The organism is Serratia sp. JUb9 (genome assembly GCF_014298095.1).
GTDB lineage: Bacteria > Pseudomonadota > Gammaproteobacteria > Enterobacterales > Enterobacteriaceae > Serratia_B > Serratia_B rhizosphaerae.
In genome coordinates this window covers 57,672-288,357 of the sequence record NZ_CP060416.1, presented here as the reverse complement: position 1 = coordinate 288,357, position 230,686 = coordinate 57,672, and the positions used below count along the sequence as shown (strand labels likewise).

General features: G+C 57.7%; 197 protein-coding genes, 4 tRNA genes, 3 rRNA genes, 1 pseudogene and 1 riboswitch (2 of these 206 only partly in view). Of the genes and pseudogenes, 88 read left to right on the top strand and 117 right to left on the bottom strand.

Translation table 11 applies throughout. The features are described from left to right. The 3 genes in view from nirD to cysG are tightly spaced (at most 60 nt apart) and all read left to right on the top strand, a layout consistent with a single transcriptional unit that may run on beyond the window. Positions 1-40, top strand: partial view of a nitrite reductase small subunit NirD gene (gene nirD, locus HF675_RS01290; RefSeq protein WP_105232920.1) — the 3' end only. 290 nt of this gene lie to the left of the window's left edge; the window shows 40 of its 330 coding nt (coding positions 291-330); its start codon lies off the left edge, out of view; it ends in the stop codon at positions 38-40. A 28-nt stretch (positions 41-68) separates the two neighbouring features. Further along, the gene (gene nirC / locus HF675_RS01285) at positions 69-869 is read left to right on the top strand and encodes a nitrite transporter NirC (protein WP_187043938.1); all 801 of its coding nucleotides are present in this window, start codon (positions 69-71) and stop codon (positions 867-869) included. A 60-nt stretch (positions 870-929) separates the two neighbouring features. Beyond that, positions 930-2,333, top strand: a complete 1,404-nt coding sequence (cysG, locus tag HF675_RS01280; RefSeq protein ID WP_111737899.1) for a siroheme synthase CysG — start codon at positions 930-932, stop codon at positions 2,331-2,333. Positions 2,334-2,398: 65 nt separating this feature from the next. Here cysG and trpS read toward each other — a convergent pair whose 3' ends face one another. The 12 genes from trpS to pilM form a co-directional block, all read right to left on the bottom strand. Then, positions 2,399-3,403 carry a tryptophan--tRNA ligase gene (trpS, locus tag HF675_RS01275; protein ID WP_105232923.1) on the bottom strand — a complete coding sequence of 335 codons (1,005 nt, stop codon included), beginning with the start codon at positions 3,401-3,403 and terminating at the stop codon, positions 2,399-2,401. Positions 3,404-3,405: 2 nt separating this feature from the next. Next, positions 3,406-4,104 carry a phosphoglycolate phosphatase gene (locus HF675_RS01270; protein WP_105232924.1) on the bottom strand — a complete coding sequence of 233 codons (699 nt, stop codon included), beginning with the start codon at positions 4,102-4,104 and terminating at the stop codon, positions 3,406-3,408. Beyond that, positions 4,097-4,774 carry a ribulose-phosphate 3-epimerase gene (gene rpe, locus HF675_RS01265; protein WP_105232925.1) on the bottom strand — a complete coding sequence of 226 codons (678 nt, stop codon included), beginning with the start codon at positions 4,772-4,774 and terminating at the stop codon, positions 4,097-4,099. Before rpe ends, HF675_RS01270 begins: the two co-directional genes overlap by 8 nt. A 57-nt stretch (positions 4,775-4,831) precedes the next feature. Beyond that, positions 4,832-5,644 carry an adenine-specific DNA-methyltransferase gene (gene dam / locus HF675_RS01260; protein WP_015962195.1) on the bottom strand — a complete coding sequence of 271 codons (813 nt, stop codon included), beginning with the start codon at positions 5,642-5,644 and terminating at the stop codon, positions 4,832-4,834. A gap of 175 nt (positions 5,645-5,819) precedes the next feature. Then, positions 5,820-6,818: an SPOR domain-containing protein gene (locus HF675_RS01255; RefSeq protein WP_187043937.1), complete on the bottom strand. Its 999-nt coding sequence runs from the start codon at positions 6,816-6,818 to the stop codon at positions 5,820-5,822. A gap of 253 nt (positions 6,819-7,071) precedes the next feature. Further along, complete coding sequence (gene aroB, locus HF675_RS01250; protein WP_187043936.1) at positions 7,072-8,160, bottom strand: 3-dehydroquinate synthase; 1,089 nt, start codon at positions 8,158-8,160, stop codon at positions 7,072-7,074. A 56-nt stretch (positions 8,161-8,216) separates the two neighbouring features. Beyond that, complete coding sequence (gene aroK / locus HF675_RS01245; RefSeq protein ID WP_015962198.1) at positions 8,217-8,738, bottom strand: shikimate kinase AroK; 522 nt, start codon at positions 8,736-8,738, stop codon at positions 8,217-8,219. Between the two features lie 349 nt (positions 8,739-9,087). Continuing rightward, complete coding sequence (gene hofQ / locus HF675_RS01240) at positions 9,088-10,299, bottom strand: DNA uptake porin HofQ (RefSeq protein ID WP_111737900.1); 1,212 nt, start codon at positions 10,297-10,299, stop codon at positions 9,088-9,090. Beyond that, positions 10,296-10,661 carry a HofP DNA utilization family protein gene (locus tag HF675_RS01235; protein WP_187043935.1) on the bottom strand — a complete coding sequence of 122 codons (366 nt, stop codon included), beginning with the start codon at positions 10,659-10,661 and terminating at the stop codon, positions 10,296-10,298. Before HF675_RS01235 ends, hofQ begins: the two co-directional genes overlap by 4 nt. Continuing rightward, positions 10,646-11,071, bottom strand: a complete 426-nt coding sequence (locus tag HF675_RS01230) for a hypothetical protein (protein WP_158684853.1) — start codon at positions 11,069-11,071, stop codon at positions 10,646-10,648. Before HF675_RS01230 ends, HF675_RS01235 begins: the two co-directional genes overlap by 16 nt. 49 nt (positions 11,072-11,120) lie before the next feature. Continuing rightward, on the bottom strand, positions 11,121-11,657 hold the full coding sequence (locus HF675_RS01225; protein WP_111737902.1) for a PilN domain-containing protein: 537 nt from the start codon (positions 11,655-11,657) through the stop codon (positions 11,121-11,123). Beyond that, positions 11,657-12,493, bottom strand: coding sequence for a type IV pilus biogenesis protein PilM (gene pilM, locus HF675_RS01220; protein ID WP_187043934.1), 837 nt, complete (start codon positions 12,491-12,493; stop codon positions 11,657-11,659). The genes HF675_RS01225 and pilM overlap by 1 nt, the downstream gene beginning before the upstream one ends. A gap of 122 nt (positions 12,494-12,615) precedes the next feature. Between pilM and mrcA the strand changes: the two genes are divergently transcribed. Next, on the top strand, positions 12,616-15,177 hold the full coding sequence (gene mrcA, locus HF675_RS01215; RefSeq protein WP_105232933.1) for a peptidoglycan glycosyltransferase/peptidoglycan DD-transpeptidase MrcA: 2,562 nt from the start codon (positions 12,616-12,618) through the stop codon (positions 15,175-15,177). A gap of 75 nt (positions 15,178-15,252) precedes the next feature. On the opposite strand, the gene nudE is transcribed toward mrcA, so the two are convergent. Continuing rightward, entirely contained in the window at positions 15,253-15,807 is a 555-nt protein-coding gene (gene nudE, locus HF675_RS01210) for an ADP compounds hydrolase NudE (RefSeq protein ID WP_105232934.1), read from the bottom strand. Positions 15,808-16,241: 434 nt separating this feature from the next. Between nudE and HF675_RS01205 the strand changes: the two genes are divergently transcribed. From HF675_RS01205 to HF675_RS01175, 7 genes are all read left to right on the top strand, one after another. Beyond that, positions 16,242-18,377, top strand: a complete 2,136-nt coding sequence (locus tag HF675_RS01205; protein WP_105232935.1) for an intracellular growth attenuator family protein — start codon at positions 16,242-16,244, stop codon at positions 18,375-18,377. A gap of 152 nt (positions 18,378-18,529) precedes the next feature. Further along, a complete protein-coding gene (gene yrfG, locus HF675_RS01200; protein ID WP_105232936.1) occupies positions 18,530-19,210 on the top strand; it encodes a GMP/IMP nucleotidase in 681 nt (226 codons plus the stop codon). Continuing rightward, complete coding sequence (gene hslR / locus HF675_RS01195; protein WP_187043933.1) at positions 19,207-19,614, top strand: ribosome-associated heat shock protein Hsp15; 408 nt, start codon at positions 19,207-19,209, stop codon at positions 19,612-19,614. Before yrfG ends, hslR begins: the two co-directional genes overlap by 4 nt. Before the next feature lie 25 nt (positions 19,615-19,639). After that, positions 19,640-20,521, top strand: a complete 882-nt coding sequence (gene hslO, locus HF675_RS01190) for an Hsp33 family molecular chaperone HslO (protein WP_105232938.1) — start codon at positions 19,640-19,642, stop codon at positions 20,519-20,521. 197 nt (positions 20,522-20,718) lie between these two features. Continuing rightward, on the top strand, positions 20,719-22,338 hold the full coding sequence (gene pckA / locus HF675_RS01185; protein WP_105232939.1) for a phosphoenolpyruvate carboxykinase (ATP): 1,620 nt from the start codon (positions 20,719-20,721) through the stop codon (positions 22,336-22,338). A 123-nt stretch (positions 22,339-22,461) separates the two neighbouring features. Beyond that, a complete protein-coding gene (locus HF675_RS01180; RefSeq protein WP_105232940.1) occupies positions 22,462-22,722 on the top strand; it encodes a plasmid stabilization protein in 261 nt (86 codons plus the stop codon). Further along, on the top strand, positions 22,719-23,198 hold the full coding sequence (locus HF675_RS01175; RefSeq protein ID WP_187043932.1) for a type II toxin-antitoxin system VapC family toxin: 480 nt from the start codon (positions 22,719-22,721) through the stop codon (positions 23,196-23,198). The genes HF675_RS01180 and HF675_RS01175 overlap by 4 nt, the downstream gene beginning before the upstream one ends. A 32-nt stretch (positions 23,199-23,230) precedes the next feature. Here the strand turns inward: HF675_RS01175 and envZ are convergent, their stop codons facing one another. Together envZ and ompR are read right to left on the bottom strand one after the other, a co-directional pair. Beyond that, entirely contained in the window at positions 23,231-24,604 is a 1,374-nt protein-coding gene (gene envZ / locus HF675_RS01170) for a two-component system sensor histidine kinase EnvZ (RefSeq protein WP_105232942.1), read from the bottom strand. Continuing rightward, a complete protein-coding gene (gene ompR / locus HF675_RS01165; RefSeq protein ID WP_004709363.1) occupies positions 24,601-25,320 on the bottom strand; it encodes a two-component system response regulator OmpR in 720 nt (239 codons plus the stop codon). Before ompR ends, envZ begins: the two co-directional genes overlap by 4 nt. A 267-nt stretch (positions 25,321-25,587) precedes the next feature. Between ompR and greB the strand changes: the two genes are divergently transcribed. From greB to HF675_RS01140, 5 genes are all read left to right on the top strand, one after another. Beyond that, complete coding sequence (greB, locus tag HF675_RS01160) at positions 25,588-26,061, top strand: transcription elongation factor GreB (RefSeq protein ID WP_105232943.1); 474 nt, start codon at positions 25,588-25,590, stop codon at positions 26,059-26,061. Positions 26,062-26,216: 155 nt separating this feature from the next. Then, positions 26,217-28,547, top strand: a complete 2,331-nt coding sequence (locus HF675_RS01155; protein WP_111737908.1) for a Tex family protein — start codon at positions 26,217-26,219, stop codon at positions 28,545-28,547. A gap of 592 nt (positions 28,548-29,139) precedes the next feature. Next, positions 29,140-29,364, top strand: coding sequence for a ferrous iron transporter A (gene feoA, locus HF675_RS01150; RefSeq protein ID WP_105232945.1), 225 nt, complete (start codon positions 29,140-29,142; stop codon positions 29,362-29,364). Positions 29,365-29,408: 44 nt separating this feature from the next. Continuing rightward, positions 29,409-31,730, top strand: a complete 2,322-nt coding sequence (gene feoB / locus HF675_RS01145; RefSeq protein ID WP_187044677.1) for a Fe(2+) transporter permease subunit FeoB — start codon at positions 29,409-29,411, stop codon at positions 31,728-31,730. Continuing rightward, positions 31,730-31,969, top strand: a complete 240-nt coding sequence (locus HF675_RS01140; RefSeq protein WP_105232946.1) for a FeoC-like transcriptional regulator — start codon at positions 31,730-31,732, stop codon at positions 31,967-31,969. The genes feoB and HF675_RS01140 overlap by 1 nt, the downstream gene beginning before the upstream one ends. A 38-nt stretch (positions 31,970-32,007) precedes the next feature. On the opposite strand, the gene HF675_RS01135 is transcribed toward HF675_RS01140, so the two are convergent. Next, entirely contained in the window at positions 32,008-32,292 is a 285-nt protein-coding gene (locus tag HF675_RS01135; protein ID WP_015962219.1) for a YdgH/BhsA/McbA-like domain containing protein, read from the bottom strand. Between the two features lie 255 nt (positions 32,293-32,547). After that, positions 32,548-33,324 (bottom strand): pimeloyl-ACP methyl ester esterase BioH, encoded by a 777-nt coding sequence (gene bioH, locus HF675_RS01130; RefSeq protein WP_105232948.1) that lies wholly within the window; start codon positions 33,322-33,324, stop codon positions 32,548-32,550. Between the two features lie 38 nt (positions 33,325-33,362). Here bioH and gntX point away from each other — a divergent pair, with 38 nt between their 5' ends. Together gntX and nfuA are read left to right on the top strand one after the other, a co-directional pair. Next, the gene (gene gntX / locus HF675_RS01125) at positions 33,363-34,046 is read left to right on the top strand and encodes a DNA utilization protein GntX (RefSeq protein ID WP_111737909.1); all 684 of its coding nucleotides are present in this window, start codon (positions 33,363-33,365) and stop codon (positions 34,044-34,046) included. Positions 34,047-34,104: 58 nt separating this feature from the next. Next, on the top strand, positions 34,105-34,680 hold the full coding sequence (nfuA, locus tag HF675_RS01120; RefSeq protein WP_015962222.1) for a Fe-S biogenesis protein NfuA: 576 nt from the start codon (positions 34,105-34,107) through the stop codon (positions 34,678-34,680). Between the two features lie 49 nt (positions 34,681-34,729). Here nfuA and malQ read toward each other — a convergent pair whose 3' ends face one another. Further along, positions 34,730-36,817, bottom strand: a complete 2,088-nt coding sequence (gene malQ / locus HF675_RS01115; RefSeq protein ID WP_187043931.1) for a 4-alpha-glucanotransferase — start codon at positions 36,815-36,817, stop codon at positions 34,730-34,732. 9 nt (positions 36,818-36,826) lie between these two features. After that, on the bottom strand, positions 36,827-39,232 hold the full coding sequence (gene malP / locus HF675_RS01110) for a maltodextrin phosphorylase (RefSeq protein ID WP_105232951.1): 2,406 nt from the start codon (positions 39,230-39,232) through the stop codon (positions 36,827-36,829). A gap of 385 nt (positions 39,233-39,617) precedes the next feature. Here malP and malT point away from each other — a divergent pair, with 385 nt between their 5' ends. From malT to glpD, 5 genes are all read left to right on the top strand, one after another. Next, positions 39,618-42,332, top strand: coding sequence for an HTH-type transcriptional regulator MalT (malT, locus tag HF675_RS01105; protein WP_187043930.1), 2,715 nt, complete (start codon positions 39,618-39,620; stop codon positions 42,330-42,332). An 82-nt stretch (positions 42,333-42,414) separates the two neighbouring features. After that, positions 42,415-42,744 (top strand): thiosulfate sulfurtransferase GlpE, encoded by a 330-nt coding sequence (gene glpE, locus HF675_RS01100; protein ID WP_111737913.1) that lies wholly within the window; start codon positions 42,415-42,417, stop codon positions 42,742-42,744. Positions 42,745-42,896: 152 nt separating this feature from the next. Beyond that, positions 42,897-43,733: a rhomboid family intramembrane serine protease GlpG gene (gene glpG / locus HF675_RS01095; RefSeq protein ID WP_105232954.1), complete on the top strand. Its 837-nt coding sequence runs from the start codon at positions 42,897-42,899 to the stop codon at positions 43,731-43,733. A gap of 97 nt (positions 43,734-43,830) precedes the next feature. Beyond that, positions 43,831-44,589, top strand: a complete 759-nt coding sequence (locus tag HF675_RS01090; protein WP_015962228.1) for a DeoR/GlpR family transcriptional regulator — start codon at positions 43,831-43,833, stop codon at positions 44,587-44,589. A gap of 268 nt (positions 44,590-44,857) precedes the next feature. Beyond that, positions 44,858-46,366 carry a glycerol-3-phosphate dehydrogenase gene (glpD, locus tag HF675_RS01085; RefSeq protein WP_105232955.1) on the top strand — a complete coding sequence of 503 codons (1,509 nt, stop codon included), beginning with the start codon at positions 44,858-44,860 and terminating at the stop codon, positions 46,364-46,366. 72 nt (positions 46,367-46,438) lie between these two features. On the opposite strand, the gene HF675_RS01080 is transcribed toward glpD, so the two are convergent. From HF675_RS01080 to HF675_RS01035, 10 genes and pseudogenes are all read right to left on the bottom strand, one after another. Beyond that, on the bottom strand, positions 46,439-46,885 hold the full coding sequence (locus HF675_RS01080; RefSeq protein WP_187043929.1) for a DUF943 family protein: 447 nt from the start codon (positions 46,883-46,885) through the stop codon (positions 46,439-46,441). 42 nt (positions 46,886-46,927) lie between these two features. Continuing rightward, positions 46,928-47,359, bottom strand: coding sequence for a DUF943 family protein (locus HF675_RS01075; protein WP_187044676.1), 432 nt, complete (start codon positions 47,357-47,359; stop codon positions 46,928-46,930). Positions 47,360-47,444: 85 nt separating this feature from the next. Continuing rightward, positions 47,445-47,872, bottom strand: a pseudogene (locus HF675_RS01070) (DUF943 family protein). Between the two features lie 72 nt (positions 47,873-47,944). Next, positions 47,945-48,406: a DUF943 family protein gene (locus tag HF675_RS01065; protein ID WP_187043928.1), complete on the bottom strand. Its 462-nt coding sequence runs from the start codon at positions 48,404-48,406 to the stop codon at positions 47,945-47,947. Further along, on the bottom strand, positions 48,393-49,241 hold the full coding sequence (locus HF675_RS01060; RefSeq protein ID WP_187043927.1) for a YPO3983 family protein: 849 nt from the start codon (positions 49,239-49,241) through the stop codon (positions 48,393-48,395). The genes HF675_RS01065 and HF675_RS01060 overlap by 14 nt, the downstream gene beginning before the upstream one ends. Positions 49,242-49,461: 220 nt before the next feature. Then, on the bottom strand, positions 49,462-50,568 hold the full coding sequence (asd, locus tag HF675_RS01055; RefSeq protein WP_105232959.1) for an aspartate-semialdehyde dehydrogenase: 1,107 nt from the start codon (positions 50,566-50,568) through the stop codon (positions 49,462-49,464). Positions 50,569-50,783: 215 nt separating this feature from the next. Next, entirely contained in the window at positions 50,784-52,121 is a 1,338-nt protein-coding gene (gene gntU / locus HF675_RS01050) for a gluconate transporter (protein ID WP_105232960.1), read from the bottom strand. Positions 52,122-52,128: 7 nt separating this feature from the next. After that, a complete protein-coding gene (gene gntK / locus HF675_RS01045) occupies positions 52,129-52,659 on the bottom strand; it encodes a gluconokinase (RefSeq protein ID WP_105232961.1) in 531 nt (176 codons plus the stop codon). A gap of 245 nt (positions 52,660-52,904) precedes the next feature. After that, positions 52,905-53,900 carry a gluconate operon transcriptional repressor GntR gene (gntR, locus tag HF675_RS01040; RefSeq protein WP_105232962.1) on the bottom strand — a complete coding sequence of 332 codons (996 nt, stop codon included), beginning with the start codon at positions 53,898-53,900 and terminating at the stop codon, positions 52,905-52,907. Positions 53,901-54,020: 120 nt separating this feature from the next. Further along, positions 54,021-54,716: a pirin family protein gene (locus tag HF675_RS01035; protein ID WP_105232963.1), complete on the bottom strand. Its 696-nt coding sequence runs from the start codon at positions 54,714-54,716 to the stop codon at positions 54,021-54,023. 384 nt (positions 54,717-55,100) lie between these two features. Between HF675_RS01035 and HF675_RS01030 the strand changes: the two genes are divergently transcribed. After that, positions 55,101-55,598, top strand: a complete 498-nt coding sequence (locus tag HF675_RS01030; protein ID WP_105232964.1) for a GNAT family N-acetyltransferase — start codon at positions 55,101-55,103, stop codon at positions 55,596-55,598. A 58-nt stretch (positions 55,599-55,656) separates the two neighbouring features. Here the strand turns inward: HF675_RS01030 and iolE are convergent, their stop codons facing one another. From iolE to iolD, 4 genes are all read right to left on the bottom strand, one after another. Then, the gene (gene iolE / locus HF675_RS01025; protein ID WP_105232965.1) at positions 55,657-56,553 is read right to left on the bottom strand and encodes a myo-inosose-2 dehydratase; all 897 of its coding nucleotides are present in this window, start codon (positions 56,551-56,553) and stop codon (positions 55,657-55,659) included. 106 nt (positions 56,554-56,659) lie between these two features. Beyond that, positions 56,660-57,544, bottom strand: coding sequence for a sugar phosphate isomerase/epimerase family protein (locus tag HF675_RS01020; RefSeq protein ID WP_105232966.1), 885 nt, complete (start codon positions 57,542-57,544; stop codon positions 56,660-56,662). 131 nt (positions 57,545-57,675) lie between these two features. Next, positions 57,676-58,689 carry a Gfo/Idh/MocA family protein gene (locus HF675_RS01015; protein WP_160029584.1) on the bottom strand — a complete coding sequence of 338 codons (1,014 nt, stop codon included), beginning with the start codon at positions 58,687-58,689 and terminating at the stop codon, positions 57,676-57,678. A 44-nt stretch (positions 58,690-58,733) separates the two neighbouring features. Then, positions 58,734-60,668 carry a 3D-(3,5/4)-trihydroxycyclohexane-1,2-dione acylhydrolase (decyclizing) gene (gene iolD / locus HF675_RS01010; RefSeq protein ID WP_105232968.1) on the bottom strand — a complete coding sequence of 645 codons (1,935 nt, stop codon included), beginning with the start codon at positions 60,666-60,668 and terminating at the stop codon, positions 58,734-58,736. 568 nt (positions 60,669-61,236) lie between these two features. On the opposite strand from iolD, the gene iolC reads away from it, so the two are divergent. Together iolC and HF675_RS01000 are read left to right on the top strand one after the other, a co-directional pair. Beyond that, entirely contained in the window at positions 61,237-63,177 is a 1,941-nt protein-coding gene (gene iolC, locus HF675_RS01005; RefSeq protein WP_105232969.1) for a 5-dehydro-2-deoxygluconokinase, read from the top strand. A 200-nt stretch (positions 63,178-63,377) separates the two neighbouring features. Then, a complete protein-coding gene (locus HF675_RS01000) occupies positions 63,378-64,214 on the top strand; it encodes a MurR/RpiR family transcriptional regulator (protein ID WP_105232970.1) in 837 nt (278 codons plus the stop codon). A 66-nt stretch (positions 64,215-64,280) separates the two neighbouring features. Here the strand turns inward: HF675_RS01000 and iolB are convergent, their stop codons facing one another. Together iolB and HF675_RS00990 are read right to left on the bottom strand one after the other, a co-directional pair. Beyond that, on the bottom strand, positions 64,281-65,099 hold the full coding sequence (gene iolB / locus HF675_RS00995) for a 5-deoxy-glucuronate isomerase (RefSeq protein WP_105232971.1): 819 nt from the start codon (positions 65,097-65,099) through the stop codon (positions 64,281-64,283). A 120-nt stretch (positions 65,100-65,219) separates the two neighbouring features. Then, on the bottom strand, positions 65,220-66,725 hold the full coding sequence (locus HF675_RS00990) for a CoA-acylating methylmalonate-semialdehyde dehydrogenase (protein ID WP_105232972.1): 1,506 nt from the start codon (positions 66,723-66,725) through the stop codon (positions 65,220-65,222). 528 nt (positions 66,726-67,253) lie between these two features. On the opposite strand from HF675_RS00990, the gene HF675_RS00985 reads away from it, so the two are divergent. Both HF675_RS00985 and HF675_RS00980 read left to right on the top strand, forming a co-directional pair. Continuing rightward, positions 67,254-68,696 (top strand): sugar porter family MFS transporter, encoded by a 1,443-nt coding sequence (locus tag HF675_RS00985; RefSeq protein ID WP_105232973.1) that lies wholly within the window; start codon positions 67,254-67,256, stop codon positions 68,694-68,696. A 25-nt stretch (positions 68,697-68,721) separates the two neighbouring features. Then, positions 68,722-69,561, top strand: a complete 840-nt coding sequence (locus HF675_RS00980) for a TIM barrel protein (RefSeq protein ID WP_111737921.1) — start codon at positions 68,722-68,724, stop codon at positions 69,559-69,561. Between the two features lie 41 nt (positions 69,562-69,602). Here HF675_RS00980 and fetB read toward each other — a convergent pair whose 3' ends face one another. From fetB to HF675_RS00965, 3 genes are all read right to left on the bottom strand, one after another. Then, positions 69,603-70,376 (bottom strand): iron export ABC transporter permease subunit FetB, encoded by a 774-nt coding sequence (fetB, locus tag HF675_RS00975; protein WP_187043926.1) that lies wholly within the window; start codon positions 70,374-70,376, stop codon positions 69,603-69,605. Further along, positions 70,363-71,034 (bottom strand): iron ABC transporter ATP-binding protein FetA, encoded by a 672-nt coding sequence (gene fetA / locus HF675_RS00970; protein WP_105232975.1) that lies wholly within the window; start codon positions 71,032-71,034, stop codon positions 70,363-70,365. Before fetA ends, fetB begins: the two co-directional genes overlap by 14 nt. A gap of 173 nt (positions 71,035-71,207) precedes the next feature. After that, a complete protein-coding gene (locus HF675_RS00965) occupies positions 71,208-71,597 on the bottom strand; it encodes a RidA family protein (RefSeq protein WP_105232976.1) in 390 nt (129 codons plus the stop codon). Between the two features lie 137 nt (positions 71,598-71,734). On the opposite strand from HF675_RS00965, the gene HF675_RS00960 reads away from it, so the two are divergent. After that, positions 71,735-72,667 carry a LysR family transcriptional regulator gene (locus tag HF675_RS00960; protein WP_187043925.1) on the top strand — a complete coding sequence of 311 codons (933 nt, stop codon included), beginning with the start codon at positions 71,735-71,737 and terminating at the stop codon, positions 72,665-72,667. 64 nt (positions 72,668-72,731) lie between these two features. Here the strand turns inward: HF675_RS00960 and HF675_RS00955 are convergent, their stop codons facing one another. The 15 genes from HF675_RS00955 to HF675_RS00885 form a co-directional block, all read right to left on the bottom strand. Next, entirely contained in the window at positions 72,732-73,460 is a 729-nt protein-coding gene (locus HF675_RS00955) for a DUF1295 domain-containing protein (protein WP_105232978.1), read from the bottom strand. A gap of 23 nt (positions 73,461-73,483) precedes the next feature. After that, a complete protein-coding gene (locus tag HF675_RS00950) occupies positions 73,484-74,551 on the bottom strand; it encodes a prodigiosin biosynthesis protein PigM (protein WP_105232979.1) in 1,068 nt (355 codons plus the stop codon). Then, complete coding sequence (locus HF675_RS00945; protein ID WP_105232980.1) at positions 74,541-75,179, bottom strand: 4'-phosphopantetheinyl transferase superfamily protein; 639 nt, start codon at positions 75,177-75,179, stop codon at positions 74,541-74,543. Before HF675_RS00945 ends, HF675_RS00950 begins: the two co-directional genes overlap by 11 nt. Then, complete coding sequence (locus tag HF675_RS00940) at positions 75,163-75,477, bottom strand: RedY (RefSeq protein ID WP_105232981.1); 315 nt, start codon at positions 75,475-75,477, stop codon at positions 75,163-75,165. Before HF675_RS00940 ends, HF675_RS00945 begins: the two co-directional genes overlap by 17 nt. A 9-nt stretch (positions 75,478-75,486) precedes the next feature. Next, positions 75,487-77,796, bottom strand: a complete 2,310-nt coding sequence (locus HF675_RS00935) for a polyketide synthase (protein WP_187043924.1) — start codon at positions 77,794-77,796, stop codon at positions 75,487-75,489. Beyond that, positions 77,796-79,268 (bottom strand): D-alanine--poly(phosphoribitol) ligase, encoded by a 1,473-nt coding sequence (locus HF675_RS00930; protein WP_105232983.1) that lies wholly within the window; start codon positions 79,266-79,268, stop codon positions 77,796-77,798. Before HF675_RS00930 ends, HF675_RS00935 begins: the two co-directional genes overlap by 1 nt. Before the next feature lie 3 nt (positions 79,269-79,271). Then, a complete protein-coding gene (locus HF675_RS00925; RefSeq protein WP_105232984.1) occupies positions 79,272-81,242 on the bottom strand; it encodes an aminotransferase class I/II-fold pyridoxal phosphate-dependent enzyme in 1,971 nt (656 codons plus the stop codon). After that, on the bottom strand, positions 81,239-81,502 hold the full coding sequence (locus HF675_RS00920) for an acyl carrier protein (RefSeq protein ID WP_105232985.1): 264 nt from the start codon (positions 81,500-81,502) through the stop codon (positions 81,239-81,241). The genes HF675_RS00925 and HF675_RS00920 overlap by 4 nt, the downstream gene beginning before the upstream one ends. Positions 81,503-81,514: 12 nt before the next feature. After that, positions 81,515-82,543 (bottom strand): methyltransferase, encoded by a 1,029-nt coding sequence (locus tag HF675_RS00915; RefSeq protein WP_105232986.1) that lies wholly within the window; start codon positions 82,541-82,543, stop codon positions 81,515-81,517. Between the two features lie 11 nt (positions 82,544-82,554). Beyond that, positions 82,555-85,113, bottom strand: a complete 2,559-nt coding sequence (locus HF675_RS00910) for an aminotransferase class III-fold pyridoxal phosphate-dependent enzyme (protein ID WP_105232987.1) — start codon at positions 85,111-85,113, stop codon at positions 82,555-82,557. After that, positions 85,110-87,710, bottom strand: coding sequence for a biosynthesis protein PigD (locus tag HF675_RS00905; RefSeq protein ID WP_105232988.1), 2,601 nt, complete (start codon positions 87,708-87,710; stop codon positions 85,110-85,112). The genes HF675_RS00910 and HF675_RS00905 overlap by 4 nt, the downstream gene beginning before the upstream one ends. Positions 87,711-87,882: 172 nt before the next feature. Next, positions 87,883-90,558, bottom strand: coding sequence for a PEP/pyruvate-binding domain-containing protein (locus HF675_RS00900; protein WP_105232989.1), 2,676 nt, complete (start codon positions 90,556-90,558; stop codon positions 87,883-87,885). Then, positions 90,555-92,576 carry an FAD-dependent oxidoreductase gene (locus HF675_RS00895; protein WP_105232990.1) on the bottom strand — a complete coding sequence of 674 codons (2,022 nt, stop codon included), beginning with the start codon at positions 92,574-92,576 and terminating at the stop codon, positions 90,555-90,557. The genes HF675_RS00900 and HF675_RS00895 overlap by 4 nt, the downstream gene beginning before the upstream one ends. Continuing rightward, on the bottom strand, positions 92,573-93,733 hold the full coding sequence (locus tag HF675_RS00890; RefSeq protein ID WP_105232991.1) for an acyl-CoA dehydrogenase family protein: 1,161 nt from the start codon (positions 93,731-93,733) through the stop codon (positions 92,573-92,575). Before HF675_RS00890 ends, HF675_RS00895 begins: the two co-directional genes overlap by 4 nt. A gap of 668 nt (positions 93,734-94,401) precedes the next feature. Further along, on the bottom strand, positions 94,402-95,598 hold the full coding sequence (locus HF675_RS00885) for an NAD(P)/FAD-dependent oxidoreductase (RefSeq protein ID WP_187043923.1): 1,197 nt from the start codon (positions 95,596-95,598) through the stop codon (positions 94,402-94,404). A 301-nt stretch (positions 95,599-95,899) separates the two neighbouring features. Here HF675_RS00885 and pitA point away from each other — a divergent pair, with 301 nt between their 5' ends. Continuing rightward, the gene (gene pitA / locus HF675_RS00880; protein WP_105232993.1) at positions 95,900-97,402 is read left to right on the top strand and encodes an inorganic phosphate transporter PitA; all 1,503 of its coding nucleotides are present in this window, start codon (positions 95,900-95,902) and stop codon (positions 97,400-97,402) included. 52 nt (positions 97,403-97,454) lie between these two features. Here pitA and uspB read toward each other — a convergent pair whose 3' ends face one another. Further along, entirely contained in the window at positions 97,455-97,790 is a 336-nt protein-coding gene (gene uspB / locus HF675_RS00875) for a universal stress protein UspB (protein WP_105232994.1), read from the bottom strand. A gap of 583 nt (positions 97,791-98,373) precedes the next feature. Between uspB and uspA the strand changes: the two genes are divergently transcribed. Together uspA and gdhA are read left to right on the top strand one after the other, a co-directional pair. Beyond that, positions 98,374-98,817: a universal stress protein UspA gene (uspA, locus tag HF675_RS00870; RefSeq protein ID WP_015962256.1), complete on the top strand. Its 444-nt coding sequence runs from the start codon at positions 98,374-98,376 to the stop codon at positions 98,815-98,817. Between the two features lie 180 nt (positions 98,818-98,997). Beyond that, the gene (gene gdhA / locus HF675_RS00865; RefSeq protein ID WP_187043922.1) at positions 98,998-100,341 is read left to right on the top strand and encodes an NADP-specific glutamate dehydrogenase; all 1,344 of its coding nucleotides are present in this window, start codon (positions 98,998-99,000) and stop codon (positions 100,339-100,341) included. 55 nt (positions 100,342-100,396) lie between these two features. Here gdhA and HF675_RS00860 read toward each other — a convergent pair whose 3' ends face one another. From HF675_RS00860 to prlC, 3 genes are all read right to left on the bottom strand, one after another. After that, entirely contained in the window at positions 100,397-102,295 is a 1,899-nt protein-coding gene (locus tag HF675_RS00860) for a bifunctional UDP-sugar hydrolase/5'-nucleotidase (protein WP_187043921.1), read from the bottom strand. A gap of 155 nt (positions 102,296-102,450) precedes the next feature. Then, positions 102,451-103,197 (bottom strand): 16S rRNA (guanine(1516)-N(2))-methyltransferase RsmJ, encoded by a 747-nt coding sequence (gene rsmJ / locus HF675_RS00855; protein WP_105232997.1) that lies wholly within the window; start codon positions 103,195-103,197, stop codon positions 102,451-102,453. 8 nt (positions 103,198-103,205) lie between these two features. After that, positions 103,206-105,248, bottom strand: a complete 2,043-nt coding sequence (gene prlC / locus HF675_RS00850) for an oligopeptidase A (protein ID WP_111737930.1) — start codon at positions 105,246-105,248, stop codon at positions 103,206-103,208. Between the two features lie 276 nt (positions 105,249-105,524). Between prlC and HF675_RS00845 the strand changes: the two genes are divergently transcribed. Further along, positions 105,525-106,301, top strand: a complete 777-nt coding sequence (locus HF675_RS00845; protein ID WP_160029554.1) for a DUF4225 domain-containing protein — start codon at positions 105,525-105,527, stop codon at positions 106,299-106,301. After that, complete coding sequence (locus tag HF675_RS00840) at positions 106,301-106,582, top strand: hypothetical protein (protein ID WP_105233001.1); 282 nt, start codon at positions 106,301-106,303, stop codon at positions 106,580-106,582. Before HF675_RS00845 ends, HF675_RS00840 begins: the two co-directional genes overlap by 1 nt. Before the next feature lie 73 nt (positions 106,583-106,655). Here the strand turns inward: HF675_RS00840 and HF675_RS00835 are convergent, their stop codons facing one another. Next, positions 106,656-107,072: an ASCH domain-containing protein gene (locus HF675_RS00835; protein WP_187043920.1), complete on the bottom strand. Its 417-nt coding sequence runs from the start codon at positions 107,070-107,072 to the stop codon at positions 106,656-106,658. A 126-nt stretch (positions 107,073-107,198) separates the two neighbouring features. On the opposite strand from HF675_RS00835, the gene HF675_RS00830 reads away from it, so the two are divergent. Continuing rightward, positions 107,199-108,041, top strand: coding sequence for a 23S rRNA (adenine(2030)-N(6))-methyltransferase RlmJ (locus HF675_RS00830; protein ID WP_105233003.1), 843 nt, complete (start codon positions 107,199-107,201; stop codon positions 108,039-108,041). Between the two features lie 132 nt (positions 108,042-108,173). After that, entirely contained in the window at positions 108,174-109,526 is a 1,353-nt protein-coding gene (gene gorA / locus HF675_RS00825) for a glutathione-disulfide reductase (protein ID WP_105233004.1), read from the top strand. Between the two features lie 11 nt (positions 109,527-109,537). Here gorA and HF675_RS00820 read toward each other — a convergent pair whose 3' ends face one another. Then, positions 109,538-109,687: a hypothetical protein gene (locus tag HF675_RS00820; protein WP_158684855.1), complete on the bottom strand. Its 150-nt coding sequence runs from the start codon at positions 109,685-109,687 to the stop codon at positions 109,538-109,540. A 260-nt stretch (positions 109,688-109,947) separates the two neighbouring features. Here HF675_RS00820 and HF675_RS00815 point away from each other — a divergent pair, with 260 nt between their 5' ends. After that, complete coding sequence (locus HF675_RS00815) at positions 109,948-110,442, top strand: molybdopterin-dependent oxidoreductase (protein ID WP_105233005.1); 495 nt, start codon at positions 109,948-109,950, stop codon at positions 110,440-110,442. After that, positions 110,439-112,223 carry an ATP-binding protein gene (locus HF675_RS00810; RefSeq protein ID WP_187043919.1) on the top strand — a complete coding sequence of 595 codons (1,785 nt, stop codon included), beginning with the start codon at positions 110,439-110,441 and terminating at the stop codon, positions 112,221-112,223. The genes HF675_RS00815 and HF675_RS00810 overlap by 4 nt, the downstream gene beginning before the upstream one ends. Here HF675_RS00810 and HF675_RS00805 read toward each other — a convergent pair. The 4 genes from HF675_RS00805 to HF675_RS00790 form a co-directional block, all read right to left on the bottom strand. Beyond that, positions 112,213-113,064 (bottom strand): helix-turn-helix domain-containing protein, encoded by an 852-nt coding sequence (locus tag HF675_RS00805; RefSeq protein ID WP_111737933.1) that lies wholly within the window; start codon positions 113,062-113,064, stop codon positions 112,213-112,215. The two genes, HF675_RS00810 and HF675_RS00805, sit on opposite strands and share 11 nt — an antisense overlap. A gap of 446 nt (positions 113,065-113,510) precedes the next feature. Continuing rightward, a complete protein-coding gene (locus HF675_RS00800; RefSeq protein WP_187043918.1) occupies positions 113,511-116,573 on the bottom strand; it encodes an autotransporter outer membrane beta-barrel domain-containing protein in 3,063 nt (1,020 codons plus the stop codon). A 93-nt stretch (positions 116,574-116,666) separates the two neighbouring features. Beyond that, entirely contained in the window at positions 116,667-119,771 is a 3,105-nt protein-coding gene (locus HF675_RS00795; RefSeq protein WP_187043917.1) for an autotransporter outer membrane beta-barrel domain-containing protein, read from the bottom strand. A 421-nt stretch (positions 119,772-120,192) separates the two neighbouring features. Then, the gene (locus tag HF675_RS00790) at positions 120,193-120,819 is read right to left on the bottom strand and encodes a TetR/AcrR family transcriptional regulator (protein ID WP_105233548.1); all 627 of its coding nucleotides are present in this window, start codon (positions 120,817-120,819) and stop codon (positions 120,193-120,195) included. Positions 120,820-121,112: 293 nt separating this feature from the next. On the opposite strand from HF675_RS00790, the gene HF675_RS00785 reads away from it, so the two are divergent. Next, complete coding sequence (locus tag HF675_RS00785; protein ID WP_105233010.1) at positions 121,113-122,339, top strand: Tm-1-like ATP-binding domain-containing protein; 1,227 nt, start codon at positions 121,113-121,115, stop codon at positions 122,337-122,339. A gap of 93 nt (positions 122,340-122,432) precedes the next feature. Here the strand turns inward: HF675_RS00785 and spy are convergent, their stop codons facing one another. After that, positions 122,433-122,918 carry an ATP-independent periplasmic protein-refolding chaperone Spy gene (gene spy / locus HF675_RS00780; protein WP_105233011.1) on the bottom strand — a complete coding sequence of 162 codons (486 nt, stop codon included), beginning with the start codon at positions 122,916-122,918 and terminating at the stop codon, positions 122,433-122,435. 406 nt (positions 122,919-123,324) lie between these two features. On the opposite strand from spy, the gene yhjD reads away from it, so the two are divergent. The 3 genes from yhjD to HF675_RS00765 all read left to right on the top strand — a co-directional run bounded on the left by yhjD (position 123,325) and on the right by HF675_RS00765 (position 126,850). Beyond that, on the top strand, positions 123,325-124,332 hold the full coding sequence (yhjD, locus tag HF675_RS00775; RefSeq protein ID WP_105233012.1) for an inner membrane protein YhjD: 1,008 nt from the start codon (positions 123,325-123,327) through the stop codon (positions 124,330-124,332). A 342-nt stretch (positions 124,333-124,674) separates the two neighbouring features. Then, positions 124,675-125,997, top strand: coding sequence for an MFS transporter (locus tag HF675_RS00770; RefSeq protein WP_105233013.1), 1,323 nt, complete (start codon positions 124,675-124,677; stop codon positions 125,995-125,997). 88 nt (positions 125,998-126,085) lie between these two features. Beyond that, a complete protein-coding gene (locus HF675_RS00765) occupies positions 126,086-126,850 on the top strand; it encodes a CDP-diacylglycerol diphosphatase (RefSeq protein WP_105233014.1) in 765 nt (254 codons plus the stop codon). 7 nt (positions 126,851-126,857) lie between these two features. Here HF675_RS00765 and HF675_RS00760 read toward each other — a convergent pair whose 3' ends face one another. After that, entirely contained in the window at positions 126,858-128,900 is a 2,043-nt protein-coding gene (locus HF675_RS00760; protein ID WP_187043916.1) for an AsmA family protein, read from the bottom strand. Positions 128,901-129,159: 259 nt separating this feature from the next. Between HF675_RS00760 and HF675_RS00755 the strand changes: the two genes are divergently transcribed. Beyond that, positions 129,160-130,092: a sugar kinase gene (locus HF675_RS00755; protein WP_187043915.1), complete on the top strand. Its 933-nt coding sequence runs from the start codon at positions 129,160-129,162 to the stop codon at positions 130,090-130,092. A gap of 207 nt (positions 130,093-130,299) precedes the next feature. Continuing rightward, positions 130,300-131,025 carry a LuxR family transcriptional regulator gene (locus HF675_RS00750; protein WP_187043914.1) on the top strand — a complete coding sequence of 242 codons (726 nt, stop codon included), beginning with the start codon at positions 130,300-130,302 and terminating at the stop codon, positions 131,023-131,025. Between the two features lie 44 nt (positions 131,026-131,069). On the opposite strand, the gene ilvC is transcribed toward HF675_RS00750, so the two are convergent. After that, positions 131,070-132,545, bottom strand: coding sequence for a ketol-acid reductoisomerase (ilvC, locus tag HF675_RS00745; RefSeq protein WP_105233018.1), 1,476 nt, complete (start codon positions 132,543-132,545; stop codon positions 131,070-131,072). 169 nt (positions 132,546-132,714) lie between these two features. On the opposite strand from ilvC, the gene ilvY reads away from it, so the two are divergent. Then, positions 132,715-133,596: an HTH-type transcriptional activator IlvY gene (ilvY, locus tag HF675_RS00740; protein ID WP_105233550.1), complete on the top strand. Its 882-nt coding sequence runs from the start codon at positions 132,715-132,717 to the stop codon at positions 133,594-133,596. A 13-nt stretch (positions 133,597-133,609) separates the two neighbouring features. Here the strand turns inward: ilvY and HF675_RS00735 are convergent, their stop codons facing one another. From HF675_RS00735 to HF675_RS00695, 9 genes are all read right to left on the bottom strand, one after another. Beyond that, the gene (locus HF675_RS00735; protein WP_187043913.1) at positions 133,610-134,311 is read right to left on the bottom strand and encodes a DUF2461 domain-containing protein; all 702 of its coding nucleotides are present in this window, start codon (positions 134,309-134,311) and stop codon (positions 133,610-133,612) included. Positions 134,312-134,331: 20 nt separating this feature from the next. After that, entirely contained in the window at positions 134,332-134,949 is a 618-nt protein-coding gene (locus HF675_RS00730; RefSeq protein WP_255427319.1) for a hypothetical protein, read from the bottom strand. Beyond that, positions 134,903-136,447, bottom strand: a complete 1,545-nt coding sequence (ilvA, locus tag HF675_RS00725) for a threonine ammonia-lyase, biosynthetic (protein WP_187043912.1) — start codon at positions 136,445-136,447, stop codon at positions 134,903-134,905. Before ilvA ends, HF675_RS00730 begins: the two co-directional genes overlap by 47 nt. A gap of 5 nt (positions 136,448-136,452) precedes the next feature. Continuing rightward, positions 136,453-138,303 carry a dihydroxy-acid dehydratase gene (ilvD, locus tag HF675_RS00720; protein ID WP_105233022.1) on the bottom strand — a complete coding sequence of 617 codons (1,851 nt, stop codon included), beginning with the start codon at positions 138,301-138,303 and terminating at the stop codon, positions 136,453-136,455. Positions 138,304-138,417: 114 nt separating this feature from the next. Next, the gene (locus HF675_RS00715; RefSeq protein ID WP_105233023.1) at positions 138,418-139,344 is read right to left on the bottom strand and encodes a branched-chain amino acid transaminase; all 927 of its coding nucleotides are present in this window, start codon (positions 139,342-139,344) and stop codon (positions 138,418-138,420) included. A gap of 20 nt (positions 139,345-139,364) precedes the next feature. Beyond that, complete coding sequence (gene ilvM / locus HF675_RS00710; RefSeq protein WP_105233024.1) at positions 139,365-139,628, bottom strand: acetolactate synthase 2 small subunit; 264 nt, start codon at positions 139,626-139,628, stop codon at positions 139,365-139,367. After that, positions 139,625-141,271, bottom strand: coding sequence for an acetolactate synthase 2 catalytic subunit (gene ilvG, locus HF675_RS00705; protein ID WP_187043911.1), 1,647 nt, complete (start codon positions 141,269-141,271; stop codon positions 139,625-139,627). The genes ilvM and ilvG overlap by 4 nt, the downstream gene beginning before the upstream one ends. A 142-nt stretch (positions 141,272-141,413) precedes the next feature. Then, on the bottom strand, positions 141,414-141,512 hold the full coding sequence (ilvL, locus tag HF675_RS00700) for an ilv operon leader peptide (protein WP_015962288.1): 99 nt from the start codon (positions 141,510-141,512) through the stop codon (positions 141,414-141,416). 133 nt (positions 141,513-141,645) lie between these two features. After that, positions 141,646-142,878 carry an MFS transporter gene (locus HF675_RS00695; RefSeq protein WP_187043910.1) on the bottom strand — a complete coding sequence of 411 codons (1,233 nt, stop codon included), beginning with the start codon at positions 142,876-142,878 and terminating at the stop codon, positions 141,646-141,648. A gap of 332 nt (positions 142,879-143,210) precedes the next feature. Between HF675_RS00695 and HF675_RS00690 the strand changes: the two genes are divergently transcribed. Continuing rightward, the gene (locus tag HF675_RS00690; protein ID WP_187043909.1) at positions 143,211-144,731 is read left to right on the top strand and encodes a YifB family Mg chelatase-like AAA ATPase; all 1,521 of its coding nucleotides are present in this window, start codon (positions 143,211-143,213) and stop codon (positions 144,729-144,731) included. A 27-nt stretch (positions 144,732-144,758) separates the two neighbouring features. On the opposite strand, the gene HF675_RS00685 is transcribed toward HF675_RS00690, so the two are convergent. Then, complete coding sequence (locus tag HF675_RS00685) at positions 144,759-145,097, bottom strand: DUF413 domain-containing protein (protein WP_105233028.1); 339 nt, start codon at positions 145,095-145,097, stop codon at positions 144,759-144,761. A gap of 120 nt (positions 145,098-145,217) precedes the next feature. Between HF675_RS00685 and hdfR the strand changes: the two genes are divergently transcribed. After that, the gene (gene hdfR / locus HF675_RS00680; protein ID WP_105233029.1) at positions 145,218-146,045 is read left to right on the top strand and encodes an HTH-type transcriptional regulator HdfR; all 828 of its coding nucleotides are present in this window, start codon (positions 145,218-145,220) and stop codon (positions 146,043-146,045) included. A 200-nt stretch (positions 146,046-146,245) separates the two neighbouring features. On the opposite strand, the gene HF675_RS00675 is transcribed toward hdfR, so the two are convergent. From HF675_RS00675 to btuB, 9 genes are all read right to left on the bottom strand, one after another. After that, positions 146,246-146,321: transfer RNA gene (locus tag HF675_RS00675), tRNA-Trp, on the bottom strand. Between the two features lie 51 nt (positions 146,322-146,372). Beyond that, positions 146,373-146,449 (bottom strand) — tRNA-Asp (locus tag HF675_RS00670). A 91-nt stretch (positions 146,450-146,540) separates the two neighbouring features. Further along, positions 146,541-146,656 (bottom strand): 5S ribosomal RNA (gene rrf, locus HF675_RS00665). A 179-nt stretch (positions 146,657-146,835) separates the two neighbouring features. Further along, positions 146,836-149,743: ribosomal RNA gene (locus tag HF675_RS00660) — 23S ribosomal RNA — on the bottom strand. 207 nt (positions 149,744-149,950) lie between these two features. Beyond that, positions 149,951-150,026 (bottom strand) — tRNA-Ala (locus HF675_RS00655). Positions 150,027-150,155: 129 nt separating this feature from the next. Then, a tRNA-Ile gene (locus HF675_RS00650) sits at positions 150,156-150,232 on the bottom strand. A gap of 74 nt (positions 150,233-150,306) precedes the next feature. Then, positions 150,307-151,848: ribosomal RNA gene (locus tag HF675_RS00645) — 16S ribosomal RNA — on the bottom strand. Together the 16S, 23S and 5S rRNA genes with 4 tRNA genes alongside form the textbook arrangement of a ribosomal RNA operon. Positions 151,849-152,221: 373 nt before the next feature. Beyond that, positions 152,222-153,085 (bottom strand): glutamate racemase, encoded by an 864-nt coding sequence (gene murI / locus HF675_RS00640; protein WP_187043908.1) that lies wholly within the window; start codon positions 153,083-153,085, stop codon positions 152,222-152,224. Next, positions 153,030-154,898, bottom strand: a complete 1,869-nt coding sequence (gene btuB, locus HF675_RS00635) for a TonB-dependent vitamin B12 receptor BtuB (protein WP_187043907.1) — start codon at positions 154,896-154,898, stop codon at positions 153,030-153,032. Before btuB ends, murI begins: the two co-directional genes overlap by 56 nt. Positions 154,899-154,965: 67 nt before the next feature. Further along, positions 154,966-155,180, bottom strand: a riboswitch (cobalamin riboswitch). A 119-nt stretch (positions 155,181-155,299) separates the two neighbouring features. Here btuB and trmA point away from each other — a divergent pair. Further along, positions 155,300-156,403, top strand: a complete 1,104-nt coding sequence (trmA, locus tag HF675_RS00630; RefSeq protein WP_105233032.1) for a tRNA (uridine(54)-C5)-methyltransferase TrmA — start codon at positions 155,300-155,302, stop codon at positions 156,401-156,403. Positions 156,404-156,448: 45 nt separating this feature from the next. Here the strand turns inward: trmA and HF675_RS00625 are convergent, their stop codons facing one another. Both HF675_RS00625 and fabR read right to left on the bottom strand, forming a co-directional pair. Continuing rightward, positions 156,449-156,823, bottom strand: coding sequence for a YijD family membrane protein (locus HF675_RS00625; protein WP_105233033.1), 375 nt, complete (start codon positions 156,821-156,823; stop codon positions 156,449-156,451). Between the two features lie 18 nt (positions 156,824-156,841). Continuing rightward, complete coding sequence (gene fabR / locus HF675_RS00620; protein ID WP_015962297.1) at positions 156,842-157,474, bottom strand: HTH-type transcriptional repressor FabR; 633 nt, start codon at positions 157,472-157,474, stop codon at positions 156,842-156,844. A gap of 216 nt (positions 157,475-157,690) precedes the next feature. On the opposite strand from fabR, the gene sthA reads away from it, so the two are divergent. Further along, entirely contained in the window at positions 157,691-159,088 is a 1,398-nt protein-coding gene (gene sthA / locus HF675_RS00615) for a Si-specific NAD(P)(+) transhydrogenase (RefSeq protein ID WP_105233034.1), read from the top strand. Here the strand turns inward: sthA and oxyR are convergent. Further along, on the bottom strand, positions 159,071-159,988 hold the full coding sequence (gene oxyR / locus HF675_RS00610) for a DNA-binding transcriptional regulator OxyR (RefSeq protein ID WP_105233035.1): 918 nt from the start codon (positions 159,986-159,988) through the stop codon (positions 159,071-159,073). The genes sthA and oxyR overlap by 18 nt on opposite strands. A 151-nt stretch (positions 159,989-160,139) precedes the next feature. Between oxyR and HF675_RS00605 the strand changes: the two genes are divergently transcribed. After that, positions 160,140-160,871 carry a glutathione peroxidase gene (locus HF675_RS00605; RefSeq protein ID WP_105233036.1) on the top strand — a complete coding sequence of 244 codons (732 nt, stop codon included), beginning with the start codon at positions 160,140-160,142 and terminating at the stop codon, positions 160,869-160,871. 189 nt (positions 160,872-161,060) lie between these two features. Here the strand turns inward: HF675_RS00605 and argH are convergent, their stop codons facing one another. The 4 genes from argH to argC form a co-directional block, all read right to left on the bottom strand. Beyond that, positions 161,061-162,434 carry an argininosuccinate lyase gene (gene argH / locus HF675_RS00600; protein WP_187043906.1) on the bottom strand — a complete coding sequence of 458 codons (1,374 nt, stop codon included), beginning with the start codon at positions 162,432-162,434 and terminating at the stop codon, positions 161,061-161,063. 85 nt (positions 162,435-162,519) lie between these two features. Then, positions 162,520-163,734, bottom strand: a complete 1,215-nt coding sequence (locus HF675_RS00595) for an argininosuccinate synthase (RefSeq protein WP_105233038.1) — start codon at positions 163,732-163,734, stop codon at positions 162,520-162,522. Between the two features lie 27 nt (positions 163,735-163,761). Continuing rightward, positions 163,762-164,535, bottom strand: a complete 774-nt coding sequence (gene argB / locus HF675_RS00590) for an acetylglutamate kinase (protein ID WP_105233039.1) — start codon at positions 164,533-164,535, stop codon at positions 163,762-163,764. 20 nt (positions 164,536-164,555) lie between these two features. Next, entirely contained in the window at positions 164,556-165,560 is a 1,005-nt protein-coding gene (argC, locus tag HF675_RS00585; protein ID WP_105233040.1) for an N-acetyl-gamma-glutamyl-phosphate reductase, read from the bottom strand. A gap of 217 nt (positions 165,561-165,777) precedes the next feature. Here argC and argE point away from each other — a divergent pair, with 217 nt between their 5' ends. The 3 genes from argE (at position 165,778) to HF675_RS00570 (ending at position 170,523) form a co-directional block, all read left to right on the top strand. Next, positions 165,778-166,923 carry an acetylornithine deacetylase gene (argE, locus tag HF675_RS00580; protein WP_187043905.1) on the top strand — a complete coding sequence of 382 codons (1,146 nt, stop codon included), beginning with the start codon at positions 165,778-165,780 and terminating at the stop codon, positions 166,921-166,923. A 335-nt stretch (positions 166,924-167,258) separates the two neighbouring features. After that, positions 167,259-169,904 carry a phosphoenolpyruvate carboxylase gene (gene ppc / locus HF675_RS00575; RefSeq protein ID WP_105233042.1) on the top strand — a complete coding sequence of 882 codons (2,646 nt, stop codon included), beginning with the start codon at positions 167,259-167,261 and terminating at the stop codon, positions 169,902-169,904. A 454-nt stretch (positions 169,905-170,358) separates the two neighbouring features. Further along, on the top strand, positions 170,359-170,523 hold the full coding sequence (locus tag HF675_RS00570; protein ID WP_187043904.1) for a hypothetical protein: 165 nt from the start codon (positions 170,359-170,361) through the stop codon (positions 170,521-170,523). Between the two features lie 597 nt (positions 170,524-171,120). Here the strand turns inward: HF675_RS00570 and metF are convergent. The 3 genes from metF to metB all read right to left on the bottom strand — a co-directional run bounded on the left by metF (position 171,121) and on the right by metB (position 175,842). Next, positions 171,121-172,017 (bottom strand): methylenetetrahydrofolate reductase, encoded by an 897-nt coding sequence (gene metF, locus HF675_RS00565; RefSeq protein WP_105233043.1) that lies wholly within the window; start codon positions 172,015-172,017, stop codon positions 171,121-171,123. A 226-nt stretch (positions 172,018-172,243) separates the two neighbouring features. Next, entirely contained in the window at positions 172,244-174,679 is a 2,436-nt protein-coding gene (locus HF675_RS00560) for a bifunctional aspartate kinase/homoserine dehydrogenase II (RefSeq protein WP_105233044.1), read from the bottom strand. A gap of 2 nt (positions 174,680-174,681) precedes the next feature. After that, positions 174,682-175,842: a cystathionine gamma-synthase gene (gene metB, locus HF675_RS00555; RefSeq protein ID WP_105233045.1), complete on the bottom strand. Its 1,161-nt coding sequence runs from the start codon at positions 175,840-175,842 to the stop codon at positions 174,682-174,684. Between the two features lie 314 nt (positions 175,843-176,156). Here metB and metJ point away from each other — a divergent pair, with 314 nt between their 5' ends. Beyond that, positions 176,157-176,474, top strand: a complete 318-nt coding sequence (gene metJ / locus HF675_RS00550) for a met regulon transcriptional regulator MetJ (protein ID WP_006317756.1) — start codon at positions 176,157-176,159, stop codon at positions 176,472-176,474. 74 nt (positions 176,475-176,548) lie between these two features. On the opposite strand, the gene rpmE is transcribed toward metJ, so the two are convergent. Continuing rightward, the gene (rpmE, locus tag HF675_RS00545; protein WP_015962314.1) at positions 176,549-176,764 is read right to left on the bottom strand and encodes a 50S ribosomal protein L31; all 216 of its coding nucleotides are present in this window, start codon (positions 176,762-176,764) and stop codon (positions 176,549-176,551) included. A gap of 199 nt (positions 176,765-176,963) precedes the next feature. On the opposite strand from rpmE, the gene priA reads away from it, so the two are divergent. The 7 genes from priA to rraA all read left to right on the top strand — a co-directional run bounded on the left by priA (position 176,964) and on the right by rraA (position 184,930). Continuing rightward, positions 176,964-179,159 carry a primosomal protein N' gene (gene priA, locus HF675_RS00540; protein WP_187043903.1) on the top strand — a complete coding sequence of 732 codons (2,196 nt, stop codon included), beginning with the start codon at positions 176,964-176,966 and terminating at the stop codon, positions 179,157-179,159. A 272-nt stretch (positions 179,160-179,431) separates the two neighbouring features. Beyond that, a complete protein-coding gene (cytR, locus tag HF675_RS00535) occupies positions 179,432-180,460 on the top strand; it encodes a DNA-binding transcriptional regulator CytR (RefSeq protein ID WP_105233047.1) in 1,029 nt (342 codons plus the stop codon). 65 nt (positions 180,461-180,525) lie between these two features. Next, a complete protein-coding gene (gene ftsN / locus HF675_RS00530) occupies positions 180,526-181,374 on the top strand; it encodes a cell division protein FtsN (RefSeq protein ID WP_187043902.1) in 849 nt (282 codons plus the stop codon). A 102-nt stretch (positions 181,375-181,476) separates the two neighbouring features. Beyond that, a complete protein-coding gene (gene hslV, locus HF675_RS00525) occupies positions 181,477-182,007 on the top strand; it encodes an ATP-dependent protease subunit HslV (RefSeq protein ID WP_015962318.1) in 531 nt (176 codons plus the stop codon). 12 nt (positions 182,008-182,019) lie between these two features. Continuing rightward, on the top strand, positions 182,020-183,351 hold the full coding sequence (hslU, locus tag HF675_RS00520) for an HslU--HslV peptidase ATPase subunit (RefSeq protein ID WP_105233049.1): 1,332 nt from the start codon (positions 182,020-182,022) through the stop codon (positions 183,349-183,351). Between the two features lie 96 nt (positions 183,352-183,447). Next, positions 183,448-184,365 carry a 1,4-dihydroxy-2-naphthoate polyprenyltransferase gene (locus tag HF675_RS00515; protein ID WP_105233050.1) on the top strand — a complete coding sequence of 306 codons (918 nt, stop codon included), beginning with the start codon at positions 183,448-183,450 and terminating at the stop codon, positions 184,363-184,365. A 79-nt stretch (positions 184,366-184,444) separates the two neighbouring features. After that, positions 184,445-184,930, top strand: a complete 486-nt coding sequence (gene rraA, locus HF675_RS00510) for a ribonuclease E activity regulator RraA (protein ID WP_111737950.1) — start codon at positions 184,445-184,447, stop codon at positions 184,928-184,930. Positions 184,931-184,988: 58 nt separating this feature from the next. On the opposite strand, the gene zapB is transcribed toward rraA, so the two are convergent. Further along, entirely contained in the window at positions 184,989-185,228 is a 240-nt protein-coding gene (gene zapB, locus HF675_RS00505) for a septal ring assembly protein ZapB (RefSeq protein WP_015962322.1), read from the bottom strand. A 529-nt stretch (positions 185,229-185,757) separates the two neighbouring features. Between zapB and HF675_RS00500 the strand changes: the two genes are divergently transcribed. From HF675_RS00500 to glpX, 3 genes are all read left to right on the top strand, one after another. Next, positions 185,758-186,609, top strand: coding sequence for an MIP/aquaporin family protein (locus HF675_RS00500; protein WP_111737951.1), 852 nt, complete (start codon positions 185,758-185,760; stop codon positions 186,607-186,609). Between the two features lie 48 nt (positions 186,610-186,657). Beyond that, entirely contained in the window at positions 186,658-188,166 is a 1,509-nt protein-coding gene (gene glpK / locus HF675_RS00495) for a glycerol kinase GlpK (RefSeq protein WP_105233053.1), read from the top strand. A gap of 126 nt (positions 188,167-188,292) precedes the next feature. Continuing rightward, a complete protein-coding gene (gene glpX / locus HF675_RS00490; protein WP_105233054.1) occupies positions 188,293-189,303 on the top strand; it encodes a class II fructose-bisphosphatase in 1,011 nt (336 codons plus the stop codon). A 35-nt stretch (positions 189,304-189,338) separates the two neighbouring features. On the opposite strand, the gene emrD is transcribed toward glpX, so the two are convergent. Beyond that, positions 189,339-190,523, bottom strand: a complete 1,185-nt coding sequence (gene emrD / locus HF675_RS00485; RefSeq protein ID WP_187043901.1) for a multidrug efflux MFS transporter EmrD — start codon at positions 190,521-190,523, stop codon at positions 189,339-189,341. A 348-nt stretch (positions 190,524-190,871) separates the two neighbouring features. Here emrD and fpr point away from each other — a divergent pair, with 348 nt between their 5' ends. After that, positions 190,872-191,618 (top strand): ferredoxin--NADP(+) reductase, encoded by a 747-nt coding sequence (gene fpr, locus HF675_RS00480; RefSeq protein ID WP_105233056.1) that lies wholly within the window; start codon positions 190,872-190,874, stop codon positions 191,616-191,618. On the opposite strand, the gene HF675_RS00475 is transcribed toward fpr, so the two are convergent. Beyond that, entirely contained in the window at positions 191,619-192,041 is a 423-nt protein-coding gene (locus HF675_RS00475; protein WP_111737952.1) for a DUF805 domain-containing protein, read from the bottom strand. A gap of 188 nt (positions 192,042-192,229) precedes the next feature. Between HF675_RS00475 and HF675_RS00470 the strand changes: the two genes are divergently transcribed. Both HF675_RS00470 and tpiA read left to right on the top strand, forming a co-directional pair. Beyond that, positions 192,230-192,817, top strand: coding sequence for a DUF1454 family protein (locus HF675_RS00470; RefSeq protein ID WP_105233058.1), 588 nt, complete (start codon positions 192,230-192,232; stop codon positions 192,815-192,817). A 188-nt stretch (positions 192,818-193,005) separates the two neighbouring features. Next, positions 193,006-193,773: a triose-phosphate isomerase gene (gene tpiA, locus HF675_RS00465; RefSeq protein WP_015962330.1), complete on the top strand. Its 768-nt coding sequence runs from the start codon at positions 193,006-193,008 to the stop codon at positions 193,771-193,773. 59 nt (positions 193,774-193,832) lie between these two features. Here the strand turns inward: tpiA and HF675_RS00460 are convergent, their stop codons facing one another. From HF675_RS00460 to cpxP, 4 genes are all read right to left on the bottom strand, one after another. Next, complete coding sequence (locus tag HF675_RS00460; RefSeq protein ID WP_187043900.1) at positions 193,833-194,822, bottom strand: sulfate ABC transporter substrate-binding protein; 990 nt, start codon at positions 194,820-194,822, stop codon at positions 193,833-193,835. Between the two features lie 188 nt (positions 194,823-195,010). Then, positions 195,011-195,973, bottom strand: coding sequence for a 6-phosphofructokinase (gene pfkA / locus HF675_RS00455; protein ID WP_105233060.1), 963 nt, complete (start codon positions 195,971-195,973; stop codon positions 195,011-195,013). Positions 195,974-196,209: 236 nt separating this feature from the next. Next, the gene (gene fieF / locus HF675_RS00450; RefSeq protein ID WP_105233061.1) at positions 196,210-197,112 is read right to left on the bottom strand and encodes a CDF family cation-efflux transporter FieF; all 903 of its coding nucleotides are present in this window, start codon (positions 197,110-197,112) and stop codon (positions 196,210-196,212) included. A gap of 212 nt (positions 197,113-197,324) precedes the next feature. Further along, positions 197,325-197,786: a cell-envelope stress modulator CpxP gene (gene cpxP, locus HF675_RS00445; RefSeq protein ID WP_105233062.1), complete on the bottom strand. Its 462-nt coding sequence runs from the start codon at positions 197,784-197,786 to the stop codon at positions 197,325-197,327. 147 nt (positions 197,787-197,933) lie between these two features. On the opposite strand from cpxP, the gene cpxR reads away from it, so the two are divergent. The 3 genes from cpxR (at position 197,934) to trmL (ending at position 200,566) form a co-directional block, all read left to right on the top strand. Further along, positions 197,934-198,632 carry an envelope stress response regulator transcription factor CpxR gene (gene cpxR / locus HF675_RS00440; protein WP_015962335.1) on the top strand — a complete coding sequence of 233 codons (699 nt, stop codon included), beginning with the start codon at positions 197,934-197,936 and terminating at the stop codon, positions 198,630-198,632. Then, the gene (cpxA, locus tag HF675_RS00435; protein WP_105233063.1) at positions 198,629-200,017 is read left to right on the top strand and encodes an envelope stress sensor histidine kinase CpxA; all 1,389 of its coding nucleotides are present in this window, start codon (positions 198,629-198,631) and stop codon (positions 200,015-200,017) included. Before cpxR ends, cpxA begins: the two co-directional genes overlap by 4 nt. A 75-nt stretch (positions 200,018-200,092) precedes the next feature. Further along, positions 200,093-200,566, top strand: a complete 474-nt coding sequence (trmL, locus tag HF675_RS00430; protein ID WP_160029463.1) for a tRNA (uridine(34)/cytosine(34)/5-carboxymethylaminomethyluridine(34)-2'-O)-methyltransferase TrmL — start codon at positions 200,093-200,095, stop codon at positions 200,564-200,566. A gap of 63 nt (positions 200,567-200,629) precedes the next feature. Here trmL and cysE read toward each other — a convergent pair whose 3' ends face one another. The 5 genes from cysE to HF675_RS00405 form a co-directional block, all read right to left on the bottom strand. Then, positions 200,630-201,451, bottom strand: a complete 822-nt coding sequence (cysE, locus tag HF675_RS00425) for a serine O-acetyltransferase (protein ID WP_105233065.1) — start codon at positions 201,449-201,451, stop codon at positions 200,630-200,632. A gap of 125 nt (positions 201,452-201,576) precedes the next feature. Further along, a complete protein-coding gene (gene gpsA / locus HF675_RS00420; protein WP_187043899.1) occupies positions 201,577-202,596 on the bottom strand; it encodes an NAD(P)H-dependent glycerol-3-phosphate dehydrogenase in 1,020 nt (339 codons plus the stop codon). Continuing rightward, a complete protein-coding gene (secB, locus tag HF675_RS00415; RefSeq protein ID WP_105233067.1) occupies positions 202,596-203,066 on the bottom strand; it encodes a protein-export chaperone SecB in 471 nt (156 codons plus the stop codon). The genes gpsA and secB overlap by 1 nt, the downstream gene beginning before the upstream one ends. A 70-nt stretch (positions 203,067-203,136) precedes the next feature. Continuing rightward, entirely contained in the window at positions 203,137-203,385 is a 249-nt protein-coding gene (grxC, locus tag HF675_RS00410) for a glutaredoxin 3 (protein WP_015962341.1), read from the bottom strand. Positions 203,386-203,415: 30 nt separating this feature from the next. Further along, positions 203,416-203,850 carry a rhodanese-like domain-containing protein gene (locus tag HF675_RS00405; protein ID WP_105233552.1) on the bottom strand — a complete coding sequence of 145 codons (435 nt, stop codon included), beginning with the start codon at positions 203,848-203,850 and terminating at the stop codon, positions 203,416-203,418. 257 nt (positions 203,851-204,107) lie between these two features. Here HF675_RS00405 and gpmM point away from each other — a divergent pair, with 257 nt between their 5' ends. The 3 genes from gpmM to HF675_RS00390 are packed head-to-tail and all read left to right on the top strand — an operon-like array spanning position 204,108 to position 207,952. Next, complete coding sequence (gpmM, locus tag HF675_RS00400; RefSeq protein ID WP_187043898.1) at positions 204,108-205,652, top strand: 2,3-bisphosphoglycerate-independent phosphoglycerate mutase; 1,545 nt, start codon at positions 204,108-204,110, stop codon at positions 205,650-205,652. Between the two features lie 9 nt (positions 205,653-205,661). Continuing rightward, positions 205,662-206,996 (top strand): murein hydrolase activator EnvC, encoded by a 1,335-nt coding sequence (gene envC / locus HF675_RS00395; protein ID WP_105233069.1) that lies wholly within the window; start codon positions 205,662-205,664, stop codon positions 206,994-206,996. Positions 206,997-206,998: 2 nt separating this feature from the next. Beyond that, positions 206,999-207,952: a divergent polysaccharide deacetylase family protein gene (locus tag HF675_RS00390; protein ID WP_105233070.1), complete on the top strand. Its 954-nt coding sequence runs from the start codon at positions 206,999-207,001 to the stop codon at positions 207,950-207,952. Positions 207,953-207,989: 37 nt separating this feature from the next. Here HF675_RS00390 and tdh read toward each other — a convergent pair whose 3' ends face one another. Both tdh and kbl read right to left on the bottom strand, forming a co-directional pair. After that, positions 207,990-209,015, bottom strand: a complete 1,026-nt coding sequence (gene tdh / locus HF675_RS00385) for an L-threonine 3-dehydrogenase (RefSeq protein WP_187043897.1) — start codon at positions 209,013-209,015, stop codon at positions 207,990-207,992. A gap of 9 nt (positions 209,016-209,024) precedes the next feature. Then, complete coding sequence (kbl, locus tag HF675_RS00380; protein ID WP_187043896.1) at positions 209,025-210,221, bottom strand: glycine C-acetyltransferase; 1,197 nt, start codon at positions 210,219-210,221, stop codon at positions 209,025-209,027. A gap of 251 nt (positions 210,222-210,472) precedes the next feature. Between kbl and rfaD the strand changes: the two genes are divergently transcribed. The 6 genes from rfaD to HF675_RS00350 are packed head-to-tail and all read left to right on the top strand — an operon-like array spanning position 210,473 to position 216,844. Next, positions 210,473-211,405: an ADP-glyceromanno-heptose 6-epimerase gene (rfaD, locus tag HF675_RS00375; RefSeq protein WP_111737959.1), complete on the top strand. Its 933-nt coding sequence runs from the start codon at positions 210,473-210,475 to the stop codon at positions 211,403-211,405. Between the two features lie 21 nt (positions 211,406-211,426). After that, positions 211,427-212,473, top strand: coding sequence for an ADP-heptose--LPS heptosyltransferase RfaF (rfaF, locus tag HF675_RS00370; RefSeq protein WP_105233074.1), 1,047 nt, complete (start codon positions 211,427-211,429; stop codon positions 212,471-212,473). A gap of 2 nt (positions 212,474-212,475) precedes the next feature. Beyond that, on the top strand, positions 212,476-213,438 hold the full coding sequence (gene rfaC / locus HF675_RS00365; protein WP_187043895.1) for a lipopolysaccharide heptosyltransferase RfaC: 963 nt from the start codon (positions 212,476-212,478) through the stop codon (positions 213,436-213,438). Then, on the top strand, positions 213,438-214,601 hold the full coding sequence (locus tag HF675_RS00360) for a glycosyltransferase (protein WP_187043894.1): 1,164 nt from the start codon (positions 213,438-213,440) through the stop codon (positions 214,599-214,601). The genes rfaC and HF675_RS00360 overlap by 1 nt, the downstream gene beginning before the upstream one ends. Positions 214,602-214,625: 24 nt before the next feature. Further along, entirely contained in the window at positions 214,626-215,864 is a 1,239-nt protein-coding gene (locus HF675_RS00355) for an O-antigen ligase (protein ID WP_187043893.1), read from the top strand. After that, on the top strand, positions 215,861-216,844 hold the full coding sequence (locus HF675_RS00350) for a glycosyltransferase (RefSeq protein WP_105233078.1): 984 nt from the start codon (positions 215,861-215,863) through the stop codon (positions 216,842-216,844). Before HF675_RS00355 ends, HF675_RS00350 begins: the two co-directional genes overlap by 4 nt. A gap of 12 nt (positions 216,845-216,856) precedes the next feature. On the opposite strand, the gene HF675_RS00345 is transcribed toward HF675_RS00350, so the two are convergent. Both HF675_RS00345 and HF675_RS00340 read right to left on the bottom strand, forming a co-directional pair. Then, a complete protein-coding gene (locus HF675_RS00345; protein ID WP_187043892.1) occupies positions 216,857-217,948 on the bottom strand; it encodes a glycosyltransferase family 9 protein in 1,092 nt (363 codons plus the stop codon). Between the two features lies 1 nt (position 217,949). Next, positions 217,950-218,906, bottom strand: coding sequence for a polysaccharide deacetylase family protein (locus tag HF675_RS00340; protein WP_187043891.1), 957 nt, complete (start codon positions 218,904-218,906; stop codon positions 217,950-217,952). Positions 218,907-219,121: 215 nt separating this feature from the next. On the opposite strand from HF675_RS00340, the gene rfaQ reads away from it, so the two are divergent. Genes rfaQ through HF675_RS00325 form a run of 3 tightly spaced genes read left to right on the top strand, consistent with a single transcriptional unit; the run spans position 219,122 to position 222,425 of the window. After that, positions 219,122-220,201: a putative lipopolysaccharide heptosyltransferase III gene (gene rfaQ / locus HF675_RS00335; protein WP_187043890.1), complete on the top strand. Its 1,080-nt coding sequence runs from the start codon at positions 219,122-219,124 to the stop codon at positions 220,199-220,201. Next, positions 220,198-221,325, top strand: a complete 1,128-nt coding sequence (locus tag HF675_RS00330; RefSeq protein WP_105233082.1) for a glycosyltransferase family 4 protein — start codon at positions 220,198-220,200, stop codon at positions 221,323-221,325. Before rfaQ ends, HF675_RS00330 begins: the two co-directional genes overlap by 4 nt. A 2-nt stretch (positions 221,326-221,327) precedes the next feature. Continuing rightward, positions 221,328-222,425, top strand: coding sequence for a glycosyltransferase (locus tag HF675_RS00325; RefSeq protein ID WP_105233083.1), 1,098 nt, complete (start codon positions 221,328-221,330; stop codon positions 222,423-222,425). Positions 222,426-222,458: 33 nt separating this feature from the next. Here the strand turns inward: HF675_RS00325 and HF675_RS00320 are convergent, their stop codons facing one another. After that, the gene (locus HF675_RS00320) at positions 222,459-223,472 is read right to left on the bottom strand and encodes a glycosyltransferase family 9 protein (protein ID WP_187043889.1); all 1,014 of its coding nucleotides are present in this window, start codon (positions 223,470-223,472) and stop codon (positions 222,459-222,461) included. 125 nt (positions 223,473-223,597) lie between these two features. Here HF675_RS00320 and waaA point away from each other — a divergent pair, with 125 nt between their 5' ends. Genes waaA through coaD form a run of 3 tightly spaced genes read left to right on the top strand, consistent with a single transcriptional unit; the run spans position 223,598 to position 226,137 of the window. Next, entirely contained in the window at positions 223,598-224,875 is a 1,278-nt protein-coding gene (waaA, locus tag HF675_RS00315; protein WP_187043888.1) for a lipid IV(A) 3-deoxy-D-manno-octulosonic acid transferase, read from the top strand. Then, the gene (locus HF675_RS00310) at positions 224,875-225,648 is read left to right on the top strand and encodes a glycosyltransferase family 2 protein (RefSeq protein WP_111737963.1); all 774 of its coding nucleotides are present in this window, start codon (positions 224,875-224,877) and stop codon (positions 225,646-225,648) included. Before waaA ends, HF675_RS00310 begins: the two co-directional genes overlap by 1 nt. 3 nt (positions 225,649-225,651) lie before the next feature. Next, positions 225,652-226,137 (top strand): pantetheine-phosphate adenylyltransferase, encoded by a 486-nt coding sequence (coaD, locus tag HF675_RS00305; protein ID WP_105233087.1) that lies wholly within the window; start codon positions 225,652-225,654, stop codon positions 226,135-226,137. A gap of 3 nt (positions 226,138-226,140) precedes the next feature. Here the strand turns inward: coaD and mutM are convergent, their stop codons facing one another. The 4 genes from mutM to radC form a co-directional block, all read right to left on the bottom strand. Beyond that, positions 226,141-226,950 carry a bifunctional DNA-formamidopyrimidine glycosylase/DNA-(apurinic or apyrimidinic site) lyase gene (gene mutM, locus HF675_RS00300; protein WP_111738126.1) on the bottom strand — a complete coding sequence of 270 codons (810 nt, stop codon included), beginning with the start codon at positions 226,948-226,950 and terminating at the stop codon, positions 226,141-226,143. Positions 226,951-227,118: 168 nt separating this feature from the next. Beyond that, complete coding sequence (gene rpmG / locus HF675_RS00295) at positions 227,119-227,286, bottom strand: 50S ribosomal protein L33 (RefSeq protein ID WP_002442576.1); 168 nt, start codon at positions 227,284-227,286, stop codon at positions 227,119-227,121. A 16-nt stretch (positions 227,287-227,302) separates the two neighbouring features. Beyond that, positions 227,303-227,539, bottom strand: a complete 237-nt coding sequence (gene rpmB, locus HF675_RS00290) for a 50S ribosomal protein L28 (protein ID WP_015962363.1) — start codon at positions 227,537-227,539, stop codon at positions 227,303-227,305. 263 nt (positions 227,540-227,802) lie between these two features. Continuing rightward, positions 227,803-228,486, bottom strand: coding sequence for a DNA repair protein RadC (gene radC / locus HF675_RS00285; RefSeq protein WP_187043887.1), 684 nt, complete (start codon positions 228,484-228,486; stop codon positions 227,803-227,805). A 184-nt stretch (positions 228,487-228,670) separates the two neighbouring features. Here radC and coaBC point away from each other — a divergent pair, with 184 nt between their 5' ends. From coaBC to slmA, 3 genes are all read left to right on the top strand, one after another. Then, positions 228,671-229,885 carry a bifunctional phosphopantothenoylcysteine decarboxylase/phosphopantothenate--cysteine ligase CoaBC gene (coaBC, locus tag HF675_RS00280; RefSeq protein ID WP_187043886.1) on the top strand — a complete coding sequence of 405 codons (1,215 nt, stop codon included), beginning with the start codon at positions 228,671-228,673 and terminating at the stop codon, positions 229,883-229,885. Next, positions 229,863-230,321, top strand: a complete 459-nt coding sequence (dut, locus tag HF675_RS00275; protein ID WP_105233089.1) for a dUTP diphosphatase — start codon at positions 229,863-229,865, stop codon at positions 230,319-230,321. Before coaBC ends, dut begins: the two co-directional genes overlap by 23 nt. Positions 230,322-230,606: 285 nt before the next feature. Further along, positions 230,607-230,686: the 5' portion of a nucleoid occlusion factor SlmA gene (gene slmA / locus HF675_RS00270; RefSeq protein WP_015962367.1), read on the top strand. The gene runs 517 nt beyond the window's last position; the window shows 80 of its 597 coding nt (coding positions 1-80); it begins with the start codon at positions 230,607-230,609; the stop codon falls past the right edge of the window.

The window sequence follows — 230,686 nt, the reverse complement described above, 5'->3', positions numbered from 1 at the left end:
CCGGGTGGTCGACGGCGTGGTGCAGGTGGCGGCGGCATAACAATATTCTAACCTTCTGGGAACAGCCTATGTTTACCGACACCATCAACAAATGCGCCGCCAACGCGGCGCGCATCGTCAAACTGGCGAAGGAGAGCCCGCTCGGCTTTTGGATCACCTCCGCCATGGCCGGCGCCTATGTGGGCCTTGGCATCATCCTGATTTTCACCCTCGGCAATCTGGTGGATCCGTCCGTGCGCCCGCTGGTGATGGGCGCCACCTTCGGTATCGCGCTGACGCTGGTGATTATCGCCGGTTCCGAACTGTTTACCGGCCACACCATGTTCCTGACGCTCGGCGTCAAAGCCGGCGCCATCTCACAGGGGCAGATGTGGACGGTGCTGCCGCAGACCTGGCTCGGTAACCTGCTGGGGTCGGTGCTGGTCGCCTTGATGTACTATTATGGCGGCGGCAGCCTGCTGCCGGTAGACACCAGTCTGGTGCACAGCGTGGCGCTGGCGAAAACCACCGCGCCGGCGGACGTGCTGTTCTTCAAGGGTATCCTGTGCAACTGGCTGGTCTGCCTGGCGATCTGGATGGCGCTGCGCGTTGAGGGCGCGGCGAAATTTATCGCCATCTGGTGGTGTCTGCTGGCGTTTATCGCTTCCGGCTACGAACACTCGGTCGCCAATATGACGCTGTTCGCGCTCTCCTGGTTCGGCCAGCACGGCGAAGCCTATACGCTCGGCGGCATCGGCCATAACCTGCTGTGGGTCACGCTGGGCAATATGGTTTCCGGCATGATTCTGATGGGGCTTGGCTACTGGTACGCCACCCCACGCGCGCAGCGCCCGCAGGGGGATAGCAAGCGCGCACGTCAGACCGCATAATTACCGACTTATCCCGGGCGCCGTACGCGGCGCCCCTGGCCCCGCCCAGAGGAATTGCTGATGGATTACCTACCCATTTTCTGCCAACTGCAACATAAAGCCTGCCTGCTGGTCGGCGGCGGTGACGTCGCCGAGCGCAAGGCGCGGTTGCTGCTGGATGCCGGCGCACAGCTGACGGTCAACGCACCGACGTTCAACGAACAGTTTCAGCGCTGGGCCGAACAGGGACAGGTCACGCTGATCGGCGGCGACTTCCGTGCCGAACTGCTGGCGGAACAGTGGCTGGTGATTGCCGCCACCGACCGGGTGGAGGTCAACGCGCTGGTGTATCAGTGCGCCAATCAGCAACGGGTGTTTTGCAACGTGGTGGACGATCCTAAACGCGCCAGCTTTATCATGCCGTCGATTATCGACCGCTCGCCAATCATGGTCGCCGTTTCGTCCGGCGGGAAAGCGCCGGTGCTGGCGCGTCTGCTGCGTGAAAAACTGGAGGCCACGCTGCCGCAGCACCTCGGCCGTCTGGCGCAGTGGGGCGGTACGCTGCGCCAGCGCGTAAAACAGCGCTTTGCACGGCCTGAAGACCGCCGTCGTTTCTGGGAGCGGCTGTTTGCCCACGACCGGCTGGCGCAGTCGCTGGCCAATAACGATGACGCCATGGTCACCAGCCAGACCGAAGCGCTGTTCGCCAGCCAGACTCACGCCGGCGGTGAAGTGGTGCTGGTGGGCGCCGGGCCGGGCGATGCCGGTCTGCTGACGCTGAAAGGCCTGCAGCAGATACAGCAGGCCGATGTGGTGGTTTACGACCGTCTGGTTTCTGATGACGTAATGGCGCTGGTGCGCCGCGACGCCGAACGCATTTTTGTCGGCAAGCGCGCCGGCGATCACTGTGTGCCGCAGGCGCAGATTAACCAGATTCTGCTGGAGCAGGCGCAAAGCGGTAAACGCGTGGTGCGTCTGAAAGGCGGCGACCCGTTTATCTTCGGCCGCGGCGGCGAAGAGCTGGAGACGCTGGCGGCGGGCGGCATTCCGTTTTCCGTGGTGCCGGGCATCACCGCCGCCTCCGGCTGCTCAGCTTACAGCGGTATTCCCCTGACCCACCGCGACCATGCGCAAAGCGTCCGTCTGGTCACCGGCCATGCCAAAAGCGACGGCGATCTCGACTGGGCCACGCTGGCCGCCGGCCAGCAGACGCTGGTGTTCTATATGGGTCTGTCGCAGGCGGGAGAGATTCAGAGGCAGCTGATCGCGCACGGTATGGCCGCCGATACGCCGGTAGCACTGGTGGAGAACGGCACCAGCCGTCGTCAGCGAGTGCTTGAAGGCGAACTGCGGCAGTTGCCGGCGCTGGCGCAGCAGGCGGCCAGCCCGAGCCTGATTATTGTCGGCAGCGTCGTCAGCCTGCGCAGTCAACTGAACTGGTTCGCCAGCCGCGAAGCCGCGCCGGAGCTGGCGAAAATGGCCTGACAACGGGTTAAAAATGACAAAGGCCGGGCAAATGCCCGGCCTTTTTGCTGTCTGACGCCCTGAGTTTACGGGTGCGCCACAAAGCCGATCGCTTCATAGACTTTATTCAGCGTTTCCTGTGCACGTGCGCGCGCTTTGGCTGCGCCGTCACGCATCACCTGCTGCAGATAGGCCTCATCGTTGCGGAAACGGTGGTAACGCTCCTGCAGCTCGCCCAACATGCCGGACACCGCCTCGGCAACCGCGCCTTTCAGGTGGCCGTACATCTGGCCTTCGAACTCGGCTTCCAGCTCGGCAATTGACTTGCCGGTCACGCCGGACAGGATATCCAACAGATTGGAGACCCCTGCCTTATTGGCCACGTCGTAACGAATGACCGGCGGCTCATCGGAGTCGGTCATCGCCCGTTTGATTTTTTTGGTGACCGCTTTCGGATCTTCCAGCAGACCGATAACGTTGTTGCGGTTATCGTCCGACTTGGACATCTTCTTGGTCGGCTCCTGCAGCGACATCACGCGCGCGCCGGATTTCGGGATAAACGGCTCCGGCACCTTGAAGATATCGCCATACAGCGCGTTAAAGCGCGACGCCACATCGCGGCTCAGCTCCAGGTGCTGTTTCTGGTCTTCGCCTACCGGCACCTGGTTGGTCTGATACAGCAGAATGTCTGCCGCCATCAGCACCGGATAGTCGAACAGGCCGGCGTTGATGTTTTCCGCATAGCGGCTGGATTTATCCTTGAACTGGGTCATGCGGCTCAGTTCGCCGAAATAGGTGTAGCAGTTCAGCGCCCAGCTCAGCTGCGTATGCTCCGGTACGTGCGACTGAACAAAGATGGTGCTTTTGTTCGGATCGATGCCGCAGGCCAGATACAGCGCCAGCGTATTCAGCGTCGCTTCACGCAGCTTTGCCGCGTCCTGACGTACGGTAATCGCATGCAGGTCGACGATGCAGTAGATGCAGTCGTAATCATCCTGCATATGAACCCACTGACGCAGCGCACCCATGTAGTTGCCAATGGTCAATTCGCCGGACGGCTGCGCGCCGCTAAATACGATGGGCTTACTCATGTTTAAATTTCCTGATTCTCTAAAGATGACCGCCCAAGAACGGGCAACAGATCGGCGAAGCGTTCCAACACGCGGTCGGGATGGCTCAGGGCTATCGCTTCACCGTAGTTATAACCATACGTCAGGCCGACGCTCAGGCACCCCGCCGCCTGCGCCGCCTGAATATCATTGCGCGAGTCGCCGACGAACAACAGCTCGCCGGCCCGCAGCCCCAGCTTGCCGAGCACCAGGTACAGCGGCGCCGGATGCGGCTTTTTCTCAATCACGTCATCGCCGCCGATAATCAGCGAAAAGTAGTCGGCAATCCCCAGCGAACGCAGCAGCGGCGCGACAAACGGCGTCGGCTTGTTGGTCACCAGCGCCATCGGCATGCCGTACTCCGCCAGCTGCGCCAGCGTCTGCCGCACCTGCGGGAACAGGCGGCTGCCGTCGGCAACCGTGTCGGCATAGCAGCGGTCGAAACGTTCACGCAGTTGTCGGCACTGTTCCGGCGTCTCTTCGACCTCGGCCCAGCGCAGCGCCCGCTGCACCAGCACGTCGGCGCCGTTGCCAATCCAGGTGCTGACCCGTTCAATACCCGGCTGCGGCAGGTTCATCTCCGCCAGCGCCTGGTCCATCGCCGCGGCCAGGCCCGGCGCACTGTCAACCAGCGTGCCGTCCAGGTCAAATGCCAGAGCGCGGATGGCGTTGAAATCAGCCATGGGTGACTTTCGCCAGTTCGCTACGCATGGCGTCGATCACCGTGCGATAGTCCGGCTGGCCGAAGATGGCGGAACCGGCGACGAACATATCGGCACCCGCAGCGGCGATTTCGGCAATATTATCGACCTTCACCCCGCCGTCCACTTCCAGACGGATATCGTAGCCGCTGTCATCGATCAGCTTGCGCACCTGACGCAGCTTATCCAGCGTACCGTGGATAAATGACTGGCCGCCAAAGCCCGGGTTGACCGACATCAGCAAAATCACGTCAAGCTTATCCATCACGTAGTCGAGATAGCTCAGCGGCGTAGCCGGGTTGAACACCAGCCCGGCCTTACAGCCGTGCTCTTTGATCAGTTGGATGGTGCGGTCGACGTGCTCGGAAGCTTCAGGATGGAAAGAGATATAGCTGGCGCCGGCCTTGGCGAAGTCCGGAATAAGACGATCGACCGGCTTCACCATCAGATGAACGTCAATCGGCGCGGTGATACCGTAGTTGCGCAGCGCCTGGCACACCATCGGGCCGATGGTCAGGTTCGGTACGTAATGGTTATCCATCACGTCAAAATGCACCACATCGGCACCGGCGGCCAAGACATTCGCCGTGTCCTCGCCCAGGCGGGCAAAATCTGCCGACAGAATGGACGGGGCAATCAAACTCTTTTTCATCCGCTTCTCCAAACGTAGGGGTAGTTATGATACGCCGGGCGCCTGCATCTTTCCGGCTTAGCGATACAGCGCCAAAAGCTCGTTCACCTTGCTGCGGCCCAGAATATTACGGCTGATGGTGCGGCGGGCTTTCACCACATACAGCGCAGCATGCTGGTACCAGTCGCGCGTCAGTTCGGTATCGTGGTTAGAGATCAATACCGGCACCTGATGCTCAACCGACAGCTGATGCGCAATCTGCGCCAGCCCCTGTTGATCGTCCAGGCTGAAGCTGTTGGTGTGATAGGCGGTAAAATTCGCCGTCGCCGACAGCGGCGCATACGGCGGATCGCAATACACCACCGCACCGGCGGTCGCCTTCAGCATGGTATCGCGGTAATGCTCACAGACAAAGGTGGCATTGCGCGATTTTTCCGCAAACCAGTACAGCTCTTCCTCAGGGAAGTAAGGCTTTTTGTAACGGCCAAACGGCACGTTGAATTCGCCGCGCAGGTTATAACGGCACAGGCCGTTGTAACAATGGCGGTTCAGATACAGGAACAATAACGCCCGGCGGTACGCGTCCTGACTAGTATTAAACTCTTCGCGCAGCAGGTAAAACTGATCCGAGTTATTGAATTCATCGGCGAACAGAATGCGGGCATCGCGCACGAAATCATCCGTACGCAGCTTCACAATGTTATACAGGTTGATAAGATCGCTGTTGATATCGGCGAGAATATAGGCATCGTAATCGGTATTCAAGAACACCGACCCCGCACCTACGAAGGGCTCGATTAAGCAGTCCCCTTCCGGCAGATGACGACGAATCTCATCTACCAGCGGGTATTTTCCACCAGCCCATTTTAAAAAAGCGCGGTTTTTCTTCATGCCGTCAGTTAGCTACTTATACAATTCAGAGCGGCGGATTGTACTCTGTTTCAGACAGCACATCAGCGCACAAATTAAAATGATTGATACCCTTCATCCTGCAGGCCGCCGCCTGGCCATGGCTCGGACCTGAGGTCGTCGCATGGCGCAGGAGGGCGGCCTGAAAGCTGTCAGATTACTTTTTCTGGTCCTGCTGTACCTGACGTACAGAACGAACCCACGGTTTTTTCGCCTGCACATCCGCCGGCAATGACGCAATGGCGCGCTTCGCTTCACCGGAAGAGGCGTAAACGCCGCTCACCAGTACGAACCACGGTTTGCCGTTGCGCGTGGTTTGATACACGGAATAGTTCGGCAGCTTCTGCTGTTTGGCAAAAGCGTTCAAGGTATCGGAGCGGGACGCGCTGCTCAGCTGCAGCGTGAAGCGGCTGGCCGGGGCAGACTGGATAGCGCCGCCGCTGCCGCTGACCGCAGCGGATTTCTCAGAGGAGGCTGAGGCTTTGCTGCTGCTTGATTTATGCGTCGAGGCGGTCGGTTTGCTGGCGCTCTTCGCCGGCGTTTTATGCGGCTGCGCGGTATGGCTCTGCACCGGGCGCGTGGTTTCACGCGGCGTATTCGAACCGCCCATCACCGTCGCCGGCGCCGTCGGCAGCGTTGAATTGCCGCCCGTCATGCCTTGCGTAGCGGCATCGACCTGCCCTTGCTGCGCAGAGAGTGCATCGTTCATATTGCCCGGCAGATCCACGCGTTGCTGCGCGCCGCCCTGTTGCGGCTGTGGCTGCGCCTCGGTCGGCGTGCCGGAAATCGGCGGTACGCTGATCTCTTGCGGCTGCTGCGGCTGGGTCGTATTCACGCCGTTGGCGTCATTGGCATCGGTGGTGCCGCCCGGAACGCCATTATTCGTCGTGGTCAACGATGAGGAGCCGGACAGATTGATGTCGCGCGCCGAACCGGACTGATTGCCCTGCTGCTGCGCGGATTCGTGTTTGGTCGGCGCTTTCAGCGCAGAGCCGATCCCGATAATCAGCAGCAACAGCACCAGGATGCCGATGCCGATCATCAGATGCTGACGTGAAACGGCTAAACGCGGGCCGGGGGCCGCTTTACGCGACCGTGAGGAAGGACGATCGCTGCTATCGGGTCGGAGATCGTCTTCCGGTTTAAATTCATCCATCTAAAACCCTCCAACTGAGAGGTAAAGGCTGTTACCCCGCAGGCTGGCCGCCTTGCGTAGCACCAGCCACCTGGGGCGTATCACGGTAAAGCGACGGCGATACAGCCGATTAACCCAAATCATGATAATCGGGCAAAACCCATTCGCATGATTAATAATATAGATGCAAACCGCGGCTAAGCCACTGTTATTGCCCTCTTCTTTTGACAACACCGCCAAAACACGACGATTTATCAGAGAGCGCGCAAGTCACTTACTGCGGCAGGCAATCTTCAATCGACGCCAATACCGTATCATGCGCTACGCCGCTGCGAACCTCCGATGCGCCGATCGCCGTCGGCAGCACCAGGCGCAGTTCACCGGCCAGCACCTTCTTGTCGCGCATCATATGCGGCAGGTACGCCGCCGGCGCCATTTCCTGCGGCCCGGTCACCGGCAGGCCCGCACGCTGCAGCAAGTTGCTGACGCGCGCAATATCCTGCTCGGAAAACTGTCCCAGCCGACGTGCAGTGTGCGCCGCCATCATCATGCCGGCCGCCACGGCTTCGCCGTGCAGCCAGACGCCGTAACCCAGCTCCGCCTCAATCGCGTGGCCGTAGGTATGGCCCAGATTCAGCAGGGCGCGCAGGCCGCTTTCACGCTCATCGGCGGCAACCACCTGCGCTTTCAGTTCGCAGCAGCGACGAATGCAGTATGCCAGCGCCTGCATATCCAGCGCGACCAACGCATCGATATTATTTTCCAGCCAACGGAAGAAATCGGCATCAAGAATAATCCCATACTTGATCACTTCCGCCAGACCGGATGAAAGCTCGCGCGCCGGTAACGTCTTCAGGCAGTCCAGATCAACCACGACCGAAGCCGGCTGATAGAACGCGCCGATCATGTTTTTACCGAGCGGATGATTGACGGCGGTTTTCCCGCCAACGGAGGAGTCCACCTGCGACAGCAGCGTGGTCGGCACCTGAATAAAACGGACGCCGCGCTGGTAGCACGCCGCGGCAAACCCGGTCAGGTCGCCGATAACGCCGCCGCCAAGAGCGACCAGGGTGGTGTCGCGGCCATGGGGCTTGGCCAGCAACGCCGAGAACACCTGTTCCAGCACCGCAAGGGATTTATACTGTTCGCCATCCGGCAGAATCACCTGATCAACCACCACGCCGCTCTGTTCAAGCACCTTACGCACCTGTTCCAGATACAGCGGCGCCAGCGTCTGGTTAGTGACCAGCATCACCTGATCGCCCGCCTGCAGCGGCATAAAAGAAGCCGGATCGTTAAACAATCCGGCAGCAATGGTAATCGGGTAGCTACGCTCCCCAAGCGTTACGGTAACTCTTTCCATATCGCGCCCAGTTCCCCAATGTGGTTACTCCCCGCATCGCGGCGCGGGGAACGCAATCAGTTGTTTTCCAGCATATTGATAATCTGGTTGGCAACTACCTTAGCGCTTTGATCGTCGGTACGGATAGTGACATCGGCGATTTCTTCGTACAACGGATTGCGTTCCTTTGCCAGCGCCTCCAACACCTCACGCGGCGGCTCATCAACCTGCAGCAGCGGACGCTTTTTATCACGCTGGGTACGAGCCAACTGTTTTTCGATGGTGGTTTCTAAATAAACAACGACACCTCGCGCCGACAGACGGTTACGCGTCTCACGCGATTTCACCGAACCACCGCCGGTCGCCAGCACAATCCCTTGCTTTTCCGTCAGTTCATTAATGACTTTTTCTTCACGATCGCGGAAACCTTCTTCGCCTTCCACGTCGAATACCCAGCCCACGTCAGCTCCGGTACGTCGCTCAATTTCTTGATCGGAGTCGAAGAACTCCATATTGAGTTGCTGAGCTAACTGACGGCCAATAGTGCTTTTGCCGGCACCCATAGGCCCAACCAGAAAGATATTGCGTTTCTCTGCCATGTTTTTCGGTATTACTAAGACAATTCGTTAATGATAACCCGCCCCGCCAATCAAATCAGCGGCGGGACCTAAACTGAAACCTCATGAGCGATAGTGCGAGATCAGACGAAAAATTATCTCAACACTCTTGGTAGTTTGGCAACCGAATAAATCGCTATCCACGCCGCGGGAGGGAAACCATATGTTTTTAACGGCGTCTGAGCGTTAACAAAAAAACCTCGGAGCTCAATTCGGTAACCCTTGTAAGCTAAATCGGCCGCAGCGTCAAACTCAGATGTCTCTGTGGCGAGAAAAAAGTGCATCTGCTCATCAACTTCTGCAGATTTTCGTCGGAGAGGCCGCTGAGTGCTCAACCTTTGACCAGGGTTGGCGTGATGAAAATCACCAGTTCCCGCTTTTTATACTGTGTGCCGCTGCGTTTAAACAGCGAACCCAGCAGCGGTACATCGCCCAATCCCGGCACCTTGTCGGCGCTGCGGCTGCTTTGCCGCTGGAATATGCCGCCCAAAACGATGGTTTCGCCGTTTTTTACCGTGACCTGCGTTTTTATCTCCTGCTTGTCGATCGCCAGGGCTTCGCCCTCCCCCTGCTTGATCGCGCGGCCGGGCATGTTTTGGCTGATCTGCAACTGCAACGCAATACGACCGTTAGGTAAAATCTTCGGCGTGACCTCCATCCCCAGCACCGCCTCTTTAAATTCAACCGACGTCGCACCGCTGGCGCCGCTGGACACTTCATACGGAATTTCCGTCCCTTGCTTGATACTGGCGGTCTGCTGGTTAGCGGTGACCAGACGCGGGCTGGCGATAATCTCCAGCGCATTTTCCTGTTCCAGCGCCGTCAGTTCCAGATCCAGGATGCGTCCGCTGATGCGCGCCAAGTGAAACCCCGCGCTTATCGCACTTCGCTCCAGGGGCAAACCAACGCTAAAGTTGTCGAGCCGCAGCGCTTTCGCCGGCAGTTCTTCGTCCGCCAGCCCCCAACTGACGCCCAGCTCGCGTAAATCCTCACTGCCGATAGTAACGATATGCGCCGCCAGCTGCACCTGCTCCAGTGGCCGATCCATCTGCTGCAGCCAGTCTGCCAGCACCTTCAGCGCCGGTGCCTCGTCGCGAATCATCAGGGTGTTGGTACGCTGATCCACCACGACACTGCCGCGCTCGCTCAACAGCGCGCCGCGCTGCGCCTGTAAGCTCTGCGAGATCGCCGCCGCCTCTGCGTGATGCAGCCGCTGCGTCAGCGTCTGCAGCGGCGGCGGCATCTTCTCGGCCGGAAAGACCGTCATCACCTTGCCGTCGAGCGTCATGTTCAGCTTCCCCATCCGCAAAATCACCGCCAGCGCCTGCCGCCACGGCACCTCTTCCAGCCGCAGCGTCAGGGTGCCGCTCACCGTCTCCGCCGTCACCAGATTCAGCTGCTGATAATCTGCCAGCGCCTGCAGCACCAGAACGATCGGCGCATCATGAAACGTCAGAGAAACCGGCGCATCATCCTGTTGTGCCGCCATAACGGCGAACGATAACGCGCACAGCAGCCCCGCCAAACTTTTGCATCCTTTCATATTGCTTCCTTATTACTCCCCAAAACCAGCGTGACATCGCCGGCTGTCGGCGGACAGAGCGCATCGGTCACCACGGCCTGCAGCCTCAGCGTCTGTACGCCAATATGCGTCACCTGCCAGCACCCGTTCAGCACCTCTTGCCGGAGCTGCAGCCGCAACCAGCGCTTTTCCGGCGTGATGACCCAGCCCATACGGCGATCCGCCTGCCCGATGATGCCCGTCAGCCGCCATCGTTCGGGCGACGCGCCGGTGCCGGGACAGGATACGGCAGGCGGTTGGAAAGGATCGCGCGGCTGCGCCGCCCACAGCGCAGGCACCAACGCCAGCGCCAACCAGCCGCAATGCCTTATTGCAACAGCCATTCCGCACTCAATCCTTCCGGCTGCATCTCCAGGGATAACTGACTGATGCGCACCGTGCCCGGCAAACTTTCCAGCAACTGCAGCAAAGAGAAGTAGTCGCTGCGTAACCGCAGCCGTTGCTGCGCCGGCTGTTCCTGCCGCTGCCAACGCAACAGCCTGACGCCGGTCCGCTGCAGCACCTCCGCCAGTTCCGGTTCGGCCGGCCGCCGTTCCCGCTGCTGCGCTATCTGTTGCTCCAACGTCGCCAGCGACGGCAGCGATGCCAACTGCAGCTGCAACTGCTCCACGCGTTGCGCCTGCTGTCGGACGTCATCACTTAAGCGAGCCGACTGCCGCCACTCGCCACGGATCAGCAACATGCCGGGTAGCGCCAGCAAGACGCCAAGCAGCAGCCACTGCCAGGCCAACACTTGCCACCCTGGTCGTTGCAGCCAAAGGATAAGCCCATCAGGCAACGGCCTACTCATCATGCCTCCAGGGCGCCGTCAGGGTAAAAGAGAACAGGCCGTCCGAACGTTGCGCGACGTCCGTCAACCGATGACCGGGCAACAACGCCTGCGTCGTCAAACGGTGCGTCAGCCGGGCCAATGCCGGATACCCCTGACTCAGCCCACGCACCCGCAGGGTATGCGCCTGTGTATCCAGCGAGAGCAGCCATACGCTGGCCGGCAGCGCCGCCGCCAACTGCGGCAAAAACCGCGCATACTGCAGATTATGGGCCTGATTGCGGCGATGCTGCGCCTGGCGTTCACTCAGCCGCGTTAGTTCCCCCGTCGCCGCTTGAATCAGCCGATACTGCTGCTGCAACGCCTCGTTCTGCTGCGTGTATTGCTGCAGCAGGCTGCGCTGTTGCTGCTGCCGATGGCGCACGCCTGCCAACATCACGGCGGCGATCGTCAGCGCCAATGCCAGCTGCAGCGTCAGCAAACGTAGCCAGAAGCGTGCGCGTCGACGCTGCGCCCGCTGGCGCCAGGGCAATAAATTCACCTGATACATCAGCAGTCCTCCTGACGCAGCGCCAGCCCGCCGGCCAGCACAAAGGCCCCCGGCTTTGCCGGCAGCGGCGCCTGCCGGTAAGGGAAAGCGTCAAGCGGCGACCATAGCCGTGCCCCCTCCGGTGCGGGTTCATCCTGTACGCTGCTGTAATACAGCGTCTCCGCTCCGGCGTTGGCGGCCAACACCGCCGCTAACGCCCGATCGGCACCGTCCGTCTCCGACTCGCGCAGCACGCCGCAGGCAAAAGCAGCACTGCGCGGCGCCGCCCACAGCCAGTGATCGTCCAGCCGATGCAGCAAAACGGCATCGGCCGGCAGCCCGGCCGCCTCCCCCATGGCCAACAACGCGCAGGGCGTGATATCCACCACCTGCGGTGAGAGATCGGCCTGCTGCAGGCAGCGCAGCCACATCTGCAGTTCCTGCTGGCGGGCGGCGGTGAGCAACAGTTGCGCCGCCCGTTCCTGCGGCGGACGGTAGTCCAGCGCCAGCGTCTGGCTGTCGAGCGGGAACTGCTTCGCCCCCTGCGCGGTGATATAGCGATCGCGCGCCGGCTCCTGCAGCCGAGCATCCGGCGCCGGTATGACATGTTGTAAAACCCGTTGCACAGGTAAGGCAATGCGTAAGGAAATATGTCTCGGCAAGCGGATTCGCCATTGCCGCAACAGCGGAATTAAACTTTCGGATTGATCCAGATAACCGTCGCGCAATACGGCATACGGCAAGTTTTGTTGCCACCAGTGCCGCAGCTGCCAACCGCCGCGACGCTGTTGTGCCGCGATTGCACGCAGGCTGTTGCTCTGTATGTCGAGCCCCACATTCCATGTGTTCGGGAACATATTTTGACCCGCCTCCTTAAGATGAGATGATAAAAGAACATATCCATGGCGAAGCCTTACCTTTATACTACCGCGCGGTTGTTTATAAACTGCCCAAATGACATGAAAATGGGAAATCTCAGGTGAAGTTCGTAAAGTATTTTCTAATCCTTGCAGTATGTTGCATCGTGCTGGGAGCAGCCTCGGTTTTTGGCTTGTACAAATATGTCGAGCCACAGCTGCCCGACGTCGCAACGCTGAAAGATGTCCGACTGCAAATCCCGATGCAGGTTTACAGTGCCGATGGCGAACTGATCGCCCAATACGGCGAAAAACGCCGTATTCCGCTCAAACTGGATCAAATTCCGCCGGTGATGGTGCGCGCCTTTATCGCCACCGAGGACAGCCGGTTCTATGAGCACCACGGCGTTGACCCGATCGGTATCTTCCGCGCCGCGTCGGTGGCGATGGTCTCCGGCCACGCGTCCCAGGGGGCAAGTACCATCACCCAACAGCTCGCCAGAAACTTCTTCCTGAGTCCGGAACGCACGCTGATGCGTAAGATTAAGGAAGCGTTTTTGGCGGTGCGTATTGAGCAGATGCTGACGAAAGATGAAATTCTTGAGCTGTATCTGAACAAAATTTATCTGGGTTACCGCTCCTACGGCGTCGGCGCCGCGGCGCAGGTCTATTTCGGCAAAGACGTCAGTCAGCTGACCCTGAGCGAAATCGCCACCATCGCCGGCCTGCCGAAGGCGCCGTCCACCTTTAACCCGCTCTATTCGCACGATCGCGCCGTGGCGCGCCGTAACGTGGTGCTGGCCCGTATGCTGGGTGAACACTACATCAACCAGGCGCAATACGACGAAGCGCGTAACGAGCCGCTGGTAGCCAACTACCACGCGCCGCAGATCAGCTTCTCCGCCCCCTATCTCGCCGAGATGGTGCGCCAGGAAATGATCAAGCGTTACGGTGAAAACGCCTACACCGACGGCTACAAGGTCTATACCACCGTCACCAAGAAGCTGCAGCTGGCGGCACAGCAGTCGGTACGCGACAACGTGCTGGCGTACGATATGCGCCACGGCTACCGCGGCCCGTCCAATGTGCTGTGGAAAGTCGGCGAAGCTGCCTGGGATCAGAAGCAAATCACCACCTCGCTCAAAGGCCTGCCAAACTACGGCCCGCTGGCGCCGGCGGTGATCACCGCCGCCAATGCCGAGCAGGCAACCGCCATGCTGGCGGACGGCAGCAGCATCGCTCTGCCGATGGCGGGCATGCGCTGGGCGCGCCCTTACAAATCCGACACGCTGCAAGGCCCGACGCCGAAGCGCGTGACCGATGTGGTGCAGGTTGGCCAGCAGGTCTGGGTGCGTAAGGTTAACGATGCCTGGTGGCTGTCGCAGGTGCCGGACGTCAACTCCGCGCTGATATCGCTGAATCCGCATGACGGCGCCGTGAAAGCGCTGGTCGGCGGTTTCGACTTCAACCAGAGCAAGTTCAACCGCGTAACCCAGGCGCTGCGTCAGGTCGGCTCCAATATCAAGCCGTTCCTGTATACCGCAGCGATGGATAAAGGCTTAACGCTGGCCACGATCCTGAACGACCTGCCGGTCACCCGCTGGGATGCCGGCTCCGGCACCGAATGGCGGCCGAAGAACTCGCCGCCTACCTACGTCGGTCCAATCCGTCTGCGTCAGGGTCTGGGGCAGTCGAAGAACGTGGTGATGGTGCGCGCCATGCGTGCGATGGGCGTCGACTACGCGGCTGAATACCTGCAGCGTTTCGGCTTCCCGGCGCAAAACATCGTGCATTCAGAGTCGCTGGCGCTGGGTTCCGCCTCCTTCACCCCGATGCAGCTGGTGCGCGGCTACGCCGTGCTGGCGAACGGCGGTTATCTGGTGGATCCGTACTTCATCACGCATATCGAAGATGAAACCGGCAACACCATTTTTGAAGCCAAGCCGAAAGTGGTCTGCAACAGCTGTAACCTGCCGGTGATTTACGGCGACACCCACCGTTCGGCGGTGCTGTCGGACGATAACGTGGAAAACGTGGCGGTCTCACAGGAAGACAACAACAACGCCGGCGTGCCAATGCCGAAGCTGGAGCAGGTTACCCCGGCCCAGGTGCTGCAGGACGGCGATCAGCAGTATGCGCCGCACGTGATCAACACGCCGCTGTCATTCCTGATCCACGATGCGCTGAACAGCAACATCTACGGCGAACCGGGCTGGATGGGCACCGGCTGGCGCGCCGGCCGCGATCTGAAACGTCGTGATATCGGCGGCAAAACCGGCACCACCAACAGCTCGAAAGACGCCTGGTTCTCCGGCTATGGCCCGGATACGGTCACCACCGTCTGGATCGGCTTTGATGACCACCGCCGCACCCTGGGTCGCTCAACGGCCTCCGGCGCCATTCCGGACCAGATTTCCGGCGGCGAAGGCGGTGCGAAGAGCGCGCAGCCGGCGTGGGATGAGTTTATGAAGATTGCGCTGGAAGGCATTCCGGAGCAGAAAGCCACGCCGCCGCAGGGCATTATCAGCGTTATTATCGACAAGAGCACCGGCAAACTGTCGAAAGGCGGCGCCGGCAGCCGTTCCGAGTACTTTATCGAAGGCACGCAGCCAACGGAGTACCCGACCTACGATGCCGGCACCACCCTGATGGATTCCGGCGGCGAAAGCCACGAACTGTTCTAACCATAAACAAGGGCCAGAGAAATCTGGCCCTTTTTATTTGCGCTGTGTCAGGCGATAAACATCGCGTGCGACCGTTTAACGGCCGCCGCGCAGGAAGGCCTCGGCCAGGAACAACGCGCTGACGTTACGCGCTTCGCGAAAATCCGGTTCCGCCAACAGCGCCATCATATTGGCAATGGGCCAGCGCACCTGCGGCAGCGGCTCCGGCTCGTCCCCTTCCAGCTTTTGCGGGTACAGATCGTGTGCCAGCACGATATTCATCTTGCTGGAGAAATAGGACGGCGCCATGGTTAACTTGCTGAGGAAATCAAAGCGCTCCGCTCCGAAGCCCACCTCTTCCATCAATTCGCGGTTGGCGGCTTCCAGCACCTCTTCACCCGGGTCGATCAGCCCCTTCGGGAACCCCAGCTCATAGGATTCCGTGCCGACCGCATACTCGCGAATCAACAGCAGGTCGTCGCCAATTACCGGCACAATCATCACCGCTTCACGGTCGGAAGGCCGCATACGTTCGTATACTCGCCGCACACCGTTGCTGAACTCCAGATCGACAGATTCAACGTTAAACAAGCGCGAACGTGCGATGGTTTCTACCTTCAGGATTTTAGGTTTTTGCAGGTGTTTATCCATGATTGCCTCAAAATGCGTTACCGCCCTGCGCCTCCCAAGTATGGTGCCGAGGATAGGGTAACCGGAATAATGATTGGCGCAGCATGCCGTTAACGACATGATGAGACGCTGACCATTGTCGATCTTGATCACATTGTGCGTTAATGGGAACCTTGGTCGCAACGCATACAGCCTCTAATTTACTTTTTTTTAACAACTCCGGCCAGCAGATGCCTTTTTTCTCCGCTAATTCAGCAAATAAATCGTGTTAAAATAGGACAATGCCGATATTAGCAGTGGTCGCCGCTTGTTATCATCGTGCAGGATTGGGGTTTGTTTAACCGTGCGTTTTTTCATTTTTACCGGCGCCGCAGCTGCCTCATTCTGATTTACTGCATATAATAGGCAACTTTATCATCAGGTTGACGGGAGTCATGGCGTAATATGGGGATAGCATGAGCACAATAGTGTTGATATTAGCCTTAGTGCTTGCCTGTCTGATAATTGCTGGCCTGTATTTTTGGTTTAAAGCTCGCAACCGGCCGGTATTGGCCCGTTCATTGCCCTTTCTCAAGCCGACGCACCGCAAGCTGACGTCGGAAGAGCGAGCGGCAGTCGAGCACTACCTCGGTCAGCAAAACCGGCTGGGCAATAAACTGCTGCCCAGCAGCTCGCCCCTGTCCGCCAGTAAGCTGGCGCTGACCCCGCAAAGCGACAACGTCTACCCGGTTACCCACGCGATTACCCGTTACGGCCTCGCCAGCGATGAGCCGAACAAATGGCGCTACTATCTGGACTCCGAAGAGGTGCATCTGCCGCCGTTCTGGGAACAGTACATCAGCGCCGACAACCACGTGGAAATCATCAAAACGCAGACGCTGCCGCTGGTGATCTCCCTCAACGGCCACTCGCTCACCGACCATATCAACGATCGCCCGCTGCCGCCGGTCGTCAGCGCCGAACCGGCGCGCAACGCTTCCATCCGCAAGGAAGAAAGCGAACATGTCGAGCTGCTGAATATCCGTAAGGAAACGCCGGAAGAACATATGCTCAGCAGGCCCAGCGGCCTGAAGGAAGCCGGCATTATTTCCGCCGCCCTGCTGCTGCTGTTCTTCAGCCTGATCAGCCCCGTTCTGGTGGTGCCGTGGATGATTTTCGTCGCGGTGCTGATGATCGCCTGGGGGTGCTGGAACCTGTTCCGCCGCCCGGCCGATCATGAACTGAAAGAGATTCATTGCCTGCGCGGCACGCCGAAGCGCTGGGGGCTGTTCGGCGAGTCCGGTCAGGGGCAGATCAGCAACATCTCGCTCGGCACCGTCGACCTGGCGTATCCCACGCACTGGCAGTCGTTCGTCAGCGCAGATCTGGGCAAGCCTACCGACGTCGATATCTATCTCAACCGCCAGGTGGTGCGCCAGGGGCGTTACCTGTCGCTGCATGATGAAATGAAGCACTTCCCGCTGCAGCACTGGGGGAAGAACGCCGCGCTGATCGCCAGCTCGCTGCTGGTGCTGATTTTACTGCTGAGTTACATCCCGCTGGGCCTGCCGCTGAAACTGAGCGTCGCCTGGCTGCAGGGTGCACAGCGCACCGAAGTCAGCAGCGTACAGGCGCTGGAAACCATCCCTCTGCACGTCGGCGACAGCCTGAAAATTCAGGGCAGCGGCATGTGCTATGTACCGTCGACGCCGGTCAATGCCTCGGCGGCCGGCTTTATGCCGTTCGACTGCTCGGGCATTTACTGGAACACCGCCGCGCCGCTGCCACAGCCGGAGTCGGACATTATCGATAAGGCCTCGGCGCTGCTCACCACGGTCAACAGCCAGCTGCATCCCAGCGGCAGCGACCAGAAAATCAACCCGCAGCTGGCCAGCGCCATCGAAAAGTCCGGCATGATTCTGCTGGATGATTTTTCTGATATTGTGCTGAAGACCCGTGACCTGTGCGGGGAAAGCAACGACTGCGTGCGGCTGAAAAACGCTCTGGTGAACCTTGGCAATGCCAAAGACTGGAACAGCCTGGTAAAACGCGCACGTTCCGGCTCGCTGGACGGCGTCAACGTCCTGCTGCGGCCGGTCAGTGCCGAATCTCTGGAACGGCTGACCAAATCGGCCACCTCCTCCTTCGTGTATCAGGAAACCCGTCAGGCGGCAGCGGCGCTGAACAGCCCGCCGCCGGGCGGTTTCCTGATCTCCAGCGATGAAGGCAAACAGCTGGTGAACCATACGCTGCAGCCGGCCGCATCGCCGAATGAAGACAATGCGCTGGAGCAGTGGAATGCGCTGAAGCGAATGACCAGCGTTCTGCTGCATACGCCGTTTGAAGCGCAGGGCGTTATCACCAGCCTCAGCACCGACGCCAACGGAACCCGCCATATCGCGCTGCACAGCGAGCCGGATATCATCACGCTGTGGCGCTACCTCGGCACCAGCCTGTTGCTGATCGGAGTGACGTTCGGCCTCGGTTACAATACGTTCCGCTTGATCCAGCGTCAGCGGATGAACCGCCGCCGGCTGGCTGACATTCAGAGCTATTATGAAAGCTGCTTTAACCCGCAGCTGACGCCTGTCTCACTGCATTCCAGGGACTAAGTCCTGACGGGCCGGCGGCGCCGGCCCGTTCTCACGTATTGTCATCTGCTTATGCTACCCTAACCCTATATTCTCCGCCCTTCCCGCCGGTACGACGACGGGCGGAAACACCGTTTTCACAATGGGCGACCAGGCCTGCCGCTGGAGTATTCATGGTTCCTGAATTTGATTGGCGCAATATAGATACCGTTTTGCTGGACATGGACGGCACCCTGCTCGATCTGGAGTTCGACAGCCACTTTTGGCTGCAGCGGGTGCCGCAGGCGCTGAGCGCCCAGCGCGACATCTCGTTTGAGCAGGCCCGTCAAATGATTGACGCCGAGTATGCCGCAGTACAGCACACCATGAACTGGTACTGCTTTGATTACTGGAGCTCGCGACTGGATCTGGATATTTACGCCATGACCAGCGAAGCCGGCTCCCGCGCCCGCCTGCGCGATGATACCGCGCCGTTTCTGCAGGCGCTGCGCGACTCCGGCCGCCAGGCCATTTTGCTGACCAATGCGCATCCGCACAGTCTGGCGGTAAAAATTGCGCATACCGGCCTCGATCGGCACCTTGATTTATTACTTTCCACCCACACATTTGGATATCCGAAGGAAGATCAGCGCCTGTGGCAGGCGGTGCAGCAACGCATCGGCTTCGATCCGCAGCGCACGCTGTTCGTGGATGACGGCGAACCGATTCTGGACGCCGCGCACCGGTTTGGCATTCGCTATTGTCTCGGCGTACAAAATCCGGATTCCAGCATGGCGGAAAAAACTTTCCAGCGTCATCCGTCCATGCGCGATTACCGTCAGTTGATACCGGCGCTGGCACGGGAGCCAAAATGAAAGCAAAAACGACGAGCGATGACGCCGTCCGTTTAGACAAGTGGCTGTGGGCCGCACGGTTTTACAAAACCCGTTCGCTGGCGCGCGAGATGATCGACGGCGGCAAAGTGCACTATAACGGCCAGCGCAGCAAGCCCAGCAAGAACGTCGAGCTGAACGCGGAGATCAAGCTGCGTCAGGGAAATGAGGAACGCACGGTAATCGTGCTGGCGCTCAACGGCCAGCGGCGCGGCGCCGGCGAAGCGCAGCTGATGTATGAGGAAACCACAGCCAGCATCGCCAACCGGGAAAAGATGGCGCAGGCACGCAAGCTGAACGCTCTGAGCATGCCGCATCCGGACCGCCGTCCGGACAAGAAGGAACGGCGCACCCTGATTAAATTTAAATTTGGCGAGTCGGAATAATCCCTCGCCTCACAGAGAGAAAACTATGTCTAATCATGACCAATTACACCGTTACCTGTTCGAGAACTACGCGGTGCGCGGTGAGCTGGTTACCCTCAGCGACACCTATCGGCACATTCTGGAAAACCACGACTACCCTGCCCCGGTGCAGGCGCTGCTGGGTGAAATGCTGGTGGCAACCAGCCTGCTGACGGCAACCCTGAAATTCGACGGCGATATTACCGTACAGCTGCAGGGCGACGGCCCGCTGAAGCTGGCGGTGATCAATGGCAACAACCAGCAGGAAATGCGCGGTGTGGCGCGCCTGCAGGGCGATATCGCCGACGGCAGCACGCTGCAGCAGATGATCGGCAACGGCGTGATGGTCATTACCATTACCCCGGCCGAGGGCGAGCGCTATCAGGGCGTAGTGGCGCTGGAAGGCGAAACCCTGGCCGAGTGCCTGGAGAACTATTTCCGCCAGTCGGAACAGCTGCCGACCCGTCTGTTTATTCGCACCGGCGAGGCTGACGGCCAGCCGGCCGCCGGCGGCATGCTGCTGCAGGTTCTGCCAGCGCAGGACGAACAAAACGCTGACGACTTCGATCACCTGGTGCAGCTGACCGCCACCATCAAGAACGAAGAGCTGTTCACTCTGCCGGCCAATGAAGTGCTGTACCGCCTGTACCACCAGGAAGAGGTGACGCTGTATGAACCGCAGCCGGTCATATTCCGCTGCACCTGCTCGCGCCAGCGCTGCGCCGACGCGCTGCTGACGCTGCCCACCGATGAGGTGGCCGATATGCTGGAGCAGGACGGCAACATCGATATGCACTGCGACTATTGCGGCAACCATTACGTGTTTGATGCGATGGACGTCGCCGCGTTATATGCAGGTAACACCGGCGAAAGCGACCAGTTACACTAAGTTGCACCCCATACTGACGGGGCCGAAGCGCGCCCCGTCAGCCCTTTCCGTTTGCACGTTTGCTTTTTTCCGTGTGCTATCTCTCACTTCGTAACTAAATTTAGTTTAAAACGTTAAATATTTGATACCTATCGCGGTTACGCACTATTAAATACCTACAATTGGCCGCAGAAATTCTGTGACCAAGGAGTAGTGACATGTGTGCTAAAGGTATAACCCCCCAGGATCTTGCCGCCTACGGGATCCACAACGCCGGCGAGATCGTCTACAACCCAAGCTATGACCTCCTGTTTAAAGAAGAAACCGACCCTTCCTTAACGGGCTACGAGCGCGGCGTGGTGACCAACCTGGGTGCGGTAGCCGTCGATACCGGGATCTTTACCGGCCGTTCCCCGAAGGACAAATACATTGTCCGCGATGACGTGACCCGCGATACCGTGTGGTGGGCCGATCAGGGGAAAGGCAAAAATGACAACAAACCGCTCAGCCCAGAAGTCTGGGGCGAGCTGAAGCAGCTGGTGACTCAGCAACTCTCCGGTAAACGCCTGTTCGTGGTTGATACCTTTTGCGGCGCCAATGCCGACTCCCGCCTGAAAGTACGCTTTATCACCGAGGTCGCCTGGCAGGCGCACTTCGTGAAAAACATGTTCATCCGCCCGAGCGACGAAGAGCTGGCAGACTTTGAGCCGGACTTCGTGGTGATGAACGGCGCCAAATGCACCAATCCAAACTGGCAGCAGCAGGGGCTGAACTCGGAAAACTTCGTCGCCTTCAACCTGACGGAGCGCATGCAGCTGATCGGCGGTACCTGGTACGGCGGCGAAATGAAAAAGGGTATGTTCTCCATGATGAACTACCTGCTGCCGCTGAAGGGCATCGCTTCCATGCACTGCTCGGCCAACGTCGGCGAACAGGGTGACGTGGCGGTGTTCTTCGGCCTGTCCGGCACCGGTAAGACCACGCTGTCCACCGATCCGAAGCGCCAACTGATCGGCGACGATGAGCACGGCTGGGACGACGACGGCGTGTTCAACTTCGAAGGCGGCTGCTACGCCAAAACCATCAAGCTCTCCGAAGAAGCCGAACCGGATATTTACCACGCCATCAAGCGCGATGCGCTGCTGGAAAACGTCACCGTACTGGCCGACGGCAGCATCGATTTCAATGACGGTTCGAAAACCGAGAACACACGCGTTTCCTACCCGATTTACCATATCCAGAACATCGTCAAACCGGTTTCCAAGGCCGGCCACGCCACCAAGGTGATCTTCCTGACCGCTGACGCTTTTGGCGTGCTGCCGCCGGTTTCGCGCCTGACCGCTGACCAGACTCAGTACCACTTCCTGTCCGGCTTTACCGCCAAACTGGCAGGCACCGAGCGCGGTATTACCGAACCAACGCCGACCTTCTCTTCCTGCTTCGGCGCCGCCTTCCTGTCGCTGCACCCGACGCAATATGCTGAAGTGCTGGTTAAACGCATGCAGGCCGCCGGTGCGCAGGCCTACCTGGTGAACACCGGCTGGAACGGTACCGGCAAACGTATCTCAATCAAAGATACGCGCGGCATTATCGACGCCATTCTCAGCGGCGAAATCGACCAGGCGGAAACCATCACCCTGCCGATCTTCGATCTGGCGGTGCCGACGGCGCTGCCTGGCGTCGACCCCGCGATCCTTGACCCGCGCGCCACCTACCAGAGCGAAGCGCAGTGGGAAGAGAAAGCGCAGGATCTGGCGCAACGCTTTATCACCAACTTCGATAAATACACCGATACGCCGGCCGGGGCAGCCCTGGTCAGCGCCGGTCCAAAGTTGTAACCCTCTCTCAGCTCTTCACTCAAGGCGCGGCTTCCGCGCCTTTTTTGCGCCCCCGCATTGTTTAATAAACAACCGGGTGAGATAATAACGGCATTGCAATCATTGACAGCAACGGAGGGTTCAATGGCTACCATAACCGTCAGAAATCTCGATGATGAGATCAAAGAGCTGCTGCGCATTTCAGCCGCCAAAAATGGTCACTCCATGGAGGAAGAAGCGCGTATGATTTTAAAACAGGCGCTGACGAAAAAGCCGGCGCGTTACGGGCTGGGTACCTGGATGCATCAGCATTTTGCCGAATTCGGCGGCGTAGAGCTGGCGATCCCGCCGCGCGATGCCGTGCCGCCGCGCCGCGCAACCTTCGATGATGATGAGCAAGCATGATTATTCTCGACACCAGCGTGATCGCAGAAACGCTGCGCCCCAATCCGCATTACAACGTGATCAGCTGGCTGAACGAAAAAGATAATAGTGAGCTGTATTTAAGCGCCATCGTTGTCGCCGAGCTATTCAGCAGCGTGACCGGCATGCCGGACGGCAAACGCCAACGGGCGCTCAGGCTCCGGCTGGCGGAGGCGATTCAGATTAAATTTGATGAGCAGATTTTGCCGTTTGATGCCCTATGCGCCATGCAGTATGCGGAGCTGATGGACAGTAACCAAAGGCAGGGCACGCCGATGAGCATGCCCGATACACAGATCGCCGCCACCTGCCTGCAGCATGGCGCTACGCTTGCCACGCGCAACAGCAAAAGTTTTCTCCACTGCGGCATCGAGCTGATCGACCCCTGGCAGGTGCCGGCGGGGCAGCGCCTGCATGAAGACGCCGCCGAATACTATGTGATGAGCCGTAAATCCTGAAGGGCGCCTGGCGGCGCCCTTCAGCAGGAGGGTCAGGCCTTCTCTTTCGGCTGGCCGTTATTACCGTTGAGCGCATCGCGGGTAGCCATCGGTAACGGAATATAGGCGCGCATCCGCAAACCGCCGCGTTCGCTGACGCCAAACTCCAGCGCGCCGGCGTGGCCATCGATAATACGCTGCACAATCGCCAGGCCCAGACCGGTGCCGCTGGTGCTGCGCGCGCTGTCGCCGCGTACAAACGGCTGCAGCAGGTGCTTCAGCTCTTCCGGTTTGATGCCCGGGCCGTCATCTTCCACCTGGAACCAGCCGCGCTGCAGCTCGCTGCCGCTGCTGACCTTGATCCAACCGTTGCCGTAACGCGCCGCGTTGACCACCATGTTGACCACCGCACGCTTGATCGACAGCGGATGCACATTCATCATCAGCTCGCCTGGCGCCAGGCTGGCGTCAATTTCCCGCTCGTAGCCGCTTTCCGCCGCGATCACCTCACCCAAAATAGCGTTGAGATCGCACAGCTCCGTCTGCATCTCCTGACCGGTGCGCAGGTAGTCGATAAACTGTTCGATAATGTCGTTACATTCTTCGATATCTTTATTGATCGACTCCGCCAGATAACCGTCCTCGGCGCCCATCATTTCCGTCGCCAGGCGGATGCGCGTCAGCGGGGTGCGCAGATCGTGGCTGACGCCGGCCATCAGCAGGGTGCGGTCGTCCGACAGTTGCTTCACGCCGGAGGTCATCTGGTTAAACGCGCGCGTTACCGAACGCACTTCCGACGCGCCATATTCACGCAGCGGCGGCGGAATATTACCTTTGCCGACCTGTAGCGCCGCGTGTTCCAACTCCACCAGCGGCCGGTTCTGAATACGGATAAACAGCCAGGCGCCGCCGATCGCCAGCAGCATAATCGCCAGCGTATAGCGGAACAGCGGTGAGAAGTCGCCCTGATGAATCTCGGTCAGCGGCACGCGCACCCAGATATCCGGCGACAGCCAGGTTTTCAGCCAGACCACCGGCGTATTTTTGTTGACCTCGACGCGCACATCGGTCGGGCCGCCAAGCTGGCGCGCCATCTGCTGGCTGAGGAACTCATAGTGCTGCGCCCAACGCAGGCCGCTCTCTTCTGCGGCGGCATTGGTATACAGCGAGATCCCCAGCTCACGATAGATTTCCCGACGGAACGCCGGCGGCACCTCCAGCAACGTGCCGTCTTCCAGCTGCAGCCGATCGGTCATCAGCATACGCACTTCGTACGCCAAGACCTTATTAAACTGCTGCAGGCTGGGAAGGATGGCGAAGTTCAGCACCACCAGATAGGTCGTCACCAGGCTGACGAACAGCAAAGTGACGATCAACAACAGGGTTCGGGCAAACGAGCTACGCGGTGAAAAGCGCAATCGCCTCATGCCTTACTGCCGTCCGGTACAAAGACATAGCCCAGGCCCCAAACGGTCTGAATATAGCGAGGATGGGCGGGATCTTCCTCCACCATACGGCGCAGGCGAGAGATCTGCACGTCGATCGAGCGCTCCATGGCGCTGTATTCGCGGCCGCGCGCCAGGTTCATCAGCTTATCGCGCGACAGCGGCTCGCGCGGGTGGCTCACCAGCGCTTTCAGCACCGCAAACTCGCCGCTGGTCAGCGGCATCGGCTCGTCTTCGCGGAACATTTCACGGGTGCCGAGGTTCAGCTTGAATTTGCCGAAGGCGATCACCGCCTCTTCCTGCGATGGTGCGCCCGGCAGCTCATTGGCCTGGCGGCGCAGTACCGCGCGGATACGCGCCAGCAGTTCGCGCGGGTTGAACGGTTTCGGAATGTAATCATCGGCGCCGATTTCCAGCCCGACGATACGATCCACTTCTTCACCCTTGGCGGTGACCATGATGATCGGCATCGGGTTGCTCTGACTACGCAGGCGGCGGCAGATAGACAAACCGTCTTCCCCCGGCAGCATCAGGTCCAGCACCATCAGGTGGAACGATTCCCGCGTCAGCAGGCGGTCCATTTGTTCGGCGTTCGCCACGCTGCGCACCTGAAAACCCTGCTCGGTTAAATAGCGTTCCAATAGCGCACGCAGACGCATGTCGTCATCAACGACCAGAATCTTATGATTCTCTTGCATTGTATTACTCCCAAAGGCTGTATTGCCTGATGCGAATATTGTTAAAAAACCCTGTCATATCGGACAGCGATTAATGGTATATATTCTAGCCGAAATTGTTACAAAGCTTATTTATCAACTGTTTTCGTCACCCGGACGGAGGGCTCCCCGTCATTATTCACGCTGCTGCGCAGCATATCACATTGCGATAAAATGCCCGTCATACACCAGGTTATGCGAAAATCTGCGTGATAAAATCCCATGGCCGTTCCATTAAGGTGGGTAACGATGAGAACTCAATTAATAACCCGCGAAGGTTATAACAAACTTAAACAAGAGCTGGATTACCTGTGGCGCGAAGAACGGCCGGAGGTGACGAAAAAGGTCACCTGGGCGGCCAGCCTCGGCGATCGCAGCGAAAACGCCGACTACCAGTACAACAAAAAGCGCCTGCGGGAGATCGACCGCCGGGTGCGCTATCTGACCAAATGCCTGGAACAGCTGAAAATCGTCGACTACTCGCCGCAGCAGGAAGGCAAAGTCTTCTTCGGCGCCTGGGTTGAGGTGGAAAACGACGACGGCGACCTAAAACGCTTTCGCATCGTCGGCTACGACGAGATTTTCGGCCGCAAAGATTACATCTCCATCGACGCGCCGATGGCACGTGCCCTGCTGAAAAAAGAGGTCGGCGACGCCGTTACCGTCAACACGCCGCTCGGCGAAGCGCTGTGGTACGTCAATCAGATTGAATACGTTAAATAAATTTCAGCCTATTCCGAACCTTGCCTCACGCCAGCACCGCCCTGCGCTGCCGGCGCAGCGGCCGTGCGGCGCCGGCCAGGCACGCTGGCATTTTTCACCGGCAGTACGTATAACTGTCCCCTGTTTATTCACCGTTCTTAACAGATACCAGACTTATGAATGAGCCACTGAGCCGCATTATTGCAACAGAGCTGCAGGCGCGTCCGGAGCAAGTCGACTCCGCAATCCGCCTGCTGGATGAAGGTAATACCGTGCCGTTTATCGCACGCTATCGTAAGGAAGTCACCGGGGGCCTGGACGACACCCAACTGCGCCAGCTGGAAACCCGCCTGGGTTATCTGCGTGAACTGGAAGATCGCCGCCAGACCATCCTCAAATCCATTGACGATCAGGGCAAGCTGAGCGACGAACTGGCGGGCGCGATTAACGCCACGCTGAGCAAAACCGAACTCGAAGACCTGTACCTGCCCTACAAACCGAAACGCCGCACCCGCGGCCAGATCGCCATTGAGGCCGGTCTGGAGCCGCTGGCCGATACGCTGTGGCAGGATCCGCAACAGCAGCCGGAACAGTTGGCGGAACGGTTTGTCGACGCCGACAAAGGCGTGGCGGATGTGAAAGCGGCGCTGGACGGCGCACGCTATATCCTGATGGAACGCTTCGCTGAAGACGCCGCGCTGCTGGCCAAAGTGCGTAACTACCTGTGGAAGAACGCCCATCTGGTCGCCAAGGTAGTGGAAGGTAAAGAAGAGGAAGGCGCGAAATTCCGCGACTACTTCGACCATCACGAACCAATCGCCCAGGTGCCTTCGCACCGCGCGCTGGCAATGTTCCGCGGCCGCAACGAAGGCATTCTGCAGCTGTCGCTGAATGCCGACCCGCAGTTCGACGAAGCGCCGCGTGAAAGCCAGGCGGAGCAGATCATCATCAGCCATCTGGATCTGCGGCTGAACAACGCGCCGGCGGACGCCTGGCGCAAGGCGGTAGTCAACTGGACCTGGCGCATCAAGGTGCTGCTGCATCTGGAAACCGAACTGATGGGCACGGTGCGCGAGCGCGCCGAAGATGAAGCCATCAACGTCTTTGCCCGCAACCTGCATGACCTGCTGATGGCGGCGCCGGCCGGCATGCGCGCCACCATGGGTCTCGATCCGGGCCTGCGCACCGGGGTCAAAGTGGCGGTGGTCGACGCCACCGGCAAACTGGTGGCGACCGATACCGTTTATCCACACACCGGCCAGGCCGCCAAAGCCGCTGCCGCGGTCGCCGCGCTGTGCACCAAACATAACGTCGAACTGGTGGCGATCGGCAACGGCACCGCCTCTCGTGAAACCGAGCGCTTCTTTGCCGAGCTGCAAAAGCAGTTCCCGGCGGTCAAGGCGCAGAAAGTGATCGTCAGCGAAGCCGGCGCTTCGGTCTACTCCGCCTCGGAGCTGGCGGCGCTGGAATTCCCGAACCTCGATGTGTCGCTGCGCGGCGCGGTGTCCATCGCCCGCCGTCTGCAGGATCCGCTGGCGGAGCTGGTGAAAATCGAGCCGAAATCCATCGGCGTCGGTCAATATCAGCACGACGTCAGCCAAAGCCAGCTGGCGAAAAAGCTGGACTCCGTCGTTGAGGACTGCGTAAACGCCGTCGGCGTCGACCTGAACACCGCGTCGGTGCCGCTGCTGACCCGCGTTGCCGGTCTGACGCGCATCATGGCGCAGAACATCGTCAGCTGGCGCGACGAGAACGGCCGCTTCAACAACCGCGCACAGTTGCTGAAAGTCAGCCGCCTGGGGCCGAAGGCCTTTGAACAGTGCGCCGGCTTCCTGCGTATTAACCACGGCGACAACCCGCTGGACGCCTCGACCGTGCACCCGGAAACCTACCCGGTGGTGGAGCGTATTCTGGCCGCCACCCAGCAGGCGCTGCAGGATCTGATGGGCAACCCGAGCACGGTGCGCGGCCTGAAGGCCAGCGACTTCACCGACGAGCAGTTCGGCGTGCCGACCGTGACCGATATCCTGAAGGAGCTGGAAAAACCGGGCCGCGACCCGCGCCCTGAGTTCAAAACCGCTACCTTTGCCGACGGTGTGGAAACGCTGAACGACCTGCAGCCGGGCATGATCCTGGAAGGGTCGGTGACCAACGTGACCAACTTCGGCGCTTTCGTCGATATCGGCGTCCATCAGGATGGTTTGGTGCACATCTCTTCACTGGCCGACAAGTTCGTCGAAGATCCGCACACCGTGGTGAAAGCCGGCGACATCGTCAAGGTGAAGGTGATGGAAGTGGATCTGCAGCGTAAGCGCATCGCGCTGAGCATGCGCCTGGACGAGCAGCCGGGCGAAGGTTCGCCGCGACGCGGCGGTTCCGCGCCGGCGCGCGATCGCGATAGCGCATCGCGCCAGCAGGCCCAGCGGCCAAAAGCGCGCAACAACGCCCCGGCCGGCAACAGCGCCATGGGCGATGCGCTGGCGGCTGCGTTCGGCAAAAAGCGTTAACCGCCGCAGCGTCTCAGGCGGGGCCGTCCGGCTCCGCCTGTTTTAGATAAAACCCGCATTTTTTTGACCTGCCGCAACTCCGGCGCTATTTTTTCACCGCCCGTTACCGGTCTCTCTCTTCACCCTATGCGCACGGTCAAACACGTTCTCATTCACATTTTCATTAACATTCCGCTTTCATGGCGCTTATTTCTGCCATAACACAATGCGTTAACGCCATTGGCAGCACCAGGCCCTGTTAATGATAATTTCACCGATGTAGCAAGGCAGCATCATATCCTCACGCCAAGTTCACACCACGCTCAAATAAGAAAAAGTGGATGTGAATTTTTAATAAATTTAACGCATTTACCTCATTTGCCGCGCCGTCAGCCAGGTGATACAAGTAACGGCATACCGCATGCAGTCGATAACGAATCGTTACCAATAGCCACACTATCCGTATTGAATTGGATAATCGTTCTCACTATTATTCTTGTACGTGTTTATCTCTTATCGGCAGCGACCTGAAGCGGTGTCGGCGGCCGCCGTATTCAATGCCCGACGCGTTGGCGTAAACGCTCAGCGCGCCCAGAAAAATCAAGCAGGTCATATGCATCTACAGCCCAAACGCTCTTATAAGATCGCCGGTTTTTCGCCTGAAATCAGCCCGGCCTATCGACAAAAACTTTTATCGCTCGGCATGTTGCCCGGTTCATTATTCGACGTGATTCGCGTTGCCCCGCTCGGTGACCCGATAGAAATAAAGACCCGACGCGTCAGCCTGGTATTACGTAAAAAAGATCTCGCCCTGCTGGCGCTTGAAGCGCAACCGTAACGCCGGGCCGTCATCGACACTCTCATGCGGCATGAAAAATAATGATGAAAACACTCACCATTGGCTTAATCGGCAATCCGAATTCAGGGAAAACCACGCTGTTCAACCAGCTCACCGGCGCCCGTCAACGGGTCGGCAACTGGGCAGGGGTGACGGTAGAACGCAAAGAGGGTCAGTTCACTACGCCACAATCGCGGGTCACGCTGGTTGATCTGCCCGGCACCTATTCACTGACCACCATCTCCGAACAAACCTCGCTGGATGAGCAAATTGCCTGCCATTACATCCTCAGCGGCGACGCCGACTTACTGATCAACGTGGTCGACGCCTCTAACCTTGAACGCAATCTTTATCTGACGCTGCAGCTGCTGGAGCTGGGTATCCCCTGCATTCTGGCGCTGAACATGCTGGATATCGCCCGCAGCCAGCATATCCATATTGATGTCGCCGCCCTGTCGGCACGGCTCGGCTGCCCGGTGGTGCCGATGATTTCCACCAAGGCCGACGGCATCGGCGTGCTCAAACAGATCATCGATAACCACCAGTTCAACCAGCTCACCGCGCTGGTCAGCTACCCGCCGCTGCTGCTGCAGGAAGTCGACGCCCTCAGCGCCGCCATGCCCGAGACGCTGCCGAACGGGCAGCGCCGCTGGCTGGCGTTGCAGATGCTCGAAGGCGATATTTACAGTCACCAGTTGGCGGGCGACGCCGCCGCGCTGCTGCCGGCGGCCCGACATTCGCTGGAGCAACAGCAACAGGAGGATCCGGCGCTGGTGATTGCCGATGCGCGCTACCAGTCCATCGCCGCCATCTGCGACAGCGTCAGCGATGCACAGCAGGCGCGGCCGAACCGGCTGACCGACATGCTGGATAGCGTGATCCTCAACCGCTGGCTGGGCGTACCGATCTTCCTACTGGTGATGTACCTGATGTTCCTGCTGGCCATCAATATCGGCGGCGCGTTGCAGCCGATTTTCGATCTTGGCTCGGCCGCCCTGTTTATTCAGGGGATTCAATGGCTCGGTTATACCCTGCATGCCCCGGAATGGCTGACGATCTTCCTGGCGCAGGGCGTCGGCGGCGGCATCAACACCGTGCTGCCGCTGGTGCCGCAAATCGGCATGATGTACCTATTCCTGTCATTCCTTGAGGATTCAGGCTACATGGCGCGCGCCGCGTTCGTGATGGACCGGCTGATGCAGGCGCTGGGCCTGCCGGGCAAATCCTTTGTGCCGCTGATTGTCGGCTTTGGCTGCAACGTGCCGTCAATTATGGGCACCCGCACGTTGGATGCGCAGCGCGAACGGCTGATCACCATCATGATGGCGCCGTTTATGTCCTGCGGCGCCCGACTGGCGATTTTCGCCGTGTTCGCCGCAGCCTTTTTCGGCCAGCACGGCGCCGGCGTGGTGTTCTCGCTGTATCTGCTGGGCATTCTGGTGGCGATCCTGACCGGTCTGGTGCTGAAATACACCATTATGCGCGGCGAAGCCTCGCCGTTTGTGATGGAACTGCCGGTGTATCACGTGCCGCACCTGAAAAGCCTGCTGCTGCAAACCTGGCAACGGCTGAAAGGCTTCGTGCTGCGCGCCGGCAAGGTGATCGTCATCGCCAGCATTTTTATCGGCGGCCTGAACAGCTTCTCCTTCAGCGGCAAGCCGGTGGACAGCATCAATGATTCCGCGCTGGCCTCGGTCTCCAAAGTGCTGACACCGCTGCTGCAGCCAATGGGCGTGCACGGCGATAACTGGCAGGCTACCGTCGGGTTGGTGACCGGCGCGATGGCGAAAGAAGTGGTGGTGGGCACGCTGAACACGCTGTACACCGCTGAACACATCACTCACGAAGCGTTTGATGCCGAAAACTTCAACCTGCTGGATGAGCTGCACGCGGCGCTGCAGGAAACCTGGCAGGGGCTGAAAGACACTTTCAGCCTCAGCGTCCTGTCCAACCCGATCGAAGCCAGTAAAGGCGACGGCGAAATGGGCGTCAGTTCGATGGGCACCATGAGCAGCAAATTCGGCACGCCGGTTTCCGCCTACAGCTACCTGATCTTCGTGCTGCTGTACGTGCCGTGCGTCTCGGTTATGGGGGCCATCGCCCGCGAATCCAGCCGCGGCTGGATGACCTTCTCCATTCTGTGGGGGCTGAACATCGCCTATTCGCTGGCGACGCTGTTTTACCAGATTGCCACCTTCAGCCAGCATCCTCAGTACAGCCTGCTCTGTCTGGCTGCGGTGGTGGTGGTCAACCTGCTGGTGCTGTTCGGCCTGCGTAAAGCCCGCAGCCGCGTCACCGTCAGGCTGCGCAGCGTCGCCACAACGGGCGGCGACTGCTGCCAATCCTCACAGAAGGCGTGTCACTGATGGCCAGCCTGCTGCAGGTGCGCGATGCGCTGGCGATCTGCGGCAGCGCTCAGGCACAGCAGCTCAGCCGGCAGTTGAACGCGCCGTTGCCGCTGGTGCAGGCCATGCTCGATCGCTTAATTGCGTTGGGTAAAGCAGAATGCCGCGTTATGGATGACGGCGGCTGTCTGAGCGGCGCCTGCAAACATTGTCCGGAAGGGAAAGCCTGTACGACGCGGGTCTATCGGCTGAAGGCGTGAGCCAGGGGCGCGGCCATGCGCCCCCGGTTAATCAGCAATTACTGTTTGTCTTTATACACATCGGCGATGGCGCTGAATTTGCCGTGCTCGCGGCCCGCGATCACCACGTAATACTGCCCGCCCTTCTCATCGGCCAGTTTGGACAGCTTCTCTTTCGCGTCCATCGGCGAAGTGGTTTCCGCCGTGGTGCTCACCGTACCGATCTTCTCGTATTTTCCCGGATTCTTATCCAGATCTTCTTGCGTCAGCAGCGTGGCCGCCATGGTGCTGAAAGACACGGAACCCACAACCAGAGCAGCAACGATCATCTTCAATGATTTCATAACTCTACCTCTCAATGGATAATTTATACGTTATTCAGGTCGTCAAAATAAACACCTTGTGACAACAGGCTGCCGCGACGCCCGGAGGTTCGCCATTTCCCTGACGTTCCCCCTCACCCAGAGACTGAGCGCCGATATAAAAGAGCGGCTACAGAGCGCTTTCATTTGCAGCCAACACATTGACTTATTCAGTATCGGACAGCTTGGTTTTTTAGCCAGTTATCGCCGATATTTTTAGTCGGGCGTTGCGCTGGATCAAAGTGCGCCGTCGCCGACAAAGCGCAGGATCAGGTCGGCAAACTCATCGGGATGCGAGATAAACGGCGCATGCGCCGCCTTGGCGACCACCACCGAGCGGGAGTCCGGTGCCAGTTCATCCACCAGCGCCGCCACTTTGCGCGGCACCAAACCGTCCAGATAGCCGTAAATACGCAGCAGCGGGCAGCGCACATCGGCCAACTGACGGCGCAAATCAGCGGTGCGCAGAATATCCAGCCCGCCGTTCAATACCTCCACGCTCGGCATCGGCTGATTCAGCACCACCGATTTCAGCGTACGGGCGTCCTGGCGGGCGCTCTCGGTACCCAGCGTCTGCAGCGCCAGGAAGCGCTCCACCGTGCGCTGAAAATCCTCGCTCAGCTGATGCTGGAAACCACTTAATATTTCGGGACGAATCCCCGGCCAGTCGTCGCGGGCGGAGAAACACGGCGACGACGCCACGGTAATCAGACCGTTGACCCGCTGCGGCTGCGTCAGGGCGACCTGGCTGGCAACCAGCCCGCCGAGCGACCAGCCCAGCCACCAGGCCTGCTGCGGCGCCTGCGCCAGCACAACGTCCGCCATCTGCGCCAGCGTCAACGCCCCAAAGCCCTGACTGCGCCCATAGCCGGGCAGATCCACCAGGTGCAGCCGGAAATGCGGCGCCAGTCGCGTCAGCGCGCAACCCCAGACCTCGGCGTTCAGCCCCCAGCCGTGCAACAGCACAAGATCGCGATCGCCTTCACCCATTGTTTGCCAGTACAGCGCTGTCATCAGTTATTGTCCTTGTTTGACTCGTCACGGAGGACGCTATGCTAACAATCCGCAGCCGCTGTTGGCTATGCCGGCAGCCTTTGCGCCTGGCGCAACACGGTATCTGCAGCTACTGCCTGCGCCAGCTGCCCATGCCGCCGCCCTGCTGTCCGTGCTGTGGCCTGCCTGCCGGCGACACCCGTTACCCCTGCGGCCGCTGCCTGCAAAAAACGCCGCCCTGGCAGCGGCTGGTGTTCGTCGCCGACTATGTCAGCCCGCTGAGCCGACTGATTAAGCAGCTCAAGTTTCAACGCCGTCCGGAGCTGGCGCCGCTGCTGGCCAGGCTGTTGCTACTGCGCTGGCTGCACCTGCGCCGAGAGCAATATCTGAACAGACCCGAGATGATTTTAACGGTACCCTTACAGAAAATGCGCCGCTGGCGACGCGGCTATAATCAGAGCGAACTGTTGGCGGCGCCGCTGGCCCGCTGGCTGGGCTGTGAATATCGCCCGCAGGCGCTGCGGCGCATACGCGCCACCGCCGCACAGCAGCGCCTGACGGCACGACAGCGCAAACGCAATCTGCGCGGCGCCTTTCGCTGTGAGGATAATCTGGCCGGGCGGCACGTCGTCCTGCTGGATGATGTGGTAACCACCGGCAGTACGGCGGCGGAAATCGCCGCGCTGCTGCAGGCGCAGGGCGTCGCCTCATTACAGATATGGTGTATTTGCCGCACATTGTAGTGCCGGAATAATGGGCGTATTATAACCTACTATAGAAGTCAACTATTGAGCTAATGCTATGATTCGTATAACAGATGCTGCACAGGAACATTTTACCAAACTGCTGGCAAATCAAGAGGAAGGCACCCAGATCCGCGTGTTCGTGATCAATCCGGGTACGCCGACGGCCGAGTGCGGCGTGTCTTATTGCCCGCCTGACGCGGTAGAAGCGACGGACACCGAACTGAAGTTCGACAAACTGTCGGCCTACGTTGATGAGATCAGCGCGCCGTTTCTGGAAGACGCCGAAATCGACTTCGTTACTGACCAGTTGGGCTCGCAGTTAACGCTGAAGGCGCCGAACGCCAAAATGCGTAAAGTAGACGACGATGCGCCGCTGCTGGAGCGCGTCGAGTACGTCCTGCAATCGCAAATCAACCCGCAGCTGGCCGGCCACGGCGGCCGCGTGACGCTGATGGAGATCACCGATGAAGGCTTCGCCATTCTGCAGTTCGGCGGCGGCTGCAACGGTTGCTCCATGGTCGACGTTACGCTGAAAGAAGGGATCGAAAAAGAGCTGCTGCAGAAGTTCCCGGAACTGAAGGGCGTGCGCGATCTGACCGAACACCAGCGCGGCGAGCACTCTTACTACTAAGCGTGCCGCCACGGACACCATGCCGTCACGGCGGCATGGTGCCGACTGCCTACCCCACCGAACCGTTGCGCCGCCGGCGGTCTACATCTTTCAGCAGCAACGCAATCCGCCGATCGGCAAACATCGTTTCCAGCGTCTGCGACAGCTTACGCCGCCAGTTAGGATACTCCGTACTGGTGCCCGGCACATTCACCGGCGCCGCCATATCCAGCCAGTCTTCCGGCTGCAGGCCGAGCAACGCGCTGGCGCTGTCCGCCACATAACGCTGCAGCCCCCGGTTCAGCAACGGGCTCATCGCCAGCCGCGCCGCCTTGCCGCCCACCTTCTGCGGCACGCAGCCATAGTGGTGCAAGCCGTCCAGCAATCCTTGTTTGGCCCGTTCGCGGTCGGCGTACAGCCCCGCCAGTACCCCAGCGTCCGGGTACAGGCCGAGCGAAGCGCCCAGCCGCAGGTCATCGCCCTGCCAGTAGCCGCGCAGCGTCGGTAAATCATGGGTGGTGACAGTCGCCATCGCCTGCACCGGATAGGCCTGCGGCGCGCGGAAGCGGTTTTCGTCGTCCCGCTCGAAATACAGCACCTTGTAGGAATAGACGCCGCTGTCGCGCAGCTTGCCGACAATTTCCACCGGCACCGTCCCCAAATCTTCACCGATCACCATACAGCGCTGACGCTGGCTCTCCAACGCCAACACCGCCAGTAAATCGTCCAGCGGATATTTGACATAGGCGCCCTGGTCGGCGGTGGCGCCAGCGGGTATCCACCACAGGCGCAGCAGCGCCATGACGTGGTCGATGCGCAACGCGCCGCAGTCGGCCATGTTGGCGCGCAGCAGGTCGATAAACGGCTGATAGCCGCGCGCCGCCATCACGTGCGGATCCATCGGCGGCAGACCCCAGTTTTGCCCCAGCGGGCCGAGAATATCCGGCGGCGCCCCCACCGACGCCTGCAGGCAATACAGCTCGCGGTCGCACCAGGTTTCCGCTCCGCCCTGCGCCACGCCGACCGCCAGGTCGCGATACAGGCCGATCGGCATCTGCTGCTGCCGGCAGCAGGCGAAACAGTCGGCAAACTGCGCCGCGGCCAGCCACTGCAGCCACAGGTAGAACGCCACCTCCTCCTGATTGTCGCGGCAAAACGCCGCCGTCGCCTCGCCGTTGCTCTGACGGTACGCCGACGGCCACACCGGCCAGCCCCACAGCGTCGGATCCTGTGCGCACAGGTGGGCATGCAGGGCATCGAACACCGCCTGCTGATAAAGGCTGTCGCCGCCCTCGGCGATAAACAGGCGCAGCGCCTGGCGCTGTGGGTCATCGGCCGCCCGCGTCTGGAACTGGCTGAAGGCCAGCCGCAGCGCCGTCAGCTTCAGAGTGGTCACCGCCGCATAGTCGACCCATTCGCTGTCACGCGCCGCCGCCAGCTGTTTACGAGTCGCCGCCTGACGCCACCAGCGTTGCGCCGCAGCGCTGAGCTGGAAGTCCTCCACCGCGTTGACGTCGATATACACCACGTTCAGCCAACGCCGCGATGACGGACTGTACGGGCTGGCGCTGTTTGGATCTGCCGGATAGAGGGCATGAATCGGGTTCAGCCCGACGAACGCGCCGCCGCGCTCACCCACCTCCGTCACCATCCGCCGCAGATCGCCGAAATCGCCGATACCCCAGTTGCTGTCGGAACGCAGCGTATACAGCTGCACACAGGCGCCCCACAGTTTTTTACCGGTCAGCAGCGCGTCCGGTTCATAACAGCGTCTGGGGGCGATAATCAGCCGGCACTGCCAGCTCTGCTGTTGCTGCGTTAAACGCAGCTGATGATAGCCGAGCGGCAGTTCCCCGGCAGGCAGGGTAAACGTCTTGCCAGCGCCGGCGCGCCCCTGCAGCCGGACGCCGTCTTCGCGGATCAGCTCCCAGCCATATTCGCCGCTGCCCGCCAGCGGCAGCACGATCGGCTGACGCTGGAAAAACACTTTTACCGGCGGCAGCGGCGCTTCGCCGGCCGACGCCGCTTTGCTGTTCATCGCTGCCAGCAAAGCGCGCTTGCTTTCCGGCGTGATGGCCTGCTGCTGGCCGTGGGCATTGACATAGTCGGCCATAATGCCCGCCTGCGCCGCCACACGGTCGATGCTGTTACGATCCATTCACTCTCCTTAACGCCGGGTTTGCCAGATGCGCTGCTGATAATCGCGAATCGACCGATCCGAACTGAACATACCGACGCGCGCCGTATTGAGAATGGCGCTGCGCGTCCACGCCTGCGTATCGCGATACAGCCGGTCGGCCCGCTGTTGCGCCTGGCAATAGTCGGCAAAGTCCGCCAGCACCAGATAAGGATCGCCGCCGGCCTGCAGGCTGTGCAGCATCATTTCAAACGCCTGCTTATCACCGTGACTCAATGCGCCGCTTTCCAGCTCGGTGAGAATCGCATCCAGCTGCGCATCTTGCTGCCGGTAACGCAGCGGATCGTAACCGCCGGCCTGCAACGCCTTCACCTGTTCCACGGTGTTACCGAAGATAAAGATATTGTCCGCGCCAACCTGCTCGGCAATCTCCACGTTGGCGCCGTCCAGCGTGCCGATGGTCAGCGCGCCATTCAGCGCCAGCTTCATATTGCCGGTGCCGGAGGCCTCTTTGCCCGCGGTGGAGATCTGTTCGGACAGATCCGCCGCCGGGATCATCAGCTCCGCCACGGAGACGCGATAGTCCGGGATAAACGCCACTTTCAAACGATCCTTCACCTGCGGATCGTTATTGATCTTCTCCGCCGCCTGATTGATCGCATAGATGATGTTCTTCGCCAGGTAGTAGCCCGGCGCGGCCTTGGCGCCGAACAGGAACACCCGCGGCGCCATTTCCAGGTTCGGGTTATCGCGCAGCTGGCGATACAGCGACAGAATATGCAGCAGGTTCAGATGCTGGCGCTTATATTCATGCAGGCGCTTGATCTGTACGTCGAAAATCGCGTCCGGATCCAGTTTCAGCCCCATCACGCCGTGCACATAGTTGGCCAGCGCCACCTTGTTGTCGCGCTTTATCTGCCGGTACTGCTGGCGGAAGGAGGCATCGTCGGCGTACTGCTCCAGCCCCTGCAGCGCGTCGAGATCGCTCGCCCACTCTTTCTGCAGCCGGCTGTCGATCAGCGCCGACAGCGCCGGATTACACTGCTTCAGCCAGCGGCGCGGCGTAATGCCGTTGGTGACGTTATGGAATTTCTGCGGCCACAGCTGGTGATACTCCGGGAACAGATCCTTGACTACCAGATCCGAATGCAGCTGCGCCACGCCGTTGACCGCAAAGCCGCTGACCACGCACAGGTTGGCCATGCGCACCTGCTTGTCATAGTGCACCGCCAGTTTGGCCCATACCGCCTCGTTCTGCGGCCACTGCTGCTCCACCCGTTGGCGGAAGTTGGCGTTAATCTGTTTGATTATCGAGAAGTGGCGCGGCAGCAGGCTGCGCACCAGCTCTTCATCCCAGCACTCCAGCGCCTCCGGCATCAGCGTATGGTTGGTATAGGCGAAAGTGCGGCTGGTGATGCGCCAGGCGTCATCCCAGGCCAGCTGGTGTTCATCCAGCAGAATGCGCAGCATTTCCGGGATGGCGATGGTCGGGTGGGTGTCATTGAGCTGAATCACTTCATAGTCCGCCAGCTCTTCAATGCGTCGCCCGGCCTGATGGTGTTTACGCAGAATATCCGCCACCGAGCAGGCGCACTGGAAGTACTGCTGCATCAGGCGCAGGCGTTTGCCCGCCTGATGGTTATCATTCGGGTACAGCACCTTGGTCAGGCTGGCGGCGTCAACGCCCTGTTGCTCCGCCAGCAGGAAGTCACCGTCGTTAAACGCGCCCAGATCAAACGGCTGCGCATGCGTGGCCTGCCACAGGCGCAGCGGCTGGCTGACGCCGTTGCGGTAGCCCACCACCGGCAGATCCCAGGCTTCGCCGCGCAGCACCTGCGCCGGTCGCCACAGTTCGCGGCCGTCCGCCAGGGTTTCCAGCTCACCGCCGATGCCGACATCCACCGCCAGCGCGGCATTGTGACGGAACCACGGGTAACTCTCGCGCTGCCAGTCGTCCGGCGCTTCCTGCTGTTGCCCGCCGCTGAACGACTGGCGGAACAGCCCGTACTGGTAGTTCAGCCCGTAGCCGGTCGCCGGCTGCCCTACCGTCGCCATCGAATCGAGGAAACAGGCGGCCAGCCGCCCCAGCCCGCCGTTGCCCAGCGCCGGATCGGTTTCCTGCTCCAGCACGTCCGCCAGTTGAATCCCCTGCTCCTCCAGCGCCGCCGCCACCGTGTCATACCAGCCCAGATTGATCAGGTTATTGGCCGTCAGGCGGCCAATCAGAAATTCCATCGAAATATAGTTCACATGGCGCTGCGCGCTGTCCTGCCGCACGGGGGCAGGCTGCGCCGCCAGCTGTTCGGCCAGCGCGCCGCTGACCGCCTGCCACCACTGGTGCGGCGTCATCTGCTGGGCGGAACGCAGTCCGAGGTGCTGCCACTGGCGGGTCAGTGCCGCCAGAAAAACGTCCTTTTTAAGCGTAGGCTGTGACATAGGAGGCTCTCTATCCGATAAGTAAGTCAATGTCGGCTATCCTGCCGGGCGGAGAAAAACGGAACATCATCCCGCCCGGGGATTAGCTGGGGAGGAGGATTGGGGCGTAGCTGAAAGTGTGATCTGCGGCACTGTGCCAGCCACCGGGCGCGATGAAAAACGCTGACGCCGAGATGTAAAAAAGTGTGATCGACTGCAACTTCCCGCCAAGCCAAAACGGAAGCTTGTTGCATTACGCTTAACGTTGGCAGAAGTTAAACAAGGTGATTAATTACGCGCTATAAAATAATTAATCGTCTCTCCAACCCCTGCGGGCAAAACGCGTTTCAACGACCCCTGCGGGCAGATTTCGGCGGCAGGAACCGCGCTTTATATCTGGACGACTATGCTGATCCCATCAAAACTGAGCCGCCCGGTACGGCTGCAAAATACCGTGGTACGCGATCGCCTGCTGGCGAAACTGGCCGGCGCGGCCAACTATCGCCTGACGCTGGTCAACAGCCCGGCCGGCTACGGGAAAACCACCCTGATCGCCCAGTGGGCGGCGGCCAAGGGCGAGCTGGGCTGGTATTCGCTGGATGAGAGCGATAACCAGCCGGAGCGCTTCGCCAGCTACCTGATCGCCGCGCTGCAGCAGGCGACCGGCGGGCAATGCGTCAAAAGCGAGGCACTCAGCCAAAAGCATCAGTACGCCAGCCTGTCCGCGCTGTTTGGCCAGCTGTTTATCGAACTGGCGGACTGGCATCAGCCGCTGTATCTGGTGATTGATGATTACCACCTGATCACCAACGACGTCATTCACGAAGCCATGCGCTTTTTCCTGCGCCATCAGCCTGAAAATCTGACCCTGATTCTGCTGTCCCGCACGCTGCCGCCGCTGGGGATCGCCAACCTGCGGGTGCGCGATCAGCTGCTGGAGCTGGGCAGCCAGCAACTGGCGTTTAACCATCTGGAAGCCAAACAGTTTTTCGACTGCCGGCTGCCCGCGCCGCTGGCGCAGCAGGACAGCAGCCGCCTGTGCGATGAGGTCGCCGGCTGGGCCACCGCACTGCAGCTGATTGCCCTGTCGGCCCGGCAGTCCAGCGCCTCGGCGCAGCAGTCGGCGAAACGACTGGCCGGGCTGAACGCCAGCCATCTGGCCGATTATCTGGTGGATGAGGTGCTGGATCACGTCGACGCCAGCGCGCGCGCCTTCCTGCTGCGCTGCTCGGTGCTGCGTTCGATGAACGACGCGCTGATTGTGCGCCTGACCGGCGAGGACAACGGTCAGCAGCGGCTGGAGGAGCTGGAGCGGCAGGGCATGTTTATCCACCGCATGGACGATACCGGCGAATGGTTTAACTTCCACCCGCTGTTTGCCTCCTTCCTGCGCCAACGCTGCCAGTGGGAGCTGGCACTGGAGCTGCCGGGGCTGCACCGCGCCGCCGCCGAAGGCTGGCTGGCGCTCGGCTACCCGGCCGAAGCCATTCACCATGCGCTGGCGGCCAACGACATCAGCATGCTGCGCGATATTCTGCTGCAGCACGCCTGGTCGCTGTTCCACCACAGCGAACTGGCGCTGCTGGAGGAGTGCCTGAACGCCCTGCCTTACGAGCGCCTGATCCAGAACCCCAAACTGGCGCTGCTGCAGGCCTGGCTGGCGCAGAGCCAGCACCGCTATATTGAGGTCAACACCCAGTTGGAGCGGGCCGAGCAGGCAATGCGCGAGCAGCAGATCGCCGTCGACGCGACGCTGCGTGCCGAATTCGACGCGCTGCGGGCGCAGGTGGCGATCAACGCCGGCAAACCGGACGAGGCGGAGCGGCTGGCGACGCAGGCGCTGAAGCACCTGCCGCTATCCAGTTACTACAGCCGCATCGTCGCCACTTCGGTCACCGGCGAGATTCACCACTGCAAAGGCGAGCTGACGCGCGCCCTGCCGATGATGCAGCAGACCGAGCAGATGGCCCGCCGCCATCAGACCTATCACTACGCGCTGTGGGCGCTGCTGCAGCAGAGCGAAATTCTTATCGCCCAGGGGTTCCTGCAGGCGGCATACGAAACTCAGGATAAAGCGTTCGAACTGATCCGCGAGCAGCATCTGGAACAGCTGCCGATGCATGAATTTCTGCTGCGCATCCGCGCGCAGATCCTGTGGTCATGGTCGCGGCTGGATGAGGCGGAGGACACCGCCCGGCTGGGCCTGACGGTGCTGGCCAACTACCAGCCCCAGCAACAGCTGCAGTGCCTTGCCATGCTGGCGAAATGCTCGCTGGCGCGCGGCGATCTGGATAACGCCCATGCCTATCTGCAGCGCTGCGAAACCCTGCAGCACGGTGCGCAGTATCACCGCGACTGGCTGACCAATGCCGATAAACCGCGCATCATCCACTGGCAGATGACCGGCGACACCGCCGCCGCCGCGCGCTGGCTGAGCCAGTGCGAAAAGCCCGCCATGGCGGACAACCATTTCACCCAGGGACAGTGGCGCAATATCGCCCGGGTGCAGATTCTGCTTGGCCGCTATCAGGAGGCCGAAGTGGTGCTGGACGAGCTGAACGATAACGCCCGCCGGCTGCGGCTGATCAGCGATCTCAACCGTAACCTGCTGCTGAGCAACCAGCTTTACTGGCAGACCGAGCGTAAAAGCGACGCCCAGCGCGCCCTGATCGAAGCGCTGACGCTGGCCAACCGCACCGGCTTTATCAGCCACTTTGTGATTGAGGGCGAAGCCATGGCGCAGCAGCTGCGCCAGCTGATCCAGCTCAATACGCTGCCGGAGCTGGAACAGCACCGCGCCCAGCGCATTCTGCGCGATATCAACCAGCATCACCGGCATAAATTCGCGCATTTTGACGAGAATTTCGTCGATAAGCTGCTGACGCACCCGCAGGTGCCTGAGCTTATCCGCACCAGCCCGCTCACCCAGCGCGAATGGCAGGTGCTCGGGCTGATTTATTCCGGTTACAGCAACGACCAAATCGCCGGCGAGCTGGCGGTGGCGGCCACCACCATCAAAACGCATATCCGCAATCTGTATCAGAAACTGGGGGTCGCCCACCGGCAGGAAGCGGTGCAGCAGGCGCAGCGGCTGCTGCAGATGATGGGATACGGCGCATAAAGGCACAGTGTTAGTCTGGTCTTTATGCGCGCGGAATTGGTTACAATGCCGGCGTCCCCTAATTACGAGGCAATTGGAAGTCATGGAACAGTTTGAAGCGATCAATGTTGAGCAGGCGCACGGCCGCTGGCAAGACGGCAGCGCGGCGTTGGTCGATATCCGCGATCCGCAGAGTTTCGCCGCCGGGCATACGCCGGGCGCATTTCATCTCACCAACGCCACGCTGCAAACCTTTATGCAGCAAAACGATTTCGATCGTCCGGTGATGGTGATGTGCTACCACGGCAACAGCAGCCGCGGCGCTGCGCAGTATCTGCTGAATCAGGGTTTTGATGCGGTGTACAGCATCGACGGCGGCTTTGAGGCCTGGCTGCGTCAATACCCGCAGGATGTGGAAACCTCCGCCGAATAATCATCAGGGCGCGCCAGCGCCCTGTTCTTTCCCCTGCCTGCACGATTTTCCACAGGTCGGTGCTGCGACATCGGGTTTCAACGTTATAATCAGCCATCGCCGGTATCTGCAACGGCCACAACGCATCGACGCAAGACGGAAACTCCCTACTTATGATTAGAGTGATCGCCGTATCCAATCCCCGCCTGGCACTGGCGTTTGTCGACTATATGGCGACGCAGGGCATTACGCTGGAACTGCGCCACGGCCAGGACAGCGCAGAGATCTGGCTGGCGGATGAACCGCGGCTGGAACAGGTACAACACGAACTGCAGCAGTTTATGCGCGACCCGCTCAACCGCCGCTATCAGGCCGCCAGCTGGCAAACCGGCGGCACCGCCGCCGAGCTGCACTATCCGCACGACTCCTACCTGCAGATTATCCGCAGCAAGGCCGGCCCGCTGACCCTGAGCGTGATGGCGCTGTGTATTCTGGTGTATGTGCTGATGCAGGTAGTGGGCGACGACAGCGTGATGTACTGGCTCTCCTGGCCGCAGAACAGCGAGCAATATACGCAGCTGTGGCGCTGGATCAGCCATGCGTTTCTTCACTTCTCACTGCTGCACATCGCCTTTAACCTGCTCTGGTGGTGGTACCTCGGCGGGCCGATGGAAAAACGCCTCGGCGCCGGTAAACTGTTTGTGCTGGCCGTGGTGTCGGCCTTCTTCAGCGGCTGGGCGCAATCGCTGTTCAGCGGGGCGCTGTTTGGCGGCCTGTCCGGCGTAGTCTATGCGCTGATGGGCTATAGCTGGCTCAGCGGCGAACGGGCGCCGGAGCGCGGGCTGATGCTGCCGCGCGGCCTGATGATATTTTCCGTACTGTGGCTGGTCGCCGGCTACTTCGATATTTTAGGAATGTCGATCGCCAACGCGGCACACGTGGCCGGTTTAGTGTTAGGGTTGCTGATGGCATTTTGGGACACGCGTCATCGCGCGCACAACGAACAATAACGCTCAATAACACTATACCTTTACCTATCAAAAGATTACGGGTAAAAAATTCGGCAAACTTCACCCGACGGGTATATCGGCGTATTAGGGGATTACCGTGAAACAAACACAGCGTCACGACGCAATTATCGAGCTGGTCCGTCTGCAAGGTTACGTCAGCACTGAAGAACTGGTGGAGCATTTTGACGTCAGCCCACAGACGATTCGCCGCGATCTGAACGACCTGGCCGATCAAAATAAAATTCAGCGCCACCACGGCGGCGCCGCACTGCCGTCCAGCTCCGTGAACACCGCCTACCATGACCGTAAGGTGATGTGGTCAGAGGAAAAAGACCGCATCGCCCAGCGCGTCGCCAGCCAGATCCCGGACGGCGCCACTCTGTTTATCGATATCGGCACCACGCCGGAAGCCGTGGCGCACGCGCTGATGAACCATAAGAACCTGCGCGTCGTCACCAACAACCTGAACGTCGCCACCCTGCTCACCGCCAAAGAGGATTTTCGCCTGATCCTGGCCGGCGGCGAAGTGCGTACCCGCGACGGCGGCATTATGGGTGAAGCGACGCTGGACTTTATCTCACAGTTCCGCCTCGATTACGGCATCCTCGGCATCAGCGGCATTGATATGGACGGCTCACTACTCGAATTCGACTACCATGAAGTGCGCACCAAGCGCGCCATTATTGAAAACTCGCGCTGCGTCATGCTGGTTACCGACCACTCCAAGTTCGGCCGCAACGCGATGGTCAACCTGGGCAATATGAATCTGATCGACTATCTGTTTACCGACCAGCTGCCGCCGCCCGGCGTCATGAAAATCATCGAGCAGTACGACGTACAGCTGGAACTGTGCTGAGTCTCCTCACTCAGCTCTGATTCCCCCTTCCGCCCGGAAGGGGGCTGAACAACGCCCTCCCGTTATCCTCCCGTCGCCCGTTTGCCGGCGCCTTATCCTGTGGGTTAAATCCACTCACTTTATGTGCCTATAGTCGCTAAACTGTTATCTTTATCACGCGTGAATGTTTTTGTTTGGTTAACTCTTGGCTTGTTTGTTGGTTTTTGATTACAATGATGAGCGAAAACGAACATAAAAGAGCTATTTCGAACATCTGGAGGAAGATGACGTGGAAACCAAAGACTTGATCGTTATCGGTGGCGGCATCAACGGTGCCGGCATCGCGGCGGATGCTGCCGGGCGCGGCCTGTCCGTACTGCTACTGGAAGCGCAAGACTTGGCCTGTGCTACGTCTTCCGCCAGTTCCAAACTGATCCACGGCGGCCTGCGCTACCTGGAACACTATGAATTCCGTCTGGTGAGCGAAGCGCTGGCTGAACGTGAGGTGCTGCTGAAACTGGCGCCGCATATCGCCTTCCCAATGCGCTTCCGCCTGCCGCACCAGCCACACCTGCGTCCGGCCTGGATGATCCGTACCGGCCTGTTCCTGTACGATCACCTGGGTAAACGCACCAGCCTGCCGGGCAGCAAGAGTTTGCGTTTTGGCCCAGAATCCGTACTGAAGCCGGAACTGAAGCGCGGTTTCGAATATTCCGACTGCTGGGTCGACGATGCGCGTCTGGTGGTATTGAACGCGCAGGAAGTGGTGGAACGCGGCGGCGAAGTGCGTACCCGCACCAAAGTGACCCGCGCATGGCGTGAGAACGGCATGTGGATGGTGGAAGCGACCGATATCGACAGCGGTAAAACCTTCACCTGGCGCGCCAAAGGCCTGGTTAACGCTACCGGCCCGTGGGTGAAAAACTTCTTCGACGACGGCCTCAAGCTGAAATCACCCTATGGCATCCGCCTGATCAAAGGCAGCCATATCGTGGTGCCGAAGGCGCATAACCAGCCGCAGTCCTACATTCTGCAGAACGAAGACAACCGTATCGTCTTTGTGATCCCGTGGATGGATGAGTTCTCGATTATCGGCACCACCGATGTGGAATATCACGGCGATCCGAAAGACGTGAAGATTGACGATAACGAAATCAACTACCTGCTGAAAGTGTATAACGACCACTTTAAGAAACAGTACGGCCGTGACGATATCGTCTGGACCTACTCCGGCGTACGTCCGCTGTGCGACGATGAGTCCGATTCACCGCAGGCCATCACCCGTGATTACACGCTGGACGTGCATGACGATAACGGCCAGGCGCCGCTGCTGTCGGTCTTCGGCGGTAAGCTGACCACCTATCGCAAGCTGGCAGAACACGCGATGGAAAAACTGGCGCACTATTATCCGGAAGCCGGCCCGGCCTGGACCAAGAACGGCACCCTGCCGGGTGGCGACATCGGCGGCGACCGCGACAGCTACGCAGCCAAACTGCGCCGTGAACACGGCTGGTTGCCGGAAGCGCTGGCGCGCCGCTATGCCCGTACCTACGGCAGCCACAGCGAACTGATTCTGTCCGGCGCCAACAGCCTGGCGGATCTGGGCGAAGACTTCGGCCACGGCCTGTACGAAGCGGAGCTGCGCTACCTGGTGGAGAAAGAGTGGGTGGTGGAGCTGAAAGACGCCATCTGGCGCCGCACCAAACTCGGCATGTGGCTGGACGAAGCGCAACAGGCGCGCGTCAGCGAGTGGCTGGCGGAACGCGCAAAAGCCAAAGCGCTGTCGCTGGCTTCCTAAGCCGGTAAAGGCCGGGGGCAAGATTGGCTGTGATACGCGGCCAATAGCCGTCTCGCTGATATCAACGGTGAATTAATCCGACTCGCGTTTGAGTTTGGTTATTTCACCGTTTTTGTTTAGGCGATAGGTTCCATTATCCCCTACAAATAACATATCGTTATTCCTGTCATTAGAAATGATGAACAACACATTTTTATCAATACAGTTTCTCTTTTCTTTCATATCTTCAAAACACATTCGGTCATACTTCCCCGCCTCTTTGTAACCCTCACCAAATTTCCAGATAACAATAGTAAAAAGTCCATAGGAAGCGGGGTTAGGGATGTCATATTTTTCTTTTAATTTATCTTTATTATCCAGCCACCAATTGACCTTTCCTTTATCTGTAAAGGGAAAATTATTCACCAGCACATCGCTGAAGTTGTTCCTTGGATGAACGGCAACGATCTCCACCGGTTGTAGAGAACGCCAGAATATATAGCTGACAAATAAAATAGATGCGCACAAAAATCTGTCCATAGCTGTACTGTTAATTAAACCACCATTAGACTTTAATATAAGTCAATCAAGATAATACCTTGTAATATCACCACTCTTTTTCATACGATACATACCACTACTTACAGTAAATAAAATATCGTGATACCTGTCATTTTCAACCGTTAATTCTTTGTTTTTATCTATGCAATTTGATTTTCCCTTCATGTCCTCAAAACACATTCGGTCATACTTCCCCGCCTCTTTGTAACCCTCACCAAAGTCCCAAAATATAATAGTAAAGAATCCATCCGAATCTGGTTTAGGAATGCCATATTTTTCTTTTAGGTTATTTTTATTATCTAACCACCAATTTATTTTTCCTTTATCTGTAAAAGGAAAATTTTTCACCAACACATCGCTATAGTTCTCCCTCTGGTGAATAGCAATAATCTCTACCGGCTGTAGATAGCACCAAAGAAAAAAACCACAAAGTGCCATGGCGGCATATATCATAACGCGTATAAAATGACTACCCCGCCCGAAATAAACCTTATCGCGAATATAAAACCAATCAATAAAAATATTTTTCATTACTTTATCAATCAACGCCGACTTTTATAATGTCACCATTACTCTTCATGTGATACTCATCACCATTAGTTATAAATGATGTATCACCATTTCTTTCATTTGACACAATAAATTCCTTGTTTTTTCTATACATTTTTTCTTGGTTGGCATATCGTCAAAGCAACGCCGATCATACTTTCCAGCTTCTTTATAACCATCACCAAAATCCCAAAAGGTAATAGAAAAGAAACCATCTGATGCAGGGTTAGGTATCTTATACTCATTCTTTAATCTATCTTTATTTTTTATCCACCAGTCTATTTTACCTTTATCCGTAATGGGGAAATGGTGAACTAAAACCGCACTAAATTCATTTTTATGATGAACAGCAACAATTTCTACCGAACGTAGGCTCCACCAAAAAGCTAACATTGACATTAAAAAAGCCAATAACATCAGTGGTAGAGATAATCTATTTACCCTCATAATATTTCCCTATCTCTTCTCTGATGATCCGTTCATTAATTTTCATTCACGCCTGAGCTTAACGATTTCACCATCTTTTCCCATACGGTAGCGTCCATCGCCAAAGGCAAATATAACATCACCGTTCCTATCATTTTTAACAGTGAATATCTTGTTTTTATCGATGCAGTTCGCTTTATCTTTCATATCATCAAAACACATTCTGTCATACTTCCCTGCTTCTTTATAACCATCACCAAAATCCCAAAAGATAATTGTGAAAAATCCATAGGATGCAGGCTGTGGAATATCATAATTTTCTTTCATTTTTTCTTTATTTTTTAGCCACCATTTTATTTTCCCTTTATCAGTAAAGGGGAAATTTTTCGTCAGTACGTCACTATAGTTACCTCTCTGATGAACAGCAACAATTTCCACTGGATTTAATGTTAGCCAGAATATATAACTTGATAGTATGGCACCCATCAATATCAGTGCATACAGAATATTTTTACCTTTTTTCATTACGTCTCCCCGAAATCTCTATCGTTGCTTCCATATTAGTCATAAATGGCCGAAAACCAAACTGGTTGTAGCGCTGGAGTACAAACCAGATACGGAAGAAACGAAACTGGTTAAACTTAACCTTCCTGATATCGTCATCATCCAGACCAAAATGATCCTGTACCCGATAGTGCACCAGTGCGCGGTAACTCTCGCTATCAACCTGCAGTGATTTTACCGTGATATGCGTAGACCAGGTATCATGTACAGTGATCCCCATACCATTAAAGTTATCCTGAAACCGATCAAATTTAGGAAGTTTACTACCAAGGATAGCTCCACCGAGTTCACTCTTATGTTTTAACGGATAACATTTATCTCTCCAATTTATATGTTGGTTAAACACATCCTCCAAGAGTAAACGCGTACTATTTTCTTTATCCTTATCCCCCAAAATCTGCTCCTTTAACGCGGTATTCAGATGTGGGCTGCTAAACGGCGTGCCGTTGCCGTGCTGCATATGGCTGATCATCTGTTCAATCAGGTGTTTATAGGGGCCATAGAGTGCAAAGAGACGGGATAACTGGCGGAATTCATCAAAGAGAATTCTGGCGCACTCCTGCCGGGTGAGCGTAGTCCCCTGCCCGCGCATGCCATAAAAGCGCGAATGCGGCTGGTTAAACGGCGTGAGCTGCGTCAGGGTATAGGGATTAACCCGCGTGGAGACATCGCCTAAATGAAAGTGTGTTTTTAATTGCGCTGCGGATAAATCTCCGCAGCGCATATCATATGCACCATAATCATCCATTATATTTTTGGTTTTAAATATAGTGCAGGGGAATTGTAATGCCGACATAGTGATACATTCCTTGTGCGATCGTCCATTATGATCTTTCCGCCGGCATAATAATCCCGTAGCGAATAAAATGTAAACACTGGCGTAGTATTATTTCCTATAAAAAAATAACGACTTATTTATTTAAATAACATGAGTGATTAATATAAACAGCTAAAATAAAAAAGCCCGCTAATTAGCGGGCTTAAATAATTACGCCATGAAATAGGGCGCTAACGTATTACAGCAGAATCCGCAGCATACGGCGCAGCGGCTCTGCGGCGCCCCACAGCAGCTGATCGCCGACGGTAAACGCGGACAGGTATTCCGGCCCCATGTTCAGCTTGCGCAGACGCCCGACCGGCGTATTCAGCGTGCCGGTCACCGCCGCCGGCGTCAGCTCGCGCATGGTCAGCTCGCGGTCGTTCGGGATCACCCGCACCCAGTCGTTGTGCGTCGCCAGCATCTGTTCGATCTCCGGCAGCGACACGTCTTTTTTCAGCTTCAGGGTAAACGCCTGGCTATGGCAACGCAGCGCGCCAACGCGCACGCACAGGCCGTCGACCGGAATCAGGCTGGAGCTGGCAAGAATCTTGTTGGTTTCCGCCTGGCCTTTCCACTCTTCACGGCTCTGGCCGTTATCAAGCTGCTTGTCAATCCACGGAATCAGGCTGCCGGCCAGCGGTACGCCAAAGTTATCGGTCGGCAGTTTGCCGGAGCGGGTCGCCTCGGTCACCTTGCGTTCAATATCCAGAATGGCGGACGCCGGGTCCTGCAGCTCTTTCGCCACATCGGCGTGCAGCATGCCCATCTGCGTCAGCAGTTCGCGCATATGCCGCGCGCCGCCACCGGAAGCAGCCTGATAGGTAGCCACAGACGCCCACTCCACCAGATCGTTGGCGAACAGGCCGCCCAGCGACATCAGCATCAGGCTGACGGTGCAGTTACCGCCGACAAAGGTTTTGATGCCTTTATCCAGACCCTGCTGAATGACCGCGCGGTTAACCGGATCCAGAATGATGATCGCCTCATCGTCCATCCGCAGGGAGGACGCGGCATCAATCCAGTAGCCCTGCCAGCCGCTGGCACGCAGCTTCGGGTAAACCTCATTGGTATAATCGCCGCCCTGACAGGTGATAATGATATCCAGCGCGCTCAGCGCGTCAATATCGTAGGCGTCCTGCAGCGTCCCCTGCTGCTGACCGCCGATAGCCGGCGCAGGCGCACCGTGCTGTGAGGTGGAGAAGAATACCGGACGAATGGCGTCGAAATCGCGCTCTTCCGTCATGCGTTGCATGAGCACCGAGCCGACCATACCGCGCCAACCGACTAAACCAACGTTTTTCATAAAACTGTCCTGCCTTGGAGGATACGACTTATTGAGTCATTGATGAGCAATTATCCTCACACCTTACAAAATGTCAGCGCGGGCGAAAAGTGAATTTATTCGATGCCAGCGCAATTGTTAGCAATCCTGCTTATAAAGGCGGATCACGCGGCGCTTGCTGCTGCCGGACGCGATAAAAAAAGGCGCCCGTAGGCGCCTTAATAAGCTCAGAATGATTACAGCAGCGTAAAGGCGATCATCCCCACCACCGCACCGGTGGTGCCGAGGATGGTTTCCATTATCGACCAGGTTTTCAGCGTCTGCGCTTCGGTGGCGCCGGTAAATTTACCGAACAGCCAGAAGCCGGAGTCGTTGACGTGGCTCAGTACGATGGAACCGCCGGCAATACATACCGACAGCGCCGCCATCTGCGCGCCGGAGTAGCCCAGCTCGCCAATCACCGGCATCACCAGGCCGACAGCGGTCAGACAGGCCACGGTCGCCGAACCCTGAATCACCCGCACCGCCGCCGACAGCACAAAACAGGCGACAGCAATCGGCAGGCCGGCGCCGATCAGCGCGTTGCCCAACGCCGGGCCAACGCCGGAATCGACCAGCACCTGCTTGAATACGCCGCCTGCGCCGGTTACCAGCAAGATAATCCCCGCCGGCTGGATCGCCGCCGAACAGACTTCCATCACCTTGTCTTTACTCATCCCACGGCGGATAGCCAGACCATAAATCGCCACCAGGCAGGCAATCAGAATCGCGGTGAACGGATGGCCGATAAACTGCAGCCACTGATACAGCGAGCTGCCTTCCTCGGTAAAGCGCGCGCCGATGGTTTTCAGCCCCACCAGCACTAACGGGAACAGCACCAGCGCCAGGCTAAAGCCGAACGAAGGCAGCTTGCTCTTATCGATGCTTGGCTCTTCGATATCTTTCGGCAGTTCCAGCGTGACGTGCTTGCTGATAAACGAACCGAACAGCGGGCCGGCCAGCAGCATGCCCGGAATCGCCGCCGCCAGGCCGATCAGGATCATCCAGCCAAAATCTGCATTCATCTGCGACGCCAGCAGCATCGGGGTCGGCCCCGGCAGCAGGAAGGCCGCCGCCGCGGCTACGCCGGCAAACAGCGGGATCACCTGCTTCACCAGATTACCGCCGGTGCGACGCGCCACGGCGAAGGCCACACCAATCAGCAGCACGATCGCCACATCGAAGAACAGCGGCAAGGCGCAAACCAGGCCGGCAATCCCCAGCGCGTAGTGCGCGCGCTTTTCGCCAAAGCCTTTCAGCATTTTGACGGCGATCTGATCCAGCGCGCCCGTTTCATGCAGAATTTTGCCGAACATCGCGCCCAGCGCCACCACGATCGCCAGGAAGCCCAGCGTGCCGCCCATGCCTTTTTGCATGGTATCGGTGATCTTCTCCAGCGACATACCGGAGAACAGGCCGGCGCCCATCGACACCAACATCAGGGCGATAAACGCGTGCATCCGCGCTTTCATCACCAGGAACAACAGCAGCAGTACCGAACCTACGGCGGTCAATACCAGCGTTAATGTATCCATTATCGTTTTACCCTTGGTTCGTTACGGATTGAATATAGGAGACGACGTCGGCCACCACGTTATCCAGCGGCTGGTCGATGTCAATCGCCTGCACGTCGGACTCATCCGCCTGCGGCACTTCCAACGCTTCAAATTGGGAAACCAGCATCTGCGGCTTGAAGAAATGCCCTTTACGCTGCTTCAGACGCGCTTCAATCACGTCTTTTTCACCTTCCAGATAGATAAAGTGCAGGTTGTTGTTGCCTGCGCGCAAGCGATCGCGATAGCGCTTTTTCAGCGCGGAACACACCAGCAGCGCAACGTCATTGGTACGCTGCATGGCAAAAATCGCGTCGTTCAGTGCCGCCAGCCACGGCGCCCGATCGTCATCGTTCAGCGCATCACCGCCGGCCATTTTATTGATGTTGCTGCGGGGGTGCAGATAATCGCCATCCAGCATGGCGGCATTGAGTTCATGCGCTACGGCGCTTGCTACGGCAGATTTCCCGCTGCCGGAGACGCCCATCAGGATGAAAACGTGGTGTTGTGAATTATTCATAATTTTTGTGCTCTCAAGGGTCCCAGGTGCCAAATGTTACTGGTAACAGGTTATCGGTAACATTGTCTTTGTCGCGCTGGAATTAAGCAACAAACCGGCGAAATGACATCCCGTAACTGTGAAGGCGGTCAAACTAACTGCGGTCAAATCTCAACCAGCAAGCAATTATAGTCAGCGTTTGAACCCAAGGGAGGAAAAAGGAGAGGATCGGTACGGCATCAAAAAACGGCACGACGCAATACCGCTTAAATACTACCGCCAGGAATAATAGTGAAACCAACGTCAACCATCGACGGGCTGACGGTTTCGCCACGCAGGCGCGCCAGTAACCGCTCCGCGCCGATCTGCCCCATGGTTTCACGCGGCGTCAGCACGCTGGCCAGTTTTGGCATCATCACCTGGCCAATATCATGGCCGTGGAAACCGGCAATTGCCATATCTTGCGGAATGGATAGCCCCTGACGCTGGCACTCAAAGGCAGCGCCGATCGCCAGGTCATCGTTGGTGCAAAATACGCTGTCGATTTGCGGGTAGTCACGCTGCGCCTGGCGCAGCATTTCACCACCGCCGGAGTAAGACGACGCACGGTTGGTCATAATGCTGCATGGCTGTAACCCGGCCTCGCGCATCGCCTGCTCATAGCCTTGCTGCTTAATCAGCGTACGCTCATCAAGACGCGCACCAAGGTACACCACATGACGATAACCCTGGGCGATAATCCGCTGCGTCATCTGGCGGGCAGCCTGATGGTTATCAAACCCTACTGCCATATCAATACAGGGCGATACGCAGTCCATCAGTTCCACCACCGGAATGCCGGCAACCTCAATCATTTTACGGGTACGGGCGGTGTGGGTGCGTTCGGACAGGATCAGGCCGTCAATATTGTACGAGAGCAACGAGGTCAGGCGCTCTTCTTCACGTTCCGGCAGATAACCATAGTGCGCCAGCATGGTTTGATAATTGTGCGCGTCGGTCACGCTTTCAATACCGCGCAACACTTCGGCAAACACCTGGTTGGTCAGCGATGGCAACAGTACGCCGATAGCGCGGCTGGTAGAGTTGGAAAGGATATCCGGCGCGCGGTTAGGAATGTAGCCCAGTTCATCCAGCGCGACCGCGATTTTCTGCCGCAGGGCGGCGGAAACCTGATCAGGATTGCGCAAATAGCGGCTCACCGTCATCTTGGTGACGCCAACCCTATCTGCAACATCTTGAAGTACCGGCCGCTTTTTCTTCATTATCAATGAGCTGACAAACCGTGAATGGGCGGTTATTTTAGCAAAAAAAACGGCAGGCTGATATCAAACGGGCGTAAAAAGGGCCCAATCGTCAGATTGAGCCCGATAACGCTGAGCAAATTAAACCGGTGGCAAATCAAACAGCAGAATTTCACTGTCTTCATCGGCGTGGAGTGACAGCGCCGTTTCATCCCAGATAGCGAGCGCATCGCTGGCGCCTGCCCGGTTGTCATTAATGGTAATGGAACCGCGCACCACCTGTACCCAAACGCGACGGCCGGCTTCGACCGTATACTCCGCCTGTTCGCCTTTATTCAGCGCCCAGCGCGACAGCGTCATATCCTGGAATACCTTCAGCGAACCTTCGCGGGCATCCGGCGACAACACCAGCTGACGCCCCTGCGGTGCATCAAACATACGCTGCTCATAACGCGGCGGCAGGCCGTTGGTATCCGGAATAATCCAGATCTGGTACAGATGCAGCAGCTTGTCGCTGTTAGCATTGTACTCGGAGTGGCGTACCCCGGTGCCGGCGCTCATAATCTGAAATTCCCCAGCCTGGATCTGCTCTTTATTACCCATGCTGTCCTGATGCTCTACGGTACCGTCCAGCACGTAGGTCAGAATTTCCATATCTTTATGCGGATGGGTACCGAACCCTTGCCCGCCGTCAATCCGGTCTTCATTGATGACCCGCAGCGCGGAGAACCCCATAAAGTTCGGATCGTAATAATTGGCAAAGGAGAAGGTATGCCAGCTGTCCAGCCAGCCATGGTTAGCGTGGCCGCGGTCTTTCGCTTTACGTAAATAAATCATGTTCAACTCTCCTCAATGTTTTTTACAGTCTAGACCTGACAGCAGAATAAGAAAGCGTAAAAAACTCACCCCTCTGTTCAAAAATTTCGATGAAATAAACAGAGGAGCCGCAGAAGATTTGTTGAGCGCAAAGGTAGATGATTGAGGGCAAAAAAAAAAGCCAGCACCCGAGCTGGCTAAATAAACACTGGAAGCAATGTGAGCAATGTCGTGCCTTCAAGTCAGAGCGGTGAGGCCACCGTCTGCCGAGAACGCATGACAATAATAATCATTATCATTCGCATCTGTAAAGCGTTTTTTTGACCAATCTTAAATATTGTTGACTAAAGAAGCAGACCCGATAACTTACAGAGTAATATTGCTAATAATCATAGGGATAAGAGAATGGGTGAAATCATCGTCCGCCACGTTGAAACCTCCGATGCACCAGCGCTGCAACGGCTGTATGCCCACCCAGAAGTCTACCGCGATACGCTGCAACTTCCGCTGCCCTCACTCACGCACTGGCAACAGCGCCTGGCTGATGCCAAGCCAGGGTTGCACAATCTGGTCGCCTGCATAGACGAACAAGTTGTTGGTCAGATTGTGATCAAACTTAATCAGTCGTTACGTCGGCGTCACGTCGCTACCTTTGGTATCGGCGTCGATCCTGCACAACAGGGAAAAGGCATCGGCGGAGCGCTGATGAGCGCCATGATGGAACTTTGCGATAACTGGGCGGCAATTCAGCGTATTGAATTGACGGTGTTCACCGACAATCAGGGCGCCATTGCGTTATACAAGAAGTTTGGTTTCGAGATAGAAGGCACCAGCCAACACTTTGCCATGCGCGACGGTAAGCTGGTCGATGCCTATCATATGGCGCGATTTCATGGCGTCTGAAAGCGCTGACGAAAAAAATTAACACTTCCCGCGGCACAGCCACGGGAAGTGATAGCCATTAAATACCGGCCGTCTCTTTGATATAGCGGCGCGCCTTAACCGCGTATTCGAAGGGGTTGGCAATGGCCGGATCCTGCTCAGCCTCTACCACCATCCATCCTTTGTAGCCATGCTCGTCCAGCAGTTTGAAGACCGGACGAAAATCAATGACGCCATCTCCCGGCACGGTAAACGTCCCCTTTTTCACCCCATCCAGGAAGCTTAAGCGGTTAGCCCGCACCTCGGCGACCACGTCATCGCGCACGTCTTTCAGATGGACATGATTAATGCGCGGCAGATATTTTTCCAAAATAGCCAGCATCGCCTGTTGGCTGCCTTCAGAGTAGTAGGCATGGCCGGTATCAAACAGCAGGTATACATCGTCGTTTACCATGCTCATATAGCGATCGATCTCCGCCGTGGTTTGAATCCCCGTCCCCATATGGTGATGGAGGCAAACCTGCATGCCTTTGCCAGCGGCGATTTTCGCCAGTTCGTTATAGCCGTCGGCGACGCGCTGCCACTCTTCATCGGTAAAGTAGGGTTTTTCTTCCAATACCGCCTTGTCGGTACCCTGAATGCTTTTGCTCTGCTCTGAGCAGCCAATCACCTTGGCGCCCATATCATGCAGAAAGTTCATATGGTTAACGAACTCATCGATGGTTTTTTCTTTCTGCCCGTCGGCAAAAAAGGTGCTGAACCAGGCGTTGCAGATCTGAATGCCGCGAATATCCAGCATGGGCTTTAAAACCTGCGGATCGCGCGGGTACTTACTGCCCACTTCGCTGCCGCTGAATCCCGCCAGCGCCATTTCGCTGACGCACTGTTGGAAGGTGTTCTCTTTGCCAAGTTCCGGCATGTCGTCATTGGTCCAGCCAATCGGGGCGATCGCCAGCTTCACATAGTCTTTATTCATTTTTTGGGCCTCAGTCATTAGATCGGCGCTTCACCCTGTTCCCATCCCGCATCACGCAACCCGCGCAGAAACGCGACAAGCCATGTCAGGGGCATCGCCGGCGGCGTTATTTACCTAACAGTTCTCTTTCGATGCGTTCCCGGGTTTCAACCGCCTGGGTCTTCATCTTTTCCGGATAACCGAACAGGGAGGTGCAAATAATCGATTCACCGCCAACCTTAAAGTTGCGGTTGGCGAATTCCATATCGCGCAGGGCCTGGAACAGCGCATCGAAGTCGATCTCTCCTTCGCCGATGCCGACGTGCTGATGCACCGCGGCGTCAACGCCGGGCGGGTTGACGATATAACGACAGTGGCGGGTATGATTCATGGTATCGGCGATCAGCACGTGGGAAAGGTCATCCCCGGCATATTTCAGCATATTCGCCACGTCGCCCTTGCCTTTGTCGTAGTAGAACGAGTGCGGCACGCTGTACAGATACTTCACATGATCGCTGCGCAGCGACTTCACCATATCGACGGTTTCATTATTCAACTCGCAGAAGTCCCAAGGGTGGGACTGAATTTCCATGCGTATGCCTTCACGCTCAATGATAGGCAGCAGTTCTTCCATGGATTTGTACCACAGCTCTTCACAGATCTCCGGTTCATTGGGATCGCCCGCCAGCTCGGTATTGATCACCTGCACGCCCATCTCCACCGCAATCTCGATCATCCGGCGCCAATTTTTCACCGCCGCCTGACGACGATCCTCACCCGGGCCGGACCAGCGATAAACCACGATAAACGAAGAGATCTCCACCCCGGTGGCCTTCAGCGCATTTTTGTATTCCGCCATGATTTCACGGCCGGCCTTCGGATGTTTATAGAATGGGTTAATCTGCGGATGCGGCGACTGTTCGATATATTTATATCCCCAGTCGGCCACCTGCTGCACCATCTGGGTGACGCCTAAATCTTTAATGACATCCACATCAAACGCGATCTTCATCGTTGTTCCCCGTTAAGCAGCTATACCCGGGCCGCCAGACCCACGGCCTCCTTGCCGACATGTTAACCGTCCTTTTTCACGCGTTGAGCAGACGCCGACGGCCCCGGATATATAAAAAGTGAATCAGGCGATCATTTGCCGTAGAAAGAAGGACGCGGCGGCAGTGATACCGGCACGACTTCACCGCTCAGCTGCGCGGCGACACAGGCATCAGCCGTAACCGCAGCGGCATAACCATCCCAGGCCGACGGCCCTTGCAGCTGCCCGGCCTGCACGTCATTGATAAAGCCTTGCAGTTCAACATCATAAGCGTCAATGAAACGTTCTTTCCAATCCATCAGGATCTCGTTGGACAGCCTGGCGTTACTGCGCATCTGCACAGACGACGGCTCCGGCAGCTTGGCGATGCCGGTTTCCCCGACGACTTCGCACTGAATGTCATAGCCGTACTGACAGTTAACGAAGATCTCCACGTCAATGCGCGTGCCCTTCGCCGTTTCAAACAGCACGATTTGCGGATCGCGCAGGTGAGAAAGCGCCTTGCTGCTCTTGCGCGGGAACACCACCTGCACCGACACATAATCGTCATCCAGCAGCCAGCGCAGCACGTCGATTTCATGAATCAGGGTGTCGGTAATCGCCATATCCGTGGTGTAGGCCTCGCCCACCGTCGGGTTACGGTGCGCGCAGTGCAGCATCAGCGGCTCGCCGATCTGGCCGCTGGTCAGCACCTGTTTCAGCGCGCGGTAGCCCTGGTCGTACGGACGCATAAAGCCAACCTGCACCAGGCGTTTGCCGTGTTTCGCCTCCGCCTCGACGATGTTTTTACAGCCCTGCGCGGTCACCGCCAGCGGCTTTTCACAAAATACCGGCTTGCCGGCGGCAACCGCAGCCAGCACAAATTCCTCGTGGCTTGGCCCCCAGGAGGTCACCAGCACCGCCTGCACGTCCGACGCCTTAATCAGCTCGTGCCCATCGTCATAAACGCGTGCATCCAGACGCAGCTGCTCCACTATGCCTGTCGCGTTATCGCGGTTGATATCGTTGACGGCAACCACCCTGGCCCCCTGCAACACCTGGCTGCAACGACGAATATGATCGCGACCAATCGCACCGGCACCGATAACCCCAATGTTTAATGTCATTTTCGCTATCCTCTGGATTTAAAACTGGATAAAAGCCGTAATCATCAGTAATCACGGGCCTTGTCGATGTTTTCCTGCAGCTGACGGGCCACCGCAACGATCTTGTCGCTGTCCGCCACCTGGGCTCCGCCCACGCGCCACCAGCTGAGATACTTATGCACCATGGTTTTCGGCAGCACCTTGATATCCAGCAGCGTGGAAACCGTCTGCTGGCGCGCATCGGCCAGCGCTTCAATCAGTTGCTGTTCGGTGGTAATGCTGTAGGTCTTGCAGCCGTAAGCCGCCGCCAGCATGGCGAAATTCACCGGCACCAGCCCGCCGTTAAGTTCCCCGTCCTGACGGAAACGGAACTCCGTGGTGTAGCTGTCCATGCCGTGCTCCATCTGCAGGTTGTTGATGCAGCCATTGGTCATGTTGTCGAACAGCACCACGTTGATTTTGCACCCTTCCTGAATGGAGGTGACCAGTTCGGAATGCAGCATCATAAATGCGCCGTCGCCCACCATGACGTACACTTCCCGCTGCGGCTCGGCCAGTTTGACGCCCAGCGCGGCGTTCACTTCATACCCCATGCAGGAGTAGCCATACTCCACGTGGTAGCCATGCTCACCGCGATTGCGCCACACCCGCTGCAAATCCCCCGGCAGGCTGCCGGCCGCCGCCACGATCACGCTGTCCTGCGGCAACTGCTGATTCAGCACCCCCAGCACGCGGCTTTGAGTCAGCGAGGAGCCCGTCTGGGCAATAAACTCGGCAAAGACCTGCTCACGGTTGAGATGATCGTCGATTTCCGGCACGAAATCGGCGCCGGTATAAGCAACGGAGTAAACCCGCTCGGTTTCTTTCTGCTGCGCCGCCTTGGCCTGTTCAACGGCATCGCCCCAATCGGCGCGATAATCCTGCTGCGTTGCCAGTTCGCCCAACGCCTGCAAGGCTTCACGCGCGTCGGCCAGCAGCTGCACGCCGTCCAGCTTGCCGGCATCAAACGCGCTGACGTTAATGTTCAGGAATTCGACGTCCGGGTTTTGGAACAGCCATTTGGAGGAGGTGGTGAAATCGGTATAACGGGTGCCAACGCCAATCACCAGATCGGCCTGCTTCGCCAGCGTATTGGCGGCCAGGCAGCCGGTCTCGCCGATACCGCCGACGTTATAAGGATGGTCGGAAACGACCGCCCCTTTGCCGGCCTGGGTTTCCGCAAAGGGAATGCGAAAACGCTCGGCAAACTGCTGCAGCGCCTTGCCCGCCTGGGAATACTTCACCCCGCCGCCGCATACCAGCAACGGCTTTTTCTTGCCGGCCAGCAGCGCCAGCGCATCGCCGAGCGCTCCGGCCGTCGCCGGCCGACGTTCCAGCCGATGCAGCCGTTTCTGAAAGAAGTACTCTGGATAGTCGTAAGCTTCGCCCTGCACATCCTGCGGCAGGCACAGCGTTACCGCACCGGTTTCCGCCGGATCGGTCAGTACGCGCATGGCGTTGATGCAGGCGCTCATCAGCTGCTCCGGACGCGTGATGCGATCCCAGTATTTGCTGACTGCGCGAAACGCGTCATTGGTGCTGATGCTCAGGTCATAGGATTGTTCGATCTGCTGCAGCACCGGGTCCGGCTGGCGCGAGGCGAAGACGTCGCCGGGCAGCAACAATAAAGGAATGCGGTTGGCGCTCGCCGTAGCGGCGGCGGTCACCATGTTGGCCGCGCCGGGGCCGACGGAAGAGGTGCAGGCGTAAATCTGCTGGCGCAGTTTCTGCTTGGCAAAGCCGGTCGCCGCATGGGCCATCCCCTGCTCATTGCGCCCCTGAAGCACGGTTAACTGCCCGCGATCCTGCTCCAGCGCCTGCCCAAGGCCCAGCACATTGCCATGGCCGAAAATCGCAAATATGCCCTTCACAAATTTGATTTCGACGCCATCCACCAGCAGATACTGGTTATCGAGGAACTTGACGAGCGCCTGCGCCATGGTCAATCTGATCTTACTCATTCTCTCCCCCTAATGATGGCCTGATGCCCGACTTAGCCCTGGTCGGCATCACCACTGAGATTACGGAACGGTTTTCCTGCCCTGAATTCGCTGATATCTTGGGCCGGGTTCAGACAGATTGCGCACACCTTCAGCAACCTGAAACATGCAGCGATTATAAACAAATATATTTTTCATAAAATCACACATCAGAAAAAACATTTCATTTTGCGATAAAGATCGCATTCTAATGAAAACCTTATTTCAACGCCGGCTCAAAGCGCATCTTCCCCATGCCGTCAACGCTTTCAGACTGATTAGCGCAACCTGTCGCCGCCTTCATCAAGCACAGCCCACGGCGATAAAAAGCCAACATTAATACGGCAAAACCTGCGCGCAAGCCCGCAATGCCGCCGCCTGATAGCGGCAGACGCGCGCCCCGACATCACAGCGTGTTGCGACTTGGGTGGTAAATTTCATTTAATATTGAAATTGGAATTTTTATTCCTCATACTCAACGCAATGATTCCTGCTAACCTCCGCTTATCGGGTCGCAGTCGGCTTTTGCTTAATACAGAAGGAAAGGGCTATGGTTTCACAACAAAAACAGCTTGATGTCATCTGTCTCGGCCGCATCGCCGTCGATTTCTACGCGCAGCAAATCGGCGCACGCCTGGAAGACGCCAGCACGTTTGCCAAATACCTCGGCGGATCTTCCGGCAACGTTGCCTACGGCACGGCGATTCAGGGGCTGAAGTCCGGCATGCTGGCCCGCGTCGGCGATGAACATATGGGGCGTTTCCTACGTGAAGAGCTTCAGCGTGTGGGGGCGGACACCCGCTGCCTGATCACCGACAAGCAGCGGCTGACCGGGCTGGTGATCCTCGGCATCAAGGATCAGGAAACCTTCCCGCTGATTTTCTACCGTGATAACTGCGCCGATATGGCGTTAACGCCTGACGACATTGATGAGTCCTACATCGCCTCGTCACGTGCGCTGGCAATTACCGGCACCCATCTGTCCCACCCCAACACGCGCGCCGCCGTGCTGCAGGCTCTGGAGTACGCGCATCGCCACGGGCTGCGCAAGGCGCTGGACATTGACTACCGTCCGGTGCTGTGGGGCCTGACGTCGCTGGGCGACGGCGAAACGCGCTTTGTCGAATCGGACAAGGTCACGCGCGAACTACAGGAGGTATTGCACCACTTTGACCTGATCGTCGGCACGGAAGAGGAATTTCATATTGCCGGCGGCAGCACCGATACGCTGACCGCGCTGGCCAACGTACGCAAAGTCAGCCAGGCGACGCTGGTATGTAAACGCGGCGCACAAGGGTGCTCGGTATTTGAAGGGGCTATCCCGAGCGATTGGCAGGCGGTAAAACTGCACTGCGGCGTGCGGGTTGAAGTGCTTAACGTGCTCGGCGCCGGCGACGCCTTTATGTCCGGCCTGCTGCGCGGCTATTTGAATGACGAGGGCTGGGATCAGGCGTGCCGCTACGCCAACGCCTGCGGTGCGCTGGTGGTATCGCGCCATGGCTGCGCCCCGGCGATGCCGACCAGGCGCGAACTGGACGATTACCTGGCACGCGAGCAGCAGGTGCCGCGCCCCGATCGCGATGCGCGCCTGAACCACCTGCACCGCGTCACCACGCGCAAGCAACAGTGGCCGGAACTGTGCGTCTTCGCCTTTGACCACCGCAAACAGCTGGCAGATATGGCGCGCGAAGCCGGCGTAGGTGAAGAACGCATTCCACAGTTGAAATCCCTGCTGCTGACCGCCGCCAAAGAGGCGGCAGACGAGGCGGGCCTGCAGGGCAACAGCGGTATTCTGGCCGACACCACTTACGGCCAGGCCGCGCTGAATGAAATCACCGGTGAGGGATGGTGGATTGGCCGTCCGATCGAGCAGCCCAGCTCACGTCCGCTGCGTCTGGAACATGGCAACATCGGCTCTCAGCTGGTCGACTGGCCGCTGGAACACGTGGTGAAATGCCTGGTGTTTTATCATCCCCACGATCCCGTCGAACTGCGCAACGAGCAGGATGCGCTGATTAATGACGTCTATCAGGGATGTTGCAAAACCGGCCATGAACTGCTGCTTGAAGTGATTTTACCCGAGGACAGCAGCGATAAAGATGAAAGTTACTACCTGGAAATCATGGCGCACTTCTATCAGTTAGGGATAAAACCCGACTGGTGGAAACTGCCGCCGCTGAGCGCAGCAAGCTGGCGCCAGGTCGGCGAGCTGATCGAAGCCGCCGATCCCGACTGCCGCGGCGTGGTCATTCTGGGCCTGGACGCGCCGGAAGACGCGCTGAAGGCCGGCTTTGCCGCCGCCGCCGATGAGCGCTGGGTGAAAGGGTTTGCGGTAGGCCGTACCATTTTCGGCCAGCCGTCACGCCTCTGGCTGCAGGGTGAGCTAGATGATTCTTCTTTAATTGCGCAGGTTAAACAGAAATATCTTACGCTGATCGGTTTCTGGCGGTTATATCGTCCACAACGCGATGGTGTAACCCACCACCCTTAAAACGACATCCTCCGGCCCCTTAAAGCATGTTTACGACTTTAGGGGGCTTTTTTTGCCCATTTTCTGTGAACTAACGCAACCTGCGTTGAAATAAATCGCTTTTTGATGAAATGAAACTTCCGCTCCGTCTGTTAGAATGACGAATAAATACTCCAGGCGCAGGCCTCTTAGCGCTTTAGCCAATATTGTGAGCCGAATGGATGAATAACCCAACTCAACTTTCGCTATTACAAGACGAAATCCGCCACCGTTACGAAACGCTCAGCAAACGTCTGAAACAGGTCGCGCGTTATATTCTGGATAACAGCAACAGCATTGCGTTCGACACCGTGGCCTCCATCGCCGCACAGGCCAGCGTTCCGCCGTCAACCCTGATCCGCTTTGCCAACGCCTTTGGCTTCAGCGGCTTCAATGAAATGAAACAGGTTTTTCGTCAGCACCTGATGGAAGAGACGGTTAACTATACCGAGCGAGCCCGCCTGTTCCGCCAGACCTCTACAGACGACAACGCCGCGCCGGAAAACCCGGCTGAAATTCTCAACGTGTTCACCATGGTGAATGCGCAGGCGTTGCAGCAACTGCCGGCGCAAATCGACGGCGCGCAGCTGGAGAAGGCGGTAGAACTGCTGAAAAATGCAGAGAATATTTACGTGATTGGCCTGCGCCGCTCGTTCAGCGTCGCCTCCTACCTGACCTATGCCCTGCGCCACCTGGAGCGCCGCGCCTTCCTGATTGACGGCCTAGGCGGCATGTTTACCGAGCAGCTCGGCATGGTGAAGCCAAAAGACGTGGTGATCGCCATCAGCTATTCGCCCTACGCCAGAGAAGCGCTGGAATTGGTGGAGCTGGGCGCCAAACAGGGCGCGCAGCAAATCGCCATTACCGACAGCCAGGTAAGCCCGCTGGCGGCCTTTAGCGACGTGTGTTTTGTGGTCCGGGAAGCGCAGGTGGATGGTTTCCGTTCGCAGGTCGCGTCAATGTGTCTGGCGCAGACGCTGGCCGTTTCGCTGGCGCTGAATAACGCTAAAGACGCATAAATGCGTAAAGGGCGAACACCTGGTTCGCCCCCTTTTGCCATCGTCGTCACCTTTGTGGCGATGCGGCTATTTCTGCGGGTAGTCATCACCGTTAATCCAGGCGTGATCTTTTTCCCAGGTAAATTTCCACAGGCGCTTTGGACCGGCCATCACGTTAAGGTAGTAGTTATCGTAACCGGCCAGGGTCGCCACCGGATGATAACCACGCGGCACCTTCACCACATCGCGGTTATACACCGGCATACACTCGTCCAGTGAGCGGTCGTCCGTGTACACGCGCTGCATGCAGAATCCCTGTTCCGGCTCAATGCGGTGGTAATAAGTCTCTTCCAGATAGGTTTCATCCGCAGAGTCTTCCTGATCGTGCTTATGGCTGGGGTAGGAGCTGGTATTGCCCTCGTCGGTGTATACCTCCACCACCAGCAGGCTGTCCGCCGGCTTATCGTCCGGCAAGATATTGTGCACCAGCCGCTGGTTGCGCCCTTTGCCACGCCGTTCAACACCCACGTCCGCCGGCGTAATCAGGCGCGAAGGCAAATGCCCGCTTCCCGGCGCGCTGCATACTGCCAGTTCCAGCTCGCTTTCGGCCCGCACGATAACCTGGTCGTGATGCGGCACATAAACCGCATAGGGCGGCGTCCGCTCAAACGGACTCATACGTTTGCCGATATGGGGATATTCGGCATGCTGCGTCGCAACGGAGGCAATGCCGGCCACCAATACCAGGCACAGCTCTTTATCGTCGCTGCTCAGCGTCAGCGTTTTCCCCGCCTCAAGGCGATAGACGTCAAAACCGACAAAACGCCAGTCGGCGTTTTCCGGCGTAACATGCTGAATACGCCCCTGGCTATCGGGCGGCTGGCATTTCGCAAGCAATGAAGACATGAAACCCTCCTGTTACCGTCAAGACAACCCGCCAGGTGCAATACCGTCGGCGCGTATGTCCGTTGCTTATCGCAACAGGCGCGGCTTTACTCTGCTTGAGCCGCGCCTGCATATGGTTGATCAGCCTAAGGTCGGCATACTGTATTCAGACACCGTCTGCTGGCCGGAAGGCCAGCGCGCCGTCGCCGTCTTCATACGCGTATAGAAACGCACGCCGTCGGCACCGTGTACATTGAGCGCGCCGAACACCGAACGCTTCCAGCCGCCAAAGCTATGGAATGCCATCGGCACCGGCACCGGTACGTTGACCCCGACCATACCGGCCTGCACCTCATGCACGAACTGGCGCGCATAGTGGCCGTTGCTGGTAAAGATGGCGCTGCCGTTGCCGAACTCATGGCCGTTCACCGTGTCGATCGCTTCCTGATAGCTGGCGACGCGCACAATCCCCAGCACCGGCCCGAAGATCTCTTCACGGTAGATGCGCATCTGCGGCGTAACGTGATCAAACAGCGTGCCTCCCACGTAATAACCGTCCGGATGCCCCGGCACGCTGTAGTTGCGGCCGTCCGCCACCAGCGTCGCGCCTTCCTCGACGCCCACATCAATATAGCCCAGAACTTTCTGCTGGTGCGCAGAAGAGACCAACGGCCCCATTTCGTTTTCTTCGCCGCCCTGCTGCAGGCCAGGCCCGACGCGCAGCTGAGCGATCAGCGGTTTCAATTTGGCAATCAGCTTATCCGCAGTGTCGTCACCGACCACCACCGCAATCGGCAGCGCCATACAGCGTTCGCCGGCGGAACCAAATGCCCCGCCCATCAGGGCATTCACCGTGGCGTCCAGATCGGCATCCGGCATGATAATCGCCTGATTTTTCGCGGCGCCGAAGGCCTGCACGCGCTTGCCGTGGGCGCTGGCAGTGGTGTAGATATGCTCGGCGACGGTGGAAGAGCCAACAAAGCTTACCGCCTGGATCTGCGGATCTGTGCACAGCTGCGCGGCATTTTCATTGCCGCAGTGCACCACGTTAAAGACGCCGTCCGGCAGGCCGGCCTCTTTCAGTAGCTCCGCCATACGCACCGATGCCGACGGCGCCAACGCCGGCGGCTTTAGCACGAAGGTGTTGCCGCAGGCCAGCGCAATCGGGAACATCCACATCGGCACCATCGCCGGGAAGTTGAACGGGGTAATGCCGGCCACCACGCCCAGCGGCTGCATCAGGGAAAAACTGTCGACGCCGGTGCCAACGTCGGCGGAATATTCCCCTTTCATCAGGTGCGGAATGCCGCAGGCGAACTCCACGACTTCCATGCCGCGCGTCAGTTCGCCCAGCGCGTCCGAATATACTTTGCCGTGCTCGCTGACGATCAGCTGTGCCAGCTCTTCCCGATGCTGTTCCAACAGCGCTTTGAAATTGAACATGATGCGTGCGCGGCGCAGCGGGGTGGTTCGCGACCAGCCGGCAAACGCCCGGTGCGCGACATCGATCGCCTGTTTAACCTCGGCGGCGGTGCTTTGCGTTACCTGACACTCAACCTGCCCGGTCGCCGGGTTATGCACGTCTACGCTTTGATTGCTGCTGCTCGGACAAACCTGCCCGTCGATAAAGTTACCCACGATTTTCATGTTCCACCCTCTTTTCAACATGCCGCGATGACCAGGAGAGCCTCCAGATAGCGCGATGTCTTACGGCACCCGCAGACAGGCTAAGCCCTGGTCGAATGAAGTAAACCTTATTCCATTGAAAAAAAAGTTTCAAATAAAACGTTTTGGAAATTTTATTTTTAGCGTGGCCGATCGCAATTTTTTAGGTAACGCTACGCCGCGATGTGCAACCGATGGGAAAGCGCCCTGTCCCGCCAGACGGCATAAAAACCCTTAACATCACCCGCTAATGCCCGCTGGAGCGGTCGGTTTTCTTGCCTTTCGCTTCGCAATAAATGGGTATGCGATTTTTCTTTTCTAACGATTTTTTTGAACTGCGTCTAAAAATCAATATTTCATTATTCCACAAATATGAAATAAATGTTCTTCTCAGACCTGAATTACCCGAATAAACACGCCTTGATGACAGGCACGGTTCACACCTTCCGCCCGCCTTCCCCCTACAACACGCATTGCGAGCGGAAATATGGATAAAAATCGGAGCAACATATGTCACATCAGCGAAAACATAATACAGGGTACGTACTGCGTATATGCGGCATTGCGGCGCTCGGCGGTATTTTGTTCGGCTATGACACCGCCGTGATCTCCGGCGCCATCGAGGCGCTGAAAGCCTATTTCCACCTCACCCCGGCAGAAACCGGCTGGGCGGTGTCCAACGTGGTACTCGGCTGCGTGCTGGGCGCATTCGGCGCCGGTCCGCTGGCCGGCCGCTACGGACGCAAGAAAGCGCTGGTGCTGGCGGCGCTGTTGTTCACTATTTCCGCCATCGGCGCCGCGCTGGCCGAGACTTTCACCTGGTTTGTCATCTACCGCATGATCGGCGGTCTGGCGGTAGGCATCGCCGCCACCGTATCCCCAATGTATATGTCGGAGGTCTCCCCCAAGGACATGCGCGGGCGGGCGCTGAGCATGCAGCAGTTTGCCATCGTGTTTGGCCAGATCCTGATCTTTTACGTCAACTTTAAAATCGCCAGTTATGCCTCGGAAGCCTGGCTGATCGATATGGGCTGGCGTTGGATGATTGGTTCGGAAGTGGTGCCCTGCATTCTGTTCTGCATTCTGGTGTTTATCATCCCTGAATCACCGCGCTGGAACGTGATGGCAGGCCAGGAAGACAAGGCACTGGCGACGCTGACTCTCGTCTCCAACGAAGCCCACGCGCGCAACGTGCTGAAAGAAATCAAGGAATCCCTGCGGCAAGACCTGCAACAGGCCAAGCAAAAGCTGAGTTACCGGGACAAACGCGTGCGTTTCATCCTGTTCGTCGGCTGCATGGTCGCCATGCTGCAGCAGGTCACCGGCGTCAACGTAATGATGTACTACGCCCCCGTAGTGCTGAAAACCGTCACCAGCAACGCGCAGGAAGCCCTGTTCCAGACCATCTGGATCGGCGTGCTGCAACTGGTCGGCTCGGCGATCGGCGCGCTGCTGATGGACCGCATCGGCCGCCTGCCGCTGATGCGCTTCGGCACTCTGGGCGCCATTATTGGTCTGTTGATCACCTCCTACGCACTCTATAGTGAAACCACCGGTTACTTCGCCCTGTTCGGCATGCTGTTCTTTATGTTGTTCTACGCGCTCTCCTGGGGTGTCGGCTGTTGGGTGCTGATCTCCGAAATATTCCCGAACCGGATGCGTTCAGAGGGCATGAGCATCGCCGTCGGCTGTATGTGGGTCGCCAACTTCGCCGTCTCGCAAACCTTCCCGATGATCAACGACAACCCTTACCTGTTCTCCACCTTCCACGGCGCCTTCCCGATGTGGGTATTCGCCGCCTGCTGTATGTTCAGCTACTGGTTTATCTGCCGTTTCGTACCGGAAACCAAAGGCGTATCGCTGGAAAAAATGGAGCAGGTGGTGATGGCCAAACGCTACCGCCAGCCTGTAGCCACGGCCGAATCCTTATCGTTACCCAATGAAAAACCCTAACCTTCACTTTTGGGAGTCAGACACCATGGCCATTGCGCTGGATCGCTTCTGTATCAATCGAAAAATAGCCCCGAATCTCGATCTGGAGCGTTTTTTCCAACTGGTAAAAAAATGCGGCCTTAACAAGGTTGAGTTGCGCAACGATATGCCCAGCGGCAAAGTGACCGATGATTTAAGCAATGAGCAGCTCAATGCGCTGGCGGCGAAATACGGCATTGAAATTATCACCATCAATGCGCTCGGCATGTTTAACCTGCTGGATGACCAAGAGACGCTGCTTGGCAATGCGCAAGCGCTGCTGGCGCAGGCGCAGGCCATTCACAGCAAGGCGCTGGTACTTTGTCCGCACTGCAGCAAAGACGATCGCCGCAGCGATGAGCAAAAGCAGCAGGATACGCTGGCTGCGCTGCAACTACTGGCGCCGCTGTTCCAGCGCTACGGCGTTGAGGGCTATGTGGAGCCGCTCGGCTTCGGCATCAGTTCCCTGCGTTCGTCCCTGCTGAGCCAGGCGATTATCCGCGATGCCGGCGCACCCTATAAGATCGTACTGGACACTTTCCACCATTACCTGAGCGCGCCTGCTCAGCAAGAATTCGATGCGCAGATCCAAATCGATCGGATCGGTCTGGTGCACCTTTCCGGCGTCGAGGATCCTCGCGCCAAAGAGACGCTGGGCGATGAGGAGCGCATTATGCTGAGCGAACGGGATCGTCTGGAGAGTAAAAAACAGGTGCAGAATCTGGAGCGCCTGGGCTACCGGGGCATTTACGCCTTCGAGCCATTCTCTTCGCAGCTGAACGGCTGGACGGAAGCGGATATCGAACGGGAAATTCGCCAAAGCATCGCGCTGCTGCAGGCGCCGTAGCCGATAAAATAACGGCCTCTTGCCAGAGGCCGTACGCGGTTTTACTTCAGCGTGGTCACCACCAGCTGGTGGCGCTGGTTATAAAACTTACGATATGCCAGATAGCAGGCGATAATGGTCGACAGACTGGCGGTAGACAGCAGCATAAACGTCACCATAATCTGGTATTTGATTGCCTTCACCGGATCGATACCGGCAAAGATCAAACCGGACATCATGCCCGGCAGGCTGACCAGCCCCACCGTTTTTGCCGAATCAATGGTCGGGATCAGCGATGCGCGAATGCTGTCGCGAATCAGCGCAGCGGACGCAAACTTCGGCGAGGCGCCCAGGCTGAGCATTTCCTGGATCTTCTGCTGCTCGCTTTTGAAACGCTGCCCCAGATTGTTGTAACACAGCCCGACCGCCACCATGGCGTTACCGGCGATCATGCCGGAAATCGGAATCACCTGCATCGGCGTAAATTCTATCGAGCCGGTCAACACCAGCACGATCAGCGTCAGCGCCGCGCCGGTGGTTATGGCGATAAACGAAGTGACAAAAGCATGCTCAATATACTTGCTGCGTTTTTTGGCGTTGTAAGCCGCATTGAAGCAGATAAACAGCACCATCAGCACCGTCAGTGCTTCGTTATTCAAGGAGAAAATATACTTCAGCACGTAGCCGACAATAATCAGCTGCACCACCGCCCGGCAGATGCTCCAGATAATATCCTTTTCCAACGCCAGCTTTTCTTTATGGCTGATTAAAATCGCCACCAGCACCAGAATCATCGACAACCCCAGTGATTCATTCGTGATGTTATGCTGGTTCATTGGCCGTCTCCCGTGCCCGATGCGCCTGTAGCTCGATAATATCGTCGGCATGCGCAATTTCATCCCGGTCGTGTGTTACCCACAGCACGGCCATATCCTGCTGCTCGACCAGCTGGCGGATTATTTCGTTAACGTTATGCTTATTTTCTTCATCCAGCGCGCTGGTGATTTCATCCAACAGCAGGACTTTAGGCACAAACTGCAGGTTGCGGATCAGCGAAATCCGCTGTTTCTCACCGCCGGACAGTTCGTTAATGCTCTTTTGCAGCAGGCTCTCCGGCAGCATAAAGCGCCGCAAATCCTGCTTCATTTTTTCCTCATCCGGTTTGACGCGGCGAATCTGGTAAGGCAGTGCCAGGTTGTCAAACACCGAGCTGCCAAACAGCGCCGGCGTTTGGAAGCAGTAGGAAACCTGCTGACGATAATGTTCGGGCGACAGTTCGTTAATATTCTTGCCGTCAAAGATAATAGCGCCGCGGGTTGGGCTAATCAGTGAAGAAACTATTTTCAACAGCGTACTTTTCCCGCAGCCGGAGGGGCCGGTGATCAGCTTGAACTCACCGGATTTGAGCGTCAAAGAGACCGAATCCAGAATGACCGAGTCATCTATTTGATAATAGATATCATCCAATATCAGTACGTTATTACCTTCCTTCATTATGACTCCATTCATTGCGCACGATGAATGGTCAGTATAGGGTGCCGGAAATCCGCCAGGCAAATCGCGATCAACAAACACAATGAGAGTTTGCGCCGAACGATAACCTGCACCAGCCGATGCTTCCTCCGGCGCAGGCGCAGTAACGGCTCGCCCCGTCAGCCTCCCCCGTTCTACGGCAGTTTGGCAATCACCTTGATTTCAAACTGGAAACCATAAAGCCAGGTAACGCCGACGGCGGTCAGGGTCGGGTGCGGCGCGCTGCCCCAATACTGCGGCACCACGTCCCACACGGTGCGAAAGGTGGATTCCGGATCCACCATAAAGACGGTGACGTCGATAACATCATCAAAAGAGCAACCGGCGGCCTGCAGCACCGCATTCAGATTGCCGAAAGCACGATGCACCTGCGCCGTCAGATCAGGTTCCGGTGAGCCGTCCTCGCGGCTGCCAACCTGGCCTGATACAAACAGCAGGCCATTGGCGCGAATCGCCGGGGAATAATGGTTACGTTCATACAGTGCCTGACGCCCTGCGGGGAATACCACATCTCGCTTCGCCATGATCGATCTCCTGTGCGGGTTTATTCACCAAAAGTTGAGTGAACAAAAACTTTAAAGTCCGCCGCCCGGCGAATAAACTGGCAAAATCCGCCATCACTGTTTGCAAAGCGCAAACAATCCGGAGGTCCTCAGGCAATATGGATCGATTCGATGCAATGCAGGCCTTTGTCCGCGTGGTGGACAGCGGCAGCTTTACCAAAGCCGCTGAAACCCTCCATATCAGCAGAACAACGGTGACCCAGCTGGTTCAGCAACTGGAAGCGCGGCTGCGCGTCAAATTGCTCAACCGCACCACCCGTCGGGTGCATCTCACCGCCGACGGCGCCGCCTATTATGAACGTGCGGTACGGCTGCTGGCCGACCTGGATGATGCAGAAACCAGCCTGTCCGGCGCAGCCGCCACGCCGCGCGGACGGCTGCGGATCGATGTGCCCAGCCCGCTGGCGCGGATGATTTTGGTGCCGGCGCTTCCCGACTTTCACGCACAATACCCGGATATTCAGATTGATATGGGCGTCAGCGATCGCATCGTGGATTTAATTGGCGAACAGGTAGACTGCGTAGTGCGCGGCGGGGAAATCAGCGACCAGTCCATGGTGGCCCGTCACGTGGCGGATCTGCAGCTTGGCGCCTATGCCACACCATCCTATCTGGCGCAGGCCGGCGTGCCCGCGCATCCGCGCGAACTGGAAGATAGCCATCACCGTATTGTGGGGTTTCTCTGGGCGCGCAGCGGCAAGCCGCTGCCCTACGCCATGCGCCGCGGTGAGGAACAGGTGAAGGTTCACGGGCGCTATATCCTCGCCGTTGATGACGGCAATGCCTATCTGACCGCCGGCCTGGCGGGGCTGGGCATCCTGTGGCTGCCCGATTATATGGCCGCCCCCTCGCTGGCCCGTGGCGAACTGACCCCGCTGTTTACCGACTGGCGGTTTGAACCGATGCCGCTCTATATCGCCTTTCGCCCCAACCGGCACGTCAGCGCCAAACTGCGCGTATTTATTGATTGGGTAGTGGCGCTGATGGCTCAACAGGCGTCGCCGGGACGCGCTTTGGCCGCACCGTGCTGAACGCCAATCAAAAATGGAGCCTGGTGGCTCCATCGTAAAGCATGTTCTGACCTGCAGAGCGCGGCTAAAAAATAAATGGAATAAAGCACTTCACTTTACGCTTATAGTCCAGCCAGGCTTCTCCATAGCGTTTCTCAGCCATTTTCTCGCTCTTGGGAATTGCATCGGCAAAGTATTGCACCAGGTTAGTCAGCGGCGCGATGATGCCAAACCAGTTGCCAGCCAGCAGCCCAAAACTGACGAAAATTAAAAAGTCACCAAAATAATTGGGATGGCGCGCTATCGACCAGAAGCCGACGTCGAGAATACGCCCTTTGTTCTTGGGATCCTGTTTGAAGCGCCGTTTTTGGTAGTCGCTGCCAAAGTGAAAACAGGTGCCGACCAGATAAAAACCAATGACCAGCCACTGCTGCAGCCCCCAAGGCCCCTGCAACTGGCTGCCCCAGTAAAAGGGCAGGCAATACAACCAGCCGAAAATATTAACCATCATCACCGCCAGCCAGGGCAGCTGCTGCGTTGGCATCACCTCTTTGAGTTTGGACGCGGCGGTATTGCCGTACCAACGCGTCAGCACAATGTTCATGCGCAGCAGATACAAACCAACCAGGATCAGAATCAATGCCTTGTGGGACACATCGCCCGCGCCGAAATAGCAATACACCAAAGCAACCGGTCCCATGGCATTGAATCCCCATAAAAACATCGGCCGGGTGTCCTGAGCGTTGCGGCTGGAGACAAAAGCCAGTACGGAGAGAATCAGTAATACAATCGCCAATGCAATCCAAACGTTCATTGCGTACTCCTTTCTGAGATAAGTTATAAAGTGTCGATCCCTGTCGGCGGTGCCGAACGTGACGCGGTTAAAATGTTTTGCCAACTGCGTCTTGGCGTCGCGCTGCCCGGCTGCTGCAGATGGCCGAAACGCGCAAAAAAGACCGGCTGTTCGTCAAGCGCCAATGCGGCGGCCAGCTCACGGCGCGGTGCAGCATGCTGCACCAGGACACTGAGCGGGTGCAGTCCCCATCCCCAGTCTTGCAGCACCAGCCACAGCCGGCCGAGGCGCATCCCGGTCATAAACAGCGCTTCGTTGCATTCCTCTTTCAGACCGATCGCCAGATATTGCGGTCCCTGCGCCACGAGATCGGCCAGCCCCTTCGCCATCCGCTCGGGCAGACGCAAACCGGTGGTGAAGCGATGCAGGCGCGGATGAAACGCCAGCCGAAAGGCGTATTTGAACGAGCCGGACACCGGCCCGAACAGATGATGCAGACAGAAACCGTCGTCGGCAGGACGCCGCTCATCAAACCGAATAAACTGGTAAGTTTCTTGCCAGGCGCGCCGGTCGGCAAAGTCGAGAGCGGCATGACGGGCGATCAACTGGGCGATATCAGCACGCAGCGACGCGTCTTGCTCAATGCTGAGGGTGGCCGCCGTACCGGCAAATAGCTCCTTCAACCGTATGTACTGTTCATCGTTGATGCGCGTTGGCTGATAGCACGAACGGGCCGTATGCCGCTGCGCTATCGCCTGCGTCAGCAGGCGATGCGCATCCGCGTCCGCCCTCCGTTCCGCCGCAGGGGAAAAAGCGATCAACACGTCCGAGGCGGTGCCGTGCCCATCCCCGACCCAGCGCCACTCGATCGGCCGACCGGCATAGCCCAGCAACGCACTGAGGTATTCAAAGAAAATCCCGCAGCTCATCAGCATTTCACGTTCCAGCGACGGCAGCCCGCACAACGCACGCCGCCGGTCAATTGCCAGCGTTCCGCAGCGCGTTACAACATCGTAATGAACCGACCAGGGCTGGCAGTTATGTGACGACGGCGCCAGGCGCGCAATATCCAGCGCGTGCTGCAGCGCCAGAACAAACGATTCATGCATCATCACGCACCTCCACCTCTACCCACGGCGTCAAAGCCGGCATTCCTGAGTAGCACAGCGCACAGACCCACTCTAGGCTGTACCACAGCCAAAAATGTCGGCGCGCCAGGCCACCGTCGACGCTCAACACCCGCTGATTGCGCCAGTCGATACGAATGTCGTTCAGCCGATGGGGTAAACCGCGGCCGTGGCTTTTTAAAAAAGCCTCGCGAATCGCCCAGGCGGCGCAGGACTGAACCAGCCCCAACCGGCGTTCGCCGGCAGTAAAAGCCTGACGACGCGCAGAGGCACCAAAGGAACGGTAGTGCTGCAGGTCGATGCCGATAGCGCCGTCGCCGGTGGTGCCGGCATACCACGACTGCGAATGGCTGAGCGATACGGCCCGCTGTCCCTGCTGCGGATGCTCGCCCACCGGCTGACCGCCGGGTCGCGAACGCAGCGTGAAACCACCGGCATAAACCGACGTCTTATCGCCGCACCACACCCGGTTCAGTAAAGCCACGGCCTGTTCACGCGCGCGGTTCCTCACCCGCTGCCGGTGCTGCAGTGCCGACTCGGCGGCGCGGCGCCCGGCGTTGCCAACCGTTACGACAATCCGCGTTTGCGCACGGTGATTATTGCTGGTAGCCATCGGCAATCCGTTCTCCTGCAATCTCTGCCACCACTTCCGCCATTTGATCGAAGCGAGCGACCAGGCTCTGAAACAGCGGAGTCTGCATCTCACGCTCAAAGGCATCCATCGCGCTTAAATGAATAATTTCAATAAAGTGAAACGGCGCATCCGCCTCCTGGCTGACCTCAACCACTTCAAAGGCGCGTACCGCATCCAGACGGCTGCAGGCCGGATAGTCGACGGTTTCCACCCACTCGCGAAATGCGGCGCGATGGGCAATATCTTTCAAACGAATTTTATGGATGATGGTATGCATGAAATCCTCTTACACCGATTGATTGAGCAGCAAATGGTAGTTAATACCGCCGGTGCCGAAGGCATTGATCGCCGCCCTGCGTCCTCCTTCCTCCGGCAGTGGCCAAGGGAGCGTGCATTGGGGAATTTCTGCGGGAATGGTTGCCAGCGGCAGCTCAAGATTTAACGCAGACACCGGCGTGGGCGGAATTTTCCCCTGCTCGAAGGCGCTTAACACTTTGCACAGGCTAAGCGCGGCCGCCCCGGCGAAACAGTGGCCGAAGTTATATTTCACCGAGCCGAGATACAGCGGAGTGTGCCCTGCCCGGGCATAGCTGTGCTGCAGCGATGACACCTCGGCCCGATCGCCAAGCACCGTCCCCGTACCGTGCGCTTCGATATACTGCACGCGCCGCGGGTCGATCGCCTGCAGGCCCAGCGTTTTTTCAATCGCCAACGCCTGTCCCGCAGGATCCGGTGCGGTCATGGAATAGCTATCGCAAGAGCCGGAAATTGCCTCAATGGAGGCCAGCGCCTGTTCGCTCGGATGACGACTCAGCATAAAAAATCCGCCGCCGTCGCCTGGTGTGAAGCCGTCCGCATTCTCGGCAAAGGGGCGAATACGCGTGGCGGAAAGCATCATCTGCGCGCTGCATAGCACAATATCGCGCTCCAGCGTCGCCGTCTCGATACCGCCGACGATCGCCGCATCATAACGCCCCGCCTGCAAGGCCCTGACCGCGTTATGCAGCGCGGCGAGCGAGCTGGCGCAGGCGGCCTCCACCGCATAGCAGTCCGCATCGATACCAAGATGCTCGGCCAGCAGTTGCGCGGTGCCAATGCCGCTGGCGCCGTACCAGCTCCAACGGTTGATCTCTGGCTGAGGCGGCTGCGGAACCGGCCCTGCCGTCTGAGGCAAGGCAGACCACAGCGCCGTCATCGCCTGCAACCGGTCAGCGCTCAGGGACAGGTTACTGGCGACGACGATCGCCACCCGTTTAAACGGACGCAGCTTTTCAGCCCATTCACCGCAAGCATTAAGCGCATAAAGCTGCGTCACATCCAGCCGCTTCTTTTTGGCCGGCATCATCGCTTTATTCAGGGGGATCTGTGCGGAATCGTGCGTAGGAAACCCCATCGCCCGACGGGTGTATGCGCTGAGCTTCTGCGGGGCTGGCCGGACAAACGCCCCCGGATGCAGCTGATCCACGCCGTGATCGCGTAATGCATCGTCTCCCTGAGACAGCGTCTGCCAAAAGCGCGCTTTGTCGCCTCCCTGGGCGGTAACCGGCTGATAGTCAACAATCGCGATGCGCTGCGCCGTCGGCTGATCACACCGCGTCGGCGCAGTGTCAATGTTCCAACGACGGCCGGTAAAAGAGTCGCCGCCGCACTCCCGGCGCTGGTGCAGCAGCATCTCGAGGAGTTGACAAAAAACCTGATTGGCACCGGAAAAATAAGCCGGACGCCGACCGGTGGCCTGCTGCTGACGTTCGAGTTTGTCACTGGTCAATGCGCCAAGCCGGGCCAGGATCGGCCAACCATGCTGCCGGGCTAGCGACGGCGGACACACCACCAGACTGATCGCTCCCTCCAGCCAGCAATGCGTTGCGCAGACGCTCTGCGCCAGCAGCATGGCCGCCTGCGGCCAATGGTGAAAACACTGCACGCTGGTCAGCACCGCCAGCTGGCTGTCCTGATGGCGGAAGCAGTCCTGAGCCAATTGCAGTAAACGAAAACCGCCCAAATCGGCGCCGTCAAGGGTCTGGCACTTGCCGCGCGTTTGTGCAAAATGCGCGATGCGCGCCGGAATGCTCGACGCCATTTCCCCCACCCGGTCGTGTGAGGTGCTCCCTAACGCCTGAGCCAGCGGCTGTTTATATTCATCAATCCGCCTCTGTACCTCCGCTGGCGCGTATCCCTGCTCACTGAGCCGCTCGGCCAGCGCCCGCAGCGCGCTCACTTTGGTCGCATTGCGATAGGCCGCATCGCTGCCCAAGTGCGTGGCACAGAATTGATCGCAGCGATCGCGCAGCGCCGCAGGCAGCGCCAAATCGCGCATGGCATCTTCGGCCGCCAACAGCGCCAGACGGGTTTCCCGGCTGACCGCCGTTTTGAACAACGGCGGAATAGAAAACTTCTTGAAATCAAACTCCGCATCGTCCACCCGCCGGCCACGAACCGCCACCGCCTCCTCATCATGCGTCATCAGCACCGGCGGCGCATCAAGCAACGCCTGCCAGTCCGCCGGGCTGTTCAGCCGGCTGAAACGTTCAATACCGGGCAGCACGCAACCAATGCCGACCACCGCCAGCGACTGTGTCTCTTGTTCCTGACTCATTAAACATTTACCTCGGCCAGTCGCTGCCGATCCACCTTGCCATTGGCATTCACCGGCAGGGTGTCGGCGATAATCAACCGGTTAGGGATCATGTAGGCAGGGAGCCTGGACTGTAAAAACTGTTTGAGTTCCAGCAAGGTCGGCGGCGTCACACCAGAGCGGAGGCTGATGACCGCCACCAGCTTCTGTTTGAGATCGCCCAATTCAGCGTACAGCGCAGCCTGATTCACCGCCGGATGGTGATGGATCGCCGATTCAATTTCCCCCAGCTCAACCCGGTAGCCATTAATCTTGACCATATCATCGAGACGGCCGCGGAAAACCAGACCGTCCGCCGTCATTTCCACCCAGTCGCCCGTTGCATGGAATTGTCGGGGATGCCATTCGCTCTGTCGGGAAACCGCCACGTTGCTATAGCCGGGCGTAACGCATGGCCCGCCGATCAGCAATTCGCCGCGTACTCCCAACGCCTGCTCCAGCGGGTGGCGTCGGCCCTGCTCATCAATCAGTTGCGCATCCACGCCCGTCAGCGGATAGCCGATCGGCACGTGCTCCAGTCGCTCCAGGCTTGCCCGCGCTACCGGATAAGCAGTGCACACGTTGGTTTCCGTCGGGCCATACCAGTTGCTGATGCGGCACTGCGCGGGCAGATGCGGCAACAGGCGCCGCAACGCGGCAACGGGGTACGGTTCGCCGGCGAAAATGACCTGGCGCAACGCTGCACAGCCGGGAGCGGTTAACTGCCCGCTTTTTTCCAGCATCGCCAGGATGGAGGGCACGCTGTACCACACGCTGACGCCGTGGGTTTGCAGCCCCTGCGCAATAGCGCGGCAGTCCTTCTGCTCGTCTTCACGGATAATCCATATCACGGCGCCAACGCTGACGCCGGCAAACAGATCGAACGTGCTCAGATCGAACGCAAAACTTGCGTGGTTCGCCAGGGTATCCTGCGCCGTCAGCTGCGTGTCGCCTATCGCCCAGCGAATAAAAAAGGCCAGCATGCCGTGGCTGATTTGCACCCCTTTCGGGGTGCCCGTCGAGCCGGAGGTATAGAGAATTGCAGCGATAGGATCGGTGAGAATGACCGGCTCCGCCGGCCATTCCGGGACGCCGTCCGCACGTTCGGCGAAACTGTGCAGCCAATCCTCATCAATAATCAGCGCCGGCTCGGCCGCAGCGATAATACGTTCCAGCCGCGCGGCCGGCTGGCTGTAATCGATAGGGATATAATGATTGCCGCTCAGCCAGGTGGCATAGATGGCGGCCACCGCCTCCGGGCTTTTCGGCAAATTGATTAGTACCGACTGATCGGCAACGCCGGCCTGCCGCAACGCGGCGGCCATCGCGCCGGCATGTTCAGCCAGCTGGCGGAAGCTCCACCGCCGTTCGCCGCACAGCAGCGCCGTTTTGTCCGGCGTCTGGCGCGCATGCCTGAACAGGCCGTCCAGAATAAACGAAGATAAGATCGCCATACGCTAGGCCTCCGCGACGTGCGGGCGCGCATCCCGAACAGACGAGGCGTTGACGGGAACGCCGACCTCCTGAGCCGCCGCCACCAGAATGGCGTAGGCCTCGTCCAAATCTTCCCGGGTATGTTCGCTGGTGATGCTGATCCGCAGGCGCGCATCCCCCACGCTGACGCCGGGGAACACCACAGTCTGGCAAAACAGGCCGCGCGCACGCACCGCACGCCCGAAAAGCAGCGTTTTCGCGTCATCCCCCACCACGATCGGCACGATGGCCGATGCCGAATGCTCAAGGTCAAAACCGGCGTTCAGCAACAGCGTTCGGAAGTAATAGATATTGTCCCAGAGCATCGTCAGGCGCTCCGGTTCCCGCAGCATGACGTCGATGGAGGCAATCACGCCGGCGGCGACCGGCGCGGGGATCGTGGCGGCGAATACATAGGAGTTGGAATAAAAACGAAGAAACTCAACCACTTCCCCGTCGGCGCAGACAAAGCCGCCCAGCCCTGACAGGGCTTTGCTCATGGTGCCCAGCTCCAGATCCACCCGGCCCTTCATATTAAAGTGCTCCGCCGTCCCCGAACCGGTCTTGCCCAATACGCCGGTCGAGTGCGCATCATCCACCAGCACCCGTGCGCCATAACGCTCCGCCAGATTCATCAGGCGTGGCAGGTCGACGATGTCACCGTGCATGCTAAAGACGCCGTCGGTCACAATCAGTTTACCGCCGGGATGGTCAGCGTATTTGGCCAGCGACTTTTCCAGGCTGGTCAGCGAATGGTCGTAAATTTTGCGCTGCGCGCCCGCCAGCTTACAGCCATCCTGGATACTCATATGGTTGATGGCGTCGGTGAATACCAGGTCATGGCGGCTGGTCAGGGCGGAGATACAGCCCAGGTTGGCCGAATAGCCGGAAGGATACACGATGCAGTCCTCGCGCCCTTTAAGTTTGGCCAGCTTACGCTCCAACTCCAGGTGGAGCACGTTGCTGCCGGCGATGATGCGGCAGCCGGTATTGGTCGCACCGTATAACCCCGCCGCATCCTGAATGGCCTGGATCACTTCCGGATGATTCGACAGTCCCAGATAGCTGTTGGAGCCAAACATCAGGAATTCGCGGCTTTTACCGGTGATATCGTCAAACATAACCGCCCGGTTTTTACACGGAGTTTCCAGAGGCATACCGTACCAATAAAGCTGGCGGTCTTTTTTGTCGCGATAAAAATCTCTGAACTCACGCGCCTTGTGGAACAAATCCGGGTGCTCAATGCCGACAAAGTCGCGCATGGTGCGCGCATCGCCAATCTCCGCAAGCCGGGATTCTGCACCGGCTGCCGCTGCGGTGGTCAGCGTCTCCGCATCATCAGACATCTCATCAGACGACGCGCCGGCCTCCTTCGTCGCCAGCTGGCGGAACCAGTCCTCGCCTTTTTCCTGCGTCAGGCGCGCTGTCAGGCATGCCTGCAGCTCCGCCAGCGTCGCGCAACGTTGCAGGGCGACGTCATCGCTGAGGCGCAGCGCCTTTAAGATCTCGCTTTGCGCGGTCACCACCGCGACCGAATCGATGCCCAGATCGCCTTCAATGGCGGCGTCCGGCGTCAGCGCTTCGGCGTCATAGCCGCTATGGGCGGCAAATACGCGGCGCAATAAAGCGCCCAGCCACTGCTGCGGCGTCGCTGCATCTGGCGCTGCCTTCTGCGCTTCGGGCAGCGTAGGCTCGCGCTGTAAAATACCGTCCAGCGCGTCCTGAATGGTTTTGATTTCCTGCACCTGCAGCGGGGTGTTCAGCTGAAACTGGCGATTCAGCGTCGCGGCAATCTCCGCCAGCGCAATGGAATCAACGCCCAAGTCATGCTCCAGATGGCTGTTCATCGCCAGCGCCGCGGGTTCATACTCGGTCAGCCGGGCAAAAGTCTGTACGACGGACTGGCGGATAAACGCCTGCCGTTCAGCGGCGGTCTCAACACCTTGCATGCTCATGCTTCACCTCCCAATGTCGACGGCGTCTGCAGCCGCTGCACCAATGCCACCATCGCCTGTACGGAGGCAAAATTAACCGGATGGATCTCTTGCATGCCGATCGTCACATCAGACTCCTGGCGTAAAAAATCCACCAGGTCGAAAATCGCGGCTGAGTCGACGACGTTTAGCTCAAACAACGGCGTTTGCGCGTTCAGACCATCCCGTTCGCCATCCAGGAATTGATCGGCAATATGATTTATCAGTTTGCTTTCTAGCATGATGAGCTCCCGTTACTCGCCAGCACGTTTTTCGCCGACGATCAGTGTGCGAGGACCGGATATCGTCACAATGCGGGCATTGCTGAATCCGGCGCGGTGAAATCTTTCCAGATACTCTTGCGGGCTGCTTTCAATACCGCCGTCGGTGGAAACCAACATGTTCAGCGACAGCAAGGCGGTAAACTCCGGCCCTGACTTGTCCGCATTCAACGGCGTTTCAGAAGCGATAAAGCGGCCGCCGACCGGCATCGCCTGATAGATATGGCGCAAAATGGCCAGTTGGGTTTCCGGCGCATAATCGTGCAGCATCCATCCCAGATGGATCAGATCGTAATCCTCAAGCGGCAGATCGCCGGCGATCACATCGCCCTCCACCACGTCGATCCTTTCGCCGTAGCCTTGCAGCGCCAGACGATCGCGCAAAAATGCCGACGCCTGCGGCAGTTCGCAGATCGCCAGCCGAACCTGCGGATACGCGTCAGCGACGGCCATCGGCAAACTGCCGATCCCGCTGCCGATATCGAGAAAGGCGCGATGCTGTGCAAAGTCATAGTCGCGGACAAAGCCTTCGATAAAGGGCATGGCGAATTTGCCCAAAAATTCCTGAAAATCAGCCACGTCGTTCGGGTTCTGGTACAAAATGTCGAACCAGCTGCGATCGTCGCCGAACACGGCGCGACGCTGATGGGTATCGGTTTGCACCGCGTGTTTCAAATCGCCCCACAGCGGATACAGGAAGGTATCGATATGGCGCCCCAGCCAGCCCAGCCACTGCGGCTCATCGCTCACCAGAAATTCACGGTGCTCAGGGGGTAAGTGATAGCGGCCGCCCCGCTTTTCGAGGTAACCCATCGCCTGCAGCGCAATCAGCAGCTGTTCGGTCGAGCGGCTGGGGCATTCAAGCCGCTCCGCCAGCTGCGCCGCGTCAAGATCTTCATCACGCAGGTAATCAAACAGATTCAGCGCCAGCGCGGCGGTCAGCGCCTTGGCCTGAAAAAAACCCATCATCTGATTGACTGCGTCTTGCTTGGTTAAAGACATCGCACAGGTTCCTATTTCAAAAAGGTGGATAATTCATCGCAAACCGCGGCGAAGGCGGTGACGAAGCGATCGATCTCCGCTTTGCTGATGATGAGCGGCGGCTGAATACGAATTACCGTCGAGCTGTTGGCGGTAATAAAGGTCAGGATTTTGTGGTCCTGGCACAGTTTGGTGACGAATTTCATGCAGAACATTTCGCCGAGCGACTGCTCCATGCGATCCATGGCGGCGCGCAGGTGGGCCTGCACCGGATCGGGCAGGAACTTCCAGGTCGTGTGCCAGTCGCCGGGCAAACGGGTGGCGAACTCACGGGCGGACGCGCTGACGGCGCCGGCAAAAGTTTGATCGAACTGGATCCCCAGCATCAGGCCGCAACCGCGGATCTCCGCCACAAAGGGATAGCGGGCGGCGATCTCGCTCAGCGCCTGTTTGAAATAGGCCCCCATCCTCTCGGCGTGCCCCGCGAGATCCTGAGCCAGGATCTCGCGTAACGCGCTGAGCGCCACGACCGACGCCACATTGCCGCCGCCATAGGTGGAGCTGTGCACCAGGAAACGATCCGCGGTGCCGTAGGCCTGCTGCCAGATATCGGCACGGCACAGCGTGGCGCCGATCGGGATCAGACCGCCGGACAGCGATTTCGACAGCATCAGTACATCCGGCTCGATCCCTTCCCATTCGCAGGCGAACAGTTTGCCGGTACGTCCGAGACCGGTCTGCACCTCGTCAACCATCAGCAGCACGTCATGCTGCCGGCAGAGTTGCTGCACCGCCTGCAGATAACCTTCAGGAGGAATATGCACCCCGCCTTCCCCTTGAATCGGTTCGATCATGACCGCCCCGATATCATCGCGCGTCAGCGCCTGCCGCAGCGCATCCAGATCGCCGAACGGCGCTTCAACCATGGATTCCAACAGGGGTTTGAAATAACGGCGGTGCTTGTCGCGTCCGGTAATCGACAACGCACCCAGCGTTTTGCCGTGGTAACTGTTTTGCAGATAGACGATGCCCGGTTTTCCAGTCGCCGCCTTGGCGATCTTCATCGCGGCTTCGACCGCTTCAGTCCCCGAGTTGCTGAAGAACACCCTGCCCATCTTGCCGGGCGCCAGACGGCAGAGCACCTCGGCCAGTTTAGCGGTCTGTTCGGGCACCGAAATATATTGGATAAAGTTGGGGCCCTGGGTATCGAGGTAATTTTTCAGCGCGTCGACGACCGGCTGCGGATTGTGGCCAAGGTTGAGGCAGCCGTAGCCGGCCACCATATCCAGGAAGGCTTCCCCTTCGCCAGTGAATAGTTGAGTGCCCGCCGCATGACGAAACACGTTGTCGCAATGCTGCAGTTTTAAAAAGTCCACCATCATCGGGTTGACGAACTGGTGGTAACGGTCGAGCGTATCTTCCCGCGCCGGCTCCTGGGCGATAATGGCGTCGACAAACGCCAGTCGGGATGAAGTCTGGGACATTTCGCCGCGTTCGCCGGCATAAATCTCATGGTGATAGTAGCGTTTAAGGTGGCTGACGCTCTGCCGGTCGATACGCTCGCCATACGAGGCCAGCGGATAGGCAAAGAAGCCATGCCGCTCGGCAATCTCGCCGATTTCCAACACTTTTTCCGGCGCCAGATAGCGCCCGAGCGAGAAATTCTCCCGGCGGTTTTCCAACGCCAGCACGATGGTTTCCGCCATGCAGCCGTTCATTTGCTGTTTGATGGTGACGTTCAGCGACTCTCCGCCCAGTTTGACCGCATCGCTCGCCGTGACGCAGCCGCCATCGATAATCAGAATATCGTCCCGCTCGGGACGGGTATCCGCCTGAATATCTCTGGGCAGCGCGACATCAATAAAAATAGAGCCGGCCTGCAGTCTGGCGGGGTCGATCACGCCCCCGGCCGATGTGGCGGCAATAAACAGTTTGCAGCGTGCATAGAGTTCGCTGGCGTCGCCGGTCAGCGTCACCTGCGAGTGATACTGCTCCGGTAGATGGCTGAGCAGCTCGTCGCGCTCATGCCCGGGCCGGTGTAACAGGTGGAGTGAAAACCCCTGGGCCAGCAGAAGGCGGCTGAGCGCCAGGCAGATCGAGCCCGGATAGCCGACGATAGCGACAGGCTCCCTATCGGCCTGAATATCCAGCCAAGACTGGATCTGCAGCACCGCTTTATAGCCGGCATAGGTGGTCAGCGAGTTACCGGAGGTGACGGGAACCGGCGATTTTTCGGCGGTGGCTTCGCCGCGGCGGCCGACGATAGAAGTAAAGCCGCCCAGGCCCACCAGTTCGGCGCCATCGGCCACCAATTCGTCAATGCCCTGCAGCACCCGCCCGGCGATCGTGCGGGCATCGGCCAGCATTTCGTCCGCCACCAACGGCATGTATTTAATCACCCCTTCGCAGGTGGCGCCGGTAGCCGAGGTAATTTTGGCGAAGTTCATAAACGGCACCAGGTTCTCCCGCTGCCACAGCTCGCGTGTGTAGCCGCTGTGCAGCTCGGTCGAGTTGCGCTGCAGCAGGTCTAGCATTTTAACGTAGCGTTTCAGCCCTACCGAGGTGGGATGTGCGATGAATCCGAACTTCATGATGTGGTTTCCTGTGTCTGATCTTGGTCAAAAGCAGTGCTGGTTGATTCAGGCTGCAACGCCGCCCAGGCTTTACGCTCTTGCAGTTCTTCCCAGTCGCAGGGATCGCGCTGCCATCCCTTGGCGGTGGCTAATGAGATGCCATCGCCTTCGTTGTTGTGTCCCAGCACCACGGAAAACAGATTGAGCCGCCGCCGCGCCGTAAGCGCCTGGCGGATCGCCTCTTCGTCAAAGTGCGTCAGCGTCTTACTCTGGATCTGGAAGTTATTGACCGTTTGCGTAAATTCGGGCTGATCCACATTCACCAGCCGCATCTGCCGCGAGGTGCGGTTAAAGAGAATGCGTTCCTGATAGGTATTGATGACGGACAGGCCGCCATTGCAGAAATAGAAGACCGAGATGCTTTTATCGAGTAACTGCGGATGCGTAAGGATGTTGTCGATAAAGGCGGGCAAAATATCCGGCACGATCCCTCTGGCGCCGTCGCCGATAAACGCCACCACGTGCCCCGGGCTGGTATACGCCAGATAGCCGGTGGCCAGCAGCGCATCGCCCATCAACGCGCGGCCGTACCAGCCGGAAAATCCCCGCCGCGTTTTCGCGACATTGCGCGCGGCGGAAATACCGCAGCGCCCCACATCGTAAATGCCGGTAAAATCGAAATTTTCCGTTTCTATCAGCTGTTCAATCACCCGGTTCAACTGACAAAAGAAGTAGTTGGCCGACATCGGCAAACTGGGCAATTGGCTGACCACATCAGACGGCGAGTCCAGATAGGCGGCGATCAGCGCCTTACGTTTGTCCCGCAGCGCCGGGTCGACATTAAGGTTGGCTTTAACGGCGCGTAAAAAGGCCAGGCAGTCCATATGCAGGTGGAGATCGGCATAAGGTGAGAGATGACGCTCATCGTGCGTGAGCTGCACCAAATGCACCTTACGCTCCAGCCGTCCATCGGAGAACGGCGTTGTAATCTGGGCAACCCGACTCTTAATCATGAACAGGCTCTGTTCACTCATCGGGTTCAGCTTGTCGTTGGTATGCAAGAAGTTGTAGACCCGTGGGCTGTAGCCGTAAATCGCCAACGTGCCTAAATAGTGGGGGTTGCGCCGGCCCTGATAATATTTCGGCGCCGAACCGGGATGCGCCAACGAGTCCACCAGCGCAATGCCGGCAGCATCGGCGATTTCATGGATCAGGGCGTATTCGTCGTCGCTGACCGGGCCAAGCTGCCACACCAGCTTTTCCGGGCCGTGGTTAATCAACGCCAGCGCCTGCGTCAGGCTGTCGCTCATCGGCGGCAGATCGTCCGCATCCAGCGCCGGCATCGGCGCTGGATCATCAATCTCATGCTCCAGCGCCAAAGTCGACTCCAGCACGTTTTGCGTCGCCAGAATGACCACCGGCCCCTGTTCCTGATGATAATAGCGGAACGCTTCCGCCAGACCGTCGGCAATGCCCTCGACCTCATCAATATAGACATAGGGGATACGGCGGGCGGCCAGCACTTCACGCATATCCTCCGTCGGCGTTTGCGTGCCCTGGAAGCTGTACCACTGTGCGTTGCGGTTCTCTGCGGCGATGATGATTCCCTGGGCCGCCGTTTCCTTCAGGTTAGCCAGCGTGCCTTTGAATTCGTCCATCATGCCGGACGTCACTACCCCTAAAAACGGCATACGGTACAGCTGCCAGTTCGCCATGGCGCCGCAGGCGATGGCATGCTCATTGGGACCGCGCAGAATCAGCGCGCCGCGCGCTTCCGCATGCCGATCCAGATAGCCGACCAGGTTGGAAATGATGGAGCCGGTATAGTAAGACACCAGCCAGCGGCTCGCGGTGGTGCGTTCGAAAAACCGGATCAGCTGTTCGCCCAGCGTATTATGCAGCGCCTGTGCCCCAATGGGTTTAACCCGGCGGTTGGTGTAGTTCATCTCAAAGAAGTCCATCCACAAACACAGCAGTTCGGTTTGGAAGATGGCGGGATCGTCGCTGCGGACGATCTCCCGGTATTGCTGGGGGAGATAGCGGATCGGCGAACGCAGTTCGCGGATAAAGGCAACGGTAGAAAACGTAGTGTAAAACGCCGGGATCCCGCTGCGCTGCAACGCGCTGTAAAAGGCGTCCAGATCGCGGTCGATCTGTTCAATACTGTCGTCGGTGCCGGCCGGCGAGCTCTGATCGTAAAACAGCATCCCCAGATGAAACTCGGGCCACTGCTCCAACGCATGGGTATAGATAATTTTGCCTGTCGCCTCGGCGAGGCTGGCGCACTGGATAATGCGGACATTGATGGTTTTATTCTGACGCTTCAGAAAATGCAGGGCTTTTTCACGCGCTTCCTGATAAAGCGGCGCATTCGCCAACCCAAGCAACTGCAGCGGTAATTCCGACTGGATATGGACGCGGTTGAACACATAATCGCGAATATCATTCAGCACGCTGAGTCCGGTCTGGAAAAACGTCGGGTTGCGCGTCACCACCACCACGCCGACCGTGATGGTGTCCGGTGCCTTTGACGCGTCAGCGTGCTGTTCTGCCTGCCACACCTGTTCATAGGAAGCACAGCTGGCGGGTCTTGCTTGTCCTGTCATGAGTGTCATGCTCGAATTCCTTAATGCGACAAAAGGGAGTTGCGGCGACGAGCCGTAGGCCAAACGCGGCGCGAGAGAACCCGCAACGGTTTACCTGCGGCCTTGGCCGTGTGCATCACCATCGTTAAGTCAGTTTTTGGTTGCCGCTCTACTACGTCAGCCGGATCCGGCCCAGAGCGTCTTACGCAGCAGCATCGGGAGGCTCCCCGGGCTGAATGATGACCGTCCCGCTGTCACCGTCGAGGATCAGAGTGTCACCGCTGTTGATCACCTGAGTCGCAACCTTCAGATTGACGACGGCGGGAATGCCAAACTCACGGGCGACAATACAGCTGTGAGACAGGGTTGAGCCGATATCGGTGACAATCCCGGCCGCCTGAGCGAACAACGGCGTCCAGCTGGCATCGGTAAAGCGCGCCACCAGGATCTCATTGGGTTGCACCTCTGCCACCTGGGCCTGCAAATCGGTGATCACCCGCGCTTTGGCCACCACTTTTCCCGGGCTGGCCGCCAGCCCGCTCAGGACGTCGGTCGCTGCATCACCCGACGCATGCGCCTTCATTTTCGGCGTGTAGGCGCCGATGATCGCCATCGGCGGCTCTTCCGCGTGCAGGTTCAGCAGATGTTGGTGACGATTACTGTCGATCAACGACGGCGAAAACGCCTCTTGCGCAGACATTTCCCCCGCCATAAAGGCGCGAAAACGCTCAAAATCCAGGTAAGGCAAATCGGCAGCGCTGGCCAGTCCCTGCCCCTCAAGACGCCGCAGAACCTCCACGATGATGCAGCGGTAGAACCAGGTTTCCGTAATAAAGGTCGGCCTGGTGGCCTCACGTCGTTCTGCCATCACGCCGTACAGTTTGGTCAGGGTTTTCAGTTTAAGCCGCCCCGCCCAAGGCATACCCCGCAACAGTTTTTCACTGTCCTGTTGGCGGAGCTGCTCCGTTTCCCGCAGCTTCTTCTGCAGATCGACCGGATGCTGGAGGTACATTTTTATCACCTGCAGCAGGTAACTGGGATCGTCTCGCCAGCGCGGAATGCTGAGTTCAAACTCCTGGCGGCCGCGGGCGCCGAACTCCAGCAGGAAGGCGCTAAAATCCTGCTGCCAAAAATCGCGTGCCAGCGTATGTTCCGGCAGAAGCGTCACCAGTTCAGCGGCGCTGTGACGTTCGAATAACGTTTTCAGCGCTGGCTGACGCTCAATCTTGTCCACCAGCCTGATAATGCCCAGCGTGACCTCAATGGTGCGCAGATTATTCATTGAGGCCTTGATGCGGTTCTGCAGTCCCTGTCCTTCGCCTTTGAGATAGCGCTCGCAGGTCAGCGCCAGCGCATCGTAGAGGGCGAATGACTGTAGAAAGAAGGGCATATAGGCCGCGCAACTTTCCAGGAAATACCCGTCGATGCGCTGTAGTTCGTCGTTCAGCTCCTGCAGCGACATTGCCGCTAAATCAAGATTCAGAAAGCGCCGGGTTTCGCGCTGACGCAGCGCGATCATCTGTTCGACAATGCTGGCGGCGTTACGCAAGTTATGCACCTGCTGCTTCAGCCAGTACCAGCTGCTCTTGATATATCCCCAGCCCTGAACGCCGGTACCATAAGGGTTACGGTACTGGCTAAAGTCGATATCATCGGTGGCGTAGCGGGTGGTGAACTTCATTTCATCCCGGGTCGGCGGACACTGCCGAAGCATATAAGCCGAACCGGAAATATTCAGGTAAACGTAACCCTGGATATACCCCATATAGATTTGCCAGTCGCTGATATCGGCCAGCCCCATAGTCTTGATCGCCGGGCCGTGAATGTGCTTTTGGTAGAACTGACAAAACGACAGCCCCAGCGGCGTCATCAGTCCGGTCACAATTTCGCCGGTATCCATCCGTGAGAAAAAGGCGCGATCCCTGACCGCCTGACTGTCTTCCCAAGGATTGGCGTAGACGCCCTGTGCCGGTTTGGCCAGCACCGTGACCGGGCGCGCCTGCAGCAACCATACCTGGCCGTCTTTAACCGCCCACTCAATATCCAGCTCGGTGCCGTAAATCAGCCGTGCCTGTCTGCCGAGGGTGACCAAACGCTGCAGTTGCTCCGCGTTCAGGCTGGGCGCGTCGCGTTGCGCTTCCGGGGTATGCAGCAGCACAATCTGCCCCTGCTCGTTACGCTGACAATAATGGGATTTATGACGGACCTGCTGTTCACGGAGCGCGCCGCTCGCCTTATCCAGAATAAAGCTGTCGGTGGTGACCTGACCGGACACTACGCCTTCGCCCAGACCCCAACAGCTGTCGATCACCACGCAATCCGTGTCGCCGGTTAACGGGTCCTGGGTAAACATCACGCCAGCCGCGTCGGCGTCGACCATCACCTGTAATACAACGGCGATGTCGCTTTGCGCGGCGTGCACCCGGCTGTATTGCGCCGCCCTCTCAGCCCACAGCGACGCCCAGCAGGAACGCACTTTGCGCAATACCTCGTCGGCGCCGTTAACGTGCAGATAGGTATCATATTGGCCGGCGAAGGATTGGCTCAGGCCGTCTTCTTCCAGCGCCGAGGAACGGACCGCGAGTGACACATCGCCGCCGAGCCGCCGGCAGGCATCCCGGATCGCCTGGCTGAGTGGTTCAGACATGCTGGCGTTTAAAATCATATCGCGCACGTTGCCTGATTCACCGGCGTTCAGCAGCGTTGCGGGCACCGCATCGTCGATAAATTGCCGGTAAGCCTGCGCGGTGACGCAGAAGGCGGGCGGTACCGGCAGACCGGCCTGAATCAGATGATTTAACGAGTAGGCCTTACCACCTAGGCGATGCTGTTCCAGCGCCTGATCGCCAGACAGTTCAACCACTAACGCGTTGCTCATCGCGCCACCTCCATTACAACATCCGTCAGCCGCTGAGCGGCGCCCAAACGCGCTTTCGCCGCTCCGGCCGCCAGTACGCCGGCCTGCACCGCGCTCTCGATATTGCCGATGCCGATGCTGTCCTGATTGGCGAAATGAATATTTTCAACCGGCTGGCTGGCGTCGCTGAACACGCCCTGCGCCTGTTGCCCAATCACGGAGGTCACCAAACCTGCCGGCCAGTACCAGATTTTGATGTCTTCAATCACGTCGGCCTCAATCCCCATATTGCGCAGCACACCGGCAATTTCGATATAGGTTTGCTGCTGCAGCCCCAGAAAGTCATGTTGCGCGCTGCGCCCTTGCCGCTCCCGCCGGGTGGTCGGCTTCAGCAGGGTCAGTACGCCCTTTTCCGCGCCGCTCTCGCTGTCCATCCAGTTAGCGACCAGGCACGTGCCGGCCTTACACCAGGCGTAGGGGGCGCGCGGGTTATCCGGCTCGATCAGATAGCCGCCGAACGAATGGCTGAGAATCGGCGCGGCCAGTTGCACATTCGCCAGGTAATAATCTTCGTGGCGGATGGCGTCCAGCGCGCTACGCTGCGCAGCCGGCAGGTTCGGTAAAAACTGCGTCAGATGCGTTTTGGGCGCCGCCCAGATCACCTGGCGCGCATTCACCTGGCGGATCTCACCGTTGATATTCACCTGAAGCCGCGTTGTCTCGCCCTGCGGCGTGACAGCCTCAACGCGGGCGCAGTTTTGCAGCCGCATGCCGCTTTGTCTGCTGAGGTAATCGCACAGCCCGGCGCCGATACTGCCGTTGCCGCCCGGTAACGTCACCAGCGTGCCGCGCAGGTAACCCACCAGAAAATGCAGCCCGACGTAGGCGGAAACCTCACGCACGTCCAAACATTCAACCCGCAACGTGGTGCTGACCGCATTTTCCACCAATTTGCCGAGCTTCTTCGGAGGCTGCAGATGCGCCGGCAACGCGTCCGCAGCGCCCGGAGAGAACAGATAGTCATGCAGCGACATCGTATCGAGCTGCGTCATCTCCTCCCGGCTCCAGCCGCTCTCCGGCGACCAGGGAACATAAGGATAGCGATCGCCGTCCGGAGAAAAGCGGTCAAGAAAGGTGTACAGCTCGGCGAAAATCGGATCGCCCAACTGTTTGGCGGCGATGACATAAGGCTTGCCTATCAACGCATGCAGGAAGAGCTGACCGGTCAATCCCCAAACCGCAGGCTTGAGCAGGTAGGACGGATATTTGAGGAAGCCGACGGTGACTTCCCCCAGACATCTGAGCAATAGAAAAGTGTCAAAAAACACCAGAGTGTCGTGCTCATTAGAGCGGTAGGCGTCCTCCAGCCCGATTTTTTCCAACACGCGCATCATGGTCGAGTTCGGCTGCGGCTGCTGAAAACAGACGCCGGCGATAGGAAATTTCAGCGTATCCAAGGTATTGAAACGGGCATTACCGCCAAAGGTGGCACTTTTTTCCAGCACCAAAACCCGGCGGCCGCTCAGTTCACTGGCGGCTGTCAGGCCGGACACGCCGCCGCCGATAATCACCACGTCGTAGTCATCCTCCAGCGGCGACGTTGTCTGGGGAACCGTGGCGGCGGGCGATGAGAATGAACGGGTAGGGAACGTGCGTGTCTGAGGCTTGCGCCGGTGCTGTACGCGCAGCATATACAGCGCAGCCAGCGCGAACAGCGCGTCCAGATAGATCACCTGCGGCTGTGCACGGTGCAGCAGGGTGACAAAGACCGCCATCATCAACAGCTGACCGTAAATCACCCGCACCGTCCAGCGCGGGTTAAGCACCAGCACCAAACCAGAGCCGAACAACAAGACGCCGACCAACAGATTGACCGCTGCGCCATGATCCGCCAGCCACTGCGTCGCGCCGGCATACCAGGCGCCCTGGTTGGCGATCGCCGCCTGATGCAAGATAGCAGGAACATTCTCCAGTGCGGGAAAAGCCTTGGCCAGGCCGGCAAGCATATACAGCAGGCCAAAGAGTCGTTGAATAATCACCCTCTTCCTCCTCGTAACCCCAGCTTGCGGGCCATGATTTCTTTTTGGATATCGTTGGTACCGGAAAAAATCCGGCTGGGGATAACGTTCAGCAGCTCGCGCACCAGCCCGAGCTCTTGATCCATCGCCGCGCCGCCGAAAGTTTGAATGGCGTCCAGCGCCGACTGCACGGCATATTCGGAAATCAGCAGTTTGCTCATGGCGATATCCAGCTCCGCATCCTGTCCCTGGTCGTGACGCCAGCAGCCCCGATAGAGCATCAGCCGGCACTGCTCCAGCCGCAGCTTCATCTCAATAATGCGGTTGGAAACGGACTGGAACTGGCCGATCGGTTTGCCGAACTGCTGGCGCTGTTTCGCATAGGTCAGGGAGGTGTCCAGCAGCCTTTCCATCACGCCGATGAACAGCGCCGACAGGCAGCCTTTTTCCCAAATCATCGAATCGTGAAAAATCGCCCCGCCGGCGCCGGGCATGCCGATGCGCTGCGTTTCCGGCACGAAGAGATCGTGAAACGTCAATTCGCCCCAAGGGCAGTTGGACAGACAGTCCTTCGGGATGGTCTCACTGACGCTCAGCCCTGGCGCGCCTTTCTCGATCAGAAAGGCTGAAACCCCCATAAAGCCATGGTCGGGATTGGTTTTGGCGTAGACGACAAACAGATCGGCGATTGGCGCATTGGTGATAAACACCTTTTTGCCATTGAGACGATAGCCGCCGTCGCAGGGCTGCGCCGTTGAGCGCATAGCGTATATATCCGAACCGGCCTCAGGTTCGGTGGCTGCATTGGCTGCGATCAGTTTGCCCGTAACCAGCGGTTCCAGATATTGCGCTTTCAGCGTATCGGAACCAAAACGGGACAGCGGGATCACACAGGCGCAAAGATGTGCACAGAGTGAAAACGACAGGCCCAGATCGCGGCTGCCTTTTCCCAGGGCCTCAATCATCAGCGCCGTATCCAACGCCCCCATCTCCTCACCGCCAAACTGGTCTGACAGCGGGCCCAGTGTAAAACCATGGGCGGCGGCTTGCCGCCATAGCTCGAGGTTTAGCCCCCGTTGCGTGATACGCGCCTGCGCATCCTGATCCAATACGTCCAGTGCAAAGCGATAGGCTGACTCATACCGCCGTTCCTGGGCATTCGAGAAATTGAAATTCATGAACACTCCGTTAACCGGGGTCATTAATTAGACCAGCTAATACTTCTAGTTTTCGACCGGAGATAATTCAATCAAGTCATGGCGCAGCAAATGTAAACAAATGTTTATTTGTGTAGTTTATTGTTGCATTTTTATGAAACTTAGTTGTTATTATCTTGTTTTTCATGAATTTTATTCACGCTCTGTGGGGAAATAAAAAATTACAAATAGAAAAAATACTAATGTGTGCCAGATCTAATAAATTAAAATTTCTATTGTTAGCTGACTTTTTTCCACAGAACGGAGGTTTGGATAGGAAGAGCACCCATGCTGAAACAACACCGGCAGGAGAGTGGTCATCGCAGCACTCTGCGAGGATGCCAAAGCGGCAAGAATATTAACTTTTTGATAAAATTTAAATATTTCGCAGGCGAATGGTTTACTGAATAAGATTAGACCGCATCACAGGCGGGTTACTCCGACTTAATATGGCACCTTAATAAGCGGTGCAACGGCCCGTGTCAATGCTCGCCACCCGGCGATAAAACGTACGCTCCCTTCCTAAAGGCGGCCGGGCGATCGGCGAGGAAAGCACGCCGAGAAGAAAATACAACACAATGATAAAAAAGGTGAAAAAGAGCATATAAGGCAATTTTTCACCGTTTATCACAGGTTAGTCCTCATACCAGTCATTTATCCCGTGCCAGCGCTTGCGCACAGGCCCAGGCGGAGCTCCATGCCCACTGGAAATTGTAACCGCCCAGCCACCCGGTCACGTCCACCACTTCGCCGATAAAGTACAGCCCTGGCACCTTACGCGCCTCCATGGTCTTGGACGACAGCTCGCGGGTATCGACACCGCCCAGCGTCACTTCTGCCGTGCGGTAACCTTCCGTGCCGTTGGGTTGCACCCGCCATTGCTGCAGGCTATCCACCAGCTCTGCCTGCTGAGCCGGGGTCAGTTGCTTCAGGGTCGCTTCCGGCAGCTGTCCCAGCGTTTGCAAAAACTCAACCAGACGTTTCGGCAGCTGCAGCGCCAGCGTATTTTTCAGGCTCTGGTTAGGGTGAGCCTGGCGCTGCTGATCCAGGAAGCCCGCCAGATCGAGGTCAGAAAGTAAGTTAACACTCACATACTCACCAGGCTGCCAGTAGCTGGAAATCTGCAGCACCGCCGGGCCGGACAGGCCGCGATGGGTAAACAGGATGGCTTCCCGGAACAGCGTACCGTCTGCCGCCGTCACGCTGGCCGGCACCGAGACGCCGGACAACGTCTGTGATTGCTCCAGCAGCGGTTTATGCAGGGTAAAAGGCACCAGCCCGGCGCGGGTAGGCAACACATTAAGACCAAACTGTTCAGCCAGCTTATAGCCGAACGGTGACGCGCCCAGCCCCGGCATGGAAAGTCCGCCGCTGGCCACCACAAGTGAGCGTGCGCTTACTTTCTCGCCATTCAGCGTCAGTTCAAAGCCGTCGTCGTGTTTTTCCACCTGCAGCACTTCACTGCGCAGGCGTAGCGTGACCTGGCCCAGCTCACACTCTTTCACCAGCAGATCGACCACCTGCTGCGCCGAGTCGTCGCAAAACAGCTGACCTAGCGTTTTCTCATGGTAAGCCACACCGTAGCGGTTAATCAGGTCGATAAAGTCCCACTGGGTGTAGCGCGCCAGCGCGGATTTGCAGAAATGGGGATTATTGGACAGGTAGGCCGCCGGTTCGGCGTACATATTGGTGAAGTTACAGCGTCCGCCGCCCGACATCAGAATTTTACGCCCTGGCTTTTTGCCGTTGTCGAGCAGCAGCACCCGGCAACCCTGCTGCCCTGCCTGCGCCGCACAAAACATTCCCGCCGCGCCCGCGCCGATAACGACTACATCAAACTGTTCCACCTGAGCCTCTCTGAGTTAAACCACAATCACGACAAAAGCGCGCCATTTTACGCTATTTCGCCGCCACTCACCGCTAAATTCATCGTAGTTATGTGTAAATTACGACCTGCGCCAGCGCCGTCGTAAGGAAATGTTATAATCAGTAAATCCATGTAACATCATGATATTTATTTGATTTGCACAGAGATAGTGCCTGTTCGGGCACAATGAAATCAAAAAAACGTCATATTTTTCTTTTCCCCGCCCCCTGTTGTCACGGATAATGCGCGGCGTTCATGTCCACAAACCTGGCGTAACGCTTATGTTGCATTTGTTCGCTGGCCTGGATTTCCATACCGGCCTGATGTTAATACTCGCACTGCTGTTCGTATTGATGTACGAAGCCATCAACGGCTTTCATGATACGGCCAATGCGGTTGCTACCGTGATCTATACCCGTGCTATGCGCTCGCAACTTGCGGTCGTAATGGCGGGCGTGTTTAACTTCCTTGGCGTAATACTCGGCGGTTTGAGTGTTGCCTACGCCATTGTCCACCTGCTGCCAACCGATCTGTTGCTGAACGTCAGTTCCGCGCACGGATTAGCCATGGTGTTCTCCATGCTATTGGCGGCAATCGTCTGGAACCTCGGCACCTGGTATTTCGGTCTGCCGGCCTCCAGCTCCCATACGTTGATTGGCGCCATTATCGGTGTCGGCCTGACCAACGCTCTGGTTACCAACACCTCCATGGTGGATGCGCTTAACGTCCCGAAAATGATCAGTATTTTCCTGTCATTGATCTTCTCCCCGCTGGTGGGGATGATGGTCGCCGGGCTGATGGTGTTTATGCTGCGCCGTTACTGGAGCGGAACCAAAAAACGCAAGCGTATTCATATGACGCCGGCCGAACGCGAAAAAGTTGACGGTAAGCGCAAGCCGCCGTTTTGGACGCGTATCGCGCTGATTCTGTCCGCCGTCGGCGTAAGCTTCTCACACGGCGCCAATGACGGTCAGAAAGGCATCGGTTTGATCATGCTGGTGCTGATCGGCGTAGCGCCGGCCGGCTTTGTGCTCAATATGAATGCAACCGGCTATGACATCACCCGTACCCGTGATGCCGTCAGCCATCTGCAGCAGTATTACCAGCAGCATCAGGCGTCGCTGGCGCATGTCGTCGCCATCACGCCGCTGGTGCCGACGCCGGAAGAAACGCCGGCCAGCAACGCGCCGCAAGAGTTCCACTGCGACACGTCACGCGCCATGCCGGCCATCAACCATGCGTCCGGCCTGCTGAAAGACCTGCAAAGTTATGACCAGCTGAACGTGGAGCAACGCAGCCAGCTGCGTCGCCTGCTGATGTGCGTGACGGATACCGCAGATAAGGTCGCCAAGCTGCCGGAAACCTCAGCGGAAGACAAACGCTTCCTGAACAACCTGCGTCAGGATCTGCTGCAGACCGTGGAATATGCGCCGCTGTGGATCATTGTCGCCGTTGCGCTGGCGCTGTCTCTCGGCACCATGGTGGGCTGGAAACGCGTCGCGACCACCATCGGCGAGAAAATCGGTAAGAAGGGCATGACCTACGCGCAAGGCGTATCGGCTCAGATGACCGCCGCGCTGTCGATCGGCGTCGCCAGCTACACCGGCATGCCGGTTTCCACCACCCACGTGCTCTCCTCGGCGGTAGCCGGGACCATGATCGTGGATGGCGGCGGCGTGCAGAGCAAAACCGTGAAGAGCATCGCTCTGGCCTGGGTGTTAACCCTGCCGATTTCGATTCTGCTGTCCGGTTCTCTGTACTGGCTGGCGCTGAAGCTGATCTGAGTCAGCGAACCCAGAATACAAGGCGGCCTCAGGGCCGCCTTTTTTATTGGCATCAGTACCAGATAGCCATGGCGATCAGGCTGATCACCACCAGCCCGCACAGGGCGGAGGTCAGCATAAACTGCCGGCGCACCCGCTCGCAGCGGCGGATAAACTCCGGGTCGTGATGATCGCTATAGCGCTGCGCATAGATATAGCGCACCAGGCGCAGCTGCTTGCTCGGCTGGCCATGGGCGGTAAAGAAACCGCCGCCGTCAACATACTGGTACAACAAGGGGTCGCAACCGCGCAGCACCACCAGCAGCGCGCGCAGGGAAGAGTAATAGCGCACCATGTTTACCACACATACCACACACAAAGCCCAGAACAGCGCGACGGTACTGATCATGATTCCCCCTCAAGGCGTTGCGATCCACGGCAACCCGCCGGAGCCAACGACCCTACTTCATATCCAATACGACTGATGACCGATAGTGATACCGCTCAGGCATCGCCCTCCATCGGCGACGCCCCATCGATACGCAAACGCATATTGAGACAAGGTACGGCGCACAGAGGAAGGGTGAGGCCTATAACATTATTGTAGGATAACGAAACGTAAACGTAGCCGGACAGACAGGGAAAATTTAGCGCGGCCGGCGCGTTACCCGCCACCGCCGGCCATGCTCGCCGACGCTCAAAACGCCATTCGGGACTATACTTGCTCTAAGAACGCTTATAATTCAAACGCTCAAGGGCGAAATACCCCCTGAATAAATAGGATTTTTAGCCCGATAGGTGTAAAACTAACAGGGTGAAAATAGCAAGACTGAGTGAAGCATTGCGCTGTGATCGGCCCGACATATCATTGCGTTAGCGTAATGATATGATGCAGGCAGACGCCAAACCATGGCGGAGAAAACAACGGCGCCAGGCTGGCGCGCGGAATGCCTGCTACCCTTTAATCGGCATTATATGGAAGGAGTATTCTCATGGCTTACAAACACATTCTTATCGCGGTAGACCTCTCCCCGGAAAGTAAAATTCTGGTCGAAAAAGCAGTTTCCATGGCGCGGCCGTACAATGCCAAAGTCTCCTTGATCCACGTCGATGTTAACTATTCCGATCTGTATACCGGCCTGATCGACGTTAATCTGGGCGATATGCAAAAGCGCATCTCCGAAGAAACCCACAATGCGCTGACCGAGCTGTCACAAAACGCCGGCTACCCCATCACCGAAACCCTGAGCGGCAGCGGCGATCTGGCGCAGGTGCTGGTGGACGCCATCAAGAAATACGATATGGATCTGGTGCTGTGCGGCCACCATCAGGACTTCTGGAGCAAGCTGATGTCTTCCGCCCGCCAGCTGATCAATACCGTACATATCGATATGCTGATTGTGCCGTTGCGCGATGAAGAGGATGAAGACGCCTAAGCTCAACGCCTCACACCGGTCAAAAAGCCCACAAATTGTGGGCTTTTTCGTTTCTGCAGGAATTAATCGCTTGATAAACAAGCGCCACCCGGTGATATAGTCAAGTCAGACACAACATCTTCCCCCATGACGTTAAATCAATAGCAATAACCGGGGGCATTAATTTAGAAGGAGCTATCTATGGAACAGGGCGCATCGCTCGAATCCTTTCTTGCCGCATTACAGCAGCAAAACCCTTATCAGGACGAATATCTGCAGGCGGTACGCGAAGTGTTTACTTCGCTGTGGCCGTTTATCGAACGCAACCCGCGTTATCGGGAATATGCACTGCTGGAACGCCTGGTCGAACCGGAACGCGTGATTCAGTTCCGCGTCAGCTGGATGGACGACGCCGGCCGCGTGCAGGTCAACCGCGCCTGGCGCGTGCAGTTCAACTCGGCCATCGGGCCGTACAAGGGCGGCATGCGTTTCCATCCGTCGGTGAACCTGTCGATTCTGAAGTTCCTCGGCTTTGAACAGACCTTCAAGAACGCACTGACCACGCTGCCGATGGGCGGCGGCAAAGGGGGATCGGACTTCGACCCCAAAGGCAAAAGTCAGGGCGAGATCATGCGTTTCTGCCAGGCACTGATGAGCGAGCTATACCGTCATCTGGGGCCGGATACCGACGTACCGGCCGGTGACATTGGCGTTGGCGGACGCGAAGTCGGCTTTATGACCGGCATGATGAAAAAGCTGTCCAACAACACCGCCTGCGTGTTTACCGGCAAGGGGCTTTCCTTCGGCGGCAGCCTGATCCGGCCGGAGGCCACCGGTTACGGTCTGGTGTACTTCACCGATGCAATGCTGAAACGCCACGGGCTGAGCTTTGAGGGGATGCGCGTTGCGGTATCCGGCTCCGGCAACGTGGCGCAGTACACCATCGAGAAGTCGCTGGCCTTCGGCGCCCGTGTAGTGACCGCCTCCGACTCCGGCGGCACCGTGGTGGACGACGCCGGCTTTACCACCGAGAAGCTGGCGCATCTGGCGGAAATCAAGAACCAGCGTTACGGCCGGGTGGAGGACTACGCCCGCGAACGCGGCCTGACCTATCTGCCCGGCGAGCAGCCGTGGAGCGTCCCGGTAGATATCGCGCTGCCGTGCGCCACCCAGAACGAACTGGACCTGAGCGCCGCCAAGATGCTGATCCATAACGGCGTGCAAGCGGTCGCCGAGGGCGCCAATATGCCGACCACCATTCAGGCCACCGACGCCTTCCTGGATGCCGGCGTGCTGTTCGCGCCGGGCAAGGCGGCCAATGCCGGCGGCGTCGCCACCTCCGGGCTGGAGATGGCGCAAAACGCCGCACGCCTCGGCTGGCGGGCGGAAAAAGTCGACATACGCCTGCAGCACATCATGGCGGATATTCATCACGCCTGCGTGGAGTATGGTGGCGAAGGCAAACAGACCCATTACGTGCGCGGCGCGAATATCGCCGGCTTTGTCAAAGTGGCGGAGGCGATGCTGGCGCAAGGGGTGCTGTAACGTAACATCCCGCTCATTGATGCCGGCGCTACCGCCGGCATTTTTTTACCCCGCGTCAGGCCTGATTCAGCGCGGCAATAATCACCAGCTGGTCCTGCAGCTGTTTTTGCAGCGCCGGATCGCCGGCCGTCTTCAGTTGCGCTTTCAGCTCGGCCTCTTTGCGTAAACGCGCCTGCGTGTCGCTGAACGTCAGCCCTTTCACGTTAATCGACGCCACATTGCTGTAACGCCCGTCCGCCGTGGTCGGCACGCTGATCCTGCCGTCATTCAGCAGTTTTTCGACGATTTTACGCTGCTTTTCGTAGCCATTCAGCCCAAGAAGCTGCCAGCGCTGCACCGCTTGCCCCTGATACCGCCCTTTTTTCACTTCGGTCAGATAGCGGATGGTGAGATTACGGATCGTCCCTGCCTCCTCGCCGTACTCCTGCTTGCTGTCCGACAGCACCGGGAAGCGCATGCCCTCCAGCGCACCGCCTTGCTGCGTCAGGTGCCCCATGCGGTAGCTGTTCATCCCCAGACGAATCGGCGTACTGTCGGTCACCGGCGTGCCGTCGGCCATTTTCAGGTCGACAATGCGCTGCCCCGCCGGCTGACGCAGATCTATCTTGTAGGTCACGCCGTCAAAGAAATCATTGGTGGAATACTTGGACGCCCGGCGCTGCGGGTTAAAGCTGTAGGTGACATCGCCGTTGTGCAGCTGGTTGAAATAGCCGGCGGACCATTCCATATATTTCTTCAGCTCTTTGCCGGTCATCTGGTAGACGGTGATTTCACCGCCGGCATATTGATAGTTGAAGGCGATATCTTTGGCGGCGATGGTGCCGACGTTCAGTTTCGGCCGGTCGTTATCAATCTGCAGCGCAATCACCTCAGCCTGCGGCGCATAGTAACGGCTGGCCTCCTGATACAGCTTGCTGATGCCGGTATCCTGCACGTGCACCTGCGGAATGCCCTTGACCGCGTCCGGCGGCACCAGATCCTGCCCCGTCAGCTGAGCTATCGGCCGGTTGGCGTTGGCGCGCAGGATCTTGTGGTACGGCTGATAGATATCTTCCAGCTGTTCGTCTGACGCCGTGCCCTGAATAGGATAGGTGTAGCTGTCTTTATTGATCAGCACAAACTTGCCGTTATGCCGTTCAAACTGCAGATCGATCCGCGACAGCGCGCGGCCATATTTATCCGGTTCGGTCACGATCACGCCGTTGATCACCGCCTTATCGACCTTCACATGCATATGCCCGGCGACGATCGCCGCCAGTTCCGGATTGGCGCGCGCAATATCACCCACGCCGGTGCCCGGCCGCTGGTTTTCATTATCGATGCCCATGTGCGCCACCAACACCATGGCGTCAACCTCACCCTGGATCTGTTGGATCACCTGTTTTACCGCCTGTACCGGATCGGTAAAATTCACCCCCTTAAGGCGATCGGTACCCTTAGCAAACTCGGCGGCCATCGGCGTATCCATGCCGATAATGCCGATCTTCACCCCCTGCCGCTCAACGATCTTGTAGGCCGGTAAATAGGGCTTGCCGCTGTCCCACAGGATATTGCCCGCCAGCGCCGTGCCTTTGAACTGGTTAAGCGAGGTGGACAGCGGCTGCAGGCCGAAATCAAATTCATGGTTGCCCATTACCCAGACGTCATAGTCCAGCGCGTTAAAACCCAGGATCATCGGGCTGGTTTTGTCGTTCTTAAACGTTTCGACAAAATTGCCCTGAATGGTGTCGCCTGCATCCACCAGAATCACGTTCGGCTGCTGCGCACGCACGTTGCGCACCTGGGTGGCGATTTGGCTCAGGCTGCCGGCCAGGTTTTCGCTGTCGGTGGCGTAGTCCCAGGGCACAAAGGTGCCGTGCAGATCGGAGGTGCCCAGAATGGTGATATTGACCGGCTCGGCGGCCATCGCGGTGCTGCCCAGGCAAAGCAACAGGGAAAGGAGCGTCTTTTTCATAATTCCATTTACTGCAAGTGGGATGACATTAGCTGGCAGCATGCGATCGGGTTTGTGCTTTTTCCAGCAGGTTTTCAGATTGATGCAAAGAAATGAGAGGTAGATCGAGTAGGAAAGGCCCGGTTCACCGGGCCGTTTACTGACGGCAAAAACCGCTACAGCGGCATATAGATATCGAAACGGTGGTTTTTAGTTACCGTCGCAGCATGCGCCGGCACCGCCGCCAGCGGCGGCGCGTAGTCGGGGCGTTTCACCACAATGCGTTTGGTCGCCAGACGCCGCGCCGGCTCCAGCAGGCCGTCAGCGTCATCATCGCTGCCCACCAGCGACTGAAACACCCGCATCTCTTTTTTCACCAACGCGCTCTTCTGCTTGTGCGGGTACATCGGATCGAGATACACCACTTCCGGCCGCGGGCTGAGATCGGACAACGCCGTCAGGCTGGAGGCATGCAGCAGCGTCAGCCGCTCCCGCAGCCACGGGCCGATTTCCGCATCCTGATAGCCGCGCTGCAGGCCATCATCCAGCAATGCCGCCACCACCGGATTGCGCTCCAGCATCCGCACCCGGCAGCCGAGCGCCGCCAGTACAAAGGCGTCGCGCCCCAGCCCGGCGGTGGCGTCCACCACGCTCGGCAGGTAGCTGCCCTTGATGCCGACCGCCTTGGCCACCGCCTCGCCGCGCCCGCCGCCAAAGCGGCGACGGTGCGCCATCGGGCCGGAGACAAAGTCCACGTAGATCGCCCCCAGTTTCGGCTCGTCGCGCTTGCGCAACTCCAGCCGTTCCGGAGTCAGCACCAGCGCCATCTGCGCCTCGTCGTCCGAGGTCAGCTGCCAACGCTCGGCCAAAACAGACAAGGCGCCGGGATCGGCGCCTGCTTCACACAATAAACACACGCTCACGTGTCTGGTTATCCTTTAATGCCGTAATGGCGCAGCATAGCATCCAGCTGCGGCTCGCGGCCACGGAAGCGCTTGAACAGTTCCATCGGCTCTTCCGAACCGCCGCGCGACAGGATGTTATCCAGGAAGGCGCTGCCGGTTTCGGCGTTGAAGATCCCCTCTTCCTCGAAGCGCGAATAGGCATCCGCCGACAGCACTTCCGCCCACAGATAGCTGTAGTAGCCCGCCGCATAGCCGCCGGCAAAGATATGGCTGAAGGCATGTGGGAAGCGGCCCCAGCTCGGCGACGGCACCACGGCGACCATTTTCTTCACTTCGGCCAGCAGCGGCAGGATCTGCGCGCCGGTTGCCGGGTCATATTCGTAGTGCATACGGAAGTCGAACAGGCCGAACTCCAGCTGGCGCAGGATAAACAGCGCCGCCTGGTAGTTTTTGGCTTCCAGCAGCTTGTCGAGCAGCGCTTTCGGCAGCGGCTCGCCGGTTTCATAGTGGCCGGAGATAAACGCCAGCGCTTCCGGCTCCCAGCACCAGTTTTCCATAAACTGGCTCGGCAGCTCGACCGCATCCCACGGCACCCCGTTGATGCCGGCGACGCCGGCGGTGTCGATCTCCGTCAGCATATGGTGCAGGCCGTGGCCGAACTCATGGAACAGCGTGGTCACTTCGTTATGGGTAAACAGCGCCGGCTTGTCGCCCAGCGGACGGTTGAAGTTACAGGTCAGGTAGGCGACCGGCTTTTGCAGCTCGCCGTCCGCCTTACGCAGTTTGCCGACGCAGTCATCCATCCAGGCGCCGCCGCGCTTGTGCTCGCGCGCATACAGATCCAGATAGAAGCTGCCGCGCAGCGAGCCGTCGGCGTCAAACAGGTCAAAGAAACGCACTTCCGGATGCCAGGTATCAACGCCCTGACGCTCTTTGGCGGTGATGCCGTAGATACGCTTCACCACCTCGAACAGCCCGTCCACCACGCGTTGCTCCGGGAAGTAAGGACGCAGCTGCTCATCGCTGATGGAGAACAGGTGCTGTTTCTGTTTTTCGCCGTAGTAGGTGATATCCCAGGCCTGCAGTTCATCGACGCCGTAGTGCTGCTTGGCGAAGGCGCGCAGCTGCGCCAGCTCCTGCTCCGCCTGCGGGCGGGCGCGCTTGGCAAGATCGCTCAGGAAGTCGATCACCTGCTGCGGGTTTTCCGCCATTTTGGTCGCCAGCGATTTATCGGCGTAGGTGTCAAAGCCCAGCAGCTGCGCCAGCTCATGGCGCAGCGCCAGCGTTTCCGCCATCACCGCGCTGTTGTCCCATTTACCGGCGTTCGGCCCCTGATCGGAGGCGCGGGTGGTAAAGGCGCGGTACATCTCTTCACGCAGCGCCTGGCTGTCGGCATAGGTCATTACCGGCAGGTAGCTCGGCATGTCCAGCGTCAGCAGCCAGCCCTGCTGCTCTTTGGCCTGCGCCATGGCCTGCGCCTGCGCCAGCGCGCTTTCCGGCAGGCCGCTTAATTCGGTTTCATCGGTAATCAGCTTGCTCCAGCCCATGGTGGCGTCGAGCACGTTGTTGCTGTAGGTCGAGCCCAGCTCGGACAGGCGCGCGACGATTTCACCGTAGCGCTGCTGTTTTTCCGCCGGCAGGCCGATGCCTGACAGCTCAAAGTCGCGCAGCGCGTTTTCCACCGCTTTACGCTGCGGTACGCTCAGCTGCGCAAAGCCGTCGCCCTCTTTCAGGTTGCGATAGGCCTGATACAGCCCTTCGTGCTGGCCAACCCAGGTGCCGTACTCAGACAGCAGCGGCAGCGCCTGTTCGTAAGCTTCACGCAGCTCCGGACTGTTTTTCACCGAGTTCAGATGGCCGATCGGCGACCAGATGCGCGACAGGCGATCGTCCACTTCCGCCAGCGGTTGCACCAGGTTGTCCCAGGTGAACGGCCCCGGCTGCGCCACCACCCGCTCAACTTCAGCGCGGCAATCGGCCAGTGCGGATTGCACCGCCGGCACAATATCTTCCGGACGGATAGCGGAGAACGGCGGCAGGGAAAACGGTGTCAGCAACGGATTTGTCATAGGGCAGTCCTGATTATCGTTGGGGCCGGCCACGCCTGGCCGGCCTGAAAATGCGTGTGTAAGGATTAACATGGTGCCAGACGGCAGGAAAATCAATGGCAGGGCCAATAGTGAGACGATTTATTCACCCATTTTTTAACTTTCATATGCCAATATCCTCTGCCACAGCTTGGTTCCCCCCTAACCGAGACTTCATCAGGTATTTTATACATTGCTCACCATGTTATGATTAGTTATGTTGCTCACAATGTTATAGAGGACCACTTAGGGAAAATTATGGATAATCCACTAGGTTTTAATCAAAGGCTCAATAGTTATTCACAAGTAATGGCACGCCAACACGGCCGTTCATTACTCGAATTATCTAATAGGGTGAGTCGTGACTTCATAAAAGATAATACGTTAGCAAATAAATTCAGACACGAAATATTATGCTTTGTGAATAATAAAATTGAAAAGTGTCAAGAATCAGGTAAAGCTTCAACTCTTGCCATACAAGAGTTGAAGCAAGAGTATCACGCGTTACAACAACAGGAAAACATGCTTAGGGCTAATAAAGTTACGCCCTACGCTGTGATGAAAAAGAAATTTGATGGCAATTCATCAAAATATGTCTTAGCAGGGATTGGTCTTCTATCAGGTATAGGGCAGATAATTCTAGGAATAGGACTAGATTGGACCGGCGTCGCCGTTGTTCCTGGCACATTATTGATGGTCAATGGTATCAACAATGTTTATGAAAATGCTCACATATTGTTTTTAGGAAAAAATGTCATAGGTCCTGCCCGAATAGCTTACCGGGCTTCCGCATCTTTCTTTGGGTATGATGAGGATAAAGCAGATATTGTATATGGTGGAGTAGATTTGCTCCTTTCTGGGTATGGAGCATTGAGAATGTCTCTGAAGCCGGAAGCTTGGCGTTTATTTAACTATATAAATACAGATTATGTTAGAGCATGGCGAAACATGGGAAAAGGTGCCATGGGTTTAGAAATCGCAGCTGATGGCGCCACAATAGAAACAATTTATCATAAAGGCTCAGGGGGTCATTAATGTGGTTTTACTACATTCTTTCAGCATTAGTCGCCTTGTTTTTTCTTAGCATAAAGCTGAAATACAGGCCCACGGACAACAAATTACCCGCGACAATACTCATGATAGTGGGCTGGGTATTGGCCACCTGGCAATTCATAATATTTGCCAATGGCAGAGCTTTATTTATTACAGATTCAACTCAATGGATCAGTGATAACTGGCTTCTGCGCTACTCCGCATTAGCATTTGCGATCATACATATCATCGCCACGTTTGAGTTTAAAGCGAAAAAACGCTAATACATTTGCCGTCGATAAGGCTGGCGACACATGTCAGCCTCGCGATGCACACGCCGCCCGAGTACAGCCTTGTTCATTCCCCCTCAAGAACCGCCACCCGATCAAACTCCTCAAACACCAGCCACATATCCGGCGCAAAGGTGCCTTCGCGGGTGAAAAACGCCTGATGCCCCTGGCGCCAGCAGGCCAGGCTTTTATCCCCTTCTCCCTCTTTTGCTGCCAGCTCGGCGCTGACGTCGCAGTAACGGATCAGCAAAAGCGAACGCGTGCGGATCACGCAGCGCGCCTCGCCCCTGCCGTCCAGAATCACGCTGTAGTCGCCGACCAGCGGCGCTTTCTCCTGCCGGTAGGCAACGTAAGAACTGCAGGTTGCCGTTTTCTCTCCCGCGATTACCAGCTGCAGCAGTTCATCCGCCAGCTGCGGGCTGTCGCCGAACGCCCAGCGCAATGCGTCGGGATATTGCTCCAATATGTTCTGTTTACTCGTCATTCCTGGCTTCCCTCATTGGCTGACAATGCATTTCACTTTTTCCCCTGCGAACAGTTTATACTGTGTGCAGATGACTGCCTTATCGAGCACGCTCCGCAGACGGAGCACAAGGAATTACCAAACGCCATGCTAAGTTACCGCCACAGTTTTCACGCCGGCAACCACGCCGACGTGCTGAAGCACACCGTTCAGAGCCTGATCATTGAGTCGCTGAAAGAAAAAGAGAAACCGTTCCTGTATTTGGATACCCACTCCGGCGCGGGGCGCTATCAGCTGAGCGGCGAACACGCCGAACGCACCGGTGAATATCTGGAAGGCATCGGCCTGCTGTGGCAACGCGACGATCTGCCGGCAGAGCTGGAGGCCTATATGGGCGTGGTGCAGCACCTGAACCGCAGCGGATCGCTGCGTTATTATCCGGGATCGCCGCTGATCGCCCGTCAGCTGCTGCGCCCGCAGGACAAGATCCACCTGACCGAGCTGCACCCGAGCGATTTCCCGCTGCTGCGCGGCGAATTCCAGAAAGACGAACGCGCCAAGGTGCAGCGCGCAGACGGCTATCAGCAGCTGAAATCGCAGCTGCCGCCGCCGTCGCGCCGTGGTCTGATCCTGATGGACCCACCGTATGAAATGAAAACCGACTATCAGGACGTGGTGAAAGGCATCCAGGAAGGCTATAAACGCTTCGCTACCGGCACCTATGCGCTGTGGTATCCGGTGGTGCTGCGCCAGCAGATCAAACGCCTGCTGAAAGAGTTGGAGGCCACCGGCATCCGCCGCATTCTGCAAATCGAGCTGGCGGTGAAACCGGACAGCGATCAGCGCGGCATGACCGCCTCCGGCATGATTGTGATCAACCCGCCGTGGAAGCTGGAGCAGCAGATGCAGAACGTACTGCCGTGGCTGCACAAAACGCTGGTGCCGTCCGGCATCGGCCACCATCTGGTCAATTGGGTGGTGCCGGAGTAACCGGTCGCCGCAGGCGCGCACGCCGCGCCTGCGTCCACGCCTATCACAGCCATCGACGCAATCTTTGCGACAAACCCACCTCAGGCGTTAAACTCTATCCTCTTCAATTTACACAACTCATGGAAAACCCAGATGACGAAACATTACGATTATCTAGCAATTGGCGGCGGCAGCGGCGGTATCGCATCGATCAACCGGGCAGCCATGTATGGCCAGAAATGTGCGCTGATTGAGGCCAAAGAACTTGGCGGCACCTGCGTCAACGTGGGTTGTGTACCGAAAAAAGTGATGTGGCATGCGGCGCAGATCGCCGAGGCGATTCACCAGTACGGCCCGGACTACGGCTTTGACACCACGGTCAACGCGTTTGACTGGAAAAAGCTGGTCGCCAACCGTACCGCCTATATCGACCGTATCCACAACTCGTACGACAACGTGCTGGGCAAAAACAAGGTCGACGTGATCAAGGGCTTCGCCCGCTTTATCGACGCGCATACCGTGGAAGTCAACGGCGAGCAAATCACCGCCGACCATATTCTGATCGCCACCGGCGGTCGCCCGAGCCACCCTGACATTCCGGGCGCGGAATACGGTATCGACTCCGACGGCTTCTTTGAACTCGACGAGATGCCAAAACGCGTCGCCGTGGTGGGCGCCGGCTATATCGCCGTTGAGATCGCCGGCGTGATGAACGCGTTGGGCGCGGAAACTCACCTGTTCGTGCGTAAGCACGCGCCGCTGCGCAGCTTCGATCCGCTGATCGTCGAGACGCTGGTGGAAGTGATGAACACCGAAGGGCCAAGCCTGCACACCGAATCGGTGCCAAAAGCGGTAGTGAAAAATGCCGACGGCAGCCTGACCCTGCAGCTGGAAAACGGCAGCGAATTTACCGTCGACAGCCTGGTCTGGGCGATCGGCCGCGAACCGGCGACCGATAACCTGAACCTGGCAGTGACCGGCGTGCAGACCAATGACCGGGGCTACATCAACGTCGACCAGTTCCAGAACACCAACGTACCGGGCATCTACGCCGTCGGCGACAACACCGGCGCGGTTGAACTGACGCCGGTCGCCGTGGCCGCCGGCCGCCGCCTGTCCGAGCGCCTGTTCAACAACAAGCCGAACGAGCACCTGGACTACAGCAATATCCCGACCGTGGTGTTCAGCCACCCGCCGATCGGCACCATCGGCCTGAGCGAGCCGGAAGCGAAGGAAAAATATGGCGAAGACAGCGTGAAGGTGTACAAATCCTCCTTTACCGCCATGTACAGCGCCGTGACCCAGCACCGCCAGCCTTGCCGTATGAAGCTGGTCTGCGTGGGCGAGAATGAGAAGATCGTCGGCGTGCACGGCATCGGCTTCGGTATGGACGAGATCCTGCAGGGCTTTGCGGTCGCCGTGAAGATGGGCGCCACCAAGCAGGACTTCGACAATACGGTGGCCATCCACCCAACGGCGGCGGAAGAGTTCGTCACCATGCGCTAAGCCCCTGCGGTTTAGCCCTGCATCAAGGCCGGTTGCCCATCGCAACCGGCTTTTTTTGTCCCGGCCGCCTGCCCGCCCGCGTGCGATACTTTCCAATGCGTAAAGTTTTCATACCGCGCAAACCGGCGGTAGCACAGCGATTCCGCCAGCGCTGCCGTCATTACAGCCGCCCGTCGTACCGCTGGCCTGCCAGACGTTCTGCGGCGTAATCCGCGCTAAACACCACGACTACGCATCGAAATGCCGGGAACATGTGATATTCTTGTCTCAATCGCCACGTGCTATTCCCGGTTAACGGGAAGATTTGCCGGCCCGGGCTGCCTCTGCATCAGCCGCCTGAATAATTCGCGGTTTTCTGTCACTGTTTAGCCTGCTAAATTTATCTCTTGGCCCCTTGCCTTTCATTGCGGAGAAATTCCCGATGCTGTCGACCCTGATCAGAACCCTTACCCTGGCGCTCTTCGCCCTGATCGCCACCCAAACCTCCGCGTTAAGTTTTACTCTGGAAGTTTCTGGCAATATCAGCCATTTCACCGATACGGCCAACAAACGCTATGTGTTTAGCGACCAGGATCTGTTCGCCATGCCGGTCAACTCGATTTCCACCTCCACCTCGTGGACGCCGCGGCGTAAATTCGACGGCGTAGCGGTTGCGGACATCCTGAAAAAAGTGGGCGCCAAGGGGCAGACGCTGTCGATGCATGCGCTGAACGACTATTACATCGATATTCCGCTGTCCGACGTGGAGAAATACAACATTATCCTGGCCTATAAAATGGACGGGGAAATGTTGAAGATCCGCAACTTCGGCCCGCTGTTTCTGGTTTATCCACGCGATGAAAGCGGCCCGGAGTTAAATTCGCCGCTGTATAACTCGCGCTTTATCTGGCAGGTCAACAGGATCGTGATTAAATGAAGCTGACCCAGTTCAAGAACGGCAGCCGGCTGGCGATTCCGGCCATTTTCGCCGCCCTGTTCATTGTGGCTTCCACCATCACCCTGTATTACTACAGCGCCACGCTGTCGAAAAAGGGGTTGTACGCCATCGCCGGTACGCAGGAAAACTACTCGTGGTCGATCGCGAAGTTCTCCATCAAGCTGGCGGAGTTCGAAACCTATGTGGAACAGCTGAAGAATGCGCCCAAGGTGGATATCGACGCGTTAAGGCTCAGGTTCGAAATTCTCTATTCGCGCTTTTACGTGCTGGAGACCGTATCGGAATCCACCCAGCCGCTGTACCGCGAAGCCGGCTATCCCGAGGTGATTAAGCAGATGGTGGCGCAAATGAATCAGCTCGACCATCTGATCAGCGCCTCTCCGCCGAACCTGCAGGAAATTACCCAGTCCATGCAGCAGATGAAGCCGTTTGCGGTCAAGATGGCCAACCTGGCCGACCATGCGGAAGTGAAGCAGCGCACCGTCGCCTACAACGACTATATTGAGAAGCGCCATATTATTTTCTACGGCCTGGTGATCATCATGTTCTCGGTGATTGCGCTGGTCGCCATTACGCTGATAGTCCTGCGCCAGCAGCGCATTACCATTCAGCAGCAGGCCAAGGCCATCGAGGCGGAAAAAGCCACGCACTCGAAAAACGCCTTCCTCGGCGCTATCGGCCATGAGCTGCGTACCTCGCTGCAGAGCATTATGTCCGCCATTGACGTATTGATGAATACCAATGTGTCCACCGAGCACGTTGATACCTTCCAGCGGCTGGAAACCGCCGCACAGCAGATTGAAACCCAGATGAAGGATTTGACCGACTACGCGCATCTGGACAGCGGCATGATGGAACTGCGCATTATGCCGTTCAATGCTGAGCAACTGATTCAGCAAACCACCGATGAAGTCGGCATGCTGATGAGCAAAGAGCAGATCACATTGTTGTGCGAGGTCGACTTCAGCCACGCGCAAATGTATTCCGATCCGCTGCGCATCCGCCAGATTCTGGTCAATCTGCTGACCAACGCCTTCAAATACACCGAAAGCGGCACCATCACCGTGCACGGCTGCCTGCGTCGCCAAACCGGCGGCAATGCGCTGATGTTGGAAGTGACCGATACCGGTATCGGGATGGAAGAGGAAAAGCTGGGGCAGATATTCCAGCCGTTTACCCAGTTGGATCAGTCGAATACCAAACAGTACGGCGGCGTCGGCATGGGGCTGGCGATCGTACGCGGCCTGGTCGCGCTGCTGCAGGGCACCGTTACCGTTTACAGCGAACAGGGAAAAGGCAGCACCTTTATCGTCAGCATTCCGGTGGAAGTCAGCGAAGATCAGACGGAAGAAGAGGCGCAGCCGCAGGCGCTGTCCGATATGGCGATGAAAGAACAGCAGGTGCTGGTAGTGGACGACAACAGATCGGTGGGAGAAGCCTTCGCCGCCCTGCTGGATAAACTGGGCTATCAGCACGAGCTGTGCGATTCATCAGAGCGCGCGCTGCAAAAGCTGCTGCGCCGGCCTTACGATGTGCTGTTGCTGGATTTACAAATGCCGGGTATCGACGGCGCGGCGCTGGCGAAAAAGCTGCGCGGCCAACGCGGCCCCAACCGCCATATTCCGATTATCGGCATCAGCGCCCAGACGCCGGAGCTGCTGACGCTGGAGCAACGCGCGCTGTTTGATGATTACCTGATAAAACCCGTGCGGCTGGAAGCGCTGTCCACCGCACTGTCCGCCCTGTTCCTTAAAGGTTAAAACAGCGCTGCAGCGCGGCTTCAATCACATGCAGCCGCACCGGTTTTTCATACGGGCCAAGCACGTCATAATCGCGCATTGCCTTGGCGATTTCTGACTCGCGCAGCCCGGTGCCCAGTTGGCCGGTCAATACCAATACCGGCGCATCCGGGTTATCGGAGGCGCGAATTGCTTCGATGCACTGCTCAGAGGTTTCCTGCCCGATCAGCCAGTCAACCACGTAACCGTCGAACAGGCTGCGGCTCAGCGCCTGTTTGAACGTCTGAACATCGTAAAAAGCAACGGCGTTAAAACCGCGGCTGTTCAGGTATTTGGCCAGTTCATCCGCCGCCTGATGCGAATCATCCAGCACCGCGATGCTTAACCGCTCATCGTCGACATTCGTCGGACGAATCTCGATCAGCTCCACGCAATAGCGGCTGCCGGCCGGCGCCTCATCGGCCCGGTAAATCACCCACTTTTCGTCTTCCTGCTGCGCGACATATTCAGAAAAACGCCCGCCGCTGACTTCGCTGCCGATGTATGCCACGCAAGGAATCGTCATCCCGGCCGGCGAAAAGATGGCATCTCGTGCAATAGTTTGCGCAGGAGGCTCATTCTCCACGTTGATATCCACAATGGCCGCCGGCGTTTCGTCCAGCGCCGCCGCGACGCTGTTGATCTGTTCCAGCGTCCAGGGGCTCTGCCCTTTCAGCTTGCGGTGGGCATGGGAAAAACTTAGCGCCAGAATACGGCTAAGCTCCTTTGCTTGCTGACGTTTACCGATCCCGTGATGAAGAAAGAGTTCTCTGACCCGGTTTGCAATCGACTGCGAATCGAATTTTTGATGATTGTTATCCATTTTTTCCTTCGATTTTTTCTAATTTTTCAGTCGCTTTGACATGTTATCGTGTTCGAACATCATTCAATATTAGCATCATATGCAAGATTAATCTCAAACATTGCTTGACACACCATGTTTTATAGTCAAACATGGTATCAAAAGCTACACACAGCAACACACTATAAAAATAAAACACCAGTACTTATAACCATAACGACACCAGGGAAACTCGTTCAGGTTGCCGGTTCTAAAATACAGTATGCATTAGGACAACGGCACACCGTTCAGAGTAAAAGCCTTTATCGCTAATAATAAAGATGTACCCCCCATTGAACCGGCTCCCATCAGGGGGCCGTTTTTTTATGGGATTTTACCGGTAGGAGAGGAGATTAGGGCAACTTTTCTGCGGAAAAAAACAGGATCGCCGTTGGCGACCCTGTTTTTAAGGATGGATATGCCTGGGATCAGAAGCGCCAGGTGAAACCGGCGTTGACGCTGTTGTCCTGATGACGGTCCGACAGCAACCCGCCGTAGCCCAGCGACAGCGACGCATTCTGGCTCACCGCCACGTCCGCGCTGGCCTTCAGCAGCAGGCCGTCGCGCGATACCGGCACGCTGTTGCTGACGAACGCCGCATCACCGCCGCGGAACTTCAGCCCGGTGCCGCGCTCCAGTTCACCATACTGATGCTGCCAGCCCGCCTCACCGCGCAGCGTCACCGCCGTTTCACGGCTCAGCTGCCACTGATGGTCCGCACGCAGGCCCAGCGTCGACACCGTGGCGTCCGTGTGCTGCTTGTCACCGTGCAGTGCCGCTGCGCCGCCGTCTTCGCTGATGCCGTTGTTCTGGAAGTTGATGTACGCCAGATTGGCGAACGGCTCCAGGTTCACCCATTCGCCCTGCACGCTATAGCCCGCTTCCGCGAACAGCTGCTCGGTGCGCGCGCTGTATTTCGCCGTCGCGCGGTCCGACTGCAGCCCGTAATTCACCGAGCGCGCCGTATCAAACCGGTGCCAGGTGTAAGACCCACCGGCACGCAGCGCCAAATCGCCGTACTGTTTGCTGCCGTATACCGCCAGGTGGTAGTTGTCGCTGTCCGCATTCGAGCCGTAGCCGCCGTCCAGCGAGGTGCGGGTATAGCCGGTCGCCACACCCAGACGCCAGTCGTCGTAGGCCGAATCCAGACCCAGCAGCACCCCGTAGGTCGAGGCCTGATAGCCAGTGGCGTTCACGTCGCCCGACGCATGGTCCCATGCCCCGACAAACTGCGCCCACGCGCCGCCGTCATCCGCCTTGATGTCCTGCGACGTCGCCAGCCCTTCCGCCTGACGCAGGCGGCTGTTCAGCGCATCACGCAGGTAACGGCTGTCGTTCACCTGCGCCGAGGCGATATCCGCGTGGATCTGCCCCGACAGCTGGCGGAACGCCTGCCGCGCCTGCCCGGCGCTGCCGGAGGCCAGAATGCTTTCATACACCGGGTTGCCCGCCGCCAGCGCATCCGCCGCCGTCGCCACCGCTCGCTCGTTCTGCGTGGCCGCCACGCTGGCGAACGCGGTGTCGTTACGCGCCACGTCCGCCGTCAGCCGGTTGCCCTGCGTGGACAGCGTGGCCGCCAGGAACGGCGAAGTGGTTGTCGCGCCGTCAAACTGGCCGCTGATCCCCTGCTGCGCCTGTAAAATGTCATACTGGCCGATGGCGCTGCCGCCGGCGTCGCCGTTCAGTACGTTCTGCTGATCCAGCAGCATCGCCACTTCGCCGCCGTCGATCTGCGCCGATCCGCCGCTGACGATCCGATCGCTGCTGCCGTCCGCCGCTGCTTCCACCGCGTAGCGCGAGCCGGCGGCAAAGGTCACGTCGTTGGTGACGTTCAGCGTGCCGATCGAGTTGCCCGGCGCCACGGTAGCGCCGGCGTTGGCGGTGAGTGAACCGATACGGCCCGAGCCGCCGAGCGCCCCGCCGTTCCCTACCGTCACGTCCGACACCAGCGTGCCGTTCACCGCCAGCAGCCCCTGATTGACCAGCGTCGGCCCGCTGTAGCTGTTATTACCGGTCAGGTATAACGAACCGGCGCCCTCTTTGGTCAGGCCGCCATGGCCGGAAATATCGTTCGAATAGACTTCCAGACCACAATGTACATCGTCGCAGATACGCTGATAGCGCGTGCCGCTATCCACTTCCGCCCCCACGCCCGGAATGTTGGCGACAAACTGCGTCGGGCCATAGGCCACGCCATCGGCATCGGGAATGCGGAACGCTTCCGGGATATCCTGCTCGGTGTAGAACATCCCCGGCCCGTTAATCGCCTTGCCGAGGTTAATCATCCCCCAGCCGTACAGCGCGTCAATACCGGGTGCTCCCATATCGGTGGCGGTGGTTTTCAACACATCGGCAATTTGCGCCGTCGACAGGTAAGGGAAACGCTGCAGCAATACGGCAACCGCGCCGGTCACGTGCGGCGTCGCCATCGAGGTACCGTTTTTATTGCCGTAGTCCGACGTCAGCTGCTGTGGATCGGAACCGTTGGCCACCGCGCTGTAAATTTTGCTGCCCGGAGACGCAACGCAGAAGCTGGCGGTGTAACCACAGCGGGATGAGAAGGAACTGAGGGTGTAAGGCACGCTATTGGCCGAGGCATCATCCTGCGCCACGCTGGCGACGGTCAGCCAGTTCGGCGCAATATCCGGCACAAAATAGCCCAACCCGCTGATGACGTCCGGCTGGTTGTAGTTACCGTCGTTGCCCGCGGCAAACAGCACCAGAATATTGTGGCGTGCGGCATCGATCGCCCCCTGATAGCCCGCGCCGGCCAGGCTGCCCAGCAGCGGCTTCACCTGATTGAACTGCTCTTGCGCATCATGGAATTCAAAATGCAGCGCATCCGGATCCTTACCGCCGTCGGACAAGAAATCCGGAATGCTGACGCCCCAGCTGTTATTAATCACCCGTACACCGCTTTCGATCATCGCCTGCCAGCCGGCGTTGGTTACCGCGCCGTCCAGCCCCAGAAACTCGCCGTAGGCCGGACCGTCATTGTCGTTGTCCACGCTGATAATCTGCGAATCAAACGCCACGCCGTGCATCCCCGCACCGTCGCGGTTGGCGGCAGCGATCCCCGCCACATGCACACCGTGATTGCTCAGCGTCTCGCCGTTGTAGAAATGGAAACTGCCGTCGAAATAGAACGGATCGCCGGCGTTAATACCCGGCCGGTGGGGATCGGTATAGGCGCGAATGCCCTGCGTTACCACATTGATCAACTTGCCGTCGCCGGCAAACTCGGGATGCTGGTTATACACTGGCGTATCCAGAATTCCCACTTTTTGTCCTTTGCCGGTGTAGCCGGCAGCGTAGGCCTGGTCGGCATGAATCGCCCCCAGCCCCCAGTCGGCGTTAAACTCGTCGCTGCGCCAGCTGGCCGGGTCTCCGACTTTCCCCTCGTTTGCCTGTACGCTGCCTGCAGCTAACAGTGAACACAGTAAGGCATTCAGTTTCCATGTCGGCTTTTTCTTTCCTGTAAATGCTTTCATTCCCGTTACCTTTGATATTTGTTCTGCACGTCACATGGGAAATCGGGCCGCCCGAACGGGCGGCCCTGAGTTTAAGGATGGATAGGCATGAGATCAGAAACGCCAGGTGAAGCCGGCGTTGACGCTGTTGTCCTGATGACGGTCCGACAGCAACCCGCCGTAGCCCAGCGACAGCGACGCGTTCTGGCTCACCGCCACGTCGGCGCTGGCCTTCAGCAGCAAGCCGTCGCGCGATACCGGCACGCTGTTGCTGACGAACGCCGCATTACCGCCGCGGAACTTCAGCCCGGTGCCGCGCTCCAGTTCACCATACTGATGCTGCCAGCCCGCCTCACCGCGCAGCGTCACCGCCGTTTCACGGCTCAGCTGCCACTGATGGTCCGCACGCAGGCCCAGCGTCGACACCGTGGCGTCCGTGTGCTGCTTGTCACCGTGCAGTGCCGCTGCGCCGCCGTCTTCGCTGATGCCGTTGTTCTGGAAGTTGATGTACGCCAGATTGGCGAACGGCTCCAGGTTCACCCATTCGCCCTGCACGCTGTAGCCCGCTTCCGCGAACAGCTGCTCGGTGCGCGCGCTGTATTTCGCCGTCGCGCGGTCCGACTGCAGCCCGTAGTTCACCGAGCGCGCCGTATCAAACCGGTGCCAGGTGTAAGACCCACCGGCACGCAGCGCCAAATCGCCGTACTGTTTGCTGCCGTATACCGCCAGGTGGTAGTTGTCGCTGTCCGCATTCGAGCCGTAGCCGCCGTCCAGCGAGGTGCGGGTATAGCCGGTCGCCACACCCAGACGCCAGTCGTCGTAGGCCGAATCCAGACCCAGCAGCACCCCGTAGGTCGAGGCCTGATAGCCGGTGGCGTTCACGTCGCCCGACGCATGGTCCCATGCCCCGACAAACTGCGCCCACGCACCGCCGTCATCCGCCTTGATGTCCTGCGACGTCGCCAGCCCTTCCGCCTGACGCAGGCGGCTGTTCAGCGCATCGCGCAGGTAACGGCTGTCGTTCACCTGCGCCGAGGCGATATCCGCGTGGATCTGCCCCGACAGCTGGCGGAACGCCTGCCGCGCCTGCCCGGCGCTGCCGGAGGCCAGAATGCTTTCATACACCGGGTTGCCCGCCGCCAGCGCATCCGCCGCCGTCGCCACCGCTCGCTCGTTCTGCGTGGCCGCCACGCTGGCGAACGCGGTGTCGTTACGCGCCACGTCCGCCGTCAGCCGGTTGCCCTGCGTGGACAGCGTGGCCGCCAGGAACGGCGAAGTGGTTGTCGCGCCGTCAAACTGGCCGCTGATACCCTGCTGCGCCTGTAAAATGTCATACTGGCCGATGGCGCTGCCGCCGGCGTCGCCGTTCAGTACGTTCTGCTGATCCAGCAGCATCGCCACTTCACCGCCGTCGATCTGCGCCGATCCGCCGCTGACGATCCGATCGCTGCTGCCGTCCGCCGCCGCTTCCACCGCGTAGCGCGAGCCGGCGGCAAAGGTCACGTCGTTGGTGACGTTCAGCGTGCCGATCGAGTTGCCCGGCGCCACGGTGGCGCCGGCGTTGGCGGTGAGTGAACCGATACGGCCCGAGCCGCCGAGCGCCCCGCCGTTCCCTACCGTCACGTCCGACACCAGCGTGCCGTTCACCGCCAGCAGCCCCTGATTGACCAGCGTCGGTCCGCTGTAGCTGTTGTCGCCGGTCAGCACCAGCGTGCCGATGCCCTGCTTGGTCAGGCCGCCGTGGCCAGAGATATCATTGCTCCAGATATCCAGGCCGCAATGGACGTCATCACACACCCGTTCAGTCGGTTTGCCCCGATCGAGCACCGCGCCGACGCCGGGCAGGTCGACGACGAACGGACCTGAACCATAGGCCACGCCTTTTTCATCCGGCACGCGAAATGCTTCCGGAATATCCTGCTCGGTGTAGAACATCCCCGGCCCGTTAATCGCCTTGCCGAGGTTAATCATCCCCCAGCCGTACAGCGCATCAATACCGGGATCGCCCATATCGGTGGCGGTGGTTTTCAGCACCGATGCCACCTGCGCGCCGGTCATATACGGGAAGCGCTCCATCAGCACCGCGATGCTGCCGGCAACGTGCGGCGCGGCCATTGAGGTGCCGCTGTACTTGGCGTAACCGGTGGTCAGATTGTCCGGGGTCGTACCCTCAATGACCGAACTGTATACCTTCGTCCCTGGTGCCGAAACGCAGAAACTGGCGGTGTAACCGCAGCGGGAAGAGAAGGTGCTGATAGCATAATCGCCCGTGCCGTCAGGATCCTGCAGGCTGGCGACCGACAGCCAGTTAGGCGCGATATCCGGCACAAAATAGGCCAGTCCGGCCATGGCATCGGGGTTATTCAGGTTATCGTCATTGCCGGCGGCAAAGATGGTGACGATACCGCTGCGCGCCGCGTCAATCGCCCCCTGATAGGCGCCGCCCGGTTTGGTGCCCAGAATCTGTTTGATCTGCTCGAACTGTTTACGCGCATCGTCGACGGTAAAGTGGGGATAGGCCGGATCGGATCCGCCCTCGGCAAACTTATCGGTGATGCCGATCCCCCAGCTGTTATTGATAATCCTTGCGCCGCTGGCGATCAACGCATCCCAGCCGGCCTTGTATACCGCCCCGTCATTGCCGAGAATAATGCCGTCTTCCGGGCCAGGGTCGCCGTTCTCCGCGCTGATGATTTGCGCATTGAAGGCCACGCCGTGCATTTCTCCGCCGTCACGGTTACCGGCGGCAATACCGCCGACGTGCGTACCGTGTGAACCTAACTCGCCGTCCGACCCTACGCTCGGCGTCCCGTCATAGCGGAAGTCGTCCCCTTTCTTGACCGGAATATAAGGGTCGGTATATTCGCGCACCCCTTGGGTCACCAGGTTGATCACTTTGTCCTGGCTGGCAAACTCCGGGTGCTGGGCATAAACCGGCTGATCGAATATTCCCAGCTTGACGCCTTTACCGGTGTAACCGGCGGCGTAAGCCTGGTCGGCATGAATCGCCCCCAGCCCCCATTCGGCATTAAATTCATTACTACGCCAGCTGGCCGCATCGCCTGGCCGACCATTTTCCACATAGGAGGCGGCCTGCGCCCCGCTGCCAATCACCGCTAAAAAACAGGCGATGGCGCTTAATTGCATACGCTGCTTCACCGGTGCGGTATACGCCGTCGGCGCCCGCACCGGTTTATTCTCTTTACGTTTACTGTCCATCCCAGATACCGTCCATTGTTGTTTGCAAATGTTTTATTGGTTTTATGTGTTACGTTTCTGTAACACCAAATAAATAAAGCACAACAATGGTCATTTCGCCCGGCAGGCAAAAACGACGGTAAACGCCATTGCGACAAAACATTCCGCTGGCCGGGGAAAGGAAAGGGAGGTGGAAAAGTGAAGGGGACTAATTATCGCATGGCATTAATCTTATTTGGCGAGGAGCGGCTATAAATATAATTACATGATTATTAGTGAGTTACCAAATGATTTGTGTGCAAACTATTTGCCTAAAATAAGATATAAACAGAATATGGCGTTAGTTATTATCAGTAAAAATTATAACTACATAGCCTATTCATTTAGTGAATAATTCTACATTCAACGCCGGCATCACGCTAAAAATGGATTATCCTGCTGGTTATTTTTTGCTGTTGCGCACATCTTCTTCGGCCTGACGAATAATCGCCTTCGCCATCCACTGAGTCACGTCCTGAATACCGCTCAGCTCCAGTCCCCAAATATCTTTCAATACCAGAAAAACTTCTGAACCGTAAATCAGTGAGAAAGCGTGGATCACGCGCTGCAGCGCCTCCGGAGGCAATTTATCCTGCAACGGCTCTACCGCCAATTTCAGCAGGCGTTTACGGTTACCACGCACGAATTTCTCCCCCGGCGTGGCATTGGCCCACTGTTGCAGGGAAAGTTGCAACGCCGCACGCAGCGCGCCTTCGTGCTGCTCCATTTGCGGGTAAGCAAACGCCAGCAACTGCTGAATGCGCAGCAGCGCATCGTCATCATTTGGCTCCCACTGCAAAATCGGCCCCAGACTTTCAGCCACCACGGCGGTAATCAGGGCGCTTTGCGTCGGGAAATAACGATAGGCGGTAGCGCGGGATACCTGCGCGTGAGCCGCCAGTTCGGTAATCGACGGGAACGCGCCGTCATCGTACAGCTCCATCGCGCTGGCAAGCAGCAATTTGCGCGTTCTGGCGCGCGTATGGGTTAGGGGTTCATCCCGCGGTGCGGGAAAAGCGGATAGCGACACATCGACCTCACACAAATCATGCCGGCTCACAGGCGGCATAATGAAAAACCTGACTGGCAGGATCCTGGCCCTTCCAGCGTCGCAAAAGCGAACTATAAATACAAAAAATGAGACCCTCGTCTCATTTATCGTCAAAAAAGGCTTGCATTAATGATACTGCCGTCTCATTATGTATATAAATTCATCGGCTGTATCTTATTGTATCAACACCAGGGTTCCAAATTAATATTATAAGTTATCATTAGAAACAACCAGTTCGGCCCTCATAGCCGACCTTTTTTCAGGAACAGACGATGAGAAATACCCCAACCTTTGTCTATATTGCTACCACAGCAGATACCAAAGGACAAGAGTTGGCGTATGTGCGTGGTTTGATTGACAGCCTCGGTTTACCCACCATCACCGTCGATCTTTCCACTCACAACATGCCCGCACGCTACCCGGCCGACATTTCGGCGGCCGACGTAGCCGCTTTTCATCCGGAAGGCGCAACCGCCGTCTTTTGTCATAATCGTGGTCAGGCGATCGCCGCCATGGCCATTGCTTTCGAACGCTTTATGCTGTCGCGCAACGACGTCGCCGCTCTGTTGGGCATGGGCGGCTCCGGTGGCACAGCCATGATCACGCCGGCAATGCAGCAGCTGCCTATCGGCCTGCCCAAGCTGATGGTCTCCAGTATGGCTGCCGGGGACGTTTCCGGCTACGTCGGCGCCAGCGATATCGCCATGCTGTATTCCGTGACCGACATTGCCGGCCTGAACCGTATTTCACGCAAGGTGCTGGGCAACGCCGCCCACCAGATCGCCGGCGCGGTGCGTTTCCATACCGATGAAGACGTGCTCAGCAAACCCGCCACCGGTTTGACCATGTTTGGCGTGACAACGCCGTGCATCCAGGCCGTGACCCGCGCCATTGAGGCGCAATGGGACTGCCTGGTGTTTCACGCCACCGGCAGCGGTGGACAGGCCATGGAAAAGCTGATCGACAGCCAGCTATTGAATGCGGTGCTGGATCTGACCACCACCGAGGTGAGCGATTATCTGTTCGACGGCGTGCTGGCCTGTAACGAAGACCGTTTTGGCGCTATTGCCCGCACCGGTATTCCCTGCGTGCTGTCCTGCGGTGCCATGGATATGATTAATTTCGGCCATCCCAAAACCATTCCGGCACGCTATGCCGACCGACATTTTTATAACCACAACACCCAGGTGACGCTGATGCGCACCACCGCTGAGGAAAATGCCCATATCGGGCGTTGGATTGGCGAAAAGCTGAACGCCTGCCCGGGGGAAATCCGTTTTGTGGTACCGGAAGGCGGGCTCTCGTCGCTGGATGCGCCCGGCCAACCTTTTTGGGATCCGCTGGCGCTGCGCGCCTTTACCGACGCGCTGGAACAAACTCTGGTGCAGACCACGCGACGCCGGCTGATTAAAACGCCCTATCACATCAACGACGCACGGTTTGCCGACATCGTGGTGGCGCAGTTTCATGACATCACCACGGTGAAAAAAAATCACTAAGGCCATTGTTCTCGCCAGGATGGCGCATGGCAAAAAAATATAAAAAAAGGCCAGAATAATCTGGCCTTGTTATTTTGCACATCACACTATTAATTACTCGGCAGCCTCGTGCTGCGCTTTCATTTTATTCATGTGCTCCATCATTTTCTTTTCGTGTTTCTGATAATTCTCATTGTATTGTTTTTTCTGCTCTGGCGTTAACAGGTTATACATTTTATTTTCGGCCTTGGCGCGCGCCAGCATGCGTTCGGACTGCGCTTTGCTGATAGTGTCAATTTGCGCTTTGGCTTTGGCTTCATCAAAGCTGTCGGAAGCCACTAACGTATGCAGCGCCTGACGCTGCTCTTTCATGCCATGACCGCGATTCTGGTGCGCTTCTTTCATAATGTCGCGCATTTGCTGGCGCTGCTGCTCGGTCAGGTTCAGCCCCGCGAACGGGCCGCCTTTCCCCTTGTGGTGCATCATTTTCATCGGCGCGCTATCTGCTGCCGCGGTGGTGGCGGTATCGGCCGCAAAAGCCATAGAAGCAGAACCCAGCGCCAGGGTAGAGGCAACAAATAAAGCAGTCAGTTTACGCATAATTATTTCCTTAAAATATTCTTTATCAGGAGCGCTGTACTTAACAGGCTCATCGTGTCGTCGGAGATAATAATAGGCTCAAGAATATAGATTAATGCGAAGGAGTGTAAACTTTTTAAAACCAAAAAAGGGTTTATTCATCAATTATGAGCAAATTATGGAGATAGCGTCTGCCCTTTGACAAGATGTATCCCATAACGAAAAAAAGCGGGATAAATAAGGTAACACGCGCTGATTAATTGCGCAGTCTAATTTACCTCAGCGTCTGGTTTTTATCACTTTTAATGTGCGCTACCGCACATGAAGCCCGCAAAAACGCCAATTCCCTTCGTCGGGGTCAAATCCATGGCCGGTTTGGCTATAATGGTGAAGGTTATAGGTTTTTATATAAGGAAAGCGTGACGTAATGCCTACAGGATCCGAGAACACTTCCCAACCGCGCCAAACGGAAGAATCAGCCAAGCCGCTGATCGACATCAAGACCGGGAACCACAAAATTGACAAGGGCATCTCCGGTTTTTCCCGTCTGGTTGAACATATCAAGGCCAGACCGGGCATTGCCCACCTGCTGCGCGCGGCCGAGCGCTTTAATGACCGGCTGGGCAGCCAGTTCGGCGCCGCCATTACCTACTTCTCTTTCCTGTCGCTGATCCCCATTCTGATGGTGTCGTTCGCCGCGGTAGGTTTTGTGCTGGCCTCCAATCAGGATCTGCTGACCGAACTTATCGACAAAATCGTCGGCAGCATCAGCGACCCGACGCTGGCCAATACGCTGAAAAACACCGTCAATACCGCCATCCAGCAGCGCACCACCGTTGGCCTGACCGGTCTGGCGCTGGCGCTCTACTCCGGTATCAGCTGGATGGGCAACCTGCGCGAAGCGATTCGCGCCCAGTCGCGCGACGTCTGGGAGCGTAATCCGCAGGATCAGGAAAAAATCTACTTTAAATACACCCGCGACTTTATCTCGCTGACCGGTCTGGTGGTGGCGCTGATCGTCACGCTGTCGCTGACCTCAATCGCCGGTTCGGCGCAGGCGGCCATCGTGCGCGCGCTGGGGCTGGACGGCATCGACTGGCTGCGCCCGGCGATGACGCTGATTGCGCTGTCCATCTCCATCTTCGCCAACTATCTGCTGTTCCTATGGATTTTCTGGATGCTGCCGCGCCACAAACCTAATAAGAAAGCGCTGTTCCGCGGCACGCTGATGGCCGCCATCGGCTTTGAAGTGATCAAGTTCGTGATGACCATGACGCTGCCGCAGGTGGCAAAATCTCCGTCCGGCGCGGCATTTGGATCGGTGATCGGCCTGATGGCCTTCTTCTACTTTTTTGCCCGCCTGACGCTGTTTTGCGCCGCCTGGATCGCCACCGCGCAGTATAAGGACGATAAATCACCATCGGCCAAGCCATAACGGCAGCCGGCCAATCGCATGAATATACCGGTCATCAGCCTATGACCGGTTTTTTATGCCAAAAATACGCGACAAAATCAGAATATAAATCTGATAAACAGCTTGCGGCTCAGCCAAAAGCAGCACAACACACTACTCATCTACTTTTCTTTCCGCCTTTTCCAGCCATTCCCACTGCTTTGCCTTATTTTTGTGACGTTAAACTCCACAGATAAACACAAAGGTAAAACTTTAATCTTATTAAGCGTTTATTTCCCGCATTGTACAAAGTTACGCCATTGAAAAGGGGTTTTGCTGTGGCATAAGATGGCCTTTTACATAATGAAAACATAAGAAATAACTATGCAAGCCACCATCACAACATCCGCCGACGCCAACGACGCGTCCGCACCAATCAATTCCCGGGGAAAAGTGCTGGTCGCTTCGCTGATCGGCACCGCTATCGAATTCTTCGACTTCTACATCTACGCCACCGCCGCGGTATTGGTGTTCCCGCATATCTTCTTCCCGCAGGGTGACCCGACCACCGCCACCCTGCAGTCGCTGGCGACTTTTGCCGTCGCCTTCGTCGCCCGTCCGATCGGCTCAGCGCTCTTCGGCCACTTTGGCGATCGCGTCGGGCGCAAGGCTACGTTGGTCGCCTCGCTGCTGACCATGGGCATTTCCACCGTGTTGATCGGGCTGCTGCCGAGCTATGAAACCATCGGCATCTTCGCCCCGCTGCTGCTGGCGCTGGCGCGTTTTGGCCAGGGTCTGGGGCTCGGCGGTGAATGGGGTGGCGCGGCGCTGCTGGCGACCGAAAACGCCCCGCCGCGCAAACGCGCACTGTATGGATCCTTCCCGCAGCTGGGCGCACCGATCGGCTTTTTCTTCGCCAACGGCACCTTCCTGCTGCTCTCCTGGCTGTTGACCGACCAACAGTTTATGGAGTGGGGCTGGCGCCTGCCGTTTATCCTTTCCGCGGTGCTGGTGTTGATCGGCCTGTACGTGCGCGTGTCCCTGCATGAAACGCCGGTGTTCGCCAAAGCGGTGAAGGCCGGCAAGCAGGTGAAGATCCCGCTCGGCACCCTGCTCAGCAAACATCTGAAGGTCACCATTCTGGGCACCTTCATTATGCTGGCGACCTATACGCTGTTCTATCTGATGACCGTCTACTCCATGACCTACGGCACCGCCGCACAGCCGCTGGGCCTCGGCTACTCACGGGAAAGTTTCCTGTGGATGCTGATGCTGGCGGTGATCGGTTTTGGCGTGATGGTGCCTATCGCCGGCCTGCTGGCGGACGCCTACGGCCGTCGTAAAACCATGGTGGTGATTACGCTGCTGATGATCGGTTTCGCCTTCCTGTTCCCGACCATGCTCGGCTCTGGCAATCAGGCGCTGGTGATGGCTTTCCTGCTGTGTGGTCTGAGCATTATGGGGCTGACCTTCGGCCCGATGGGCGCGCTGCTGCCGGAGCTGTTCCCGACCGAAGTGCGCTATACCGGGGCTTCTTTCTCCTACAACGTCGCCTCAATTCTTGGCGCGTCGGTCGCGCCCTATATCGCCACCTGGCTGAACGCCAACTACGGCCTGTTCTACGTCGGGATGTATCTGGCGGCAATGGCGACGCTGACGCTGCTTGCCCTGCTTTTGATGAAAGAAACCCGCCACCAGTCGCTGTAACCACCTCAGTGGCCCGCCTCCTGCGGGCCGCTGTTTTCTGTCATCAAAAGCGTTTATCCTGCCTTCTTTATTCCCAATTCGGATACCGATGATGACACTGCGCCGCCGGCTATTACTGCTGTTCATCCTATTGGCGCTGGTCATTCTTGCGCTCTATCTCTGGCTGAAGCCCGCGCATCCCGACGCACTGTGGCGCATCGTCAGCCAACAATGTCTGCCGAATCAGCAGCAGCACAACAACCCGGCGCCCTGCGCGCAGGTCGACCCGCAGCACGGCGCCGTGGTGTTTAAAGATCGTAATGGCCCGTTGCAGTACCTGCTGATGCCGACGGCAAAAATCACCGGCATTGAGAGCCCGGAGCTGCTGACACCGACGGCGCCCAACTTCTTTCTGCTGGCCTGGCAGGCACGCCGCTTTATGGCGGAAAAATACGGTAAACCTATCGACGATGCGGCCATTTCGCTGGCCATCAATTCCGAATATGGCCGCACGCAAAACCAGCTGCATATCCATATCTCCTGCCTGGCGCCGACGGTGAAAAAACGTCTGGCGCAGGCAGAACAAACCTTCACCCCACGCTGGCAGCCGCTGCCCGGCGGGTTGTTGCAACACGACTATCGGGTACGGCGGGTGACGCCAGGCGAGCTGGCACAGCAGGGGGCGTTTCGCCTGCTGGCGAGCGGCGTCGCCGGAGCCAGCCAACAGATGGGGCGCTACGGCCTGGCGATGACCGCCTTGCCAAACGGTGATTTTCTGCTGCTGGCCACCGAGCGCAATCTGCTGAGCCTCAACCTGGCCTCGGCGGAGGAGCTTCAGGACCACGACTGTACGCTGCTGCAGCCGCGTCCCTGAGGCGCAGTTACTTTTTCTTCTTCATCTGCTTGAGCACCTGCCCGCACTGATTGGCATCGGCGCCGTCGCTGGGCGACACCAGCGCCAACAGGGCGGCAGCCGGCGTCACCACCACGCCCAGCGCCACGGCCGCCGCTCCGCGCGCAATCAGCGGCCCGGCTTTCACGCCGGCGTCCGGATGCTTAAAGGTGCCTTTCACATACAGCGGCGAGCGCAGCGTCAGCACGCGCATGCCCTTACTCTCCGGATCGATGGACAGATCCAGCCGTTCGTTGGCGAAGTTGGCGTTGCCGGTAATATTGATGATGGCGTTCTCGGTATCGAATACAAACAGCCGCGGCGCAGCCACGCCGCTACGTATACCGACGTCCGCCGCCGCGCAGTTGATACCCACTTCGTCATCGCCGAAGATCTGCGCCACCAGATAATTACCAACGTTGAGGCCCAGAATCTCCATCAGGCTGCGACTGATCATACCGTCGTTAACCAGCAGACGCAGATCGCCGCTGCTGCTGCCCAACAGCGCCGCCACCGAGTTACCGCTGCCGGTTAACTTCGCGTCGCCGTTCAGTTCTCCCAGGCTGCGCTTCATCGATTCCACATTCGGCAGCAGTTTCTTCAACTGGAAATTGCGGGCGTGCATATCCATCCGCCCACGCATCGGCTGCTTGCTGCCGTCCAGCCGCACGGTTGAATTCAGGTTGCCGCCCGCCACGCCAAAGCGCAGCGGGTCCAGCAGAATCACGCCGTTCTCCAGCCGCAGATGGGTGTACAGATCGCTTAACGGCAAGGCATCGCCATGCTCAATACGTTTGGCGGTAAATTTGACGTCGGCGTTCATCACGCCCCAGCTTTGGGTGGCAAACGTTGCGACCGGCAGCGCCTTATCCGCCGGCTGCCGCGTTTTCTCGCCGCGGCCGGCCTTGGCTGCATTGCTGTCAGCGCCGATCAGCGGCGCCAGATCGGCGAAGCGCAGCTGTTTAGAGAGCACATTACCGCTCAGGCTCGGCCGTGGCCGGCTGGCGACATAGCGCAGATCGCCGTGGATATCGCTGTCGCCAATCTTGCCGCTGAAATTTTGATAGCGATAAACCGCGCCGCCCTTTTCATGCAAACGGGCCGTCAGATGTCCGTCGGTGGCATACGGCGGCGTATTGGGCAACAGCACGCCGGTCAGGCCATACAGATTGCCCAGACTGTCGCCGGAAAACTTCAGCTGTAGATCAAGCCCGCCGAGATTTAACGGGTCGGTCAAGGTGCCCGCTACCGCTACGCGGGTCGCGCCGGAGCGTATATCAGCCTGCAGCGGGAACGGCAGGCCGGCATTCTGTAACGACAGCATGCCGCCGATCTTACCGCTGCCGCTCAGCGGTTCGCCGTTGTATTTGCCTTTTACCTGCCAGCCGAATACATAGTCCGGCGTAATGACCTGGCCCTCCTCCTTCTTGCCGGTGACCTGGCTAAATGGCAGCGGCTTGCCCAGCGGGTCGATCGTCGCCTGGAAATCCGCCTTCAGCGTAGCGTCCTTAAACGCTATCTGGCCGCGATCGAACACGATATCGTGAATATTCACCGACCAGTCTGACGCCGCGCTCTGGTCATCCTGCCCACCGCTGGCAAGGTTGAATGTCCAGTTATTCTCGCCATTGGCCAGACGCTGTAACCGTGCGTCGGGCCGCTGCAGCCAGATGCGCGGGATCAGCACCTCTTTATGTAACAACGCCAGGGGAGCGATGCTGAGTTCGACACGTTGCAGGCTGACCATACGATCGCCGGGAATATTTTCCGGATTGCCCAGTACAATATCTTGCGCATGAATGTACGGCCACGGCACCCAGGCGCGCCAGCCGCCTTCTTCCTTTTTGCGCTGCCAATCCACGCCAAGATCGCCGCGGATGGCAAAGGGCCGCTGCAGCTCGGCAGAGACTTTTTCATTAATCGTCGGCTTAAGACGGTTCCAGTCGAAGGTGGTGATAAAGACCACCAGCGCCACAATCACCAGCAGCACAACGCCGCCGATCCCGCTGATTACTTTTCCCGTATTGCTCATTGTCAGTTCCCTAATATCCGTTGCGTACGGCCGGTTTGGCGGAGATTGATTGACGGCCGTTCTCCCTAAGCCTAGTTAAGGATGCGGCAGAGTTCACCCTTTCGGCCTGCGCCGTCCATGGCGCACATTAAGCAGCAATAACCGATCGTTTGGCGAACGGCGTAAAAAACAAATTAAAACACCATTTCATTTCTATTGACTCCGCGCCCCGCAGCCGTAAGACTGACATAAACCCGCACACCTTTATTCAGGGATTATCATGACTTGCAAAAATATTGCCGTTATCGGCGAATGCATGATTGAGCTGTCGCAAAACGGCACCGGACTCAGCCGTGGTTTTGGCGGCGATACGCTCAATACCGCCGTCTATATCGCCCGTCAGACAGAACGGCAGACGCTTAACGTCCACTATGTCACCGCACTCGGCAACGACAGTTTTAGTCAGGAAATGCTGCGCGCCTGGCGGCAGGAAGAGATCGACACCACGCTGGTACAGCAGCTGGAGAATAAACTGCCGGGGCTGTACGTGATAGAAACCGATGAAACCGGCGAGCGTACCTTCTACTACTGGCGCAACGACGCCGCCGCGCGTTATTGGCTCGACGGCCCGCAGGCCGACGCCATTTGCCGTCGGCTGGCGCAGTTTGATTATCTGTACCTCAGCGGCATCAGCCTGGCGATCCTCTCCTCTGAGGCACGCCGCAAACTGATGGCGCTGCTGCATCAATGCCGCGCCAACGGCGGCCAGGTCATTTTCGACAATAACTACCGCCCACGGCTGTGGCAAAACAGAGAAGAGGCGCAGCAGGCCTATCGCGAGATGCTGTCCTGCACCGATACGGCGTTCCTGACGTTGGACGATGAGGATGCATTATGGGGGCAAATGCCGATGGAGCAGGTGGTCAAACGCACCCGCGATTTCGGCGTGCAGGAGATCGTGATCAAACGCGGCGCCGATGCCTGTCTGGTCTATCTGAACGATGAGGCGCCGCTGGAGGTTGCGGCGGTGAAGCTGGCGCAGGAACAGGTGATTGATACCACCGCCGCCGGCGATTCATTCAGCGCCGGCTATCTCGCCTTACGGCTGAGCGGCGGTGCGCCGCAGCAGGCGGCGGAACGCGGCCACCTGACCGCCAGCACGGTGATTCAACACCGCGGCGCGATTATTCCACGGGCGGCGATGCCGGTCTGACCGGCCGATAAAGCGGGCATCCGCGTGCCCGCAGGTAAATTTCCCTGATGCTAATGGCGCTCATTTCCAGCATACGTGACTATTTTTATTGTGCTATAGCGCCAGAGTATAAATATTTTCCTGACCGCGATCCTAGCTAGACTAAAGTACAGGTTATGGGTCTTTACTTACGCGGGCGCGATTGCCAACGCCGTATTGAGGTGCGTCATGTCAGGAATATTAGCCGGTGCTGCCGCCGCTGAAGGGAAAATAAGAGACAGGCTGAAACGTGAGCTGCGCCATTTTCATGGCGTAAAATACGCCTACCTGCAGCTTGATAAGCTGCGCGCCGGGCAGTGGTTTCTGACCTCTGACTACCCGGAACCCTGGCTCGATCTCTACCAGAAACATCATTACCCGACATGCGATCCCGTCGTGCAGGCGAGCCGGCATCAGGTCGCGCCTTTTTCCTGGCAGGAAACCTGCGTCACCACACAAGCCCCGCATTATGAGCATATTTTCAGCCAGTCGCGGCGCTACGACATCATCAGCGGCTGTACCTTTGTCCTGCACGATCACACCGATCACCTCACGCTGCTGTCGCTCAGTACGCCGACGGATAACCGTCACGGCGTACAGCAACTGCTGCGCCATCACCGGCAGCGTCTGCAGATGCTGCTGGTCGATACCCACAGCGCAGCTCTCAACGCGGCGGCTGCCCCGCCGCCGGCGCCCTCAGTCATGTTGTCGCCGCGCGAGAATGAAATCCTATACTGGGCCAGCATGGGGAAAACCTATCAGGAAATTGGCCAGATACTGGGAATTAAAACCGGCACGGTGAAATTTCATGTCGGCAATGCCGTGAGAAAGTTCGGCGTACTGAATGCCAAACATGCAATACGGCTGGGGACTGAGCGGCGCTTAATTACGCCGCCGCAAAGCGTCAGCCCATAAAAAAGCCGGCAATCTCTGCCGGCCTGGTATGTGTGCTGCGACGCTTAGCCTGCGACGGCAATGCGCTTCATATCGGTCATATAACCGCGCAGTTTGCGACCCACAGCTTCGATCGGGTGGTTACGCACCGCTTCGTTCACGTCGCGCAGCTGCGCGTTGTCAACCGCGGTTCCCGCCACAGATTTGCCCAGATCGCCCGCCTGCAGCGTGGTCATAAACTCTTTCAGCAACGGCACGGCGGCGTTGGCGAACAGGTAGTTGCCGTACTCTGCGGTGTCGGAGATAACCACGTTCATTTCATACAGACGCTTACGGGCAATGGTATTGGCGATCAGCGGCAGTTCGTGCAGCGACTCATAGTACGCCGACTCTTCGATGATGCCGGAATCCACCATGGTTTCAAACGCCAGCTCAACGCCCGCTTTCACCATCGCCACCATCAGCACGCCGTTATCGAAGTACTCCTGCTCGCTGATTTTGCCTTCAAACTGCGGCGCGTTTTCAAACGCGGTTTTACCGGTCTCTTCACGCCAGGTCAGCAGCTTCACGTCGTCTTCCGCCCAGTCGGCCATCATGCCGCTGGAAAACGCGCCGGAGATGATGTCGTCCATGTGCTTCTGGAACAGCGGCGCCATGATGGTTTTCAGCTGCTCAGACAGCGCATAGGCACGCAGCTTGGCCGGGTTGGACAGGCGATCCATCATCAGAGTGATGCCGCCCTGCTTCAGGGCTTCGGTGATGGTTTCCCAGCCGTACTGAATCAGTTTCTCGGCGTAAGCCGGGTCGCTGCCTTCCGCCACCAGCTTATCGAAGCACAGCAGCGAGCCCGCCTGCAGCATACCGCACAGAATGGTCTGTTCGCCCATCAGGTCGGATTTTACTTCGGCCACGAAGGAAGACTCCAACACGCCGGCACGGTGGCCGCCGGTCGCCGCCGCCCATGCCTTGGCGATCGCCATGCCTTCACCTTTCGGATCGTTTTCCGGGTGTACGGCGATCAGCGTCGGCACGCCGAAACCGCGTTTGTACTCTTCACGCACTTCGGTGCCCGGGCACTTCGGCGCCACCATCACGACGGTGATGTCTTTACGCACCTGCTCACCTACTTCAACGATGTTGAAACCGTGCGAGTAGCCCAGCGCCGCGCCGTCTTTCATCAGCGGCTGCACCGCGCGCACCACGGCTGAGTGCTGTTTGTCCGGCGTCAGGTTAACCACCAGATCGGCCTGCGGGATCAGTTCTTCATAAGTACCCACTTTAAAGCCGTTCTCGGTCGCTTTACGCCATGACGCGCGCTTTTCGTCGATCGCTTCCTGACGCAGCGCATATGCCACGTCCAGGCCGGAGTCACGCATGTTCAGACCCTGATTCAGACCCTGAGCGCCACAGCCGACAATCACCACTTTTTTCCCTTTCAGGTAGCCCGCCTCATCGGCAAATTCGTCGCGCGCCATAAAACGACACTTACCCAATTGCGCCAGCTGCTGACGCAGGTTCAATGTGTTGAAATAGTTAGCCATGGTGCTACTCCAGTTAGATGTTGTGTATTACATGTTATTTTCATTCCCCGCCCTGTCTGTGCGGAGATTCGTTAAACTCAATGTATAACAGGATTTGCGTTGCTTAAATTGATATATTAAGAACATCACGTTGCAGTTTATGCAACGCCAGCGCTGCGAGCATACTGATATGGACTTACGCGATTTAAAGCTGTTTTTGCATCTGGCGGAGAGCCGCCATTTCGGCCGCACCGCCAAGGCGATGCACGTCAGCCCCTCTACCCTTTCCCGCCAGATACAGCGGCTGGAAGAGGGCATCGGCAAACCGCTGTTTCTGCGCGACAACCGCACCGTACAACTGACCGACGCCGGCGAATTGCTGAAGGTATTCGCCCAGCAGACGCTGCTGCAGTACCAGCAGCTTAAGCACGCGCTCGGCCAGCACGGTCCGTCGCTCAGCGGCGAGCTGCGCCTGTTTTGCTCGGTGACCGCCGCCTACAGCCATTTGCCGCCGATCCTTGACCGCTTTCGCGCCCAGCATCCGCTGGTTGAAATCAAACTCACTACCGGCGATGCCGCCGACGCGGTGGATAAAATCCAGTCCAATGAGGCAGACCTCGGCATTGCCGGTCGGCCGGAAAGCCTGCCGGGCAGCGTCGATTTCACCAAGATCGGCGAAATTCCGCTGGTGCTGATCGCGCCGGCGCTGCCGTGCGCGGTGCGCACTCAGGCCTTTGCCGAGCAGCCCGACTGGGCCAATATTCCCTTTATCCTGCCGGAACACGGCCCGTCGCGGAAACGCATCGAACTGTGGTTCCGTCGGCAGCGCATCAGCAACCCGCTGATTTACGCCACCGTCGGCGGCCACGAGGCCATCGTCTCGATGGTGGCGCTCGGCTGCGGCATCGCGCTGATCCCCAGCGTGGTGGTGGACAACAGCCCGGAGCCGGTGCGCAACCGTATCTCGCAGTTGGACAATGTCTCGATGGTGGAGCCGTTTGAACTGGGGGTCTGCGTACAGCGCAAACGCCTTGGCGATCCGCTGATCGAAGCGTTCTGGCGCCTGCTGTAGCGCCACGCGACGTTTATAAATCGGCCGGGTCGATCTGCTTCATCGCCTCGACTTTCATCAGCCAGTGGTAAAGCGGCTCCAGCTGCTGAAAAGCCTGCGTCAGCATCGGCGCCAAATCGGCGCTGAACAGCTTTTCCACCTGATGGTCCGAGGTCATCACCGCGAAGGATTTGCGCTGATACCAGTGGGCAATCTCCGCCGCCTGGCCTTTGACCAACGGACGCTTGTAACTCTCCCCCACCAGCTCGAACGGCGGCCGGCAGCAGGCAGCCGCCGCCAGAAACTGCTGCGGCTGCCGCTGCAGCGTATGGCGGAACAGATCCATCGTCGGCTTGTTGGCGCTGTAGTAACCCAACCCGTAGCGCAGCATGTCCGGCCCCAGCTCAAAGAAATATACCGGCGCGTCTTTCCAGTCTTTGCTCGGCCGTTTGAAGGTCAGCCACATGCGGCTGCGATAACGGGATTTATCGTGGGAAAAACGCGTATCGCGGTGAATGCGCGACAGCGTTTTGCCGATCGCCGGCCGGGTCTCAAATTGCGGGTCGATCGCCAGCATCGCCGGCGCCAGCTGCTCCACCAGCCGGCGGAACGGCGTTAACAGCGTTTGTTCGTACAGCACGCGGTGCGCCTCAAACCACGCCTTGTCGTTTTCAATCCGCACCTGTTGCAGAAAGTCCAATCCCTGCTGACTAAATCCGGCAAACGACTGCGTCATGGTTTCTCCTGTTGTTTGCACTATCTGCCGCGACGAATCTCCGCCATCTGCCAACGCCGTTTGACAAACACCCGGCGCCGACTGCGAAAGTAATCCACATACAGATAAAAAATTGTTCGATGACTGAAAATAAAACCGCCTGCGGTGCCCGCCAATAGCAACACCACGCTGAAGAAACCAGATACACCCATTCCCCAGGCAAACAACGCGGCCAGCAGCGCAACCGGCAGTAGCAGCAGATAATATTTCAGCAATAGCACGCCGCTGTTTTTACCCTGCGTCAGCTGCAGCAGGATTAACGTCATCCACACCGCCAATATGGCCCCGCTGCCCAACAGCGCCACCGCCGGCGACACGTTCGTGAAGGCAAACGCTACATCAGCCATCATGCCCATCACGCCCGCTACGCCGCATGTCAGGCCAATCATCATCCCCATGATATTGCCAGCGCCCGGCGGGGAAAGCCGTTGGCCGGGCGTCAGAAAATGCCGTTCCAGTTCAGGGGCAACACCGGTAAACACGGCAGGATCGCGCGCTGCGATCTGCCGCTCCATCTCGCGGCCCTGGGCAATCAGACGGGTAACGATCGCCCTAGCCCTGTAGGAAGAAACGAAACGCCGGGTTATCCGTTTCATCATGGCAGTCGTAGCCCAGCGCCGTCAGATGCTGTTCAAACTCCGGCTCGCTTTGCGCCAGCTCGAAGGCCGCCAACACGCGGCCGAAGTCGGTGCCGTGGCTGCGGTAATGGAACAGGGAAATATTCCAGTGGGTGCCGAGCGTATTCAGGAACTTCAGCAACGCGCCGGGAGATTCCGGGAACTCAAAGCTGTACAGTCGTTCGCGCAGCGGCTTGGAAGGGCGGCCGCCCACCATATAGCGCACGTGCAGCTTGGCCATTTCATCGTCGGACAGATCCACCACCTGATAGCCGCCGGCCGTCAGTTCGCTGATGATTTCCCGCCGTTCCGCATGGCCGCGCGTTAAGCGCACGCCGACGAAGATGCAGGCGTTGTCGGCATCGGCATAGCGATAGTTGAACTCGGTGACCGAGCGGCCGCCCAGCAGTTGGCAGAACTTGAGGAAGCTGCCCTGCTGTTCGGGGATCGTCACCGCCAGTAAGGCTTCGCGCTGTTCGCCCAGCTCACAGCGCTCAGACACGTAGCGCAGACCGTGGAAATTCAGGTTGGCGCCGGACAGCACGTGCGCCAGCCGTTCGCCCTGAATATCGTGCTGCTGCACGTATTTTTTCAGCCCCGCCAGCGCCAGCGCGCCCGACGGTTCGGCAATCGCACGCACGTCCTCAAACAGGTCTTTTACCGCGGCGCAGATGGCGTCGCTGTCGACGGTGATCACGTCGTCCAGGTATTCACGGCACAGGCGGAAGGTTTCATCGCCGATGCGTTTGACCGCCACGCCTTCGGCAAACAGCCCGACGCGGGTCAAATCCACCGGCTGACCGGCATCCAGCGCCGCCCGCAGGCAGGCCGAATCTTCCGCTTCCACGCCGATCACCTTGATTTGCGGCATCAGCTGTTTGATCAGCACCGCCACGCCGGCCGCCAGGCCGCCGCCGCCGACCGGAACAAACACCCGGTCCAGATGCGCGTCCTGCTGCAACAGCTCCATCGCCAGCGTGCCCTGACCGGCGATCACCGCCGGATGGTCGAACGGCGGCACAAAGGTCATGCCCTGCTGGCGGGACAACTCCACCGCTTTCGCCTTCGCTTCGTCAAAATTAGCGCCGTGCAGCAACACCTCGCCGCCGAAGCCGCGCACCGCATCCACCTTGATATCTGCGGTGGCGACCGGCATCACGATCAGGGTTTTAATCCCTAGACGGCTGCCGGACAGCGCCACGCCCTGTGCGTGGTTGCCGGCGGAGGCGGTGATCACACCGCGCGCCTTCTGCTCTTCGTTCAGGCCGGCAATCATCGCGTAAGCGCCGCGCAGCTTGAAGCTGTGTACCGGCTGGCGATCCTCACGCTTGACCAGCACTACGTTGCCCAGTCGCGAGGAGAGTTTCTCCATGGTTTGCAACGGGGTGACCTGCGCCACCTCGTAAACCGGCGAGCGAAGCACCGCCCGCAAATATTCCGCCCCGCAGGGGGCCTCTGATAGGGGTTGTGATACCGCCATGCCGCTTAGCCTCCCAGCTTGCTCTTATCGCGTACTGCGCCTTTGTCGGCGCTGGTGGCCAGCGTTGCGTAGGCACGCAGCGCATAAGACACCTGACGTTCACGGGACTTCGGCGTCCAGGCCGCATCGCCGCGCGCCAGTTCGGCTTCGCGCCGCGCCGCCAGTTCGCTGTCTGCCACGTCCAGTTTGATGCCGCGGTTCGGGATATCAATGGCGATCGTATCGCCATCCTGCACCAGCGCGATCAGGCCGCCGTTGGCCGCCTCCGGCGAGGCGTGACCGATGGATAAACCGGAGGTGCCGCCGGAGAAGCGCCCGTCGGTAATCAGCGCGCAGGCCTTGCCCAGCCCCATCGATTTCAGGTAGGTGGTCGGATAGAGCATTTCCTGCATGCCCGGCCCGCCTTTCGGCCCTTCGTAGCGGATGACCACCACGTCGCCGGCCTCGACTTTGCCGCCGAGGATTGCCTCCACCGCGTCCTCCTGGCTCTCATACACTTTGGCCGGGCCGCTGAATACCAGAATTTCCTTGTCGACGCCGGCGGTTTTAACGATACAGCCGTCTTCCGCCAGGTTGCCGTACAGCACCGCCAGCCCGCCGTCCTGACTGTAGGCATGCTCACGGGTGCGGATACAGCCCTCCTGGCGATCGGTGTCCAGCGAGTCCCAACGGCAATCCTGCGAGAATGCCTGCGTGGTGCGAATCCCCGCCGGCCCGGCGGCGTACATGTTCTTCACGTCCTCATCCTGGGTCAGCATCACATCATAGGCTTCCAGCGTTTGCGGCAGCGTCAGCCCCAGGACGTTGCTGACGTCGCGGTTCAGCAAACCGGCGCGATCCAGCTCGCCGAGGATGCCGATCACCCCGCCGGCACGGTGTACGTCTTCCATATGGTATTTCTGCGTGCTCGGCGCCACCTTGCACAGGTGCGGCACCTTGCGCGACAGGCGATCGATGTCCTCCATGGTGAAGTCCACCTCACCTTCCTGCGCCGCCGCCAGCAGGTGCAGGACGGTATTGGTCGAGCCGCCCATGGCGATATCCAGCGTCATGGCGTTCTCAAACGCCGCCTTATTGGCGATATTGCGCGGCAGCGCGCTTTCGTCATCCTGCTGATAGTAACGCTTGGTCAGCTCGACGATGCGTTTGCCCGCATTAAGGAACAGCTGCTTGCGATCGGCGTGCGTCGCCAGCAGTGAGCCGTTGCCCGGCTGCGACAGCCCCAGCGCTTCGGTCAGACAGTTCATCGAGTTGGCGGTGAACATGCCGGAGCAGGAGCCGCAGGTCGGGCAGGCGGAGCGTTCAATCTGCTCGCTCTCGGCGTCGCTGACGTTGGGGTTCGCCCCCTGAATCATCGCGTCCACCAGATCCAGTTTGATAATCTGGTCGGACAGTTTGGTTTTACCGGCCTCCATCGGCCCGCCGGAGACGAAGATCACCGGAATATTGAGGCGCAATGCCGCCATCATCATGCCCGGCGTGATTTTGTCGCAGTTGGAGATGCACACCATGGCGTCGGCGCAGTGAGCATTGACCATATACTCCACCGAGTCGGCGATCAGCTCGCGCGAAGGCAAAGAGTAAAGCATGCCGCCGTGCCCCATGGCGATGCCGTCGTCCACCGCAATGGTATTGAACTCTTTCGCCACGCCGCCGGAGGCTTCGATCTGTTCGGCAACCAGTTTACCCAGGTCGCGCAGATGCACGTGGCCCGGCACAAACTGGGTAAAGGAGTTGACCACCGCGATAATCGGCTTGCCGAAATCGGCCTCGGTCATCCCGGTTGCGCGCCACAGTGCGCGGGCGCCGGCCATATTGCGGCCGTGGGTGGTGGTGGCGGAACGTAACTTAGGCATGCTCTTTTCACTCCAATAAATACTGTTTTTATACGGGCGGCGAACGAACCGCCCGTTTATTCCCCGGATACAGCAAAGCGCGGGGCTGTGGTGTTGTCTGTCTGGCGTGGTTTGTTATGGGTTGATCGGATCCAGCCAGCCGTATTTGTCTTCGGTGGCGCCGGTAAACAGGCCGAAGAACGCCTGCTGAATCTGCTTGGTGACCGGGCCACACTTGCCGATGCCGACCTGAATGCCGTCAACGCTGCGCACCGGCGTAATTTCCGCCGCGGTGCCGGACATAAACACTTCGTCGGCCAGGTACAGCGATTCACGCGACAGCACCTGCTCACGCACCTCAATACCCAGATCTTTCGCCAGTTTGATAATGGCGTCGCGGGTAATGCCCGGCAGCGCCGAGGAGGTGAACGGCGGCGTGAACAGCACACCATCTTTTACTTCAAACAGGTTTTCACCGGCACCTTCCGAGATGTAGCCATGCACATCCAGCGCGATGCCTTCCTGATAACCGTGACGGCGCGCTTCGCTGCCCACCAGCAGGGAAGAGAGGTAGTTGCCGCCCGCTTTGGCCGCAGTCGGGATAGTATTTGGCGCCACGCGCTGCCAGGAAGAAACCATCGCATCGATACCTTGGTCCAGCGCCTCTTCACCCAGATACGCGCCCCAAGGAAACGCCGCGATAATCACGTCTGTCTTGTAGCCGTCCGGTGGGTTAACGCCCATCCCGACATCACCGACGAAGACCAGCGGACGGATATAGGCGCTGACCAGATTATTTTTACGCAGCGTGGCGCGGCAGGCTTCCATCAGCTCATCCACGCTCTGGGAAACCGGCATGCGGTAGATTTTTGCCGAGTCATGCAGGCGCTGCATATGCTCGCGGTGGCGGAACACCACCGGGCCTTTGTGGGAGTCATAGCAACGTACCCCTTCAAACACCGACGTGCCGTAATGCAAAGCGTGTGACATCACGTGTACTTTAGCCTCGGCCCAAGGAACCATCTCACCATTGAACCAGATATAATCGGCTTTCTTCGTCATTGTTCTTTCCTTCTCGCGTCTTAGGCGCGTATTTGTTGTGATGTGTTGTTGTGTTGCTGGATTTCTACGCAGGAGACATCCATCAATTTATTTAACTGGGATGACAGTAAATCTACCGAACGCTGGCTGGCAACGGTCAATTCGATATTGACCCGGTCGCTGTTCAGGCCCGACGCCATATTCATAGCACAAACCTGGAAGCCGCGATGACGCACGACACGCAATACGCGTTCTAACATTTCAGGGCGAAAACGGGCCTGGATCGAGAGTTGATGCTGCATCATGATACTTTCTCCAACATGGTTTCGTTGCCGGCGCCCGGCGGCACCAGCGGCCAGACGTTTTCGAGTTCATCAATCGCCACCTGCAGCAGATACGGCCCGTCGCTGTTTAACAGCGCGTCGAGCGCCTCCGCCACCTGGTCTTTACGGGTAATGCGCTGGCCGGGGATACCGAACGCGCTGGCCAGCGTCAGGAAGTCGGGGTTATCGGACAGGTTGGTCTCACTGTAACGGCCGTCAAAAAACAGCTGCTGCCACTGGCGCACCATGCCCAGACGCTGGTTATCCAGCAAAACGATCTTCACCGGCAGTTGCTTACGCTTAATAGTGCCCAGCTCCTGGACGTTCATCATGAAAGAGCCGTCGCCAGACACGCAGATCACCGTATCTTCCGGCCGGGCGATCTGTGCGCCGACCGCGGCAGGCACGCCAAAGCCCATGGTGCCCAGCCCGCTGGAGGTGATGAAGTTTTCCGGCCGGTTGAATGTCATGTGCTGGGCGCTCCACATCTGGTGCTGCCCGACATCGGTGGTCACCACCGCATCGGCCGGCATGCGCTCCGACAGCTGTTTCAGCAATAACGGCGCGTAAATCGGCTGGCCCGGGTGATCGTAGCGCCAGGCGTGCATCGCTTTCAGTTCGCCGACGCGCTGCTGCCACTCGCCGATCGTCAGCGGTTGCTGCAGCGCCGGCAGCAGCGCCTTCAGATCGCCCTGCAGCGCAACGTGCGCCTGACGCAGTTTGTTCAGCTCAACGGGGTCGATATCCATATGGATAACGTTGGCGTGCGGCGCAAAGGCGTTCAGCTTGCCGGTCACGCGATCGTCAAAACGTGCCCCGACCGCAATCAGCAAATCACACTCCTGCACCGCCAGGTTCGCCGCCTTGGTGCCGTGCATGCCCAGCATGCCGAGATAATACGGGTGTGCGGCGTCCGGCGCGCCCAGCCCTTTCAGGGTGGCGACCGTCGGCATCTGGGTGGCGGCGATAAATGCACGCAGCGCCGGCACCGCCTGCGCCATACCGACGCCGCCGCCGACGTACAGCACCGGCTTTTGCGCCTGCGCCAACAGGGCGCTGGCCTGTTCGATGCCATCCATCGGCTGGTCGAATTCGTCGTTAACCGGCATCAGGTGCGGCGGTAAATCCGCCTGCGCCAGTTGGATGTCTTTCGGGATATCAATCAGCACCGGGCCGGGCCGGCCGCTGGCGGCGATGGCAAACGCCTCGGCCATGATGCCCGGCAGCGCGTCCAGCGATTCCACCAGGAAGCTGTGCTTGGTGCAGGCCAGCGACAGGCCCAGAACATCGATCTCCTGAAAGGCATCGGTACCGATCAACGCAGAACCGACCTGCCCGGTGATAGCCACCACGGGCACGGAATCCAGCAAAGCATCCGCCAGGCCGGTGATCAGGTTGGTGGCGCCGGGGCCGGAGGTGGCGATGCAGACGCCGGTTTTACCGGTGGCGCGCGCATAGCCGATCGCCGCCATCGCCGCCCCTTGTTCATGACGGCACAGCAGGTGTTCCACCCCGCCGTCATACAACGCATCGTACACCGGCATGATTGCGCCGCCCGGATAGCCGAATACAGTATCAACCCCCTGTGCACGCAACGCTTGAACCACCCACTGAGCACCATTCATAGTTATTTCCCCGCCTTACTTCGAGAATTGCAGGATTTTGTTCTGTTGTTCACTCTCTGCCCCTCACTTCACTTTTCTCTTGCCAATAAAAAACCCCCGGACCTGACGGTGCGGGGGTTCTCTTGCGATTCCGGCTTGTTTTTTAAGCCATTCTTCGTCCAAGTGCAGCCCCGCACGGTGGGATAATAATCACCACCACGCTAATCACGACTAGGCTAATCACTTGGGCAAACGCTTTCATAATAGGTATGTTCACTGTGCTCGTTTCGAACTAATGTCTACAGAGTTACCATAGTCATACTCGATATGACAATACTTTTTTTGCGTTATTATTCTACGCAATCTGGTCATACCTCAAACAAAGTGCTGCCTTTTCAAACGTTAACATGCGCAGGCGGCGATTCGGCCGCGCCGGACAACGCCTTGCCGCGCGTGTCTTTACCAAACAGCACCAGCAGAGTAATCACGATGGCCACCGTACCGGCGATGATCGCCATCGCCAAACCGTAGTTATGGCCATGGCTTTCCGCGATGCTCGCCTGCAGCGTCGCATTCACCGAGGCAATCAAATTACCCAGTTGATAAACAAACCCCGGCAGTACCGCACGCGTGTTGGCAGGCACCAGCTCATTCAGGTAAGTCGGCACCACGCCCCAGGCGCCCTGCACCATAAACTGCATCAGAAACGCGCCGATGCCTAACATCAGCGAACCGCTGGCAAACGCCCACAGCGGGATCACCGGCAATGCCAGCAATGCAGCGATGACAATGGCTTTTTTACGGCCGATCTTTTCCGACAGCACGCCAAAAAATACGCCGCCGATAATTGAGGCGATATTGTAGCTAATTGCGATGATACTGACGGTTTTTGGATCGAAGCCGTGCTGAACTTTCAAGAACGCCGGGTACATATCCTGCGTGCCGTGAGAGAAGAAATTAAACGCCGCCATCAGCGCGACCAGATAAATACACAGTTTCCAATGCTGCTTCAGTACCGGCAGCAGCGCGGTGCTTTCTTTGCGCTGACGCGCTGCCAGCCACACCGGCGACTCCTGCACGCAATAGTAAATAAACGGCAGCAGCAAGATCGGCGCCGCGCCGATCACAAACATACCGCGCCAGCCCAGCAGCTCGAACAACGTGCCGTACACCACCGCCGCCAGCAAATAACCGAACGGGTAACCCGCCTGGAAAATACCGGACATCAGGCCGCGTGAACGGTCAGGAATGCTTTCCATCGCCAGCGAGGAGGCAACGCCCCAGATGCCGCCCATGGCAACGCCGTACAGCACGCGCAGCAGCAGGAAGATGGTCAGCGAAGGCGCGGCGGCAGACAGCAGCTCAAACACGGAGAAGAACACAATGTTCAGCATCAGGATTGGCTTGCGCCCATATTTTTCCGCCGCTCGGCCAAACAGCAGCGCACCGATCGGCCGTACGGCCAGCGTCAGCAGAATCGCCAGCGTGACCTCTTCCATACCGACGTGGAAAGCCTCGGCAATATCGCTGAGCAGAAAAACCAGAACAAAGAAATCAAAAGCATCTAGCGTCCAGCTGGCAAAGCTGGCGATGGCTGCATTGCGTTGCAACGACGTCCAACCAAACATAACGTTATTCCTACCATAGAGTACAAAGTGAATGGGATTCAACGGCAGTCGCCGCGGAGCGGGTGACGGTCGGGGATTGTGTTGATTAAGTGTTTTTTATTTTAATCAATTGTTAAATACACCCATTAACTCTCTGGTTGCAACTTGGTTAGCCTGCTAATTTGTTGCATCATTCATGGAATTGTTAACCAGTATTGCCGCACAACTCGCAAAAACCATGTATATCAATGAAATAATTAACATTAATCTGAATTAACGACGCAATTTCACCAATCATGCCCTGCATTCGCAGCCAGGGAAGCGCATGCTGCCAGCCTGAGTAAGGAGGCTCTATGTCATTGGCGGTTATTTTTACTCGGGCTACGCTGGGCGTTCAGGCACCGTCGGTGACGGTTGAAGTTCATATCAGCAACGGATTGCCCGGATTAACGTTGGTCGGCCTGCCGGAAACCACGGTCAAGGAAGCAAGAGATCGGGTACGCAGCGCGTTGCTCAACAACGGTTTTACCTTTCCTGCAAAACGCATTACCGTCAATCTGGCGCCGGCGGACTTGCCCAAGGAAGGCGGGCGCTACGATCTGCCAATCGCCCTGGCGATCCTTGCCGCTTCAGAACAGATCCCAACCGATCGGTTGGCAAAACACGAATTTCTCGGCGAGTTGGCGCTGTCTGGCGCACTGCGCGCCGTCAGCGGCGCCATTCCTGCGGCGATTGCAGCGCAGCAAGACGGCAGAGGGCTTATATTGCCCGAGGAAAACGAGGGCGAAGTTGGCCTGCTACCGGATGAGGGAACACGCGTTGCGGCACACCTGCTAGCCGTCTGCGCCTTTCTGCAGGGCCAAGGCGAGCTGGCGCTTGCCGAGCCACCTGCCGCTCTGTTCAACGCCTGCCAGGGCGACCTGCAGGATATTATTGGCCAGGAACAGGCCAAGCGGGCGCTGGAGATCGCCGCCGCCGGCGGGCATAACCTGCTGCTGCTCGGCCCACCGGGCACCGGCAAAACCATGCTGGCAAGCCGCCTGCCGGGGTTATTACCGCCGTTAACCGACCAGGAAGCGCTGGAGAGCGTTGCGGTGGCCAGTCTGCAGCATCAGTCTGCCGGCAAGCTGCCGTGGCGCCAGCGGCCATTCAGGGCACCGCATCACAGCGCATCCATGGCTGCGCTGGTCGGCGGCGGTTCTCTGCCGCGCCCAGGGGAAATATCCATGGCGCACAACGGCGTGCTGTTCCTTGACGAGCTGCCAGAGTTTGAACGGCGCACGCTGGACGCCCTGCGCGAACCTTTGGAGTCGGGAGAAATTGTCATCTCGCGCGCCAGCGCCAAAGTCTGCTTTCCGGCGCGAATTCAGCTGATAGCCGCCATGAATCCCAGCCCGACAGGCCACTATCAGGGCATGCATAACCGTACCCCGCCGCAGCAGATACTGCGCTACCTGGGGCGACTTTCCGGGCCGTTCCTCGACCGGTTCGACTTATCGATCGAAGTCCCCTTACTGCCACCCGGCACGCTGAGTAAACAACAACAGATAGGGGAAAGCAGCCAGCAGGTGCGCCAGCGGGTCATGGCGGCGCGGGAGCGGCAATTACAGCGTGCCGGCAAGATTAACGCCATTCTCGATAAGCCCGAGGTGGATCGCGATTGCTCACTGAGTGATGCAGACGCGCACTACCTGGAAACGACGCTGCTTAAGCTGGGGCTATCCGTGCGTGCCTGGCACCGCATTCTGAAGGTCGCACGCACGCTGGCCGATTTAGCGGGAGAAAAACAGATCGCCCGTCACCATCTCAGCGAAGCGTTAGGCTACCGGAGGATGGAGCGTCTGCTGATCCAGCTACATCGCAGCCTGGAATAAAAAAATGGGGCCGAAGCCCCATTCTTTTTAATCATCGCTGTCGGTGTAATCTTCCACCGCATCAGCCTGTGGCTTACCGCCGGACAGAGTATGGAATTTTTTCGGGCGACGCGTGCGTGCCAGATACTTGGTCCATACTTTTTCCTGCTCGGTAACCGGCTCACGTTCACCGCGGCACACTGCGACGAACAGCTGTTCTTCTTCAGTGGCTGGCTGGCGTTTCCCTGCATCCAACTCATTGAACGCATAGCCGAAACGCTCTAGCAATTGCGCTTCTTTAATGGTGAAATCGCCGTGACGGGAGAACCCGCGAGGGTAGTGTTTATTATCAAAAAAACGATTAGTCGTGGTGAAACTATCCGCCATCTGACACGCTCCTAATTCTCTTATGGCCGTGCTGTTTATGGCGCGGAGTATTAGATAGGCTTGACAGCGTGTAAAACAAAACATTTAAATCTTAACGACAAAAAAATTTTGGAGAAAGGCGTGGATACCGAATTACTGAAAACCTTTTTGGAGGTCAGTAGAACGCGTCACTTTGGCCGAGCCGCAGAATCTCTGTATTTAACGCAGTCGGCAGTCAGCTTTCGTATTCGTCAGTTGGAAAATCAATTAGGTGCGAATTTATTCACCCGCCACCGCAATAATATTCGTCTGACGCCGGCCGGAGAACGTCTGCTGCCCTACGCAGAAAGCCTGATGAACACCTGGCAGCTGGCCAAAAAAGAAGTTGTACGGTCGCCTCAGCATAGCGAACTATCGATCGGCGCTAGCGCATCATTATGGGAAGCCTATCTGACTCCGTGGCTGCAGTCGCTTTACCAACAGCGTGAGACATTACAGCTGGAAGCACGCATCGCATTACGGCATTCGTTGGTAAAACAGCTGCACGAAAGACAACTCGATTTACTGATTACCACCGAGCCGCCCAAAATGGATGAATTAACCAGCCAGCTACTGGGCAACTTTTCGTTACGACTCTTTTCCTCATCGCTACGCGATCGACAGGCGCCAATGCCCTATATCAAACTGGAATGGGGTGCGGATTTCCATCAGCAGGAAAGCCGAATGTTGGACGCGGAGACCGTACCGGTTCTGACTACCACATCTGCGCATCTGACGCGCCAGCTGCTGGAAACCACCGGCGGTTGCGCCTTTTTGCCAAGCCAATGGGAAAAGGAGTATCCGAACTTGATCGCCAACGCAGAAGCGCCAAGTATTACGCGCCCGCTATATGCTGTTTGGCTGCAAAACAGCGATCAACAGCCGCTTATCCGTCAACTGCTAAAAATACCTTTAAATACCGCAGCATGAGGCGCCACAGCCGTTTTAATTTTTCAATGGTAGGGGTAGAGTCTGCATCAATCAAAAAGGCCTCTATGGCCTTTTAAGCGGCAATAAAGCCACTCGCCAATTTATAGGCGCATCATCATCGCAAAAAGAGTTAACGTGAAGGAAAAAATGGCGGGAGTAAAAAGCAAAAAACCCTTCGCTTGCGCAAAGGGTTTTTAATATGGCAGGGGCGGAGAGACTCGAACTCGCGACACCCGGTTTTGGAGACCGGTGCTCTACCAACTGAGCTACGCCCCTAAATCGTGCTTACCATTATGCCCGCTTGTCAGCAGGCATAATCTAAATAAGTGGCGGAACGGACGGGGCTCGAACCCGCGACCCCCTGCGTGACAGGCAGGTATTCTAACCAACTGAACTACCGCTCCACCGATTCTGTTACGTTGCTTTTTTCAAAGCAGCAAGGCTTCTTCTGAGCCTTGCAATTATCAGGCGTCACTCTGATAACGTTTATTTGATGCCTGGCAGTGTCCTACTCTCGCATGGGGAGACCCCACACTACCATCGGCGCTACGGCGTTTCACTTCTGAGTTCGGCATGGGGTCAGGTGGGACCACCGCGCTATTGCCGCCAGGCAAATTCTGTTTCAATCAACCCGCAACGCTTCCACGTCGCCAGTCAATCCAATCTCGGAACTTCGCTGAAAATTATTCGTATCATCCTGATACTCACCCCTTCGGGGCCAACGCTCCGCGTTGTTCAAAATCGTTCCCGACGATTTTGTCATCCGTCTCTAAAACACCTTCGGTGTTGTAAGGTTAAGCCTCACGGTTCATTAGTACTGGTTAGCTCAATGCATCGCTGCACTTACACACCCAGCCTATCAACGTCTTAGTCTTAAACGTTCCTTCAGGGGCCTTAAAGGCCCAGGGAAGACTCATCTTGAGGCAAGTTTCGCGCTTAGATGCTTTCAGCGCTTATCTTTTCCGCACTTAGCTACCGGGCAATGCCATTGGCATGACAACCCGAACACCAGTGGTGCGTTCACTCCGGTCCTCTCGTACTAGGAGCAACCCCTCTCAATCTTCCAACGCCCACGGCAGATAGGGACCGAACTGTCTCACGACGTTCTAAACCCAGCTCGCGTACCACTTTAAATGGCGAACAGCCATACCCTTGGGACCTACTTCAGCCCCAGGATGTGATGAGCCGACATCGAGGTGCCAAACACCGCCGTCGATATGAACTCTTGGGCGGTATCAGCCTGTTATCCCCGGAGTACCTTTTATCCGTTGAGCGATGGCCCTTCCATTCAGAACCACCGGATCACTAAGACCTGCTTTCGCACCTGCTCGAGCCGTCACTCTCGCAGTCAAGCTAGCTTATGCCTTTGCACTAACCTCACGATGTCCGACCGTGATTAGCTAACCTTCGTGCTCCTCCGTTACTCTTTGGGAGGAGACCGCCCCAGTCAAACTACCCACCAGACACTGTCCTCACCCCCGATTAGGGGGCCGAGTTAGAACATCAAACATTAAAGGGTGGTATTTCAAGGTTGGCTCCATGCAGACTGGCGTCCACACTTCAAAGCCTCCCACCTATCCTACACATCAAGGCTCAATGTTCAGTGTCAAGCTATAGTAAAGGTTCACGGGGTCTTTCCGTCTTGCCGCGGGTACACTGCATCTTCACAGCGAGTTCAATTTCACTGAGTCTCGGGTGGAGACAGCCTGGCCATCATTACGCCATTCGTGCAGGTCGGAACTTACCCGACAAGGAATTTCGCTACCTTAGGACCGTTATAGTTACGGCCGCCGTTTACCGGGGCTTCGATCAAGAGCTTCTGGTTACCCATAACCCCATCAATTAACCTTCCGGCACCGGGCAGGCGTCACACCGTATACGTCCACTTTCGTGTTTGCACAGTGCTGTGTTTTTATTAAACAGTTGCAGCCAGCTGGTATCTGCGACTGGCTTCAGCTCCATCCGCAAGGGACTTCACCTACGCGCCAGCGTGCCTTCTCCCGAAGTTACGGCACCATTTTGCCTAGTTCCTTCACCCGAGTTCTCTCAAGCGCCTGGGTATTCTCTACCTGACCACCTGTGTCGGTTTGGGGTACGATTTCGTGTTACCTGGAGCTTAGAGGCTTTTCCTGGAAGCTTGGCATCAACTACTTCTGCACCGTAGTGCATCGTCATCACGCCTCAGGGTTAACAAGCAACCGGATTTACCAGGTCACTCCCCCTACACGCTTAAACCGAGACAACCGTCGCTCGGCTAGCCTAGCCTTCTCCGTCCCCCCTTCGCAGTAACACCAAGTACAGGAATATTAACCTGTTTCCCATCGACTACGCTTTTCAGCCTCGCCTTAGGGGTCGACTCACCCTGCCCCGATTAACGTTGGACAGGAACCCTTGGTCTTCCGGCGTGCGGGGTTTTTACCCGCATTATCGTTACTTATGTCAGCATTCGCACTTCTGATACCTCCAGCATGCCTCGCAGCACACCTTCAACGGCTTACAGAACGCTCCCCTACCCAACAACGCATAAGCGTCGCTGCCGCAGCTTCGGTGCATGGTTTAGCCCCGTTACATCTTCCGCGCAGGCCGACTCGACCAGTGAGCTATTACGCTTTCTTTAAATGATGGCTGCTTCTAAGCCAACATCCTGGCTGTCTGTGCCTTCCCACATCGTTTCCCACTTAACCATGACTTTGGGACCTTAGCTGGCGGTCTGGGTTGTTTCCCTCTTCACGACGGACGTTAGCACCCGCCGTGTGTCTCCCGTGATAACATTCTTCGGTATTCGGAGTTTGCATCGGTTTGGTAAGCCGGGATGGCCCCCTAGCCGAAACAGTGCTCTACCCCCGAAGATGAGTTCACGAGGCGCTACCTAAATAGCTTTCGGGGAGAACCAGCTATCTCCCGGTTTGATTGGCCTTTCACCCCCAGCCACAAGTCATCCGCTAATTTTTCAACATTAGTCGGTTCGGTCCTCCAGTTAGTGTTACCCAACCTTCAACCTGCCCATGGCTAGATCACCGGGTTTCGGGTCTATACCTTGCAACTAGACGCCCAGTTAAGACTCGGTTTCCCTACGGCTCCCCTATTCGGTTAACCTTGCTACAAAATATAAGTCGCTGACCCATTATACAAAAGGTACGCAGTCACACCACGAAGGTGCTCCCACTGCTTGTACGTACACGGTTTCAGGTTCTATTTCACTCCCCTCGCCGGGGTTCTTTTCGCCTTTCCCTCACGGTACTGGTTCACTATCGGTCAGTCAGGAGTATTTAGCCTTGGAGGATGGTCCCCCCATATTCAGACAGGATAACACGTGTCCCGCCCTACTCATCGAACTCACGACCTGTGCATCTTCGTGTACGGGACTATCACCCTTTACTGTGCGACTTTCCAGACGCTTCCACTGACACACAAGCCGATTCAGGTTCTGGGCTCTTCCCCGTTCGCTCGCCGCTACTGGGGGAATCTCGGTTGATTTCTTTTCCTCGGGGTACTTAGATGTTTCAGTTCCCCCGGTTCGCCTCATGCCACTATGTATTCATGACATGATAGTGTGTCGAAACACACTGGGTTTCCCCATTCGGGTATCGTCGGTTATAACGGTTCATATCACCTTACCGACGCTTTTCGCAGATTAGCACGCCCTTCATCGCCTCTGACTGCCTAGGCATCCACCGTGTACGCTTAGTCACTTAACCTCACAACCCGAAGGTGTCTTTCGACATCGTCGCGTTGCTACATTTGAGAGACTCTATGACAGGTTACTCCTCATCCCGAACGTCTACGGGGGACAAGTTTCAGCTGCCATGTTTCAATTTTCAGCTTGTTCCAGATTGTTAAAGAGCAAAATACTTCGCAGCATACTGTTGCCAATATACTCTGAAGTATTGATTTTCGGACTTATATGGTGGAGCTAAGCGGGATCGAACCGCTGACCTCCTGCGTGCAAGGCAGGCGCTCTCCCAGCTGAGCTATAGCCCCATATAATCGCGTGCAATACCTTTGTTATTACCAACTCGTAAAGAGTTAATTCTTTCTTAGGCAAGGCATGCGACCGGGAAGTTTACTTTGGTAAACGACCGAGAGCATAACGCAGCATAAGGAAGAATTTGGTAGGCCTGAGTGGACTTGAACCACCGACCTCACCCTTATCAGGGGTGCGCTCTAACCACCTGAGCTACAAGCCTATAAAGGTATTTCTGCTCGTTACTTTTTCATCAGACAATCTGTGTGGACACTGCACAGTCAGGATATCTTTAGGTAAGGAGGTGATCCAACCGCAGGTTCCCCTACGGTTACCTTGTTACGACTTCACCCCAGTCATGAATCACAAAGTGGTAAGCGCCCTCCCGAAGGTTAAGCTACCTACTTCTTTTGCAACCCACTCCCATGGTGTGACGGGCGGTGTGTACAAGGCCCGGGAACGTATTCACCGTAGCATTCTGATCTACGATTACTAGCGATTCCGACTTCATGGAGTCGAGTTGCAGACTCCAATCCGGACTACGACGTACTTTATGAGGTCCGCTTGCCTTCGCAGGTTCGCTTCTCTTTGTATACGCCATTGTAGCACGTGTGTAGCCCTACTCGTAAGGGCCATGATGACTTGACGTCATCCCCACCTTCCTCCAGTTTATCACTGGCAGTCTCCTTTGAGTTCCCGGCCGAACCGCTGGCAACAAAGGATAAGGGTTGCGCTCGTTGCGGGACTTAACCCAACATTTCACAACACGAGCTGACGACAGCCATGCAGCACCTGTCTCAGAGTTCCCGAAGGCACCAATCCATCTCTGGAAAGTTCTCTGGATGTCAAGAGTAGGTAAGGTTCTTCGCGTTGCATCGAATTAAACCACATGCTCCACCGCTTGTGCGGGCCCCCGTCAATTCATTTGAGTTTTAACCTTGCGGCCGTACTCCCCAGGCGGTCGATTTAACGCGTTAGCTCCGGAAGCCACGCCTCAAGGGCACAACCTCCAAATCGACATCGTTTACGGCGTGGACTACCAGGGTATCTAATCCTGTTTGCTCCCCACGCTTTCGCACCTGAGCGTCAGTCTTCGTCCAGGGGGCCGCCTTCGCCACCGGTATTCCTCCAGATCTCTACGCATTTCACCGCTACACCTGGAATTCTACCCCCCTCTACGAGACTCTAGTCTGCCAGTTTCAAATGCAGTTCCCAAGTTAAGCTCGGGGATTTCACATCTGACTTAACAAACCGCCTGCGTGCGCTTTACGCCCAGTAATTCCGATTAACGCTTGCACCCTCCGTATTACCGCGGCTGCTGGCACGGAGTTAGCCGGTGCTTCTTCTGCGAGTAACGTCAATGTAATGCCGTATTAAGACACTACCCTTCCTCCTCGCTGAAAGTGCTTTACAACCCGAAGGCCTTCTTCACACACGCGGCATGGCTGCATCAGGCTTGCGCCCATTGTGCAATATTCCCCACTGCTGCCTCCCGTAGGAGTCTGGACCGTGTCTCAGTTCCAGTGTGGCTGGTCATCCTCTCAGACCAGCTAGGGATCGTCGCCTAGGTGAGCCATTACCCCACCTACTAGCTAATCCCATCTGGGCACATCCGATGGTGTGAGGCCCGAAGGTCCCCCACTTTGGTCCGAAGACGTTATGCGGTATTAGCCACCGTTTCCAGTGGTTATCCCCCTCCATCGGGCAGTTTCCCAGACATTACTCACCCGTCCGCCGCTCGCCGGCAAAGTAGCAAGCTACTTTCCGCTGCCGCTCGACTTGCATGTGTTAGGCCTGCCGCCAGCGTTCAATCTGAGCCATGATCAAACTCTTCAATTAAAAGCTTGATTCGCTAAGTTAATAGCTGTTGCTCAAAGATTTACTGCATGAATTTTACTTCAGTTAGTCACTCTTCAAGACTTGATATTTTTTGCATCCGAGGATGCTGGATATCGTCTTGTGAGTGCCCACACAGATTGTCTGATAAATTGTTAAAGAGCATCGCCGGAGATAATTCTCATCGGCGCGGGCTGCGTATACTACGCTTTTCGCCCGGAGAGTCAAGCGTTTATTTCGCTTTCTTCTCGCTGACCCGGCGGCTTGTCAGTCGTTGTTCCCGGTCAGTGGAGGCGCATTATAGGGAGTTCTCAGAACGCCGCAACCCCTAATTTCAAAAAACTTTTCAACCGTTGAACATTTAATCAAAATGGCGTTAAAGCGGCAGTTTTTTCAGCGATTTGAGGCCGTAACCCTGTAAAACGGGCAATAAAGCATCAGTATCTTCATTTAACGCCAGACAGTAGGCAAGATTGTCATCCTGCGTCGATACCAAATCTTCCTGCGTTGAGATCAACCAGGCGGTACGACGGGCAATCGCCGCACCGGAATCCACCAGCCGCGTCCCTTCCGGCAGCACCTGCATCAACTCATCCGCTAATAGCGGGAAGTGGGTGCAGCCCAACACGACCGTGTCCGGCGGTTCGCGCATGCTCAGCCAAGGCTGCAGAATTTTCTTCAGCACCGGCAGCGGCACCTCTTCGCCATGCAGTTTCGCCTCCGCCAGCTCTACCAGCTCGGATGAGCCCAGCAACTCAATTTGGCAGTCGGTGGCAAAGCGGGCGATCAATTCACGGGTATAGGCGCGCTGCACGGTGCCGCGCGTTGCCAGCAGCCCGACGCTGCCATTAACCGTCAAACGGGCGGCGGGCTTGATAGCGGGAACAACGCCCACCACCGGAAACTCGAAGCGTTCACGTAAAGCGGGTAAGGAAACGGTACTGGCGGTGTTACAGGCAATAATCACAATCGCCAGAGGGTGTCGCTGCTGTACTGCGCCGACAATCTCCAGCACGCGTTCAACGATAAATTCCTCGGACTTCTCACCATAAGGAAAGGCCACATTATCGAAAGCGTATATATAGTGGAGATCCGGCAACAGCTGCCGAACCTCCTGATATACCGACAACCCGCCGACGCCGGAATCAAATACCAGCACCGTCGGGCGCGGCGCAGCGGTGGAATTAGAAGGTATAGCTTCCGGTGAGGTAGTACTCTCTCCCTGGAGTAGCGTAGCCATATGCCGTCTCATAATCTTTATCAAACAGGTTGGCAATTCTACCACGAACTGTCAGATGTGATGTGACCGGATACGACACCGCGAGATCCCACAGGCTGACGCCGCCGAGCTTCACGCTGCGCGCCGGGTAACCGCTGTAGTCTTTATCGTAACGTTGTCCCAGGTAATGATAGGTCACCGCCCAGTCCAAATCGTATATCTGCCAGTCCAGCTCATACTTTACCTGCTGTTTGGCGCGACGCGGCAGCAACTCATTGGTTTTGGCATTGCGCGCATCCACATAGTCATAACCCAACTGATGGGTTAACGGACCGGTATCAAACGATGCGGTAGCCTCAACGCCCTTAATTCTCGCCTTGCCGATGTTGTAATAACGGTAAGTCACCGGATCGCTGTCAATCAGGTTATCAACGTCATTACGGTAAGCAGATACATGCCAGCTCACCGGCCCGCTCACCCCTTCAAAGCCGCCTTCCCACTGTTTACTCTCTTCCGGCTTCAGGGAGCCGTTGCCATAAAAGTCGCTGTACAGCTGCCCCATATTCGGCGCTTTAAATGCGGTGCCGTAAGAGGCGATAAACCGGTAGCCTTCCACAAATTCCCACGCTGCACTGGTCTGCCAGGTAGCATGCCAGCCAAACTCGCTGTTGTCGTCGCCGCGTACCGCCGCTTCCAGCGTTACCGGGCCAAGCAGCTGCTGGCCGGTCAGGTACAGTCCGGTATTGCGCTGGCTTTTTTCTTCCGTCACCGAGGCGGTATTCGGTTTGATTTTTTGATTCTGCCAGTCAGCGCCGGCGCTCAGCGTCCCCTGCCCTAGCCGCCATGTATTTCCCCACTGCAGATTGTATTGCTCAACATCATCCAGCCGCGCTGAACTTGCATACTGCCCAAGGCGCGGATCGTAGTTGTAATCTTTGCTGTGGCTGTAACTACCTACCAGTTGGGTGGCGTAAATACCCTGCTGATAGCGCACACCGCTGTCCCAGGTCTGGCTGTACAATTTACGCGTGTCCACCAGCGCCGCGCCGGGTGAATAATAGCCGTCATACGCCGTGCGGTTGTCATAACCATAGCCACGGAAGAAGCCGCTGAGCCGTTCATTAAACTGGTGCTGAACCGAGCCATACAGCGACTTGCTCATAAAGCCATCGCGGTCCTGTTGGCTTTGCAGGCCGGTACTGCCGTAGGCGACAACGTCATACCCTTTGGTATAGGTATAGTTGCCGGCCAGGGTGGCGACGGTATTCTCCCCCAGTGGCTGCTGAGTCGCAGCGTCATAGGCCTGATAGCCGTTGCTGCCAACGCCGGCAGACAGCGTGGTGCCGTTCTTTTCACGGGTGGTGATAATGTTGACCACGCCGCCGATGGCGTCGGAACCGTACACCGCCGAACGCGGGCCACGAATATATTCCACCTTCTGCACCAGCGAGAGAGGAATTTGGCTCAGATCGGAAGAACCGCTGACGCCGGCCTGATTCAGGCGAATACCGTCGATCAGCAGCAGTACATGGCTGGAGTTGGTGCCGCGGATAAACAGTGAACTGTTCTGCCCCATACCGCCGTTCTGCGCGATATCTACCCCCGGCAGACGACGCATCACGTCGGTCAGGCTTTTGGCCTGCCAGCGATCGATATCATTGCGGGTGACCACCGAGGTCGGCGCCAATACGGAAGAAACAGGTTGCGGGAAGCGGTTGGCCGACACCACCAGATTCTCGCCGTTGTTATTGATTGCTGCGTTGTCTTGCGCCCAGACGGAAAAAGCCGTGACGGAGGAAGCCACCGCCAGCAGCGTATTTTTTATCGTTATCATGAGAAAAGCATCCAAACTTAATTGGCGGATGCCGCAGATCCCTGGCCGAGATTCGCGCCGTTCAGGGTAGTTGCGACGTAATACCGGCAGGTCTTCGGGCTTGGGATTTGCCGGTGGCAGAAAACCGCCGACACCGGGCGATGACTTCCCGTCCTGCAGATGGACAGTGTCTGCGTGAATACGCTATCGCCGTGACTTCCCCATACCGCTGCGCGCCAGCTCCGGATTCTCACCGGATTCCCTTTTAACTCGCTGCTTGAGGCCGGACGGCAATGCTACGATCAATGTAAATGGATGTCTAGACTGCCAATCTGGGCAACAACATGACAGCGGACAAAACTGGACTTCACAGCCCAATTCCCTACAATCCCCGCTGATCCAATTTGACTGACGAGAAGACCATGACCCCCGAGAATTTGCCGATTGAACGCTACGACGAGCAGCTGGCGGAAAAAACCAGCCGCCTGAAAACCATGATGTCGCCGTTCGGGGCGCCCGAGCCGGAAGTGTACCGCTCGCCAGTCCAGCACTACCGCATGCGCGCCGAGTTTCGCATCTGGCATGATGAAGACGAGATGTACCACATCATGTTCGATCAGCAGACCAAGCAGCGCATCCGCATCGATCGTTTCCCGGCCGCCAGCGAGCTGATTAACCGCCTGATGCAGGCGCTGATCGCCGCCATCAAACCGGAACCCATCCTGCGGCGTAAGCTGTTCCAGATTGATTATCTCTCCACCCAAAGCGGCAAAATCATCGCCTCACTGCTGTATCACCGCAAACTGGACGAAGAGTGGCGGCAGCATGCGGAGCAACTGCGTGACGCGCTGCGCGCGCAAGGCTTCGACCTGCACCTGATCGGCCGTGCGTCAAAAATGAAGATGATGCTGGATCAGGATTATGTCGATGAAGTGCTGCCGGTCGCCGGCCGCGACATGATCTACCGCCAGGTGGAAAACAGCTTTACCCAGCCCAACGCGGCGATGAATGTGCAAATGCTGGAGTGGGCGCTGGACGTGACCGCCGGCGCCAAAGGCGATCTGCTGGAGCTGTACTGCGGAAACGGCAATTTCTCGCTGGCGCTGGCGCGCAACTTCGAGCGCGTACTGGCCACCGAGATCGCCAAGCCTTCGGTTGCGGCGGCGCAATACAATATCGCCGCCAATCAGATCGATAACGTGCAGATCATTCGGATGTCGGCGGAAGAGTTTACTCAGGCAATGAACGGCGTGCGCAGCTTCAACCGTCTGCAGGGCATTGAATTAAGTGACTATAACTGCGAGACGATTTTTGTCGATCCGCCGCGCAGCGGGCTGGATGACGAGACGGTGAAGATGGTGCAGGCCTACCCGCGCATTCTGTATATTTCCTGCAATCCGGAAACGCTGTGCGCCAATCTGGCGACCCTACAGGAAACGCATCAGGTTACGCGTCTGGCGCTGTTCGATCAGTTCCCGTATACCCACCATATGGAGTGCGGCGTACTGTTGGAAAAACGCGCCTGATCGTTATATTGTCGGGCGCTCAGCGGCGCCCGACATCAGCCACGCTTATGACTGCGGGCCGTTCTCAACGTTAAGCGCTTTGCGCGCCTTCAACTTCACGCCCAGCCACAACACCAGCGCTACGCACAGAATCGACGGCAGGAAGTTGGAGCCGATCTGCGGATATTCCGCGCGCACAATGGCGCTATACAGCAGCAGCCCCAGTAAAAAGCAGCCCGCCGCCAGCTTTGGCATACCGTCCGGCATCGCATGGTTAAGATAACGCTGATGCAGGCAGTACACCGCCAGCACCAAAGCAATCAGCGGGAAGACCGAAAACGGCACGACCGAACTAAACAGTGCGGCAAAAGAACCATTAACAGAAAGGCCGGCAACCAATGCCAGCAGTAAGGTGCCATTCTCACGGCCTGGTTTTTCCATTACTTTTCACCTTCTTTTTTATACGTGGGACACAGACGTTTTTTCTTGCTCGCGGCGATACCAGTAGTAAGCGCCTTTAGAGATCATGCGTAGTTGCAGCACCAGCCGCTCTTCCAGCTGGCAGCGCTGCTCAATATCAATATCCAGCGCTTCGGCGCCGGCGCTGAACACGATGGTCACCATCGCCTCGGCCTGCGCTTCGGTAAAGCTGCGCGGCATATGGTTTTCCAGTTCGAGGTAATCCGCCAGTTCGGCAATAAAATGCTGGATTTCACGCGCCACCGCGGCGCGAAATGCCGCAGAGGTGCCGGAACGTTCACGCAGCAACAGGCGAAACGCATTAGGGTTATTGCCGATAAATTCCATAAAGGTGGACACCGACGTGCGGATCACGCTGCCGCCCTTGGCGATGCGCTGACGCGCCTGCCGCATCAGCTGGCGCAGCATCAGGCCGCTTTCATCGACCATCGTCAGCCCCAGCTCATCCACATCGCGGAAATGACGATAAAACGAGGTCGGCGCAATCCCTGCCTCGCGGGAAACTTCCCGCAGGCTCAGGCTGGCGAAACTGCGTTCGGCGCTGAGTTGGCTAAAAGCCGCCTCAATCAGGGAACGACGCGTCCGTTCTTTCTGTTGTGCTCTGACGCCCATATGCATATCCAGATAACTTCCATTCTCTCAGTCTAACGCCGTAAGGGTGGCAATATAGCAAATTTTATTGCAACAGCATTTATACAAACGCGCCCAGCGGCGATGATAGTCGCTCTCTGTCGCACTTTGCCTCAAAAAGCCTAATGGTGATTGGGTGTGCAGCGCTATGATGTTAAGATACCGTTGTAATTTTGTATAAGAATAGGTCCCTCCTACATGCAACAGCACTATCAATTTGACGCCATAATTATTGGCTCGGGCCCTGGCGGCGAAGGTGCCGCTATGGGGTTGGTGAAACAAGGCGCCCGTGTGGCCGTGATTGAGCGGTTCAATAACGTCGGCGGTGGTTGTACCCACTGGGGCACCATCCCCTCGAAAGCCCTCCGCCACGCCGTCAGCCGTATTATCGAATTCAACCAAAACCCGCTCTACAATAATTCCCGTACGCTCAGCGCCACTTTCCCTGACATCCTCCGCCACGCCGACAACGTTATCAATCAGCAAACGCGTATGCGCCAGGGGTTCTATGAGCGCAACCAGTGCAAACTGTTTGCCGGCGACGCCCACTTTATCGACGCCAATACCGTCAGCGTCACTTACCCGGACGGCACGCAGGACACGGTCAGCGCGACGCATATCGTCATCGCCTGCGGCTCGCGCCCTTATCATCCGGCCGGCGTCGACTTTAACCACTCGCGTATTTACGACAGCGATTCCATCCTTGAGCTGAACCACGAACCGCGCCACGTCATTATTTATGGCGCCGGGGTGATTGGCTGCGAATACGCCTCGATCTTCCGCGGCCTGAACGTCAAGGTCGATCTGATCAACACCCGCGATCGTCTGCTGGCGTTCCTCGATCAGGAAATGTCGGATTCACTCTCCTACCACTTCTGGAACAACGGCGTAGTGATCCGCCATAACGAAGAGTACGAGAAAATCGAAGGGGTGGATGACGGGGTTATCGTACACCTGAAGTCCGGCAAGAAAGTGAAAGCGGACTGCCTGCTGTACGCCAACGGCCGTACCGGTAACACCGACTCGCTGGGGCTGGAGAATGTCGGCCTGGATTCAGACAGCCGCGGGCTGCTGAAAGTCAACAGCATGTACCAAACCGCGGTGCCGCATATCTATGCCGTGGGCGACGTCATCGGCTACCCGAGCCTGGCTTCTGCCGCTTACGATCAAGGGCGCATCGCCGCGCAGGCGATCTCCAGCGGTGAAGTGGGCGGGCACCTGATCGACGATATCCCGACCGGGATTTACACCATTCCGGAAATCAGCTCCGTCGGTAAAACCGAGCAGGAACTGACGGCGATGAAAGTGCCGTATGAAGTGGGCCGCGCCCAGTTCAAACACCTGGCGCGGGCGCAGATTGCCGGCATGAACGTCGGCAGCCTGAAGATCCTGTTCCACCGCGATACGCTGGAGATCCTGGGGATCCACTGCTTTGGCGAGCGTGCCGCCGAGATCATTCACATCGGTCAGGCGATCATGGAACAGAAGAATGGAGGTAATACTATCGAGTATTTCGTTAATACTACCTTCAACTATCCAACCATGGCCGAAGCCTACCGGGTGGCGGCACTCAACGGCTTAAACCGCTTGTTTTAACGTCGAGCCGATGTAACTTTGCATATGCTCGCGAATCGCCTCGGCCAGCTGCTCATAACGACTGCGCAGCGGGGAGCCGGGGCGATATACCAGCGCAATGGTGCGTTTCGGCTCCGGTTTATAGCAATCCAGATAGCACACGCCGTCACGCTCGCGTTCCGACGGCACCGCCAGTGAAGGCAGCAGCGTAATCCCGCTGCCAGCGGCCACCATATTGCGCAGCGTCTCCAGACTGGTAGCGCGGAAATGGGTGTCCTCATCCGCACCGGCCTGGAAACAAAAGCCCATCGCCTGATCGCGCAGGCAGTGGCCGTCTTCCAGCATCAGCAGTTTTTCCCCTGACAGATCCGGCATCGCGACGCGCTCACGCTGCGCCCACGGATGATCGGAATAGACCGCCAGCTTCATCGGTTCGTCAAACAGCGGCACTTCAATAAAGGCTTCGGTCTCTTTGACCAACGCCAGAATCGCGCAATCCAGCTTGCCGCTGTCGAGCTGGGCCAACAGCTGCTGGGTTTGTGCTTCGTGCAGATACATTTCCAGCTTCGGGAAGGACTTATGCAGCGTCGGGATAATCTGCGGCAGCAGGTAAGGCCCCACCGTCGGGATCAGACCGATATGCAGCGGCCCGGACATGGTTTCCCCCTGCTGGCTGGCCATCTCCTTTAACACCTTGACTTCACGCAGTACGGTTCGCGCCTGTTCCACCAGCAGCAGACCTGCCTGAGTAAACAGCACTTTACGGCTGGTGCGTTCCAGCAGCATCACGCCCAGTTCATCTTCCAGTTTGCGGATCTGGCCGCTCAGCGTGGGCTGGCTGACATGGCATGAATCGGCAGCGCGCCGGAAGTGGCGGTGCTCGGCCAAGGCGACCAGGTACTCTAAATCACGAATATTCATTGTTTCCCTCCATGCCACGATAGACCGTGGCGATAGATAAGATAGCAATGAGTGATTAGAACTATCAAGCCCCGACGTGAATAATGTTCATCAACGAAGCGACATTACGTCAGCAAAGAAAAATTATTTTATCTTATGAAGGGGTTACTCTATGTTTACCAGCCAAGAAGGCAAAAAAGTCCCTCAGGTTACGTTCCACACCCGCCAAGGCGACCAATGGGTCGACGTCACCACCAGCGATCTGTTTAAAGACAAGACCGTGGTCGTGTTTTCCCTGCCGGGCGCCTTTACCCCGACCTGCTCTTCCAGCCATCTGCCACGCTATAACGAGCTGTTCAGCGTATTTAAGCAGCACGGCGTCGACAGCATCCTGTGCGTTTCCGTCAACGACACCTTCGTGATGAACGCCTGGAAGGCGGACCAGCACGCCGAAAATATTACCTTCGTGCCGGACGGCAACGGCGAATTCACCAAAGGCATGAATATGCTGGTTGAGAAAGCCGAGCTCGGCTTCGGCCCGCGTTCATGGCGCTACTCCATGCTGGTGCGCAACGGCGTGGTCGAAAAAATGTTCGTGGAGCCCAACAAACCGGGCGACCCGTTTGAAGTGTCTGACGCCGACACCATGCTGAAATACCTGGCGCCGGAGTTCAAAGTGCAGGAGTCCATCACCGTGTTCACCAAGCCGGGCTGTCCGTTCTGCGCCAAAGCCAAACAGATGCTGCAAGAGCGCGGCATGCAGTATGAAGAGATCGTTCTGGGCCAGGACGCGACCACCGTCAGCCTGCGCGCCGTCAGCGGCCGCGCCACCGTGCCGCAGGTATTTATCGGCGGCCGTCATATCGGCGGCAGCGACGATCTGGAAAAATTCCTGTCAGTCTGATTAACGATTAATAACAAACCCAGGGAAACATTGGGCGGGCCGGTAAAGTGGCCCGCCTTTTTTATTCTGCGGGGCCTGGACGCATTTGCGTCAGCCTGAATCGCTACCTGTGCGCCCGGCTCGCCGGCTGAAAAACGCAAAAGGCGCAGCATCATGCCGCGCCTTTACGTTGTTCACTAGCCCTGAGCGTTATGCCAGCCGCTGCTTGGCGGCGGCAATGGCGCTGGCGACCTGCTGCGGCGATACGCCGCCTTTCGCCGCGCGTTTATCAAGGCAGGACTGCAGCGACAGCACCGGATAGACGTCATCGCCGATCACGCTGCTGAACTGCTGCAAATCGGCCAGCGGCAACGCTTCCAGCGCCTTGCCCTGACGAATGGCCTCGACCACCGCCTCACCGACGATATGGTGCGCCTCACGGAAAGGCACGCCTTTGGCAACCAGGTAATCCGCCAGTTCGGTGGCATTGGCATAGCCCTGCTCCGCCGCTTCCTGACAGCGCGGACGTTTCACCTGAATACCGTCCAGCACCAGCGCCGCCATCTGCAGGCAGTCCATCCAGGTGTCGAGCGCGTCGAACAGCCCTTCTTTGTCTTCCTGCATGTCTTTGTTATACGCCAACGGCAGGCCTTTTAACGTCATCATCATGCCGGTCAATGCGCCCTGCACGCGGCCGCATTTACCGCGGATCAGCTCCAGCGCGTCCGGGTTTTTCTTCTGCGGCATCAGCGACGAGCCGGACGTCACACGGTCGGAAAGCTCAATAAAGTCCGCTTCGCCGCTGTTAAAGAAGATCAGGTCTTCGGCAAAGCGCGACAGGTGCACCATGCTGATTGAAGCGTTGGACAGCAGTTCCAGCACGTGGTCACGGTCGGAAACGCTGTCCAGACTGTTGCGGGTGGCGGAAGCAAAACCCAGCCAGCCGGCCAGCTGTTCGCGGTCAATAGGATAAGCGGTCCCCGCCAGTGCGCCGCAGCCAAGCGGGCTGACATCCAGCCGTTTCAGCGTATCCTGCAGGCGGCTTTCGTCACGGGCCAGCATTTCTACATACGCCAGGCACCAGTGAGCGAATGTCACCGGCTGTGCGCGCTGCAGGTGGGTATACCCCGGCATCACCGCATCCTGATTGGCTTCGGCAGTTTCCACCAGCGCCTGCTGCAGCTGGACGATCGCCGTCAGCAGATCGCCGACCTGCTGTTTGCACCATAGTTTCAGATCGGTCGCCACCTGATCGTTACGGCTCCGCCCGGTGTGCAGCTTTTTACCCAGATCGCCGACTTTCTCAATCAGCTTCTGCTCCACCCAACTGTGGATATCTTCCGCATCGCTCTGCACGATCGCCAGCGGATCGGCCTGCACTTCCGTCAACAAGGCGTTCAACGTCTGTTCCAGCTGCTGCTGCTCCTGCGCCGTCAGTACGTTGACGGTCGCCAGCGCTTTCGACCAGGCGACGGAGCCGACAATATCCTGCTCCGCCAGACGGTAATCGAAACGCAGTGAGTCGTTTAAGTGTTTGAACCGCTGATCCGCCGCCTGACTGAACCGCCCGCCCCAAAGTGCCATAATCTGCTCCTGAATTTTTTATGCATTCGCTCAGAACATCAGGGGCGCAGCATGCTGCGCCCCGACAAACTCACAACCGCTGACCTTACTTCTGTTCGTTCAACGCACGGATACGTGAAGACAGAGAGAACAGGCGGATAAAGCCGCCGGCATGGCTGTGGTCATAAACTTCGTCTTCGCCAAAGGTGGCGAACTCTTCTGAATACAGGCTGTTGGCCGATTTTTTCTGAACCGCCGTCACCTGGCCTTTATACAGCTGCAGCACCACTTCACCGTTCACCTCTTCCGCCAGCGCTTCAGCAGAAGCCTGAATCGAACGACGCAACGGCGCGAACCAGCGGCCGTCATAAACCACGTAGGACATTTCCAGCCCTAACTGCTCGCGCCATTTGAAGCTGTCGCGATCCAGCACCAGCTGCTCGACGCCGCGCAGCGCCGCAACCATGATGGTGCCTCCCGGGGTTTCATAGCAGCCGCGGGATTTGATGCCGACCAAACGGTTCTCGACGATATCGATCCGCCCCACGCCGTGCTTGGCGCCCAGTTCGTTCAGTTTTTCCAGGCACTGGTACGGCGTCAGTGTTTCACCGTTCACCGCCACCACCCGGCCTTTTTCTACGCGGATGGTGACCTGCTCCGGCCGATCCGGCGCTTCCAGCGGATCGACGGTCCATACCCAGCAATCTTTGTTCGGCGCATTCCACGGGCTTTCCAGCACGCCGCCTTCGGTGGAAATATGCCAGGCGTTTTCATCACGGCTGTAGATTTTTTCCAGCGACGCGGTAGTCGGAATATTACGCTCTTTCAGGTAGTCCAACAGCGCTTCACGGGAACGCAGGTTCCACTCACGCCAAGGCGCCACCACTTTCAGCTGCGGCGCCAGCGCCGTGTAAGTGGTTTCGAAACGCACCTGATCGTTACCTTTACCGGTTGCGCCGTGGCACAGCGCGTCGGCGCCAACCTTCAGCGCCAGCTCAACCTGCGCCTTGGCGATAATCGGACGCGCCATGGAGGTGCCGAGCAGGTAGGTGCCTTCATACAATGCGCCGGTCTGCAGCACCGGATAGACATAATCACGGATGAACTCTTCACGCAGGTCGACCACGTGACACTCGGAGGCGCCGGACTGCAGCGCCTTTTTCTCCACCCCTTCCAGATCGCTGCGATCCTGGCCGATATCCGCCACAAACGCCACCACTTCACAGCCGCCGTAGTTCTCTTTCAGCCACGGAATGATGGCAGAAGTATCCAGGCCGCCGGAGTAAGCCAGCACGATTTTTTTGATATTTTGGTTTTGCATTGTCTTATTCCTATTTCAAATCTGAAGTTAAGCAAGAATCCGGGTGCCGATTGATTCACCGTTGAACAGCGCCGGTAATTTTTCCGCATTGCGCCAGCTGGCAATATCGACCGGGCGGCCAAGGGTGCGGGCAGCGTCCAACGCCGCGTTAACCTTCACCACCATACCATCGGTGATGATGCCCTGTTCGATAAGCTGCTCCGCTTTTTGCGCCGTCATTTCGGCAATGCGCTGGCCCTTGCCGTCCAGAATGCCGCTGACGTCCGACAGCAGGATCAGGTCGGCGCCCAGCGTGGCGGCCAGCGCCGTCGCGGCCTGGTCGGCATTGACATTCATCAGCTCGCCGCCGGCGGTAATGCCGATGGAGCTGACAACCGGCAGATAACCCGCGCCCAGCAGGGTTTGCAGCAGTGCCGGCGACCCCGGCTGCGCGTTGCCCACGTGGCCCAGCTCCGGATCGAGCTGCGTAACCGCAACGCTGTTGCCGTCCGCCAGGCTCAGGCCGACCGCGTTGATTTGGTGCTTAACCGCCCAGGCCAGCAGGGTTTTATTGGCCGTGCCCGCCAGCGCGCCGGTAATAATGTCGATCTGTTCAGCGGGTGTGACCCGCAGGCCGTTTTTCTTCACCACCGGCAAAGACAGCTGCTTCATCAGCTCATCCACCACGCAGCCGCCGCCGTGCACGATCACCAGCGGACGCTGATACTGGGCGCGATAGCTGTCCAGCGCGGTAAACAGACGCTCCAGCGCTTCTTCACTGTCTAATAACACGCCACCTAACTTGATAATTAACGGATTCATCGTTATTTACTCACGCGGACTTAAAGTAATGATTGGGTTTCAGGGAACCCAAAGCGAATATTCAGGCACTGCACCGCCTGAGCGGCCGCGCCTTTTAACAGGTTATCTTCCACCGCTACGACGATCAGGTGCTCACCCTGCACGGCAAAGCCGATATCGCAGAATGGCAGCCCCACCACCGCCTTCAGCGCCGGCACGCCCTGTTCGTACAGCCGCACCAGCGGCTTGTCGTCATAGGCGGCATGATAGGCGGCGGCGATATCCGCAGCGCTCACGCCGGGCTGCAGTCGGCAGGTAATGGTTTCCAGAATGCCGCGCGGGAAGTTGCCCAAATGCGGGGTGAAGATCACCGGTGCGCCGAGATGTGCGGCGATTTCCGGCTGATGCCGGTGGGTGAAAATTCCATACGGCTGCAGGCTCACTTCGCAAAAGCTGGTGGTGACGCTGGCCTTGCGTCCGGCGCCGCTGACGCCGCTGGTGGCGTTAATCACCGGCCACTGCGTCAGGTTCAGCAACTGGCCGTCGATCAGCGGTTTTAGCGCCAGCTGAGCGGCGGTCGGGTAGCAGCCCGGCACCGCAATCAGCTGCGCCGTTTTGATTTTTTCGCTCTGCCACTCGGCCAGCCCGTACACCGCCTGTTCCAGCCAGCCGGCATGCTGATGCTCAAACCCGTAATATTGCTGATAAAACGCCGCATCCTGCACCCGGAAGGCGCCGGATAGATCAAACACCACACAGCCGGCAGCCAGAAACGCCGGCGCAATGTCATGGCTGACTTCATGGGCGGTGGCGAGGAACACCACATCAATGCCCTGCGCCGCTTGCGCCACGTCCGTCAGCGGCTGCAGCGGTAAATCAACGATGCCTTTCAACTGAGGATGCAGGTCGGAAAGCAATTTTCCTGCATCTGCACTTTGCGCTGAAACCGCTAAAGCGGTTATGTTCATATGTGGGTGGCGATTCAGGTACGCCGTGAGCTCCGCTCCGGCATAGCCGCTGGCACCAACGATCAGCGTGTTCAACATGTGGCCTTTCACCTTCTAAACTTGCCAAGTGGTCGCTTGCGACCCCGGTAACAGGGCTCGACCGCGTTGTTGCGTCGTTCACCCACGTGATTGAGCGTTGATGTTTTTATAAACATCCGGTCCTCGGGTTCCGTTACGCTTTAGTTTACTGTATTTTTATTCAAAATAAATGCATGAATATTGATACTACCCTAACCAAAGGCTGTCAACAGTGAAGATGAAATTACCTCCATTTATTGAGCTGTACCGGGCGCTGATCGCCACCCCGTCGATCAGCGCCACCGATGGCGCTCTCGATCAGAGTAATGAAGCGTTAATCAATTTGCTGGCCGGCTGGTTTAGCGATTTAGGCTTCCGCGTCGACGTACAACCGGTGCCGGACACCCGCAACAAATTCAACCTGCTGGCCAGCATCGGTGAAGGCAGCGGCGGCCTGCTGCTTGCCGGCCACACCGACACCGTACCTTATGATGAAGGACGCTGGACGCGCGATCCGTTCACTCTGACCGAACATGACAATAAGCTGTACGGTCTCGGCACGGCGGATATGAAAGGTTTCTTTGCTTTTATTCTGGATGCGGTGCGCGATATCGACGCCAGCAAACTGACCAAGCCGCTGTATATCCTGGCCACGGCGGATGAAGAAACGACGATGGCCGGCGCACGCTATTTTGCCGCCTCAACCGCCATCCGCCCGGATTTCGCCATCATCGGCGAACCGACGTCGTTACGCCCGGTGCGCGCGCATAAAGGCCACCTCTCCAACGCCATCCGCATCACCGGCCAGTCCGGCCACTCAAGCGATCCGGCGCGCGGTGTTAACGCCATTGATCTGATGCATGAATCGATCGGCCATCTGATGGAACTGCGTAACGCCCTGCAGGAACGCTATAACAATCCGGCGTTTGCCGTGCCGTATCCGACGATGAACTTCGGGCATATTCATGGCGGCGATGCGGCAAACCGTATTTGCGCCTGTTGTGAACTGCATCTGGATATCCGTCCGCTGCCGGGCATGACGCTGGAGAATATTAATGAGCTGATGCACAGCGCGCTGGCGCCGGTCAGCGAACGCTGGCCGGGCCGGCTGAGCATTGATGAACTGCATCCGCCGATCCCCGGCTACGAGTGCCCGACCGATCACCATCTGGTGGCAGTGATCGAGCAGCTGCTGGGCTCACGCACTGAGGTGGTTAACTACTGCACCGAAGCGCCGTTCGTCCAGGAAGTGTGCCCGACGCTGGTGCTGGGCCCCGGCTCCATCAACCAGGCGCACCAGCCGGATGAATACATTGATACCGCCTTTATTGAACCAACCCGCACGCTGATCGGCCAGCTGGTCGATCACTTCTGCCATCAATAAACCAACGAAATCATAGGGGCAATGACCTATCATGCCCCTTGCTGAAAGGCGTAAGCCCGTGCGTAATTAGCCAGACTGATAAGCCGCAGGCTGTAATTAAATTTCAGAAAAAACGATGATTTTGATGTTTTTTTGCTGAAAATAGTGTCAATTAACCATTGGACAGACACGTGGTGCGATAAAACAGGCTTCCTTTGCCTGACACGTGAAATTTACTTACAACAGATACCTAAATGCATCCGGGGTGGTATCCAGGCATCAGGGACAACAGCCAAAACAGATACATCCCGCACATGAAAGGTATGCAAATACGTACAGATTGGGTCAGGGGTTATATGAACGAACAATATTCGGCAATGCGAAGTAATGTCAGTATGCTCGGCAAATTGCTCGGCGAAACCATTAAAGAAGCGCTGGGCGAGCATATTCTCGATCGTGTTGAAACCATCCGTAAACTTTCCAAATCTTCACGCGCAGGCAATGAGGCGCATCGTCAGGAACTGCTCACTACGCTGCAAAACCTGTCCAACGATGAGCTGCTGCCCGTAGCGCGCGCTTTCAGCCAATTCCTCAATTTAACCAACGTGGCCGAGCAGTATCACAGCATTTCGCCGCACGGCGAGGCCGCCAGCAATCCGGAAGCAATGGCGCAGCTGTTCAGCCGCCTGAAAGGCAAAAAACTCAGTAACAAAGAGCTGTGCGATGCCGTGGATCAACTCTCCATCGAGCTGGTGCTCACCGCCCACCCGACGGAAATCACCCGCCGCACCCTGATCCACAAACTGGTCGAAGTGAATACCTGCCTCAGCCAGCTGGACCACAACGATCTGGCCGACTACGAGCGCAACAAAATCATGCGCCGTTTGCGTCAGCTGGTGGCGCAGTCATGGCACACCGATGAAATCCGTAAAAACCGCCCTTCGCCGATCGATGAAGCCAAGTGGGGTTTTGCGGTGGTGGAGAACAGCCTGTGGGAAGGCGTTCCGGCCTTCCTGCGCGAATTTAACGAACAGCTGGAAAATGCCATCGACTACCGTCTGCCGGTGGAGGCCGTACCGGTACGCTTTACCTCCTGGATGGGCGGCGACCGTGACGGCAACCCGAACGTCACCGCAGAAATCACCCGCCACGTGCTGCTGTTGAGCCGCTGGAAAGCCTGCGACCTGTTCACCCGCGATATTCAGGTGCTGGTCTCGGAACTGTCGATGACCGAATGTACGCCGGAACTGCGCGAGCTGGCCGGCGGCGAGTCGGTGCAGGAGCCATACCGTGAGATCATGAAGCGCCTGCGCAGCCAGTTGATCGGTTCGCAGACCTATCTGGAAGGCCGCCTGAAAGGCGAACGTATGCTGAAGCCACACGACCTGCTGGTAAGTAACGAGCAGCTGTGGGAACCGCTGTTCGCCTGCTATCAGTCGTTGGTCGCCTGCGGCATGGGCATCATCGCCAACGGCCAGCTGCTCGATACCCTGCGCCGCGTGCGCTGCTTCGGCGTGCCGCTGGTGCGCATCGACGTACGTCAGGAGAGCACCCGCCACACCGAAGCCATCGCCGAACTGACGCGCTATCTGGGCCTGGGCGATTATGAGAGCTGGTCAGAAGCGGATAAACAGGCGTTCCTGATCCGCGAGCTGAACTCCAAGCGTCCGCTGGTGCCGCTGCAGTGGCAACCGAGTGAAGATACGCAGGAAGTGCTGGAAACCTGCCGGGTGATCGCCGAAGCGCCGCAGGGATCCATCGCCGCCTATGTGATCTCCATGGCGCGTACGCCGTCTGACGTGCTGGCGGTGCACCTGCTGCTCAAAGAGGCCGGCTGCCCGTTCGCTCTGCCGGTGGCGCCGCTGTTCGAAACTCTGGACGATCTGAACAACGCCGACGACGTGATGACCCAGTTGCTGAATATCGACTGGTACCGCGGCTTTATCCAGGGCAAGCAGATGGTGATGATTGGCTATTCCGATTCGGCGAAAGACGCCGGCGTGATGGCCGCCTCCTGGGCGCAGTACCGTGCGCAGGACGCGCTGATCAAAACCTGCGAAAAAGCTGGCGTCGCGCTGACGCTGTTCCACGGCCGCGGCGGCTCAATCGGCCGCGGTGGTGCGCCGGCCCATGCGGCGCTGCTGTCACAGCCGCCCGGCAGCCTGAAAGGCGGGCTGCGCGTCACCGAACAGGGGGAGATGATCCGCTTCAAGTTCGGCTTGCCGGAAGTCACCATCAGCAGCCTGGCGTTGTATACCGGCGCCATTCTGGAAGCCAACCTGCTGCCGCCGCCGGAACCGAAGAAAGAGTGGCGCACCCTGATGGACGAGCTATCCGACACTTCATGCCAGATGTATCGCGGCTACGTGCGCGAAAACCCGGAGTTTGTGCCCTACTTCCGCGCTGCCACGCCGGAACTGGAGCTGGGTAAACTGCCGCTGGGCTCGCGCCCGGCCAAACGCCGGCCGAACGGCGGCGTGGAAAGCCTGCGCGCCATTCCGTGGATCTTCGCCTGGACGCAGAACCGCCTGATGCTGCCAGCCTGGCTGGGCGCCGGCGCCGGTCTGCAGGAAGCAGTGAAGGCCGGCAAGCAGGAGCAGTTGGCAACGATGTGCCGCGACTGGCCGTTCTTCTCCACCCGCATCGCCATGCTGGAAATGGTGTTCGCCAAGGCCGACCTGTGGCTGGCGGAATACTACGATCAGCGCCTGGTGGATGAGTCACTGTGGCCGCTGGGCAAACAGCTGCGCGAGCAGTTGGAAAGCGACATCAAAGTGGTATTGGCCATCGCCAACGATGACAACCTGATGGAAGACCTGCCGTGGATCGCCGAATCCATCGCACTGCGCAACGTCTATACCGATCCGCTGAACGTTCTGCAGGCGGAGCTGCTGCACCGCTCACGTCAGCAAGAGGAAAACGGCCAGCAAGACGCACGCGTCGAGCAGGCATTAATGGTCACCATCGCCGGCGTCGCCGCCGGGATGCGCAATACCGGCTAAGTCATAGGCCTGCCACGTCTCTGACCAATGCCCGCTATTGATATAGCGGGCATTTTTTGTCTGTAGTTATTCAGCCAGGCAGAGGATGCCGTAAAGACTGCAGCGATAAACCCGTGATAAAAAACCCGTTTAATTTATTAAGACATCTAACGGCCTGCTTTCTTCCTTATTCAGTTTAGTAAAAAAGGGCGATTAAATGCCTTCCCTATCAAACCACTATCTGGAGGCATAGTTTATCTAATCAGTGAGGGTTAAAGGGAAACCATGTAAAAAACATTTTCTGGTGTACCCACCACGGGGCATTAGGTTACTATTGCTGGAACAATGGGTTGGAACTATAAGAGGGATAATATGCCACGTAACATTGCCCCCGGTTATTGAATACGGGAAATCGGCCTTTAAAGAATATTCTAAATTTGGATTCAGTACTGCAGGTGGACTTGGAGGAAAGGCAATGATGGCAACCGCAGAAGGGGCCATTCGCATCGGTTTAGGAATAGTAACTGCACCTGCCGCCGGAGCTGGGGGGTTCGCGTGTGCTGCTGTAGGCTCGCTGGCAGGCGGATATCTCGGTAGCCAGTCCGGCGAAGCGTTTATTGATTACCTCCTTAAAGACTAAAATGATAACTGTAATTTCTTATCTTGGAATCGGCTCAGCATGGATATCTATCATCTCCATGGTGTATTTATTCTTTTATTTTTGTAAAATAAAAGGCAATTACTATACAATTATCAATGAATATCTATCCAAAAATTTTTCATTTGGTGCTGCGTACCATTTCCACTCGCTGATGGGGTTCTTTGGTTCGTTTGGGATGTCGTACTACTTTCATTGTTTAAAACACAAAAGAAAACCACTATTTATGCACGACGAAAACGACGCTATCTATAGCTTCCTTGAAGAAATAAACCCTAAAATATCAGCATGGATAGACACTTATTACAGAATCACTGCATTAGCTTTTTCCTTTATTTTACTTTCTTATTTTATGGCAATAATAAAATATATATTTTTGAATTTCATATTAAATAAATAATTCTCAATTTACCCTCCCCGTTACCACACCGCCTGGAGGGATCTGGCGGAATTTTCTACACCAAAATACCGGCTAAGTTGGCAAGCAGGAGGTGCGATGGCACCTCCTTTCCTCGTCTTTCCTACCGAGATAAAAAAGCGCTGTTTATACAGCGCTTTTTTGCATCGTTCATCTATCTATCAGGCCGCCGCTATTGGCCGCACGCCCAGCGTATGGCAAATCGCATAGCTCATCTCGGCGCGGTTCAGGGTATAGAAGTGGAAATCTTTTACTCCTTCGCGGCTGAGGATTTTCACCATATCCATCGCAATATTGGCCCCCACCATCTTGCGCGTTTCCGGATCGTCATCCAACCCGGCGAACATGCTGGTCATCCAGCTCGGCACCCGCACGTTGGTCATGGTGGCGAAGCGCTGCAGCTGCTTGAAGTTGGACACCGGCAGGATGCCCGGCACGATTTCAACGTCAATGCCGGTGGCGACGCAGCGGTCGCGAAAACGCAGGTAACTTTCCACGTCAAAGAAGAATTGGGTAATCGCACGGTTGGCGCCGGCGTCAATCTTACGCTTCAGGTTGATCAGGTCGGCCTGTGCGCTTTTCGCCTCCGGGTGCACTTCCGGATAAGCCGCCACCGAAATATCGAAATCGCCGACATCCTTCAGCAGCGCCACCAGATCGGTTGCGTACATCTCCGGCTTGCCGCTGCCCGGCGGCAGATCGCCGCGCAGCGCCACGATATGACGGATACCGTTGTTCCAGTAATCGCTGGCGATCGCGCTCAGCTGTTCACGTGAGGCGTCAATACAGGTCAGGTGTGGTGCGGCATCGAGGCCGGTGCGGTCCTTAATCCCCTTGATGATGCCGTGGGTGCGATCGCGTTCGCCAGAATTGGCGCCGTAGGTGACCGAGACGAATTTAGGTTTCAGGCTGCTCAGACGATCGATCGACTGCCACAGAGTCTCTTCCATTTCGCTGGTGCGCGGCGGAAAGAACTCAAACGATACGTTAATCTGACCGTTTAATTCGGCCAGGCTCTGGTTCAGCGCTTCCCGCTGGTTTGCGTGAAAAAAACTCATACCTGTCTGCCTCTTGTCGATCGCGGTGTTATCTTAATAAGCGTCTATACGTTTAGACGTCTAGATTGAAAATGCCGGATGTTGGTGAAAGAGTCAACAGAAAAGTGAGGGTAATACGATGATTAATCCTCATCGCCACCGGCGAGAATTTCATGTTAGCCGCGGCTAAAAAAACAAACGGGGCGCTGCAAGCAGCGCCCCGTCGGCATTCAGTAACCTGAAAAAATTACAGCAGCTGCGCCAGCCGGTTGAGATCGGACTGGATCGCACCGGCGGTCACATCGCGCCCTGCGCCCGGCCCGCGAATCACCAGCGGATTATCGCGGTACCAGCGGCTTTCAATCGCAAAGACGTTATCGCACGGCAGCAGCGCGGCCAGCGGATGCTCCGGACGCACGGCCTCCACGCCGACGCGCGCCTTACCGTTGGCATCGAAACGCGCCACGTGACGCAGCACCAGGCCCATCTCGCTGGCGGCCTCAAAGCGCTGCAGCATCTGCTGATTCAGCGCCTCGCCGTTCTCGAAGAACTGATCGACCGAGTCTTGCTCAGTGCCGCTCGGCACCAGCGACTCCACCCGCACCTGATTCGGCTCGAGATCGTAGCCGGCTTCGCGCGCCAGAATCACCAGCTTGCGCATCACATCCTGCCCGGACAGATCAACGCGCGGGTCCGGTTCGGTCAGCCCCTGCTGCCACGCCTGATCCACCAGCTCGGTGAAGGGAACGGTGCCGTCAAACTGCAGGAACAGCCACGACAACGTGCCGGAGAAGATACCGCTGATCGCCAGAATACCGTCGCCGCTGTCACGCAGATCGCGCACCGCATGGTTGACCGGCAGGCCGGCGCCGACGGTGGCGTTGTACAACCAGTGACGGCCGGTTTTGGCGAAGGCGTCGCGAATCTGGCGGTAATTACTGCCGCAGGAGGCACCCGCCAGTTTATTGGCGCTGATCACGTGGAAACCGTAGCTGGCGAAATCCAGATACTGCTGCGCCAGATCTTCGCTGGCGGTCACGTCCAGCACCACCAGATCGTCGAACGGATGCGCGCGCATCCACAGGAACAGCGATTCTTCATCCAGCTCCTGCGCCTCTTCTTCAAAGAAGGCCAGCGCCCGGCTGGCATCGAGGCCGTCGTAATTCAGCAGGCTGCGGCGGCTGTCCACCACTCCGGCCAACGTGAACTCGAAACCGCTACGGGCGGACAGGTTCTTCTGCTCGCGGGCGAACAGCTCCAGCCAGCGGGAGCCGATATTGCCTTTGCCGAACAGCACCAGGCCAATGCGCTTTTCCGCCCGGAACAGACTTTGGTGCAGCCCCTGGATCAGCGACGCGGTCGGCCCCTGACGCAGTACCGCCACCAGGCTGATGCCGTCTTCCGCCTGCCAGATAAACTCGACCGGCTGGTCCTTCAGCTGCTGGTAGAAACGGTGGCTGTGCAACGGATTCTTGCACACGCCGGCGCCGACCAGCGCCACCAGCGCCAGCCCCTGTCGCAACTGTACATCGCCCGGCAGACCGGCGTCCTGCAGCATGCGCAGCGCGCTGTCGGCCACCTCCGAGGTGTAACACAGCTGAATCAGGTTGCGATCCGGGTGCAGGCCGGTAGACAGCGGCTTGACCTGCGCGCGCTTCAGCACCAATTCCAGTTCTTTTTGCGCCAGCTTGAAATCATGCTGCGGTGCTACCGTCAGCTCAACCAGACAGACGTCATCATGGCTGGTGACAATCTTCGCACCGGTGCCGGAAGCCAACACCCGCTCAATCCGGGTCGACCCCTGCTCCGGCTGATAGCTGCAGCGCAATTGCAGGTCGATATCGCTGCCGGAAACCGGCTGCAAGGTGCGGGTATGCAGCACCGGCGCCGCCAGGCGCGCCAGCTCGCTGGCTTCGTCCAGCCGCAGCAGCGGCAGCAGGCAGGCGTCTTTCACCTTGCGCGGATCGGCGCTGTACACCCCGGCGACGTCGCTCCAGATGGTTACGCGCTCCGCGCCGGCCAAAGCGCCGATCTGCGTGGCCGAATAGTCACTGCCGTTACGCCCAAGCAGCACGGTTTCACCCGCGTCGTTGCGCGAAATAAAGCCGGTCACTACCAGCCGTTTGCCGGGATGCTGCGCCATCAGCTGCTGCAACAGCGGATAAGAGCGGCCTTCATCCACCTGCGGCTGCGCGGCGCGCTCGGCGCGCAGGAAATCGCGCGCGTCCAGCCAGGCCGCCTGAATATCCTGCTGATTAAGCACTGCAGCCATCAGACGCGCCGACCACACCTCGCCGTGGCCGACCACTTCGGCATAGGTAACGTCATCAACCTGACCGTCCAGCAATACCGCCAGCCGCTCCAGATCGCGCGTAAACTCGGCAATCAACGGGTCAGCAGCCGTAGGCGGCAGCAAACCGCCGATCAGCTCGCTGTGATAACGGCGCAGCGTTTGCTGTACCTGATGTGCAGAAAGTCGATCGCTCTGGCTGAGCTTCAGCCAGCTAATCAGTTGGTTGGTGGTACTGCCCGCCGCAGAAACCACCATCAGATCGCCCGGCTGACTGTACTCCGCCATAATCCCGGCCACCCGCAAATAACATTTCACATCGGCCAGGCTGCTGCCGCCGAATTTGTGCAGTTGACGTCCGCTGACCGGTCCTGCTACCGCAATTGCATTCATGCTTACCTCGTTGCCGCCGCCTGGAAGGCGTGTTCCAGATCGGCAATCAAATCGTCACTGTCTTCAATACCCACGGAAATACGCAGCAGACTGTCGGAAATCCCCGCAGCCGCCCGCGCCTCCGCCGCCATGCCGGCGTGGGTCATGGTCGCCGTATGCGAGATCAGGCTCTCCACCCCGCCCAGCGATTCCGCCAGCGTAAATAAACGCAGCGCCGACAGGAAACGACGCAGCGCCGCCTCATCGCCATCCAGCTCAAAACTGAGCATCGCGCCAAAGCCGCGTTGCTGCCGGCGCGCAATATCATGACCCGGGTTTTCCGGCAGGGAAGGATGATACAGCTTTTTCACCAAGGGTTGCTGCTGTAAATAACGAATTATGGCGGTGGCATTCTCCTGCGCCGCCCTGATACGCGGCGCCAGCGTGCGCATGCCGCGCAGCAGCAGGTAGCTGTCGAATGCGCCGCCGGTGACGCCGATATTGTTCGCCCACCATGCCAGCTCCACCGCCAGGTCGGCGTCTTTGGCGATCACCGCGCCGGCAACGACGTCCGAGTGGCCGTTGAGGTATTTGGTGCAGGAGTGCACCACCAGATCCGCCCCCAGGGCGATAGGCTGCTGCAATGCCGGGCTCAGGAAGGTGTTGTCCACCACCGTCAGCGCGCCGGCCGCATGCGCCGCGTCGCAGATGGCGGCAATATCCACCACGCGCAGCAACGGGTTGCTCGGCGTTTCGATCAGCACCAGCTTCGGCTTCTGCGCCAGCGCCTGCTGCAGCGCCGCTTCATCGCCCTGATCGACAAACAGCACCCGGTAGGCGCCGCGCTTGCTCAGGCTGTCGAACAACCGGTAGCTGCCGCCGTAGCAGTCATGCGGCGCCACCAGCAGGTCGCCGGGCTGCAGCAACACGGTGGTCACCAGATGGATCGCCGACATACCACTGCCGGTCATCACCGCACCGGCGCCACCTTCCAGTTCCGCCAGCGCGCGCTGTACCACATCACGCGTCGGGTTGCCGCGGCGGGAATAGTCATGCGCACGCGGCTGGTTGAAGTCGGTGAAGTTATAGGTGCTGGAAAGATGAATGGGCGGGACGACGCAGCCGTACTGCTCGTCATCGTTCAGGCCGCTACGCACGGCAATCGTGGCTGGTTTACGCGTCATAGGAGTCGCTCGGCTCTCAAAGGCGGATGAATGAGGCCTAAAGATTAATCGCATGACGAATAGACGTCAATACATCTGGACATCTAAACTTCTTTGCGTATAGATTAAGCAAAGGCATAATACCCGCTAACATTATGTCAGTTTGGTCGGGTAAGAGGCTGGCGCGATAAGCATAGCCCATCACGCTCACGCCGCATCCATCAGTGACTCTGGTCGCGTAATATTGACATTTATTTAGTGAGAACAGTGAAGATCGGGCATAATTGGCCGGTTTTTAGAATATTGTAATCTTTCTGACAATTTTAAGGTGTCCCATGGCTGAGTGGAACGGCGAGTATGTCAGCCCTTACGCTGAACACGGTAAAAAAAGCGAACAAGTAAAAAAAATCACGGTGTCGATTCCGTTGAAGGTCCTGAAAATCCTCACCGATGAACGCACCCGTCGCCAGGTCAATAACCTGCGTCACGCCACCAACAGTGAATTACTGTGTGAAGCGTTCCTGCACGCTTTTACCGGCCAGCCGCTGCCGAATGATGAAGACCTGCGCAAAGAGCGCAGCGATGAAATCCCGGAAGCCGCGAAGGTGTTGATGCGTGAGCTGGGCGTCGATCCCGATACCTGGGAATATTGATGCCATCGGCGGACGCCGGTGACAGAAACAAAAAAGGCGCCGAAGGCGCCTTTTTTATCGGTCGATAAGAAATCTTATTTCTTAACGCCTGGTACGCTGAAGCGCTTGTTGAAGCGGTCAACGCGGCCACCGGTAGCAACGTCACGCTGCTTGCCAGTGTAGAACGGGTGGCATGCGCCACAAACGTCCAGGTTCAGATCGTGGCCCACGGTGGAGCGGATCTTCATGACATTACCGCAAGAGCAGCTTGCAGTAACGAAATCGTATTTAGGGTGGATACCTTCTTTCATGGGGAAACCTCAGTTAAGGCCGTGTCGCTATCCAGCCCTGTTTCGCCAGACACCACACGTGGTTGATGATAATTTATTGGTATCGAATTATACCAAAGGCGGCAAATTATACAGAATAAAATACACCACGCAATCGGATCCGTACATTTGGCCGCCTGCCGTGTAAACTAGCCCCCTCTTTCTCATTTGGATGGACCCTATGCCCGTTGTTCACGTTGCTCTACCGGTTCCGCTGACCCGCACTTTCGATTACCTGCTGCCCCAGGGGCTGCAGCCGGTGGTTGGCGCGCGCGTTTGCGTACCCTGGGGAAAGCAGCGCGCCATCGGCATCGTCACCGGGTGTAGCGAAAGCAGCGAACTGCCGCTGGAAAAACTCAAACCGATAGACAGCATTATCGACGGTGATTCGCTGTTTCCCGCCGGCATGTGGCGCATCCTGCGCTGGGCCAGCGACTATTATCACTATCCGCTCGGCGAAGTGCTGTTTCATGCGCTACCGACCCTGCTGCGCCAGGGTAAACCGGCGGAAACTACGCCGCTGTGGCAGTGGTTCGCGACCGAAACGGGCCGTGCCACACCGCCGGAAAACCTGAAACGTGCGCCCAAACAGCAGCAGGCGCTCGCCGCCCTGCTGCAGCGCCCGGTGTATCGTCACCAGGTCAGTGAACTCGATCTGACCGACAATGCGCTGCAGGCGCTGCGTGCCAAAGGCCTCGCCGACCTGCGCGCGCAGACCGCAGCGCTGCAGGACTGGCGGCCCGGCTTCAGCGTGCAGGGCGAACGGCTGCGGCTCAATACCGAACAGGCCACCGCCGTCGGCGCCATCCGCAGTGAGGATGAACAGTTCGCCGCCTGGCTGCTGGCCGGGATCACCGGCTCCGGCAAGACCGAGGTCTACCTCAGCGTGCTGGAAAATATTTTGGCGAAAGGCAAACAGGCGCTGGTGCTGGTGCCGGAAATCGGCCTGACGCCGCAGACCATCGCCCGCTTTCGCGAGCGTTTCAACGCACCGGTGGATGTCCTGCACTCCGGCCTGAACGACAGCGAGCGTCTGGCCGTCTGGCTGCGCGCCCGCAGCGGCGAAGCGGCGATTGTCATCGGTACCCGCTCGGCGCTGTTTACCCCGTTCGCCCGCCTGGGCGTCATCATTATCGATGAAGAACACGACAGCTCGTATAAGCAGCAGGAAGGCTGGCGCTACCACGCGCGCGATCTGGCGGTGTTCCGCGCCCATGCGGAAAATATTCCGATGGTGATGGGCTCGGCCACGCCGGCTCTGGAGACGCTGCATAACGTACAGCTGGGCAAATACCGGCAGTTAAAACTGACGCAGCGCGCCGGCAACGCCAAACCGGCCGCCCAGCACCTGATTGATCTGAAAGGCCTGCCGCTGAAGGTCGGCCTGTCGCAGCCGCTGCTAAACAGCATGCGCCACCACCTGAAAAACGATAATCAGGTGATGCTGTTCCTCAACCGCCGCGGCTATGCGCCGGCGCTACTCTGTCACGAATGCGGCTGGATTGCCGAATGTCAGCGTTGCGATCGCTACTACACCCTGCACCAGAATTACCGCCAGCTGCGCTGCCACCACTGCGACAGCCAACGGCCGGTGCCGCACCAGTGCCCGCAATGCGGCTCCACGCATCTGGTATCGGTCGGCGTCGGTACCGAACAGCTGGAAAACGAGCTGGCGCCGCTGTTCCCGGACACGCCGATTACCCGCATCGATCGCGACACCACCAGCCGTAAAGGATCGCTGGAGCAGCACCTGAACGAGATCCACCGTGGCGGCGCACGTATCCTGATCGGCACGCAAATGCTGGCCAAAGGCCACCACTTCCCGGACGTGACGCTGGTGGCGCTGCTGGACGTTGACGGCGCGCTGTTTTCCGCCGACTTCCGCTCCGCCGAGCGCTTCGCCCAGCTGTATACCCAGGTGTCCGGCCGCGCCGGCCGCGCCGGCAAACAGGGGGAGGTGCTGCTGCAGACCCACCACCCGGAACACCCGCTGCTGCAAACGCTGCTACAGCAGGGTTACGACGCCTTCGCCAAACAGGCGTTGAGCGAGCGCAACAGCGTCTTCCTGCCCCCCTACACCAGCCATATCATGCTGCGCGCCGACGATCACGATAATCAGCAGGCGCCGATGTTCCTGCAGCAGCTGCGCAACCTGCTGGAAGCCAGCCCGCTGAAAGACGATTCCCTGTGGGTGATGGGGCCGGTACCGGCGCTGCAGTCCAAACGCGGGGGACGTTTTCGCTGGCAACTGCTGCTGCAACACCCGTCACGCCGCGTCCTGCAGGCGATCATGAAGAACACGCTGCCGCTGATCGGTACCCTGCCGCAGGCCCGTAAAGTCAAATGGACGCTGGACGTCGATCCTATCGACGGCTGAACACGGAAAAGTCTGATTTCTTTGGCGTTAAGCAAACGTTTACCCTTGAATTTGCGAGCGAACGCGAAAAACTCCCGCTTCATCACATTTTTTATGCAAATTAGGTAACAAAAGCGGTACGTAATCTGTTTAGAATATCGTGAAGATTTCCGCTGGCGGGCTGCACATCCGCAGGACCTGGCGTCAACGCGGAAATGCGCCCTGATACGGCGTCGTTGCCTGGGGTATGGCAGTAATCGCGTTGGCATTGGGCTGACGCAAGGAGAAAGGCGTTGGAACACAAGAAAGAGTTATCCATGGCAACCATGAAAGACGTTGCGGAAATGGCGGGCGTTTCAACGGCAACCGTATCACGTGCGCTGATGAATCCGGAGAAAGTCTCTGCGCCAACGCGTCAGAAAGTGGAACAGGCCGTACTGGCCGTGGGTTACTCTCCGCATGCGCTGTCGCGCAACGTTAAACGCAATGAATCCCGCACCATCCTGGTGATCGTCCCGGATATCTGCGATCCCTTCTTCGCCGATATTATTCAAGGGATCGAGCAGACTGCCGCGCAGCAAGGCTACCTGGTGCTGATCGGCGACTGCGCGCAGCAAAATCAGCAGGAGCGCACCTTCGTTAATCTGATTATCACCAAACAGATCGACGGCATGCTGCTGCTCGGCTCCAATCTGCCTTTTGACGCCAGCAAGGAAGAGCAGCGCAACCTGCCGCCGATGGTGATGGCCAATGAGTTTGCGCCGGAACTGGAACTGCCCACGGTGCACATCGACAACCTGACCGCCGCCTTTGAGGCCGTACATTATTTGCATCAGCTCGGACATACGCGAATCGCCTGTGTCGCCGGGCCGCAGCAGATGCCGCTCAGCGAATATCGCCTGCAGGGTTACATTCAGGCACTACGCCGTAATGGCATTACCGTCGAAAGCGGCTATATTACCCGGGGTGATTTCACTTATGAAGCGGGCGCAGCCGCGCTGAAAACCCTGATGACGCTGCCGAAACCGCCGACGGCGGTCTTCTGCCACAGCGATATCATGGCGATCGGCGTATTGTCGCAGGCGCGTAAAATGGGCCTGAGCGTCCCGGGCGATCTATCGATCGTCGGTTTTGACGATCTGAAAATGACGCAGTATTGCGATCCGCCGTTAACCACGGTGGCGCAACCGCGCTTTCAGATTGGTCAACAAGCCATGTTACTGTTACTGGAGCAGCTGCACGGGCAAAATGTCGCCAGCGGCTCCCGTTTATTGGACAGCGAACTGATCGTCAGAGGCAGCACCGCCGCCCCTAAACGCTAGTCAAATATTTTAGTGTTCAGTAACATGATGAACTTAATTTCTTATAAAGATACAGCGGAAGAATAGTGGCACAGAAAGACTATGTAAGCCGCGGGCGCTCTGGAGCGCGGCGCAAAACCCCCAGCCGTAAAAAAAGCAGTTCTCCGAAGGTGTCCAAAACCGTGGTAGCGCTTGCGGTCGCCTTGTTGGTGATCTTTGCCGGCGGTCTCTACTTTATTACCCATAACAAACCGGACGACGAACCGCTGTCGCCGGCCCACAGCAGCCGTCCTGGCAACGGCCTGCCGCCGAAGCCGGAAGAGCGCTGGCGCTATATTAAAGAGCTGGAAAACCGCCAGACCGGCGTACAAACCCCGACCGAACCGACGGCCGGCGGCGAGGTGAAGTCCAAAACCCAGCTGACGCAGGAACAGCGCCAGCTGCTGGAGCAAATGCAGGCCGATATGCAGCAGCGCCCGACCCAGCTCAATGAAGTGCCGTATAACGATGCAGCCCAGGCGGCACGTAACAACGCGCAGCAGCAAATGCAGCAGCAGCGTCAACAACAGCAGCAGCAACAGCAGGCGCAACAACAACAGCCGGCAAGCCAGCCGCGCAACCCGTTCAGCAACGGCGCCAGCCAGCCGGCGCAGCAGCCTAAACCGGCGACGCCGCCGGCAGCGAAGACGGAAAGCAAGCCGGAGCAGAAACAGCGCTGGATGGTGCAGTGCGGCTCGTTCCGCGCCGCCGATCAGGCCGAGTCTGTCCGCGCGCGCCTGGCGTTTGAAGGGATTGAAAGCCGCATCACCAACGGCGGCGGCTGGAACCGCGTGGTGCTTGGGCCGTTCAGCAGCCGCGCCGGCGCCGACAAAACCCTTTCCCGTCTGAAGGGCATCGGCATGTCAGGATGCATTCCCCTCTCCGTCAGGGGTTGAAAAGCCGTAATCCTCCCCCATCTATACTCTCAATATGCCCCGTAGCACCTGCGCAAGCAGGCGCTGCGGGGACTTCTTTCAGTCTGCAACGAGGGTCTGCTCGTGACAACAATTGTAAGCGTACGCCGCAACGGCCAAGTCGTCATCGGTGGCGATGGCCAGGCAACATTGGGAAATACGGTGATGAAAGGCAACGTCAAAAAAGTGCGTCGCCTGTACAACGATAAAGTGATCGCCGGTTTCGCCGGGGGCACCGCTGACGCCTTCACGCTGTTTGAGCTTTTCGAACGTAAACTGGAGATGCACCAGGGTCATCTGGTGAAAGCCGCCGTCGAACTGGCGAAAGACTGGCGTACCGACCGCATGCTGCGCAAGCTGGAAGCGTTGCTGGCCGTGGCCGATGAAAACGCCTCGCTGATCATCACCGGGAATGGTGACGTGGTTCAGCCTGAAAATGATTTGATCGCGATCGGCTCCGGCGGCCCGTACGCCCAGTCAGCCGCGCGCGCATTGTTGGAAAATACCGAATTGGGCGCCCGTGAAATCGTCGAGAAATCTCTCGGCATCGCCGGCGACATCTGTATTTACACCAACCACAATCTCACTATTGAAGAACTGCCTTCCAAAGCGTAAGGATCGAATACTATGTCTGAAATGACTCCGCGCGAGATCGTCAGCGAACTGGACGGTTATATCATCGGCCAAAGCAAAGCCAAACGCGCCGTTGCCATCGCCTTGCGTAACCGCTGGCGCCGTATGCAGCTCAACGAGATGCTGCGTCACGAAGTGACCCCGAAAAATATTCTGATGATCGGCCCGACCGGCGTCGGTAAAACCGAAATCGCCCGTCGTCTGGCAAAACTGGCCAACGCGCCGTTTATCAAAGTCGAAGCCACCAAATTCACCGAAGTGGGCTACGTCGGTAAAGAAGTGGATTCCATTATCCGCGACCTGACCGACGCCGCAGTGAAAATGGTGCGTCTGCAGTCAATCGAGAAAAACCGCACCCGCGCCGAAGAGATGGCGGAAGAGCGCATCCTTGACGTGCTGATCCCGCCGGCCAAGAACAACTGGGGCCAGGCTGAAGAGCAGCAGGAGCCGTCCGCCGCACGCCAGTCGTTCCGTAAAAAACTGCGCGAAGGCCAGTTGGACGACAAAGAGATTGAAATCGACCTGGCCGCCGCGCCGATGGGCGTCGAAATTATGGCGCCTCCGGGTATGGAAGAGATGACCAACCAGCTGCAGTCGATGTTCCAGAACCTCGGCGGCCAGAAGCAGAAACCACGCAAGCTGAAGATCAAAGAGGCCTTCAAACTGCTGGTGGAAGAAGAAGCAGCCAAGCTGGTTAACCCGGAAGAGCTGAAAGAGCAGGCGATTGAAGCCGTTGAACAGCACGGTATCGTGTTTATCGATGAGATCGACAAAATCTGTAAGCGCGGCGACTCCTCCGGCCCGGATGTCTCCCGCGAAGGCGTGCAGCGTGACCTGCTGCCGCTGGTGGAAGGCAGCACCATCTCGACCAAACACGGCATGGTGAAAACCGACCACATCCTGTTTATCGCCTCCGGCGCTTTCCAGGTTGCCAGCCCGTCCGATCTGATCCCGGAACTGCAGGGCCGTCTGCCGATCCGCGTTGAACTGCAGGCGCTGACAACCGAAGACTTCGAGCGCATTCTGACCGAACCGAACGCGTCGCTGACCGAGCAGTACAAGGCGCTGATGGCCACCGAAGGCGTGACCATCGACTTCACCGCCGACGGCATCAGCCGTATTGCCGAAGCCGCATGGCAGGTTAACGAAAGCACCGAGAACATCGGCGCGCGTCGTCTGCACACCGTGCTGGAGCGTCTGATGGAAGAAATTTCCTACGACGCGAGCGAGATTAATGGTCAATCCATTACAATTGATGCGGAATACGTGCGCAATCACCTGGATGAGCTGGTTGCGGATGAAGATTTGAGCCGTTTTATCCTATAATCGCTCTATCATTGTCCTGTCAGTCATTAAAATGGGGGGCGTTGCCCCCCATTTTTTTATCTGCAGACACAGCCACTTGACTTGCTGAAGCGAAAAATGAGCTCATCTACCTCCACGACCCCAGCCAGAGCCTGGCTGGAAAGTTTACGACCACGCACCCTGCCGCTGGCTTTCGCCTCCATCGTTGTCGGCTCCGCCATTGCCGCCTGGCAAGGCAGCCTGAAACCCGGCGTCGCGCTGTTGGCGCTGTTAACCGCCGGGCTGCTGCAAATTCTCTCTAATCTGGCCAACGATTACGGCGATGCCGTCAAAGGCAGCGATAAAGAAGACCGCATCGGGCCGCTGCGCGGTATGCAAAAAGGCCTGATTACCCAGGCGCAGATGAAACGCGCGCTGATCGTTACCGTGGTGCTGATCGCCATCGCCGGCTGTTCACTGATCGCGCTGGCCTGCAAAACGCCGAGTGACGTAGCCGGCTTCCTGGCGCTCGGCGCGCTGGCTATCGTCGCTGCCATCACCTACACCGTCGGCAATAAGCCTTACGGCTATCTGGGGCTGGGGGATATCTCGGTGCTGGCGTTCTTCGGCTGGCTGAGCGTGGCCGGCACCTATTACCTGCAGACGCTGCATTTCGACAGCATCGTCATGCTGCCGGCCACCGCCTGCGGCCTGCTGGCGGCGGCGGTGCTGAACATCAATAACCTGCGGGATATCGAAAGCGACCGCGACAACGGCAAAAATACCCTGGCGGTACGGCTGGGGCCGAAGAACGCCCGGCGCTACCATGCCTTGCTGCTGATTGGCGCGGTGCTGTGCTTTGCTCTGTTCACCCTGTTCAATCTGAGCGGTCCGTGGGGCTGGTTGTTTGTGCTGGCGGTGCCGCTGCTGTGGCGCCATGCGCTGCGCGTACTGCGCGATCCTTCACCGGCCGGCATGCGACCGATGTTGGAGCACATGGTCAAGGCCGCCCTGCTGGCGAACATTTTGTTTGCCGCCGGCGTAGCGCTCAGTTAGATAAAAACTGATGATTTTGCCAACAGGGCTCAGAAAGGGATATACTGGTTATTCCAGCGGCAAACAGACATAAAATCCTATGAAATACGATACTTCCGAACTTTGCGATATCTATCATGAAGAGGTCAACGTGGTTGAGCCTCTGTTCTCTAATTTTGGCGGGCGTACTTCATTTGGCGGACAGATCACCACGGTGAAGTGTTTCGAGGATAATGGCCTGCTTTTTGATCTGCTTGAAGAAAACGGCCGCGGCCGTGTACTGCTGGTCGACGGTGGCGGTTCGGTACGCCGGGCGCTGATCAACGCAGAACTGGCGCGTCTGGCGACCCAGAACGAGTGGGAAGGCATTGTGGTTTACGGCGCGGTGCGTCAGGTGGACGATCTGGAAGAGCTGGATATCGGCATTCAGGCCATGGCGGCCATCCCGGTCGGCGCCAGCAGCGAAGGCGTGGGCGAAAGCGATATCCGCGTCAACTTCGGCGGCGTCACCTTCTTCTCCGGCGATCATCTGTATGCCGATAATACCGGCATCATTCTCGCGGAAGACCCGCTCGATATTGAATAAGCCGTTACCATGAAAAAGGGCGCCGTCGGCGCCCTTTTCGTTACTGCGGCAAACGGAATCAGACCTCTTCCATTTTGCCCAGCAGCGCGCGCAGGCGATCTTGCCATACGTGCTGTTCTTCTTTCAGTTGCTGATTCTCACGCACCAGTGATTCATGGTTGCCGGCAGCATTCTGCACTTCCTGAGACAGCGTGTTGTTCTTCTCTTTCAGCTCTTCAATTTCCATCTGCAACAGAGTGATGGTATCAATCGCCTGCTGAACTTTTGCTTCCAGTTTTTCAAATACTTCAAATGACATTCTTCAGTCCCCTCATGATAGCAAGGCGTACATCTATTAAACAGCGGCCGCAACACAGGCTGCAGCCGCTGCGAATATGCATCGCGCCAAGTGACACGCGCTTTGGTTAAAAACGCGCCTGTCTCGATAAAACGCTCTTTCGATAAAAACGATTGTAAGTAGCCCGCCTCTTACTGTCTAGCAACATACCGGCTCAACGCGCAGTCTGTTGCAATTTTCCTGCCCCCGCCATCAGCCAAAACTGAAAATGCGCGTATAACAATAAACGCGCGTTAACAATTGTCAGACAAAACCCCGGCCAAATCCGTCGCGAGATGGCTCAGAAAGAACACCTGACAACGCGAATTCGCTCAATTTTATGACGAAGCACACACATTTTGATTTCGCTATTTCTCGTTTATGTTCGTTAACGATAAATTTACATCACGTCCTCAATTTAAAAGAGGATGAGATTAAAAAAACCTGTACCTTAAGGCCGGCAGGCTATCCGCCGAGCCTAAAACCTATAACCCTGCAGGACAACAACATTATGAGCCAAAACACCAGTCCGACATTAAAAGGCCAATGTATCGCAGAATTTCTCGGCACCGGCCTACTGATCTTCTTTGGCGCAGGTTGCGTTGCCGCACTAAAACTGGCCGGCGCCAGCTTCGGCCAATGGGAAATCAGCGTTATTTGGGGCTTCGGGGTCGCCATGGCGATCTATCTGACCGCCGGCATCTCCGGCGCCCACCTCAACCCGGCCGTAACCCTCGCGCTATGGCTGTTCGCCAACTTCAACGGCCGCCGCGTGGTTCCCTTTATCATTGCCCAGGTCGCCGGTGCCTTCTGCGCCGCCGCGCTGGTCTACGGCCTGTACTATAATCTGTTCTTTGATTACGAAACCGCCCACAACATGGTACGCGGCAGCACAGAGAGTCTGGATCTGGCCGGGATTTTCTCCACCTATCCAAACCCGCATATTTCCGTTGCGCAGGCGTTCCTGGTGGAAACCGTGATCACCGCCATTCTGATGTGCCTGATCCTAGCGCTGACCGACGATGGCAACGGCGTACCGCGCGGCCCGTTGGCGCCGCTATTGATCGGTATTCTGATTGCCGTTATCGGCGCCTCCATGGGACCCTTGACCGGCTTCGCCCTGAACCCGGCGCGTGATTTCGGGCCGAAAATGTTCGCCTACATCGCCGGCTGGGGTAATGTCGCCTTTACCGGCGCACGTGAAATCCCGTACTTCCTGGTACCGATCTTCGGGCCGATTCTCGGGGCCATCCTGGGCGCATTCGGCTACCGTACCTTGATTGGCCGTCACTTGCCTTGCGACGACTGCGTCGAAGAAGAGCAAGAGCAGCCAGCCGCCAAAACGCCGCAGCGTAAAGCGTAAAGCGTAATTGGCGCAGTTTAAAATGGTTAACAACAGCAGGACTCAACCATGACCACAGAAAAAAAATTTATTGTCGCTCTCGACCAGGGAACCACCAGCTCACGCGCCGTCGTCATGGATCACGATGCCAATATCGTTGCGGTATCGCAGCGCGAATTTGAACAAATTTATCCAAAGGCCGGCTGGGTAGAGCATGACCCGATGGAGATTTGGGCTTCCCAAAGCTCCACGCTGGTCGAAGTGCTGGCGAAAGCCGACATCAACTCCGATCAAATCGCCGGGATTGGCATCACCAACCAGCGTGAAACCACCATCGTGTGGGAAAAAGAGACCGGTAAGCCTATCTACAACGCCATCGTCTGGCAGTGCCGCCGCACCGCGGATATCTGCGAGCAGCTCAAGCGCGACGGTATGGAAGAGTACATCCGCCAGAATACCGGCCTGGTGGTCGATCCGTATTTCTCCGGCACCAAGGTGAAATGGATCCTGGATCACGTCGAGGGCGCCCGTGAACGCGCCAAGCGCGGCGAACTGCTGTTCGGCACCGTAGACACCTGGCTGGTGTGGAAAATGACGCAGGGGCGGGTTCACGTTACCGATTACACCAACGCCTCGCGCACCATGATGTTCAACATCCACCAGCTCGACTGGGATGAGCGTATGCTGCAGGCGCTGGATATCCCACGCGCCATGCTGCCGAAGGTGCGCCCATCTTCCGAAATTTACGGCCAGACCAACATCGGCGGCAAAGGCGGCACGCGTATCCCTATCGCCGGCATCGCCGGTGACCAGCAGGCGGCGCTGTTCGGCCAACTGTGCGTTCAGCCGGGAATGGCGAAAAACACCTACGGCACCGGCTGTTTCCTGCTGATGAATACCGGCGAAGAAGCGGTCAGCTCCAGCCACGGCCTGTTGACCACCATCGCCTGCGGCCCGCGCGGCGAAGTGAACTACGCGCTGGAAGGCGCGGTATTTATCGGCGGCGCGTCCATCCAGTGGCTGCGCGACGAACTGAAACTGATCAGCGATGCGGCCGACTCCGAATACTTCGCCAGCAAGGTGAAAGACAGCAACGGCGTCTACGTGGTGCCGGCCTTTACCGGCCTGGGTGCGCCATACTGGGATCCGTATGCACGCGGCGCCATCTTCGGCCTGACCCGCGGCGCGAACAGCAACCACATCATCCGTGCGACGCTGGAATCCATCGCCTACCAAACCCGCGACGTACTGGACGCCATGCAGGCCGATTCCAATACCCGTCTGCAGTCGCTGCGCGTTGACGGCGGCGCCGTCGCCAACAACTTCCTGATGCAGTTCCAGTCCGACATTCTGGGCACGCGCGTAGAGCGTCCTGAAGTGCGCGAATCCACCGCGCTGGGCGCGGCGTTCCTCGCCGGTCTGGCTATCGGCTACTGGAACGATCTGGATGAGGTGAAGAGCAAGGCGGTCATCGAGCGGGAATTCCGCCCGAGCATCGAAACCACCGAACGTAACTACCGTTACAGCGGCTGGAAAAAAGCGGTCGCCCGCGCGCAGGCGTGGGAAGATCACGAATAATTCCGCGCCGGAGTCACGTTATCAATGCGCTGCCGCAAGGCAGCGCTTTTTTTTGCTCCGCCGCGCGCCCCTGCCGCTGTGGTAAACTTATCCGCTCTTCCCCTCTACGCACTGACAGGTTTTGCCATGAAACGTGAATTAGCCATCGAATTTTCCCGCGTCACCGAAGCTGCGGCGTTAGCCGGCTACCAATGGCTGGGGCGCGGCGACAAAAATGCCGCCGACGGCGCCGCCGTGCACGCAATGCGGATTATGCTCAACAAGGTGGCGATCGATGGCCGCATCGTGATTGGCGAAGGCGAGATCGATGAAGCGCCGATGCTGTATATCGGCGAGCAGGTCGGCACCGGTCAGGGCGATGCGGTAGACATCGCCGTCGATCCGATTGAAGGCACGCGCATGACCGCCATGGGGCAGTCCAACGCGCTGGCGGTGCTGGCCGTCGGCGATCGCGGCACCTTCCTGCACGCGCCGGATATGTATATGGAAAAACTGGTGGTAGGCCCGGAAGCGCGCGGCGCTATTGACCTTAACCTGCCGCTTGCCGACAACCTGCAAAACGTCGCGGCACGGCTGAACAAGCCGCTGTCGCAGCTGACGGTGATTACGCTGGCCAAACCGCGTCACGACGCCGTTATCGCGCAAATGCAGCAGATGGGGGTCAAAGTCTTCGCCATTCCTGACGGTGACGTCGCCGCCTCCATCCTGACCTGTATGCCGGAGAGCGAAGTGGATGTGATGTACGGCATCGGCGGTGCGCCGGAAGGGGTGATTTCAGCCGCGGTGATTCGCGCACTGGACGGCGATATGCAGGCGCGTCTGTTGCCGCGCCATCAGGTGAAGGAAGACAGCGACGCCAACCGCCGCCTCGGCGAACAGGAACTGGCGCGCTGTAAAGAGATGGGCATAGAGGCGGGCAAGGTGCTGCTGCTGGGCGATATGGCGCGCAACGACAACGTCATCTTCGCCGCCACCGGCATCACCAAAGGCGACCTGCTGGAAGGCATCAGCCGCAAGGGCAATATGGCGACCACGGAAACGCTGCTGATCCGCGGTAAATCACGCACCATCCGCCGCATCCGCTCAACCCACTATCTGGATCGTAAGGACCCGGCGCTGCACCCGTTCCTGCTGTAATCCGTTATGCGGCCAGAGTCCTCTGGCCGCTCACGTTAAGCCGTATGCCCCGCCTGCTGCATACGGTTGGACAGCGGCCACCAGCACAGCAGAATCAGCAGCGCCATGGCGAACATCAGCAGACCCAGGCTGAACTGCCCGGTTTGCGGCAGCATGGACGACAACCAGGTGGCGAGGCCGGAGCCCATATTCTGCATCCCCCCCACCAGCGCGCCAGCAGCGCCGGCCAGATAAGGGAACGGCTCCATCGCCCCGGTGGTCGCCAGCGGGAACAACATCCCGGCGCCAAAGAAAAACAGCGCAGCGGGAACAATCAGCGTCCAGATATTCATCACGCCGAACCAGCCGGGGATCCACATCATCAGGCCCGCCAGCAGGCAGCTCAGCACCGAATGCCACATCAGCTGATGGAAGCTTTTGCCGTCACGGCCGGCATACCACGCGCCGAAAAAAGCCGCCGGGATCGGCAGAATAAACAGGATGCTGACGGTCAGTCCATTCAGTCCCAGCACTCCGCCCATCAGTACGCCGCAGCTGGCCTCAAACACCGCAATCCCCGCCAGACCGCCGATCAGCATCACCAGATAGCGGCTGAACGACCCGTCCGCCAGCAGCTGGCGGAAGCTGGCCAGCATGCGCCGTTTTTCAGTTTGCTCTGGACGGGTTTCCGGCAGCCAGCGAAACATGGCGAAAGCAACGCCCACGCACAGCGCCAGCAAAAACGCATAGCTGGCGCGCCAGCCGAAGACCATCGCCAGCGTACCGCCGATCACCGGCGCCAGCAGCGGGCTGACCAGAATACCCATATTCAGCAGGCTGTTGGCATAGCGCAGCGCGGTGCCGGCATACAGGTCGCGCGGCATGGTGCGCGCCATCACGCCGGCCACTCCGGTGCCCATGCCCTGAATGGCGCTGGCGGCCACCAGCATGGTCAGGCTGTCGGCCAGCAGCGCGCCGGCAGCGCCAACCATAAAAATCGCCATCCCGGCCAGAATCACCGGACGGCGGCCAACGCGATCCGACAGCGGGCCGTAGATCAGCTGTGAAAATCCGTAGGTCAACAGATAAGCCGCCATCACCTGCTGTACGGCGCCGGTGCGCACCGACAAGTCGTGGGCAATATCTGCAATCGTCGGGACATAAATGGTTTGCGCCATCTGACCGACGGCAACCAGCAGGATCAACATCACCAACAGGTGAAAATTCTCTAGTTTTCTCATTCTCTTTGTTAACGTCTTAACTCGCCAAAACCCTGCGCATGGCGGCAATTTTGGCCAGCGTTGCGCAGACATCCTCTTGTTGGCGCATAAACTAACAAATCTATTTTTTTTAGCGAGTCCCCGCCAAATATTGATCCCGATCACACTGGCAGCAAAGTCATCCATTCTCGTAAATTAAACGGTACGTCGCGCATGACGCGGCCGCGAGCAACGCGGGCAGGCAAGGCTTTAGCATTTAATCGATAATTGTTTGCATCAACTTGCCATAAGATAAATATCAGACAGCAATAACGACGCCGACCGCGCAGAGTGCTAATTTTATTTGATTTGATGATGGGAGCATGAAGTATGGCTGAATGGGTAAAAGGCAAGGTTACTCATCTGGAACAGTGGACCGATGGGCTGTTCAGTCTCACCGTCGATGCCGCCATCGACCCATTTACCGCCGGCCAGTTCGCCAAACTGGCGTTAGAGATTGACGGCGAGCGCGTGCAGCGCGCCTACTCTTACGTCAACGCGCCCTGCGACCCCAACCTGGAGTTTTATCTGGTTACGGTGCCGGAGGGCAAACTCAGCCCGCGCCTGAACCAGCTGCAGCCGGGAGCTGAAGTGATGGTGACCAAAGAGGCCGCCGGATTCTTCGTGCTGGATGAAGTGCCGGAGTGCGAAACCCTGTGGATGCTGGCGACCGGCACCGCCATTGGCCCTTACCTGTCGATTCTGCAAGAAGGCAAAGGCCTCGAGCGCTTCAAAAACCTGGTGCTGGTGCACGCCGCCCGCTTCGCCCGCGACCTGAGCTACCTGCCGCTGATGCAGCAGCTTCAGCAGCGCTACAACGGCAAACTGCGCATTCAGACGGTGGTCAGCCGCGAGGACGTCGCCGGCTCGCTGACCGGCCGGGTGCCGGCGCTGATTGAAGACGGACGGCTGGAGGCCGCCATTGGCCTGCCGCTGGATGCAGAAACCAGCCATGTGATGCTGTGCGGCAACCCGCAGATGGTGCGCGACACCCAGCAAACGCTGAAGGAACTGCACGGCATGCGCAAACACCTGCGCCGCAAGCCGGGTCATATCACCAGCGAACATTACTGGTGATTAACCGCGGAATTTGACCGGTTCAGCTTCAGGCCCGAAACGGTTGTCGCCGGGCGTACCGACAAAAGCGCCCAGATCGATGGCCATCATGACGATAATCAGCGTCGGGATAAAACGCCCGACGCCCCACTGCCAGATCGGCGCCAGCATCTGCCAATTCCCCGCCGCCAGCATCCACGCCAAAATCAACAGCAGCGCCCACCAGCCGGACTTATTGCGATCGTGCAGCCGCTTGACCAGCACCGCCGCCGTCGGCCACAGGAGCGCCACAATAAAAAACGCGATGCTCTGGATAGCGACCCACTGATAGTTGGCCAGCGTAAACGCCACGGCCATCAGCACCAGCCAGATGCCCATCCAGAGCCAGAAATCACGCCGCGTAATGCGCCCTTTAAACGAAAAACACCACTGCTGTATTGTCATGGAATCCTGCGTTGTTAATCTGCCCATATGCTGTGCGGCAGTGTAACATAGAGGCGGCAGAGACGGCGTTTGTGCCGCCGTGCCACACGCCATTTGGGGCAGCAAACAGATAATCCGGGCGGATCTTTGACAACCTCCCCCGATTACCGCTTTAATCGGAGTCCGATTTGCTATCAACATCGCGAGCTATGCTGAGAAAACTTCCTCTCGTCGCCTGTCTGCTCTCCGCCATGGGCCATGCCTGGGCTGAGCAAGCGCCGGCCGCCAACGATGCGCCTCCCACCGCGCCGTACCTGCTGGCCGGGGCGCCGACGTTCGATCTGACCGTGGCAAAATTTCGCGCCAAGTACAATCGCGACAACCCCAAGCTGCCGATTGGCGAGTTCCGCGCCATTGACAGCAGCGCCGACGACACGCCGTTGCTGACCCGCGCCGCCAGTAAACTCAATGAAAACCTGTATGCCTCCACCGCGCTGGAGAAAGGCACCGGTAAAATCAAAACGCTGCAAATCACCCACCTGCCGCTGCAGGGCAATGAAGAAAAGAGCGCACGCGCCGTCACCGTCAACTATATGGCAGCGTTGATGCGCCAGTTCGAACCGGCGTTGACGGTGGAGCAGAGCATCATCAAGGTGAGCGCATTATTGGAAAAAGGCAAAGGCTCGCGTTTTTACACCCAGCAGGTCGGCGCCATTCGCTATGTGGTCGCCGATAACGGCGAACAGGGCCTGACATTCGCCGTCGAGCCGGTGAAACTGACGCTGGCGGAGCCGTGAAACACGCGGCGATTAAATGACGAAAAGCAAAGCCATCCGATCCATTCATCTCTATACTGTTGGGCAGGTTGACTGCCGGTCCGGCAGTAGTTATTTATGCCCTTCCTGCCCGAGGCTGCAGCGCTGTAGGCTGCCGCTTCGCTGATGTCGGGCATCGATTCTCACGTTCCCTTGTTGGAGGAAAAATTATGCGTCATCCATTAGTGATGGGTAACTGGAAGCTGAACGGCAGCACGCACATGGTTAACGAGCTGATCGCCGGCCTGCGCAACGAACTGAGCAGCGTAGAAGGCTGCGGCGTAGCCATCGCGCCGCCGGTGATGTATCTGGACCAGGCCAAGCACCAGCTGGCCGGCAGCCGCATCGCGCTGGGCGCCCAGAACGTAGACGTGAACCTGGCCGGCGCCTTTACCGGTGAAGTTTCCGCCAACATGCTGAAAGACGTCGGCGCACAGTACATCATCATCGGCCACTCTGAGCGTCGCACCTATCACAAAGAGAGCGACGAAGTCATCGCCGAGAAATTCGCGGTACTGAAAGAAGCCGGCCTGACCCCGGTTCTGTGCATCGGTGAAACCGAAGCGGAAAACGAAGCGGGCCAGACCGAGGAAGTTTGCGCGCGTCAGATTGACGCCGTACTGAAAACCCTGGGCGCACCGGCAATGAAAGACACCGTAATTGCTTATGAGCCAGTTTGGGCCATCGGCACCGGCAAGTCCGCTACTCCTGCACAGGCTCAGGCGGTACACAAATTTATCCGCGATCATATCGCCAAGCACGACGCCGACGTTGCTGCCGGTATCATCATTCAGTACGGCGGTTCCGTGAATGATAAAAACGCCGCTGAACTGTTCGCACAGCCGGACATCGATGGTGCGCTGGTAGGCGGCGCATCGCTGAAGGCCGACGCCTTCGCCGTGATTGTGAAAGCCGCTGCCGCAGCGAAAAAAGCCTGATAGCGTACGGCTCAGCATAAAAAAACCCCGGCATGCCGGGGTTTTTTATTTTTTACGCCTCAGCGTCTGCTGATCTCGTCAAACTTGCCGCCGCTGGCGAAATGTTCTTTCTGCGCCTTGCTCCAGCCACCGAAGGTATCATCAACGGTAAACAGCTTCAGTTTCGGGAACTGCTCGGCAAATTTGGCCTCGACGGCGGCATCACGCGGACGATAGTAGTTCTTCGCCGCAATCGTCTGCCCTACCGGGGAGTAGAGATACTTCAGGTAAGCGTTCGCTACGTCCCGGGTGCCGCGCTTGTCGACCACGCGATCCACCACGGAGACGGTCGGCTCCGCCAGGATCGACTCGCTCGGAGTAACGATTTCAAAATTGTCCTTACCCAGCTCCTTTTTCGCCAGTAAGGCTTCATTTTCCCAGGCGATCAGCACGTCGCCAATACCACGCTCCACGAAGGTATTGGTCGCTCCGCGTGCACCGGAATCCAGCACCTCCACGTTCTTGTAGAGGCTCTTCACAAACGTCTGCGCCTTGGCCTGATCGTTATTATTATGATGCAGTGCATAACCCCAGGCCGCCAGATAGTTCCACCTTGCGCCGCCGGAGGTTTTCGGGTTAGGCGTGATCACGGAAACGCCCGGTTTAATCAGATCCGGCCAGTCGTGGATCTGTTTTGGGTTCCCTTTACGCACCAGGAACACAATGGTGGAAGCATAAGGCGCCGAGTTGTCCGGCAGGCGCTTGATCCAGTTCTTATCAATCCGTCCGCGCGCGGCGATCGCATCCACATCGTAAGCCAGCGCCAGCGTCACCACATCCGCCTCGATGCCGTTGATCACCGACGTGGCCTGCTTGCCGGAGCCGCCATGGGACTGACGCACGGTAACCTTATCGCCATGCTGTTGCTGCCAGTGCTGGCTGAAGGCGGCATTGTATTCCTGGTAGAACTCGCGCGTCGGGTCGTATGAAACGTTCAGCAATTGAATATCTTTTGCCAACGCTCCGGTTGTCAGCAACATTAATGTCAGGCCTACACCCCATTTACGCATCGCACGCTCTCCCAAGGTAAATAATCGCCAGCTCAAAACGGCTGATTTAGCGTCAAAGCCTGCCAGAAACTGAGCCGGCAATTAAAGAATAAAAAATTTGGGCCTAGACGATTCTGGAATATGGCAACGACAGCGCAAAAAAAAGCCCCCGCGTACGGAGGCTTGTCTGTCGGCGCTGCCGGGCAGAATCAGTACAGCTTTTTCGCCGTTTCCAGCCAGTCACGCTTGAATGGACGCTTCATGTTCTCAATGGCGTCGATAATGTCATGGTGCACCATCTTCTCATTCTGGATACCGACGCAGCGGCCGCCGTACCCTTTCAGCAGCAGTTCGATGGAGTAAGCCCCCATGCGCGAAGCCAGAATACGGTCATAGGCCACCGGCGAGCCGCCGCGCTGAATATGGCCCAGCACGGTAGCGCGGGTTTCACGCTTGGTTTCCTGCTCAATGTAGGCCGCCAGTTCGTCAATGTCGCAGATGTGCTCGGTAATCGCCACGATCGCGTGCTTTTTGCCTTTGGTGATACCGGCCTTGATTTCACACACCAGATCGTCACGGTTAAATTCGATCTCCGGCAGGACAATAAACTCACAGCCGCCGGCAATTGCCGCCGCCAGCGTCAGGTCGCCGCAATAGCGCCCCATCACTTCCACGATTGAAATACGCTGATGTGAGGTTGAGGTATCGCGCAGGCGGTCAATCGCTTCCACCACGGTTTCCAGCGCGGTGAAATAACCGATGGTGTAGTCGGTGCCGGCCACGTCGTTATCGATGGTGCCCGGCAGGCCGATGCATGGAAAACCTTCTTCCGTCAGGCGCTTCGCCCCCATATAGGAGCCGTCGCCGCCGATCACCACCAGCGCATCAATGCCGTGTTTCTTAAGGTTTTCAATCGCCTTGGCGCGTACGTTTTCATCTCTGAATTCCGGAAAGCGGGCCGACCCGAGGAAGGTGCCGCCACGGTTGATCATGTCGGACACGCTGTAACGGTCCAACTGCTCCATGCGATCTTCGTACAAGCCAAGGTAGCCGTCGTAAATACCAAAAACTTCCAGACCTTCCGTAAGCGCGGCGCGTACAACGCCACGGATCGCCGCGTTCATACCCGGCGCATCACCGCCACTCGTCAGTACACCGATTTTCTTGATCATGACTACCTCTGAACTTGTAGATGCAATTTCTTAAGAACTTTGTCGTCTTTGCCGATTGGCCTTTCGCGTTTCCGGTTGCAGCAACCCCGCCTACGAATTTTATTGCCGAATATTATAACAAAATCACCAAGCTGAATTGATTCAGGTCACGCTAAATTCAGGTAAAAAATTAACAACGCACACTGAGCTAATTTTACATTTTCCTCATGAGAGCCGACGCGATTGCGATACGTTAATTATAGCTCCCAACGCCCCTGCCGCCCCGCAGGCACCACGGAACACGGATCCTGGTGGATGATGACATCCGCGCCGGGAAAACGGTGCAATAACGCCTTTTCCACTTGTTCAGCCAAAATATGCGCCTGCATCAGCGGCAAATTATCTTCCATTTCCAGATGCAGCTGAATAAACCGGGTAGGCCCAGACTGACGGGTACGCAAGTCATGCGCCCCTTTAATACCCGGCCATGCGGAAACCACCTCGATAATGGCGCGCCGCTCATCATCCGGCAATGCGCGATCCAGCAGCGACTGTACCGCTTCGTAGCCCATACGTAGCGCGCTGTAAAGAATGTAGACGCCGATACCCAGCGCGAATAATGCATCCGCCCGCTGGAAACCGTACCAGCTTAGCCCAAGCGCTATAAGAATAGCACCATTCATCATGACATCTGACTGATAATGCAGCATATCTGCACGCACCGCCTGACTGCGGGTTTTGCGCACCACCCAGCGCTGGTAGGTAACCAGCAGCAAAGTGCTCAGCAAGGCGATGATCGTCACTACAATGCCGACGGCAGGCGCGCGCAGCGTTTCGGGCGCATAAAGATGCTGGAAGCCGGTCAGGAACAAAAACAGCGCGGAACCGGAAACGAACATGCTCTGCGCCAGCGCCGCCAGCGATTCGGCCTTGCCGTGACCAAAGGTATGTTCCTCATCCGCCGGCTGCAGCGCATAGCGCACCACCAGCAGGTTGGTCAGCGAAGCGGCAATATCGACCAGGGAATCCACCAGCGCCGCCAACAGGCTCACCGACCCGGTGATGTACCAAGCGACGATCTTTATCAGCAACAGGGTTGATGCCATCACGGTCGCGGCCACGGCAGCAGACTTCACCAGGCGCGCATATTGCTGTTCCATAACCTATCCCGATTCACTATCCAGTGGGGTGAGTATAACGGAATGTCGGGTAAAAAATCCCCGCCGTCAGGGTGGTGAACCTTACCGGACAACGAAAATGTTCCTGATATAACGCCTCGTGAATTCTGGGCAAAAAAAAACCCCTCATCATGAGGGGGGAAGACAGGGATGGTGTCTATGGCAAGGAAAAACAGGGTACTACTCAGTCGCACTCACTTCTGGGCAGAAGCTTGCTGCAAACCAGAAAGTTGTTGCTCCATCTGCTGCATACGCTGCTGATGCTTCTGGTCTAAAACACTTTTTTGCTGTGGCGTCAGTAAGTTATACATTTGGTTGCGCACCCGAGCCATTTCGACCTGGCGCTTCACTTGTTCCTGAGCTACCTTCTCCGCCTGTGCATACACGGCGGCTTCATCAAATTTGTTTGCCGTCACCAGCTTATGCATTGCTTCCATTTCAGCTACATTGACACCAGGCAGGTCGTGACGGGCCTGGCGCATTAAATCGCGCATTTGCTGACGTTGCTTTTCAGTCAACCTGACGCCATCAAACATATGATGCTGGCCGGGGTTGCTGGTTGCTGCATCATGCGTGGAAGGCGATATGGCGTCAGCGGCGATGGCGGAACCTGATGCCAACATGGATGCCATGACTAATGCGGTCACCTTACGCATTTTCACTCCTCGTTCATTCCGCTTTGCGAGTCAACGAGGAGCAGTGTATCGCTGCAGCTGCAAACATCCGTCAGGGCATGTAAAACTACGTAAAGTCATGGAATGCCAACAGTTGATGACGTATTTTGCGTCAGGAGGTAAATCATAATGAACAAGATTCTGTTAGTTGACGACGACCGCGAGCTGACCTCGCTGCTGAAAGAACTGCTTGAGATGGAAGGCTTTAACATCGTCGTGGCCCATGACGGCGAACAGGCGTTGTCGCTGCTGGACGGCTCCATCGATCTCTTGCTGCTGGACATCATGATGCCGAAGAAAAACGGCATCGATACGCTGAAAGAGCTGCGCCAGCACCATCAGACCCCGGTAATTATGCTGACCGCCCGCGGCAGCGAGCTGGATCGGGTGCTGGGCCTGGAGCTCGGCGCCGACGACTACCTGCCGAAACCGTTCAACGATCGCGAACTGGTTGCGCGCATCCGTGCCATTTTACGCCGCTCTAACTGGAGCGAGCAGCAGCAAAGCGTCGACAGCGGCGCGCCGACGCTGGACGTCGATGGCCTGCAGCTGAATCCGGGCCGTCAGGAGGCCAGTTTCGACGGCCAGGTGCTGGAGCTGACCGGCACCGAATTTACCCTGCTGTACCTGCTGGCGCAGCATCTCGGCCAGGTGGTCTCGCGCGAACTGCTGAGCCAGGAAGTGTTGGGCAAACGTCTGACGCCGTTCGACCGCGCTATCGATATGCATATCTCCAACCTGCGGCGCAAGCTGCCGGACCGTAAAGACGGCCATCCATGGTTCAAAACCCTGCGCGGCCGGGGCTATTTAATGGTATCTGCAACATGATCAACAGTTTGACGGCACGCATCTTCGCCATTTTCTGGTTCACATTGGCGCTGGTGCTGATGTTGGTGCTGATGGTGCCCAAGCTCGACTCCCGCCAAATGACCTCGCTGCTGGACAGCGAGCAGCGGCAGGGGTTGATGCTGGAGCAACACGTCGAGGCCGAGCTGCAGCAGGACCCGGCCAACGACCTGATGTGGTGGCGCCGCCTGTTCCGCGCCATCGACAAATGGGCGCCGCCGGGCCAGCGTCTGATTCTGGTGACCAGCGAGGGTCGGGTGATTGGCGCGCAGCGTAACGACATGCAAATCGTGCGTAACTTTATCGGCCAGTCTGACAATGCCGATCACCCCAAGAAGAAAAAATATGGTCGCGTCGAGCTGGTCGGCCCCTTCTCGGTGCGCGATGGCGAAGACAACTACCAGCTTTATCTGATCCGCCCGGCCAACAGCCCGCAGTCCGACTTTATCAACCTGATGTTTGACCGCCCGCTGCTGCTGCTGATCGTCACCATGCTGATCAGCGCCCCGCTGCTGCTGTGGCTGGCCTGGAGCCTGGCGAAGCCGGCGCGCAAGCTGAAAAATGCCGCCGATGACGTGGCGCGCGGCAATCTGAAACAGCACCCGGAGCTGGAATCAGGCCCGCAGGAGTTTCTGGCGACCGGCGCCAGCTTTAACCAGATGGTCAGCGCGCTGGAACGTATGATGACCGCGCAGCAGCGCCTGATTTCCGATATCTCTCACGAGCTGCGCACGCCGCTGACCCGTCTGCAGCTGGCGACCGCGCTGATGCGCCGCCGCCACGGCGAGGGGCACGAGCTGGCGCGCATTGAGACCGAAGCGCAGCGGCTGGATTCGATGATCAACGATCTGCTGGCGCTGTCACGCGGCCAACAGAAAACCGAGCTGGCGCACGAGTTGCTGAAGGCCAACGAACTGTGGGCCGATGCGCTGGACAATGCCGGCTTTGAAGCGGAACAGATGGGCAAGCAGCTGACGGTCACCTCGCCGCCTGGCCCCTGGACACTATTCGGCAATGCCGGCGCCCTGGACAGCGCGCTGGAGAACATCGTACGTAACGCCCTGCGCTATTCGCATACGCGCATTGAGGTGGCGTTCAGCGTCGATAATCAGGGCATCACCATTGTGGTTGACGATGACGGCCCCGGCGTCAGCGCGGAAGACCGTGAGCAAATCTTCCGTCCGTTCTATCGCACGGATGAAGCGCGCGACCGCGAATCCGGCGGTACCGGCCTGGGGCTGGCGATCGTCGAGGCGGCCATCGCCCAGCACCGCGGCTGGGTCAAGGCGGAAGACAGCCCGCTCGGCGGTCTGCGCCTGATCCTGTGGCTGCCGCTGCACCAGCGTAAACCTGCACGCGATCATTAACCACAGCGCACCCGCTAGCGACAGTACCCCGCAATGTTTGCTATTCTGCGCCCCTCGTCATGAGGGGCTTTTTACATGTTGAACATTGTCTTATTCGAACCCGAAATTCCGCCCAATACCGGCAATATCATTCGCCTGTGCGCCAACACCGGCTTTCAGCTGCACCTGATTGAACCTCTGGGCTTCCCGTGGGACGACAAACGCCTGCGCCGCGCCGGGCTGGATTACCATGAATTCACCAGCATTAAGCGCCATGCCGACTACGCGGCATTCGTCGCCAGCGAAAATCCTCAAAGGCTGTTTGCGTTGACCACCAAAGGCACACCGGCGCACAGCGCGGTCAGCTATCAGCCGGGCGACTATCTGCTGTTCGGCCCGGAAACCCGCGGCCTGCCGGCCGATATTCTGGATGCCCTGCCCGCCGGGCAAAAAATCCGCATTCCCATGCAGGCGCAAAGCCGCAGCATGAATTTATCCAATGCGGTGGCGGTGGTGGTGTATGAAGCCTGGCGACAGCTGGATTACGCCGGTGCACTGCTCAAGCAGTAACGCGGCGGACAATAAAAAGGCCGCACTGTCGGCGGCCTCTGGCGGGAATGGGTACGGCAGCGATCAGATGCCGTCGCCGTATTCAAAGCCGTGATTCGTACCGTTGAAATATTGATCCATATCCATTGACGGCTTGTCGCTTTCCGGGCGCCCCACGATACGGGCCGGCACGCCGGCAGCGGTCGTGTGCGGCGGCACCGGGCGCAGCACGACGGAGCCGGCGCCGATTTTCGCACCTTTGCCCACTTCGATGTTGCCAAGGATTTTCGCGCCGGCGCCAATCATCACCCCTTCACGGATTTTCGGGTGGCGATCGCCGCTGGTTTTGCCGGTACCGCCCAGCGTGACCGACTGCAGGATGGAGACGTCGTTTTCCACCACCGCCGTTTCACCGATCACGATGCCGGTGGCATGGTCGAGCATGATGCCGCAGCCAATTTTCGCCGCCGGGTGAATATCAACGCCGAACGCGACGGAGATCTGGTTTTGCAGATACACCGCCAGCGCCTGACGCCCTTCGTTCCACAGCCAGTGGCCGATACGGTAAGACTGCAGCGCATGGAAGCCTTTGAGATACAGCAGCGGCGTAGAATATTTGTCCACCGCCGCATCGCGCAGCCGCACCGCCAGAATATCACTCGCCGCCGAGGCGATCATCTGCGCGTCGGAACGGTAGGCGTCTTCCACCACTTCCCGCACGGCAATCGCCGGCATGATCGGATTCGCCAGTTTATTCGCCAGAATATAGCTGAGCGCGCTGCCCAGATTTTCATGTTTCAGCAACGTCGCATGGAAAAAGCTAGCCAGCATCGGTTCACAATCAGCCAGCGCTCGCGCTTCCGCTTTAATGTTGCTCCAAACCTGCTCTAACTCATCTGACGACATTGTTTTCCTCTCTGGCTCTGACTTGCAAAACAAACCGCCTCGCCGCATGCGGCAAGGTAATACGTGATAATACAGACGCCCCTTTCAGGGCGCGTCCTCTGGCCCAACGCCATGAGCCGTTAACATCAGGCGCTGTGCTTTTCGTCCTTGCGCGTACGCCCCAGCAGGCTTACCGCCGCTTCGCGGGCATTTTTATCGCAATACAGCACCTGGTAAATCTGTTCGGTAATCGGCATTTCCACGCCGTGACGCTGTGCCAGCGCCAGCACCTCTTTGGTATTGCGGTAGCCTTCGACCACCTGACCAATACTGTCCTGCGCGGCTTTCACGTCCATGCCCTGCCCCAGCATAATACCGAAGCGGCGATTGCGCGATTGATTATCCGTGCAGGTTAACACCAGATCGCCCAGCCCCGCCATGCCCATAAAGGTGGCCGGATCGGCGCCCAGCGCCGCACCCAGACGGCTCATCTCCGCCAGGCCGCGGGTAATCAGCGCGGTGCGCGCATTGGCGCCAAAGCCGATGCCGTCGGACATGCCGGCGCCGATGGCTATCACGTTTTTTACCGCTCCGCCCAGCTGCACGCCGATAAAGTCCGGGTTGCTGTAAACACGGAAGCTTTTGCCGCAGTGCAGTAGCTGCTGCAAATCATCGGCAAACTGTTCGTCGGTCGCCGCCAGGGCAATGGCCGTCGGCAGCCCCGCCGCCAGCTCTTTGGCGAATGTCGGTCCGGAAACCACCGCCAAAGGCACCGCATCGCCCAGCTCATCACGCGCTACGTCCTGCAGCAAGCGTCCGGTTTCCGCCTCCAGCCCCTTGGTGGCCCACACAATACGTGCGTCCACCCGCAACAGCGGTTTCAGCTGGCGCAGTACGTCGCCGAAGACGTGGCTCGGCACCACCACCAGCACATCGCGGCTGGCCGCCAGCGCGCGCGCCAGATCGGCCTCGAGCAGCAGATTATCAGGGAAAGGCACATCAGGGAGAAACGCCTGATTGCAACGCTCGCGCTGCATTTTGGCGATGGTGTCGGGGTTATGCCCCCACAGCACGACGGGGTGGCCGTTACGCGCCAGCGTAATGGCTAATGCGGTGCCGTACGAGCCGGCACCGATAACGGTCATTGAAGCATTGACTGTTTTCATCAGGCATCCTGATGTGGTTCGGCACCTTCGCCCTCTGCCTGCTGCTGCAGATAGTTCATGAACAGCGCATCGAAGTTGACCGGTGCCAGGTTCAGCTGCGGGAAAGTACCGCGGGATACCAGGCTGGTGATGCACTCGCGCGCATACGGGAACAGAATGTTCGGGCAGTACGCGCCCAGGCAGTGCGCCAGCTGAGTGCCGTCAATGCCGGCAACGGAGAAAATACCCGCCTGCTGAACTTCACACAGGAATGCGGTTTCTTCACCCAGAGATGCCGTCACGGTAACACGCAGCACGACTTCATACACGTCGTCCGCCAGTTGGCTGGATGCGGTATCAAGATCAAGTTTAACTTCCGGCTGCCATTCCTGCTGGAAAACCTGCGGTGCATTCGGTGCTTCAAAAGAGATGTCTTTGGTGTAGATACGTTGGATCTGGAAAGCCATCTCGGTGCTGTTTTGTTCTGACATGTCGATAATACCCTTGGTTAAACGTCCTTATTGATACTCAGCAATATTGATGTGAACTATGGCCGGTCGCTTAAAGCAGCGGATCCAGACCACCTTGCGCATCAAGTGCATATAAATCATCGCAGCCGCCGATATGCTGGCCGTCGATGAAAATTTGCGGCACGGTGGTTCGCCCACTGCGTGCAATCATCTCTTCACGTTTTACGTTATCGCCGTCGATGGCGATCTCGTTGAACGCGGCGCCTTTGCTGTTCAGCAGCGCCTTGGCGCGATGGCAGAACGGGCAGGTCGCCTTGGTGTAGATGTCGATATTAGCCATGGAAGCCACCTCTACGACGTTAAAACGTGATTATTTACCGCGCACCAGCGGCAGGTTATCGCCGCTCCAGCCGGCAACGCCGTCTTTTAGCGTGCTGACGTTGGCGAAACCGGCGGCGCTCAGGCTTTCCGCCGGCGCGCGCGACGTGGTGCCGTTGGCGCAGGTTACGATAATAGGCTGGGATTTGTGTTTTTCCAGCTCGCCCAGGCTGCCGCTTTTGATTTCGCTCGCCGTCAGGTTGATGGCGTTGGCAATGTGCCCCTTGCGGAAATCTTCACGGCTGCGGGTGTCGACCACCACGGCATTTTCTTTGTTAATCAGACGGGTAGCTTCGCCACGAGTGATATCTTTAACCTTGGAGAAACGGCTTTTGAAGGTCATCACAATCACCGCAACCAGCAGGGCGATCCAAGCCAGGCTCAGTATGGGATGCTTGCTAACGAATGGCATAATTTCTTGCAGCATGAGGCGTAACAACTCTCGTTAGTTAAGGGAAAAATAAGTCAAGGCTCCAGAGTATACCTGCCGAATGCGTCAATTACAGCCAATTAGCATGCGCGATTGCAGAAACTGCGGACGCCGCCGGGAAATTATCTCCCTCACGACAAAAAGTGGCCGGCTGTTCGCCGTAAGTTTGATCTCTTTGGGCTCTTTACGCGCAGCCATCCGCTACTATCACCCCCTTTTCAGGCTGACATATTTACAGCAACGAGGTTAATACAATGTCGAGCAACAAAAAGCCCATGGTGCTGGTGATTCTGGATGGTTACGGCCATCGTGAAGAGCAGCAGGACAACGCCATTCTCAACGCCCGCACGCCGGTGATGGACCAGCTGTGGCAACAGCGGCCGCATACGCTGATCGCCGCCTCCGGGCTGGACGTCGGCCTGCCTGACGGCCAGATGGGCAATTCGGAAGTAGGCCACGTCAACCTTGGCGCCGGCCGCATCGTCTACCAGGATCTGACCCGGCTGGACAAAGCGATCGCCGACGGCGAGTTCTACGCCAACCCGGTGCTGACCGCGGCGGTGGATAAAGCTGCGCAGGCCGGCAAAGCGGTGCATATTATGGGATTGCTGTCGCCGGGCGGCGTCCACAGCCATGAAGAGCATATTCTGGCGATGGTGAAGCTGGCCGCACAACGCGGCGCCAGCGCCGTGTACCTGCACGCATTCCTGGACGGCCGCGACACGCCGCCGCGCAGCGCCGATGCCTCCCTGCAGCGTTTTAGCGCGGCGTTCGAGCAATTGGGCGTCGGCCGTATCGCCTCCGTCATCGGTCGCTATTTCGCCATGGACCGCGACAACCGCTGGGACCGCGTGCAGCTGGCCTACGACCTGCTGACCGACGCCAAAGGCGAGTTTAACGCCGACAGCGCCGGCGCCGCGCTGCAGGCCGCCTACGCCCGCGATGAAAACGACGAGTTCGTCAAACCCACGGTCATTCAGGCCGCCGGCGAAGCCAGCGCCGCCATGCAGGACGGCGATGCGCTGATTTTCATGAACTTCCGCGCCGACCGCGCGCGCCAGATCGCCCGCGCCTTTGTCGACGCCGATTTTAACGGTTTCCCGCGCGCCAGAGTGGTGCAGTTCGCCGATTTCGTGATGCTGACCGAATACGCCGCCGATATCGACACCGCCTGCGCCTATCCGCCGACAGCGCTGACCAACACCTTTGGCGAATGGCTGATGAAGCACGACAAAACCCAGCTGCGCATCTCCGAAACCGAAAAATACGCCCACGTCACCTTCTTCTATAACGGCGGCGTGGAACAACCGTTCGCCGGTGAAGATCGCATTCTGATTAACTCGCCGCAGGTAGCGACCTATGACCTGCAGCCGGAAATGAGCTCGGCGGAGCTGACCGAGAAACTGCTGGGCGCCATTCACAGCGGGAAATATGACGCCATCATCTGCAACTACCCCAACGGCGATATGGTCGGCCACACCGGCGACTATGACGCCGCGGTCAAGGCGGTGGAAACCCTGGACAACTGCATCGCACAAATTGTCAAAGCGGTGGAAAGCGTCGACGGACAGCTGCTGATCACCGCCGACCACGGCAACGCCGAACAGATGCGCGACCCGCAGACCGGCCAGGCGCACACCGCGCATACCAGCCTGCCGGTGCCATTAATTTACGTCGGCAAACCGGCGCACGCGGTCAACGGCGGCAAGCTTTCCGACATTGCGCCAACCATGTTGGCGCTGATGGGAATGAAAATCCCGCAAGAGATGACTGGTAAGCCGCTGTTCATCGTGGAATAATCCTACTCCATGAGGGAGAAGGCGTATTTTGCACTATCAAGGGTAACCCGAGGCGCAAAAGCCGGCAGCCAGCTGCTGCCGCAACGCGTTGCACCACGGAAGTTGACCACACTGTGCGCCAGCGTGTTGTACGCTGGCGTCTTGCTGTTGCCGTTATCCGGCCATGCCGCCGACGACAACAAAAGCCAGCTTAAAGACATCCAGCAAAGCATCGCTGAGAAAGAAAAAGCGGTTAAACAACAGCAACAACAGCGCAGCAGCCTGCAGGACAAACTCAAGCAGCAGGAAAAAACCATTGCGCAGGCCAGCCGTTCCCTACGTAGCACCCAAAGTACGCTAAATTCTCTGGGCAAAGACATCTCCGGTCTTAACGCCTCTATCGCCAAGCTGCAAAAGCAGCAGACCCAACAGCAAAATATCCTGTCCAAACAGCTGGACGCCGCATTCCGTCAAGGGCAGCACAGCGCCGTACAGCTGATCCTGAGCGGTGAAGAGAGCCAGCGCAGCGAGCGCATCCTGGCTTACTTCGGCTATCTGAACGATGCGCGTCAGGAAAATATCGAAGAGCTGAAGCAAACCCGCGCGGAGCTGGCGCAGCAAAAAACCACGCTGGTCGCCAAGCAAAAGCAGCAAAAGTCCCTGCTGAGCGAACAGCAGGCCCAACAGCAGAAGCTGGAGCAGGCGCGCAGCGCGCGTAAGAAAACCCTGAGCGCACTGGAAAGCTCGCTGGAAAAAGATCAGCAGCGCCTGAGCGAACTGCGTCAGAACGAAAGCCGCCTGCGTGACAAGATCGCCCGCGCCGAACGCGAAGCCCGCGCCCGCGCCGAGCGTGAAGCGCGTGAGGCCGCCCGCGTACGCGAGAAAGTGCGCAAGAAAGAGCAGCAGGCGAAGAAAACCGGCACCCGCTATAAACCTAGCGAAAGCGAACGCTCCCTGATGGCGCGTACCGGCGGCCTGGGACGTCCGAACGGGCAGGCCTACTGGCCGGTGCGCGGCAGCACCCTGCATCGCTTCGGCGAACAGCTGCAGGGCGAGTTACGCTGGAAAGGGGTAGTCATCGCCGCGCCGGAAGGCAGTGAAGTCAAGGCGATCGCCGACGGTCGCGTACTGATGGCCGACTGGCTGCAAGGCTATGGCTTGGTAGTCGTGGTCGAGCACGGTAAGGGTGATATGAGCCTGTACGGCTATAACCAGAGCGCGTTGGTGAACGTGGGTGCGCAGGTGCGCGCCGGCCAGCCTATCGCCTTGGTGGGTACCAGCGGGGGTCAGGGAACGCCGTCGCTCTATTTCGAAATTCGTCGCCAGGGTCAGGCCGTTAACCCACTGCCGTGGTTGGGAAGATAGATTTGCGCTACCTCAAAACACGAAGCGCCGTACTGATTGGTTCCCTGTTGCTGGCCGCGGCCGCTCAGGCTGGCAAACTGGCGATTGTGATCGATGACGTCGGCTACCGGCCTCATGAAGAAAACGCCGTGTTGCAAATGCCGCTGCCAATCTCGGTGGCGGTACTGCCCAATGCCCCCCATGCCCATCTGATGGCGACCCGCGCCCATGCGCAGGGCCGCGAGGTGCTGATCCATATGCCGATGGAGCCGCTCAGCAAACAGCCGCTGGAGCGCGATACCCTGCGGCCGTCCATGAGCAACGACGAGGTGCAGCGCATCATCCGCAATGCGGTGAACAACGTGCCGTATGCGGTAGGGATGAACAACCATATGGGCAGCGCCATGACCTCCAGCCTGCCAGCCATGCAGAAGGTGATGCAGGCGCTGGAAAGCTATAACCTGTACTTCCTCGACAGCATGACCATCGGCAACAGCCAGGCCACCCGCGCCGCAGCGGGTACCGGGGTCAAGGTGATCAAGCGGCGGGTATTCCTCGACGACACCGCCAGCGAAAGCGATATCCGCCACCAGTTCAACCGCGCCATTGCGCTGGCGCGCCGTAACGGCTCCACCATCGCCATCGGCCACCCTCGACCGGCCACGGTAAAAGTGCTCAAACAAATGCTGGCGACGCTGCCCGCCGATATCGTGCTGGTCAGGCCGAGTTCACTGCTGAACGCACCGCAGGGCGGCAGTGCTATGCCGCCGAGCAAACCGCCGCGTCCGACGCAGCCGAAAAACCCGTTCAACAACGGTATCAAGCAGTGCAAGGTGAAAGCGCCGAAGGAGCAGGAAAAAGTACATGCCGGCACGGCGCTGGCCGTGATTGGCGAAAGCATCGCCCAGTCGCCGGTGGTGACCTTTATCAAACAGCACTGGCCAAGCTGGCCGCGCGCGTCAGAGAAGCAGTCATAATCCAGGGCGGAGCGTGCTCCGCCCTGTCGTCAGCACATCAATCCCAGCTCAGCACCACTTTCCCGGATTGCCCGGAACGCATGGCGTCGAAGCCCTGCTGGAATTCGTCAATCGAGAAACGGTGGGTAATGATCGGCGTCAAATCCAGCCCGGACTGGATCAGCGCGGCCATCTTATACCAGGTTTCAAACATTTCACGGCCATAAATACCTTTAATAAACAGCCCCTTGAAAATCACCTGATTCCAATCGATCGACATATCGGAAGGCGGAATCCCCAGCATGGCGATGCGACCGCCGTGATTCATGGCGTTCAGCAGCGTACGGAAGGCCGGCGGCGCGCCGGACATCTCCAGGCCGACGTCAAACCCTTCGGTCATACCCAGCTCGTTCATCACGTCGCTCAGGTTTTCCTGACTGACGTTCACCGCGCGGGTAACGCCCATCTTGCGCGCCAGCTCCAGGCGATATTCATTCACGTCGGTAATCACCACGTTGCGGGCGCCTACGTGCTTACATACTGCCGCCGCCATAATGCCGATCGGCCCGGCGCCGGACACCAGCACGTCCTCGCCCACCAGATCGAACGAGAGCGCGGTATGCACGGCATTGCCGAACGGGTCGAAAATTGACGCCAGCTCATCGGAGATATTGTCCGGGATCTTGAAGGCGTTAAACGCCGGGATCACCAGATATTCGGCAAACGAGCCGGGGCGGTTGACGCCCACGCCCACGGTGTTGCGGCACAGGTGCGTACGGCCGCCGCGGCAGTTGCGGCAGTGGCCGCAGGTGATGTGTCCTTCGCCGGATACGCGATCGCCGATATTAAAGCCTTTCACTTCCTGGCCAATCGCCACCACTTCGCCCACATATTCATGGCCAACCACCATCGGTACCGGAATGGTGTTCTGTGACCACTCATCCCAGTTATAGATATGCACATCGGTGCCGCAGATCGCGGTTTTGCGAATTTTGATCATGACGTCGTTATGCCCCAGCTCCGGCTGTGGCACATCGCTCATCCAAATCCCTTCTTCCGCTTTCAGTTTAGACAGTGCTTTCATGGTTTTACCTTATGCAATAACGCCAAGATCTTTGCCGATACGCGTAAATGCCTCAACGGCGCGTTCAATTTGCTCCGGTGAATGGTCGGCGGACATTTGGGTACGGATGCGCGCCTGATTTTTCGGCACCACCGGATAGAAGAAACCTGTTACGTAAATGCCTTCCTTGAGCAGCGCATTGGCAAAATCCTGCGCCAGTTTCGCATCTCCCAGCATCACCGGGATGATGGCGTGATCGGCGCCGGCCAGGGTAAAACCTGCGGCGGTCATTTTTTCGCGGAACAGACGGGCGTTGCTCCACAGGCGGTCGCGCAGCGCATCGCCCTCTTCCAGCAGTTCCAGCACTTTAATCGACGCGGCGACGATCGCCGGCGCCAGCGAGTTGGAGAACAGATACGGGCGCGAGCGCTGACGCAGCCACTCCACCAGCTCTTTTTTCCCCGCGGTGTAGCCGCCGGAAGCGCCGCCCAGCGCTTTACCCAGGGTGCCGGTGATAATGTCGACGCGCCCCATCACCTCGCAATACTCGTGCGTGCCGCGGCCATTGGCACCGACAAAGCCTACCGCGTGAGAGTCGTCCACCATTACCAGCGCCTGATATTCATCCGCCAGGTCGCACACGCCTTTCAGGTTGGCAATCACGCCGTCCATCGAGAACACGCCGTCGGTGGCGATCAGGATATGACGCGTGCCATCGGCCTTCGCCTGCTTCAGCTGCGCTTCCAGTTCGCTCATATCGTTGTTGGCATAGCGGTAGCGTTTGGCTTTACACAGGCGCACGCCGTCGATGATAGAAGCGTGGTTCAAGGCATCGGAAATAATGGCGTCTTCCGGCCCCAGCAGGGTTTCAAACAGGCCGCCGTTGGCGTCAAAGCAGGAAGAGTAAAGAATGGCATCTTCCATACCGAGGAAGTCAGCCAGCTTCTGTTCCAGCTGTTTATGGCTGTCTTGCGTGCCGCAGATAAAGCGCACCGACGCCATACCGAAGCCGTGGCTGTCCATGCCGGCTTTCGCGGCCTCGATCAACGCAGGATGGTTCGCCAAACCAAGGTAGTTGTTGGCGCAGAAATTGATAACGTGGCTACCGTCCGCCACGGCGATATCGGCCTGTTGCGCGGAGGTGATAATACGTTCCTGCTTAAACAAACCTTCGGCACGGGTGGCGGCAAGTTGTTGTTCCAACTGCTGATAAAACGACGCAGACATTCTGTTATCTCCAGGATTGGCTCATTTCCAACATATTTTACTGATTTGTAACCGGACTGACGATAATACGCCGGAGAGAATATGAAAAATGCAGCAGATATCACGGCAGCGCCCGGGCAACCGCCAGCGTGGTTCCTTCTAAGGATTATCGGAGCCCATCCGATGTTTGCAACGATATGAAATGCTATTATAGGCGTCATATAGCGTGGGGTATTGTGCCCCACCAGGCAGAATAAACAGGGGTAAGCCCAATGATTATCGTCACTGGCGGCGCCGGCATGATCGGCAGCAACATCGTTAAGGCACTGAATGACAAAGGGTATCGTGACATTCTGGTTATCGATAACCTGAAAGACGGCACCAAATTCGTCAATCTGGTCGATCTTGATATTGCCGACTATATGGATAAAGAAGATTTTATCGCCAGCATCGTCGCCGGCGACGACTTCGGCGATGTTGAGGCGGTGTTCCACGAGGGCGCCTGCTCCGCCACCACAGAGTGGGACGGCAAGTACATGATGGATAACAACTATCAGTACTCCAAAGATCTGCTGCACTATTGCCTGGATCGCCAGATTCCTTTCCTGTACGCCTCTTCCGCCGCCACCTACGGCGGTCGCAGTGAAAACTTTATCGAAGAGCGTCAGTACGAGCAGCCGCTGAACGTTTACGGCTACTCCAAATTCCTGTTCGACCAGTACGTGCGTGAAATTCTGCCGGAGGCCGACTCTCAAATCTGCGGCTTCCGCTATTTCAACGTTTACGGCCCGCGTGAAGGCCACAAAGGCAGCATGGCGAGCGTGGCCTTCCACCTCAACGGCCAGATCGGCCGCGGCGAGAACCCGAAACTGTTCGCCGGCAGTGAAAACTTCAAGCGCGACTTCATCTACGTCGGCGACGTGGCAGCGGTCAACCTGTGGTTCTGGCAGAACGGCGTCTCCGGCATCTTCAACTGCGGCACCGGCCGGGCGGAAACCTTCCAGGCGGTGGCCGACGCGGTGGTGGACTTCCACCAGAAAGGCGCGGTGGAATACATTGAGTTCCCGGAAAAGCTGAAAGGCCGCTATCAGGCTTATACCCAGGCCGATCTGACCAATCTGCGTGCTGCGGGTTATAACGCCCCGTTTAAAACCGTGGCCGAAGGCGTCAAAGAGTACATGGCCTGGCTCAACCGCACCGCTTAAGCTGAAGGGAATCTGCACGGTATGAAAATACTGGTTATCGGCCCTTCCTGGGTTGGCGATATGATGATGTCGCAAAGTCTTTACCGCACCCTGAAGGCCGAGTACCCGTCAGCAGAGATCGACGTCATGGCTCCGGCCTGGTGTCGCCCGCTGCTGGCGCGGATGCCGGAAGTCAATCAGGCGCTGGCGATGCCCCTCGGGCATGGCGCGCTGGCGATCGGCGAGCGTCGCCGCCTTGGCCACACGCTGCGCGCCAATCGTTACGATCGCGCCTATGTACTGCCGAATTCGTTTAAATCCGCCCTGGTGCCGTTCTTCGCCCAGGTGCCGCTACGTTGCGGCTGGCGCGGCGAGATGCGCTACGGCCTGCTGAACGATATCCGCGTATTGGATAAAGCCGCTTTCCCGTTAATGGTCCAACGCTATGTGGCGCTGGCCTATGATAAACAGCGTATTCACAGCGCCACAGATCTGCCGCAGCCGCTGTTATGGCCGCAGCTGCAGGTCAGCGATGAAGAGATAGCCGAGACTACCGCCTCCTTTAATCTGACCGACGCCCGTCCGTTGATTGGTTTCTGCCCCGGCGCGGAATTCGGCCCGGCCAAGCGCTGGCCGCATTATCATTACGCCCGGCTGGCGCAGATGCTGATCGACCAGGGCTATCAGATCGCCCTGTTCGGCTCGGCCAAAGACCACGAGGCCGGCGAGCAGATCCGCACGGCCCTGGCGGACGCGTCGCGCGGCCACTGTATCAACCTGGCCGGCGAAACCCAGCTGGAACAGGCGGTTATCCTGCTGGCCTCCTGTCAGGCGGTGGTCAGCAATGACTCCGGTTTAATGCACGTTGCAGCGGCGTTGAACAAACCGTTGATAGCCTTATACGGGCCGAGCAGCCCGGACTTCACGCCGCCGCTGTCGGACAAGGCCAAGGTGATCCGCCTGATTAGCGGCTATCACAAGGTGCGCAAAGGCGATGCCGACCAAGGCTATCATCAGAGCCTGATCGATATTCAGCCGCAACAGGTGTTAGACGCGTTAATGCCGCTACTGGCCGACAGCGAGGAATAACCATGCAGGTGTTGATCGTCAAGACCTCGTCCATGGGGGATGTACTGCATACGCTGCCGGCGCTGACGGATGCGATGAACGCCATCCCCGGCATTCGTTTCGACTGGGTGGTAGAAGAAGGTTTCCGCCAGATCCCCACCTGGCATCCGGCGGTGGATCGGGTGATTCCGGTCGCCATTCGCCGCTGGCGCAAAAACTGGTTCGGCAGTGAAACCCGTCAACAGCGCTGCGACTTTAAACGTCAGCTGCAAGAACGCGATTATGATGTGGTGATCGATGCGCAGGGTCTGATCAAAAGCGCCGCGCTGGTGACCCGCGTCGCCAAAGGCAGCAAGCACGGTCAAGACTGTAAAAGCGCGCGCGAACCGTTTGCCAGCTGGTTTTACAACCATCGTCATTACATTGATAAACAGCAGCACGCGGTAGAGCGTACCCGCGAGCTGTTCGCCAAAAGCCTCGGCTACGCCAGGCCCGAAACCTATGGCGACTATGCCATCGCCGCCCGTTTTCTCAGCCAGCCGCCGGCGGATGCCGGGCAATACCTGGTGTTTCTGCATGCCACCACCCGCGATGAGAAGCACTGGCCAGAAGAAAACTGGCGCGAGCTGATCTCGCTGGTTGCGCCAACCGGGCTGCGCATCAAGCTGCCATGGGGCGCCGAACACGAACACCAGCGCGCGCTGCGCCTGGCGGAAGGCTTCCCGCATGTCGAGGTGCTGCCGAAACTCAGCCTGGAGCAGGTTGCGCAGGTGCTGGCCGGCGCTAAAGGCGTGGTGTCGGTGGATACCGGCCTCAGCCATCTGGCCGCCGCGCTCGATCGGCCGAACATTACGCTGTTCGGCCCGACAGATCCGGGATTGATCGGCGGTTACGGGCAAAATCAGCAGTCGCTGATTTCCCCGGACAAGAAAATGTCCACCATCAATGCCGATCTGGTTTGGGCAACATTGCAAAAGGCTCTTTGATGAAGAAGCTGCACATTATTAATCTGGAAAAAATGGGTGGTGTCGAACGCCTGTTTTTACAGTACATCAACGATACAACCGACGGCAGCAATGCGGTTATCTGCATCAGCAATGAAATCGGCACGGAAATACGCCAAAAAATGCCGCAGCAAAAAGTAACTTTTGCCAATCGCCTGATCAACGCCTTATCCTTCCGCTGCCCGCAATTTCTGCGCAAATATTTGTTGAAGTGGAAAGTTGAACGGGCTGACGCCGATGTGATCATCGTCTGGGATTTAATCCCTGGATTGGCGGCAAAGCCCAAGCGTGGCAAACTGGTGTATTACGATCACGGCTGCTCCTGGCGTTATGCAAAGAACAACAAAACCCTGCGCTTTTTCTCCATGCTGGATGGCGTCATTTCCGCGTCTCAGGCTTCAAAGCGCGTCATGGAACTGCGTTTTAACCTCCCCTGCCCCAACCCGGTGGTGATCAACCGCATCAAAACGCCGGCAGGCATCAGTAACGAACCGAAAACGCTGAGTCAACCGGTCAGGATCGGCACGGCTTCACGTCTGGTGACATTAAAAGGCATCAGCGTCTCGCTGCTCATGCTGCAGGAACTGCTGCGCCGCGGCCATAATGTCACGCTGGAGATAGCCGGAAAAGGTCCTGACAGGCCAGCCTTTGAAGCGCTGGCGCAGCGCCTGCAGTTAGGCGATCGCGTCACATTCAGCGGTTTTCAGCACAATGTGGCCGATTTCTTCAACCGCACCCATATCTATATGAGCACACCGATCACCGAACCTTTCGGGCTGTCCTGCATGGAATCGCTTTATTTTGGCGTACCGGTAATATTCCCGATGGTGGACGGTCAGCCCGAGGCGGTAAAAGACGGTTATTGCGGCATTGGCTTAACGCCTTCCGTCACCATAGAAGAACACCGAAAACTGACGGGCATCGAGGTCGATTTCCCTCACGATGTTTACGACCCGCTCACTGACCGGCTAGTAACGCCCAAGCTGCTGTCACATATTGACTGCGCCGATGCTGTGGAAAAAATGTTGGTTCAATCTCATTACGAACAGCTAAGCAAAAATTCAAAACGTTATCCGACTGAGCATTTTAACTATGCCATGTTCAAATCAGATTTTGACAGCACCTTGCAGTCATTTGTTATGTAATACCCGAGTAGGAACCTAAAAATAATGTCAAAAGAAAAAATACCGCACCCTGCTTTTAGTTATCTTATCTATTTAGGATGCGCTATCGCTTTTTGTACCATACCTTTTGGTTCAACAACTGGGCGAAATATTTTCTATATTTCCAGCTACATAGCATTTATTGCCTTCTGCTTAAACTTCCGTTACCTCACCAGCAACAAAAAGAATCTGGTGCTGCCCGGCCTGTTTTTAGGCGTAGGTTTAGCCAGCGTGCTCTGGGTGGCAGCCTTTAAACAGCCTGGTGAATTTATTGATCTTTATCGTTCTTATACGTCAACCGGCAAGCTGCAGATCGCAACGGCGTTTATCCTGCTATACGCCTTGAACGAACCGCTATGCATGCAACGCGCGTTTATTGCCGTCGCGTTGATAACCGGGATTGTGGTCAATATTTACTCACTATACCAGGGGCTGTTTCTGGATATATCGCGCGTAGAGCTCAACTTTGACCGGGCCACCGTTGTCGCCTACCTGATCACTGCTATAAATCTGGTCATGCTGCAGGCGATCCTGATGCTGAAATGCCGCTATCGTCTCTGGTTATATATCCTGGCGTTTATGTTGACCTATTCTACCGTGATATTAACGGGAACTCGTGCAGCCATGTTGGTTTATCCTGTGGTGGTCGGCATTTCCATTCTGGCAACCAAGGACCTGCTCTCCCGTCGGAACAAACTTGCCCTTGTCACCGCCGTGCCGATATTGCTTATCGTTAGCGGATTGGTGTTTAAACCCCAGATAGAACAACGTATTGCTGATTTTAAAACCAACTTGCAGTTAATCGGTCAGCCGCAGATAGATAACTCGATCATTTCGCGCATTTCCATGCAAATTGTGAGCCTGAAAGCAGGGACCGCAGCGCCACTGGGTGAGTCGGCAGAAAAACGTGGGGATGCTATCCGCAATATCATCGCTCACGAACCGCAATTATACGGCGTCACGCCTTATATCAACGTCCATATGCATAATGAACTACTGGAAACCTATTCAATCAAAGGCGTGTGGGGCGTCTTGTTGTTGCTGTCACTCTATATCAGTCTATTTATCTCCGCCTTCAGACCCCACAGAAATGCGCTGTTGCTGGGAGTCACGGCCAGCCTGTTTATGTACGGATTGAGTGATGTGATTTTCTTCAGTACCGAATGCACCGTTATATTTTGTTTGGCGATCATTGCCAGTGTATTGTCAGGGAAGAAAAAGGCCGCTATAAAGGTTAAACCATGAGCGCTTATCCATACTTACTCAGCGTAATTGTTCCCTTTTATAATAACGCTGATTTTATCGTCGACAGCCTACGTTCTCTGTTGAACCAAGTGACTGATGACGTAGAAATCGTAATTATTGATGATGGTTCGACAGATGATTCCGTTCAGCGCGTCACACAGCTCCTTGAGGGGCAAACAGCCCACCATGCAACGCTGATTTGTCAACCAAACGGCGGGATAGCCCATGCGAGAAATGTTGGGCTGGCTAACGTCCGTGGCCGCTATGTGACGTTCCTTGACGGCGATGATTTACTCAGCAGCGACTACTGGCAGATATTGCGGCCGCTACTGCTGGCTGACCAGTACGATATTATTGATTTTAATTATCAGAAATTTTCAGAGACCGTCCCCACCCACCCGCAAGGGAAAAAGACTGAAATTTATGGTTATGATTTTAAAAATCAAGGGCTAGCATGCCTTATGCCGTTGTTTACCCGTTCAATGTGGCACCTGTGGAGCAGAGTCTACCGCCATACTCTGCTGGAAGGAGAGTCATTTGCGACCGGGCGACGCTATGAAGACGTTATCTTCACTCCTTTTTTATACTTCAAGACCCGCAAGATAGCGCATATTGAGCAGGTGCTTTATTTCTATCGTGACAACAATTTAGGGATTACCCGTAACCATAGCGAAAAAGATATTGCAGATTTGCAGTTCGCTATGAGTAAAATGACGGACTACGCTCTACAGCATCAACACAACTCGCAAATACGACCGCTCGCGGCTTTGATGATCGCTAACTGTTTCTGTGAAATAAAAAATATCACCAAAAAAATCCACGGTTGTTATCGTTACAGCCCGGAACTGCGAAATGCCCTCCAGCGTGCGGCTAAAGTGTGCCAGGGTACGAAGGTCCCCAGTAAAAAAGTCTGCCAAATGCGCTACCCATACATCGACGAGCTATTGTCAAAGGTGCGCATTGGGCTCAAGAAACACTAAGATCGGGCTTTATCAGCCAAGGGACAAATGTTCCACCACTTCTTGGTAGACGCGCGACGGCTGAATCACCCCCATCGGGCTTTCAGCCTCCAAAGGCAGGGTATAACCGGTTCGTGACGCATGCACGATACGGTGCAATTCAAGATCCTGAATCGGGCCGGTCGTGCGCGGATCGGCGGTAACAAACAGGCTGATGGTTCTCACCTTCAGAGCAATAGCTAAGTGCAGCGGCCCGGTATCCCCGGTAACCAGCAGATGGAAACCGCTCAGCAACGTCAGCAACTGCCGCAGCCCGGTTTTCCCAATGCAGTTATCCACGTGCGTACGCGTTTTATCCTGAACCTGCTGCAAAAACTGCTGTGCTTTTCCATCGTCAAAAGGTGCACCAATCAGCACAATCCGCACGTTATCATGCCGAGCGACCAGCTCATCCGCCAGCTTTACAAAATGAGAAACCGGCCAACAGCGTGATTCTGTTGAGGCGCCAAGTTGAAAACCGATAGTGCAGTATTCCGCGCTCTTTTCCTCTGCGGGAAACGGCGCCAAAACTTCCATCGTCGGCTCATCAGAGCGGCAGCCCAATACCGAAATCAACTCCAGCTTGCGCCGGATAAAGTGGCCGTAATAGTCGAAAACATAGTTAGTCAGCCACTCTTCCAGACCACAAATACCATTGCGGTAATTATCGCGGATAATGTACTTGGCGCCGGCCAGCACCGCACTGATAACATCATAAGGTTGGTGGGAATGCAGTATTAACGCCAGGTCAGGCGGATATTCACGCAGAGACGTTAACAGCGGCCCCATGCTTTTAAATTTGCTGTCCCAATATACCACGCGGTCAATATAGCGGCCGTTCTCCACCAGCTCCTGGTTCTTTTTATGCACCACCAGCGTAATATGGGCTTCAGGATACCGCTCTCGTACGGCGCGAATTGCCGGCGTATTAAACATGAAATCGCCGAGCGCAGTGGTAGAGTAAATCACGATCTGGGCAAACTGCATGTCGGGATCAAAAGTGGCCTTATCTTGAAAACGGCCGCGCTTTGCGACGTATTTTCGTAAAAACCAGTTAGCAGCCTTTATTTTCCATTTCTTAGACATTTCAATTCACTTTCAGTTGATAATACTCGGCCAACGTCATACCGACCGTATGTTGCTGCAACCAGGCAAAAAGCTGTTCCAAATCACGATACAGCGCCTCAATATCCTGCTCATTTTTGAACGTCGGGCTACCGCCGGGCATAAACTCCGAGGAGTGCAGCATAAACTCAACGTAATCATTGCCTTCCGCCAAAGAGAGTTCAGCAACCCGCTTCATCTGCGCCAGATTATTGCCGCTAGGACGCAGCCAGTGCACCGACGGTGAACGCCGCTTGCCGCGCAGGCGATCGTAGCCCTGTTTAATCGCGTTCATCGCCCCGGAATGCTTGTATTGAATGCTCATCGGCACTTCCAGCAGGCCGGACTGGCCCGGCCGCGCAATATTTTGCGGATCGATAAAGTAGGCGTGCGACGGAAACGCCCGATAGTCGGTGCCGCCGTTGCCCTGCGGGTTGCCCGGCGAATACTGCCAATTGACCCGCGGCGTGACCGAACAGTCGACCTGATAGCCATATTCCAGCAGCAGCTCGGCGTAATACTCGTTGAAAGCCCAGCGCCCGGCGCGGTGGCTCAGCATTTTAGTCTGGAAGGCATCTTCCAGCAGCTTGGTCATATGGTCGACCTTGGCGCGGATTTGGTCAGCCGGATACTCAATCAAATAAGGCTTATGCCGCCAGTCATCATCGGTCAGCGGCGTCAGCGGCGGGCTGTTCCAGGCGTGCAGATGCATACCCACTTCGCCGGTGCCGCGCGCAATCACATCACGGGCAAATTCGACGTATTGCGGGTCGACCGCCATTTCATAATTGGTGAGATAAACCGGTTTAAACGCATATTTCTCACACAGCGCCTGAAAGCGAGGTAAAAAGCGGGTATTGTCAGTCGTAATACGATCGTGGTTCTGCCACAGGTTGTCGCCTTCAGTATCTATCGTGATGAGAAATGCCGGTTTAGTCATAAATATCGCGCCTGATATCAATAATATACAAACATGTTACGCAGCCAGCCTGCCGTGAGCAAACGACTTCGCCGTCAGGTTTGGACAACGGCGCAACGGATTTGTCTCGTTTATCGTGCTATTTTTCCACGATTCGCAAGAAAAATCCGCAACAGTAGCCACATGCGAGAGGGTCATTTAGAATCATTCGCTGGTTTCCCATATAGCGAATCACGATGAACGACGCGTCAGCACCGATCCCAGCAACATCGATACAGCGTATTTTAGTTATTAAGCTGCGCCACCACGGCGATATGCTGCTGACCACGCCGGTCATCAATACGCTAAAAGCTAACTACCCGCAGGCGCAGATAGACGTGCTGCTGTACCAGGAAACGCAGGATATGTTAGCCAGCAACCCGGCAATATCACGGATATTCGCCATTGACCGCCAGTGGAAAAAACAGGGCGCCAAAGCTCATATGGGCCATGAATGGCGCCTGATCCGCCAGTTGCAGGCGCAACGTTACGATCTGGTGGTGAACCTGGCCGACCAATGGCGCAGCGCGCTGATTACGCGCCTGACGGGCGCACGCATCCGTTTGGGCTTTGCTTTCCCCAAACGCCGTGGTTTTCTCTGGCAGCATTGCCATACGCAACTCGTCTCCGTCGAAACCCATGGCACCTTGCATACGGTGGAGCAGAACCTTTCTTTGCTGCAGCCGCTTGGTCTGCCACTCAGCGATACGCAGGTCACCATGAGCTATGCCGAGCAGGATTGGCAGAGCAGCGAAACGCTGCTGCGGCAGCACGATGTACCGCATGACTATATCGTCGTGCAGCCCACCTCGCGTTGGTTCTTTAAATGCTGGAGCGAAGAGAAAATAGCAGCGGTCATCACGGCTCTGCAGGCCGATGGCCACACGGTGGTCATTACCTCCGGCCCCGATGAGAAAGAGCGTAAAATGGTGAACAACATTCTGGCGCACTGCCCCAAACAGGGCGTTGTGTCGCTGGCAGGACAGCTCACCCTGCGGCAACTGGCGGCAATCATCGATCACGCCAAGCTGTTTATTGGCGTAGACTCCGTGCCCATGCATATGGCCGCCGCGCTGAAAACGCCCTGCATCGCGCTGTTTGGCCCGTCCAAGCTGACGTTCTGGCGCCCATGGCAGGTTATCGGCCAGGTTATCTGGGCCGGCGACTACGGGCCATTGCCCGATCCGGACGCGGTTAACACCGGTACCGATGAGCGTTACCTTAACCTTATTCCTACAGACGCGGTGATTACTGCCGCGCGGAGCCAGCTTTCATGACCGCATTGCGTTTGGCGATTGTTCGTCAAAAATACCGCCCGGACGGCGGGGCTGAGCGTTTTGTCTCCCGTGCTTTAGAGGCGTTGGAACAGCAGGACCTCGAACTCAACGTCATCACCCGCGAATGGCAGGGCGACGCCAACCCAAACTGGCATATTCACCTGTGTGACCCGTTCAAACTCGGGCGCATCAGCCGGGAGCGCGGCTTTGCCGAAGCGGCGCGCGCGCTGTGGCAAAAAGAACGGTTCGATCTGGTGCAAAGTCATGAGCGCATCGCCGGCTGCGATATTTACCGGGCCGGCGACGGCGTGCACCGCCGCTGGCTGCTGCAGCGTGCGCGCCTGCTGCCGGAATGGCGCCGTAAATGGCTGTTCTCCAACCGTTACCACCGCTACGTGATGTGCGCCGAACGGGCGATGTACGCCGCGCCCGAACTGAAGGCGGTGATCTGCAACGCAGAAATGATCAAACAGGAAATCATCGACGATTTTGGCGTTCCCGCCGATAAGATCAAAGTGATTTACAATGCTATCGATAACCAGAAGTTCCTGCCCGCCGACGACGCACAGCGGCTGCTGCTGCGCCAGCAATACCAGATTCCGCAGCAGGCGCACTGCCTGATCTTCGTCGGCTCCGGTTTCGAACGCAAAGGCCTGGCGGCGGCAATCCGCGCCGTGGCGGCTACCGACAGTTATCTGTTGGTAGTGGGCAAAGACAAGGCGGAAAAACGCTACCGCGCGCTGGCTCAATCGCTAGGCTGCAGCGATCGCATCCGCTTTATGGGCGTGCAGAAACAGACGCTGCCTTTCTATCAGGCCGCCGATGGCCTGCTGCTGCCCACGCTGTATGACCCATTCCCCAACGTTATTCTGGAAGCTATGTCATGCGGCCTGCCGGTGATCACCAGCACCACATGCGGTGGAGCGGAGTTTATCACCGCCGGACAAAACGGTTTTGTGTGTGATGCGCTGGACGTCGCGGCGTTAACCGCCGCAGTACGCGATTTACCGCGGCAGGCGCTGGGGTCATCCATGGGCGAAGCAGCCCGGCAGCGCATTATGCCGGCAACGCCGGCGAGCCTGTCCGAACAGCTGATTTCGCTGTATAACCAAATTCTGGATTGATTATGCGTATTCTGATGATTATCGATGGCTTGCCCGGCGGCGGTGCAGAAAAAGTCGTGTTAACGCTGTGCCAGGGCATGCAGCAACTTGGTCATAGCGTCAGCCTGATTTCACTGCGGGACGTCTGTAACTATCCCATTCCTTCCGGCATCGACTATCAAGTCGTGCCGGACAACTGCCGTAAACCCTGGCGCAAGCTGACGGAACTATCCCGCCGTGCCGCACAGCTGGATCGCGCCGTTATCGCTAACGAGCAGCAGCATGGCGTCTATGACCTGATTTTCTCCAACCTGCATAAAACGGATCGTATCGTCAGCCGTAGCAAGAGACTTAACAACGAACGGTTATGGTTTTGTATTCACGGCATACTCTCCACCTCATACCTCGGCCACCGTACCGGGCTGGACCGCTGGCTCAAGCAGCGTAAGATCGCCAACGTCTACCAGCAGCGCAATATCGTCGCCGTTTCACGCGCAGTCGGCGACGATCTCCAAAACAATCTGCCGGTTCATCCGCAACGCCTGGCCGTCATCAACAATCCATTTGATATCGCCGCCATAGAATCGCTGGCGTCACAGCCGTGTGAGCTGGCTGGCCAGCAGTATTTGGTGCACGTCGGACGCATTCATCCGCACAAACGCCACGACCGGCTGCTGAAAGCCTATGCGCTTTCAGGTATCGAAGCACCATTGGCGTTAATCGGCACCGGTAATGAAAATGAAGTGGAAAAAATCAAACGGCTGGCGATTGAGTTAGGCATCGAGCAACGCGTTCTGTTCTTGGGATTTCAGGAGAACCCCTACCCGTTTATCAAACACGCGGCACAGTTAGTACTCAGTTCAGACAGCGAAGGGTTTGGTAATGTGCTGGTAGAAGCGCTGCTATGCGGTACCCCGGTCGTCAGTACCCGATGCCCTGGCGGCCCAACGGAAATCTTGGAAAACGCTGGAATGCCCCAGGCGCTGGCAGATTTAAATGAGCAATCTCTGGCTGAAAAAATGGTGCAGACCTATCGCCAACCGCCGGAGATCGATCACCAGCAGTTATTACGTTACGGCCTGCACCCCATTTGCGCACAGTATCTGGCTTTGGCGCAGTAAATTAAAGGGAGGGACCCGCACCTCCCTTCTCAACTACTGCAGCGCCCGAATCTGCTGCCACACCTCATCGACCGTCACGTCGGCGCACTCACCCGATTCCGTTTGCAAAATAGCGTATTTACCCGACCACGGGTGCCAGGAATCCTTGTCGGTATCGCCGAAGAATACCACCTGCGTGCTGTTTACCGCCGCCGCCAGATGCATCTGCCCGCCGTCGCTGCACAACACCAGGTCACAGCGCTCAAACGCGGCCAGCAGCTCACGTACCGACGCCGTCGGGTACAGCGCAACGCGCTGACTGTCGCACTGCGCCAGCAGTTGCTGAGCGCGCTGCTGGTCGCCGATATCATCCGGCGCCAGCGTACCCTGTGGCGACCAGAATATCAGCACCGAATTACGCGGGTCATCGGTCAAACGGCGAATAATCTCGGCATAGCGCTCCAGCGGCCAGCGCCGGTTGGCCATCCGGCTGCTGATATGCACCGCATAAATATGTTCCGCTTGCGGTAATAGCGCCTGTATACGCTGCTGCGCCTGCTGCTGCTCTTGGGCGCTTAAATAAGCCCGCACGGGTGGAATGGCTATTTGCCGTTCAGCGATCGCCGACAAATAGCTAAAGGTATGTTCCACCTGGTGTTTACCGTGGAAATCCGCCGGTTTGAACGGCCGGGTTATTTCCGGCGTACCGAGATCGGCGCCGATAATATGTTTAGCGCCCGCCATTTTCGCCAGGCGCAGGCTGTACTTGCAGGGGACGGGATTCGCCAGAATCACCGCATCAAATTTTATCTTCCGCAATTTCAGGAATATCAGCAGGCGCTCGAAATACACCCCCAGCGTCGTTTCATTCTTCGCTTTGTGCTTTGCCTTTTTATAGACAAAAACCTTCTCAATATGCGGGTTATTTTTTACAACGTCCTGGCTGATTTTGTTAATTAGCAAATAGAGCTTTGCATCTGGATACGCAATTTTTACGCCTTCAATCAAAGGGAGGGTGCAAACAAGATCGCCAATGTTATCGCGGCGAATAATTAAAATATTTTTCATATCAACCCTATCGACGAAACCACCCGTCTGTTGTCTGAAACTGGTGCCCGAAGCCACCAAATTAGCGCCTTTCCCTGCCGATTATGGTACTATTCCGAATAACCCATAAAAATGAAATTGATAGAATGTTGCTGCGTTTATATCAGGTACTCCTCTACCTCATTCAGCCCCTGATCTGGCTTCGCTTATTGCTGCGCAGCCGCAAAGCGCCGGCCTACCGCAAGCGCTGGGCCGAACGCTATGGTTTCTGCGCCGGGAAAGTGGTTCCCGACGGCATCATGCTGCATTCCGTTTCCGTCGGCGAAACGCTCGCCGCCATTCCTTTGGTGCGCGCCCTGCGCCACCGCTACCCCTCTTTACCGATTACTGTGACCACAATGACCCCAACAGGTTCAGAGCGTGTCCAGTCCGCCTTTGGCAAAGATGTACATCACGTCTACCTCCCCTACGATCTGCCCGGTTCCATGAACCGTTTCCTCGACCAGGTTAATCCGAAGCTGGTCATCATCATGGAAACCGAACTGTGGCCAAACATGATCAACGCGCTGCATCAGCGCCAGATCCCGCTGGTGATCGCCAATGCGCGCCTTTCTGCCCGTTCCGCCGCCGGCTATAAAAAGATCGGCGGTTTTATGCGCGATATGCTGCGCCGCATTACGCTTATCGCCGCACAGAATCAGGAAGACGGCGACCGCTTTATCGAACTGGGACTGAAGCGCTCTCAATTAACCGTCACCGGCAGCCTGAAGTTTGATATTTCCGTTACCCCGGAGCTGGCTGCCCGGGCCGTTACGCTGCGCCGCCAATGGGCGCCGCGGCGTCCGGTATGGATAGCCACCAGCACGCATGAAGGGGAAGAGACCATCTTGCTGGCGGCGCACCGTAAGCTGCTGGAAAAACATCCCGACCTGCTGCTGATTCTGGTGCCGCGCCACCCGGAACGCTTCCAGACCGCCAAAGATTTAACGCAAAAGGCCGGCTTCAGCTACACCACCCGCAGCAGCGGCGAAATTCCCTCCAGCAGCACCCAGGTGGTGATCGGCGATACCATGGGCGAACTGATGCTGCTGTACGGCATTGCCGATCTGGCCTTCGTCGGCGGCAGCCTGGTGGAGCGTGGCGGGCATAACCCGCTGGAAGCCGCAGCGCATGCCATTCCGGTGCTGATGGGCCCGCATACCTTTAACTTTAAGGATATTTGCGGCAAGCTCTCCCAGTCTGAAGGGTTGATTACCGTCACCGATACCGATTCTCTGGTTAAAGAAGTGGATACGCTGCTGACCGACGAGGATTATCGCCGCTACTACGGCCGTCACGCCGTTGAAGTGCTGTATCAGAACCAAGGCGCGCTGCAACGCCTGCTGCATCTGCTGGAGCCTTATCTGCCGCCCCGGAGCCACTGATGGAAAACCGCAAAAGCCTGTCGGTCGTGATGATCGCCAAAAATGAAGCCGCGCTGCTGCCGGATTGTCTGCAGTCGGTCAACTGGGCGGATGAGGTCATCGTACTGGACTCCGGCAGCCAGGATGATACGGCGGCCATTGCCGAAAGCCTTGGCGCCAAAGTCTTCATCAACCGTAACTGGCAAGGCTTCGGCAAACAGCGCCAGCTCGCGCAAAGCTACGCCAGCTGCGATTACGTGTTGATGATCGATGCCGACGAACGTGTTACGCCAGAATTGCGCCGCGCCATCGAACAGGTGCTGAACGCCGCGGATGACGACCAGATTTACAGCCTGGGACGGCGTAATCTGTTTCTTGGCCGTTTCATGCGCCATAGCGGCTGGTATCCAGACCGCGTCAATCGTCTGTATGCGCGTGAACGCTACCGCTATAACGACGACCTGGTGCACGAGTCGCTCGATACGCACGGCGCGCGCATCGTACCGTTACAGGGCGATTTATTGCATCTGACCTGCCGCGACTTCTTTACCTTCCAGCGCAAACAGCTGCACTACGCACAGGAGTGGGCCAACCAGCGCCACGCCGCCGGCAAACGTTGTGGTTACCTCTCCATACTCACCCATACGCTTGGCGCCTTCTGCAAGACCTGGCTGCTGCGCGCCGGCTTTCTTGACGGTAAACAGGGGTTGCTGTTAGCCGTGGTTAACGCGCAATATACCTTCAACAAGTACGCCGCACTGTGGGCGTTGGGCCGCAACTACTCAGAGAAGTAAATCATGACCCGTAAAGCCATCTACCCCGGAACTTTCGATCCCATGACCAACGGCCACCTGGATCTGGTGACCCGGGCGTCAATGATGTTCGATCGCGTGATTCTGGCCATTGCCGCCAGTCCGAGCAAAAAACCGTTGTTTACGCTGGATGAGCGCGTCGAACTGGCGACGCAGGTAACCGCGCATCTGGATAACGTGGAAGTCTTAGGCTTCAGCGAGCTGATGGCGCATTTTGCCGAACATCAAAACGCCAATATTCTGGTGCGCGGGCTGCGGGCGGTATCGGATTTCGAATATGAATTACAGCTGGCCAATATGAACCGCCACCTGATGCCCCAGTTGGAAAGCGTCTTCCTGATGCCGTCAGAAGAGTGGTCGTTTATCTCCTCTTCGCTGGTCAAAGAGGTGGCGCGCCACGGCGGCGACATCTCTCCATTCCTGCCGGATGTCGTCACCAAGGCACTGCTGGAAAAGCTGGCGTCCAACTAATCCTTAATGCTGGCAGCCGCGGCAAAAGAAGGTGCTGCGCTGCCCGTGCTTCGCGCTCTCAATCGGCGTACCGCACACGCGGCAAGGCTCGCCGGTGCGTCCGTAAACCTGTAATTCCTGTGCAAAATATCCCGGTTTCCCGTCCGATTGCAGAAAATCACGCAGCGTGGTTCCGCCCTGTTCAATCGAGCGCTGCAACACGGCCTTGATTGTTTTCGCCAGCAGTTCGGCCTCTGGCAAACTCAAAGATCCTGCGGGACGGTCAGGAAGGATCCCGGCGGTAAACAGCGACTCGCTGGCATAGATATTTCCAACGCCTACCACCAGCTTGTTGTCCATCAGCCAGGGTTTAATCAGCGTGCGCTTATTGCGTGACTTATCAAACAGGTATTGGCCGTCAAAGGCATCGCCAAGCGGTTCCGGCCCCAGGTGAGCCAACACGTTACTGGTTGCCAGGTCTTCACACCACAACCAGGCGCCAAAGCGACGCGGGTCGGTATAGCGCAGAATCATACCGTTGCTCATCACCAGATCGACGTGGTCATGCTTGCCGGCTTCGACCTCTTCCGCCAGCACACGCAGGCTGCCCGACATGCCGAGGTGCACAATAATCCAGCCGACATCCAGTTCAATCAGCAGGTATTTGGCGCGACGCTGGACGCTGCGCACCGGCCGATCGCTTAACGCCAGGATCTGCTCAGAGACCGGCCAGCGTAAACGCGCATTGCGCACCACCGCATACTGGATGCTGTGCCCGACAAGATACGGTTCAATACCGCGGCGACTGGTTTCAACTTCTGGTAATTCTGGCACGGCGCGCTCCTCTCGCATTCGGTTGCCCTACGACGTCCAGATTACTGCCTGGCGGCGGCTCTGTGAATCCCCGCAGCAGAACAGCGGCTGACGCACGGCCAAATACGGAGGGCAAAAAGCAAAAAACCCGGCCGAAGCCGGGTTTTACTTAATCCACTAAACTAAGAATTACTTAATTTTAGCTTCTTTGTAGACTACGTGCTGACGGACAACTGGATCGAATTTCTTCAGTTCCAGTTTTTCCGGCTTAGTACGCTTGTTCTTCGTGGTGGTATAGAAGTGACCAGTACCAGCAGAAGAAACCAGCTTGATCTTCTCGCGAACACCTTTAGCCATGATTCAGTTCCTTTCCTTAATACTTCTCACCACGGGCACGCAGATCGGCCAGAACCGTCTCAATACCCTTCTTATCAATAATACGCATACCTTTAGCAGATACACGCAGAGTTACAAAGCGCTTCTCAGCCTCAACCCAAAAACGGTGTGAGTGCAGGTTTGGCAGAAAACGGCGTTTGGTCGCGTTCATTGCGTGGGAACGGTTGTTACCGCTCACCGGGCGCTTGCCAGTAACTTGGCAGACTCGGGACATGTCTATTCTCCAAAAATCAAATCAGCTCGAGCTTCGTATAGGGTATGGCCGCCTCGTCAGGCTTTAGAGCCCATCTCAGCAAACTTCATACTGAGGAGACTCTCGTCATCAGGTCAGAAACCACACATCAGGTCAGAAACCTGCTGAGATAGGCTCTTAACGCCAAACCCAAGATTCTCAAAGGTGGCGTAGTATACGCTCTGAAGCGTAAGTGCTCAAGTCCCGAACAGCTAAAGATCCCTCAAGGATCGCGAAATTTTTTCCTAAAGCCAGCCGCGCTCGGCAAAAGAGACGCATTCGCCCCGGCCGATAACCAGATGATCGAGCACCCGGATCTCCAATAATTGGCAGGCATTGACGATTTGTTCGGTGATTTGGCGGTCGGCCAGGCTGGGTTCAGCCCGCCCCGAGGGGTGATTATGCGCCAAAATAATGGCGGCAGCATTCGCTTTTAAGGCTTCGCGCACGATTTCCCGCGGGTGAACCACCACGCTGCTGATGCTGCCCGCAAACATTTCCTGATGGCAGAGCACCCGGTGCTGGTTATCCAGCAACAACACTAAAAAAACCTCCCGTTCTCGATGCGTCAGCAGACTTTGCAGATAATTGCGGGTGACCTGCGGGTTCAGCAGCGCGTCCTCCTGCGTCAACCGGCTGGAAAAGCAGCGAAACGCCAGTTCCGACGTGGCGCTCAGCTGGCTGTATGTGGCATCCCCCACGCCCTTCTGAGCGCACAGCTGGGCATAATCCGCCGACACCAGCCGATGCAGCGAGCCAAACTGCCGCAGCAGCTGTTCCGCACGCGACATAACGTGTACGCCGGGAAAACCGGTACGCAAAAAAATCGCCAGCAGTTCAACATCCGAAAGTGCCGCCGCGCCGTCGCGCAGCAATTTTTCCCTTGGCGCCAGCTCACCCGGCCACGGCGCCAGACCGTGATTATTCATGATTCGTCCTCCCTGAGCTGGCTATCATGCCATGCGATGCCGGGGTTAACGACGGCTGCCGGATAAGCTTGCGATGCACCGCGCAAAGCTCAATGTAACGACCACCAGGTTATGCAGAAACGCTCATCCGCGCGGCGAGTATGCTAAAATGGCGCATCTTTCGGTTTTCAATCGGACAATGACGATGACGGGACTTTCCGGCAAACATATCGTACTGGGCATCAGCGGCGGCATCGCCGCGTATAAATGCCCGGAGCTGGTGCGCCGCCTGCGCGACAGGGGCGCCGAAGTACGCGTAGTGATGACCCAGGCTGCGCAGTCGTTCATTACCCCGCTGACGCTGCAGGCGGTTTCCGGCTATCCGGTGTCGGACGATCTGCTGGATCCCGCCGCAGAGGCCGCCATGGGCCATATCGAGCTGGGCAAGTGGGCCGATCTGGTGATTCTGGCGCCGGCAACGGCGGATTTGCTGGCGCGCGTCGCCGCCGGCATGGCCAACGACCTGCTCACCACCCTGTGCCTGGCGACCGCCGCCCCCATCGCCGCCGCACCGGCGATGAACCAACAGATGTACCGCGCCGCGGCGACGCAGGCTAACCTGCGCACCCTGCAGGCGCGCGGCATGCTGATGTGGGGGCCGGACAGCGGCAGCCAGGCCTGCGGCGACGTCGGTCCGGGACGCATGCTCGACCCGCTGGAGCTGGTCGACCTGGCGAACCGCCACTTCTCAACGCCGCAGGACCTCACGCACCTTAAGCTGATGGTCACCGCCGGCCCGACGCGCGAGGCGCTGGATCCGGTACGCTTTATCAGCAACCACAGCTCGGGCAAAATGGGCTTTGCCATTGCCGCCGCAGCCGCAGCGCGCGGCGCGCAGGTGACGCTGATCGCCGGGCCGGTGGATCAGCCGACCCCGCCGTCGGTAACGCGTATTGACGTCACCAGCGCGCTGGAGATGGAGCAGGCCGTGCAGCAGCGGGCGGCTCAGCAGGATATTTTCGTCTCCTGCGCCGCGGTGGCGGATTACCGCCCGGCACAGGTGGCCGATGAAAAAATTAAAAAACAGGGTGATGACATCACCATCAAGATGGTAAAAAACCCCGACATTGTCGCCGGCGTTGCCGCCATGAACAAAAACCGACCGTTTGTCGTTGGGTTTGCTGCCGAAACCCAGAATGTGGAAGAATACGCGCGACAAAAACTGGCGCGTAAGAAACTGGATGTAATCTGCGCCAACGATGTATCGCTTGCAGGGCAGGGTTTCAACAGTGACACCAATGCCTTACACCTTTTTTGGCAGGATGGGGAAAAGCGCCTGGCGCTTAGCGATAAAGCTCTCCTTGGCCAACGTTTAATAGACGAGATAGTCAGCCGTTATGATGAAAAAAATCGACGTTAAGATTCTCGACCCGCGTATCGGTCAAGATTTTCCATTACCGACCTACGCCACGCCGGGTTCTGCGGGCCTCGATCTGCGCGCCTGCCTGGACGCTGCGGTCGAGCTGGCGCCGGGGGAAACCACCCTGCTGCCGACCGGTCTGGCCATTCACATCGCTGACGCCAACCTGGCGGCGGTGATCCTGCCGCGCTCCGGCTTGGGCCATAAGCACGGCGTCGTGCTGGGCAATCTGGTCGGCCTGATCGACTCCGACTATCAGGGGCAACTGATGGTTTCCGTGTGGAACCGCGGGCAAAAGACGTTCACCATCGAGCCGGGCGAACGCATCGCGCAGATGGTCTTCGTACCGGTGGTGCAGGCGGAATTCAACCTGGTCGAAGAATTCGACAGCAGCGAACGCGGCGAGGGCGGCTTCGGCCACTCGGGTCGCCAATAAGCAATACCGCATTAGGATGGCCGGCAGGGAAGCCGCCTGAAACACCGTATTCCGGAGGCATGGAGACCTCAGCAACGGGTTTCCCGGCTGCCGACAAGGCTCTGCGCGTCATACCATGAGGCGCATAACCGCCGCAGGCCAGGCAATGCGAAGAAAACCGGTCGTAAAGACCGCTGACCCCACACCGTAAAAAAGCTATCACATAAGCCGCACAGAATAGCTTCTGGCGCGGCCGGTGCCGGGTTTCCAAAAGTCCAAGCCGTTTTAGCAAGGGTCTAATCAGACATGGCAGAAAAAGAAAATACCAAAAGGAATCGGCGCGAGGAGATACTGCAGGCGTTAGCCCAGATGCTGGAATCCAGCGA

What these genes read in the sequence shown, in the direction of transcription:
- HF675_RS00690 (WP_187043909.1), top strand. Translation starts at nt 143,211, where the DNA reads ATGTCATTGGCGGTTATTTTTACTCGGGCTACGCTGGGCGTTCAGGCA.
- btuB (WP_187043907.1), bottom strand. Translation starts at nt 154,898, where the DNA reads ATGATAACGATAAAAAATACGCTGCTGGCGGTGGCTTCCTCCGTCACG.
- aroK (WP_015962198.1), bottom strand. Translation starts at nt 8,738, where the DNA reads ATGGCAGAGAAACGCAATATCTTTCTGGTTGGGCCTATGGGTGCCGGC.
- HF675_RS00500 (WP_111737951.1), top strand. Translation starts at nt 185,758, where the DNA reads ATGAGCCAAAACACCAGTCCGACATTAAAAGGCCAATGTATCGCAGAA.
- malP (WP_105232951.1), bottom strand. Translation starts at nt 39,232, where the DNA reads ATGTCACAGCCTACGCTTAAAAAGGACGTTTTTCTGGCGGCACTGACC.
- cysG (WP_111737899.1), top strand. Translation starts at nt 930, where the DNA reads ATGGATTACCTACCCATTTTCTGCCAACTGCAACATAAAGCCTGCCTG.
- iolD (WP_105232968.1), bottom strand. Translation starts at nt 60,668, where the DNA reads ATGAGTAAGATCAGATTGACCATGGCGCAGGCGCTCGTCAAGTTCCTC.
- HF675_RS01140 (WP_105232946.1), top strand. Translation starts at nt 31,730, where the DNA reads ATGGCCAGCCTGCTGCAGGTGCGCGATGCGCTGGCGATCTGCGGCAGC.
- HF675_RS01225 (WP_111737902.1), bottom strand. Translation starts at nt 11,657, where the DNA reads ATGTATCAGGTGAATTTATTGCCCTGGCGCCAGCGGGCGCAGCGTCGA.
- HF675_RS01235 (WP_187043935.1), bottom strand. Translation starts at nt 10,661, where the DNA reads ATGGCTGTTGCAATAAGGCATTGCGGCTGGTTGGCGCTGGCGTTGGTG.
- HF675_RS00915 (WP_105232986.1), bottom strand. Translation starts at nt 82,543, where the DNA reads ATGTCTTTAACCAAGCAAGACGCAGTCAATCAGATGATGGGTTTTTTT.
- aroB (WP_187043936.1), bottom strand. Translation starts at nt 8,160, where the DNA reads ATGGAAAGAGTTACCGTAACGCTTGGGGAGCGTAGCTACCCGATTACC.
- fieF (WP_105233061.1), bottom strand. Translation starts at nt 197,112, where the DNA reads ATGGAACAGCAATATGCGCGCCTGGTGAAGTCTGCTGCCGTGGCCGCG.
- HF675_RS00925 (WP_105232984.1), bottom strand. Translation starts at nt 81,242, where the DNA reads ATGAGCATGCAAGGTGTTGAGACCGCCGCTGAACGGCAGGCGTTTATC.
- nfuA (WP_015962222.1), top strand. Translation starts at nt 34,105, where the DNA reads ATGATTCGTATAACAGATGCTGCACAGGAACATTTTACCAAACTGCTG.
- cpxR (WP_015962335.1), top strand. Translation starts at nt 197,934, where the DNA reads ATGAACAAGATTCTGTTAGTTGACGACGACCGCGAGCTGACCTCGCTG.
- metJ (WP_006317756.1), top strand. Translation starts at nt 176,157, where the DNA reads ATGGCTGAGTGGAACGGCGAGTATGTCAGCCCTTACGCTGAACACGGT.
- uspA (WP_015962256.1), top strand. Translation starts at nt 98,374, where the DNA reads ATGGCTTACAAACACATTCTTATCGCGGTAGACCTCTCCCCGGAAAGT.
- dam (WP_015962195.1), bottom strand. Translation starts at nt 5,644, where the DNA reads ATGAAGAAAAACCGCGCTTTTTTAAAATGGGCTGGTGGAAAATACCCG.
- HF675_RS01155 (WP_111737908.1), top strand. Translation starts at nt 26,217, where the DNA reads ATGAATGAGCCACTGAGCCGCATTATTGCAACAGAGCTGCAGGCGCGT.
- HF675_RS01180 (WP_105232940.1), top strand. Translation starts at nt 22,462, where the DNA reads ATGGCTACCATAACCGTCAGAAATCTCGATGATGAGATCAAAGAGCTG.
- tpiA (WP_015962330.1), top strand. Translation starts at nt 193,006, where the DNA reads ATGCGTCATCCATTAGTGATGGGTAACTGGAAGCTGAACGGCAGCACG.
- HF675_RS00605 (WP_105233036.1), top strand. Translation starts at nt 160,140, where the DNA reads ATGTTTACCAGCCAAGAAGGCAAAAAAGTCCCTCAGGTTACGTTCCAC.
- argH (WP_187043906.1), bottom strand. Translation starts at nt 162,434, where the DNA reads ATGGCACTTTGGGGCGGGCGGTTCAGTCAGGCGGCGGATCAGCGGTTC.
- trmA (WP_105233032.1), top strand. Translation starts at nt 155,300, where the DNA reads ATGACCCCCGAGAATTTGCCGATTGAACGCTACGACGAGCAGCTGGCG.
- malT (WP_187043930.1), top strand. Translation starts at nt 39,618, where the DNA reads ATGCTGATCCCATCAAAACTGAGCCGCCCGGTACGGCTGCAAAATACC.
- ilvL (WP_015962288.1), bottom strand. Translation starts at nt 141,512, where the DNA reads ATGAAAGCGTTTGCCCAAGTGATTAGCCTAGTCGTGATTAGCGTGGTG.
- HF675_RS00355 (WP_187043893.1), top strand. Translation starts at nt 214,626, where the DNA reads ATGTCAAAAGAAAAAATACCGCACCCTGCTTTTAGTTATCTTATCTAT.
- zapB (WP_015962322.1), bottom strand. Translation starts at nt 185,228, where the DNA reads ATGTCATTTGAAGTATTTGAAAAACTGGAAGCAAAAGTTCAGCAGGCG.
- iolB (WP_105232971.1), bottom strand. Translation starts at nt 65,099, where the DNA reads ATGTCTTCATTGCTTGCGAAATGCCAGCCGCCCGATAGCCAGGGGCGT.
- bioH (WP_105232948.1), bottom strand. Translation starts at nt 33,324, where the DNA reads ATGACAGCGCTGTACTGGCAAACAATGGGTGAAGGCGATCGCGATCTT.
- HF675_RS01175 (WP_187043932.1), top strand. Translation starts at nt 22,719, where the DNA reads ATGATTATTCTCGACACCAGCGTGATCGCAGAAACGCTGCGCCCCAAT.
- hslR (WP_187043933.1), top strand. Translation starts at nt 19,207, where the DNA reads ATGAAAGCAAAAACGACGAGCGATGACGCCGTCCGTTTAGACAAGTGG.
- HF675_RS00960 (WP_187043925.1), top strand. Translation starts at nt 71,735, where the DNA reads ATGGATCGATTCGATGCAATGCAGGCCTTTGTCCGCGTGGTGGACAGC.
- HF675_RS00930 (WP_105232983.1), bottom strand. Translation starts at nt 79,268, where the DNA reads ATGGCGATCTTATCTTCGTTTATTCTGGACGGCCTGTTCAGGCATGCG.
- pitA (WP_105232993.1), top strand. Translation starts at nt 95,900, where the DNA reads ATGTTGCATTTGTTCGCTGGCCTGGATTTCCATACCGGCCTGATGTTA.
- hslO (WP_105232938.1), top strand. Translation starts at nt 19,640, where the DNA reads ATGTCTAATCATGACCAATTACACCGTTACCTGTTCGAGAACTACGCG.
- greB (WP_105232943.1), top strand. Translation starts at nt 25,588, where the DNA reads ATGAGAACTCAATTAATAACCCGCGAAGGTTATAACAAACTTAAACAA.
- gntR (WP_105232962.1), bottom strand. Translation starts at nt 53,900, where the DNA reads ATGAAGAAAAAGCGGCCGGTACTTCAAGATGTTGCAGATAGGGTTGGC.
- HF675_RS00460 (WP_187043900.1), bottom strand. Translation starts at nt 194,822, where the DNA reads ATGCGTAAATGGGGTGTAGGCCTGACATTAATGTTGCTGACAACCGGA.
- oxyR (WP_105233035.1), bottom strand. Translation starts at nt 159,988, where the DNA reads ATGAATATTCGTGATTTAGAGTACCTGGTCGCCTTGGCCGAGCACCGC.
- HF675_RS00750 (WP_187043914.1), top strand. Translation starts at nt 130,300, where the DNA reads ATGTCAGGAATATTAGCCGGTGCTGCCGCCGCTGAAGGGAAAATAAGA.
- gorA (WP_105233004.1), top strand. Translation starts at nt 108,174, where the DNA reads ATGACGAAACATTACGATTATCTAGCAATTGGCGGCGGCAGCGGCGGT.
- HF675_RS00905 (WP_105232988.1), bottom strand. Translation starts at nt 87,710, where the DNA reads ATGACACTCATGACAGGACAAGCAAGACCCGCCAGCTGTGCTTCCTAT.
- HF675_RS01270 (WP_105232924.1), bottom strand. Translation starts at nt 4,104, where the DNA reads ATGGCTGATTTCAACGCCATCCGCGCTCTGGCATTTGACCTGGACGGC.
- HF675_RS00735 (WP_187043913.1), bottom strand. Translation starts at nt 134,311, where the DNA reads ATGACGCAGTCGTTTGCCGGATTTAGTCAGCAGGGATTGGACTTTCTG.
- murI (WP_187043908.1), bottom strand. Translation starts at nt 153,085, where the DNA reads ATGGCTACGCTACTCCAGGGAGAGAGTACTACCTCACCGGAAGCTATA.
- prlC (WP_111737930.1), bottom strand. Translation starts at nt 105,248, where the DNA reads ATGACAAATCCGTTGCTGACACCGTTTTCCCTGCCGCCGTTCTCCGCT.
- rpe (WP_105232925.1), bottom strand. Translation starts at nt 4,774, where the DNA reads ATGAAAAAGAGTTTGATTGCCCCGTCCATTCTGTCGGCAGATTTTGCC.
- HF675_RS00940 (WP_105232981.1), bottom strand. Translation starts at nt 75,477, where the DNA reads ATGCATACCATCATCCATAAAATTCGTTTGAAAGATATTGCCCATCGC.
- gdhA (WP_187043922.1), top strand. Translation starts at nt 98,998, where the DNA reads ATGGAACAGGGCGCATCGCTCGAATCCTTTCTTGCCGCATTACAGCAG.
- HF675_RS01000 (WP_105232970.1), top strand. Translation starts at nt 63,378, where the DNA reads ATGAATAACCCAACTCAACTTTCGCTATTACAAGACGAAATCCGCCAC.
- HF675_RS00830 (WP_105233003.1), top strand. Translation starts at nt 107,199, where the DNA reads ATGCTAAGTTACCGCCACAGTTTTCACGCCGGCAACCACGCCGACGTG.
- cysE (WP_105233065.1), bottom strand. Translation starts at nt 201,451, where the DNA reads ATGTCGTCAGATGAGTTAGAGCAGGTTTGGAGCAACATTAAAGCGGAA.
- HF675_RS00360 (WP_187043894.1), top strand. Translation starts at nt 213,438, where the DNA reads ATGAAGAAGCTGCACATTATTAATCTGGAAAAAATGGGTGGTGTCGAA.
- gpmM (WP_187043898.1), top strand. Translation starts at nt 204,108, where the DNA reads ATGTCGAGCAACAAAAAGCCCATGGTGCTGGTGATTCTGGATGGTTAC.
- HF675_RS00685 (WP_105233028.1), bottom strand. Translation starts at nt 145,097, where the DNA reads ATGGCGGATAGTTTCACCACGACTAATCGTTTTTTTGATAATAAACAC.
- HF675_RS00715 (WP_105233023.1), bottom strand. Translation starts at nt 139,344, where the DNA reads ATGACGAAGAAAGCCGATTATATCTGGTTCAATGGTGAGATGGTTCCT.
- ilvC (WP_105233018.1), bottom strand. Translation starts at nt 132,545, where the DNA reads ATGGCTAACTATTTCAACACATTGAACCTGCGTCAGCAGCTGGCGCAA.
- HF675_RS01030 (WP_105232964.1), top strand. Translation starts at nt 55,101, where the DNA reads ATGGGTGAAATCATCGTCCGCCACGTTGAAACCTCCGATGCACCAGCG.
- trmL (WP_160029463.1), top strand. Translation starts at nt 200,093, where the DNA reads ATGTTGAACATTGTCTTATTCGAACCCGAAATTCCGCCCAATACCGGC.
- HF675_RS00470 (WP_105233058.1), top strand. Translation starts at nt 192,230, where the DNA reads ATGCTGAGAAAACTTCCTCTCGTCGCCTGTCTGCTCTCCGCCATGGGC.
- fetA (WP_105232975.1), bottom strand. Translation starts at nt 71,034, where the DNA reads ATGAAGGAAGGTAATAACGTACTGATATTGGATGATATCTATTATCAA.
- HF675_RS00625 (WP_105233033.1), bottom strand. Translation starts at nt 156,823, where the DNA reads ATGGAAAAACCAGGCCGTGAGAATGGCACCTTACTGCTGGCATTGGTT.
- HF675_RS00965 (WP_105232976.1), bottom strand. Translation starts at nt 71,597, where the DNA reads ATGGCGAAGCGAGATGTGGTATTCCCCGCAGGGCGTCAGGCACTGTAT.
- HF675_RS00835 (WP_187043920.1), bottom strand. Translation starts at nt 107,072, where the DNA reads ATGACGAGTAAACAGAACATATTGGAGCAATATCCCGACGCATTGCGC.
- gntK (WP_105232961.1), bottom strand. Translation starts at nt 52,659, where the DNA reads ATGAATAATTCACAACACCACGTTTTCATCCTGATGGGCGTCTCCGGC.
- pckA (WP_105232939.1), top strand. Translation starts at nt 20,719, where the DNA reads ATGTGTGCTAAAGGTATAACCCCCCAGGATCTTGCCGCCTACGGGATC.
- rpmB (WP_015962363.1), bottom strand. Translation starts at nt 227,539, where the DNA reads ATGTCCCGAGTCTGCCAAGTTACTGGCAAGCGCCCGGTGAGCGGTAAC.
- uspB (WP_105232994.1), bottom strand. Translation starts at nt 97,790, where the DNA reads ATGATCAGTACCGTCGCGCTGTTCTGGGCTTTGTGTGTGGTATGTGTG.
- HF675_RS00730 (WP_255427319.1), bottom strand. Translation starts at nt 134,949, where the DNA reads ATGATGAAACGGATAACCCGGCGTTTCGTTTCTTCCTACAGGGCTAGG.
- HF675_RS01065 (WP_187043928.1), bottom strand. Translation starts at nt 48,406, where the DNA reads ATGAAAAAAGGTAAAAATATTCTGTATGCACTGATATTGATGGGTGCC.
- fabR (WP_015962297.1), bottom strand. Translation starts at nt 157,474, where the DNA reads ATGGGCGTCAGAGCACAACAGAAAGAACGGACGCGTCGTTCCCTGATT.
- envZ (WP_105232942.1), bottom strand. Translation starts at nt 24,604, where the DNA reads ATGAGGCGATTGCGCTTTTCACCGCGTAGCTCGTTTGCCCGAACCCTG.
- emrD (WP_187043901.1), bottom strand. Translation starts at nt 190,523, where the DNA reads ATGAGAAAACTAGAGAATTTTCACCTGTTGGTGATGTTGATCCTGCTG.
- argB (WP_105233039.1), bottom strand. Translation starts at nt 164,535, where the DNA reads ATGAATCCGTTAATTATCAAGTTAGGTGGCGTGTTATTAGACAGTGAA.
- HF675_RS00760 (WP_187043916.1), bottom strand. Translation starts at nt 128,900, where the DNA reads ATGAGCAATACGGGAAAAGTAATCAGCGGGATCGGCGGCGTTGTGCTG.
- HF675_RS00910 (WP_105232987.1), bottom strand. Translation starts at nt 85,113, where the DNA reads ATGAAGTTCGGATTCATCGCACATCCCACCTCGGTAGGGCTGAAACGC.
- HF675_RS00560 (WP_105233044.1), bottom strand. Translation starts at nt 174,679, where the DNA reads ATGAATGCAATTGCGGTAGCAGGACCGGTCAGCGGACGTCAACTGCAC.
- HF675_RS00320 (WP_187043889.1), bottom strand. Translation starts at nt 223,472, where the DNA reads ATGAAAAATATTTTAATTATTCGCCGCGATAACATTGGCGATCTTGTT.
- cpxA (WP_105233063.1), top strand. Translation starts at nt 198,629, where the DNA reads ATGATCAACAGTTTGACGGCACGCATCTTCGCCATTTTCTGGTTCACA.
- ilvA (WP_187043912.1), bottom strand. Translation starts at nt 136,447, where the DNA reads ATGGCGGTATCACAACCCCTATCAGAGGCCCCCTGCGGGGCGGAATAT.
- HF675_RS00350 (WP_105233078.1), top strand. Translation starts at nt 215,861, where the DNA reads ATGAGCGCTTATCCATACTTACTCAGCGTAATTGTTCCCTTTTATAAT.
- HF675_RS00595 (WP_105233038.1), bottom strand. Translation starts at nt 163,734, where the DNA reads ATGCAAAACCAAAATATCAAAAAAATCGTGCTGGCTTACTCCGGCGGC.
- priA (WP_187043903.1), top strand. Translation starts at nt 176,964, where the DNA reads ATGCCCGTTGTTCACGTTGCTCTACCGGTTCCGCTGACCCGCACTTTC.
- gntX (WP_111737909.1), top strand. Translation starts at nt 33,363, where the DNA reads ATGCTAACAATCCGCAGCCGCTGTTGGCTATGCCGGCAGCCTTTGCGC.
- HF675_RS01035 (WP_105232963.1), bottom strand. Translation starts at nt 54,716, where the DNA reads ATGATTTATTTACGTAAAGCGAAAGACCGCGGCCACGCTAACCATGGC.
- cpxP (WP_105233062.1), bottom strand. Translation starts at nt 197,786, where the DNA reads ATGCGTAAGGTGACCGCATTAGTCATGGCATCCATGTTGGCATCAGGT.
- HF675_RS00845 (WP_160029554.1), top strand. Translation starts at nt 105,525, where the DNA reads ATGGATAATCCACTAGGTTTTAATCAAAGGCTCAATAGTTATTCACAA.
- nirC (WP_187043938.1), top strand. Translation starts at nt 69, where the DNA reads ATGTTTACCGACACCATCAACAAATGCGCCGCCAACGCGGCGCGCATC.
- HF675_RS00785 (WP_105233010.1), top strand. Translation starts at nt 121,113, where the DNA reads ATGAGAAATACCCCAACCTTTGTCTATATTGCTACCACAGCAGATACC.
- hslU (WP_105233049.1), top strand. Translation starts at nt 182,020, where the DNA reads ATGTCTGAAATGACTCCGCGCGAGATCGTCAGCGAACTGGACGGTTAT.
- HF675_RS00765 (WP_105233014.1), top strand. Translation starts at nt 126,086, where the DNA reads ATGATGACACTGCGCCGCCGGCTATTACTGCTGTTCATCCTATTGGCG.
- argC (WP_105233040.1), bottom strand. Translation starts at nt 165,560, where the DNA reads ATGTTGAACACGCTGATCGTTGGTGCCAGCGGCTATGCCGGAGCGGAG.
- iolE (WP_105232965.1), bottom strand. Translation starts at nt 56,553, where the DNA reads ATGAATAAAGACTATGTGAAGCTGGCGATCGCCCCGATTGGCTGGACC.
- waaA (WP_187043888.1), top strand. Translation starts at nt 223,598, where the DNA reads ATGTTGCTGCGTTTATATCAGGTACTCCTCTACCTCATTCAGCCCCTG.
- ppc (WP_105233042.1), top strand. Translation starts at nt 167,259, where the DNA reads ATGAACGAACAATATTCGGCAATGCGAAGTAATGTCAGTATGCTCGGC.
- HF675_RS00405 (WP_105233552.1), bottom strand. Translation starts at nt 203,850, where the DNA reads ATGCTGCAAGAAATTATGCCATTCGTTAGCAAGCATCCCATACTGAGC.
- HF675_RS00900 (WP_105232989.1), bottom strand. Translation starts at nt 90,558, where the DNA reads ATGAGCAACGCGTTAGTGGTTGAACTGTCTGGCGATCAGGCGCTGGAA.
- HF675_RS01015 (WP_160029584.1), bottom strand. Translation starts at nt 58,689, where the DNA reads ATGACATTAAACATTGGGGTTATCGGTGCCGGTGCGATTGGTCGCGAT.
- yrfG (WP_105232936.1), top strand. Translation starts at nt 18,530, where the DNA reads ATGGTTCCTGAATTTGATTGGCGCAATATAGATACCGTTTTGCTGGAC.
- glpK (WP_105233053.1), top strand. Translation starts at nt 186,658, where the DNA reads ATGACCACAGAAAAAAAATTTATTGTCGCTCTCGACCAGGGAACCACC.
- HF675_RS00920 (WP_105232985.1), bottom strand. Translation starts at nt 81,502, where the DNA reads ATGCTAGAAAGCAAACTGATAAATCATATTGCCGATCAATTCCTGGAT.
- asd (WP_105232959.1), bottom strand. Translation starts at nt 50,568, where the DNA reads ATGAAAAACGTTGGTTTAGTCGGTTGGCGCGGTATGGTCGGCTCGGTG.
- fetB (WP_187043926.1), bottom strand. Translation starts at nt 70,376, where the DNA reads ATGAACCAGCATAACATCACGAATGAATCACTGGGGTTGTCGATGATT.
- rpmE (WP_015962314.1), bottom strand. Translation starts at nt 176,764, where the DNA reads ATGAAAGAAGGTATCCACCCTAAATACGATTTCGTTACTGCAAGCTGC.
- HF675_RS00310 (WP_111737963.1), top strand. Translation starts at nt 224,875, where the DNA reads ATGGAAAACCGCAAAAGCCTGTCGGTCGTGATGATCGCCAAAAATGAA.
- radC (WP_187043887.1), bottom strand. Translation starts at nt 228,486, where the DNA reads ATGAATAATCACGGTCTGGCGCCGTGGCCGGGTGAGCTGGCGCCAAGG.
- glpG (WP_105232954.1), top strand. Translation starts at nt 42,897, where the DNA reads ATGATTAGAGTGATCGCCGTATCCAATCCCCGCCTGGCACTGGCGTTT.
- iolC (WP_105232969.1), top strand. Translation starts at nt 61,237, where the DNA reads ATGGTTTCACAACAAAAACAGCTTGATGTCATCTGTCTCGGCCGCATC.
- grxC (WP_015962341.1), bottom strand. Translation starts at nt 203,385, where the DNA reads ATGGCTAATATCGACATCTACACCAAGGCGACCTGCCCGTTCTGCCAT.
- envC (WP_105233069.1), top strand. Translation starts at nt 205,662, where the DNA reads ATGAGGGAGAAGGCGTATTTTGCACTATCAAGGGTAACCCGAGGCGCA.
- nudE (WP_105232934.1), bottom strand. Translation starts at nt 15,807, where the DNA reads ATGGATAAACACCTGCAAAAACCTAAAATCCTGAAGGTAGAAACCATC.
- ilvG (WP_187043911.1), bottom strand. Translation starts at nt 141,271, where the DNA reads ATGAATGGTGCTCAGTGGGTGGTTCAAGCGTTGCGTGCACAGGGGGTT.
- gpsA (WP_187043899.1), bottom strand. Translation starts at nt 202,596, where the DNA reads ATGAAAACAGTCAATGCTTCAATGACCGTTATCGGTGCCGGCTCGTAC.
- HF675_RS00515 (WP_105233050.1), top strand. Translation starts at nt 183,448, where the DNA reads ATGAGCTCATCTACCTCCACGACCCCAGCCAGAGCCTGGCTGGAAAGT.
- HF675_RS01080 (WP_187043929.1), bottom strand. Translation starts at nt 46,885, where the DNA reads ATGGACAGATTTTTGTGCGCATCTATTTTATTTGTCAGCTATATATTC.
- tdh (WP_187043897.1), bottom strand. Translation starts at nt 209,015, where the DNA reads ATGAAAGCACTGTCTAAACTGAAAGCGGAAGAAGGGATTTGGATGAGC.
- HF675_RS00840 (WP_105233001.1), top strand. Translation starts at nt 106,301, where the DNA reads ATGTGGTTTTACTACATTCTTTCAGCATTAGTCGCCTTGTTTTTTCTT.
- HF675_RS00950 (WP_105232979.1), bottom strand. Translation starts at nt 74,551, where the DNA reads ATGATGCATGAATCGTTTGTTCTGGCGCTGCAGCACGCGCTGGATATT.
- pfkA (WP_105233060.1), bottom strand. Translation starts at nt 195,973, where the DNA reads ATGATCAAGAAAATCGGTGTACTGACGAGTGGCGGTGATGCGCCGGGT.
- HF675_RS00990 (WP_105232972.1), bottom strand. Translation starts at nt 66,725, where the DNA reads ATGAAAATCGTGGGTAACTTTATCGACGGGCAGGTTTGTCCGAGCAGC.
- HF675_RS00890 (WP_105232991.1), bottom strand. Translation starts at nt 93,733, where the DNA reads ATGAATTTCAATTTCTCGAATGCCCAGGAACGGCGGTATGAGTCAGCC.
- ilvY (WP_105233550.1), top strand. Translation starts at nt 132,715, where the DNA reads ATGGACTTACGCGATTTAAAGCTGTTTTTGCATCTGGCGGAGAGCCGC.
- gntU (WP_105232960.1), bottom strand. Translation starts at nt 52,121, where the DNA reads ATGGATACATTAACGCTGGTATTGACCGCCGTAGGTTCGGTACTGCTG.
- fpr (WP_105233056.1), top strand. Translation starts at nt 190,872, where the DNA reads ATGGCTGAATGGGTAAAAGGCAAGGTTACTCATCTGGAACAGTGGACC.
- kbl (WP_187043896.1), bottom strand. Translation starts at nt 210,221, where the DNA reads ATGTCTGCGTCGTTTTATCAGCAGTTGGAACAACAACTTGCCGCCACC.
- HF675_RS00475 (WP_111737952.1), bottom strand. Translation starts at nt 192,041, where the DNA reads ATGACAATACAGCAGTGGTGTTTTTCGTTTAAAGGGCGCATTACGCGG.
- HF675_RS00985 (WP_105232973.1), top strand. Translation starts at nt 67,254, where the DNA reads ATGTCACATCAGCGAAAACATAATACAGGGTACGTACTGCGTATATGC.
- malQ (WP_187043931.1), bottom strand. Translation starts at nt 36,817, where the DNA reads ATGGATCGTAACAGCATCGACCGTGTGGCGGCGCAGGCGGGCATTATG.
- sthA (WP_105233034.1), top strand. Translation starts at nt 157,691, where the DNA reads ATGCAACAGCACTATCAATTTGACGCCATAATTATTGGCTCGGGCCCT.
- HF675_RS00340 (WP_187043891.1), bottom strand. Translation starts at nt 218,906, where the DNA reads ATGACTAAACCGGCATTTCTCATCACGATAGATACTGAAGGCGACAAC.
- HF675_RS00980 (WP_111737921.1), top strand. Translation starts at nt 68,722, where the DNA reads ATGGCCATTGCGCTGGATCGCTTCTGTATCAATCGAAAAATAGCCCCG.
- HF675_RS00810 (WP_187043919.1), top strand. Translation starts at nt 110,439, where the DNA reads ATGAAGCTGACCCAGTTCAAGAACGGCAGCCGGCTGGCGATTCCGGCC.
- metB (WP_105233045.1), bottom strand. Translation starts at nt 175,842, where the DNA reads ATGACGCGTAAACCAGCCACGATTGCCGTGCGTAGCGGCCTGAACGAT.
- glpE (WP_111737913.1), top strand. Translation starts at nt 42,415, where the DNA reads ATGGAACAGTTTGAAGCGATCAATGTTGAGCAGGCGCACGGCCGCTGG.
- rfaF (WP_105233074.1), top strand. Translation starts at nt 211,427, where the DNA reads ATGAAAATACTGGTTATCGGCCCTTCCTGGGTTGGCGATATGATGATG.
- coaBC (WP_187043886.1), top strand. Translation starts at nt 228,671, where the DNA reads ATGACGGGACTTTCCGGCAAACATATCGTACTGGGCATCAGCGGCGGC.
- HF675_RS01075 (WP_187044676.1), bottom strand. Translation starts at nt 47,359, where the DNA reads ATGATATATGCCGCCATGGCACTTTGTGGTTTTTTTCTTTGGTGCTAT.
- dut (WP_105233089.1), top strand. Translation starts at nt 229,863, where the DNA reads ATGATGAAAAAAATCGACGTTAAGATTCTCGACCCGCGTATCGGTCAA.
- HF675_RS00755 (WP_187043915.1), top strand. Translation starts at nt 129,160, where the DNA reads ATGACTTGCAAAAATATTGCCGTTATCGGCGAATGCATGATTGAGCTG.
- rpmG (WP_002442576.1), bottom strand. Translation starts at nt 227,286, where the DNA reads ATGGCTAAAGGTGTTCGCGAGAAGATCAAGCTGGTTTCTTCTGCTGGT.
- HF675_RS00815 (WP_105233005.1), top strand. Translation starts at nt 109,948, where the DNA reads ATGCTGTCGACCCTGATCAGAACCCTTACCCTGGCGCTCTTCGCCCTG.
- pilM (WP_187043934.1), bottom strand. Translation starts at nt 12,493, where the DNA reads ATGTTCCCGAACACATGGAATGTGGGGCTCGACATACAGAGCAACAGC.
- glpX (WP_105233054.1), top strand. Translation starts at nt 188,293, where the DNA reads ATGAAACGTGAATTAGCCATCGAATTTTCCCGCGTCACCGAAGCTGCG.
- rraA (WP_111737950.1), top strand. Translation starts at nt 184,445, where the DNA reads ATGAAATACGATACTTCCGAACTTTGCGATATCTATCATGAAGAGGTC.
- HF675_RS00795 (WP_187043917.1), bottom strand. Translation starts at nt 119,771, where the DNA reads ATGGACAGTAAACGTAAAGAGAATAAACCGGTGCGGGCGCCGACGGCG.
- HF675_RS01255 (WP_187043937.1), bottom strand. Translation starts at nt 6,818, where the DNA reads ATGGATGAATTTAAACCGGAAGACGATCTCCGACCCGATAGCAGCGAT.
- HF675_RS01135 (WP_015962219.1), bottom strand. Translation starts at nt 32,292, where the DNA reads ATGAAATCATTGAAGATGATCGTTGCTGCTCTGGTTGTGGGTTCCGTG.
- HF675_RS01020 (WP_105232966.1), bottom strand. Translation starts at nt 57,544, where the DNA reads ATGAAGATCGCGTTTGATGTGGATGTCATTAAAGATTTAGGCGTCACC.
- HF675_RS00935 (WP_187043924.1), bottom strand. Translation starts at nt 77,796, where the DNA reads ATGAGTCAGGAACAAGAGACACAGTCGCTGGCGGTGGTCGGCATTGGT.
- HF675_RS00945 (WP_105232980.1), bottom strand. Translation starts at nt 75,179, where the DNA reads ATGGCTACCAGCAATAATCACCGTGCGCAAACGCGGATTGTCGTAACG.
- coaD (WP_105233087.1), top strand. Translation starts at nt 225,652, where the DNA reads ATGACCCGTAAAGCCATCTACCCCGGAACTTTCGATCCCATGACCAAC.
- ilvD (WP_105233022.1), bottom strand. Translation starts at nt 138,303, where the DNA reads ATGCCTAAGTTACGTTCCGCCACCACCACCCACGGCCGCAATATGGCC.
- HF675_RS00860 (WP_187043921.1), bottom strand. Translation starts at nt 102,295, where the DNA reads ATGAAAAAGACGCTCCTTTCCCTGTTGCTTTGCCTGGGCAGCACCGCG.
- rfaD (WP_111737959.1), top strand. Translation starts at nt 210,473, where the DNA reads ATGATTATCGTCACTGGCGGCGCCGGCATGATCGGCAGCAACATCGTT.
- HF675_RS00820 (WP_158684855.1), bottom strand. Translation starts at nt 109,687, where the DNA reads ATGACGGCAGCGCTGGCGGAATCGCTGTGCTACCGCCGGTTTGCGCGG.
- feoA (WP_105232945.1), top strand. Translation starts at nt 29,140, where the DNA reads ATGCATCTACAGCCCAAACGCTCTTATAAGATCGCCGGTTTTTCGCCT.
- HF675_RS01060 (WP_187043927.1), bottom strand. Translation starts at nt 49,241, where the DNA reads ATGTCGGCATTACAATTCCCCTGCACTATATTTAAAACCAAAAATATA.
- HF675_RS00695 (WP_187043910.1), bottom strand. Translation starts at nt 142,878, where the DNA reads ATGTTTGGTTGGACGTCGTTGCAACGCAATGCAGCCATCGCCAGCTTT.
- HF675_RS00345 (WP_187043892.1), bottom strand. Translation starts at nt 217,948, where the DNA reads ATGTCTAAGAAATGGAAAATAAAGGCTGCTAACTGGTTTTTACGAAAA.
- HF675_RS00570 (WP_187043904.1), top strand. Translation starts at nt 170,359, where the DNA reads ATGATGGCAACCGCAGAAGGGGCCATTCGCATCGGTTTAGGAATAGTA.
- HF675_RS00805 (WP_111737933.1), bottom strand. Translation starts at nt 113,064, where the DNA reads ATGGATAACAATCATCAAAAATTCGATTCGCAGTCGATTGCAAACCGG.
- rfaC (WP_187043895.1), top strand. Translation starts at nt 212,476, where the DNA reads ATGCAGGTGTTGATCGTCAAGACCTCGTCCATGGGGGATGTACTGCAT.
- HF675_RS00330 (WP_105233082.1), top strand. Translation starts at nt 220,198, where the DNA reads ATGACCGCATTGCGTTTGGCGATTGTTCGTCAAAAATACCGCCCGGAC.
- HF675_RS00770 (WP_105233013.1), top strand. Translation starts at nt 124,675, where the DNA reads ATGCAAGCCACCATCACAACATCCGCCGACGCCAACGACGCGTCCGCA.
- ilvM (WP_105233024.1), bottom strand. Translation starts at nt 139,628, where the DNA reads ATGATGCAGCATCAACTCTCGATCCAGGCCCGTTTTCGCCCTGAAATG.
- trpS (WP_105232923.1), bottom strand. Translation starts at nt 3,403, where the DNA reads ATGAGTAAGCCCATCGTATTTAGCGGCGCGCAGCCGTCCGGCGAATTG.
- feoB (WP_187044677.1), top strand. Translation starts at nt 29,409, where the DNA reads ATGAAAACACTCACCATTGGCTTAATCGGCAATCCGAATTCAGGGAAA.
- secB (WP_105233067.1), bottom strand. Translation starts at nt 203,066, where the DNA reads ATGTCAGAACAAAACAGCACCGAGATGGCTTTCCAGATCCAACGTATC.
- HF675_RS00325 (WP_105233083.1), top strand. Translation starts at nt 221,328, where the DNA reads ATGCGTATTCTGATGATTATCGATGGCTTGCCCGGCGGCGGTGCAGAA.
- hofQ (WP_111737900.1), bottom strand. Translation starts at nt 10,299, where the DNA reads ATGAAAGGATGCAAAAGTTTGGCGGGGCTGCTGTGCGCGTTATCGTTC.
- HF675_RS00800 (WP_187043918.1), bottom strand. Translation starts at nt 116,573, where the DNA reads ATGAAAGCATTTACAGGAAAGAAAAAGCCGACATGGAAACTGAATGCC.
- argE (WP_187043905.1), top strand. Translation starts at nt 165,778, where the DNA reads ATGAAATTACCTCCATTTATTGAGCTGTACCGGGCGCTGATCGCCACC.
- yhjD (WP_105233012.1), top strand. Translation starts at nt 123,325, where the DNA reads ATGCCTACAGGATCCGAGAACACTTCCCAACCGCGCCAAACGGAAGAA.
- HF675_RS01205 (WP_105232935.1), top strand. Translation starts at nt 16,242, where the DNA reads ATGAGCACAATAGTGTTGATATTAGCCTTAGTGCTTGCCTGTCTGATA.
- rfaQ (WP_187043890.1), top strand. Translation starts at nt 219,122, where the DNA reads ATGAACGACGCGTCAGCACCGATCCCAGCAACATCGATACAGCGTATT.
- metF (WP_105233043.1), bottom strand. Translation starts at nt 172,017, where the DNA reads ATGAGTTTTTTTCACGCAAACCAGCGGGAAGCGCTGAACCAGAGCCTG.
- ompR (WP_004709363.1), bottom strand. Translation starts at nt 25,320, where the DNA reads ATGCAAGAGAATCATAAGATTCTGGTCGTTGATGACGACATGCGTCTG.
- HF675_RS00955 (WP_105232978.1), bottom strand. Translation starts at nt 73,460, where the DNA reads ATGAACGTTTGGATTGCATTGGCGATTGTATTACTGATTCTCTCCGTA.
- spy (WP_105233011.1), bottom strand. Translation starts at nt 122,918, where the DNA reads ATGCGTAAACTGACTGCTTTATTTGTTGCCTCTACCCTGGCGCTGGGT.